Consider the following 230,686-nt stretch of genomic DNA (forward strand, 5'->3'; position numbering starts at 1 on the left):
AATGGCAACCGTTGGTAAGATGAATGACCAGCAGTTGTCCGGTTTAATGAGAATGCTGCAGAGCAGTGGCGGAGGGCAGAAAAAGGAATTGCCACCCGTAAATGGGGATTTTTATGACCTCAGCAGTCTGTTATCCCCCGAGGACAAAGCGCTTCAGCTAAGGGTAAGGGAATTTATGGAACAGGAGATCCAGCCGGTAGTCAATGAATACTGGATGAAAGCAGAGTTTCCGTTTGAACTGTTGCCCAAGCTGGCGGCCCTGAACATCTGCGGCTCCACATATGAAGGCTATGGCGGACCAAACAAGTCGTTCCTGATGGAAGGGATCGTTACCATGGAAATAGCCAGGGTGGACTGTTCTATGGCCACTTTTTTCGGTGTTCAGAGCGGATTGGCGATGGGCTCCATATACCTGCTGGGATCAGAAGCCCAGAAGAAGGAATGGTTGCCTGATATGCAGCAGCTGAAAAAGATCGGGGCTTTCGGTCTTACTGAGCCCGAGGTAGGATCCGGGGCTGCTGGAGGGCTCACGACCACAGTAAAGCGGGTAGGGGATACCTGGGTATTGAACGGAGAGAAGAAATGGATTGGCAATGCCACCTTTGCGGATGTGGTGGTGATCTGGGCAAGGGATGTGGACGATAACCAGGTAAAAGGCTTCCTGCTGCGCAAAGGGACCCCTGGATTTAGTGCAGAAAAGATGCACGGCAAAATGGCCCTGCGTATTGTGCAGAATGGGCTGATCACATTGAAGGACTGTGTGGTGGAGGAGAAGGACCGCCTGGAGCATGCTAATTCCTTCAGGGATACCGCCAAAGTATTACGTATGACCCGTGCGGGCGTGGCCTGGCTGGCAGTGGGATGTGCCCGTGGCGCCTATGAAAATGCGTTGGCATATACCCTGAAAAGAAAGCAGTTCGGAAAGCAGATCGCCTCTTTCCAGCTTATACAGAACCATCTGGTGGAAATGTTGTCCAACCTGACGGCTATGCAGACTATGGTGTACCGTTTATCTGAATTACAGGACCAGGGATTGCTGGCAGACGAACATGCGTCTCTTGCGAAAGTATTCTGTTCACTCAGAACACGCGATGTGGTAAGAGGAGCCAGAGAAGTAATGGGCGGTAACGGGATATTGCTGGAGTATAACGTAGCCCGCTTTGTAGCGGATGCGGAAGCGATCTACTCTTACGAGGGCACGAAGGAGATCAATACTTTGATTGTGGGCCGTGCTATTACGGGGTTCAGTTCATTCGTATAACAACAGAAATTCACAGGTATAAAAAAAACGCTCCGACAGGGGCGTTTTCTTTATAACGTATCTGTGAACAGTTTAGATTGATTTGCCGAATAATGGTTTCAATGCAAACCATCCGAGGGCTGGAAAGAAGTGCATAGGCACTGCCAGTCCGGGGAATAATTCCGGCGATTCCTGCTCCAGCGGCATTCTGAAACCTATTGGTCCCAGGATACTGGCGAAGGAAAGGATGACAAACAGCAGGTTAAACACCATGTCTGTTTTACCTTTGAGGACGAGGCTGATCAGGAAGTAACCGATGGCGGCTACCAATGTACCCAGTATACAACCCATCATGATATTTTTTACGCTGGCGATATTTACGAAGCCTTCACCCACAGTTTCGATATACACTTTCTGATAAACGACACCAGCTATACCTGAAAGAACACCCACTAATACTGCAAGCACTGCAAGCAGCAATATTTTTTTACCCATAAATGCTATTTGAAGATTAGGCCTTAACAACAGGAACAGCTACTGTAACATCGATCACATCTGCAACGTCACCGCCTGGTTTACCAATACGGAAATCGTTACGGTTCACTTTAAATGTGCCATTAAAAGTAGCGTTGTTGCCAGCTTTCTTAAAGGTGAAAGGAATAGTGAACTCCTTCTTAACGCCGTGGATCTCAAGATCACCGGTTACCTGGTAACCAGCACCTGCCTTCACGATCTTTTTGGAAGTGTATTTGATCTCTGGAAATTTCGCAGCATCAAACCATTCGTCGCTTTTAGCGTGTTTGTTCTGCAGGGCGTTACCGGTATTGATAGATGCAACATCTACCGTAACGGCGAAATTGGAAGCCGCCAGATTCTGTTCGTCGAACGCGATGGTACCCTTAAAGGTTTTGAAGATACCGCTTACTTCATTGCTGGAGAAGCTGATATTGTATTTACCACCGATGTTCCATGCCTGCGCTACAACTGCGTAGGCAAACACTGCTGCTGATAGCAGCAGTGTTGATGAAAATATGATTAATCTTTTCATTGCCTTCTTTATTATTTAGTGAATTCACCACTTGCTCTCAGACTGATAGTTTCACCCAGTACTGCAGCTGGCATTGCACTTGCAAAACCGAAATCAGCACGTTTGATAGCACCGGTGATTGTGAAACCAGCTACTGGTTTTTTGCTCATTGGATTCTCAACAGTACCATTGTAAACAGCAGTTAAAGTAACTGGTTTAGTTACGCCGTGCAGGGTCAGATCACCAGTCACTTTGTATTGTTTACCGCTTACTTTCTTGATGGAAGTGCTCTTGAAAGTGATGGTAGTGAATTTCTCAGCATCGAAGAAGTCTGGGCTCTTCAGGTGCTTGTCACGCATTTCGTTTTCGGTGTTGATGCTACCTACATTGATAGTTACATCGAAAGAAGCGTCAGAGAAATCATCTTTAGTGGTGGTGATCTTTACATCGTAGTCTTTGAAGTTACCTTCCTGCTCGGAGATAGTCATGTGAGATACGCTGTAACCAAGTCTTGAGTGAGCTTTGTCTACAGACCATGTTGTTTGTGCAAAAGTAGTTGCTGAAAGGGCCAGTAAAGAGGCGATGATTGTGATTTTTTTCATGTTTTGCTCTTGTTTAGAAATTAAAATTAGATCTTTTTTTTGATAATAGATGTTTCAACATATATCGTTAAAGAAAATCTTAACCTAGGTTAATGTTTCACGCTATTTACGATTTCTCATAATCTTAAATATTTGTGATAATTTTACTCCTGGTAGAGAGTTACTTTCTTTTAGAAAGCCAAAGTTATAGGGAGTGTTATTGTAAAACAAGAACGTTTCGCCGTAGCAACTTACTAACCTTTTAGTAACAATCGTGGAAATCAATTTGTTATGAGTAGAAAAATTGGTCAAAAGATCTGGATAGGCGGTACTTGTCCTATCCGGCAGGTATTGGACAGGTTCGGCGACAAATGGTCTATATTGATAATAGAGCTGTTGTCGCATGAGGGAAAGCTCCGTTTTAGCGAGATAGCGCATACGATAGGAGACATTTCCCAGAAGATGCTTACCGTGACATTGCGTTCTCTCGAATCTGACGGACTGGTGATAAGACAGTTCTTTCCCGAGATCCCGCCAAGAGTAGAATATGAGCTTTCTGAGCTGGGTAAGAGCCTTGTACCGCATATCCAGCAACTCGCTGCCTGGGGACAGACCAATATGGACACAATATTGGAGAACAGGAAGCGATTTGAGGAAAAGCAGCAAAGTAGGACAGCTTATTAATGACATAAAAAATGACGGATCAACAAATCCGCCATTTTTATAATAATGTATACGCAGAAGTTATTTGAGAATAACACCTGCGAGTCGCTGATAGAGTAACGTAGGACTATTCTCATGTTTCGGCTCATATTTACCGGCGATGATCGGCACATAAATCACTCTTCTGCGGCTTTCTTCGCCAATAATAGAGGACTTTGCAACACGATGCCATAACCTTCCGTCATGTACGGTCAGATCTCCTGCCTTAGGAATGATGGCCAGTTCATTTTTATCAGGTTTATGACCAACGAAATATTTTTTACGGAACAACATGCTGAGAATGCCTTGTTTATGCGTGCCTGGTATAATGCGGAGGCCTCCATTTTCAGGACGTAATGTGCTGAGATGTATGCCTACGTTTAACATCGGATTCAGTTTGCCACCAAGGAAAATATCCCGTAAGCCGTCTGTGTGCCATCCCATTTTAGTGAAGGTGCTTTCAGGACCATTCACGTAGTGATTTAACACCATACCATCTTTTTCATTTGCTCCGATGCGCGCACCAGGCCCTATCAACTGCAGTAATGCCTGCATTCTGTCATCCCTCAGGAGGTCAGAAAGTACTTTTGTATGCTGGTTTAAAAATGCGAAACGTTGTACGATAGGACGGCCGTCAAGGTCTTTCCCATATTTAACGGGAACCCCATTCACTTTTTCTACTTTGCTTGCAATCCATTTTTCCTGAACTTCTTCTGATGCGGTAACGATCTCCTGTACTTCCTCCGGAGAGAGAAATCCGGAAAAGTGTATATAACCATGCTCTTCGAAAAATGCCTTTTGTTCATCTGTAAGCGTATTGCCTAGCGTAAATGTGTGATAAGCTGCTGACATAGATACTAAGTTTAATAATTGTAGGTTTGTTAATTGCTGAATTTAAGTAAGCGACAGTGTATATAATGCTCTATATAAATATTCATAGAGATATGAACATATCAGCAACAACAATAAGGACATTCCTTGCTGATAGGGAAGCAGGAGGGAGAGAACTGAAGTGGGAATAATTTACTGATCATTATTAGTCTACTAATTTTGTAGATTGAAGATAATTAAATTATTCACAACAAAAAAATAAAGCTCATTTCTCTCTCGTTTTGTACAGGTCCGCTGCTATTTTTTCTACTAATGCCTTGGGTACCAGTCGTGTAAGGAAGGCAGAAATAACATTTAACGCACCAGGAATAATCTCCGATTTCTTTTTGAACATTCCCCTAATGGCGATTTCCGCCACAGTATCTGGCATCATGCCATATTTGTCTGCTGTTGCCTGTATCGCCTGCATGCTTGCCCTATTGATAAAATTGGTCTTAACAGGGCCTGGGCAGAGACAGGTTACTGAGACATTAGTAGACTTCAATTCCTGCCGTAATGCGCGGGAAAATAACAATATAAATGATTTACTGGCCGCATACAAGGACAATGTGGAAACAGCCTGGTAAGCGGCTGTACTGGAGACATTAAGTATATAAGACTGTGGCTGTTGCTGCAGCGTGGGCAGCATATAATGACATAGCGCTACCGGCGTTTCCGCATTCACCCGCACCATCTGCTGTTGTTCCTCCAGGCTGCGGGAGATAAAATTACCCCATACGGCATAACCGGCATTGTTGACCAGCACAGATACGGCATAGTTACCAGCCTTACACCATTCATACACTTTTGCTGCTGCATCCGGCCGGGAAAGATCAATCGCCAGATAATCAGCTTTTACCTGCCATCTGGAGGATAGTTCGCCGGCAATCCCTGCCAGTTCTTCTTCAGACCTGGCTATCAGCAGCAGATTATACTTCCGGGAAGCGAGGGCGTGTGCCATTGAGAGACCAATTCCCTTGCTGGCGCCAGTAATAAGTGCATATGTCATCCTGAAATGAATATTTTACGTTCAATATAAGTCTTTAAATATAAACATATAAATGGGAAAAAGATATGAGGGAGCTACAATAAGGAAGGGCGATAAGAATACCGCCCTTAATTTTTTAACCATATCCTATGAAAAACCTGTACCAAAGATAATAGAGACAATTGACCCTGCTTTCTCATTTTGGTAAAGGGTATATTTTATCTGGTTAACGCAAGAAATTGCCAACCGTTAACCAAAAATTAACATCCCTGTAATCGTTTGATCCTTCTTTTGGCTTGCCAGTATTGCAATGTGTCGTTTTTACACTTGTTCAAATAAGTAGTTTCAAACAGGAAGTATCGATTCGCCTAAGTTGTTATAAAAGAAGAAAGTACAGTTCCTAATGCGGCAGTTTATCCTTCAGCGTTCCATACACCCATGTTCCCAGTATAGCACTGGCCAGTGTAGCCAGTGAAACGCTAAAACCAGCCCCTATCTGCGCAAACAAGGGACCCGGACAAGCGCCTGTGAGCGCCCAGCCAAAGCCGAATAGTAACCCTCCGAAGATCTGGCCCTTATGGAAAGATTTGGACCGGAAGGTGATAGGTTCTCCATAAATGGTCTTAGCGCCTGTCTTTTTAAGGATCATCACTGAAATGATCCCTGTTGCCACTGCAGACCCGATCACGCCATACATATGGAAGGACTGTAAGCGGAACATCTCCTGTATCCGGAACCAGGAAATCACCTCAGATTTGATCAGGATGATCCCGAAAATGGCACCGGCGGCCACATATTGCAGCTGACGCCACCATGGTGCTTTTTTTGTAGTATAATTGGTGCCTGTAGGCGTATCGAGGCTTTCTAACTCAAAATCTGTATTGGTAGGTAATGACATAGAAACTTGGTTTAAAGGTGCAGGATAAAAGGCAATACCAGGTTGGCCATAATGAAGCCTCCTGCCATAAAGCAGCAGGTAGCTACCAGGGAAGGCCACTGTAAGTTGGAAAGGCCCATAATGGCGTGTCCGGAGGTGCAGCCACCCGCATATCGGGTGCCAAAACCTACCAGGAATCCGCCAACAATCATCAGCAGAAGGCCTTTCAGTGTAAACAGGGCAGGCCAGTTAAACAGTTCGGCAGGGAGGGGGGCATGCGCATACGTAACGCCATATCCGGCCATTTCCGCTGCAAGTTGTGGATGTATGGATGAAGGTCCTTTGTCGGCCAATAAGGTACTGGCTATCAGGCCGCCAATGACAATGCCTCCGGCAAAAAAGAGGTTCCACGATTCCTTCCTCCATTCGTAGGAAAAGAAAGGGCTTTTCCCCGGCAGACAGGCTGCACAGATATGCCGGAGGTTGGAAGAGATTCCAAAATGACGGTTGCCCAGCAGTAATAACAGCGGGACCGTCAGACCAATCAGCGGACCAGCAACATACCAGGGCCAGGAAGCAGTTAAAATGCTCATAAACATATTGTTGAGATTTATTTTAAACAGTTGGGGAAACAAAGACAGATAAGGTGCAATACAAATATAAGTATAGCATATATTTCAAATATCCACAGGCTGTTAAAAGAATACATTAACGCAAATATGTTGCAACACGCATATTTATTTATCTTTGATGTATGAGAATTGAACAAGCTATTAATCAGCGCAAGTTCAAGGACGATTATCACAAGATCGTAGTGAACCTGTTATATACAGGTAACTGGCTGCGTGACGCCCTTGGAGCAAGCCTGAAAGAACATGGATTGTTGCCGCAGCACTACAATGCGTTGCGGATCATAAAAGGACGTCACCCAGAGCCTGTATCTGCCGGCGACATTAAGGAGGTCATGCTGGACAAGGCAAGCGATGTGACCCGTTTACTGGACAAACTGGAGAAGCTGGAATATGTACATCGCCGGCTCTGTCCGCATAACAGGCGCAAAATGGATATCAGTATCACACCTCAGGGGCTGAAACTCCTGTCAGACGTGGATATACTGATGGACACCTTTTATGAAGACCTGGCAGACAGGATTACAGAAGAAGAAGCCGCCAGTTTGAGCGATCTGCTCGACAAAATACGGGGATAAAAAAATATCTTTGCCCGTATGCGGAGTCTTTCTTATCTGTGCCTGCTGATCATGTTGTTTTGCTGCGGACTTACTGTCAATGCAGCTATAACAGGATGCCACAAAGCCAGCGCGGTGTCTCCCTCCACCAGGCCATTCCTGAAGATATTATCATGCGACAGGGAGCTGAGGCGTCATGGAATGCCTTCCTCCCCCGAAACCATTATCACTACCCCACAGCGATCGGTCATCGGATCCGTTAAATCAGATACACGTGACGGAGCAGATACTGTCAGCGCACATTTCCTGGCAGGAACCAGTTTATTTTCCTGTAAAGTACAGGCAGTACGCCTATTGTCTGATCTGCATGCAATCATCCGGTCGCTGATTTATCCCCAGCATATTTTTTGGTGAGTTAAAGAACATAGGCTTGTTTGTTACCGGCGCTGCGATTAACATCCGCAGGCGCTATTATGTTATCACTATTATTTAACTCATTCAAACTGGAAACACCGGATGATACATTTACCACCTTTGATTGCCGACCTGGCTTTGATATTAATTGCTGCGGCTATTACAACACTGATCTTCAAGAAATTGAAGCAGCCACTTGTGCTGGGATATATTGTGGCCGGCCTCCTGGTGGGACAACATGTATCCCTGTTCCCTACAGTTTCTGATGAAGCCAATATCAAGATATGGTCTGAAATAGGCGTCATATTCCTTTTATTCAGTCTCGGACTGGAATTCAGTTTTAAAAAGCTGATCAAAGTAGGAGGTTCATCTTCCATTACTGCTATCGTGGAGGTACTATTCATGCTGTCACTGGGCTATCTCATCGGGCAACTCATGGGATGGTCTTCCATGGATAGTATCTTCCTCGGCGGCATATTATCTATTTCTTCCACCACCATTATTATCCGTGCATTTGAGGAACTCGGTATTAAAGGACAACAGTTTGCCGGATTGGTGTTTGGTATCCTTGTAGTGGAAGATCTCGTGGCTATTGTACTGCTGGTACTCCTGTCCACACTGGCTGTCAGTCAGCAATTCGCCGGCGGGGAAATGCTAGGCTCCGTCATCAAACTCGTTTTCTTTCTCATCGCCTGGTTTGTGACAGGCATCTTCTTCATTCCCACACTACTGCGGAAAACAAAAAAGCTGATGAATGAAGAGACATTGCTGGTGACTGCTATAGGTCTTTGTCTGCTGATGGTGGTACTGGCTACACAAGCCGGATTCTCGCCGGCACTGGGAGCTTTCATCATGGGATCTATACTGGCAGAAACCACACAGGCAGAGAAGATAGAACATCTTGTAAAGCCGGTGAAAGAACTGTTTGGCGCTGTATTCTTTATTTCTGTAGGGATGCTGATCGATCCTGCCATGCTGGTAAAATATGCAGGCCCTGTGGCTATTATTACATTAGTTACACTGGCAGGGAAGACGATCAGTACCTGTACCGGCGCATTGCTCTCCGGACAACCGCTGAAAACTTCTGTACAGGCAGGAATGAGTCTTGCCCAGATAGGTGAGTTCTCTTTTATCATTGCACAGCTGGGGCTTTCGCTGAAAGTGACGAGTGATTTTCTGTATCCCGTTGCTGTTGCAGTATCTGCAGTTACCACCTTTACCACGCCTTACATGATCCGCTTATCTGCGCCATTTTATGAGAAGATTGCAGCGGTATTGCCGCATCGCTGGAAGACCTCACTGAACAGGTACAGTGCGGCGGCGCAGACTATTTCTGTAGTAAGTGACTGGAAGCAATTACTGAGATCTTACTTCGTAAATATGACGATCTATTCAGTGGTCATACTCGCTATTACGCTCCTGTCATATTACTATCTGTTACCGTTGGTAACGATCAGGATCAGTGGTTATAACTGGGGGCGTGTAGTCAGTGCGGCGATCACATTGGTTTTGCTGATGCCTTTCCTTTGGGCACTGGCCTTCAGGAATATCAGCAGCCAGGCGTCTTCCAATATATGGGAACAAAAGAAATACCGCGGTCCCTTGCTATTGGTACGTTTGTCCAGAGTAGTGCTGGCTGTATTCCTGATCGGCTTTTTCATGGACAGGTTCTTTTCTCCCTCCATTGCATTGATGGTTACATTGGCCATCGTGGTACTGATCTTTGCACTGCGGCATAGAGTGCAGACTTTCTATACCACCATTGAAGAACGGTTCTTCTCTAATTTTAATGCACGCGACGCAAAAGTAGGAGGGATCAACAAGTCTGTGCTGGCCCCCTGGGATGCGCATCTGGCCGTCGCTGAGATACGCCCGCTGTCGCCGGTTGCAGGTAAAACTTTGTTGGAATTAGCGCTACGCGAAAACTTCGGGATTAATATTGCGTTAATCAACAGAAGTGGACAGAAGATCTATGCACCTGATAAAAATGAACGTCTGTTTCCTGGTGATGTTATCACGGGAATTGGGACCGATGAACAACTGGAAAAGTTCAATCGTTTCCTCGAACCCATAGCTGCAGATACTGATCCACAGACGCTGGACACGGATCCGATTGCTTTGAAGCAGTTCCTTATTGGTAAACAATCACATCTCTCAAACAAGACTATACGAGAACTGGGCATACGGGAACGCACCCGCGGAATCGTACTGGGCGTGGAAAGGAAGGGAAGAAGAATCTTGAATCCGGAGTCAAATATGTATCTGGAAGAAGGAGATATTGTATGGATAGCCGGTAGTGGTAGAAAGTTAAATACATTTATTAAAGAACAACAGGGTGCTAATTAACAGCTGCTGATGCCGCAATATATTTGCAGCAGGACAAGTCTCAAAGGCTTGTCCTGTCTTGTTTTTAGAGGGATATCTTTAACTGCAATTACGTTTAGCAGTGATAGTAATAATTTGTTTTCGCATTGTTTTTTTATTGTAAATTCAACCTACACTGTAGCTCTTTTTTTTACCCTCAAAATAAAAACCCGTTTGTATGAAAACCAAGTCAATCTATGTGCGTCAAATTCATTTCCTTTTCCTTGCCCTGTCAATGTTCCTGTTTGCCTGCAGTAAAGACAATGTAACTGCTGATGCCAGGTCAGAAGACAACACTGAGAAATTAGTGAACTACCTGGAAACACAGGGATTTAAAAAGGACAAGATCGTCCTGAAAGGAGACAACTTCATCCTGGATGGCGACGTAATCATTTCAAAAGAAGAAGTTGAAAAACGTGTAGCCAACGATGCGAACCCCGACCGCATCCCTTCAGGTGAGCATTGGAGAGGCTCTTACCTGGTCAGCAACACTTACAACACTAATGTGAGGCTCTACATTGATCCTGCAGTACCTACCGCCTGGAGAACAGCTATTCAGGGTGCAGTGAACAACTGGAATGCTGTGAACGGTACTAGACTGGGCATGTCCATCATTACCTCTGCAAGTGGTGTATACACCAGGGTATTTATGGGCTTTGAATCAGCCAACTGGATCGCCCGCGCTTATCTTCCTACTTCCAATGGCAGACCAGGTGTAAGTGTTGAGATCAACAGCAACTACAACAGCCTGCCAGCCAGCCAGAAACTGTTCGCAATCACCCACGAGCTGGGCCACACAATCGGTTTCTATCACACTAACCAGAACCAGGGCATATTCATCAACGGAACTCCGAGTGTAGATGCCAACTCAGTAATGAATTCATTCGTATTGAATTGGGCTGGTTTTACTTCTGGTGATGTACTGGCTACACAGATCCTCTATCCACAATAACGGAAAGGAGAACAGTTAACGTTGAAAAAGAATACGTGACTCCCGCGGTCAGTTATATGATCATATTGATGGCAAGCAATATCAATCTATCACATAACTGGCTCCGCAGGAGTCACGTATTTTCAGCACAATATGTCCAATATAATGACCGGTTTTGTTAATCCCACTCCAGCTCTGTCACCACTATTTCATTATTCACCGCATACCGTGTAATGATCCTCGTCGGATACCGTTCTGCATTGTATGTGTATGAATAGCGCTTCACGATGCTGTTATTACTGACAGCAGGCGTGATGGTTTCAGTGACGATATTATTTGCAGACATGTTCTCTGCAGCAATATCTGTCAGGTAACACAGGGAGGAGATGCTATGTTGTGCGTTAGGATGATCGTCGTACATATAAGTTGTAGTTGAACTTAACGTGAACGGCAATTTCCTGTTCACACGCCCCATATTCTCAATCGTAACAATGTTGCCTTTATTGTTCCAGGTATAGAACTGGCAGCTATTATTTTCAAATGCCAATCCATCCTGTGTATCGTTGAAAAAATAACGTGCACTGATCTGACCATTGTTATCATAAGCCAGTGAGTCATAACCATGTACTGCTCCGTCCAGGTAATAGATAATCCTCCTGATGCTGCCTTCTCCTGAATACTCAAAAGAAGAGAATAACGCAGGCGCCTGTGAAGACTCCTCATCTGTCATAAATATCCTGATTAGTCTGCCGTCTTTATAGACAGGAATGCGGGTAGTACTATAACCGCCTTCTGCTGTCTGGTAAATAGTAAGCAGTTGTGCAATGCTTTTATCCTCGTTATAGGAGATCACTGTTTTGCTGGCAGCTGTACTGATACCTCTTAGCCGCATTTTGCCTTTATCGCTGTTCACCGGGCGAAAGGCGCTGGCAATGATCATTACCAGCAATATAGCCGCACATAGCAGGCTTTTAGTCCTAAAAAGTGGCATACACTGGTATTAATAGGTACGGAATAGAAACTTAAATACTAATGAGTCTTATGACAAGGTCTGGGCTAAAGGTAGTAACAATGGCGAAAATACGTGTACTATTTATGTTGGATTTTAACTGCTGAGCCACTGTTGGCATTACGTTTGACGTTATACCGCTATATTAGGGCAGATTGATATGTGATTATGGAAATGCCGGAAAACTTTACGAACTTACGATAGCAAAAACAGCATGAACACTCAAAGATGGATCACCTGCATCATTTGAAGGATGAGGATGTCTTACTACTGTTAAATGACTTACTGGAGCAATATGGATATGATTTTACGGATTATTCATTCGCATCTGTGAAGCGCAGGTTACAGCGTGTGTATATTGCGGACCGTTTCCCTGGTTTTGCAGAGTTCAGGTACAAGGTAAAGACAGATGCCGGTTACCTGGTCCATCTGATGGAGCAGATTACGGTGAATGTTACGGAGATGTTCCGGGACCCCGGTTTTTTCCGGGAGCTTTGCAGGCAGGTCCTGCCGGTGCTGGCCACCTATCCGCTGATCCGCATATGGCATGCCGGCTGTTCGAGCGGGGAGGAAGCCTACTCTGTGGCCATCCTGCTGCATGAAATGAACCTTCTGCATAAATCCATCATCTACGCTACGGATATCAATGAAAATGTGCTGGAAACTGCCCGTAGAGGGATCTTCCCCTTACAGTATATGCAGCAGTATTCGCAGAATTACCTGTTATCAGGCGGACAGCAGGAATTCTCCCGGTATTATGCAGCCAATTATGAGTACGCCAGGTTCTCGGATATATTGAAGGAGAAGATCATCTTCGCTGCGCATAACCTGGTGACGGACCATTCCTTCAATGAGTTCCAGCTGATCATTTGCCGGAATGTACTTATCTACTTCAACAAGGATCTGCAGGATAAGGTACTGCATCTATTCAGCGACAGCCTGGAACAACTGGGTTTCCTGGCATTGGGTGCAAAAGAAACACTACGCTTTACGACTGTAGCCCCCTTATTCAAGCCGATCGCTCACAAAGAAAAGATCTGGAGAAAAATAGCAACATGACCCCTCTTCCCAAACTGCTGGTCATCGGCGGCTCTGCAGGTAGCCTGGATGTACTGATACAATTATTGCCGGAACTGGAGCCGGAATGGCCGCTGGCAATGATCATTGTACTGCATCGCAAGGCCGGCAGCGATACGCTGCTGTCAGAACTGCTATCTGCCAAAACATGCCTTTCTGTAAAGGAAGCCGAAGAGAAGGATATGTTGTTGCCGGGTTGTATATACGTAGCGCCGGCAGATTATCACCTGTTAATAGAACCGGATGGCTCACTCACCCTGGATGCGTCAGAGAAGGTACATTACAGTCGTCCCAGTATCGACGTGACATTCATTTCAGCCGCTGAAGTATGTGGCGGCCATTTATATTGTTTGTTACTGTCAGGAGCTAATATGGATGGGGCAGAGGGGATGCAGGCTGTGCATGAGTCGGGTGGTTTTACAAGTGTGCAGGACCCTGCAACGGCAGAAGCTCCTTTTATGCCGAAGTACGCCATCAATACAGCAAGGGTCGATAAGGTTTTTAATATCCGGGAGATGATCGATTTTGTAAAAGGGCTGAAGGCCTGAATATAAATATAGTAGTCTTCCGGTTCAGTTTGTCGCCAGCTTCGGCTGTTCCACTGGCAATACCATGATGAATGTAGCTCCTTCGTTCTCCCTGCTGGTCGCCCCGATAATTCCCTGATGCCGCTCTACCACTTTCTTTGCGATGGCCAGTCCAATACCGGTTCCTTCATATACATCTGCACATCCAGAATGATCAGCGCATAGTTGTTCCGTAGGATCTTCTTCAGCGCTTCTTCGCCGGAAGATGCGGTATCAACTTCCAGGTAGTGCAGTTCTAAAATCTTCCTGAGGGAAAAGAGGTTCTCCGGTTTATCATCTACGATTAATATCATTCTTTTCTAATGTAATTGGCTATGGGGATATCTCAAAAATCGTTCCGTCCGGACTTTCTTGTATAAAAGTGCGGATGCATGAACGTACGAATATCTGTATCATTATTCGTATACCCCTGCATCCGCGCAACAGTAACTGTATGATGAACTATGGTTATTGCCTGCCTCCCCCCAGCGCCCGATATAATGTAATTGTTCCCAGGAAAAGGTCTTTTTTATTACCCGCCAACGCCAGTTCTGCTTCGAGCACGCTTTTCTGGGCGGTGATCACTTCCAGGTAATTGGCGTACCCGGTAGCGTAAAGATCATTTGCAGTGGAGACGCCATCCTTCAGCATCTGTACCTCCGCCGATTTTAATGCGTAAACCTCCTGTCCGTTCTTTAGTTGCCCCAGGGCAGTGATCACTTCCTGGTATCCGTTGATGATCATCTGACGGTATTGATAGAATGCCGACATTCCTGCCGCTGTGGTGATATTGTACTGCGCCTGCAGCTGTTTTTTATTGAGCAGCGGAGCAGATAATCCTCCTAATACGCCATAAGCTACAGAGGCAGGGGTATTGAACAGCAGGCCTGCATTAAAGGAGTTGAATCCCACGTAGGGCGTAATGTTCAGTGAAGGAAGGAATGCAGCGCGTGCTGCCTTCACGTCTGCTTTCGCGGCCTCCAGTTCCAGCGCTGCCTGTTGAATGTCTGGTCTGCGGGAAAGCATGGTAGCCGGTATACCGGTTTGCACAAAAGGAGGTAGTGCTGCGTCCAGGAATGAGGTATCCCGCCTGATAGGCTGCGGGAAACGTCCCAGTAATGCATTCAGCTGGTTCTCCAGTTCCAGCGACTGCTGTTTAAGTCCTAATGCCAGACTCCGTGTATTCAGCAACTGGGCTGAGAATTGCTGAACTGCCAGTAGTGTGGCCCTGCCCGCTTCCTGCTGTATCTGTACGGTGGCCAGGGCGGCTTCCTGCAGCCCGATATTACGCTGTATCACTTCCTGTTCATAGTCCAGTACCATCAGCTGATAGTACATCCCTGCGACCTGCGATACCAGTTGTGTGGTGACGAGCCGGCGTCCCTGTTCGCTTGACAGAAAGCGCATGAAGGCAGCCTGTTTGCGGCTGCGCAGTTTTCCCCAGAGATCAGTTTCCCAGGTGCTGCGCAGCCCCGCAAAGTAATCAGGTGTAGGTCCGGGTATGCGTTGTTTATCGCTGATATTGGGAGATAGATTTGTATCAAAATTACCCACGCCGTTCAGCGTGTAATCGCCCCAGCGGTCTACGCCGGCGCTGAGAGCAATATTCACTTCCGGTTGCCATGCACGGCTGGCGGCCATCAGTTGCGCACGGGCAGTTTCCATACGCTGCGAGGCCAGCAGCATGTCTGTGTTATGCGCCATTGCAGTGTCCAGCAATTGAAGGAGCAAGGTGTCAGTAAAGAATTGTTTATAGGACAATGCCCCGATACCACTGCTATCAATACTATTTTTAGCCATCGTACCACTATCAGAAGAACTCCCGCCAGCCGTTTGTAATGTGTCACCAAATGCAAGGGGTGTCTCAGGCCCTTCGGGTAAGGTGAGTTTCGCCGGCGAGTAGCAAGCCTGTAGGCCCCCTGTTAGTAATCCAGCCACCATTAATGCCGTCAGTACGCCTACGGCCGGTTTCGTGCTTTTAGGCCTGACCTTCTTCTTACCTGCAGTCGCAAACAACACATACAGTCCGGGAATGATCAGTACCCCGAATACCGTACCTATCAGCATCCCGCCGGCAGCAGCAGTCCCGATGGAGCGGTTACCCATAGCACCGGCACCACTAGCCACACAAAGTGGTATAAGGCCTGCTATAAACGCAAAAGATGTCATCAGGATAGGGCGCAGACGGGATACTGCGCCTTCTTTGGCTGCTTCAAGTATAGTGAGCCCCTGTTTATTCCGTTGTATCGCAAACTCTACGATCAGGATGGCGTTCTTACCCAGCAATCCTATCAGCATCACCAGTGCCACCTGCGCGTAGATATTGTTCTCCAGTCCGGCCAGTTTCAGTGTCAGAAAGGCCCCGAATATCCCTGCAGGCAGGGAGAGGATCACCGGCAACGGCAACAGGAAGCTCTCATACTGTGCAGCCAGCAGCAGGTACACAAACAGGAGACAGAGCCCGAAAACGTAAATGGCCTGATTACCCGACATGATCTGTTCCCGCGTCATACCACTCCACTCAAAACTATATCCACGGGGTAAGGCCTGTTTCGCTACTTCGCTGATCGCCTCGATAGCATCGCCACTACTGAAACCTGCAGCCGCATCCCCATTGATCATGGCCGCTGTGTACATGTTATAACGGGTCAGCTGCTCCGGCCCGTATACACGTTCCATTTTAATGAAATTGGAAAAAGGAACCATTTCGCCCATATCATTCTTCACATACAGATGCATGACATCTTCCGGTTTCGTGCGGTAACGGGGCGAGGCCTGAACCATCACCTTATACATCTGCCCAAAACGGATGAAATTAGACGCATAGAAGCTTCCAAGCAGCGTCTGAAGGGTAGACATCGCATTGTCTATACTAACGCCTTTTTGGGCAGCCATAGCCTGATCTACGTGGATCATATACTGAGGGAACTCAGGATCGAAACTGGTGAAGGCACTTCCTATCTCCGGACGTTCTTTCAAGGCAGTAATAAACCGGTTGGTCACCTCGGCCGTCTGTTGTAGATTACCGCCGCCTGTTTTGTCGAGAACCCGCAATTCGAAACCACTCGAATTACCAAAGCCGGGTACCGTAGGAGGAGGGAAGAATTCGATACTGGCATCTGCAATGATCTTACTGTCCTTCTCCAATGCAGCGATGATCTCCTTTACAGAACGTTTCCTTTTCTCCCAGGGCTTCAGGTTGATCATCCCCATCCCGTAGGAGGCACCTGCTACATCATTCACCAGGCTGAAACCCGCCAGTGTGGATACTGACTCAGCTTCCTCCAGCTGTGAGGCTATCTGCTGCACCTCATCCAGCACCGCCTCCGTACGCGCTACTGTGGCGCCGGCGGGCGTGGTCACATTTACATAGATCATTCCCTGGTCTTCAGAAGGAATAAAACCTCCCGGCAATACTGCACTGATCCCCCAGGTGGCTGCAAAGAATATGATCAGCATAAGGATCGTAATCGCCCGTCTGCCTGCTATATATCCTATCAGACGCTGATAGCTGCGCGCTGTCTTGTTATACCTGTAGTTGAATTTATCAAAGAAGCGCTGCAGGATATTCCGGGGCTTGCCGGCATCATGTGTATGGCGTAACATAATAGCGCAGAGTGCGGGTGTGAGCGTCACCGCGTTGATACCCGATATCACGATCGCAATAGCCAGGGTCAGGGAGAACTGCCGGTAAAATACCCCTACGGGGCCAGAAAGGAATGCCACCGGCACAAATACCGCCGACATTACCAGCGTGATGGCTACAATAGCGCCACTGATCTCCTTCATAGCTGCCAGCGTAGCCTGTAGCGGTGGCAGGTGCGTCTCCTGCATTTTTACGTGGACAGCCTCCACCACAACGATCGCATTGTCCACTACTATACCGATGGCCAGTACCAGTGCAAATAATGTCAGCAGGTTAATGGAAAAGCCCATCAGCTGCATAAAACACAATGTTCCGATCAGGGCCACCGGCACCGCCAATGCCGGTATCAGTGTGGACCTGAAATCCTGTAGGAACAGGAACACTACAATGAACACCAGTATAAATGCTTCCACCAGTGTTCTTAATACCTCATGGATGGAAGCATCCAGGAAGCGGGATACGTCATAGTTAAAGTTATAGCTCATCCCGGGCGGAAAGGAAGTGGCTTTTAACGCTGCCATCCGCTTTTTCACGTTCGTGATCACATCCTGTGCATTGGAACCAGGCCGCTGTTTCAGCATGATGGACGCAGACGGTTTCCCATCCGTCTTTGATACCATGCCGTAACTCAGTGCACCGAAGGTCACATCCGCCACATCTTTCAGTCTTAGCACAGAGCCGTCGGGATTGGCTCTCAGGATAATATTTTCATATTGTGATGGTTCGAAGAACTTACCCGTGTATCGCAATACATATTGCAATACCTGCGGATCATTATCCGCGCTTTCTCCTGTTTTACCAGGGGCCGCCTCCACATTCTGCCTGCGTATGCCGTTTATCACTTCATCTGCCGACAGCTGATAAGCCAGCATACGGTCGGGTTTCAGCCAGACGCGCATAGCATATTCCCTGGCGCCCATGATCTCGGCGAAGCCCACCCCGTCAATCCTCTTTAACTCCTGTAATACGTTGATGTCGGCGAAATTGTAGATGAACTGTTCATTCAGTGTGCTGTCTTCACTCATAATGTTGAGGTATAACAGCATACTGTTTACTTCTTTCTCGGTGGTCACACCTGCTTTGATCACCTCTTCCGGTAATTCGTCAATGATAGTCGCCACACGGTTCTGCACATTCACTGCCGCCTGATCGGGGTCAGTACCGACGTTGAAGAACACCTGTATCAGCGTCATACCGTTATTACTGGATACAGACGACATATATGTCATGCCAGGCACGCCGTTAATAGCGCGCTCCAAAGGAGTAGCCACAGCTTTGGCGCAAACCTCCGCGTTGGCGCCGGTATATTTGGCCGTCACCGTCACCGAAGGCGGAACGATGTCGGGAAATTGTGTAACAGGTAATGTAAATAAAGCCAGCAACCCAAGCAGCACAATGATCAATGAGATGACCAGCGACAACACAGGGCGCTTTATAAAAGTATCGAACATAAAAATGTAATAGAAGATGAAAAAAAGTTTGCGGGCCTGTAACATTACAATCCCGCATTTCCCGGTGGCTGCAAATGATGCCGCGCTATTACAGCCCTTTTATACTGTCAAGTGTTATAGGAGCCGGAATGATCTTCATACCATCGCGCAGGTTGCGTACGCCCTCGTATACAACCCTGTCACCGGTCTGAAGACCAGATCGTACAACATAACAGTTTGCCAGGCGTGCACCGGGCTCAAAGTTTTTCATCTTTACCTGGTTGGATGCATCCAGGATAAATACATAATTCTTGTCCTGCATTTCAAATACAGCTTTCTGTGGAAGCAGCATGGCATCCGGCAGTTCATTGCTCAGCTGTACTTTTCCGCTGGCCCCATGTTTCAATAACCCTTTCGGATTTGGAAACCTTGCCCTGAAAGCAATAGAGCCGGTTGTTTCCTCAAATTCGCTTTCAATGGTTTCTACTTTCCCCGTGTAGGGATAGTCTGTTCCATCCGCGAGTACCAGCTGTACTGTCGGATATTCTGTTGTAGCATGTGCTTTTTTATGTTGGAGATACTCAGTTTCAGACACATTGAAATATGCATACACCTCTTTAATATCTGATACGGAGGTCAGCAGGGCGCCTTCTCCGATCAGGCTTCCGGCCTTTGAAGGGATCCTGTCAATATACCCATCGAAAGGCGCGCGGATAACAGTATAAGACAATCTGGTAGCAGCATTGCTTTCGGCCGACCTGGCCTCTTCTATCCTTGCGTCTGCAGCAGCCAGTCTGGCTTTTGCCACTTCCAGCTCACTTTTTGCAATCACTTTTTTCTCCACCAGCAGCTGTACGCGGCCTAATTCCAGTTGTGCGCCTTTTGCTTCCGCAATAGCGCTGCTAAGCGTAGCTTTCGTCTTAGCCAGTTCCGAACGGTATTCTTCATCATTGAGGGCAAAAAGCAGTTGGCCCTGCTGTACGTGTTGCCCTTCGTCCACATAGATCTTATTCAGAAATCCATTCACGCGGGCACGAATTTCCACGTTGCGTACGGCTTCTATATCCGCTACATAATTACTATGCAGAACTGTGTCAGAAAGAGAAAGCTGCAGAACAGGAAATGTTTGTAATTCATTTTGATTGCTGATTTTTTCTCCCCGGGTGATACATCCCCCCAGGGCAATGCTCATTGCCAGTATATTGATCTTCGAAAACGTTCGCATGATAAGAGTGAATAGTTTAACAGGGCCGTTATACACGGTCCTTTTTGTTGAATACACGCAGCACCTGCCGACGGACAAAATAATGCCGTCAGCGGTTACAGCTGCATGTTTATTGTAAAAAAACGGGTACAATAAGAGCTTAAATAGCTGATAGAGGTGAAGCTATTCAGAAGGGCGTATACCTGGACAGAAAACTATAGTAGGCCGGCAGAAACGCATGCTGCTGCGTATACACGCCGGTCTTGTTCTCTCTGACAGGTATATAGAATTCCTGGTTATATTGAAACTGCAGGAAACGTGTAGTATAACTGGAAGATTGGTATGTACTATTGATATAATACCGCTTTCTGCGCGGTATTTTCTTTATCCCGAAGACGAGTTGTATATCATCCTCCTCGTCCAACTGGATACCACCATTATCAATAACGGGGATCTGGATCTTTTCATGATCGAAAAGGCGCTCAAAGCAAATAGTCTTACCGGCCTTTAATGGAGACCTGGCCTGTACAATAGTAGACTGGCCCGTCATCAGGCCGGATATCAGCATGATGTACAGTAAAAACCTGCGGAATATATGCTTCTCTGTTTTTACCATATTAAGGTTCGTACTCCAAATTGGAAGTGCAAAGATAAAAACGATAGCGCTAAATCAAAATACCGATTTGACGAACGGTAAAAAATTATTATTTGTTCATGTCCGGATGCTCCAGGGATTCCTGTTTTGAAATTGTTATATCTCCATTCCTGTAGTTTCCTGTTTAGGCTACAGTCCATACCCTTCTTCAACAAGCCTGACATATGAAGTGATATGCCCACTCTTTTGTTCGGCATGTTCCTTGTTCCGGTTTTATCAGGTAAACGTTATGAGATATCAAATATTCATCCTGAGAAAATTTAAAGACATCCTCAGAAAATTTAAAAAGAGAAAATATGAGACCCATCATTTGTTTCCTGCTGATATTTGGCATCGCGTGCAATTCGCCCATAAAGAGTAAAAAGCAGATGGATGCAGACTCTTCCAGCAGCATACAAGAAGGGGCTAACCAGAGTGCGACAGCGGATCCCAGTCAGAATGCCGCTGGTGGTACCGCCAATGCAGGCAGTGCTCATGCAGCCGGCGAGGAAGATGCGAATGTAACGAAGGGTGGAACGGAGCCAGTATCCAGTACCCTCAGGTTTAAGGATCATAAATATGCTATTGTCTCCAAAGGCGACGGTTCAGGCCGTTCTCTCACAATAGCGGCCACTAATCTTAAAGGAGATTCCACAAAAGCGGATAGTACTGTGATCAGGGATGTGAAAGGAATGCTACAGAAAACGGTAATAGAGGATCTTAATAATGACAGAAACCCAGAAATATACCTGTTCACCACATCTGCAGGAACTGATGCTACTGGTAGCGTTTATGGTATCACTTATATAAACAACAAGCCTGTCCGCATCTTCTCCGGCGATTTCGATGATCCGGATAAGGAAGGATATCGTGGGCGGGATTCATTCTACATTCAGCAGCATCAGATTGTGCGTGTGTATCCTGCCTACAAGGACAGCGATCTTGATAGTAAGCCCTCAGGAGGCAAGCGTACTATCAAATATACGCTGCAGAAACAAACGAATGGGTTTATATTGAGAGCTGCGAAATGATGATCATTACACCAATATCAAATATCCAAACATCAAACACCAGGCATCAAACATCAGCCATCAAACGCCAAACACCAAACATCAAACATCAAACACCAAACATCAAACATCAAACACCAAACATCAAACATCAAACACCAAACATCAAACATCAAACACCAAACATCAAACATCAAACATCAAACATCAAACTTCAAACTTCAAACTTCAAACTTCAAAAGTAAAGAACAGGTATTGTCATTTATTCTATACCATCCTATATAAGGTGAAACTGATAGAAAGCACTCTCTTACTCAATCTCCACGCAATGAGTAGCGGAAGGTTTCAGAAGGAGACTGCGGGCCTTAGCCCTTGGAGAGCCTCTATACGATTGATAGGAGTTCAATAGAGATTCAAAGTCCATACGCTTGACAACGTTCAATAAATAGTGCTCGCAAAGGGGTACAGCCCGCAGTCCCTTACTGAAACCGAATCGCCGCTCATCCTTCCCACAACAATCCCAATCGCTTTGATCATTCGCGCACCTCCCAATCACTCGCAAAAAAAAAGACGAACAGCTCACGCCATTCGTCTCCCAAAAAGAAAAATAAATTATCATTCAACCGGCCGGAGATATTGCGCATGCGCATACCCTTCCTCGCCGTTCTTTGTACGAACTAACCACCACTCATCACTATGCTTACTGATCAGCGTAACAACCTCCGCATGCGCGGCCTTGCCAATAACCGGCTGATCAATACCGGGTCCCTTCCGCACATTGAGATTGGACGATTGAGTCACTACTTCCAGTTTCGCTCCCTCAACAGCCGTCGCCACTTTGATATCCATGACAACATCGCCACTGAGGAAATTCGGATCAATCTTTCCGTAGATATTCCACAGATTGTCCTTCACAGCACCACTAGGCGCCTCGCCACTAATATGTAATACGCCTTCCTGTTCATTCACCTGGAGGTTACCTGTGCCGGCAGATCTGGCGGTATCTATCAGTTCCTTGTATTTGTCCTGTAATGACATAAACAGTGATTTAGAAGGTTATTTTACTTTCAATCCTGACGCATCTACTTTCTTAGGATGCAAGGCATCCAAAGCCTGTTTCAGCATCTTCCATTTAGTGGCAGAGAGTGCGCCCGTAACAGTGATAATGCCTGCATCGACTTTGATGTCAGCACCGGGGAAATCTTTGGAGATGTTCGTAACACCGGTACGAAGCGCTTCATCGGCAGTATTGATAGCAGCAGCAGGGTCAGTAGCTGGTGGCGGAGGCGGAGCGGCAGGCATCACTGTAATGTTGTTAACGACGCTTTTCACACCTTCAGTGGATTTCACCGTCGCCTCAGCAGAGGCTTTGGTCGCATCGTCGGCTACATTGCCAGACAGGGTTACGACACCATCTTTGACATCAGCCGTCACTTCCGGCATGGTGCTGAGTTGTTCGGAAACTTTTGTCTGGATCTGCGTGTCGCTGGTCTTCGCCTTACAGGCTACCATAACTGCAAATACCATACAGAGGATAGCAGTGCTCAATTGTTTGTTGCTCATAATTATTGATTGGAATGGTTAAAAGTTCCATCTGATAATTATCTGAACATCTTCGTGATATCGTTCAGATCAACATCGCCGTCTCCATCTTTATCTAATCCAAGTTTGCCGCCAATACTATTGATAGAGCTCTGGATATTGCCGTTGCCCAAACCCCCACTGCCCAGGGATGATAATATGTCCTGGATGTTAAAACCGTTACCCACAACTCCGCCGGCTCCGGAGGCACCGCCACCTTTAATGGCGTTCAGAACGGTAGGGATTAAGGTTGCAGCAATGCTTGTAGCAGTAGCACTATTGATGCCAAACTTTTCCATGATGTTGCCAGCGAAATTTTGTTGAATGTTCTGCGTAACCGGATGATCAGCAGATTCAAGCGCTTCATTTACCTGTTGTGTTTCACCATTGGCATTCAGTTGGCTGAAAGTGGAGAGAATGGAGTTCTGTGCTTCGGCGATCACACCGTCATTGTGCTCGTTAGGTACTTCGGGATTGTTAATGACAGATTGCAGACCGCTTTGCTGAATGAGTTGCGTTAATTGTTCAAACATAATTGAGTTTTATAAGGTAATAAGATGACAAAGGTAGGAAACGTTATAACAAACTGACCATTATGAATGTTTAAAGGAAAACGGAAATAGACAAGTCTGCGGGACAGACAGCTATCCGCATAAAGAGTTGAGAACCATACTCTCTTATAAAATGTAAAAAGCCGGTCCTGTAATCACAGCACCGGCTTGTATAATTTCTTCCAGGTTTCATCTTACATGAAGCCCAATTCCAGTTTGGCTTCTTCACTCATCATATCTTTATTCCACGGTGGATCGAAGGTCAGGGTCACATCTACATCAGATACATCCGCAATATCCCTTACTTTCTCATCTACTTCACGTATGATGTCGCCAGCTACCGGACAACCCGGTGCTGTCAATGTCATCGTGATGGCAACGCGGTTATTATCGCCTATCCTGATTTCGTATACGAGGCCCAGCTCAAAGATATTCACCGGTATTTCCGGATCAAATACTGTGCGCAGCACCTCTTCAATCCTGTCGCGTAGTGTCAATGTATTTTCGCTCATAGCTCTTTGCCGTTTTTTTGTGATTGAGATTTTGCCTCATAGGCAACTGCATATAACTTAACCTGCTTGAGCATACTCAATAACCCGTTGGAACGGGTAGGAGAGAGATGACTGCTCAATCCGATCGCGTCAATAAAGTATATTTCAGACGCTGCGATCTCTTTAGGTGTATGCCCCGAGAATACGGTGATCATCAGGCTTACCAGTCCTTTGGTGATCACAGCGTCACTATCAGCTGTGAAGATCAGTTTACCGTCCTGCATGTCGGTGTGCAGCCACACCTGCGACTGACAGCCCTTAATGAGGTGATCGGGCGTTTTATATTTTTCGTCTATCAGCGGAAGTTCCTTACCCAGTTGAATAATATGCTCGTATTTATCCATCCAGTTCTCCATGAAAGAGAAGTCTGATATCAGTTCGTCCTGTTTTTCTTTGATAGTCATAATCCTGTTATGTTAACATAGCGGCAGCTTTTTTAATGCCCGCTACTAATCTGTCTATATCTTCGAAAGTAGTATACATTGCAAAGGATGCACGTACGGTACCAGGGATGCAGAAGAAGCCCATTACAGGTTCGGCACAGTGGTGGCCGGTACGGATAGCAATACCCTGTTTGTCCAGCAGTTCGCCGAGATCATAGGGATGAATGTCGTGTACCAGGAAGGAGATGGCGCCGGAGCGATGCCTGGCATTACCGATGAAGCGCAGTCCGTCGATCTGCTGCAGCTGTTGTACGGCATATTCTACCAGTTGTTCTTCCCATGCCTGGATATTTTCAACACCTATCTGTTGTACGTATTTTATAGCAGCTTCCAGTGCTATAGCGCCGCTGATATCGGGAGTACCGGCTTCAAACTTGTACGGCAGTACGTTGTAGATGGTTTTGGCGAAGGTAACGGTCTTGATCATATCGCCGCCACCCTGATAGGGAGGTAGTCTGTCAAGCCATTCTTCCTTGCCATACAGTACACCGGTACCGGTAGGACCGTATATTTTATGACCGGAGAATACGAGGAAGTCTACATCCAGCTCCTGTACATCCACAGGCATATGCTGTACCGCCTGTGCGGCATCGAGCAGTACAGGGATGTTGCGGGCATGTGCCTGGGTTATAATATCGCGTACGGGATTAACGGTACCCAGGGAGTTGGATACGTATGTTACCGCAATGATCTTCACTTTATCGGTGAGCAGTGCAGAGAATTCTGACATGATCAGTTCCCCGTTTTCATCCATGGGGATGACTTTCAATTCTGCACCTCTGTCCTCACACATCATCTGCCAGGGAACGATGTTGGAGTGGTGTTCCATGGCAGATACCAGCACTACATCGCCTGGTTTGATCTCGCCACGGCCGAAGGAATAAGCCACCAGGTTAATACCATCGGTAGTTCCTTTGGTAAAGATGATCTCTTCCGGTTTACGGGCATTGAGGAAGGAGGCAACGGTCTTACGGGAATTCTCGTAAGCGGCGGTTGCTTCCTGGCTGAGATGGTGTACACCACGGTGTACGTTGCTGTTGAGATGAATATAGTAATGCATTAACGTATCCAGCACGATCTGCGGCTTCTGGGTAGTAGCTGCATTATCGAGATATACGAGTGGTATTCCATATACTTTTTCCTGTAACAGCGGGAAATCCTTTCTGATCTTTTCTATATCTATTGCCGGAACAGTGATGTCTGGTACGTGTTGCATAATACGCTTAAAATTTATCGTTCTTCTCTGAAGCATCAGAGGTCATCCGGGATGAACCTGGATGACCTCGTGCAAAGATCGGAATTTCTGATCGAATTAGTTATTGATAGCGCCGGCTACATACTGGCGAATCTTTTCTGCGAGGAAATCCTGTAAAGCCGGTATATGTACCTGGTCGGTAATATCAAATGCGAAAGCATTTACCAGCAGTGATTTAGCGGCTTCTGCACCAATACCACGGGAGCGCAGATAGAACAATGCTTCTTCACTGAAGCGTCCTACGGTGAAGCCATGGCTACATTTCACATCATCCGCATAGATTTCCAGCTGAGGCTGTGAATTGATGTTCGCCTTTTCGCTCATCAGCAGGTTGTTGTTCTGCTGGAAAGCGTTTGTTTTCTGCGCATCCTGGTTTACATGGATCCTGCCGGTGAATACGCCATTGGCGTCGTCCAGCAGTACACCCTTGTACAGCTCATTACTGTTACAGTTAGCAACCAGATGGTCCACAAAAGTGTGGTTGTCCACGTGCTGGGTGCCGGTAGCCAGGTAGAGCCCGTGCAGATTGGTTTCCGTATTACTGCCTGTCAGCGCAACGCTGAGGTTATTACGGGTCAGTTCTGCAGATGGCAGTGTAAAGTTAAAATGATGATAGCGGCTGTCGGCCTTCTGGGTAGCAGAAGTATGGTGAATATGACGGCTGTTCTTAACGGTGTTCTGGATATTATAATGCCAGAGTTCAGCATTTTCTTCCAGCACTATTTCTGTTACACCATTTACGAAAGCGATCGCATTATCACTGATACCAACAACACTTTCAATTACTTCCAGGGTCGCGCTCTTATGCAGTACCACCAGGTGGCGGGGCTGAATGAATGCGTTTGCGGAAGCAGTATACACATGAATAATATGTAAAGGTTTATCCAGGCTGGCGTTCATACCTGCTTCGATGAACAGGCCATCAGCAAAGAGGGCCGCGTTCAGGGCAGCGAAAGGCTGTGACTGCAGGTGCGGATGTTTATCAAACCATGCCTGCAGCTGTGCGTTGCCGGCTGCATCGCTCAGCTTGGAGACAGTAACTTTACCACCGGAAGGCAGGGTAGAGAGGTCGGCCTGCAGACGTCCGTTCACCAGCACAGCACGGTAGCTGTCCAGCTGGGGGATACTGGCAGATTTCAGTTGTTCTGCCGTTACAGTACCTTGTTCTTCCTGTGCCAGGGTAAAGGCGTCTTTGAGATAACGCTGAATATTGGTATAGCGCCACTCTTCAGTTTTAATCGTAGGCAGACCCAGTTCCTTGAAGCGGCTGAATGCCAGCTTGCGGGCAGGAAGAATAGCGTTGTCCGCGTCTACTTTCTGCTCGGGACCAGGTACCCCATTGGATATAAATTCGTAAAATGATTTATCGCTCGTCATGGTTCTTTTTGCGTTATACAGATTCTTTCTGGTGTACCTCTTCTTTCAGCCAGTCGTAGCCTTTTTCTTCCAGTTCCAGTGCCAGTTCTTTGGTGCCAGTCTTAACGATCTGACCATTGTACAGCACGTGCACGAAATCAGGCACGATGTATTCCAGCAAGCGCTGGTAGTGGGTAATAACCATAAAAGCCTTATCTGCACTGCGCAGCTTATTCACGCCGGCAGCTACAATGCGGAGGGCGTCAATATCGAGGCCGGAATCTGTTTCATCCAGGATAGCTAATTTCGGATCGAGCATTGCCAGCTGGAACACTTCATTCCTCTTTTTCTCACCGCCGGAGAAACCTTCGTTCAGAGAACGGTTCATCAGGTTGGCGTTAAAATCTACCAGCTGCTGTTTTTCTTTGGTCAGCTTCAGGAACTCTTTGGATTCCAGCGCAGGCAGATTGTGGTAAGCCCTGATCTCGTTTAATGCAGTCTTGAGGAAATGCAGGTTGGATACACCCGGAATTTCAACGGGATACTGGAACGCCATGAAGAGGCCTTCACGTGCACGGTCTTCGGGAGCCATATCCAGCAGATTTTTCCCTTCGAAGATCACTTCACCTTGTGTTACAGTATAATTTTCACGACCCGCCAACACAGAAGACAGTGAGCTTTTTCCTGAACCGTTAGGGCCCATGATAGCATGCATTTCTCCTTTCCTGATTTCCAGGTTGATGCCTTTCAGGATTTGTTTACCGTCTACTTCTGCGTGCAGATTTTTGATCGTCAGCATGATTGTATGTTTCTCTGTTGTTTTTGCTTTGTAAATTATTTTATTATCCTACGCTTCCTTCCAGTGTGATAGAAAGCAGTTTACGAGCTTCCACCGCAAACTCCATCGGGAGCTGGTTCAGCACTTCCTGTGCATAACCATTTACGATCAGTGCTACTGCTTTTTCTGTATCTATACCACGCTGGTTCAGATAGAAGATCTGGTCTTCACCGATCTTGGAAGTAGTTGCTTCGTGTTCTACTGTAGCAGTACTGTTCCTGGATTCAATGTAAGGGAAGGTATGTGCACCGCAGCGATCGCCTATCAGCAGGGAATCGCACTGGGTGAAGTTACGTGCGTTGGCGGCACGTGGACCTACCTGTACAAGACCACGGTAAGTATTATCACTATGACCTGCAGAAATACCTTTTGAAATGATACGGCTGCGGGTGTTACGGCCAAGGTGGTACATCTTGGTACCGGTGTCAGCGATCTGTTTGTTACGGGTTACCGCTACTGAATAGAATTCGCCCTCAGCATCGTCGCCCTGCAGAATCACGCTTGGATATTTCCAAGTGATAGCAGAACCGGTTTCTACCTGTGTCCAGGAGATCTTGCTGCTGTTTCCTTTGCAGATACCACGTTTGGTCACGAAGTTGTAGATACCGCCGTTACCGTCTTTATCGCCCGGATACCAGTTCTGTACGGTAGAGTATTTGATCTCTGCATGGTCCATCGCGATCAGTTCCACCACTGCTGCGTGCAGCTGGTTCTCATCACGCTTGGGAGCTGTACAGCCTTCCAGATAGCTAACATAAGCGTTGTCGTCGGCAATGATCAGGGTACGCTCGAACTGGCCGGTATTTTCCGCATTGATTCGGAAGTAGGTGCTCAGTTCCATAGGGCAGCGCACGCCTTTCGGAATGTATACGAAAGAGCCGTCTGAGAATACCGCAGCATTCAGGGCGGCAAATATGTTATCGGAATGAGGTACTACGGTACCCAGATATTTCTTTACCAGGTCGGGATGGGTCCTTACTGCTTCACCGAATGAGCAGAAGATGATGCCCAGTTCGTTTAATTTTTCCTTGAAAGTAGTGGCAACGGAAACGCTGTCAAAAACAACGTCTACAGCAACGCCGGCCAGTGCTTTCTGTTCGTTGATAGGAATACCCAGCTTTTCGAAAGTAGCCAGCAGCTCAGGATCTACTTCATCCAGGCTGTTGAGTTGTTTCTTTTTCTTAGGTGCGGCATAGTAAGAAAGCTTCTGAAGGTCCAGTTCAGGCATTTCAAAGTGCTGCCATTTAGGGAACTGCATCTTTTTAAAGGCCTGGAAGCCTTTCAGACGCCACTCCAGCATCCATTGTGGTTCTTCCTTTTTAGCAGAGATAAAGCGGATGGTGTCTTCATTCAGACCCACCGGCGCCATATCCATCTCGATGTCGGTAGTAAAGCCAAACTCATATTCCCGGTTGGCTATATCATCTATTATTTCGTTGCTGTTTCTCATTTTCCGAGTTAATTAAGTAATGCAGAAGTCCGGGGTAATAAGAGATTATACCGCGAAGCTTTCCCCACAGCTACAGGTACGGGTAGCATTAGGATTGTTAAAGTAAAGCCCTTTACCATTGAGACCATCTGAATAGTCCAGCTCAGTGCCATATAGGTACAGGAGGCTCTTCATCTGCACCACGATCTTTACACCTTTATCTTCGAAAGTCTGGTCTCCATCCTGTTGGCTGTCCGCTTCAAATTTCAACACATATTCCAGTCCTGAGCAACCGCCGCCTTTTACGCCAACGCGTACGAAGGTACCGGGAACATGATTCTCCTTAACCATAAGCTCCTTTATATATTCGCCTGCTTTTTCTGATACTGTTATCATAATTGCTTCCTTTTATACAGATTTCACCTTAGTAGTTATTATTGACCGGCGAGTTTCTGTGATTGTCACCGGTTTTCTTCCAATCCTGCCTGTCGCTCAGGGAGTTCCAGCTTATTGTTACTCCTTTTTGTGCGATCCTGATCTGTTGGCAGGAAATTGCTGGTGTTTGTCACCGGAGTCTTCCAATCCTGTCTGGATTAGTGATTTCCGGTAGTTTTTGTCACCGGCTTTTTGTCCCCGATCCTGGAGTCTCCCAGCAGAGAGATCATCCTGTCGAATTTATGTTTATATGATGTTGTAAACGTTTTAGTTTCAGCATCATATAAATGCTCTTTCATAATTGGCACTGAAAAGGGCAATACCCATGCCCTGAGGGCTTTGGCTACCGAATCCATTGCGTTGATCCCCTGCATGGCCTGGGAACCGTCTCCCCAGCATACCAAAGCTACAACCTTTCCCGTTAAATAAGGATTACTGAGCTTGCTGGTCATCTCCAGCCAGTCCAGTGTATTCTTCATGACACCAGTCATGCTCCCGTGATAAAGAGGTGTAAGCCATACGTGTACATCCGCTTTCAGGAATACATCACACATATGTTTAACGGAGTCGGGCATGTCACCCTTAGGATATGCAAAGAACGGAATATGGCCGTCAACAGGGCTGAACACTTCCGTAGAAAATCCCTTTTGCCGGAACTGTTCCTCGAAATAGCCCGTTAACTGGTTTGCAGTGGTATAGGGGCTACTGTCCATTGTGCCGTTGAAGATCAATACGTTCATTTATTATTCTTCTGTTTTAAGCTGTTGTTCTGGCAACAAATTTTTTTAACTCCTACAAAATTACGACATTTGAGAATAAAACAAGTAATAACTTGGAAAATTATAGACCCATCACAAAAGCAACTGCCGACAAATTTCTGCAGTTACTGAAGACGAAGGGGCCTCAATCGGCCGCTATGCTGGCAGCCGCATTACGTATGACAGGAGAAGGCGCCCGCCTGCAGCTGCTGAAGCTGGCAGAGGAAGGGCTTGTGGTGTCGGCTACAACATCCAGAGGAGTAGGCCGGCCTGTTCAAATCTGGGATCTTACACCGCTGGGCCACGCTCACTTTCCCGATACGCATGTGGAGCTGACGCTGCAATTAATAGAAACCATCCGCAAGGAATTGGGAGAAGCTGCACTCGAAAGGGTCGTAGCTGCCCGTGAATTCCAACAGCAGGAGAAATATATGAACGCGCTATCTGGTACTACCGGGCTGGCAGAAAGACTGGCGCAATTTGCAAGCTTTCGGACCTCCGAAGGCTACCTGGCTGAATGGCGGGAAGAAGAAGATAGTTTCATCTTTATAGAGAACCACTGCCCGATTTGCTGTGCTGCTACGCAGTGCGCGAATATCTGTACTTCAGAATTGAAGACTTTTCAGGCTATTATGGGGGATGATGTAGAGGTGAAGCGGGTTGATCATATTATTGCGGGAGATAGGCGTTGTGTGTATGAGATAAAGAAGGTTAAAGAGTTGATAACCAGTAAATAAAGGGTGGTAAGTGAATATATTTAAAGAGGCGCGTCTTATTAGATGCGCCTCTTTTTTTGTTACACTGAGCGTTGTTAAAGCGAATAAGATTTTTTTTTCACGCAAAGTAGCTCGGTTTCAGTATGGGATGTCGGTCGGCGCCTCTCTGGAAAGCTATTGAGCGTTGTCAATCGAATAGGGGTTGGAATATGGATTGAACAGCATCTGTCGTGTCACCCGAGAGCCGAAGGCCCGCCATTCCCATCTGAAACCGCTGCTACTTACGCTCTCCCTACGATAATATCTGGGTCCTCCTTATCAAGACCGTATTTCTGTACTAGAGGTATGATAAAGGTATCCTTCCAGTACTTTAAGTCCACATCAAAGGCATGGTAAAGACATGGTAAAGACATGGTAAAGGCATGGTAAAGACACTGTAAAGACATAGTAAAGACATGGTAAAGGCGTATTAACAATCCGGGACCATTCGCTGCATTTGGCTCCATCAGATGCTGTGTGTTTGTCGTTCGGGGGCATCCCGGGGGGACGGAAATGGGTGTCCCGGGACGGAAGAATCTGTCTCAAAGGTTAGAAAGAAGCTGGTTTTATGCATGGCGTTTCCCCTGGGTCTTATCGAAGATTTTCCGCGCTTTTATTAATGAACCCCAACACTTAATGAAAAAGAAAAATTCGAGATTATATCTTTATAGAATTGATAATCAATTCTATAGTGAACCTGATCTTCTGACTAAAACCTATTCCCAAGCCTTCTCCAATTCTTTTTATATCAATAAATAACACCACTAGCCAGAGCAGTTACATTTAATAATATGGTGGCAAAGGTAGGCCAACACTTACAGCCTCTGTTGTTCAAAACTCATCCTACAAAGCAGTCCGCTTCAACTCCTCAAACCGCAAAGAACCGAATTGTTGCCAGAAATAGGAGGACGTGATATATTATCGCAGGGAGAGCATAAGTAGCAACGGTTTCAGATGGGAATGGCGGGCCTTCGGCTCTCGGGTGATACGACTGGTGCAGTTCAATCCTTATTCAAAATCTTATTCGATTGATGATGCTTAATAGTCATCCAGAGAGGCGCCGACCGCCATCCCATACTGAAACCGGGCTACTTAGCGCGAAACACTACTCGTCCCCGGCCGGCTGGATTCCAACGAACGATACGCTAAAAGGACCCCATTGATAGAGAACATTTCGTTCCTAACCGAAAAATGCCCCTTTTTCCTGTCTTAACCCGCTCTGGTATTGATATGACTTCAGTACTTCTATATCGCTTTACCGTCACTTCCATATCATTTTACCGACATCTCTATATCGAATCGATATAGAAATGACGGCAAAGTGATATCCAGACGACGGTTAAGCGATATGGAAATATAGAAATCAGAACGGAAGATCGTCGTACACAGAGGAAAGGAAGAGACAGGGAAGGCGCATTTTGGGGAGTATTTATAACATGGATATCTTTTGGGTGATGACAGGCCCAGGCAATCGGTATATGGAGGTGCATAGAGGGCTAACCAGGCTGGATCTCCTGAAGGAAAAAATCCGTAGCGGTAATACATACACACTACGGATTGTTATGAAGAATTGAATTTTTGATTGTGTCAACTATCTGCAATTAACTTATAATCAGCATTTTATTATGCAGATAGATGAAGCATGCTCTACCGCTTGCTATGGGTGATTGACCTCGTCAACTGTTACAGGATCAATACCAGCGTCCCTGAAATGATCAGTAAAGCACCGATCGCTGTTTTGATAGTCAGCGCTTCATGCAGGAATGCGACGGATAATACAATAGTCAGTGCAACACTCAGTTTGTCGACCGGCGCTACTTGCGATACTTTACCCATCTGCAATGCCTTGAAGTAAAAGATCCAGGACAGACCGGTAGCCATTCCTGATAAGATCAGGAAGATCAGGCTGAACTTTGAGAGATGTTGGAGGCCTTTACCCTCGCCCCGGAAAAATACGATGCCCCAGGCCATGATCAATATGATGATCGTCCGGATGGCCGTTGCCAGGTCGGAATTGACTCCCGACACCCCGATTTTGGCGAAGATAGCCGTCAGAGAAGCGAATAAAGCAGAGAGTAAAGCATATAACCACCACATAATTAAAGTGTATTAGTCAATCCTTTTGCCGAGAATATTCAGACTTCTTTCCACGCCATCCAATACGGCAATGTTTGGCAGGTGCGCCCATTCCTTAAATCCCAGTTGTTCGAATAAACGCAGACTCGGAAGATTGTGTGCAAAGATGAATCCCAACAAGGTATGCACCCCGATGGACGGACATTGTTCCATCGCATGACGAAGGATGGTCTTGCCATACCCTTTGCCACGCTGGTCCTCATGTAGATAAATGCTGATCTCGCATGTTCCGTCATACGCAGGCCGGCCATAGAAGGATTGGAAACTGGCCCATCCTACGGTAACGCCATTGTCTTCAACCATCCATAAAGGACGTTTTTCGGGAGAATGTACATTGAACCAGTGAATACGGCTTTCAACGGTAACGGGCTCAGTATCAGCGGTTACCATACGGCCCGCAATAGTTGTGTTGTAAATAGCGACGATTTCTGGCAGGTCTTCCAGTGTTGCGTTCCTGTAAGTCATTATGTTGTAATGAAGGTTAGTAGTTACAAACGTAATAAAAACAGGTAATAAAGAGGGGATAAAATAAACAGGAGGCCGGCTTTGAATATAAGCGGCCTCCTGCTTGTTATGTAGTGCCTCTTAGGGCTGTAACCAGATGATCTTTGTATTTTTCCCGCCTTTTGCTATCTCGACCTGCATGGTGACATATATATTATTCGTCTGATCGTAATCTGAAATTGTAAAAGCAGCAAGTTTGTAGCTCTTTTTTCCGTTTTCAAATAGATACTGGCGGTCGGGTAAGGAATTCTTGCCATCTGCCAGGTAATAAAAGGCGTCACATTTGCTTACTCCCATAATAGTGATTTTTTTACCAGACTTCAGTTCGTCGATATTACGTTCTGTATCGTTCAGGAGTATATAGTTTTTATTGCCGGCGTTGAGATAACAGAACGATTTGAACTGTTGGCCTTCAAACAGCTGATTGCCGGTATAATCCCTCCGGGAATGATAAAAAGGTTCCAGCCAGGAGGGACTTAAGACCTGGTCTTTGGGAATAAGCGCAGACGTTTTCATGACGCCATCCCTGTTAAATGTTGATACAGCAACATCGCTGAGGATTACTGTATGTACTTCTTCCTGCTGTGGCAGGGTGTTATACGTAACCACAGAAGATGCCAGTAGTTCATATACTATCGAAAATCCACCATCAGCATTGAGGAACAGGTTTTGAGGCATACCGAAATAAGGGTGGCCGTGGTCTTTATAATAAAGCTTTTCACTTCTTTCGCTAGCTTCTGTGGGAGAGACATCGAATGTCTTTTCAATGTTCATAGTAGTAGGATTGGCAAATGCTGCGAAGGCCATGTATTGCTTATTTTCCTGTTTTTCTCTGCCTTTTTTTCGCGTTTCGAGCTCCTCATCCATTAATGCAGAACCCAGCACGATCAATTTTCCCGTAACAGGATTATGGCGGATAATACCCCCATCGATCTGGTGGCCTTTCATGATATCAGGTTCTGTGAGCGTTAATGTATGCTCATTTTTTTCAAGTTTCATCAGTACGAGATGACCTTCCCTGTGATTTGTCGCATCGTTATGGTAATCTCCGTAGCCAAGGAGACCGACAGTTCCCCCGTTATAGACTACGAGGTCATGCAGTTGCAACATGCTGTATTTATTATCAGCGGCTGTATAACTCGCCCTGCTGATCTCCTCATGCCGGTTATTATAGAGTATTACTTCGATCTGCGCATCACTCCAGGTTTCGTCTTTGTCGTGAGAAATGGCCACGGCATAATAATCGTTCAATGGGTCTTTGCGGACCAGGAACGGGTTACGCAGTGGATGGTACTTCGTAATTTGCTGTTTTCCTGCATCAGCGATCTTTTCCATTTTTGTCAGTTCGCCGGTAGTGGCGTTAATGATCATACGGAAGAGAGTGGGTTTCTTTTCTATTACTGCTGTAATGAGCACGGTCAGGTCTCCATTGATTTCGAAGATACCGTTGACGGATTCGTGATCATAATTTCCGCCAGGTCGCGCCTGGATATGTTTTATGGCCGTTTGTACGTGTTCCTTATTGTAGATCTGTACTTCAATGCCTTCTTTCTGTTCGCGGTGAATATGCGTCAGTACGGTACCACCGTTTTTTAGCAATAATAATCTGCCAAATCCTTCTTCAGGTTCATTGAAGGCGGGACCTTCGGCTAATATCTTAAATTGTGCGGATGCGCACTGTTGAAATGAAAGTAGTAAAATAATGAGTTGTAAAGTTCTTTTCATTTGAATATTAATTACTGATTAACAGGTACTAACGCAGCACTGTCGGCATTAATGGCCTTACTCACCGTACTGTCAGCTTTTATCGGTTTATAATACTGCTTGTTATAGATCTCCAGAGATTGCTCCAGGTGCTTTTTTGCCTTTTCGCTGTGATAGTGGCTAAGAGCGAAGCCGGCATATGCAACGGCCAGGCCGGGCACTATACGTATGATGCCTTGCAAAAGAGATGTTGAATAGTTTGAATCTTCATCATCGCTTTTGGTGACTGCGGAATACAATCCAACTGCTGTAGCAACAGTGCCAATGCCCACCAACGTCCAGCCCTGAACCGCTCCGCGTCTACGCTGTTGGTTCATCAGTGTTAGCTGTTCGTTTGCTAGTGGCGCTTTTGTATAATAGGGTCTGAGCATATTGGCACGTTTGTCCAACCGTTTAAGTTCTCCGCCATTAACGCGGATATAAGGTACCTTAATTGAAGAGGAGGTTGGTGCCTGGTAACCCGGTAGAGAAGGATTTGCACCTGAAAGGCGGTAGCCTGAAGAGCTGTAACTTGCGCCGGTGTAGCTCACAGTTTCTTTCTGATACACCAGCTCCAGTTTGGTAAAATTGACGGCTTTTTTAGATTTGAAAGAAATGTGCTTAGTGGTTGATGAATCTGTTTGTGCCTGAACAGATAATGAAAATGATAGGCATAGCAATGCCATCAGCGTGCTGTGGATCTGCATAAAAATAGATTAGGTATAAGGAAGCGCGAAGATAATACTCAGTTAGATATTGTAAGAAATTATATTATTATGGGGTTGATTTATATAGTATCTTATCTTCTTTTTATCATGATAATAATTAGAATACTCAAAATTGCATATCATACCTGTAATCTCTCTGCAGCAGGCTATAAATAAACGCATCCACGAACTTCCCCTTCTGAAAGAACGCCTGTCTTACCTTTCCTTCCTGTTCAAATCCCAGTCTTTCGAGCAGTTGACGGGAATGGGTATTGGCAGGATCGACGAACGCCTCGATCCTGTTTATCTGTAAGTCCTCAAATCCGTATTGCATGAGGCGGTGTATACAGTTGGTCATAATACCCTTGCCCCAGTAGGAGGGTAACAGATCATATCCCATTTCCATTTTATAATGCGTCCTGTTTATGTGATGAAAGCCACAGGTACCGATCAGCTCATTATGCCCATTGAGGGTTATGGCCCAGCGCATACCTTCACCACGGGCTAGTTTATCGCGGAAGAACGCGATAAGTTGTACCGCTTCTGAGACATTGACAAAACGTTCAATGTCCATAAAGCGCACCACTTTCTCCTGAGAGAACAGGCTGAATAGCGCGGCAATATCTTTTTCATCTATGGCCCGCAGACTGATGTTGCCGGTCGTAAGCGTGGGTATTTCCATCTTTACGGTTTATTCACTGACAGGGCCGGGCTCAGGTCCTTTTGGGAGCGCCGGTTTCTTTTTTCCTTTCATTGTTACGTCGCCCAGCAGAATAGCCCAGGGCTCCATATATTCTATATGTTCGAAAATGATCTTCAGGATGGCGATAAATGGAATAGCGAGGAACATGCCGGGAACACCCCAGATGAGGTTACCGAGCACTACCCCCAGGATGGTAACCAGGGCATTGATCTTCACTTTGGATCCCATAATGCGGGGCAGGAGGATATTACTATCCAGGAAGTGCACTATCAGCAGACCGCCGCCCACCTGTATAGTGGTTGCCAGCGAACTGTTGGTCAGCGTCAGTATCATACAAATGACAGTAGCAATATAGATACCCAGGTACGGAATAAGATTGAACAGGGCGGCCATGATACCCAGTAGGGGAGCGTATTTGATGCCCAGTATCCAGAACATGGTACAGTTTACAATGGCCACGACAATCGTTTCTATCATCAAACCGGTTACATACCCTTTGATGATGTACCGGGTTTGCACTACCACATTGAGGAGCTTATCGCGGTGTTTTCCCCTGAACAGCTTTATGAGAAAAGTAATGATGAGGGAACGGTAAAGCAGGAGAAAGAAAGAATATAACAGTACAAAGACGATGAAAATCAGGAGTGAGGACAGCGAAAGAAGGGTACTGCTGATAAACGAGGTAGCAGAGCCCAGTGTACCCATCGCCATCTGTTCCAGGTAATCCATCTGCTGCGTGGAATCAATATGGAATCTGACGTTTATCCATGATTGTAACGAATTCAACTGGTCTAGTAACTGCTTCTGCAGATGCGGGAAATCTGCCACAAAAGCACCCATTTGTGTGCCCAGTAACATCAACACACCCACCAGCGCGGCCACAAAAAGCATGACAACGGTAAAGGCGGCGGCTCCCCGTGAAAAACGCCACTTCTCCAGCTGACTGGCAATAGGCAGCAGCATAATAGCTACCAGCGTGGCAAAAGCAAGAGGAATGATCAATGTATGACCCACACGGGCAATATAAATAACCAGTATAATACATAGTAGGGTACATGCCAGCCTGGCGTTGAATGGCAGCTTCACTTCGTTCATGGACAGTCTTATTTCCCTCAAATATATATTTTAAAGAGGGAAAAGGAGAAAGGGATTTACAACAACTGTCTGAGATGTGGAATATAGATTACGCAGGAATTAGGGGCCAGCAGTGATATAAAAAAGTGGGTACCGCTCATCTTAAACACACCTTCTTTCACGTATCTGTCTATGAACTCATACATCGGAATACCTGCTGTCGCAAAATCCGTTGGCACGGGCAACGTAATATAATGTCCTCCCGGGATGCGTTTGGCCATGAGTCTCTCGGCAATCACCGTTTGCATGAACAGTGGGGTAATATCCTTATTTGGGATGAGGATACCGGCATACATGCTCATTTTTTCATAGTCCGTTACAGGCACAGAATCCAGTGTGCTGGTGATGATCTTTGCACCGGACAGGTTCAGGGCCGCGATAATATTGCGCATCCGCTGTTCTTCCCGGGTCATTTTCATAATCATCTGGGCAATCGGATCCTGCCCACGGGATAACAGGGAATAGAACAGTGTGCTGTCAGGCAGCTGATCTGTCTCGGTCATTTCGAAACTGAACAAAGGGGTGATGGAATGCCCCTTTTTGTCGAAGGCCTGTACAATCACATCTACCATTTCGAGGGTACGCTTTTCGTTTGGCAGGATGTCGATCTTCCTGAAACTACGGGGACTCCTGTTGAAATACTGGGTGAAAGCCTTAGTATAGGCCGCAACGGTAGCATAACCGGTACGGTCGCCGATCTCGCTGATATTATAGCCGCTATGCCTGAGCAGGCCGGCTGATAATTCCAGACGGTGGCGCTTCACGTACTGCCAGTAAGGTTCACCTGTCACGGTGGTAAAACTGTGATAGAAGTAAGAGTAGGAGATCCCAAGCCATTCTGAAACATCCTTCATCTCGAACGACTCAGAAATATGATCATCTGCGAAACAGAGTGCTTTAATTGCCATCAGCTCCATTTCATGGGCCGCAGGGTTGAAATTCATAGTTAATTCTAATTTGAGGTGTTAAATGGTCTACGAAGGTTTTTCTAACGTTTCTCTGCGCTACGATACTTTATCAATAATTCACATATTAGATATTTAGCTAAGTGATTGCTACCGAATTTAAGATTTTGGTAGTAGATAATAAAAAACGTTTTAATGACAAACGTTTAATTGAGTACATTTTGTGTAGAAGAAAGGAAAAGTGTTAGATTTGCGGCCGTCGTTTTGGAGAATATTTAACAATTTTTATCTATTTCCGACGTTAGAGTTATTATTAGTACAATTATTGCAATCTTTCCCTGTTTACCCTTTATGCCTGCTGAAGTACTCCGGAATATTCTCCGGTGATAAACACGATCTTTAAATCAATCCCCTTAATTGATGCCAAATCTAATTTTATTGAAGAATTGCCTGCCGTGTGCTGTATGGAAGAGAGTTGTTGTTGTTTTATTGATCTGTGCCCCATTCAAAGGCTTTAGTCAATACTGGCAGGCCGGAGGTTTTCTTGGTACTTCCAACTATAGCGGTGATCTCGTGCAACAGCGGGTGGACCTGAAGTATACCCGGTATTCCATCGGTGCTTTTGTGAAGCGTGATGTGAACCGTTATCTCACCTTCAGGGCAGGATTGACCTATGGCAGGATCGCCGGGGCTGATAGCACCAACACCGACACCATGCTGCTGAGGCGTAATCTCAGTTTCCGTTCCCCGATCTTCGAAGCACAGCTGGGGGCGGAGTTCAACTTCCTGGATCTGGATGAGAAACGTATCACGCCATATATCTTTGGAAGTGTAGCGCTTTTCAGTTTTTATCCAACCACTAAAGATGCCCAGGGAAATACTGTTAAACTGCGGCCCCTTAGTACGGAAGGGCAGGGAATGGCGCAATATCCTACGCGTAAACAGTATAATCTCCGTCAGATCTCCATTCCATTTGGCGCCGGTGTCAAACTATTACTTACTGACAACTGGATCGCAGGTTTTGAAATCGGCCTTCGTAAGACGTTTACCGACTACCTGGATGACGTAAGCCTTACTTATGTTGACAGGAATACCTTATTAAGATCCCACGGTTCCAAAGCTGTAGATTTTGCTTATCGGGGTGATGAAGTAACCGGAGGACATGTTGCACCAGGTACTTATCCGGCTGATGGCACTCAGCGTGGGTCTGACAAGTATAACGACTGGTATGTCTTTACCGGATTTACGCTCAGCTATCGCTTTGGCGGCGGTAGTGGCGGGTATGGACCTAATCGCTGGAGAAAGCAGAAGGTGTCTAACTGTCCAAGGTTTTAATTTATTATGTATAATGAGAAGGAGCGATGGGTTATCTGTCGCTCCTTTTTTGTTTTGAGTTGGATGCTCGTTTTGATGCCGGAGCAAAATACTCAGCTAACTACTTAATACCCTGTTGCCTGAAACATAAAAATATTTTTTGGCATGCTTCTTGAATTTTATTCACCAGACAGAACAAAACAACTGTCAGAACCGAAACCACATACTATACATTAAAAAATACCGTTTAATAAAGCAAAGCGAACACCATCATCTTTATTCAACAAATTATTATTTCTTAACAAAGAGAACTATTCCAATCTTTATTTTTTCCAACAACAAAACGACAACAGTATGAAACAGATAGTATTATTATTACTGCTGATAGGGGGAGGTATATTCAGTGCACAGGCTCAGGGAAAAAGAGGTCATGGTCATCATCGTGATTACGACGACGACTATCGCGGAAGGAGCTACAGAGTACATCATGGCCGTTGGGATGATTGCAACAGAGATTACAGAGGCGCTTACTACAGCTGCCGCCCCGCACCAGCTCCGGTTGTCTATGTGGAACCAGCACCAGTAGTATATGTGCCCGCCCCTCCACCACCTCCATGTCCAAGAGTAGTATACCAGCGCTCTCCCAAAGTAGTAATAGCTACTGGTCCTATTGTGATCGGATTGTAAGATAATATTCCATACGCCGGAACCGTGATCAGATACGTTTTTGCCAGCGCCGGTTTCCTGCAGGAAAGCAGCCAATCGGGTGATAAGCAAAACAGTGGCCCGGGAAAGCAAGTTTCCCGGCACCGGACAAAGCCTCCGGTCTGAGCCGGCCAGCGGAATTACGAATGACGAATTATGATTGTGTGTATCTTTGCACCGATTGTAATTCGTCATTCGCATTTATCGCAATTAGAAATATGGCATATAAGCACCTGAAACACTTTATAGATACATTAGAAAAGGCAGGAGAGCTGATAAGGATCAAAACTTATGTGGATCCCAGGCTGGAAATAGCAGAGATCACCGACAGGGTGAGCAAATCACCCAACGGAGGGAAAGCACTGCTGTTTGAAAATACAGGATACGACTTTCCCGTACTGATCAACTCCATGGGCAGTTATAAACGCATGTGCATGGCGCTGGGAGTAAATGAGCTGGACGACGTGGCGAATGAGATCGAGGCACTGGTGAAATTATTGTCAAAACCTAAGGAAGGCCTGCTGGATAAGCTGGCAATGCTCCCCAAACTGGGACAGTTCGCTTCCTGGATGCCTAAAGTAGTGAGCGGCAAAGGCGCTTGCCAGGAAGTGATCATGGCAGACCCCGACCTGACCAAACTGCCGGTAATGCAATGTTGGCCGAAAGATGGAGGCCCATTCATCACGCTTCCCGTAATTCATACAAAGGATCCGAATACAGGTACCCGCAACGTGGGCATGTACCGTATGCAGGTATTCGATAAAACCATGACAGGCATGCACTGGCACAAGCATAAGGTGTCCGCCAAGCACTTCATGGAATATAAAAAACTGAAGAAACGTATGCCGGTGGCAGTAATCCTGGGAGGCGACCCGGCATATACCTATTCCGCTACCGCTCCGCTGCCGGAGAATGTGGATGAATACATGCTGGCCGGCTTCCTGCGGAAACAGAAAGTGGAACTCGTGAGATGTATCACGCAGCCGGAAATAGAAGTTCCTGCTGATGCAGACTTTGTGATAGAAGGTTATGTAGATCCGGAAGAAGAACTGATCTGGGAAGGACCCTTCGGAGATCACACCGGTTACTATTCACTGGCCGACTGGTATCCACGCTTCCATGTGACTGCTATCACCCACCGTAAAGACGCAGTTTATCCTTCTACGATAGTAGGTATTCCTCCGCAGGAAGATGCCTGGATCGGAAAGGCGACCGAAAGGATTTTCCTGGCGCCGATCAAAATGACCATGGTACCTGAGATCATCGACATGGAAATGCCGGTGGAAGGCGTGTTCCATAACCTGGTAATCGCACAGATCAAAAAAGACTATCCCGGACAGGCGCAGAAAGTAATGAATGCGATGTGGGGCGCCGGACAAATGATGTTTAACAAGATCCTGGCAGTAGCTGACGAAGGAACGAATATACAGGACTATAAAGAGCTGGCCCGCTACATGTTCAAACACCTCAATCCCGCTACAGATATTTATTTCAGCCAGGGGCCTATGGATGTACTGGACCATTCCTGCTCTAAAATGGGCTTCGGCGGTAAGATGTGTATTGATGGTACCCGCAAATATGAAGAAGAGATAGAAGGTAATGAAGAACAGCTCACCAGCAACTATGCCTTCAATAAACAGGAAGTCCTGAAACGTTTCCCGGAAGTGAAAGGTATCAATGATTCCCTGTTGAAGGAAGATATCCCCTGTATCCTCGTCTCTGTACAGAAATCCCGTCCTCTGCATATCAAAGAACTGAACGAGCAGTTATACAGTCTGCCGGAAATGACCGCCGTGAAGATGGTACTATACGTTGAACATACCGTGGACGTCAGTGACCTGGCTTCCGCATTGTGGCGTTTCTGCAATAACCTGGACCCGCGTCGTGATAGCTTCGTGGTGCGTCCGCCATTACCGGGGCATCCGGGTAAAACCGGCGCCGGCATCGGTATGGACGGAACATTGAAGACACGCCTGCTGGACAATTTTGAACGTGACTGGCCCAATATTATCGTTGCAGATGATGCCACTATCAAAATAGTAGATGAAAAATGGCAATCACTGAACATAGGCCCATTCATAGCTTCTCCATCCCATAAATATAAATCCCAGATGTATGGAGAAGAAGCCGTGGTTCCGCAATAGCCTCTTACTGATATGTTTCCTGTGCGCCTGCCATATGGCAAGCGCACAGGTACAGCTGACCGATTTTCATTACCTCGACCGTATGGAAGGTTATTGGACAATGAAAACCCGGCTGGGTGTTTATGCTGAGAAATGGAAACGGGTGGACGACAATACCTGGAAGGGGAGAACGATGCGTATTGAGGGGAATGACAGTACCAAACTGGATGATATGTTCTTGTTCCGGGATAGTGCTGCCATTTATTTTACAATAGCAGCTGTAAAAGATAAACAAACAGGGGAACCAGTTAGGTTCAGGGTACGTGTACTGAAACCCATTGGATTTGTAGCAGAAAACCTGCAGAGCCCTTATCCTCAGAAGATAATATACCGCTGGAAAGATGAGAGCCACATGGATGCTCATTTTGAAGGCAAGGAAGAGAAGACCACCCGGGAGATCATCTTACAATACACGAAGCGATAGTATTGAATCAAATCGAAAACCTGGGGAAAAAGAGAGGTCGCGTAGTCCGTTCTGTTAGCTGCGTGTTTGTAACCCCAGGGCAAACATCATTAACAAAACATAATAGGGCTCCGCGTAGGTGTCCCGCGTTTGTAGCGGGGTGCAACCCCGGGTGACGTGCAACCCCCGGGTGACGTGTAACCCCCGGGTGACGTGTAACCCCGGGTGACCAAACGTCATTAACAAAACATAATAGGACTCCGCCAGGAGTCCAGGTGTTTGTAGCGCGGGGTGCAACCCCGGGTGACGTGCAACCGGTGACGACAATATTCGATCAATTTGAATTCCCAATTGCGTAAATCAAATTCCCGATTGTATAAATAAGTAACGCAAAGCTGATATAGCTTTGCGTTATTGTTTTACATACATAAGGACAGTCTGCAATTGTACTTCGATTTGAGTTGGTCGTACAATTCTAAAATACGCCGCGCCTGATCACAGGATGCGGCTTTTTTATTTATGAATTTCTGATGTAAAGTGAAACTGGATATCCGGATTGTTGGCGCGTTCCGTATTCAGGTACCATTCTGATTGTGCCAGATATACGAGATGCCCGTCTTTATCTTCCACAATATTGGCCTGTTTGAAACGGATGAACTCTTCTATCTTCTGTTTGTCTCCTGTGATCCAGCAGGCCTTATAGAAAGGTAAGGTATTGAACTGGCAGGAAGCGCCGTACTCCTGTAACAGACGGTATTGTATCACTTCAAACTGGAGATCTCCCACGCAGCCAATGATCTTACGGTTACCGCCGTGTTGTGTAAACAGCTGGGCTACACCCTCATCTGTCAGCTGGCGTAATCCTTTTTCCAATTGCTTGGTTTTCATCGGATCTTTATTCACCACCTCCTTAAACAATTCCGGAGAAAAGCTGGGAATACCGGTGAAATAGAATTTTTCTCCTTCGGTGAGAGTATCGCCGATCTTGAAGTTACCGGTATCGAACAGACCTACCACATCACCTGGATAGGCATCATCCACAATATTCTTTTCACGGGCCAGGAAACTGTATGGGTTGCTGAAACGCACGTCTTTATCCAGGCGTACGTGTTTATAGAATTTATTACGTTCAAAACGGCCGGAACATACACGCAGGAAAGCGATACGGTCACGGTGACGGGGATCCAGGTTAGCATGTATCTTGAAGATAAAACCACTGAATTTATCGTCGCTTACCTTTACCTCACGGGTGCTGGATTCACGGTCGCGGGGAACAGGAGCGATTTCGACGAAGGTATCCAGCAGGTCTTTTACACCAAAGTTGTTTACCGCACTGCCGAAGAATACAGGAGCCATTTTACCCGCCAGGTAGTCTGTATTGTCAAAAGTGTCGTATACGCCCTCAATGAGTTCCACGTCGTTACGCAGCTGGGCAGCGTCCTGAGGACTGAAATGCTGATCCACATAACTGCTGCTCAGGTCACTCAGCTGAACGATATCATCGTCAGTAGCCTTTTTATTGGGTGCAAATGATACGAAACTCTTGTTGTACAAGTTGTATACTCCCTTGAAGTCTTTACCCATGTTGATGGGCCAGCTCAGGGGGCGTACGCGTATATTCAGTTTTTCTTCGAGTTCGTCGAGAAGGTCAAAAGGATTTTTACCATCACGGTCCAGTTTGTTCACAAATATGATCACGGGAGTATCGCGCATGCGGCATACATCCATCAGTTTACCGGTCTGTTCTTCCACCCCTTTCACACAGTCTATCACGAGTACTACGCTGTCCACCGCTGTCAGGGTACGGTAGGTGTCCTCAGCAAAGTCCTTGTGACCGGGAGTATCCAGGAGGTTGACCAGCATATCGCGGTACTCAAAAGTCATTACGGAAGTAGCAACGGAGATACCACGCTGCCGCTCTATCTCCATAAAGTCGGAGGTAGTATGTTTTTTGATCTTATTGGATTTTACCGCACCGGCCGTCTGGATAGCGCCACCAAAAAGGAGGAACTTTTCAGTAAGGGTTGTTTTACCGGCGTCCGGGTGGGCGATAATGGCAAATGTCTTCCTTTTATTGATCTCGCTTGCGTACTTCATATTACTTTATAACCAAAAATGTGTGCAAAGGTACGGAATTGTCATGGTTAATCATTAATTTACATGTATCTATGATTGCCACGATCAAAATTTTGTGGAATAGCCTTAGAATGGCTATCCTCGAGCTGCGGGTCAATAAGCTCCGCACCTTCTTATCCCTCCTGGGTATTACCATTGGTATATTCTGTATAATCGCCGTGTTGACCGCTACCAACAGCCTGGAAAAGAACGTCCGTAACGAGGTGGAATCCCTGGGAAGCGACGTGATCTACATCCAGAAATGGCCCTGGGATGGCGGTCCTGATTTCCCCTGGTGGAAGTTTGTCAACCGTCCCCTGCCTAAATTCCAGGAATTGGGTCCGATTAAGGAAAAAGTTCATAGCGCAGGCTTGTCTGCCTTTGCATTTTCCTCCAATGGCAAGCGGGTGGAATATAAGGACGACTACATGGAAGGTACCGAATTGTTTGCGGTAAGCGGTGACTATGAGAAAATTCAGGCCATGAAGTTCGTCAGCGGTCGTTTCTTTGCCGGCAAGGAAAATGAAAATGGCGCAAATGTGGCCATCCTGGGGGCCAATATATGGGAAGGACTGTTCGGTAGTCCGGAAAAGGCCCTTGGAAAAACGATTGCTATCTCCGGCCGTCCCTGCCGTATCATTGGCACCCTTAAAAAGAAGGGAGCAAGCCTGGTGGACGGTATTAACTACGATAACAGTGTTGTTGTTCCTTACCTGTATGGCCGTACCATTGTGGACGAGCGCCGCTTTGCAGATCCTTTCCTTATTGTGAAAGCAGCTCCGGGCGCTACGCTGCTGCAACTGAAGGATGAACTTAGAGGGGTAATGAGAAGTGTTCACCGCTTAAGACCCAAAGAAGAGGACGATTTCTCCCTGAATGAGATCACCGCGGTAAGCGGGGACCTTAACAAGATGTTCGGTATGGTGAACCTTGGAGGAGGATTTATTGCCTTTTTCGCCCTGGTGGTAGGTGGTTTCGGAATTGCCAATATCATGTTCGTAACCGTAAAGGAGCGTACAAATATCATAGGATTAAAAAAAGCAATCGGCGCCCGTAAGAAAGTGATCCTTATGGAATTCCTGCTGGAATCCATCATCCTTTGTCTCATGGGAGGATTCTTAGGGCTGTTCTTCGTATACATCATCACAGCAATTGTTAACAGCTTCGATTTCTTCGAATTCACACTCACTTTAAGCAATGTTATCTTAGGACTATCCATCTCGTCGATCGTCGGTGTTATTGCAGGATTTATTCCGGCTTACCTGGCATCCAAGCTGGATCCGGTTGTGGCTATCAGAAGCAATTGATAAAGGCTATAATTTCCTACCTTTGCGGGCATGTCTGTAAAAATACTGGCCATAGAGTCTTCGTGCGATGAAACGAGCGCTTCCGTGTTGGCTGATGGAAAGATCCTGTCTAATTTTATTGCCAATCAAACCATTCATGAGCAATATGGTGGCGTAGTGCCCGAGCTGGCATCCCGTGCCCACCAGGAAAATATTGTCCCTGTAGTGGATCAGGCCCTGAAAGTGGCTGGCGTCCGCAAGGAGGAACTGAATGCTATTGCCTTTACGCAGGCGCCCGGCCTGATAGGCTCCCTGCTGGTAGGTAGTTGTTTTGCCAAATCCATGGCGTTGGCACTGGATGTTCCGCTGATTGCCGTACATCACATGCAGGCGCACGTACTGGCCAATTTCATCGGAGAGGAGAAACCCACATTCCCTTTTCTATGTCTGACCGTTTCCGGTGGACATACCCAGATCGTACGTTGTGACAGCCCTCTTAGCATGAAGATCATCGGTGAAACACTGGACGACGCAGCAGGAGAGGCCTTTGACAAAAGTGCTAAATTATTAGGCTTACCCTATCCCGGAGGCCCTCTTATCGATAAATACGCCCGGCAGGGAGATCCCAACAGGTTCAAATTTCCGGAACCCCAGATCCCAGGCCTGAATTTCAGCTTCAGCGGCTTAAAAACATCTATTCTCTACTTCCTGCAGGAACAGCAACAGAGAGATCCGCAGTTCACGGAGAACAATATGGCGGATATCTGCGCTTCCATTCAGCATCGTATCGTCAGCATCCTGATGAACAAACTGGCAAAAGCATCCAAAGAAACAGGTATCAGGGAGATAGGTATAGCAGGAGGGGTAAGCGCTAATTCCGGTCTCCGGACGGCCTTACAGCAGTATGGCGAAAAGTATGGCTGGCAGACCTACATTCCCAGGTTTGAATATTGTACCGACAATGCCGCTATGATTGCAATAACAGCCTGGTATAAATACCAGGCAGGGGAATTTGTTGGACTGGATGCTGTACCCGGAGCAAGGGCAGGTTTTGATCATTAGTAAAGACGATGGCGAATCACTATTTCCGTTTTAAACAATTCACCGTACATCAGGAGGCCTGCGCCATGAAGGTCTGTACAGATGCTTGTCTGCAGGGCGCCTATACAGCTGCATTCCTGCAAACCAATAAACCCGTCATACAACGGATACTCGATATCGGCACAGGTACCGGGTTATTGTCCCTTATGATGGCGCAGCAATTACCTGATGCCGCCATTACTGGTATAGAACTGGATGCCGCCGCCGCTGGTCAGACGAAGGCCAACTTCACTGCTTCACCCTGGAGCGACCGGCTGCAGGTCATAGAAACGGATGCCAGGGAAATGGCTGCTGATGGGCAATATGATTTCATTATTACCAATCCTCCTTTTTACGAATCGGATCTGAAAAGCAGCAATCATCTGCGTAACCAGGCAATGCATGCTACTACGCTGGATTATAGTGACCTGTTGAAAGTAATTGACAGACAATTGAAGGCAGAAGGGGCGTTCTCTGTTTTATTGCCTTATCGTCCGTTTGGTGACTTTATATCAATGGCCGGTGCAGCGGGATTTTATTTGCAGGAAGTATTACATGTGAAACAGAGTGAACGCCATGAGTATTTCCGCAGCATAGGCATCTTCAGCAGGCAGCAAAATGAACCAAAGGTGGAATCAATGGCTATCAGAGCAGCAGATCAGAATGCTTATACACCAGCGTTTGTGTCGTTGTTGCAGCCGTATTATTTATATCTTTAGTTTCCCTCACTCCTCGACATAATCCTTCAAATACTCAAACCGCTCAGTCAGCGCACCCTTGTCTGCAATAGTAGCATTATGAACAACTGTACTATCCGGCCTTTGCAATTCATCAAACACATATTTCATCAGCTGGTCGCCAAAGTACTGTGACGCATCCCGTGGAAGCTCATTGGGTAAATTGCTGACGCACATCATATCCAGTGTATCCGGCAGGTAAGGAGCTGTCCGCTGCCTTGTATGCCTGTCTACGCCATATACAGGATCATCAATACTGGAGTCTCCGAGATTAGAAGGGATTGAGCCGTTGGTATCATCGGTGATATCCGCAATGACCTTAATACGGAAATTGTCTTTTGCCAGGTCATTCCAGGTGAACAGTGGTGAGATGCGCTGATCCCAGTAAATACCGTTCATGAGAATGTCTGTAGCTGTCACAAATGGCAGGAAGCGGCAATCATACTGCTCGGGATGGAGATGAAAATCTTCTCTGCTATATGTTTTATCTGTTTTCCGGAGATATAATTCTCCCGCCTTTAGCTGTGTATATACCGGGTAAGCATACGTGTTGATCAGGAACTCTTCCGGTGGGATGTATTTGATACCCAATAATCCCATTACCTCCAGTGTTCCCGCCGCCACGCGGCCTGAGCCGGTAATAACGATCTTTAGCGGAGGCAGTTTTGCTCCGAAATAATGATTGATCAGCTCTTTAAAATCATGACATTTATGTACTGGTACCAGGCTATATTGGCCAGTCTTTTTCCCATAGGTCAACAGCCCGTTGTGTGCACCTACCACACCGGCAAAGAATCCAAATCCCAGTATCCGCTGACCGTCTTCATGCACCAGGCATTCATAATCGATCAGGGTAATATTGCGTTGCAGAATAGTCTGCAGCATATGTTTGTTGTGTGGCTGCTTTTTACGTGTATGGGAAAAGAACAGGTATTTTTTGCCGGATAACAGTTTCTCAACAGGTACTTCCTTTATACCTAACAATACCTCACAATGGGAGAGGTCTTCCGAAAGAGGAATACCGGCAGCTTTATATTCATCATCTGAAAAACATCGCCAGGCAGATGGCTGAACGGTGATACTTACCTGCGGGTTGTTTTTGATGATCCACTGACATTGCTGCGGCGTAAATGCTACTCTGTTATCATGTGGCTGTTTTTCCTCCCTTATAAGACCAATGTGTAACATATCCGGGTTTTGGTGTAGCCAAATATAATACTTATTCGTGTTTGATCTTACTGGCTGCTACGGATATGCATTGAGAGGGACATGCCCTGGCATACTACACCGGTTCTGTCACTGCCGTAGCAGCTTGTTCTTTTTTAGTTCTACCCATAACGTAGCCACTACTCCCACTCAAAAGTGCAGTAACAATTATTTCTATCACCCTCATTACTATTTCTTTATTACCGCTATAAAGACAATATATAAAGAAGAGTATCATAATAAGCAGGATTGTGATAATCACAAGAAAGATCAGCAACCGGTTCCTGAATACATATTTAGGCGTATTCCTCATATATTCGGCATGTATATCAATGTTTCTCATAGAAAGCTCGTGTGCCATACCGATTTCTTTGCCCCGGAGTGCTAATTCCTGTTGCTTGCATTTGATCTCTTCTTTTTGATTAGCGGCCATCTCCCGTAATAGTTCCACATTAAATGGATTATTACGGTTATTTGGGTCATTCTGATGGATAGGGATATTAAGATCAGACATTTTAAGCTGGTTTAAACTGTAGTATATCGGTACCCTGGTTTAAATTTAACCCGGACATGCCCCAGGATCTGGTTACTGCCTAATGGGGGTGGTACAAACTTAGCAGTTAGAATAGCATCGATGTTTGTTTCTACAAGTTTGACATACTGGTAAGGATTCAATATTCTTTCTTCGTCGAATTTGGATTTAAATTGTGCAGGTTTGAACATCATCATGTTGTTGCTTTGTTTATGAGTTGTCAATAATGTTTAAATTCTTTTTAATGCAGGAACTGTATAAATAGCCGCATTACTGGGTTTGTAAAGTGATCTGAACGCGAAACAACAACAATAATCTCGTAGAGAAAGAAAGGCCTATGCTGCCTGTTACAATGGATATGTTTTAAACACTTACATGCCTCTCAAACAACACAAATATACACAATCCCCTCAGAGATTTCGTTAACTCCAAGTTAATAAAACCCACCTTCCACTCACTTTAACGCCTATATAAAATGAGATAGCCTCTGACTGCATTCAAATGCTGTCAGAGGCTGCCTTTTTTTGTTGAACCGTCGCTTATTTCAGGTAAACTTTCAATTCATTTCCTGCCTGCAACATAGCTGAACGTGTGGTCGGAGTGTTTGCGATAGGATTCAGCAGACCATAATCATGGATGGCGCCGTTGTATCTTACCATTGTAACCGTCACACCTGCAGCATCCATTTTGCGGGCATATGCTTCGCCTTCATCACGCAGTACATCGTTTTCGGCAGTCTGCACCAGTGCTGGAGGTAAGCCTTTCAGCTGTTCCAGTGTTGCCTGTAACGGTGAAGCATAAATTTCTTTTCTCGCTGCCTGGTCTGTTGTATAATTATCCCAGAACCATTTCATCATATTTTTAGTCAGGAAACGCTGTTCTGCGTACTGGTTGTAGGAACCTGTCTCAAAGTTAGCGTCTGTCACAGGCCATAAGAGTATCTGAAGTTTAATAGCAGGACCATTTTTATCTTTCGCCATGAGCGCTACTACAGCTGCCATATTTCCACCAACGCTGTTACCTGCTACTGCCAGGCGTTTTCCATCTACATTGATTTCTTTACCATTGGCTGCTACCCATTTAGTGGCTGCATAAGCCTGATTGATCGCTACCGGATAGTGCGCTTCCGGAGAAGGTGTATAGTCAACGAATACTGCTGCTGCTCCGGATGTTACTACCAGGTCACGTACCAGTCGCTGGTGAGTTGGAAAATCACCTAACACCCATCCGCCACCGTGGAAGAACATAAACACAGGCAATACACCTTTAGCGCCTTCCGGGCGAACGATATGCAGCTTTACGGTCTGTCCGTCCTGTGTAATTGTCTTTTCACTTACTGTAATACCGGAAATATCCACTTTCACGCTCGATTGTGCGCCAACTAATACTGCACGGGCATCTTTAGGAGATAATGTTTCCAGCGGTGCGCCACCACTGTTATTTAAGGCATGGAGAAACGCCTTGGTATGACTGTCAATGTTAGGATCGTTGTCTGGATTTACATTCTGTGCCATTGCGCCTATACTTAGTAAAGTTGATGCAGCGAGTGAAAGTATTTGCTTTTTCATTTTGTGTGTCGTTGAATGTGATTGTTTTAATTTGATAACACAAAGCTACTGCAGCAGACAAAGGGGAACAATGCACGAATGACGACACTTATTGTACTTTTTCCCCCTCGGCGTATTTTTTTCGGAAAAGAAGGGGGGAGGCGTCCACCTGGTTGGTAAAAAGGCGCACAAAATAGGCCGGATCTTCATATCCCAGCTTGTAACCGATCTCTTTTACACTGAGATCTGTATGTATCAATAGCCTTTTGGCTTCCAGGATAATACGCTCCTTAATAATATCATTGGGGCTTTTCGAACTATGCCTCGAAATCCTTTTACTCAGCGCTTTCGGAGTGATATTTAATAAGTTGGCATAATCGGCCACATTATGATGAGTAGTATAATGCGCTTCCACCAGCTGACTGAATTTCCTGATAAACTCCACCTCCTGCGCTATCCCGCTATCTGCCAGATCATGTGCTTTCTTCCACATACGGGTAGAACGTATAATAAGTTGCTTCAGGAAAATACGGATCATCTCTTCCATATTACTTTCCTCATTGACCGCTTCAAGCTTTATTTCCTGTATCAGATGCCTGGTTTGCCGGGAGGTTTCCTCATCCAGGTATACCACAGGTATTTCATACACATTATTATATAATAGGCCATCACAGGCTACTTCCTTGTCGTGAATCTGCACACAATAGAAATCGCGGTTGTAATATAATAAGGTCCCCTTACCGGAGAATTTATACCACTGACCATCCTTTATAAAGAACAGCGCATCCTGTTCCAGTCTGTATTCCCGGAAATCCACCATTACCTCGGCGCCCGCTTCAATAAAAAGGATCTTAATGAAGGGACTATAATCGTCGTGCCTGATATCGTCGGCAGTACCTGCGTCAAAATCAAGACATCCTATCGTCTTGGAAAAGAAATGTTTCAGCAAATGTTCCATGCTGCAAATTTATGCCCTTTTTTAATCTCTGTTATAAACAAAGCCCAGCCTGGTGGTATGAACTTGCATAACCCTTATCTTCGTTGCGTAAGTAAATACGCAATTGAACCAAGCCGATTATTATGAAGATAGCTACTTATAATGTCAATGGCGTCAACGGACGCTTGCCTGTCTTACTCCGCTGGCTGGAAGAGACGGCGCCGGATGTTGTCTGCTTACAGGAGCTGAAAGCTCCGCAGGAGAAATTCCCTGAAGCTGCCATAAAAGATGCCGGCTATAGTGCCATCTGGCATGGACAGAAAAGTTGGAATGGTGTTGCCATCCTGAGCCGTAATGCACAGGTGGAAGAGGTGAGACGTGCACTGCCAGGCGATCCGGAAGATACGCATAGCCGCTATATCGAAGCGGTGATCAACGGCGACTTCCTGCTGGGTTGCCTGTATCTGCCTAATGGTAATCCTGTACCAGGACTTAAATTTGACTATAAGCTCAATTGGTTCAAACGCCTGACAGCACATTCAAAAGAACTGCTGTCTAAAGATTTTCCTGTAATACTCACAGGCGATTATAACGTCATTCCCACCGAAAAGGACGTTTATAAACCAGAACGCTGGGTAGACGATGCCCTGTTCAGACCAGAAACACGGGCTGCTTTCCAGGAATTGGTGGCACAAGGCTGGACAGATGCTATCCGCAAACTGTATCCGGATGAGAAGATCTATACTTTCTGGGATTATTTCAGGAATGCCTACGGCCGTGATGCCGGTTTGCGTATTGATCACTTCCTGCTGAGCGCTCATTTCGATAAACGCCTGAAGGCTGCCGGAGTTGACCGTCATGTACGGGGCTGGGAAAAGTCAAGCGACCATGCGCCTGTATGGATCGAAATAACAGGAAAATAACCTATTTTTTAATGGGCAACATATGTATTTCCAACAGGACGCCTTCCGGGTCCTTATAACCAACCACGAACTGATCCTGGTCCAGTTTTATGACCTGGTACAGGGTCTGTTCCCTGGTTTGCTTATCTGTGATGGTTAACAGTTTTTTAGTAGGATCATATTGCCAGTTGCCATTCTCTTTTTTCCCATTTTCAATAGATAACACACGATTGTCTTTATAAAAGATCATTCTGTCTTCCTGCTGTTTGGCAGAAGGCGTCTGCTTTTTACTATTATCTCCATAATACGCTAACCGCCACTCTTTTGAAATCATATCAGCAAAAGTAGTTTCCTTATTTTGTCCATGGCTTTGTACCATGGAGGAGAATAGTGAAGCAAGCAACAGGAAGAAAGGCCTTTTCATGGATCGTATTTTGATGAATTTACTATTATCTCTGCATATATCCTGCCAATCCGGGAGTCGCTATCAGCGTTACCTGAAATTTCTTGCTTCCGGAAGCCTGATCTCCTCCGTATTTTCCTGACCCTGAGAAGCTTGTTCATCCATGTCAAAAAGTGTATTTTCTGCGGATTGCTGCGAGCCGGTTATATCTTCCTCCTTTATTGCAGTCAGCTGATGCAATAACCTTGTCAGATTGTGACAGCGCTTTACAACAACATGTATCACTTCCCCTTCACGCTGTACTTTACCTTCCACCATCAGTAGTTTGGATTGCAGGATCTCTTTCCTGAATTGCTGGTAGAGCTTTTGGAACACTACCAGGTTAGCATGTCCTGTCTCATCTTCAATAGTAATAAAACAGATTCCACTGGCAGTTCCCGGACGTTGCCGTACCAGTACAAGCCCTGCTACCATCACCGGCATTCCATCGCTCATGTTGTCCAGCTCATTGATGGACCGGATATGCAGCATGCTGAGTTTCTCCCTGACAAAACTCACTGGATGGGCTTTTAAAGATAATGACAGTGCACTGTAATCATGCACCACATGTTCGGAATCTGTCATCTTCGGAAGAGCCACCGGCTTTTCAACCGCACTTTCTGATTGCCCACCGGTAAACATCCCGATAGGACGATCGCCAAGGGCCGATATTTCCCATAATGCCTGCCGCCGGTCCAATCCTAATGATCTGAAAGCATCGGCATCAGCCAGTTTTTCAAGGCTAACCTGCGACACGCCTGCCTCCCTCAGAGCCAGTATCGTCGTATAAGGCGTTTTTCTGGCAGATACAAGCACTTCAATCTCATCCTGCTGTAAACTCCTTACCTGACGAAATCCCAGCCTTAAAGCGCAACATTTATCATCCACCATTTCCTCTAAAGTATTATCCCATAGAGAGTGATTGACATCCACCGGCCGGACTACCACACCATGTTTGCGGGCATCGATCACGATCTGTGCAGGTTGATAAAATCCCATAGGCATACTATTCAGTAAAGCACAGGCAAATACGTCAGGGTGAAAACACTTGAGATAAGAAGATACATATACCAGTAACGCAAAACTGGCGGCATGACTTTCCGGGAATCCATAACTACCAAACCCTTCCAGCTGTTTGAAAATACGGCGCGCAAATTCTTCTTTATACCCTCTGTCTCTCATGCCCTCGATCAGTTTCTTTTCAAATTTGCTGACAATGCCCTTTGCCTTGAATGTAGCCATACTACGACGCAATTCATCCGCTTCTGCCGCCGTAAAACCCGCTGCTACCATAGCGATCTGCATGGCCTGCTCCTGGAAGAGAGGAACGCCTAATGTTTTCTCCAGTATCCCTTTTAATGCTGGTGAAGGATAATCCGGGTCTTCTTCTTTATTACGTCTGCGCAGATAAGGATGTACCATACCCCCTTGTATAGGCCCTGGTCGTACTATGGCAACTTCAATCACCAGGTCATAAAATCTTTCAGGTCTCAAGCGTGGTAGCATAGACTGCTGCGCACGGCTTTCGATCTGAAACACACCAATCGTATCTGCATGACTGATCATTTCATATACTTCGGCCTTCTCTGGCGGTATATTGGCCAGTGTGAAATCCTTATTGTGATGTACTTTCGCAAGATCGAATGCCTTCCGGATACAGGTCAGCATTCCCAGCGCAAGTACATCTATCTTAAGAAAGCCCAGTGCATCGATATCATCCTTGTTCCACTCAATACAGGTCCTGTCTTCCATACGCGCATTCAGAATAGGGCAGAGATCAGAAAGCTTATCCTGCGTAATAACAAAGCCTCCGGTATGCTGTCCCAGCTGACGGGGGAAACCTACCATTTGTTCCGTCAGTTCCATTACTTTTTTGAGATGATGATCATTGGTATCTAATCCCTGTTCTGCAACACGTTGTTCACTAAACTCTTCATCCGAATGATGCCAGATAGAGGACGATAAGCGGTTGATAGTATCTACCGATAATCCCATCGCTTTCCCTACGTCCCTGATAGCGCCTTTGTGGTGCTGTTGCGTGACAGTAGCGACGATAGCAGCGCGGTCACGGCCATATTTGTTATAGATGTATTGCATGACTTCCTCCCTGCGTTCATGCTCAAAGTCAACATCAATATCAGGTGGTTCATTCCGTGCGGAAGAAATGAACCGTTCAAACAACAGATCTATTTGTGTCGGATCTACTGAAGTAATGCCAAGACAGTAACAAACAGTGGAATTAGCCGCAGAACCACGTCCCTGGCAAAGAATTTTCTGCTTTCTGGCGAAACGCACAATATCATGCACTGTCAGGAAATAAGAAGCATAATTCATCTCTTCAATAAACGATAGTTCATGACGGATGGCAGTTGAGATCTTTTCAGGGATATCTTCTCCAAATCGCTCCCTGGCGCCCTCCCAGGCAAGATGCGTCAGCTCTTCCTGGGGCGTACGTCCTTCAGTAGTAAGCTCCTGCGGATAAACATATTTTAAACTATCCAATGAGAACTGGCATGCCTGGGCTATCTCCTGTGTACGCTTGATCGCATCGGGATACTGACGGAACAGGCGATGCATTTCAGTAATAGGTTTCAGATACCTTTCTGCATTCTGATGCAGCCGGAATCCTGCATTGTAGATAGTGCATTTTTCACGGGTGCAGGTCAGTATATCCTGCAACTGCCGCCGCTCCGGATGATGATAATGTACATCATTGGTGGCTATCAGTGGAATGTGAAACCTTGCTGATAACTGTGCAAGCTGATATATTCTCTTCTGATCATCTCCAAGATAAGAACGTGTCGCTGCGAGATACAGCTGTGATCCTAAATGTTTGCCATATTCCTTCAATGCCTCCTTGAACGGCGTCTCAAAATCAAAAGATGTTGTCAGCTGATCTGGTGGAACTGCAATGAATTTCATCCCTTCCGCATGTTCATACACGTCTTTTTTATACAGATGACAATCGCCTTTTTCTGCACGCAGATTCCCCTTTGTCAGCAGTCCGCAAAGCCGGCTGTATGCAGCTTTATCCGTCGGATAAGCCAGCAGGCTGGGACCATCCATCAAATCGAGCCGGCAACCGACAATAATACGCATATCCTTCTTTTTGGCGGCAACATGAGCACGCACGATACCTGCCAGTGTATTACGGTCGGTAATAGCGATCTCCTTATATCTATAGGCTGCTGCCTGCTCCACAAGCTCCTCCGGATGAGAAGCACCCCGTAAGAAGCTGAAATTACTTGTAACCTGCAGATCAATGTAATTCATACAACATCACTTTAACTATGCAAAAAAGCCATGAATAAACCATTGGGACTGATCCCCGGAATAATGCCCTGATCTGAACAGCCAGTATCGTTGTCCATCTGCATCTTCCACGTTATAATAGTCCCTGTGTTCTCCGCCATCCAGCCACCATTCGCGTTCTATCCGCTCCGGCCCATCCGCTTTCCTGATCTCATGTAGTTTGCCTTTGTAGCGGAATAACATGGGCGGATAATCCGGTATCGGCGCCGTCACCTCGATGGGTTCAGGTTTTGACAACAGCTGCACCGGCCGGGGTTTATCTGTCCGCCAGGCAGTAGCTGGCTTGTCATCAAGCGAAGTAGCCGTTTTGAACGACCGCTCAGGCCAGTAATGTTCGGCAGGCAGATAACGGCGGATGCAGTCTTCCCCGATCTTACCTGCCAGCCGGTCCAGCAGTTCTGCCACCGCAGGCGTCTTTAACCCCGGATTGCCTATCCATAAAACTTCCTGTGACGGCGATACATCTTCAACCTTTGATGCTTCCAGCGTGAATAGCTCAATACCCAATGCGGGTTCTATAGTGGGTATCTTCAGCTCAAATAACCTGAAAAGGTGCTGCGGATGATGCGAAGCATGACTTGTCCCGATCTCAGCCTGCACCATCCTGTTATCTACGCGGTACCCTTTGAGGATGGCGGTACGAAGCCCTTTCCCTTCTTTCTGCAGACGCAGACAAAGCTGTTCCAGTAATACGTTTATTGCTATTTCGATGCCAGGAGCGGTACGGATAGGTTCCAGGCAGGGTAGGCGTTCTTCATAAGGAGGTACCGGATGAAGCGGTTCAATCGCTTCTATTTCATATCCCAATGCCTGTCCAAGCCGTAGTAACAATTGCGGCCCGAAACGTCTGCGTAACACAGATGCTGGCATATTCATGAAACTACCGATCTGGTGTAATCCCAGTTTCTGCAAGCGGGCAAGGATCTCTTCTTCCAGGCGTAAAGCGGCAGGAGGTAGGAGCATCAGCGCATTGCGCTGTCCTTCGCTGTCAATAATGGGAGTTATTTTTCCATAACGGGAAATCGCCCAGGCTGTTCCAATGGTATCTGCCATAGCGCCACGTACATCATAACCGATGGCGCGGATTTTTGTAATGATCTCTTTCAGATAAGGCCGTTCTCCTCCCCAGAGATGCGTACAACCGCTTACATCCAGGATGAGACCATCCGGCAGATCTATTCCCACAACAGGTGTATAACGTATGCACCATTCACCCAATGCCTTCAGTAATTGAGCCGCACGTTCCGGCTCATCATCAAATACCTCCAGGGAGGAAACGATCGCTTTGGCATCTGCCAGTGGCATACCGGGTCTGATACCTTGCGTTGCTGCTGCCGGACTGGCCGAAGTGATCACCATCCTGTTATGAACAGGAGCGGCCAGCACGAAGGGCTTGTTCTGTAGCCCCGGCTGCCGGCGTACATGCCAGTCGGTCAGCAGATGACGGAACCATATCGACATAAAACGTCTGGACATCACCCCACTTTTAATTGCCGCCCCGGTATAATGACGGTAGCAGCATCGCCTGAAATAACCACACATTTCCCTTCCGCCCATTCCATCTTCCAGGTACCGGGACGTCCATTACGTACCTTTAGCAGGTCCACGTTCCAGCGGGGAAAACCAAGGCCCGGCATACCCTCTTCCAGTTCGCTGGGTAAAGGCGAGATCTTCCACCGGGTCACACAGGCTGTTGTATTTGCACTTCTGGAAGAAGTACGGAGAATAAAACCTGTCACCTTACTTTGTTCTACTACCAGCTGCAGCCGGCGGGATTGTGTAAAACTGATCTCCGGTACTTCAGCGATCACAGCTGCAATCCCATTACATTTAAGCGCTTCCTCCAATGTCCAGAGCGCATCTTTTATCCGTTGCATATCAATAAAAATGACCCTGTCCGGTGCTATGCCAAAAGTTTGTAGGGAAGGAGGAAAAAGCGTCCTTGCCACGCTTATCCAGATACAGACGCCTCCGCGCTGCATCAGATTGCCGGCAAGGGCACTTACAAAACCAGTTGTTGCAGCAGCATGTTCCTTTGCCGCACAGAGAAATTCATGTATAGCGCCTGTAGGGAAAATACCATTTGGGAAAGCAGTGTTCACAGGGCCCAGGTCTATATCAGGTACAGTATCAGTCAGCTTTGACCTGAACCCCTGCATATGAAGGATATCCTTCTGCAATTGTGAAATAATATCTGCTTTTACTCCTGGCATACCTGACTGCTGATTGAATACGAACAACTAATTTGTTTAGCAATATTACTAATAAAATTAGTATTCTGAAAAGGTGTTTTTTACACGCTTAGCAGTTCCGTTGCTTATAGGAAGATTATCAGTCAATTAAGTATTGTTGCTGGCAGGATGATCGGGTTGCTACTGTAGCTCATCAGATCTTGCTGGGAGCCGCCCCATACATTTTCTTGAACGCAAAGGAGAAGTGGGAGAGATCTTCAAATCCTACATCAATATACACATCTGAAGGGGCTGCACCTTTTTCCTTGATCCGGTAATAAGCTTCCTGTAATCTCTTCTGTTGTAACCATTTACCCGGAGTTGCATTGAATGTTTTTTCAAAGTCCCGTTTAAATGTCGATAGACTTCTCCCCGTTAAATAAGCAAATCTGTCTAACGGCACATTAAAATGAAAATTCTTGGTCATAAATGCTTCCAGGTCTATTTTCCCGGGTTCCGTGAGATCGAACAGTATGTCTTTTAACGCCGGATTGGTTTGTAGCAGTACAGCGATAGCTTCTTTTACCTTTAGCGACAGCAATACTTCATTGTTACCATGCATCAGCGCATCATAAGGCTGTAAAGAGTCCATATAACTCTTAAGAAGGGGATGGGAGTGCAGCAACATGACCGGTGGCGTTTGCAGATGCTGCCCTGAAGTATACCCATATTCAGCAGCAAAATTCCTGAGCGTCTGCTGATCAAGGAAAACAGAGATGTTCTTATATTCACCATTTGCCGGCGGCTGTTTGGTGAATTTTATCAGGCTGTTTCTTCTGCTGAATCTGAAACAATCTTCGTGAAAAGTGTACTGTTTTTCTCCATCCGACATAGTAAGTGTACCAGATAACTGGTAACTGAACACATGTTCAGGTACAAATTGTTCACCTTGTCTCGTCTGGTTGTAATAGCAGGAATAAGTGATCTGTTTCAATGGTTTTTGTTCGCTCATATCATCCTGAATAAATAACCTGACTGCCAGGAGACAGCCAGGTATGACAAAACTAGAAATTATTATTTAGTATTATCCTCGTCTGTAGATTCACTTACAGAAAGCCATTTATCCAGCTCTTCCCGTCTTACAGCATCTGCCTGTTTCAGCAAATTAGTAGCATCACTACCTAAAACGAGATGTACAGGTGGCTCCGGATGATCTGCCAGCTCTACCAACACTTTTGCTGCCTTCTCAGGATTACCTTTGGGAATGAATTGATTGTTCTTAAAGATCTCAGCCCTGCTGTCAACGGTAGACTCATAACCTTCTACATGCGGAGCTAAACTCATGGATGCTCCTGCCCAGTCTGTGCGGAATCCGCCTGGTTCTACGGATGTTACCTTTATACCTAATGGTCCCACTTCTTTTGCCAGTGCTTCACTGAATCCGGATAATCCCCATTTGGCACTCTGGTACATGCTTAATCCTATACTGGTGATACGTCCGCCAACAGAACTAACCTGTAATATCCTGCCGGAACGTTGTTTTCTCATATGAGGAAGTACGGCCCTTGTAATTTCTACAGGCGCATAGAGGTTTGTCTCAAACTGACTGCGTACCTGTTCATCTGTAAATGCTTCGGCAGCGCCAACGATGCCAAATCCTGCATTGTTCACCAGCACATCAATACGGCCGAAATGAGCAATTGTATCTTCCACCGCTTTATATACCTGCTGATAATCCGTCACATCCAGCTGAACGGGAAAAATGCGGTCGCCATATTGCTGAACGAAATCATTGAGTTGTGTGGGATTTCTTGCAGTCGCTGCCACTACATCTCCTTTTGCCAGCACTGCGGCAGTTAAACTCCTGCCTAATCCTCTTGAACTGCCTGTGATAAACCAAACTTTAGTCATAATCTTAAGTTTTAACGTTACTCAAAATTACAGACTCCCGACTGACGCAGGTTTGTTACAAAGTTCAATTTAGTTTGTTATAAAGTTCACATCACTCCAGCTACTGGTGCCCTCTAAAAAGTGCACCACATCATCAACCGTCTTTTTAGCTGTGCGTCCAACCCCGATCAATGTGGCAGAGGCGAACCCTGTCCAGGAGCCATATCCCACCAGCCAGAGCCCTGCAATATTTATAGCTTTCGTTTCATGTGTGTGGATCTTTCCATCTGGCTGAAAGATTTCCAGTGGTGCCAGATGCTGTAAGGCAGGAAGAAAACCAGTACAGAAGATAACAGCATCAACGGCTTCCTGCCGGCCGCCATTCCAGCCAATGCCGTCTTCATAGAAATAATCAAAAGATGGTAAAGCATGATATACATCCCTTTCAATGGCCTCGCGTACAAGCGGCACCTTTACAATATGACCAAGAGGGCGCGGTTGATAGTTTTTTCCTTCCTGCCGGGCTTTATAAAGTGCGGTAGCCGCATCAAAGAGATAACGCCCGTCTATATGATCAGGAAGGAATGAAGGGGCATTTCTGGTCGTCCACAATACATTTGCAACTTTGGATACCTCCGCCAGTATCTGGGCGCCCGAATTACCTTCGCCGGCCACTACAACCCTTTTGCCGGCAAATGCAGCAGGACCGCGATAATCAGCAGAATGTATAACCGTCCCCTTGAAAAGGGACTTATCCGGAATATCTGGAATAATAGGATGGGAGTAGTTGCCTGTAGCGCTTATAACAGCCTTTGAGATATACGTCCCCTGGCTGGTCGATAATATGAACAGATTATTTTCTTTTCTGACTTCCAATACCTCAACCGGCCTTTTCACCGGAAATTGGTATCTGCTCTCATAATCCCGCAGGTATTGAAGCGTTTCATTCCTGGTAGGGTATTTGTCGCTTCCACCGTTCATGATAACGCCGGGCAGTGAGCTCCATTGCGCGGGAGAGAATAATGTAAGCGAATCCCATACATGCTGCCAGGCGCCTCCCGCTGCGGTTTCCTTATCCAGCAAAACATAACGTAGCCTCGTTCGCTTCAGGTAATAAGCTACAGCCAGGGCACTCTGGCCTCCTCCAATAACAATTACATCGTATACATGCTCCTGGCTCATAGCTCAAATTCTTACCCGCTAATCTAACTGTTTAAAGATTATTTTCAACAAATTGCCTGGAATACGTTTTAATCTGCTCTCGCACACTACGGAACGATTCCATGATCTGTTCCGGTGTTCCCGTTGCCTTTGCCGGGTCGGGGAAGTTCTCATGAAATTTTACTGCGGATGATGGGAAAACAGGACAGCGCTCCTTCGCATTATCACAGACGGTAATTACATAGTCGAAATCGATATCCCTGTACTCGTTGACATTGTTGGATGTATGCCCGGAAATATCAATTCCGTCTTCTGCCATAATAGCAACCGCTTTAGGATTTACACCATGTGTTTCAACACCTGCGCTGTAAACGATGGCTTTGTCTCCTGCAAAATGTTTTAAATATCCTTCTGCCAGTTGGCTGCGGCAGCTATTGCCCGTACAGAGCACGAGTATTTTCTTCATGAAGATTGTATTTAAATCGTTATGATCAATTAAGCAACTATGTTTTGAATTTCCTGGCCATACCATTTTTTGCGCAGCCAGAATGCAAGATTTACAAGGGCGATGAGAGCAGGAACTTCTACCAGTGGCCCTATCACACCGGCAAATGCCTGTCCGGAATTGATCCCGAATACACCGATCGCCACAGCAATAGCCAGTTCGAAATTGTTACCGGTGGCAGTGAAGGCAATAGCGGTATTTCTTGCATAATCAGCGCCTAATGCTTTGCCAATAAAAAAGCTCAGCAGGAACATGATAGAAAAATAGATCACCAGTGGAATGGCAATACGTACTACATCCATCGGAATACGTACAATAAGCGCCCCCTTGAGACTGAACATCACAATAATGGTGAACAGTAATGCGATGAGTGTAACAGGAGAGATAAGAGGAATGAATTTCCCCGTATACCACTCTTCTCCCTTAATGCGTATCAGACTATATCTGCTGATGATACCAGCGGCAAATGGTATCCCCAGGTAGATCATTACACTCCGGGCAATATCACCGATACTGATATCGATGTTCAGTCCTTTCATTCCAAACAAAGGAGGTAATACGGTAATAAACACATACGCATATACACTGTATAACGCTACCTGGAAGATGCTGTTGAGCGCCACCAGCCCCGCAGCATATTCACGGCTGCCCTCTGCAAGCTCATTCCATACAATGACCATCGCAATGCAACGGGCAAGGCCGATCAGGATTAACCCCGTCATATATTCAGGATACCCGTTCAGAAAAAGAATAGCGAGCACGAACATTAATATTGGGCCGATCACCCAGTTGAGCAGGAGGGAGGCACCGAGGATTTTTGTATGCCTGAACACCTGTCCCATTTGTTCATAGCGGACTTTGGCAAGCGGTGGATACATCATCAGTATCAATCCCACAGCAAGCGGAATATTGGTTGTTCCGCTGGACATCTGATTGATATAGGAGGGAAACGCAGGCAGAAAATAACCTGTGGCTACTCCAATAGCCATCGCGAGGAAGATCCATAGCGTCAGGTACCTGTCCAGGAAATTTAATTGCTTTCTGTTATGCGCAGGTGTACAGTTATTAGCAGACATATTTTATTAGTTTAATCAAACCCCAACAACATTACTTCTTCTTTCCATCAGCACAGTATTCCGCCAGATGCCATTCATCTGACCTATCTTCTCCCGGTAACCCACCTGCCTGAATCCATTTTGTTCATGCAGTCTGATGCTCGCCACATTCTCAGGGAAGATGCCCGCCTGTAAAGTCCAGAACCCATGACCTTCACTTTCACTGATCAGTGCCTGGATCAGCTTATTACCTGTTCCTTTCCCCCTGGCAGGTTCCCCGACATATACGCTGACCTCCGCCACACCGGCATACACACAGCGGCCGGATACCGGTGTGAGAGCGGCCCATCCCAGGACCGTATCATTTTCTATGGCTACCAGCCGGCAGCTTTGCGTATGTGCCTTGTCCCATTCCTCCCAGGAAGGAGCGCTTGTCTGGAATGTCGCATTACCGGTTGCAATGCCGCTTTCATAGATAGTTTTTACCTGCTCCCAGTGCGCAGGTTGCATGGAAATGATCTGCATACGTAAATCTTATTTTGTACAGCAGCCAGGTTCGCAGCAGCTGGTAGCCGTTGGTTTCTCTGCATAGACAGTTATGCTGTAAATGCCTGTCTGACTGTTTTTAAAGTCTTTTATCTCATCGGCAGACAGATACCCAGACAGGATATCATCCGGTATAATAATGGCTTTCTCTTTCTGTACCGTAATATCCGCAAAACCATTGTTATGGATTAAATCCAGGTAAACCTGTTTCTGTATAGCGCCCGATACACAGCCTGCATACATCTCAGCGGCTTCCTGTATAGCCGGTGGCAGATCTCCCTCCAGTACAATATCGGAAATACTGAAATGACCTCCCGGTTTTAATACCCGGTAAATCTCTTTCACCACGGCATCTTTATTGGGAACAAGGTTCAACACACAATTGCTGACCACTACATCAGCCACATCGGCTGTAACCGGCATCTTTTCAATATCTCCCTGTCTGAACTCGACGTTATTAAACCCGCGTACCTCCGCATTGGCACGCGCTCTTTCTATCATCGCCGGTGTAAAGTCTATACCGATCACCTTACCCGTTTCACCTGTTTCATGTCTGGCTATAAAACAGTCATTCCCTGCACCGCTGCCAAGGTCTATTACTGTGTCACCTTTCCTGATCTGCGCAAACTGGGTAGGCAGACCACATCCCAGACCAAGGTCTGCATCGGCATTGTAACCTTCCAGTGTGCTATAATCATCACTCATGATGTTATATACCTCTGTGGAGCAACAGCTGGAACCGCAACAGGATGCCTGGTTACTGGTCTTATCCTGTAATGCGATCTCACTGTATTTCTGCTTCACCATGTCCTTGATTTGCTGATCGTTTGACATAAAAGTGGAGTTTTAAAGTATTATTGTAATATTACGATGAATAGGAGCAAAAAAAATCAACAGCACTTATTCTCCAGGCTTACCTCTCCGAAGAAACTGTTAAACAATTGTTTATACTGTTTCCAAACTGCCGGATTGATACAATAGCATACACTGGCGCCTTCAATAGTACCCTGAATGATCCCCGCGTTCTTTAATTCCTTGAGATGCTGGGAAGTGGTAGCCTGGGCAAGCCCTAATTCTTCCACCAGGTCTCCGCATACACAGGCATTGGTCCTCACCAGGTACTGCAGAATCGCAATACGTGCAGGATGCGCAAGTGCTTTCGCCATACTGGCGAGCTCATTTTGCTGCTTGGTGAAAAGGTCTGTTTTACTTGCTCCCATATCGCAATATTACGATGATAGTTTTAATTACCAAAAAAAATCAGGGGAAAACTTACATATTTCTCAGGATAACCTATTACTAAAGATAGCCTCCGGAGAATCAACTACGGTAAAAGCATGTGCGGGATCAGTATACAGGAATCCTTTTTCTCGCATAATTGATATCTGCTGTACGAATGGATCATAGAATCCCGCTGAATTAAGCAGGATGACTTTTTTATCGTGGATACTCAGACTGTTCCATGCCATCATTTCAATCACCTCATCCAGTGTACCGTAACCTCCCGGAAGAATGATAGCTGCATCACAAAGACTGTACATCATCTTCTTCCTGGTATGCATGTCTTCCACAATATGGAGCTGCGTTAATCTATCATGTTTGAATTCCCTTTCGACCAGCGATTTAGGCATCACCCCAATTACGTTCCCCTCATTTTCCAATGCCGCATTCGCGACAATACCCATAAGACCACTATTGCCCCCTCCGTAGACGAGTGTGATCTTATGCTGTGCAAGCAATGCACCAAGCGTCGCTGCATGTTGTGAAAAGAGAGGATCACTTCCTGGTTTTGAACCACAGAAAACTGCTGCTGATTGAAACATGATAAAGATGATTAGGATGCAATATTAGCAGATAAAAGTGGAATATTTATGCAGCGGGGATATCATTGTGGGATTCCCGAAAAGCTAATACTGATAGCTGACATAGATAATAGAGGTTAGAACGGATGAATTTTATCAATTAATAATATGTTGATTTAAAATAAAGTATGTCTATGTTTTATAAAAAAAAATATCAAAATAATCATCGCTGAATCATGCAATCTCTTAACTTTGCAACATCAATAACCCAACGAAAATTTTAACACCAAAATTTAAAATCCAAAAACATGAAAAATCTAGCAATGCTATCAGTCCTACCGCTACTACGACTACGTCTACAAAATCAGCAAGGACAAGCAATTTCTCAATCCACAAAACCTGCATATCCAAATGAGATATCAAATAAGTTACAACCATCTGAGTGATTTCTTCTGCGTCATGCGGGGATGCAACAGCCTGCGCATGAACCACGTCAACCTCAATATCTACCGGCCTTCCAAAGTCTTTTACATACCAGGTGTCATTACAACATTATCCCCGGCCGAAAGCAAGACACAAACCAAGGATTATAACAAGCCTCCCACATATCCTGAAATCAGCCCCCACTCAAAAGATAAAATTCACCCACAATTCAGTTATGGAATAAGTCCGCAAACAGCGCATGGCATTGCATTAATCGCTGGTGCTATGTTATACGATTGTATCCGTAAGGAATAGCCGGAATATACATACTTAAAAGTTGCAAGAGTAATTACGTCTTCGTTCTCTGAACGGAGCGTAGAAAGCTTTTCCTATCGTCGGCCAAATTCAGGTCCGGGATTACAGATTCTTTTGCCTTAACAAAGCATAAAGTGAATTGAGAATGAATGAGCTCATTCTCAACAGGGAAGCTATTGCGTATAAATTGATCTGTACGTTCTCAATAAAATCTATTAGAAGTAGATAGTCAGTATGCAGTGCTAGCTTGTTTTAGCACATGACTGTATTTCTATCGAATAAGTATTTTTTACTGGAAAGAGTTATGAGGATTATGAAACGAGCCTGGTATTCCTGCCGGGCTTCTATTAAAATTCTGGAAAGAATTCTTCAGACAAATGAATTGTCTGCATCCTTGTAGTAATGCCGATTGTAAAGGCAGGTCTATTCGGACTATATAAAAAAATATTGATCACAAAAAATAACAATTACAATGCCTAGAATAAAAACAGCGCAATCATTTTGGATGTGGTTCATGTGCCACCAGAAGGTTTATTTACGCTTGGATGAGGTAAATGAAACCGAAAAAGAAGCATGGTTAACTGAATTATTGAATCAATTACATAGGTATCATAAGGGCCTGGGATATGTACTAAATCTTGAACATGGTATCCATGCAGAATTAATAATATCGGCTGAGGGAGATTTCAGGTTGTTTGAAGAGGTCACATTTTTAATAAGTGTAGCCCCGGTGTTGGATGATTGGAATTTCGTCGATTTTGTATATCCAACTGAGATTAAGGGCTTATTTACTCATGATGATATGGTGTTCTTTCCTGATGATATTTATTTTACCGCACGTAAGAACAATAAACGTTTAGGATTATTGGATCTTCAGTTATACATGGATGCTACTCAGGCTAACTGGCAATCAGCGGAATTCTACAATGCCGTAAATCTGCTTTTGTTAAACCTTCTCGGGGAAATAAACCTGGCTACAACTATTGGTAAGTTTTCAGTAAATGATATACAGGATGTCTCCGGTAGAAAGCGGCTATATGCTTTACGCGAGCTGCCCAGGTTTGTATCTACACGTAACGTAATAAGAAAACTGCTTCCGGCTATGATGAGCCAGGGCATTTTATTTTGATGTGGGATTAATATTAGGGGTTTAATTAGATAACAGCGCCCCGGTATCTACCGGAGCGCCTTTTTTATACTAACAATTACAACTACAACAATTCTGCTAATGCTTCTTTTGAAAACCCTTTCAACTCTTCCGTCCTGCCTTCTTTAATCTTTTTCACCCAGTTCGGATCTGCAAGAATAGGTCTTCCAACAGCTACCAGATCAAAATCTCCCCGGTCAAATCTACGTATCAGTTCCTCCAATGAACTAGGCTCCGAGCTCTCACCTCTGAACGCTGCAAGAAACTCTCCGCTCAGTCCTACAGAACCAACAGTAATAGTCGCCTTACCGGTGATCTTTTTCGCCCATCCGGCAAAGTTCAGGTCAGATCCTTCAAACTCCGGATCCCAGAAACGGCGCTGTGAACAATGGAAAATATCCACACCCGCATCCGCCATTGGCTGCAGCCATGATTCCATTTCCGCCGGAGTAGCAGCCAGTTTACTGTTGTAATCATAAGGCTTCCACTGCGATAAACGGATGATGATGGCAAAATCGTCTCCAACACGGCTCCGCACTTCTTTAATCACCTCAACTGCAAATCTTGTCCGCTCTGCCAGTGTTTTGCCTCCATAACGATCGGTACGCAGATTCGTATTTCCAGAGAAGAACTGATCGATCAGGTAGTTATGCGCACCATGTATCTCAACACAGTCAAATCCCAGGCTTTTGGCATCCGCAGCGGCATCGCCAAAGGCCTTGATTGCATCCGCAATATTCTTTTCTGACATAGCAACACCATTCGTATTATCAGGCCTGTTTATACCGGAAGGACCCTCAAAAGGAGTGAGGGGCAACCAGCCGGAATGGTGATTATCCATTACTCCCTGATGCCATATCTGCGGCCCCATACTGCCGCCACCTTCATGTACCCCATTAATGACCTTCTGCCAGCCATTCAGGGCACTTTCCCCATGAAAACGGGGAATATTCGGATCGTTAGAAGATGCAGGACGGTTGATTACCGTACCCTCGGAAAGGATCAATCCAACCTCACCCTCCGCACGGCGGCGGTAATAGGCGGCTACGTTATCTCCCGGAACGCCATTTGGTGAAAATGACCTCGTCATAGGGGCCATTACAATCCTGTTCTTTATGTTCAGCGACTTGAGGCTGAAAGGCTTAAATAAGCTCAGATTACTCATTCTGTTTACGTTTATATATACGTTGACCCAATAGGGGATAAAAGAATTTCAACGCAAAGATATCGGAGATTTCCGAAATACCAATTATGTTTTACATGCAAATGACACTTTACCCCAACCAGATTGAATTGATTTCTGAAGAAAATTTTGTAGTTTGCTATATAGAGAGGATATCGAGAACACCCCAGATATTTTCGAATAGACAAGCGATCCTCTCCCTAAAAAGTTAATACCCCAAAAAATACTTCCATGAATACTTCTTCCTCTTCACCCTTGAAGAAGCATTATAATGATGCCAGGAAAAGGTTATTGAAAATTGGTAACGACGCGCTGCACTAACTACCGCGTGTATAATCCGGTTTTATCATCGGGATTCACGTATATAATCCCGGATTATCATCCGGTTTTATACCCCATATCCGCGTTTATAATCCGGTATTTAGGCCTGGTATTTGCAACCACAGGCTTCATCCCCCGGAATTTTAATACCAGTTTAACAACACATTCACCCCACACACTTGCAACACAATTATCGAATACCGATCTTTAGACAAAATAAATAAAGTATGAAATCGAGAGAACAACTGCAACGGGAAAACGAAATGATCAAGGACATGCTAACAGGCGGAGTAGAAGACCTATTGCTCAAGATTCCCGGCGTGCATCATGTCAGCATTGGCTTAAAAGAGGTAAACGGACATATCACAGACACACTCTGTATCAGGATATACGTCCGGGAGAAGAAGGACCACAGCCAGCTGCCTGCGCATGAAGTGCTGCCTTCAGAGATCAATGGCATCCCTACAGATGTAAATATCATTCCAGACTTTAATGCCTGTATCGACGAAAATACATACCGCCCTCTCCGGGGAGGCATTCAGATCACCAACCGCATTGTAGTACAGGATCCAAATAATTTCGGTAATGAAATAGCACACGGTACACTCGGCTGCCTGGCAACAGATAACGAAACAGGTAAACCGGTGCTTTTAAGCAACTGGCATGTAATGATGGCCAATAATGCAAAAGTGGGAGATAGAATATACCAGCCGGCTCCCGCAGTACCCGACATAAACTTGTCGTTATTACCATACCATCCCCAAGATGACGTTAATGCAGTCGGCAAGATCCTCAAAGCAACCATTAACAATAAAGTAGATGCAGCAATTGCAGTAATTGACTATCCCCGCATCAACGGCGACGCTCAATATCTTAACGAGATCAATGGACTTTGTTTAAACGGCAGGCCAGAGCAAAACATGATCCTTGGTCAGGCCACCGCTATCGCCGGACAAACAGTCTTCAAAGTAGGAGTAGTGTCCGGACGCACAGAAGGCAGGATAGTAGACGTCAACTATCCCGTTACAACCTTTCCAATAGAAGGAGAGAACCGCACCTTTACCGGCCAGATCGCCATTCAGCCCATAAGCCGGGACATGCACTTCTCAGAAAAAGGAGATTCAGGCTCCGTTATTATCGATATGCACAATAACATCATCGGATTGCTATTTGCCAGCAATGGTAACGCGAAACCGCAAATCACCCTTGCCAACCACATTGCCGACGTATTGGAAGCCCTGAATATCACCATCAATTTCTCCACCCAAAACGCATCCCCAAGCCCTCACAAGCAGGAACTATAGAAAAGAGCGATAGATACGGGTAGCTCAGAAAAATCGCGCCATCCGCAAAAATTGAACAATACACCTCAGCCCTTCAGCAACAGCAAATCCGGCTGCGCATACTTATACACTTTAAAATATATCGTCGTATTCGTCTGATACACCCCCTCAAACGTCGACAGCTTATCGACAAACGTCAGCAAATGGTCATTATCCCTACACATCACATTCACCTCAAGATCATACGCCCCCGACGTCATCGCCAGAAAACTCACCTCGGGCAGTACAGCAATCCGCTTCGCTACAGCCTCCTTCAAGGTCGCCGGCCTGATATACACCGCAATGTGCGCATAAGACCGGAACCCTACTTTCTCCGGATCCACCCGGCCAATAATACTGATCGTCCCTTCCTCGATCAGCCGGTTAAACCGCGTACGTACAGTACCAATAGAAACGTTCAGCTTTTCAGCAATGATAGTAAATGAAACCCTGCCATCCTGTTGCAGATAGGTTAAGATAGAGAAATCAAGGTCGTCCAGGGGAAGCTTATCAGTGGATTTAGTCTTTGCCATTTCTAGTTAGAATATAGGAGTTAAATGAAATGTGCAGAAATGTCAGAAAGTACATGCTAAATGTACATTTTTTTCAGTAAATTAAGGGTATCGTATAAAAAATGCATTTCATAACCCAAACTCCCCAAGGCAATGAAATACGAAAGGGTCAGGAATTTCATTAATGGAAAATTTAAGGAAGTGTCATCCCGGCGTACACTCCCCATCATCTCCCCGGCAGATGGCAGTACGTTGGCAGAAATGCCATGTTCTACTGCAGCAGATGTAGCAGAAGCGGTACAGGCCGCAAAAGCAGCTTTTCCCGGCTGGAGCAGAACACCGATCAAGGAAAGAGTACAAGTCTTTTTCAGATATAAATACCTGCTCGAACAATACCTGCAGGAACTCGCAGCACTGGTCAGCGAAGAAAACGGTAAGACGATGACAGAAGCCATCGCAGAAGTGGAAAAATGTATAGAACTGACTGAATTCGCCACCTCATTGCCCCAGCTGATCACCGGAGAAGTGCTGGAAGTCAGCGCCGGAGTGGAATGCCGCACTACCCATGTACCACTGGGAGTGGTCGCTTCTATCGTACCCTTCAATTTTCCTGCAATGGTGCCCAACTGGACCATCCCCAATGCCATCGCCCTGGGCAATTGTATGATCATAAAACCCTCTGAAAAGGTGCCGCTTAGCTTGGGAGTACTCGCCCGCCTGCTGAAGGAAGCCGGACTGCCCGACGGAGTACTGAATATCGTCAACGGCGACAGTGAAGTAGTGAACGCCATCTGCGATCACCCCGATATAGAAGCCGTATCATTTGTCGGATCTACCAAAGTCGCTAAAATAGTCTACCAGCGCGCTACCCAGACACTAAAACGTTGCCTGGCGCTCGGAGGCGCAAAGAACCACCTCGTAGTATTGCCCGACGCCAAACCCGGTATGACCGCACAGAATGTTGCCGCATCCATGAGCGGATGTGCCGGACAGCGTTGTATGGCAGCATCGGCAATGATAGGCGTAGGACAGGTAGATCATATCGTAGACCTCGTCTGCGAAGAGGTAAAAAAGATCGTACCCGGACAAAACCTCGGCGCCGTCATCAGTAAAGAATCGAAAGATAGAATAGAAAAATATATCACCGAAGCTGAAGCCCAGGGTGCTAAAATACTCGTGGACGGCCGCGGTGCAAAAGTAGCCGGTAAGGAAAACGGTACCTACGTAGGTCCTACAGTCATCGACTACGTAACCGCCGATATGGCGGTAGCGAAAGAAGAGATCTTCGGCCCCGTCATCAGCATCATGCGCACCAATACAGTGGATGAAGCACTGGTCATAGAGAACGCCAGTCCCTACGGCAATGCAGCTTCCGTATTCACACAGAACGGTGGTATGGCGCGTTACATCAGCGAAAGGGCCAGCGCCGGAATGATCGGCGTCAACGTAGGCGTACCCGTGCCACGCGAACCCTTCTCTTTCGGAGGATGGAATGAAAGCAAATTCGGCGTAGGCGATATCACCGGCAAAAGCTCCATAGAGTTCTGGACGAAGCTAAAGAAGAGTACTACCAAATGGAATCCTGAAGAAGGAGTAAACTGGATGAGTTAGCATTATTGTTCACCCAAATTGACTGCGTATGTCAGAAAAAGGGACTATATCCCATGCACAGGAGATCATCCAGGAAAACCTGGACTATACCTTATTCTCATGGAGTAAACAAAAGGGCATTGCCCCCATTGCCGTAAAATATGCCGCAGGCGTCTATCTCTATGACTATGACGACAAACGCTATCTCGATTTCTCCTCAGGACTGATCAATGTAAATATCGGCCATGGCCATCCACGTGTTGCAGCCGCTGTCATGAAGCAAATGCAGGAAGTCAGTTATGTCACCCCTGGATGTGTAACAGAAGCGCGTGGTAAACTGGGACATAAATTAGCAGAGATTTCCCCCGGCAATCTGAAAAAGACCTTGTTCACCGTCTGTGGCGCCAGCGCTATAGAGAACGCAATCAAGCTGGCCAGGCTCTATACCGGCCGGCATAAGATCATCGCTCGATACAGAGCTTTCCATGGCGCTTCCTACGCAGCCATGACTGCCGGCGGCGATCCCCGTAAACTGGCACACGACGCCCAGCAGGTGCCGAACATCGTACACGTGGAAGACCCTTATTGCTACCGCTGTCCCTGGGGAAAAGAAATAACTACCTGCAGCCGCGAATGTGTAAGCCACATAGAAAGGGTCATCCAGTTCGAAGGCCCCGAGACTGTAGCTGCCATCCTGATGGAAGGTGAAAGCGGTTCCTCCGGTTGTATCAAATACCCACCGGATTACCTGCAGAAGATCAGGGCCCTCTGCGACAAATATGGCATCCTCCTGATCGCCGATGAGGTCATGAGTGGCTTCGGCAGAACAGGAAAATGGTTCGCCTGCGACCTTCACGGCGTAGTACCCGATATGATCGCTACCGCGAAAGGAATTACCGCCGGATACATCCCCCTGGGGGCTTTAATTGTTAGTGATACAATAGCGGCCCATTTCGACGATAAAACACTCTGGCTGGGATTGACCTATTCCGCGCATCCCGTAGCCTGCGCAGCGGGTGTGGAAGTGCTGAATATCTACGAAGACGAACACCTTATTGAGAACGCCGCCGCAATGGGCGCTTACATAGAACAGGAAGTAGAGAGCATGAAACAGCATCATCCCTGTATCGGCGATTTCCGGAATACCGGCCTGCTGGGATGCATAGAACTCGTTAAGAACCGGGGTACGAAAGAACCAATGGTGCCTTTCAACGCAAAACCAGAAGAAATGGCAGTCATGAACAGAGTGGCTGCCCGGCTCAAGCAGCTGGGAATGTATGCTTTTGTCCGCTGGAACTATGTATTTATTGCACCACCTTTAAGTATCACAAAAGCACAGGTTGACGAAGGGCTCGCAATGATCAGTGATGCGCTCTCAATCGCAGATGAATATGTTCTCTGAAACACTGGGAATTATTTTCTCTGCGGATGTCTGGCCGCGATGTACCTCTCCCGATCATTGGCTGGCGCCACAAACGACAGCAACAAAACGTCAATGACAACAAAACGTCAATCGGCTCCATAGGTGCCGTGTGTCTGTAGCGCGGGATGGCAATCCCGGACCATGATAATCTGGAACCGTGAGAACCCCGGGCAACAAAACGTCAATCGGCTCCGTAGGTGCCGTGTGTTTGTAGCGCGGGGTGATAACCCCGGGTTGTGATAATCCGGACCATGATAATCTGGACCGTGATAACCCCGGGTTGTGATAATCCGGACCGTGATAATCTGGAACGGTGATAACCGGGTCGTGATAACCGGACCGTAATAATCGGACCGTAATAATCCCGGAACGACAACAAAACGAAAAAACAACACAATCATAATGGACGCCCACAACCATAACATCAATCCCATTCCCCGTTCTTCACTCTACAGCGAGGACCTCGCTCCCGTACCTCCATCGCGGCGAACCTGGAACACCTGGAACTACGCCAGCCTCTGGATCAGCATGAGTCTCTGCATCCCGACCTATATGCTGGCCAGTTCCCTGATAGAAGGAGGGATGAACTGGTGGCAGGCTATCCTCACGATCTTCGCCGGTAACACTGTGGTGCTGATCCCTATGATCCTGAATGGTCATGCGGGCGCCAAATACGGCATTCCCTTTCCGGTCTTCGCCCGGGCCAGTTTCGGTACTAAAGGCGCCAATATCCCTGCAATGCTGCGCGCTATCGTCGCCTGCGGATGGTTCGGTATCCAGACCTGGATCGGCGGATTTGCGTTATACCAGATGCTGCATCTGTGGATACCAGGCCTCGCCACATTACCACCAATATTCCCCGCTGCCTTCGGCCTCGCGACAGGTCCTGCTATCTGCTTCCTGTTATTCTGGCTGTTGAACATGTACATCGTCTATTTAGGCATAGAAAGCATCCGGAAACTGCTGGTCTTCAAAGCCATCTTCCTGCCGATAGCTGTACTGGCCTTGCTTTACTGGGCAATAACAGCCGTTGAGGGTGGTCTTGGTCCTATCCTGACACAGCCTTCAAAGTTCACCTCCGGTGCTGCCTTCTGGGCCTTCTTTATTCCCGGCCTCACGGGCATGGTCGGCTTCTGGGCAACATTGTCACTCAATATCCCCGACTTTACCCGCTATGCGGTCAGCCAGAAGGCACAGATCAAAGGACAGGCACTAGGACTGCCCCCGTCCATGACCTTGTTTTCTTTCATCGGTGTGGTAGTAACCTCCGCCACCACTATCGTATACGGCACTACTATCTGGGATCCCGTAGTACTGGCCGGAAAATTCGATAACAAGATCCTCGTTAGCATCGCCATGATCGCCGTGGCTATTTCTACACTGGCCACTAACATCGCTGCGAACATTATCAGCCCCGCCAATGACTTTGCCAACCTGTCGCCTAAAAAGATCAGCTTCCGTACTGGTGGTTATATCACCGGCATCATCGGCATTCTCATTTTCCCCTGGAAATTAGTCGCTGATCCTACCGGGTATATCTTCACCTGGCTGGTCGGTTATTCGAGCTTATTGGGCCCCGTAGGCGGCATTATGATCGCCGATTACTACCTGATACGTAAGCAGCAGCTGGTAGTGGATGAATTGTACGATCCGCAGGGAGCCTACAGTTTCTCCAACGGCTTCAACCGTTATGCGATGTTAGCCCTGGTGCTGGGCATTATACCTAACATCCCCGGTTTCCTTACAACAATCAGGCTCATACCCCCGGATGCTGTTCCCGGCTGGATCACTCAATTATACAGTTATGCATGGTTTGTAGGATTCTTTGTCTCCGGCATCAGTTACTACCTCATCATGCGTTCTTATAGTATCATTACCACTACCGGAAAAAACAACGAAATCAATTATGTCACTGCTGATTAAAAACGGAAGGATCATTACCGCCACGGATGATTACCTGGCGGATATATTGATTGAAGGCGAACAGGTCGCTGCTATCGGTAAAGAACTGATCGCTGATGCCGAACAGACTATCGATGCAGCCGGTATGCTGGTCATGCCCGGAGGGATCGATCCGCATGTACACCTGGACATGCCTTTTATGGGCACTTTCTCCAGCGATACGCACGAAACAGGCACCAGGGCCGCCCTCTTCGGCGGTACCACCACGGTGATCGATTTCGTGTTGCAGAAACAGGGGCACTCCCTGCGGGAAGCACTGGATGAATGGAACAGCAGAGCCCATGGCACTACCGTAGGCGACTATAGCTTCCACATGGCCGTGACCGATTTTAACGCCAATACCAAAGCTGAAATAAAGACCATGGTGGAACAGGAAGGTATCACCTCCTTCAAGACATTCATGGCCTATAAAGGCGCCCTGATGATCGACGACAGGCAGATGACGGCATTAATGCAGGAAGTAAGACAGCAGGGTGGCATGGTGACTGTACACGCTACCAACGGCGACGTCATCGACTACCTCGTAGCAAAACATCTGGCCGAAGGAAATATATCTCCGCTGTATCATTATCTCTCCCAGCCGGAAGTGACTGAAGCAGAAGCTTCCGCCCGCTTCACCGATCTGGCGAACTATACCGGTTGCCCGGGATACATCGTACATCTCACCTGCGAAGGCGCTCTCAACGCGGTACGCAACGCTACCCGCAGAAATCAGAAAGTCTACGTAGAAACCTGTATCCAGTATCTTACACTCGATGCTTCCAAATATGACCAGGGTTTCGAAAGCGCGAAATGGGTCATGAGTCCGCCCCTCCGGGAATTGAAAGACCAGGAAACACTCTGGGCAGGTATCAACCAGGGACTTGTCAATATTGTCGCCACCGATCATTGCCCCTTTATGTGGAAACAAAAGCTGATGGGTGAAAACAATTTCGCAAAGATCCCCAATGGCCACCCCGCCATTGAGAACAGGATGGAACTGCTGTTCAGCGAAGGTGTGAACAAGAACAGGATCACCCTCAACAAATACGTTGAAGTGGCCTGTACCAACCCTGCAAAGATCTTCGGTATGTTCCCCCGCAAAGGGACCATCGCTATCGGTAGTGATGCCGATATCATCATCTTTGATCCGCAACAGAAACATACTATCAGCGCAGACACCCATCACATGCATGTAGACTATTCTGCTTATGAAGGATGGGAGCTTACCGGTAAGGTAAAGACCGTACTCTTAAGAGGCAAAGTAGCCATTGACAACAACGAATGCCTTGTATCCAAAGGCTACGGCCAATTCATCAAACGTAATAAGGTGAGCGGAAAGATCTGAAGAATTCATTACCCTAAAATAGATCCTCATGTCGCGTATTATCAAATCAGGACTTATTCAAATGAGCTTGCCCAAAACAGAAGGCGAGGGAACCATCGAAGAGATCAAAGAGGCCATGTTTCAGAAGCATATCCCGCTGATCGAAGAAGCAGGGGAGAAAGGTGTACAGATCCTCTGCCTGCAGGAGATCTTCAATACGCCTTATTTCTGTCCCGGTCAGGATACCAAATGGTATGCATCAGCCGAAACTGTCCCCGGACCTACTACCGAGAGGATCGCAGCCTATGCAAAAAAGTACAGCATGGTGATCATCGTTCCTGTCTATGAAAAAGAACAGGCAGGCGTACTATACAATACTGCAGCAGTTATCGATGCAGATGGTACTTACCTTGGCAAATACCGGAAGAATCATATCCCGCATACCTCTGGCTTCTGGGAGAAATTCTTCTTTAAACCCGGCAACCTGGGTTATCCTGTCTTCCAGACCAGGTATGCAAAAGTGGGCATCTACATCTGCTACGACCGTCACTTCCCCGATGGCGCCAGGGTACTTGGCCTGAACGGAGCGGAGATCGTATATAATCCATCTGCAACAGTAGCCGGCCTATCCCAGTATCTCTGGAAGCTGGAACAGCCTGCACATGCTGCCGCCAATGGATATTTCATGGGCTGCATCAACAGAGTGGGAGAGGAGAAGCCCTGGAACCTGGGTAAGTTCTACGGATCGTCTTATTTCGTCGATCCCCGCGGACAGATCTTTGCCAGCGCCTCTGAAGATAAGGACGAACTGCTCATCGCCACTTTCGATCTTGACATGATCGACGAAGTGAGAAATGTATGGCAGTTCTTCCGCGACAGAAGACCTGAAACGTATGGTAAACTAACAGAACTGTAAAGAACCGCATTAGCTGGCTGGAAGGTCTGCAACTCGCTGCATGCTGGCTCCGTCTGGAGCAATATGTTTGTAGTCCCGGGTTGCAAACCCGGGGAATAAAATTAAAGGAAGCATACCACATAGACGACAGGCCGGCTCACAAGTGATAAGAGTTCATTAAATCAACTATATGGCAGTACGTAATAACCGATTATCTGCTGAAGAATACCAGCAGCACTTCAGTGACATTCATCCGCCTTTTGAGACGCGCGATGCGGCACTGGTAGAAGCAAACCGCTGCCTTTTCTGTTACGATGCGCCCTGTACCAAAAGCTGCCCCACCAGCATCAATGTCCCTAAATTCATTAAGCAGATCACGACAGACAATCTCAAAGGATCCGCTTACACTATTTTCTCTTCCAACATCATGGGCGGTGGTTGTGCTAAGGTCTGTCCTGTAGAAAAACTTTGTGAAGGCGCCTGCGTATACAACCTCATGGAAGAAGAAGCGATCCCTATTGCCCGTCTGCAACGTTATGCTACAGAAAGGGCGATACAGGAGAAATGGCCTTTGTTCGAAAGAAAACCTTCCATCGGTAAAAAAGTAGCGGTGATCGGCGCAGGACCAGCTGGCCTGAGTTGTGCGCATGCCTTGTCAAGAGAAGGTGTCGATGTAACCATTTATGAGAAGGAAAGCAAAGGCGGTGGTCTCATGACCTACGGTATCGCCGCTTATAAGGTTACCCCGCAGTTCTGCCAGGAAGAAGTAGACTATATTACCTCTATCGGCGGGATTGACATCCAATACAACAAAGAGTTCGGTAAAGACATCACCCTCGATGAGCTGCAGCGGCAATATGATGCCGTTTATCTTGGCTTTGGTGTTGGACTTGCCCGTCAGCTATATATTCCCGGTGAACAATTGGATGGGGTAGTAGATGCTATCAGCTTTATTTACGACATCCGCAATAGCGGCTTTCCTGCCGTTCCCGTAGGCGATCAGGTGGCAGTCATCGGTATGGGCATGACAGCCATTGATGCCGCTACCCAGGCGAAGAGACTGGGAGCAAAAGAAGTGACCCTCGTTTACCGGAGAACCCAACAGGAAATGCCCTGCACAGAAGCAGAGATGAACATCGCATTACTGGATGGTTGCAAAATCATCTGGCTGGCTGCACCTACCGAGATATTGGGAGAAGATGGAAAGGTCGCACAACTGGTCTGCAATGTAGTAAAGCTGGAAGACGCAGCCGGTGGCCGCCGTCAGCTGGTGATCACTGATGAGCAGATCATCTTACCGGTAGATATGGTCATCAAGGCCGCCGGACAAATGCCCTTTGAACAATTAGTACACAGCCACGAGCTAAACAATGATCATGGAAAAATCACCACTACCAGCAATGGCGTCACCAGTATTGCCGGCGTCTTCGCAGGCGGCGATTGTGTGAATGGCGGCAAGGAAGTAGTAGATGCAGTGCAGGCAGGAAAAGACGGCGCTAAGGCAATCCTGGAATATATGCAGAATGAAGAAAGTCCGGAAAGTAATAGCTGAAGGGATAGTGATATCTGATGAATAAGAATGACTACATACAAATGCAGCTGTAAGATCCGAATTAGGTATTGATTTGATGCATGAGATTGACTACATACAAATGCATCCACAAGCTCCGGCCGTAGGCGATTGATCTGATGAATAAGAATGACTACATACAAATGCAGCTGTAAGATCCGAATTAGGTAATTGATTTGAGGCATGAGATTGACTACATACAAATGCATCCAGGCTTTGGCCGTAGGCAATAATTGACAATAACATTTTAAGCTGGTTACAGCATTTAAATACGCTAATTATGGCAGACATTTCAGCAAACTTCCTGGGTATAAAATCGCCCAACCCTTTCTGGTTAGCGAGCGCTCCCCCTACGGATAAAAAATTGAACGTACTCCGCGCCTTCGAGGCCGGTTGGGGTGGGGTAGTATGGAAGACCCTGGGAAGCCAGATAAAAAACGTTTCCTCCCGTTATTCCTCCATAGATTACAATGGCCACCGGGTAATGGGCTTCAACAATATAGAACTGATCAGCGATCGCCCTCTGGACCTCAATCTCAAGGAAATCGCAGAATGCGTCAGGCTCTTTCCCGACCGCGCTATGATCGTTTCCCTCATGGCAGACAACAATCGGGAGAGCTGGCATGAACTGATCAAAAAGGTAGAAGATACCGGTGCTCACGGACTTGAACTGAACTTCGGTTGCCCGCATGGTATGACAGAGCGTGGCATGGGTGCTGCCGTCGGACAAGACCCAGACATTGCAGCCCGTGTTGTGGAATGGGTGATGGAGGCCGCCACTACTCCCGTCATCACCAAGCTGACGCCCAACGTCCACTCTGTAGTCCCTACCGGCCGCGCTGCTGTTAATGCCGGCACCAATGCCTTATCGCTCATTAATACCATCCAGTCTGTCACCGGCGTGGACCTCGATACTTTCGTCCCTAATCCCAATGTCGGCGGACAATCCACCTTTGGCGGCTATTGCGGCCCTGCTGTAAAGCCTATCGCCCTGAAGATGCTCACCACTATCAGCCAGGACCCTGTCACCGCTAAAGTGCCTGTATCCGGCATCGGAGGCATCAGCACCTGGAAAGACGCCGCCGAGTTTATGCTCCTGGGCGCCACCACTGTACAGGTGTGTACTGCTGCTATGCGTTATGGCTTCCGTATCATCGAAGATCTCTGTGATGGTCTGAATAACTGGATGGATGAGAAAGGCTTCAAAACTATTGGCGACTTTATCGGCCGCTCGGTACCTACACTAACGAGCTGGGAAGAGCTGGACATCAATTATCATATCATCGCAAAAATCAACCAGGACAAATGCATTCACTGCGGACTGTGTTATATCAGTTGTGAAGACGGGGCACACCAGGCCATCAACCTGTCATACGGCAACCCATACAACACATATACTGTCAAAGATGAAGAATGTGTAGGCTGTAACTTATGCAAACTGGTATGCCCTGTAGATAATTGCATTACCATGGAGGTACACCGCAGGGGAGATGAATACCTCAACTGGAAAGAATTCCAGCGTAGAGGCCTGCCATTGAATGATCACTGAGGAACCAGGATTTCAAACGCGCTATTCTTTCACCAGGATTTCGAACTCGCTATTCTTTCAATGGTCTTCAACAATACGTCAGGCTCAGTCAGGAGTCCCAGTGTTTGTAGCGCGTCGTGACAACCCCCGGCGGCAATAAACCGGGACGACAATAGACCGGGAAACAAAACGTCAATTGACTCCGCCAGGAGTCACGGTGTTTGTAGCGCGGGGTGACAACCCCGGGACGGCAACCCGGGGCGGCAAAACCCGGGACGACAACCCCGGGCGGCAATAAACCGGGAAACAATAGACCGGGAAACAAAACGTCAATCGACTCCGCCAGGAGTCCCAGTGTTTGTAGCGCGGGGTGACAACCCCGGGGACGGCAACCCCGGGGCGGCAACCCCGGGACGACAACCCCGGGGTGACAACCCCCGGGACGACAACCCCGGGGACGGCAACCCGGGGACGACAACCCCGGGGACGGCAACCCGGGGCGGCAACCCCGGGGCGGCAACCCCGGGACGACAACCCCGGGACGACAACCCCGGGGACGGCACCCCCCGGGACGGCACCCCCCGGGACGACAACCCCGGGTGGCAACCCCGGGGAACAAAACACATGGCAACCCATCTGGTTATAAAACACGGGTAATCCCATTTACAGCAGATACTGTCACACAACACCTCCCATTAATGGATCTGTCTGACTAATCTTCCCCGTCTCCACATGCCCTGCAAACCCCTCAAACATATCTGTTCCCGGAACGCTGACAGTATAATCATACCACTGATGACTTCTGGTTAAATTCAGCACAACGTTCACCGTTTCCTGCGGAGCCACGGTGCGCTTCACCATGCCATTCTTATAGCTGTTATCCTTTATCTCAACAATGTGAGCCTTCGTATCATAATTGGTGATGCTGACGATGATATTACCCGTCAGTGCTGCTGTATTCATTTTACTCTTCTCGTAATGTGTTTCTATCTTCAGCTGCGGATTGTTCTTGCTTCCTGCAAATTCACGATAGAAACCATTCGGTGCATATACTCTCAGGTGATAATTCCCCTTGTCAAAATCATTCAATGCCCATTCGTCAACCAGTGTGTCACCCGGCGCGGTAGCATATTGCCAGGTACGCAGTACCTCCTGTTTGTAAGGCTGCATGGCATATACCATAAAAGGAGCACCGGAAGCGCGGTTGCCAAAAGCGGTATTTGCCGCATTAAAGCTGATGCTGTAGCTGTTCTTCTCCTTATTGAACTGGCCATTTACCAGCAGTTCATAAGGCACAGCGCAAGCCTGCCGTGTACCTTTCTCCTGTTTGGGAAAGTACGATGACCGTAAATGATCTTTATTGATCTGGTCAATCTCCGATTCGGTCAGTGCCTTGAAGTTATCAGGCGTCTGCTTGAACTTTGTGCTATAGATCTTTTCTATGAATGCCTGTTTCTGCAGGAACTGCGGACTATCGATCTTTTCTCCGTTATAAGGCCTGAAGGCAGCTGTAAGGTCTCCACAGATGGTGCGTCTCCACGCTGTGATATTCTCTTCCTTCACTTGTTTATTAAACTTCTTCGCTATAAAGTTCTCCAGGAATTGTAAAGAAGAGGTATGATCAAACAGCTCGGAACAAACATATCCGCCTCTTGTCCATGGAGAAGCAATGACCATAGGAACCCTGTATCCCAGTCCGATGGAGCTCTCTCTGATCCTGTCGGCCATAGCTGAAGGATTGGTCTGCTGCTCTTTCGTCGCAAAATCCATTTTAGGGTCTATACCCTGAGATACTTTGCCGGTATGCTCTTTATAAGGATTGGGTACCGCATATGGTACCACATGGTCAAAGAAACCATCATTCTCATCATAAGTAAGAACAAAGATCGTTTTCTTCCACACTTCCGGATTCTGCAACAGGATCTCCATCACTTCATTTACATACCAGGGACCAAACCACGGTTCTCCCGGATGGTCTGAGAAGTTGGCGGGCGACATGAGCCAGGATACAGTAGGCAGGGTACCATTCTTCACATCTTCCCTGAACTGGTGAAGGATGTCTCCTTTAGGAACATTCAGCTCTCTGCCGGTACCGTCATCCTCATATTTTATGGTGGTCAGCTCATGGTAGTGCGGATCATTACTGTTTACTGTAAATGCCCTGGCATTGAGTTTCCTTTCTGCTTCCGGAAGCTTATTGTAGGCCTCCAGGGTATATTGTAGCTTCTCTTCTTCTATTTTGGCCAATACTTTCTTTGCAGCAGCCAGTTTGAGATTGATCGCATCTGATGCCGGTTCTTTTTCCAGGCGTTCTATCTCCTGAAGGATATTGGCTTTCTTGAGATCAAGATTGGCAATACTACCCGGATGTAGCCGTATGTTGAACTGTTTGTAATACTCCAGTATGTTACAGCCGAAGTTACTAAGCCAGTCATTTTCTTCCCCTTTCAGACCAAATCCCATGGTCACCTCATTCTGGTATACTTTCCAGGAAATACCATTCTCTTCCAGGCGTTCGGGATACGTTTTCCATTCCAGTTCAGGAGTAGCATAATTGCTAATGTTCCACAGATGCGCTATTCCGGCCGGTTCGTTCTTTTCACGCACAGTACCTGTCATCCAGTAATAACGGTTAGGGTGCGTACCGGTGATGCTGGAACAGAAGTTCTGGTCACAGATCGTAAAGGCATCCGCCAATGAGTAATAGAACGGAAAATCAGCACGGTCGCAATATCCCATTGTCAGCGGGACATCGGCATATTCCTTCCTGGATGTCTTTTTCACGTCCAGCCAGCGGTCATATTTACCATCATTGCGTGCATCTGTCTGATCCGTCCAGTTATGCGGTGTTGATCCCATCCAGGGCACTTTGGTGTCCATGGTGTTGAGTCGGAAAGGAGCATAGGTCTTACCTTCTTTGTTCGATTGCAACCATACCTTGTTCTGGTTGCTTAACCGGATAGCCCTGGGATCGTTAAAGCCCCTTACTCCCTGCAATGCACCGAACAGGTGATCGAAAGAGCGGTTTTCCTGCATAAGGAATACAATATGCTCTGCATCGTAAAATGTACTGCCCGGCTCCGGGTTAATAGCTAATGCGCGCTGTATTGCCGGTGGCATTGCACTGGCAAGGGCAGCACTTCCTGATAATAGCGCTGCTTTTTTTAGAAAATCTCTGCGGGTATCCATATTTTTCACTTGATAATATTAGCATGAATGACGGGCTCCCAGCTGGACCTGATAAGGAAGTTCCGTTTTCAACTCCCGGGTTCTCATGAACACGATTTGTGAGTAGCCTGATTGAATCCGTTTACAAAAAGCAGCCTGATCTCACCCAGGTTGTAATTTACTCCCCGGTTCCTGGTCAGGAGATTGGCGAAGATAGAAATAGCGATCCTAAAGGTCAACCCCCGTATTTTAAATGTTTTTTAAGTTTTCAGGAATCCACTTTAAACGCAAAAATCCACCAGCGAAGGTGGATCTTTGTGTTTAAAGCGGATGGATGGTCTCAGATATTATATCCAGTAATGCCTGGAATAAGCTTCTTTATCTATCACCCTTATAATAGTCTCTTCAACAATATCTTCTTCATTACATGTTTTCACGATAAAGGAAATCAGGGGCTTGTCACATGAACGGATACGCTCAGCAACGATCGCTTCTATTGACTTACCTACCTGTTCGGGCGTGATCGTTACCATCTCCTGTTTCCTGTTCTCAGCGGGTATACCTTCTACGATCATCATTTCAATAACACTGGTCATTTTTCTAATAGGTTTTATTTATAATAAAAGATAAGGCTGGTTAATTACCTTTATGTCTCATTCACAGTTTGTTTTGACACTACAAAGGAAATACGATTTCCCGCGCAGTACCATCCCCAATACCGAGGATGCAAGGTATATATGGGTTCCCCATCTTTGGGGATTTTAATATTACATTAGTTGACAGACATTTGCATACAAATAGTCATGTTAAATGTCTACGCTTAAGCAGAAGATCTGATGGGGGATCTTTCCGCTTAATGGTCGTCCCGGTTCATGCAGGACGACTTTTTATTGAATTACCATTATCCAATCATAAATGACATGACACAAGCATTCAATTACACAAGGACCGGATCATTACTGATACTCCTGCTATTAGGATCACTCTCTTCCTTACAGGCACAGAAGCAGACCAGCGAAAACAGGAATACCACCACCGCTAAGAGATTCCCGGGGCACAAAAAAGCAACAGGCAGTAACGTAAAATATAACACGCTTTTCCAATACGGCGTTGCCGATGCCTTTATCGGGGGAGTGTTCGATGGCAATTACACCTGGAACCAGTTAAAACAACAGGGCGACTTCGGTCTGGGTGCTCCGGATCAGCTGGACGGGGAACTGACCATCTGCGATGGGAAAGGCTATCAGACGCAATCCACCGGTAAAACCACACAGGTAACAGACGGTTTCAAGACTTCCCTGGCTTTCGTTACCTTTTTTAAAGCAGATACTACCTTCATCGTTAATGGCACCCAGGACCAGGCAGCCGCTTTTAAGCAGATAGATACCTATCTGAAGAAGAAGAACGGCATGTACGCCATCAGGATCTCCGGTAGTTTTAATCAGCTGAAAACAAGGGCTTTCCCTCCTCCGCAGCAGCCTTATGCGCCCCTGGCCACCCTGCTGAATACCCAGCAATTCTTCGATATAAAGAACACCAAAGGGGTACTGGTAGGATATAAACTGCCGGCCTATATTAACGGACTTAGCATCGAAGGCTATCACTTTCATTTCCTGTCAGACGACCGTACCCAGGGAGGACATATGCTCAGCTTCTCAGGAAACGATTTGAAGGTGGAAGTGGCGGAACTGAAGGACTTTCACATGACGGTGCCGGACGACGGCTCCTTTATGAACTACGAGTTTAAAAAGAAGCAAAATATTGATCTGGAGAAAGTTGAGAAGGGGCATTAAGCCCCTTTTTTTATTCCTTGCCTGCTATCTATCGAAATATTTAGTTCGGTCAATAAATCTTGTATATTTGCCGCGGTATTACATTATAATCGGGCAGCGGACCAGCATGTCCCTGCTTGTACCACCATTTTGCTTCATTTGTACACCGCTCAAAATAAATTATCATGAGTACGCAAACGGAAAACACAGCAATAGCGCAGACGGCACAGATCCTTTCTCAGATCCTGACTACCTGGAAGTCAAATAATGCCCGGGTAACGACATTCTTCAACCAGTACCAGGATGATTTTTACCTGCAGGAAGTTGCTCCCGGACGTAGCAGGGGCATATACCTGTTGGGGCACCTGGTATCATCAAGTGACGGCCTGCTGCCATTATTAGGCATTAGTGAAAGACTGTATCCTCAATTGGAAAAGCTTTTCAGCACCAACCCGGACAGGGCTTTTGATGATATTCCATCTATGGCGGAATTAAGAGAATACTGGGAGAAAGTAAACAGTACACTGGCTGATCATTTCAGCAAAATGCAGCCACAGGATTGGTTGTCCAGGCACACGAAGGTATCGGAGGAAGACTTTGCCAAAGAGCCTCACCGGAATAAATTAAACGTATTGCTTAGCCGCACCACACATATCAGCTATCATATGGGGCAGCTGATCTTCCTGAATAAGAAAGAAGCTGCTGTATAATCCTTATTTCGGGCTCATTGCTGTACCGGAAGGGAGGGTAATGGGCCCGGAATCAGTTTTATTTGGCCATCCACAATGGTTTCGCCTGCTGTACTTTTTTATAGATCGCACAGCTGGAAGTATGGGCTCCCGGAAGATAACCTGTGCTCAGCAGAAATTCATTCACAATCTCTCCGCCGGTGAACTTAAATGTCTTCTTAAATAATTTCACCCATTCCTCTTTTGTTTTTGGATGCTGCAATTCCAGCCATTTTTCAAAGGAACCGTATTCCTTTTGCAGCTGGAGGATGGTTTTGGCATTTTCTATTGCGGCGTTGATCTTTAACCGGTTCCTGATGATGCCGGGATCAGCCATCAGTCTTTCCCTGTCAGCCTCGGTATAGGCAGCAACCTTTTTAATATTGAAATTGCTGTATGCTTTCCTGAAGCTGGTTTCCTTTTTCAGAATAGTTTCCCAGCTCAGTCCTGCCTGGTTTATTTCCAGTATCAGGCGGCAGAATAATTCATTATCGTCATGTATGGGAAAGCCGTAGTACTGGTCGTGATAAGTTTTGTGTATTGCCTTTTTTTCTTCAGACATGTACCCGATCGCGCTGCAATATGACATATGTGATCCTTCTAAAGTTTATATGATTAGTTAAATGATGTTCTGTATTCAATGGGAGACATCTTTGTCTTGCGTTTAAAGATCTTGTTAAACGACTGTGGATGTTCAAATCCCAATTGATAAGCTATTTCAGCGATAGTCAGGTTGGTGGTACTGAGTATTTCCTTCGCCTTTTCAATAAGCTTGTTATGTATATGTTGCTGTGTGTTTTGCCCTGTGAGTGTGCGGAGCATATCGCTCAGGTAATGCGGTGTTACGTTCAATTGTGCAGAAATATCCTGCACGGTTGGCAGCCCTTTCATCAATGCTTTATCGGAGTCAAAGTGTTCAGACAACAGTGTTTCCAGTTTTGTCAGCAGATCATGACTGGCTGCTTTCCTGGTGATGAACTGCCTGCTATAAAAGCGTTTGCTGTAGTTCAGCAATAACTCTATATGAGAGATCATCACTTCCTGGCTGAAATGATCTATCGCTGATTCCAGTTCTTGTTGAATATTTTTGAAGATACCAGTGATGATCTCTTTTTCTTTTTCTGAAAGATATAAAGCTTCTGCTACGGAATAGGAGAAGAAGCTATAGTTCTTAATATGGGTTCCCAGCGGGAAGTTCCTGATAAAGTCAGGATGGAACAACAGCGTATATCCGCCGTAATCCGCTTCTTCCTCAGCAGCTGAAATCAGCTGGTTGGGAGAGATGAAGGATAATCCGCCTTCATCAAAGTCATAGTAATTCTGTCCGTATCTGACTTTGCCACTAAAGCTCTTTTTGAAAGATATCTTGTAGAAATTCAGTACCATACCTTTTGCAATGTCCGTGTTATCTGTTTTAACGTTGGCATAATCGACCAGGCTAACCAGCGGATGCAGCGGTTTAGGCAAGCCCAGGGTGCGGTGCAGCTCCGATATGGAATTAAAGATATATGGCTGTTTTGTTGCTGATTTCATACTTTATATGTTAAGGCATGAAATTCTCCGGACAAGAATTTCATGCCAAGTTAGTCAAATTAGACCTTACTATACGGACTTTTAAGACCAAGATATGTCATGAGCTCCTTTCTGTAGGTTTCTGCTCCCTGTTTTTCTCTTTTGGTGTAAGTCCTAATTGCATCCAGGCCGGCAAGGTAGCGAAGCTGGTCTTTCCCATCCGTGGCGGCTTCATATACCACTACTGCAATAACCTCCGGCTCGGAGAATTCCATCAGTGTACCATCTGTAAATCCCACTGCCATTCTTTCCGCCATCGCGTCATAGGCTTTATCCTGTACCACCTGCATGACGTTCATATAATTGCTTTTGATACCGCCGGGAGCTACCGTTTTGATGCCGACATTGAACTGTGCCAGATCGTAGGACATGCTTTCACTCCAACCTTCCAGCGCCCATTTGGAAGCGTTGTACACTGAACACAACGGATAAGTGGCTAGTCCGCAGATGGAAGTGGTGGTAATAAACAGACCGCTTCCTTTTTGTTTAAAGTAGGGAATGAAGGCTTTGGTAACTCGTAGCACACCAAAGAAATTGGTATCGAACTGGCGGAAGATCTGCTCTTCCGTATATAGTTCGAGGGGGCCAATCAGGCCATAGCCTGCATTGTTGAATACAACATCAATATCCGCCAGCTGGATAGCCTCCTGTACGGTAGCTTCAACCTGTTCAGGATTTGTCACATCTAATGGCAGGAGAATGACGTTTTTCAATACGGACAATTCAGTTTCTTTTTCGGGCGAACGCATCGTAGCTATTACCCGCCAGCCCCTGGACTGGAAAAGTTTAGCGGTTGTTTTCCCTAATCCGGCAGATGCGCCTGTAATGAAGATCGTTTTCATTGTTTTCAAGATTTGATACTGCAAAGTTGGGCGGATCGGGCAGAGGGAGTGTTGCCAGAATGGAGCTTATTGTAGCCAAAATGAACACAGCCTGGATTTTTGCAATACAAGAAGCTGCACAGGTCTGGCCTTCAACATTGGTATCCGCATTGGTGTACACCCCAAGAAAAATCGTAACATCGAAATAAGACTGTTATATATGAGGGGTGGTACTCCATATACGCCTCACTTTGGGGATCTTGGCTTCCTGTATAACTTCTAAAGGAAAAATCAAATTTGTCCTCGATTTCCGCAATTAAATGTCCCAACGTATATTTGCCGGACTATATTGCGCACTATTTTTAAATACCCTTTACCCATGAAAAGAATTTTTTTGTTAGCCGCCATCTGTCTGGCGGGGGCCAAATCGTCAGTAGCACAGCGTTTTATCCATGGCGCCGGTGTTGGTATCTTTGTAGAAGATGCGAAAATGACGGACGCTAAAGGCAGTTTTACATTGACGTATTCGCCGCGCCTCAGTTTTGCGGAAACGGAAAACACCTCGCTGTCTATAGGTATTCCGCTGAACATTGGTTTTTCCGGTTCCTACAATGCTGTCTACACCAGTAATGATTATTACGAAGAGAATACTCTTGGTTACATGATCAATGTCCCACTGATGTTCAATTTTAACATTGGCGCCGGCTCTGCCCAGGGCTGTAAGGACAGGATGGGATTCTTTATCGGTGCTGGTTATGCTTATCATATTGGGTCTGTAGATGAAATTCTGCATGATGAATACGGATATGAGTATACCGATTCAAAGACCGAAAGTTCCACAGGTCTGGCTGCCAATATTGGTCTGCGTATCGGTGTGGGCTACAAGAAGAAGCGTAACATCGAAATAAGAACTTCATACATGAGAGGCATGACTTCATATAAGCCTCACGTTTTCGGTGTTAACTGCCTGTTTAACTTCTAGTATCGTATCATCAGATTTATAGAGCCGTCTCCATGATAAATGAAGACGGCTTTTTTTATGTGAATGATAAGTACCCGGTATTGTTTATCTGGCTTAATGTCCAATAACGTGGGTATTGAGGTGGTTTACAGTAACAGGTGTTTCTAACCAGCATACAACCAGCATACAACCAGCATATGACTAGCATTATCCTTCGTTAATCCTTCGTTCCGAACGAAAGATTAACGAAGGATAATGCTAGTCATATGCTGGCTGTATGCAAGCCATATGCACCCTGGATATAACATCTATCTAACCCGGAAATAAAAAGGGCCCAGTCTCCTGAGCCCTTTTTTACTTGAATATTTCAGCAATTATTTGATCCTTTTAGCGATCAGCTTACCAATTTCCTTACCAGCTTTTGCATAAGCCTCACCGATACGGCTGGCACTATCGAACTGTCCTTTACCACCTTTTACTTCTTCCATAGTGATCTTGCACAGCGCTTTCTTCATGTCGGCAGAATCATAAATGGCGATTTCCAGGTTCAGTTCAGCTGCGCCGGAAGAAATACCTACATTGTAACCAGGCTCAATGAACTTGGTGTTTACTACCATGGTATATTTTTCTTTGGTGTCTTCGTTTAAAGGCCAGTCTGTGTACTTGGACAGCAGTTTGATAAATCTTGGCTTGTAGCTTTTTTCTTTGTCTGCATGCCAGTTCTCTTCCCAGGTAGCACCGGATCCTGGTTCTTTGGCATCCTTTTCAGCCTTTTTCCTTTTGATGTAATTGGCTTCTTTGCCTTCTTTACCTACAGTCAGATTGTCGTAAACAAAGGTAACGTTTACGCCGGTAGCTCCTTTCAGAAAAGCGAGGTCTCCTTTAACAATTTCCTGGGCATGAACTTTACAGGTTGCAGCTACTGCTCCTGCAAGCACAAAAAGTGCGAATAATTTTTTCATAGTGTAAGGGGATATAAAATTTACGGCACAAATATAGGATATATATTATATAATTGACTGTGCATCAGGCGAAATAATTAAAAATACTCATAAAAATTTTTATAGGTTATGGTAGCTCTGTCGGATAGGGCTACTAACGTGGTAGTATAAATATATCAGAAAACATATCAAACCCGTCAGGCGCAGCGATGCGAATATATTTTAAGCCCATTTCGAATAGAATTCCCTCAATCATTACTCAACTAAGGGTAATAATATCTCCATTAACTTATCTGCGCATCACATTCCTTTATTCCGCTGATCTTACGGTTGTTATTTTGGTCTATTGAAAGGGGAGTGGTCTTACAAAACTCCTGTAATAATCAACGTCAATCTCTACCAGATCGTTTGCAGCCTTATATTCCGGATATTCTTTATTAGACGCATATTTTACTGCCTGCATAAACTGATCAACATAAGCCTGATTCTTTTTAGCCGCTGTAGCCTTATCAATGATGTCAGAGTTGGACAACATGGTTGTTTCCAGGTAGAGTATCTTATCTCTCTTGCTACTGGTATAAAATCCCAGGAAGCAATGATTATGTGTCAGTACCATAACAGTTGATATATTAATGGCTCTTAATAAGGAAGCAAATACCACGGTTCCATCAACACAATTCGCCTGATTTGTTTTCATAGAGTTATCAAAGGTCCGCACTGCCTGACTGGCTAGAACATTGGTACTGTTGGTTGATGTTGCAGTAATGCTGCTATATTGAAACCCCCTGTCATGTAATACCTTCCAGATGGCTGCTACCTGTAGGATGGTATTGACATCATCGCCCTGGTATCCACTTATGGCGGAGATGAGCTTTGTCTTCAAAGCGTCTTTTAATATTTTATCAATCTCCGGATGTTGCTCCTGGATAAAGGCAGTAAACAGAAAGTCGAATTTCTGTTCATGATAGCGATAAATACAATCATTAATACTGCGCATGAATAACGGAACAGACTTTTCCACCTTGTTGCCGTCTTCATCATATAGCCGGAAGATGATATTAATTGGAGAGCTGGAAACCTGTTTTGCAAGTGTTGACATATTCCAGGGAATGTTCGGCATAAAATATACTTCCTGACCTGCCTGCTGAAACATGAAATCTCCGCTTACCTTGTCAAAGTATGACTTATCGGTGCTCTCAATTTCCCACTTTAAGGGAATGTAGGAGCTATTGCTGAGGAATCTGAATCCTAAAGCACTGCTCTTGACTGAGTTCATAAATGCATTATCGATAGTACCCCTGTAATCAGCCATGCTTATCACCATCGATGGAAATATCTGTCCATCAAAGTATGCAATAGGCTCCCATTTTATATTAGTGAAATCTCCCTTTTTAAATTTTGGTTTGGTTGTTTGGTCTGGCGGCACTGAGGGTTGAGGAGTACCGCTCTTTACCACCTTTACGTGTTTATTAAACTGATCCGTAGTCCTTTTGGTAGCATCGATAAATACTCCAACGGTTCTCATCGTTTCTGTGCCGGTTCTAAGCGCGTCATTGGCATCTTTCAGGATTTTCGGTAGCTGGGCATGAAGGTTTGAGGAAAACGTTATTATTATAATGGTAAGCAGGAAATATTGCATCAACCTCATCGGGTGGAATTGTTTGGTTTGCATCTTAATAGTTTTTGAGCGTGTGGTATCACATTCTATAGTGTCAAAACAGATACAGAATGGTATATGGGGATGTTGGCCGTAATAATCTAAAGTACGATCAGAGTGATCCTGGTATTATGCTCCCGTATCTTCCACCACAAAGTTATTTTATACTTTTTGCCCAATTGGTTAATGATCTGTTAACCAATTAGTAGTGATCATAGCATTGCAATTTTGATGATATTGTTGGTGGGTGTCATATGATGAATAACTGTTACTGTTTAAGACTGTTATTGCATACCCGGATCTGTGATGACATTCTATATTTGTGCGGGCGGATTTCAGTGAAGAGTTCCTATATTTAGCTTATGCAAAGAAAAACTGTTCTCCTGCTCGGCGCTAATTCGGATGTAGCAAAAGCTGCCATCCTCCGGTATACGGCCAAAGGTTTCCGTGTGATGGCAGCCTCCCGTAGCACCGATGCGCTTTATACGTTTGTTGACCAGCAGCAGTCCCTGAAGGAACTGGTAACTGTACTTTATTTTGATGCTACAGATTTTGACAGCCATGCTGGCTTTTATGAACAGTTGCCGGAGAAACCACATATCGTGGTGTATGCAGCTGGCTACCTCAAAGATAATGAAGAGGCCTTAATGGATTTTCCAGGTAGTTTTAGGATGATGCAGGTGCACTACGCCGGGGCTGTATCCATTCTTAACATTATTGCCATGGATAGAGAGAACGCCCGGCTGGAAAGAATTATAGGCTTATCTTCCCTTTCCGGGGTGCGCGGGAGGAGGAGTAATTTTATCTACGGGAGTACAAAGTCGGCCTTCACACAATACCTGGCTGGTTTGAGACAGTACCTGTTTAAGAGCCGGGTCACCGTAAATGTGATCGTGGCCGGTTACATCCGCAGTAAGATGACTGCCGGACTGGACCTGCCGGAATCGCTGATGCTGGAACCGGACTTTGTCGCAAAGGCGGTGGTCGAAGCTGGTAACAGGTTTGTAATTGTACCTGGATTTAAATGGAAGATCATTTACACGGCATTGAAATGGATGCCGGAACGCCTGGTGGCAAAGTTGCCCTGAGTCATAACATTGACCTCACCAATCCTCCCAGCTGTTTTAATTTAAGCCGGACATCCTCTCCCCAATACAATCCGATAGAAAGCCGCATACAGTTTTCAAATTGATCCTGGAAGGTAAACATCCTGCCCGGGGCAATGCTTATTTTATATTTCATGGCTGAATCAAAAAGCTCTGCGGTATTGACCTTTTTATTGAATTCAACCCATAATGCAAGCCCGCCCTGTGGTCTGCTTATTTTGGTATGCTCCGGGAAATATTCAGCTATTGCATCTATATAATGCAGATAGTTTTGTTGCAGGGCCGAACGTAGCTTTCGAAGGTGATGTTCATACCGGCCACTTTTAAGAAAGCTGGCTACTGCCGCATGGGTAATTGTCGGGGAAGATATGGCATGAACCAGTTTTAACTTAAGTATTTGTTCCTTGTATTTACCCGGCGCCACCCATCCCGCACGATAGCCCGGCGCCAGGGTTTTGGAGAAAGAACTGCACAATAGAACTGTCCCTTCTGTATCAAATGTCTTGCAGCATTTAGGGCGCTGCGTCCCAAAGAACAAATCGCCGTATATGTCATCTTCAATCAGGGGGATGTTATGTTTCGTTAAAAGGGCTACGACTTCCTTCTTATTTTCCTCAGGCATACAGCTGCCCAGGGGAGTATTGAAGTTGGGAACCAAAAGACAAAGGTTGATCTTATTAATGACCTTCTTTAAGGCCTCTATTTCGACACCTGTAACAGGGTGAGTAGGCAGTTCAAGTACTTTTAATCCTAAACTTCTGGCCAACTGCAGGCTACCGGGATAGCAGGGGCTTTCCATCGCAATAGTATCACCAGGTTTTCCCAAAGCCATCATACAGAAGGATAAAGCGTTCATCCCACCAGCAGTAGTGATCAGATCGTCTTCCCGAAGCCTTCCTCCCCAGGAGAGGGAACGGGCTGCAATCAGTCGTAGTAAATCTTCATTCCCTTGTATCTGTTCATACGCGGTACCGCTGGCTGCGATATCCCGGGTGGCATACATTATTTCCTTGTTCAGTTTAGCTAAAGGTAGTAATTGCCCGGCAGGCGCTCCGACGGAGAAAAGCATAAGGTCTTTTTTGCCCGTATTGGCGTACACTTTGCGGAGCAATTCTTCCGGCTCCTTATTATTGAGGACCGGTGAAGGTTTGCTGACGGCAGGAAGTGCGAATCTTTGATAAGGCAGATGGCTTACAAAATATCCGGACTGTGGTTTTGAGTTGATGAGTGACTGGGCTTCCAACTCCAGGAATACCCTTTTAGCCGTGTTCATGCTAATGTTATGTTCCTGACACAAGGTTCTGACCGAGGGCAGGCGATCGCCCACTTTTAAAACGCCGTCCCTGATTAGCGTGGCAATATTGTTTGATATCTCCAGGTAAAGAAAATCATCTTTCATATCATAAAGGTAACTGTGTCCATTAAAATACACAAAACTGAGACTGTGTTTAATTGCACTTCGGATATAGTTTTGCATCATAAATCACAATAAACATGTTGGATGTAGTTATCAAAACAGGCAAGGAGAATATGGATGTTAAAATGGTACATCGGTTCCTGAGCGAAGATTCTTATTGGGCTAAAGGCATTTCTTATGGGCTGGTCGACAATTCTCTTACTAACTCCTATTGCGTCGGGGTCTTTGTCGGTGAAAAGCAGATTGGGTTTGGACGGGTAATAACAGATTATTGCACTTTTGGCTGGTTCGCAGACTTTCTGGTATTACCGGAATATCAGGGAAAAGGAGTTGCGAAGAAAATACTGTTTCATATATTAGAGCAGCCCTGGTCCAAACGTTTGAGGAGGAAAATGCTGAGCACTTTGGATGCACATGAATTATACCGTCTATATCAGTTTAAGGAACTTAGTTATCCTTCACGTATTATGGAAATATACAATCCGGATGTTCATTTGCAATTGCAACAGGATGGAGGACAGCTTCGATGAAACCTATTTACGATGATGCTGAAAAGGAAGAAGAAGAGCGGGTTAGGCATATATAGCTAAAAACCAGGAACGAGCCTTTCTTAAAGAGGCTTGTCCCTGGTTTTCTACACCTTTCGCTAAAAGATAGCCCAGGCTAGTCTCTTAAAAATGGATAATCGGTATATCCTTTTTCACCACCGCCAAACATAGTTGCTCTGTCTGGTTCATTCAGTCCGGCATTCAGTTCAAATCGTCTGGGTAAATCAGGATTGGCCAGGAACAATGCGCCGTAAGAGATCATTCCGGCAATCCCTTTTTCCAATTCAGCTTCCCCTGTTTCTTTATTGTAACCTGCATTCGCAATCACCAGATGTTTGCTGATCGGGCCAAATGTTCCCATTACGTCTTTTGGATAATGTGGGAATTTATCTAAGGGGAACATGGCGTTCATCAAATGAATATATGCCAATGGCATTTGGTTCAATGCTTCAATTAAGGTTTTGAACTGCGCTACAGGATCGCTGTTTTCAATATTATTGTAAGCATTGGTTGGTGATAGTTTGATGCCAACTTTATCGCTGCCTGCTGCATTAACCAGCTCCTGTATCACTTCCAGCACAAAACGGTTCCTGTTTTCGATGCTTCCTCCATACTCATCTGTTCTCTGGTTGGCACTTTCGCATAAAAACTGGTTAGGCAGATACCCAAACGCAGCATGCAGTTCAACGCCATCAAAACCTGCATCAATAGCATTCTTTGCCGCCTGGCCGTAATCGCGCACAATCTGCCTGATTTCAGGCATCGTCAGTTCATGAGGTGTTTCGTAATCTTTCATTCCCTGTGAGCTAAAATGCTGCCCTTTAATCGCAATTGCAGACGGTGCAACGGGAAGTTTTCCATTTCTGTCTACAGAATGCCCAACACGGCCTGTATGCCAAAGCTGTGCGTAAATAAGGCCTCCCTTATCATGAACAGCGCTGGTCACCTTCTTCCAGGCATCGATTTGTTCCGGGGTATATATGCCGGGAGTCCAGGGACTCCCCAGCGCCTGTTCTGAAATATTGATACCCTCTGTAATGATCAGCCCTGCACTTACCCGCTGTGTATAATACAACACAGTTAAGTCATTTACCACTCCTTCACTATTAGCGCGGCTACGTGTCATGGGAGCCATCGCAATGCTGTTCTTCAGTGTTTGCCTTCCTGCTGTTACTTTTTCAAATAATCTCATTGTCATTTTATTTTATTCTTAATGTCGCGCCCCGATTAGGTTCTCTGGAACAACCGCTGTCCCAATTCAGGAAAGCGAAGCACCGCCGCTATCCAGATCAACACCTGTATTACAGTAAACATTGCCATTGGCTGTTGATGCTGAAGGGCAGTTGCCATCACGCCGCCCATATAAGCGATGAGTAAAAGTGTACCAACAACTCCGGTACGCGGTACAATAAACAGGATAATGGAAAAGAACTCAATAAGCCCCAGTATCCGAATCATCCCGACATCAATTCCTATGGCTGCTGTCTGAGCAACGATCTTTTCGTTTTCTATAATTTTTAAAATGGAGGTCAATCCAAAAAAAAGAGCTAATAGGATAGTGATAACCCAGCCAATTGATTTAATTGCTTTCTGTGACATTTTTGCGATTCCGTTTAATTTAATGGAACACAAAATTATCGCGGGATGGTGTAACTTTGTTACCTGTTACAATTAGAATACCGGTTACAAAAAGGATACCGGTACAAACTTGTTTTTATGAATAAAAAATATTCCTGTAAACTGGATCCCGAGACCTGTAGCAAAACAAGAATGGCCATCCAGGATACACTTGATGTAGTGGGAGGGAAGTGGAAGCTGGTATTGCTATCCATACTCAGAGGCGGCAAACGGAGGTTCAAGGAATTATCCAGAGAGGCGGATATTTCTCCGCGAATATTATCGAAAGAATTACAGGAGCTGGAGATGAACGGGCTTGTCAGCAGAACAGTATGTGATACAAAACCTGTTACGGTAGAATATGCGCTTACAACATACAGTGAAACGCTTTCCGATGTATTGATATCAATGCAGAAATGGGGTGAGCAACATCGTAAAAAGATTGTTGCAGCGTCTTAAATAACAGTCGATGCAGTGAATAATAATACGCCCCATGGACCGCCATGTATAACAGTAACAGTACCTTGTTCCTGCACAGCACTATCTGCCATTTTAATGCAGTAATAAGTAATAGAATGAGTAGAATGTCAACCCTTAATGAAACCGCGATCTGGCGTAGTTGCGGCCCTTACAGTATGCAACTATTTAGGATAAATAAGAGTTTTGCCTATTCCAAAAGAAACGAATTAAATTGTAAGCGATAACCAATTTCTAATCACTGGGAATGTTACCCTATCGATTAAACCCTCATTCCCCAATCAACTAAACTAACGCCCTATGTCAAAATCAATGAGCCTCTTATGGGCAGCATTGCTCATTTGCATGACTGCATGCAAAAAAGAGCAGGCTATTCAGGACAGCAAACTTGCCCCTGCCGCAACTGCCAGGAAAGCAGCAAGCCCCCTATTGAAAAGTATTGAATATGGAACCGACTGGTCGGGAACGGTGCAAATAGCAATTGTGACCAGTTATACCTCGGGCACCAATCTTCAATTGGATGTTAAAGTCCCGGATGGTTATGCTTTAATTGGCGGAGGTGCTGTAGCCTCCCCGTTGGTAGCTGCGTCTTCTGCATTTTTAACTGCTTCTTACCCGGACACAGACTTCACCACCTGGCATGCCGCATCTACAGACCATATTAATTCTTATGTACACACGCTGTTTGGATATGCAGTCGGACTGAAAGTAACCGGACTTACTAAAAATGATCTTACCTCAAACATGTGGCTGTTTTCTAACACTTCAAGTGTGCTGCCTCATCCGGCTACAGCTGTAACTATTGAGAACGCCTACACTTTGATAGGTGGGGGGGCAAAGGTTGAATCAGCAGGCAACCTCCTGGTGTATTCCTACCCTTATGGCAGTACATGGTTTGCCGCCAGCAAAGACCACGAGGTTTCCGATCCTTCTGCTATTACAGCATATGCACTTGGCCTGAAAACAGCAGTGCTGAATCAGAAAAATCTGGAAGTGGTAAGGGATAGTATCGCAAATTTTACCTCTGGTGGTATTGGCACTGCATCTATATTTGTAGATACTACCTGGGTAGCCGGAGCTCCAGGTGGCCGGGCTACATATAATGGCGCAGGTCGTATGCTGGATGGTATAGCGCCACACATACAGGATGCAACGGTTACTTCCAAAGATCTGGATGTTTCGGATGGTGGTACGACTGCTGTTTATGTATTGAAGATCCGCCAGAAGAGATAGTTAGTTCAATATACCGGAACTACCTTTCAACTTCGAAACACAAGGTTTAATGTAGTCATTGAACTGGTAGCTGAAGTGTAACAGATGCCGGAATATATAAAAAGAGCCTGTCAGCCCAAAAAAGCTGAGAGGCTCTTTTTATATATCCCCGGGTACCTGACGGCGTCAGGCTATCTTAATTTTATTTCACCACAGTAACCACACCTCTGAACAGGAAGCTCGTATCTTCCTCGCACACAGCTTCCATGGCATATACATAAGTGCCAATAGGCGCTATCTGGTTCTTCCAGGTGCCATCCCAACCTGCAGAGGGCGAGTTGATCTGGAAATGTGTCTTTTCAAACACCAGGCTGCCCCATCTGTCATAAATACGCATCCACTTTACTTCTTTTATACCGCGCCCCATGGGGTAGAACCATTCATTCTTTCCATCTTTGTTGGGCGTAAAGGCATTAGGCAGGAATACAGCACCTTTGTTACAGGTTACATTCACAAGCACTGCATCTATAGCCTTGCAACCGTAGCCGTTCTCAACCTCCACTGTATAAGTGGTGGATAGATTAGGCAAGGCCTGCGGAGCGGAGCAGGTGGCACAACTCAGATATTCCGGTGGCGCCCAGGTCCATTTTACAATATCCGCGCTACCTTGTACGATCAATGTTACCGGCTGACCTGCCATCACTGTGTGGTCAGGTCCTGCATCGATCGTTGGCGAAGGGTGTACACCTACTATCAGCGATGTATCATGGGTAAAGCAACCGTCCGCATCGTAACCGGTTACCTCATAAGTATAGTTACCCGCTGCGTTGATAGTGGCATGTGGGTAGGGGCTGTTAACATTGTCCAGGCCTTCGCCTTTCCATGCATAATGATCTGCGCCCGATACCCATAGGGGCAGCACATACCCCAAACACAATATGGTATCTGGTGTGGCCAGTATCGTGAATGGCTGCGCTACGCGGATGCTTACGTTGTCTGTATTGGTACAACCATTGGCATCAGTTACGCTTACCTGGTAGGTCGTGCTTACCTCGGGAGCAGCTACAGGATCAGGTGCCTGTGGATTGCTCAGGCCCAGTGCTGGTGTCCATTCATAACTGACTCCGCCGCTGGCATTCAGTGCAGTACTCTTGCCAAGGCATACGAACGCAGACGCAGCGGTAGCATGGGCTTCCGGTTTAGGGAGGATGTTAATGTTGTGACTTGCCGCATCGCTGCAGCCATCCGTGCTGGTAACTACTAACGCCACTTCTGCAGGACCGGTCTTGCTGTATGTCTGGTCAGCAGGTTGTTGTACAGTGCTGGTATTGCCGTTACCGAAATCCCATTTCCAGCTCACATCACTCACCTTGCTCACCGTTCCACTAAAGCTTACCGGCGCATCCTGGCAGGCCTGTGGAGGGCCGGTAATAGCCAATACTGGCTTAGGATAGGCATGCACCGTTTTGCTCACCGTTTGGGTACAGCCAAAAGCCGTAGTGGTGGTAAGGCTGAAATCATATCCTTTTATTGTATCCAGGTAGAAACGGGGAGTGGCAGACGTGTCATTTTCAGCCTGTAGTCCGGCCTCATATGTCCATTTGTATTTCGCCTCTTTTTTCAATTCGTCAATGGAATAACTGTTGAATGTAGGCGTAAAAGAGATCCAGCCTTCATCACATACAAATACGGGCTCAGACGTCAGTTGTACGTCCAGTTTGTCTATCACAATAGGATCCTGCAGGAAGGCAGTACCCTTACAACCTGCCTGGTCTGAGAGGATGAGACGCGGCTTGTAAATGCCAGGTTCTTTAAAGGTGTGTTTAATGGTGGCGTCCGCTGTTTCCAGCACAATACCATCCGTAAAGTCCCAGGCAAAATTAACAGCAGCGGTTGCGGTTACTTTGAATTCTATCTCTTTTGTGAGACAGCCGCCATTAGAGGAAGTCTCGATAGTCGCGTAAGGCCCCTTTACCTCTACTTCCTGCTCATACTCATCTTCAGTACCAGCATCACCCACCACTTTCAGCTTCACTTTATACTTCCCTGCATAGGTGTATGTATGAGAAGGATCGCTGATGGTCGCAATGCTGCCATCGCCAAAATCCCAGTATGAACTGGTGTAGTTAACGGATGTATTGGTGAAACGGGCTAATACCGGCGGACAACCGCTATTATTTACAAATGTAGTGGTGACGGTAAAGTTTGCACTGACACTGGACACCTTGATCTTTTTTTCAATGCTGTCTCTACAGCCATTATCATCCTTTACCTGCAGCTTCACTGTGTAGATGCCTTTATCAGGATAGACCTTATACGGACTGTTATCCGTGGAAGTAGTATTATCACCGAAGTCCCATTCGTAAGTAGCATAACCACCCGTTTCAGTGGTATTGTTATAGAACCATACATCTCCACCCGGAGGCACCAGCGTTGCACTGGGCGTAAAATCCGCATTAGGGCCGTTCACCTGCAGATAGTTGTTGGTAGCGGTGCTGGTACAGCCATCCTGGTCTGTAACAGTCAGCTTTGGATTGAAATAACCGGACTTGTTGTATGTGTATTTGAAAGGGGGCGCGGTAAATACCTTTACAGGATTCCCGTCGTCGAAGTCCCATGACCAGCTTTTTATAGGCTTTCCCTTGGAAACATCTGTCTGGTCAGTGAAGGTAAGCTCCGTACCCCGGCATTCCAGCACGTCAGGAGAGAGGAATTTAGCCACTGGCCCGTGTACATTCACAACCACCTTATTGCTACTATCAGGGCATCCCTGCAGGTTATACGCTACAAAGCGGATAGTATCCCTGCCGGGTTGCAGGTTTGTAAAGGAAGCATTCTGGTAATCATAATAATTCCAGTAGGCGGGAGTACCATCTGAAGAGAACCATGCATAGGAATAGTTGTATATAGATCCGTCGATAGACGTTACACTGGGCTTGAGCGTTTCGTTGCCGCACAGCGTTGTTTTATCTGTGGTAATGGTAATGGGTGATGGCGCATATACGTTAATGCTCAGAGAGTCAGTGCTGGTGCAGGTGCCGTCGGTGACGGTCAGTTTTACCAGGTATGCGCCTGTTTTGCCATATTTGTGTGTGGCAGGGCTTGTTTTTGTAGTATACGTATTCTCCTTTCCATCCCCCCAGCTCCATTTCCACTTAGTAATGGTACCTAGCGATTGTTCATCAAAGCTGACCTCAGTACGGTGATCGCAGTCAATATTTTGCCTGCTGAAGCGTGGAAAAGGATTCACTGCTGTGATATACGCCGTTTTGGTGACCGTTTCACTGCAACCGTAATTTGAAACGGTCAGCGATACCGTATAAGTGCCGGGCTCCCTGTAGCTATGCATTGTATTCTGTCCGGGGGCACCGGAGTAGTCGCCGAAATCCCAGGCCCAGGAGTTGCCTACATCTGTAGTACTGTTGAAATGCACCCAGTTGTTGCCACAGATCTGCGGAGCTTCCGGAGATGAAAAATCAGGCTTAGGTTTTTTATACACCCGGATGGCGCCATACATAGTCAAGGGTACCGTTCCTTTACAACCATTGGTTGTTGTATAGGTCAGATTTACGGGGTATGTACCTTCCTTGTTATATATATGTGTTGGCGTGGCATCTGTCGATTTTGGGCTGCCATCGCCGAAATCCCATTCATAGCCGACAATGGCATCGCCAGTGTTGACTGATCCGCTAAAAGTAGGGCTCAGTCCTTCACAGCCCTCATAAACAGTTGCATATGCATAGACCTCCGGTTTTGCCACATTCACAAAATGTTGTACTGCGCTGGTGCAGCCAGATGCATTGCTGACGGTGAGCACTATACCGAAATATCCCAGTTCGTTGTAGGTAACAGAAGGACTTTGTAGGTTGGATGTCATGCCGTTGCCAAATTCCCAATTCCAGCTGGTGGCGCCCTGCGATTTATCTGTCAATTTCACGGTGGCAGGCACATCACAGATAGGTTTTTGATCGGTTACAAAATCAGCTTGTGGCGCAGTTTTTACCACATAATCCTTCGTCACGCTCTCCTGGCACTTTCCATAGTCAGCCGTCATAGTAACTTTTACAGTACCGGCGCCGCCAGGATAGTAAGAAGCCGTGTTGCCATTGCCAGAACCATATATGTAACCTTTGTCAACGCTCCAGGTAATGTTGTTGGGTTGTGGAGTGTTAGCAGCGGTGAACGTGGTAGTGGTAGTGTTCTCGCAGATGCTGGCTGGCAACTGGAAATCCGTTTTGAAGTTGGCCACGTTGATCTCTCCGGACGTTTGGGTGGCGGTGCACCCTTTATCACTGGTAACGGTAAGTGTTACATTGTAGACGCCTTTGGCGGTATAGTTATGCGGAGCTGGACTGGCACCTGAAGCGGTACCGCCATCACCAAAATCCCATTTATACGTAAGGTTACCCGGACCGCTGGAAGTATTGGTAACTGTCAGCGCGCCGGGGGCTGTGCACAGGAACTTGTCAGACACGCTGAAATTAGCGATGAGAGAGGCCGATGCATCCACAATATTGCTGATCTGTTTTGATGCCGTACAGCCGTTACTATTAGTGATGGTAAGGGTAACCGTAGGCGACAATACATTATTGTATGTATGCACAGGGCTGCTGCCGGAGCCGGTAGCGCCGTCACCGAAATCCCAGCTATAGGCCGTGATGGTGCCGTTCACAGGATTCGATTTATCCGTGAAAGTAACGTCAAAAGGTATACATCCTTTGGCCGGGCTGGCGGTAAAATCCGGTTTGGGTTTCTCCCATACGGTAACGTTCCTGGTTGCGGTACTGGTATTGCCCGCAGCATCCTTCACGGTTAACGTTACTGTGAAAGTGCCGGCAGTAGTATAGGAAGCGCTGGGGCTTTTCTCTGTAGAGGTAAAGCCATTACCGAGGTTCCACTGCCAGGAAACAGGGTTACCGGTTGAGTTATCGTTAAATTTAGTGATCAGACTTTCGCAGTCGCTCGTCTTACTGGGAGTAAAATCCGCTTTTAACTGCGCATGAGCAGAGACGCTCAGCAAAAGCATTATAAAAAATACGACATAGGTAAAAGCAACGGATGGGGTTGCCTTAAAACGTAAGAACATAAGGTAAAGTTGGCGGCGGAAAAGTAAGAAAAAATTCCAACTTCCAGTTGTTAAGCCAATGTTATAGCGCCTTCATAACGACTACTTCATTGATAGATATAGCAATAGTAGTCTTGATTTAACCCCAATTAAGCCATGGGCTTAGTATTTTGAGTGCATACCTGGAGGTTACAACGCAGGTGATTATACTATTTTATATAGTTTTCACGTAATATGAAAGGTCAGGTTTGCTGCCTGGCTGTTAACATTTGGGAGGTCCGTAACAAGCTCCTGCGGGTGCAAATTCTGCCTGTCTCCATCATGAGCCTGGATAAAAAAAGCCTGTTCACCAGGGCGGACAGGCTTTTTTATCATAATTTCTCTAATACCGCTACTGTGTAGTCACTTAAGCCAATAAGCCGGTATGATCACTGCTGGCTTATCGGTATCGGCTTAATACGGGTATATTAGTATTACAACCCTGTTGTGGTACACCAGAATGTGTTGGGCGGAATGGTAGCGGCCTGCATTTTCTTTTCTGCTGTTTCACTCAGCCTTGCAATTTTCATTTTACTGATACTCAGTTTTTTCTTGGTTTTCTTTTTCATAAACGGTCATTTAGGAGGAAATAAATGCTTACTCTTTTCTGAAGGTTTTCAGCTATCCCTTGTTGGAAATTGATGGCTTATAAGAAGTTAGTGGGTTTAGATTACGGGTCATATACAGGTGTATGGCATTACTCATTGATAACGGGTCTACCCGAATTTACTGTTTTTTATGTAATAGTACCCCGTTTTTATATATCATAATTATCTAGTAGATAATGCTAGGCTATTTTAATCTTACTGCTTTTGACCGGTCACACGGTAGTAAGTAGCCAGATCAGTTGAAGAAAGCTGTGTGAAGCCAACCTGACGTAACATGTTTACCAATTGTCCGCGATGGTAGGTGGAGTGGTTAATGACATGAGAAAATGTTTACACAAATTCCATTTGGTCTTCTCCGCCTCCTGGCCATTTAAAAACGACTTGTTGCTCATAATTTTCTTCCGGATATTTTTCAATGAAGTTTTTCAAACCTGCAGATGAATTTTTCCAGATCTCTGTTAAATCATTTTTCGTTCCGTTAAACTCCCTGGATAGAAAAACCGGATCAGAAACATTGTTCCAGAAATCAATCCAGATCTTTTCAGCACTGGCAATATGAGTTGCGGTTTGCCTGATATTGCTGAAACTACTGATGATACTTTGTTCCCATTGTTCATCATTGATTTGATGCAACCATTCAATAACAATATTATTTGCCCAGATATTGTAATCTGCCAATGCCAGGAAATATCTTTTGTTCATTCTGTTGATGTTTTGCTGTCAAAGGTAGATGTGAAAGCCGGCAGCAAAATATAGGCAAGCGTTCAGAAAGTATGGCCAGGCGTTCAATTTGTTAACTGCTATTTTTCAGGTATCGCTACATAAAATAGGTTATACATTATATAAACAAAAGTACCGGAGAAACTCACACCTTTCCACTTTAAAATGACAGAGGCCACATTATGTGACCTCTGCTGCAGATCGATATTAGTGTATACCTTATTAATGAGCTTTTAGCAGGTAACCAAACAAGCCATGTGATTCGTCACCAGGGCCTGCAGTAAAGAATAGTTGTTTGGGATTAGCCAGGGGAATTTTATTTTCCAGTGCCCATAAACCTTCAATAGAGATAGGTTTACCCCAGGAACTTAATGGTCCCACAAGCTTTCCGTTATCATCATACATGTTAATGCGGCCATCACCAAAATTGCCGATTAAGATGGCATGATTAAGTTTGCAGAAGGGAGTGCCGGATTCGACCATTCCCCAGGGAGAGTTAAGAGCACCCCTAGCAGCAAAGCGTTTTACAAGTACGCCATTGGTGCGATAAATATCTACATATCCATTACCGGGACCAGGCTCGTCATCTTCTTTGTCCGGTAGTTCCTGTTTCGCATAGGTAACGAATAATTTATCTCCTATCAGCCTGATATTGAAAGGAGCAAAACCGGCAGGGATAGCAGGATCATGGAATGGTTTGCCGGTAACGAGCTGAAAGTCCTTATCAAAAACATCCACTTTCCCTTCTCTGAAATTGGTTGCATAGAGAAAATTATTGCCGCCATCACTTGCCATTGCCAGTCCTTTATACACGGCCTCCCAGGGTGATCTGTCGGCTACAATTACAGCAGTGTTGCCGGTACCGGGACCCCAGGCAGCAAGCGTACCATCTTCGGTAGCAAAAATGAATCTGCTGGGTGTTGTGGTTTTTCCCCAGAGGATAGCGAAATCGGTTGTTGCGTTAAATACAACCCCTGTTGGCGCTCCTTTACCCGTATTACCCGGACCCGGAATGGCTACCGGAGGGCGTAGTGTAGCGCCCGTTTTATCGTAAATTGTACTTAATCCTGTCTCAGCTGCCGACAGCCAGAGAGGACCACTGGGCGCCGCTGCAATACCCCAGGCATTGACAAGGTTGGGGTCTAGCCTTGCAGCGCCATAGCCATTTACATCTGCTGCAAGATTGGTTTGCTGGTAATCATCCAGTATAATTTCGTGTATGGTCTTTTTACATCCTGCAAAAAGCATAAAGAGCACATAGGCAAGTGCAAACTCCTTTCTTAGAAGAATGTTCTTCTTTAAGGTAAATCGTTTTGACATTTTGTTGGCTTTTAAATGTGATAAAACGCTGGATCAAGCTGTAACCAATAGCCATAAGGAGGTTGTGGAATAATGCCACGCAATAGTATCAGTCTGTACAATAAAAGAAATAAACCTGCAATCGGTGTAGACGGGGAATGGGAAGTTAAACGCTTGCACAGAAAGAACAAAAGCATTGCCTTCTGCAGGAACAATCTTTTTGCCGCATTGTAGTCATATTCTGTTGGCGTGGAGGGAAGGCATTCTCTGTTCTGTCTTTTAAAAACTAAAGCAAAAAAAAACGTTGGCTGATTCAAAGGTAGGTAATTCACTGGATTTAATGCCTTTATTCTATCAAATTTCTTTGTATCTCTGCCGTGGCAGAATGATACATAGATGTTATGTGAACTGGACAGCCAGGTAGAAAAAGATAGTCAGAAAGTTTGTTGTTAGCTGAAATTTTTCTACATTCATAAGACCAACCTGTATATAGCTTTTATTCAAAATAATCATATCGTTTAGCACAGACTCAATTAACCTCAATAGGAAGGGATCCAGATTGTCTATATCGTTCAATGTGATTGCTGTTCAATTATTTTTTCTGCAAATTAAGAGCTGGGAACTGCACATATAATCTGTTTATGTACTTAAGATTTTGCATTATGCATAGACTCATGCTTTCGTATGCATGACATCATGCCTTACTCATTCCAGCGAAATTATAAACGCTGTTTTAATCTCTTATTTTTTCACCTTAAAACTACCATTGTCATGGGTATTATTGTATTCTACGAAGGACCTAACGCAACTCAGAACATTGTTCAGACTATTGAAGACACTCCCGGACAGAATTTTCGTCCGGTACAAAATGATACGATCAGATCAGCGAAGCTTTTTGGGGTCAGACCCGGTTGTGAAATTGCCGTATACGATTCTCCAGACGGCAGTACGGGGGATGACTTTTGCATTGTTAACGTAAAAAGAGTTGCACCGGAATACGTTATTAACACATTCGAAAGGTCATATGAAGACGAGTATGTAATCGTCAGCTTCATTCGGAACAATGACCTGGATGGAAAGATCTCGCGTATAAGGGTTAATTGAGTAGACATTCAGATAAAAAAGCATCCGAGACATTCTCCGGATGCTTTTTTATATGGATAAAGAGAAAATTCCAGCTGAAAATCTGAGAAGTGGTCCCTGCTCCAGCATATATAGGGCACAGGCTATTTTAAAGCGGGATACTGTGTTTGGGAGGGATTTCAGAGAAACCGGAAAACCTGTTTCCTGTATTCCTCAAAATCATGTTCATTGGAAATGGTCTGAAATTTCTCCTGCTTACCCTTACTATATTCTCTCATCAGTATCAGGTTCTGGCCGCCAACTATGCTTCTTTTCGCTTTTTCAAATATCAGTTCCAGTTCCTGGCGGTCCTGGATTAACTGTAATTCTTCGATACGATTCACTACAATTACAAAATCTTCCATTTCGTTTATTTCCGGCAAAATTAAAACAATATACCAGATTTTGCAGCTAATGCAGAACCGTTAAAGCTGTACTTTTTGTTGAATATCCGTGTAAAAAATAGTATACTTGACGCCTGTATTTACTAGTCACTGAAACTATGAAGTCAGCCACAACAGAAACATACAGTATTAATTTCCCCTCAGTGTATGAGCACATACTGGTAGTTGGGCAAAGTACCCTTTCGGTCATCCCAATCGCTCCGCTTCTTTCTTCGCCTCTGCTGGTACCGTAGTATTCAGCTTCTGCAGTTCCAATACCGTCGTATTGCCTGTTTCCCGGTACATCGGTACAAAGCGTCGGTTGAACTGTATTTCCTTCCAGGTATAAGAGGTACGCTTCAGCACAAAGTTGGAAAACACATCATCAAATCCCCGCACCGTCACGTAGATCTCTACATCTGCTGCTTTTATATCCTCTTCATTCAGGTCCAGCAAGGGACTGTCTGCATCAATGGGGTGCACTACCGTCCAGTTCATAGGCAGGTTCTGGATGCGGCTGCGCTCCAGGGGCAGCTCATAGAACCTGTACACTGTTTTGCCGTCCTCCTGCAGCAGCAGGGCGATGTTAGTCTTGACTTCCACATCAGTAAGCGTATGCATGTCTTTAAAAGAAGCAAAGCGGAACATGAGGCCCATTTTATCCTTGTAAGGCGCTATCACGGCATGGTCACTGAATTTCAGGAAAGCCTTGGGCTTGGAAAAACGTCCATAGATCAAACCCGTGAAAACCGCCAGGTACAGGAAGCCGTTCAGCGCTTCAATGGAAGCTACCAGATTGGCGCCATCCCCTATAGGATTCACGCGGCCGTAACCTACCGTGGTAAAGGTTTCTGTACTGAAGAAATAGATCTCCCTGAACACCTGCCACTTCGATGTGCCCAGTATCCCCTGGAACTCATTTGCGCCAAGCGCCAGGTAGATCAGTGTATATACCAGGTTAATAGATACAAAAAAGAAGATGATGGCAAAGAAGAATTTCCAGGCAGGCAGGTTAAGCAAGGTATGATAAATGCTCACACGTTCCCATACCGGTATACCTTCCTTGCGCAGATTAAAGGTGCCATCCCGGTTTATAAAGCGGCCGACATAGCTGTTGGAGTTACTGCCAAAACCGGTGTCGTTATTGATCCTGGAAAAAGGATTAATGCGTAAAGCCATATAAGGAAAATCTTTATATGGCAAAGCTAATGCTTAGATTTGATTTTATCTATTTAAGGCATTCATGAACATTTCGGGATAGCGGACGCCTGATATGCTTTCTGCAGGTATAATCGCATGTTCGGCGTAAGTGCGGCTATGGCAAAGTAATCGTATCGCCAACGTGGATGGTGCCACTCCCATTAAACAAGAGATTCTGACCAAAGTATATCTTCTGATTCTTTGCGCGGTAGGTGCTCAGCGTTTTCAGCGGTTCTTTCGCTTTTATACCGCTTTCCTGATCAATAGTAGTAATTACGCAGCGTGCGCAAGGTTTAACGCCGAAAAATTGTATATCTCCAATACTGAATTGTACCATGTTATCTTCCTGAAATGGCAGTCCTCCCGTGAATACTATATTCGGCCTGAAACGATTCATGGGTAACGGCGATGTCAGCCTGCTATTAAGATCATCAAGAGAAGCCTGCCCGATGATCAGCAAAGGATATCCGTCAGAAAAACTGGTGATTTCTTTATTGTGTGCATATTGCTCATCTACGGTTCTTTGTGTACTATCGGGCATATACACCAATCTGCAGGACATGTCCAGTTGCCGGCTAAACCAGGCATCCGCTTCATCACTTACACGCTGTGCCACACAATTGTCCTCCCATACTGATACCAGCATTGTTTCTGATGTCAAAGGTTTATAGGGGATCATGATGAGATCAGCTGTTTTTTTATTGGTGATGAGCAGATTTTCTTCCAGGATAGTAGCCTGTAAAAGTGCCATGGCGGGTACTTCCCGTTGGGAGAGAAAACGGTTATTTTCATCTATGAGCATCCATCTTCTATCGTATTTAAAACCACGATCAGTAAGTGTTGCTGCCGGGAGGGAAAATCCTCCTAATGACTTAACAGGATAGATATATAAGTTGCTAATTGTAAGCATAGGTGTAAAGTTACATGAAAATTCATTTTATAGTTTGTAGAAGCACCATCCCTATTGCCGGGCTATCCTGAAATAATAACTCCTGGGTTCCTGCTTTCATTCATCTATGTCGTTTACAACACCTTGTTCTTCTTCTGCCAGCTCCATGCCCGGTATTCCATGCTGCTGCATCTGAGCCTGGCCCCAGAGGCTGATCATCTCGATGGAAGGAATAAGCCTGCGGCCATTTTCAGTGAGGGTATATTCAACACGTGGCGGTACCTCCAGGTATACTTTTCGTGTGATCAGCTCATCCTCTTCCAGTTCCCGCAATACCTGGGTGAGCATCTTGGGGGTGATACCGGAAATGAAACGACGCAGCTGCCCATAACGCCGCACGCCATCTTTCAGATTCCATAAGATGCGGCCCTTGTACTTGCCACCGATACGTTGAAAAGCATAGTCGACCGGGCATTTTGGCGGAGGTTCCACTTTTATTTTCGTCATTTTACAAAATATTTTGGTGATGATTATCAACAATAGTATACAATTGGTGACCAGGCTACTAAAAGGTGCATACTTGACTCAAATATACTGACTGCCCTAGATTTGCCGCCTAAATATTTTTCATGGAAACATTACAGCAACAATCCATTTCATCAGCTACGGGGAAGCAATCAGTCCGTATGAAAAGTTATCATGTGCAGTATGGCGGTGGAGTTGAATCGCTCACTGTAAAAGAACATTCAATACCGCAACCGGGACGGCAACAGGTGTTGGTACGTATACATGCCAACTCGCTTAGTTACCGCGACCTCATGATCTTTAAAGGCAATTATCCCTTACCTGTGAAGCCGGATGTGGTGGCGGTATCTGATGGTGCGGGCGAGGTGGTCGCCATTGGTGCCGACGTTATGCGCACAAAGCCAGGGGACCGGGTAGCGGTGCAAATGTTCCCTCAATGGATCGACGGTCCTTTTGCCATGGAGTATGCTGCGCAGATCGGCGGTTCACTGGACGGACTATTAACGGAATATGCAGTTGTAAGTGAAGATGCAATCGTGCACATTCCAGCGCATCTTTCATACGAAGAAGCGGCCACCTTGCCCTGTGCAGCACTTACTGCCTGGAATGCATTAACAGCTGGTAAGGCCCTGGAGGCAGGTCAAACTGTATTAACATTAGGTTCGGGCGGAGTATCGCTTTTTGCCATCCAGTTTGCGAAAATGATGGGCGCACATGTTATAGCCACCACTTCCTCGGAAGAAAAAGCACAGCGGTTAAAAACATTGGGTGCAAATGAGGTGATCAACTATTGTACAACGCCTGATTGGCATAATACTATTCGGGAATTAACAAATGGCCGTGGAGTGGATCAGATAGTTGAAGTTACCGGTGGCACACTGGAGCAATCCATCCAATCTATCGCCATCGAAGGACAGATCAATTTTGTTGGCCGCCTGGAGGCTGGTGCGCAAACCATCAATATCAACAGGCTCTTCCAGAGCTGCGCCTCTATCCGTGTAGTGGCTGTTGGTAGTCGCGCGCAGTTCATAACCATGAACAAGGCCATTGACGCCAATCACTTGCGCCCGGTTATTGACAAAGTATTTTCCTTTGAAGATGCACCTGCCGCTTTTAAATATCTGCAGGAGGGGAAGTATTTCGGTAAAATAGTGATCAGCCATCATCCCATCAACTGATCATCCAAACAATTTCTTAATCACTTCAAATTACCATACTATGTTATCTTTTGAGGTACCGACCCGCGAAACGGTTTCTGACAACAACAAGGTTATTTTCGATAAGTTCATAAACCAGTTCGGCTTCATGCCCAATTTGATTGCGATGTTCGCTTATAGCGAAACGGCCCTGGCAGATTACCTGGCGATACAAAGCCGCAAAGGCACACTCACTATCAAAGAAAAGGAAGTAGTCTATCTGGTAGTAAGCGAAATTAATGATTGCAAATATTGTGTACCGGGTCACGCTTTGTATGCAAAGAACCTGGGATTTTCAGAAGAGCAAATCATCCAGATCAGGAAAGGCGATATTCCATTTGATGATAGACTGAATGCACTGGCTCATTTTGTTAAAGATATCACACTTAATAAAGGCCGGCCGCGTGAAGCAAGTGTTGAGGCGTTTTTTAAAGCGGGTTATAATGAAGCTAATCTTGTTGACGTAATTATTGCTATTGGCGATAAAGTCATTACAAATTATCTGCATAATATTACTCAGGTTTCCATTGAGTGGCCGGCGGTGCGCGCTATTAGTCAATAAAAAATTACGCTGTCATTATTGATTTAAGCGCAATCAGCAGCATCTCTTTTTGCTTGCCTTTCAGTTTGATCGAACCTAAGGTTTGTGCAGCGAAGTTGCCGGCCAATCGTAGGGATGCTGCCAGATCGCCGGAAACGATCACCTCTTCATTGAATTCTTTGCACATGTTCTGGTTATTCGCTCTGATGCATGACCACTTTCTTTCAAAAAAGGCCGACCCGAAGGTCAGCCTTTTTTGAATACAGTCCTGATGTATTAAATAGGGTATTTAGTTTGCTGTAACGCGGTACACACTGTTCCCTGTATTGGACACCACATACACTTCTCCGCTTTCAGTTTCCCCGAAATCCACAATTCCTGTTGGAGAAAGTGTTTGAGTAGTAACAGTCCATCCGCCGGAGCCATTAGGAACAATCTTGTAAAAAATACCGGAGTAGAAATCAGCACTCAGGTAACAACCCTGCAAAGCCGGGTATGCGGTGCCTCTGTAAACCACGCCTCCTGTAATACTTGCAGCAGGATTCTGTGTGGCATAAGCATGCACCGGGAAGATATAATTTGTTCCGGTACATCCCGAGGTGTTATATGCAGCGTTGCCTTCATAACAGCGCCATCCATAATTAGCTCCTGATGTAGCGGAAGCAGCGCGGAAATTGATCTCCTCCCATGAATCCTGTCCTACGTCACCTATCCACATATCCTGTGTGGCTTTATCGAAACTCCAGCGGTATGGGTTACGAAGACCATAAGCATATACTGCGTTTGAAAAAGGATTGCCCGGAGGAATAGTATAGTACGGGGCAGTGGTAGAAGTATTAACGGCCAGGCGTAATATCTTACCCAGCAGCACAGACGTATTCTGCGCATTGTTGGGAACATCGCCGGCGCCGCCACCATCACCGGTAGATAAATACAGGTACCCATCGCTACCGAAGTGAAGTTCTCCGCCATTATGGTTTGAATTGGTGGGATGTGGGATGGTTAGCACGATCACTTTGGATGCAGCGTCCAGTGTATTCGGACTACTGCTATTTACATGATACCTGGCAAGCTCAAGGTTGCCTGCCGTATTTGTGTAATAAACATAAACAAACCCATTCGTTGCATAGTTTGGGTGAAAGACCATACTAAGCAGACCTCTTTCACCACTGGTGCTCAGGTTTGATACGGTGCCAAATACAGAAATAAAATTAAATGCAGAATCATACACTCTTATAGTGCCGGCTTTCTGCGGAATAAAAATGCGTTTACTACCGTCGCCGGCATGTACAAATTGCATAGGAGCACTTAAACCGGAAGTGATAACTGAGGTCAGCGATATCTGAGGTGCTGCAGCCACGGCCTTGGCTGGTGCCTTCTTTATAAGGTTATCTTCATCTGTTTTACAGCTTGGCATTAGAAGTGTCATAAGGGCTATGGACAATAGCTGTCTGGGAAATACACTTGATAGATTTTTCATACTTTGAGGGTTAAGATTGAGTGTTAAAAAAGGTTCGCATCAGGACTGATTCATGGTAGTTTCCGTACTTAATCATTTGCGGTACTATCCTAAATATACCCAATTTATCAAGAGTATAGCCCTCTCTGAGAGTATAAAAATTAACGTATGGTATTTACTGCATAATTTTATGGTTTATGAGAACAAGAAATTCCAGATTGGACAACTTTGCCGGTGTTAGGGGCTCCCCGAGCTCAGGTATCCATCCTGATCGCTGCCAATTGTTGTCTCAGCCGGATATGAGGATAGTAGTAAGCGTTATAAGAGGATTAAAAGATATCTTCAATTTACCAGTAATGATCTTTGAACTGCTCTAAATTGCCATAACTATAAAAACTGTATATTGCAATACTGTTTAACCCAGCTTTCACAGTAACCCATTCATCAAAAAAAATAATTTTAAAAACTATGAAAAGAGTACTATTTCTCCCTTTACTCGTCATTACATTATTTGCCTGTAGACAGAGTGAGGTAAAAGACGTTGTACCTTCCGATGAGCAACCATCCACTGTAGCAAAGAAGCCAATTACTATCAGTATTGCTGATTTTCTGCAGCACGAGGAAGACCTGAGGACAGGGAGAAAAACGGAAATAGATAAAGGCGCAGGGGCCCGGGGCGACTCTGCGAAGATATGCTATCTCAAATATTTCGCCTATGACACTACCGGCGGGCATTTATATAGCTCCGAAAGCAGGGACACTATGCGCTATCATGATAACTGGGGTACAATATCTGATTCACTTGCACCGGGAAAGTATACAATTATCCTTGCAGCAATGGAGAATTTGATGAATGAATTAACCTGGGGCGCGCCCAATTTCGGTTATATTACGCCCCGGGCAGGCGGGCCGCTGGGACAAATCTTCGTCAGGAAGATGCAACTTACAGTTGATACGACTCCTGATCCTGTGAAGCTGGAAGTAACGCTTAACCGTATTGTTGGCCAACTAACGGTGAGCATCGAGGATGCTTTGCCCGCTTCTGACCCGAACGGCTATATGATGGTTAGCGTAGTTAACGCAGCATTTAAATATGAGCTTGGTACTGAAATGCCAGGCCCGCCCGGTTCAAGCCAGTATCTTGAGAGAATAGAAGACCGTGTCTTCCAGGGGTATGTATTCGGTAGCGATTATGAATTCAATGTGGTTATTAACTACCGTGATAAAATTACAGGAGAGGAGCGCACGAAGACTATAGAGCATGTTACCTGTCATACTAACAAGAAAACCGTCCTAAGCGGCAGCATATATGCTGCTCCGCAACCCGACAAGCCCGGTTTTTCGGTTAAACTGAACCAGTCCTGGGGCACTGATTTAACGCATATATACTTTTAATGCTTGTTGAAATTTCAGTAAGTTTTAAACATAAGAAGCGGGGTCTTATATATTTGTGAGACCCCGCTTATGATGCAGATCGCAAAATCTTCTCCATCTTCCTTCCCTTCGCCAACTCATCTACCAACTTATCCAGATATCGAACCCGCTGCGTTAAAGGATTGTCGATATCCTCTACACGATACCCACATATTACTCCGGTGATGAGATTCGCATTGGGGTTTAATGATGCCTGTCCGAAGAACGTTTCAAAAGTTACCTTGTCTTTTATCAGTTCCTGCAGCTTCTCGTTATTGAAACCGGTTAGCCATTCTATAACCTGTTGTAATTCTTCTTCTGTTCTGCCTTTCTTCTCCACTTTTGCGAGATACATCGGATAGACCGAGGCAAAGGTCATTTTTGCGATACGCTGATGGTGTGTATTGGAATTGTCCATACCTGGTATTTTAGTAGTATCCTGATTATTTTGGAGTTTAGAGGCCCTTTGGCGCCTTTAGCATATTTACGGAAGAAATATTATGATTTTATTAGCAATATTAACAAAAAGGATGGTTATCTTCATATAATGATACGTGCAATCATTTTTATAGCGATTTTAATGTCGGCTATAGCTACAAAGGCACAGCTCCCTTTATTTTCAGGAGCTCAGAATAGCATGCAACCTGTCTTTGGAAATCCCGGCCAGGCGGCCGATACCAACTATCTTCGAAAGAAATGGTTTGTGACAAGGTACGCTGGTATTTCCACTGGTTTTGTTGCCTTTAAGGGGGGAAGTAGTAACTACTTGTCGGCTCCTTTAGCCTGGCAAGTAAACAAGCAATTTACCAATAATATTTATGCTTTCGGAGGTGTTTCCGCGACACCTTATCTTTTACAATACAACGGTGCAGTCTATCAACCTGGAAATGACAAGAACAGTTTTATGCGGGCTAACAATTTTGGTATTAACCCTGCTGCCAGAATAGGTGTAATGTATATTAACAGCGACAGAACATTTTCTATTACCGGTAGCATTAGTGTAAGCAGTAGTAGCTACAATGGCTATTCACCCATTTATGCTCCAGCTAATTCTCATGTGAAATATTAGCTATTACAATTAAACGGTTGCGAAGTATATCCCATTATTTCCCATTTCTGTCCCTGGGTTCATTGCTAAAGGTAATTGAACTGGTAACACAAATAACCAATGAGCTAGTGTGATCGGTTAGTCAACATTAGACAAAGTCTGAAGTATTTTTATATGGTCATCATAATAAGCTGTATTTAGTGTCTCGCGGATATTATTCTTTTCTTCGGATGTTAGGTGCTCAGCTATGGTTTTTTCACCGACAAAATTTTTAAGCATGTTAGTAAGGCCCTCCAAATAATTTTTGTCCTGTTTATTTCTTCCGTCCTGAAACTTTTTCCAGCTGTCTTCATGCTTTGCTGAATTTGGCGTTCCGTTCTGCTTGTCTAAAAAAAGCAATGCTTCCATGACATCTTTTTGATCAAAGTATAGTTCTGGTTTTGTGAGATAATACGCTAAATAGCGATCCAGGTATTGAATGCTTTTTTCTGTATTAAAGAATGCAAGGGTCAATGCGTATATATGTCCAACGTAGCAAACTTCGCTTTTTAGAAGATGCGTTCCTATAATATCAATGAGTTGATTATATCCTTTGACGGCGGCAAAATATGATCCTACGAGTCTTGTCCGCCAATTAAAGTCACCCAATAGCTGCAGACAAATTTCTTCTGTGATATCGTTTTTGTGTTCCTGTATTGAAGTGATCCAGGTTGTATCACCATATTTACCTATTCCCATATAATATGGAACAACCCATATGTTATAAAATTCCGCTGAAAGTTGGTGTTCATTTTTATGGGATGGCAACATTGTAAAGGGAGAGGTATGTCTAACTGTGGCGCCGGCTGAATGTAAGCGTGCCATTTCTTCCATATTATTCATAGTTAGGGTTGTTTTTACAAAGGTAAGGTTTGTTGCTATTTTTCTTCGCAGATAATAGTGTTCGATAAAGTTTAAAACTTTAGGACCAGCCCAAACTGCACGTAGCCTTGCCCGGCAAAGCGCTATGTTAAATATATATATGTTTTTTTCATATAATGATCGGAGAATACTACTTTTGCATAAATCTCAATATATCTATGAAACAAACATTTTTAACTGCGGGACTGTTAATCCTTTCCATTGCCAGCTTTGCCCAAGACGCTGACAACGATGAGTACGAATTAAAAGGTAATGAACAACAAGGGTACATTATTACGAAAGACGACCAGAAAATTGAAGGAATTGTGAAGCTTTATGGTAAAGCATCAAATCCCTGGGTGAACCAGAAAAAAGTTAAATTCCTCGCTAAGGAATCCATTGATCCATCAAAAAAGCGTCAGAAATTTAAAGTATTTGATGCCGATGATATGAAAGAGTATGTAGCTATCGAGGATAGCGTAGAAAGACACTTTCGTCTTATCAAATTTACAAACAAAAGAGAAGGATTGACCAGCGGTGGTGGCCTTGGAGCTCAGATAAAGACAATCAAGAACCTGGCTTCCACTACGCATATGGCTGAGGTAATTGTGGATGGTCCTATCACAATGTATCGTCTTTACGGATATCCTTCCCCGGTAGCCGTTGGTAACGGCGATGTTGCCGAAGCGGAAGCAGCGGAGCAGAACCTTCGTGAAAACCCGGATATACTGTTCCAGAAAGGAACAGACAAACCTAAAGAACTGGCCTCTTCGGATATCAAGAAACTGGTAAGTGATTGTCAAACGGTAGCAGACAAGCTTGCAGCCGGTGGTTACAGCACTTATGATCCAGCCAAGGAAGAAAAGAAGAAAAGTGCAATGGGTAAATTGATCAAAGGTGAACTAGACAGAGGTGGTGATAAATTGCTGAATATGGGTACTGAAATATTTGGTGATTATAACAAGACTTGCAAATAGTCTATCGTACTTAGTAAAAAAAAAAGGAATTGGGCATCGCTCAATTCCTTTTTTTATTAAGCGTATTCAAACAAAATGCATAAGGCACATTTTGAGCGAAGTTTATCGGCGTTAGTGCCAATAGGTTAGCATGGCGAATGCATAAACCCGCCGTTAGATGTGGATATTGTTTTCAAATTGCGAAAGACTACTTATCAAACCAGGAACTGGTCATAGTCGTATTGATGAAAGACTGCCAGTGAAAGGCTTTCTTCCCGTATATTTATCAGTTTCCTTCGAACAACCTGTTCTCCGATTTCCTTGCTGCCGGCGATTGTATTTATTTCGTTTTGCCGACTTACAGCCCGCAACATATCCGCCGCAGAACGGCTTTTCCTTGCAATCCTGGATGTTTTGGCTGGTCGCTGCGGATCTTTTATTTTTTCTTCCAATGGTAATACAGGCTCCAGTACTGCAGTTACAAATGCCTGCTCGCTGCTGACTGTGCTGGCGGTCTGAATACCGGTATTGGTACGAAGAAAGCGCAGTTGTAAAAGAACGATCGTAGCAGTCGCACTGACGGGCATAACAGGCAACATCAGGGTGTGTTGTTTTTCTCCTAAGGAAACGCAGCTGGCTGCTGTCGTAGTACCTATACAGGTATGCTGCTCAAGGTCCATGTCCAGAGCCACGGCCTGGAGCTGTATGTAACGGGTATCTTTAGGCGGTTTCAGCCAGTGTTGCCAGTTAGTGGGCAATTTCACCATCACACTGCCATTTTCCTGGCGTATAGTATCTATCCCACCAATCGTCATGACGGCCTTTTTGTTATACCGGAAATCTTTGAGGTGTTGATGCAGGGCAGCGGCACTGAATACACGTTGGCCACGAGGATGCAGGATATCTTCCCGCAACGCCGTATAAACGGCCTTATTTAGCCTGTATACCGCCGTTTCGTCCTGTGCTGGCTGCCATATGCCGTTCAGGGCAGAACGGATCGATTTTGCGGCCTTACTTGCCTTTGCAAACTCCCTGCTGCTTTGTTTGCTGGCGGCGGACATACTATCCGGGCCATACTCGGGCATTTTACGACAGAATTGTTTGCCGTTCCGCTCGTAATAAATCAGGTCTCCGACATGGCCGGAAAGACCCTGGGTAAGAATGTTGAAGTTTTGGGCCATAACATGCAATAGATTATTGTTCAATTTACGGAAAAAATGGTATTAACAAGCTGATAACTAGCTTTTTTGTTCGATTATATCTCTATTCTTTACCGGCATTATAAGGGGATAAAAACGACCTTGATATATCTCTATAGAGCTATTGTAATGCCCTTATAATGAGCCTTAAGTGACCGGATACGATCGAACTTTAATAGGGAATGAATAGGACTTGAGTTGGACTTAATCAGAGAAAATGCTTGTTTTGAAGACTAAATAAGAGAAACTGAAGGAAGAAGTTATGAATGGATTGGTATTATGAAAGATGTTGGTTATGAATGTGTTGGTGGTATTGGGCACACCTGAGCTGGACAAAAATGTTTGAACTCCCAGGCCCCGGACCTGAGAGCTTATTATTATGGAAAGCAGAATACCTGTTCTTCGCGTGGAGCTTTATAACCTACCGGCGCCCGGAAAGAGTATCACCCACCTAAAAAAATCAGATGGAAGCATATTAACACCTATGAAGCAAAATATTACTGAAAGGACCTTCTGAACTCCACGGGGGAAAGATTCGTTTTTGTCTTAAATAACTTGCTAAATGACTGTGGATGCTCAAATCCGAGTTGATACGCAATTTCGCTTATAGACAAAGTAGTTGTCGACAATTGCTCCTTCGCCTTCTCTATTAATTTCTGATGAATATGCTGCTGCGTATTCAATCCCGTCAGCGTTTTCAGCATACTGCTCAGATAATCTGGAGAAACATGCAGTGACTCTGCAATATAGGTAACCGTAGGTAATCCCGTTTCTTTCTCAAAATAAGTTTGCAATACATCCTCCAATTGCCCCAGCAACTGATGATTCGTCATCCGCCTCGTCAAAAATTGTCGCTGATAGAATCGCTCTGAATAGTTGAATAATGACTCCAGATGTCCAATAATGATATTATGACTGAACTGGTCAATATTCCCCCGATACTCCTGTTCAATATTAGCAATGATTTGATTGATCATTACTTCTTCTTTCTCCGACAAGAATAGTGCCTCATTCACTGCATAATCGAAAAACTCATACTGCCTGATTTTCTTTGCCAGCGATGTGTTCCACAGGAAATCGGGATGTACCAGCAACATCCATCCCGAAGGCTGCCCTTCTATCGGGCCGTCCAGTTCAAACCCTACCAGCTGTCCGGGCGCCATAAAGGATAACACCCCTTCATCAAAATCAAAATCCTGCTGTCCATACTTCACTTTTATAAGCCCGGAAAATCCCTTCTTCAATGCAATCATGTAAAAATCAGGCACCAGCAATTTAGGTCCTTTGGGGATCTCCGTGAGGCTGCTAATATCAATCACGCTGATTAAAGGATGTAAAGCCCCGGGCAGATCTCTCAGCAGCAGAAACTCAGTGATTGTCTTTACCCTATGTGGTTGCATGCTTAAATATACTTCTTTGCAAATTCCCTCGCAAAATCCTTTAGCTTCACTTTCCCTAAAACTGGTTTATGGCGGTCGTACAGGGCCAGTATAGTCCCATCATGAATAGCTGCCTGCATTTTCACCATACTGGCTGCCAGGCCCTCCGGCAAACCCGCCATCTTATAGCCCTGTAGCATCTGTTTATCTGAGATCCTGATCCATCTCATCCAGGGTTTACCAATAGCCGCTCCCAGCATAGCGGCCACTTCATTGCAGGTCAGTTCATCACTTCCCACATATCTTATCTTCACACCGGTAACCGGTGTCTCAAGCTCTTCTACTACTGCTGCTGCAATATCCTCCGGCGCTACCAGTACAATCCTGTCATTTTCCCCATAATTCCCCATCAGCAAACCTCTTCTTCCCAATAGTGCCCGGATCCCATAAGCCTGGAAACCCATCACCAGCCCTATCATTCCCTTTCCACGCATCATATCCATCATCTGATAGAAGTTAGTATAAAAAATTGCAGGACGTAATTCGGATACATTCACACCTGCCAGCTGCTTATAGACTTCCGTCATACTATGCCCGGCCACCTCTGCTGCCCATCCGGTCAGAAACACCACTTTCCTGATGCCCGCATGTTGAATGGCCTGTACATAATTCGCAATGATCTGTCTCATATGTGCATCCTGATCTGCCACCGAAAAATCAAATGGCACCATACAATAGACGGCATCTGCCCCTTTAAAAGCATCCGTAACAAACTGCGCATCTGTCAGAGAACCGATATTGGCCTTCGCACCTAGTTGCTCAATCTCCACCCGCTTTGCGGGATTACTGCTAATGACTGTCAGGGAATGGCCATTCTTTATCAACGCTATGCTAAGCGGCTTGCTGATGTTCCCTAAAGAACCTGTAACTACTATTTTCATGTTCCAAAGATATCCGCACTAACATAGCCGGACGTAATCAAATCCGGGCAGATTGTAGTCAAATCCGGAAGGTGTTGATGTATAGAACATTACTGATCGTTATGTCACGAGTTCGGATGCAAAGCTTAATGATTAATCGTAATAAAAAAGCCAGTACCTGGAGTGGTACTGGCTTTTTCTGTATGGGGTGCTGTATATGTCTTTATTGTTTAATGATCTTCGTCATATTCACTTCTTTTGCTCCATTCTTAATCCTTATCATATAAACACCTGCAGGCAATGCAGAAATATCAAGTTGCGTTTTAACTGTGCTCACTTCGCGACGCAATGCCAGGCGGCCGTTCACATCAAATATACTCACCTCTGATTTTCCTTTGAAAGCAGAGAGGTCAATGTTCACGACGTTATTGGCAGGGTTCGGGAATACAGCCACTTTCGGTACATCGCTGGTAGTAACATCAGTTTCGCGACTGGCAGTACCTAATTGTACCCGTAATGTATAACAAGAGGTAGCGCTATTGGCTCCATTGTAACCATATACCTGTGCATAATAAGTACCGGCACTAACGGTTCTGCTAATACTTTCACTGGTGGTGCCGCCTGCCTGTGAAATATTGAGCTGGGTACCTGAGCTGTTCAGCAGTTTCAGGTCGTAATCGCCTGGCAGGGTGCCCAATGTAATAGTAATAGTACCTCTGGTAGTGATCACAAACTTGTAATGATCAATATCGCCACTTGGGCTGATAAGACCCGTGACATCGGTATTAAATGGTATGGTTGCGGCGCCACTAGTTGTTCCATTGGTTGAGTTATCCAATGTATTTGCACAACCTGAAACGGTTAAGGTAGTGAATTGTGCAGTAGTATATGTACTGGTACCACCTGAGCAATTTGTTCTTACTCTCCAGTCATATAATGTGGCTGATGTTAATCCGCTCAGATTAACAGAGGTAGAAGTGCTTCCGGTTGCGGCATTCGTCCAGGTAGAAGATGAATTAGGTTTATAATCTACATCATAACTTGAAGCACCGCTTACGCTTGTCCATGCAACGGTAGCGCCGGTGCTTGTTACAGCTGAACTGGTTAAGCCGGCAGGCGCATTACAAGTTCCTCCTGTGGTAGTAAATTGTGCTGCTGAATAAGCACTGCTGCCGCTGGCACAATTAGTTCTTACACGGTAATCATAGGTAGTGCCCGTTGTAAGACCTGTTAAGCCCAGAGAAGTAGCTGTTGTTGCTGTTGCTGCGTTGATCCACGTAGAAGATGAAGTGGCTTTATAATCCACATCATATGATGCAGCGCCGCTTACTGCTGTCCATCCTATTGTAGCTGATGTAGTGGTGATTGCAGAAGCAGTTAACCCTGCTGGAGAAGCACAGGATGATCCGGATGTGATAGTAAAGTTGGTGTTGGAAATATCAAAGAAGATGTTTCCTACGGCTTCTACTTTTATTCTAGCTGTAGTAGTTGCTGTATTAGGAATGGTTACAGCCTCACTGCCATCATTTGGAGTGCTTGCCACTAATGTGCTGAAGGTAGTGCCTCCGTCTGTAGAGATGGATATTTTTACGTTAGCACAACTAACAGGAGATGCTGTGGTACTTGCTACATTCCATGTGATGGTTTGTGATGAATTGCCGGCCCATGATACAGCCGTATTCGGAGCAGTCACAGAGAACGGACCTGATGAGTTGGTGACAGTTACTGTCATATCCGCAAAATTGGTCTGCCCGATAGTTACGGGCGCCGTAGAGCTATAAGGAGCATTATCCCTTACAGTCAACCGGAAGTGCAAAGTTCTTGAAACGGAACTCAATGCTTCCGTATTAGCTCCTGCATCGCCACCTGACAATGGGCCGGATACTAAAGCGCCTGCAAGAATGGTCGCCAGTTTGGGAAAATATCTCGTTGGTGATGTGCTAGGGGCAAATGATATCCAGTTGGGGCCAGATGCTTTGGTAGCACTAGCTACACTGCTGGTTCCTGTTTGTGATGAGGATGCATTATCATTTTGTTCCCAGCAATAAGTCAGCACGTCGCCGGCATTGGCATCAGTAGCTGAACCAGTCAGTGCAAACGGGGTGCTGATAGGAATAGTAAAGTTACCGCCGGCATTGACAACAGGTGTTGCGTTATTGGCGGATATACTGGTCGTTACGGGACAAGTCTTGCTTGAAAGATTAGTCTGGATTTGTCCAATGGAAGCAGCATGATAAATATCGATAGAATGTGGTGCAAGGTCCTGGCTTGTAATACCAGCATAACCCATAATAGTAATACCTGAACCAGGTTCCACATTAACGCCTGTACCTTCATTGCTCATAGAGAAAGTATGGTTGGCGCCCAACTGGTGACCTACTTCATGCACTACATAATCGATGTCGAAATTGTCTCCTTGCGGAATATTATCTGCAGGAGAGGTAAAGCCACTTCCTTTTGAATTATCGGTACAAATACAACCTATACAACCTGCGTTACCACCACCGCCGGATGCACCGAACAGGTGGCCGATGTCATAGTTCGCTGCACCGATCACGGAGGTCAATGTGTTTTGTAACTCGCTGTTCCACGCTCCGCCAGCGCCTGTGCTAGCTGCGGAGTATGGATCTGTTGAAGCATTATAATAGAATACATTGGTAGTTGCCGCGATCAGGTTAAGATGGAGGGCGAGGTCCTTTTCATAAACACCGTTACAACGTGTGAGCGTGGCATTGACAGCCGCCAGCACCAATGAAACCTGTGAAGCGCTTGTAGCTCCAAAATAATTGGAGTATTCAGCAGTAACTGATTGCGCCAGACGCATTGTTTTTGCATCGCCGGTTGATCTGGCATTAGGTAACTGGTTGCCTATACTATTTGCCAATTTTTGTTCTGGTGTAGAACACTTCCATGGTAAAGTCTTCGGCTGTTTTTTAAATACCGAATAAACTGTGTGGTCAGCGGAATAAGGCTCAATAAATTCATTTTCCTTTCCAGTACGGAAGACCATTGTTTGTATTCCTTGCGGAGAAATACTCAACTTTAATGTGGCAGATTTGTCGGTAATGCCTTTCCCGGAAAATGCCCTTATTTCCGGAAATTTGGCCTGCAATGCAGGTTCGAAATTCGAAGCTTCTATAATTTCGAACTGTTCGATTTGTCCGTCTGCGTTAGGCAGGGAGATAATGGTTGAATGTCCTGACGCATTGCCTACGGTTTTGAATACTTCACTCCGCAAGGGGGCGAAATTCAGGTCAAACAATTTGAAGTTAGCGGGAAATGCAAGCCTGGACACGGCTTTGTCGGTAGTGATCCTGGCGCCATCTGCATGTGGTCTCCAGTAATCCTGTGCAAACGACATTGTACTAAACAACAATGCTGTTGCAAGAAGTAAAACTTTGCTCATGTTTAATTAGGGTTTAAAGGTGAGATATGTTGTCTTTATAAATGTAGTTTAAGTCACTGCGGTCGTAATTATATTGGTAGACAATATCAAAACACTATGGGCTATAAATATTTAACTAATACAGCTATACGGATGAATAAGTACGCATAAATAGAGATTTCTTATATGGGCTAGCGGTTATTGATGTCAGTCTGTATGAAAAAGCATTAAAAATGGGAATTCCCATTATTAATATCGGATAATTCAAGATAATGGCTGAACGAAAAGAGCTCCCGTATCTGGGGTGGGACAGACAACAGGAAGGTTAAGTCTTCTCATAAGGAAGATACGTATTTTTGGCCGAAAAATACATTATCTTTTTAAACACTACTATCCGACCATGTTACGTGTGCCGGGATAAGCGTTGGCTTTAGCCTACCTGTATGTAGAAATGATCTTCATCTACCTCAAAATCATCTTCTCTCATTTGCTTTAAGGTGATTACCTGCCAGTCGGTTGTTGGATAAAGGAAGCCAAACCGGCCGGGGGCAAGTGTTACTTTTACAGGCATCTTAAACCCGGACACGCCTGCCTGCCAGCGGTATGTCAGTTGTAGATTACTCCCTTTTTCTTTGAAGGATATTTCCAGCTTCGGCAGGTTGGTGTATTTCAGATACTGGTCAAAGAACCACGTGTAATCCCTTCCCGTGCGTAGAGAGATATAGTTTACCAATTCATCGGAGGATAGTGTCTGATAACGGAAATGCTGCTGTATATCCTTTAAGAGCGTAAACCACAGGGTATCGTTATCCAGCATAGAGCGGAACGTATTTAACATCAGGCTTCCTTTGGTATACATATCGCCAATCTCATAGTGGATGTGATTTACATTGTACACGCCCACTATAGGCTCCCGGTTATTTACCCCATCTTTCTGCTCATTCAGATACGCTACGCCCAGGACTTTACCGTCGCGACATTCCATCATAAGACTTTCTGCATAGGTGGCAAATGCCTCGTGTATCCACATATCAGCAATATCTTTACAGCTGAGCGCATTCCCCCACCATTCGTGCGCAGATTCATGCCAGAGCAATGGAGTATAGTCCAGGCGCATGCCCTCTTTGATCTTTCCTATGCATACACCGCTCTGATGCTCCATAGGGTAGGGGCTTTCCAGCAGTGTGAAACCATCACGTGGGAAGGGATATTTCCCGAAATGTTGTTCAAAACAAGTCAACATTGGCTTTACCTGCGCAAACATAATCCTGGCGCGTTCCAAATTATAGGGCATCACATAATAGTCCAGTGTCAATGTATCATGGCCGCTGATATAGTCGTCTTTGAAATGAGCGTATTTACCTATACAAAAGGTAGCGTTATAGTTATTGATTGGGTAAGTTACCAGCCATTCATACCGGGTTTTGTTGGCACCTGCCGGCATTTTTCGTTGCAAACGACCATTGGATATCTCGGTGAAGCCGTTTGGTATGGTGATCCAGATACGCATGCTGTCGGGTTCATCAGACAAGTGATCTTTGTTGGGCCACCATAGGCTGGCCCCGGAGCCCTGACATACTACCTGTACCCAGGGGTTGCCTTCCTCGTCCTTGTCCCATAGTACACCCCCGTGCATAGGGATCTTAAGGTCAGGCACCTGCGGTACGCCATCGTAATACACAGTTATCGTTTCTTCACTGCCGGCAGCCAATGTGACCGGGAACCGGACAAATACGGCATCATCCTCCCGGATAAACGATAGTGGCTGGTCTCCATACAGGATCTTTTCGAGGCGCATATTGGCGTACAGGTCTATCTGCATCAGGTTGAACGGGGTCACTACTTTAAAACGGATCTTGTTACTGCCGGCTATGGAACGGGCCTCCAGGTTGATGTCCACATCCAGATGATAAAAACTGACATCATAACACGTACGAAGCGGCGATAACATGCCGCGTAGCGTATCTGCCCGGGTAAAACCGTTCTGACGATTAGACACATGTGTCACTTTACCTGAGGGGTGGACGGCTTCCTTCTTAGGTTTTACTGTATCCTGCAGTACAGGCAGCAGGATGTTATAATTTCCCCAGAAAGCGGGATCATAGTCATTCCCTATCTCATTGTTCATGGATGATTTGTTGTTACTAACACCCGTAGCAAAGCGCTGTAAACTATCCTTGTTCACATCGGTGACCAGCAGATAAAAATCACCGGTGAATGGAATATCCTTCATTCCCCGTTTGCTGCTGTTCAACACCAAATCCCAGTGACGCTGTACGGTATTCAGGTAGGTTTTATTACCGTATTTCTTGTAGGTGATTACCATGGAGATCTTTGTAAAATCGAAGGAAGCCTTTACGATCTTAGACATGAGCGTATAGCTGATACCACCTTTCTGATGGCGGTTCAGATAGTCAATTCCGGATGGGATTGTCGCCAGCTCACATCTTACCAATGCCATGGCAGCTTCGTCAATATATAGCTTTGCCTGTACCAGTGCTTTGCGGCTATCTTCTTTGGGTTGCAGGCTTAGCACCAGCAGATTGCGGTCGCCTTCGCGGATAGTTTCCTTATAGTCACAGGTGTAATTGTGGAAATTGCGTTCATTCAGTATATTATTCTTTGCGTCAAGGTATTTCAGTAAGTCTTCGTTCAGGGAGGAGTAAGCCGTATTCATAACATTACCGATCCAGTTATACAACTGCGGGTCTTTACTCCAATCCACCTTCTTTTTACGGCCTTTGATAATGCGGATCTGGTCTTTGCGATCCCGACCGGTCTGATATGTTTTGTAGATATCCAGCACTGATTCATTGAAATTGACCGTATCTGCCGCCAGACGGATATTTTCCCTGTAAAAGGCCGTCAGTCTCACATCGGCTGTATCATAGTTATCCGGTATACTGCTGATCATCTTCCTCAGGATACCGAAGCCGTCGCGGACATTTACCGATACTGCCGGGAGCAGGTAAACAGAAGGCTCCATACGGAGGTCCATATCCTGTAAGTTGGCTTGAGGCAGGGGCATGGTAATAGTCTTATAACCGATGCAGGAAATCAGGAGCGTGTCCTGCCAGAATTTTTCCGCTATTTTAAAAATGAACTCCCCCGCTGTATTGGCGACGGTACCAATGCTGCCATTTTCCAACTGGATATTGGCATAAATAACTGGTTGATGACTACCGGCATCGGTTATCCTGCCGGAGAGTGTTATGAATTTTTCCTGGGCAACAGCCTGGTTGCCGGCCAGCACCAACAATAGTACACAAAGGCGCAAGTAATGTTTCATCTACTTTTTTCTGGTAAAGCAAGCCATTTCAGGCTGTTATATCTACTCAAATCCGGAATTGAATAACATTTCCCTATTCATTTTCCGGTTTTGGCTGCTTTTCCAGGTACCGGTTCATATATTCTCTTGGCGACATACCGGTATGGTTCCGGAAGGCACGTTGGAAAGTTGCCTGCGAGTTAAAGCCGGCGTCGAAAGCCATGGCCAGAATAGTCATATTATCCTGCTGGAGCTGCCGGATATTTTGCTTAAATGCCTCCACCCGGTATCCGTTCACAAATTCATTGAAACTTTTTTGCAGGTGTTGGTTCAGTACCAATGAAATGGTTTTCTGGGGCAAGCCGGTATGTTTGGATAACATGGCGAGGTTAAGCTCAGGATCCAGGTACAGATGGTCCTGTTCCATTGCTTTCTTCAGTAATGGCTCAGCTTCCTCTACTAACCTGACAGATGGAGGCGTCACCACTTTCCGTGTAGCCGGAGCTTCCTCCGGAGCCATCAGATAACCTTTTATTCCCAGACAGTAGATCAGGACTACCAGGGGAATATATACCGGGTACCAGTCCACCGTATTCAGCACCTTATCAGTTAGTGAGGGTATTACATAGGGCACCAGGTAGATAAACCATATAATCTGGAAAACGAGGAAAAGACGGATAAACTGACGCATCCATTGGTAGTGGGGATTCTTCTCCGTGCTTACCTCAGCGAGGTACCTGGCCGATAGCCAAAGATATACTGTAATAGAGCCCCAGCGGGGAATGTCGGCATAAACATTATAGTCGTCAATAAAACGCCCCCAGGAAGTGGGTGCCGGTACTGAGAAGTCTAACAAGGCACCTGTAAAATATATTACAATGCTGAGCTGGGGACCGCAATCAATTATCGCCGGTAAAAAATGTATCCCCTGCTTCCGGGTGATCCTGAAGGAGGGATCTATGGTGCTTTTAACATAGAAATACAACAGTGGGCCAACGGGCATAATAATAACCAGCGGAATGAGATTGCCCAACAGGTTCAGGATGGGATTGTTGGTGAACCAGGGTGATTCAAAGAGGTATAGGTTAAGGCAAGCCAGCGCGATGAATAGTATGAGCGTACCCAGTAGGCGGTTGGGGCGTGACCGCTTCTTTGAGAAGAAGAGAAGCATGCTCATAATAGCGCCTTGTAGAAAGCCCAACAGGATGAGGATGTGAAAAAATTCAGCAAAGGTCATAACCGCGGATTTGGGGTTTAAAGATAAGTGTTAAAACCCACCTATCATTTCATTTCCGATTCTTTGGTTTGATATTGCCAAAGTATAAAACATTTGGTGCATCCGAACGTGCAACGGCGATATCGGGCGTTCCGTCTTCATTGAAATCGCCAATTGCAAAAGCATGCACAGTGCCCTTTGAATCACCCAAACGAAATTGGTTTAAAAGACAATGGTAAAACCAGGAGAAACTTTTCTTAAATAGCCTTTAAGCAAATTATAAAGTCTGCCAACTACCGGACTGAAAAACATCGTATTAGCCGCCAATGCTGACAATCCGTTTTATTTATAGTGAATAAATTTGTAAGGCGACTGTGGTAATAAAGTCTCTATGTACCCTGCTTGAATTGTACATGATAAAGCGTTATATTTAAGGAGGCCAACACCTACGCCAGAAAATCATGTTTGAGTACCAACAATACCAGCCGTCAGAACAGTTAGCAGACTACATAGAATGCTACTGGATATTACGTGCGGAAGCAGGGTTTCTTAATTCGCCAGATGCCCTGGTTCCCGGCGGCCGGATTGAAATGATCTTCAATTTTGCCAATCCTGTAAACTGGTTGATTACTGAAAATAATCCCGGAGGAATCAGTTTCGCCGGACCAATTTTCATGGGACAACGTAACAAGGTCTTTTATGCTACAGGGACAGGCAAAGCCAATATGTTGGGATTACGGTTTAAGCCGGGAGGACTTGCGGCTTTTACCAATATGCCGGTATCCGGGCTGTTAAATGCTGTTATTCCTGCAGCGCTTATCTTAGGAGCACAGATCAACAACTGGGAAGCGCTTTTGTATGAGCAGCAGGATACCAATGCCATGTTGCGTATGCTGGATGCATTGATGATAAAGGCACTAAAAGTTGTGCCCCGGGACAATCTGTTAATAAACACTGCGATAGCCGCGCTCCGTAACGGCAATGAAGATACTTCTATTGCGGCTATCTGTCATCAGACCGGCTATAGCTACAAGAAACTGGAACGGGTTTTTATCAGGAATACCGGTTATACGCCTAAATACTATCATAAGATCTTACGCTTCAATAAGGCCATGAGACTGATATATACAACAGATGCACTGACCAGCATTTCTTATACATGTAACTACTTTGATCAGGCCCATTTTATCAGGGATTTCCGGCAGTTCACCGGTACCACCCCTGGTCAGTTCAAAAGGGGAGATAACAAAATTGCTTCCATTCTGATAAAACACCAATCTGTCTAAAATATACAATTCCGGTTGGACAGCGCTTCATACCTTCATGTTTATTTAAACATTGCAACATGTCTGTATTACAGCCAGTATCCAAACCCTTCATTGGTATCAGTGTCCTTTTTTCTGCCATTTGCTGGTATTTCGCCTTTAGTCTTTCTGGAAATTTTGGATATCTTTTATGGGTAGCGCCTATCCCTGTGTTATATTGTTCGTTATTTTTAAAAAAGAAATGGGCTTTTCTTATAGCCTTTGCCAGCTATCTATTGGGACGTTTGAGCTGGCTGCCTTACTTACTAAGCGTGCTGCCTGTACCACTGGCTATCCTGTTTACTGTTTTATTGCCACTGATATTTGCATTGATTGTGATAGCTGCCAGGAAGATTATCCTTCGCTTTTCACATTGGTCTGTTGTATTTGCTTTCCCTGTGTTATTCACCTCGTTTGAATATATATCGTTCCTTTTCTCAAAAGATGGTACTGCCGGCAGTATTGCCTACACTCAGTGCAATTATCTGCCTGTTATACAGATTGCTTCAATAGCCGGCATAGAAGCAATTACCTTCCTGGTGACATTCGTTCCTTCAGCAATCGTTTTAATCTACTTCAATTATATAAGGCAGCGCTCTGTAAAGCCGTTGTTATTTATCACGATTGGTATTGTATGTATAACAATGGTATTTGGCGCATGGAGGCTCAGGGATCATGTGACGGGAAAAGAATCGGCTGTACGCATAGGAATGGCGACTATCGACGAAAAAGCGCATCATAGTACCTATACGACAAACACCGAAAAACAACTGCACCTGGCAGATCTTTATCTGCATGAAGTATCGGTATTGGCAAGACAAGGTGCGCAGGTTATCTTAATGCCTGAAAAAATATTCAGATGCAATGAAGCTGAGCGTTCCGGTTTCCTGCAAAGGTTTAAAGACACTGCCCTGGCGTACCACGTATATATCATTGCCTGTGTTGACCAAAAGAAAAACGATTATTATGAAAACCGGGCGTGGGTGATTTCAGATGAGGGACGGTTAGTCGCTGACTATCAGAAAGTGCATCTGTTCGAAGGAGAAGTCCTGGATTCTGTCAGGCCTGGAAAGCAAATGGGTCTGTTTAACCGGGGCGGCTCTGAAGAGGGTGTAGCTATTTGCAAAGACATGGATTTTCAGCAGTACATCCTGGGCTACGGAAAGTCGGAGAGGCGTATTTTATATGTTCCCGCCTGGGATTTTGTCCGCGACGGATGGTTGCATTCCCGCATGGCTATTATCCGTAGCGTGGAAGGTGGTTACAGTATGGCCAGGAATGCCCGTCAGGGAAGACTGACGATTAATGATTACCGGGGAAAAGTATTATTTGAAGCTAATAGTGATGAAGGAGCGCCCGTGAGGCTATTAGCTACTGTTGCCCCTCAGCATTATAAAACTGTTTATAGTGTGTTGGGAGACTGGTTTGGTATGTTAAATGTTGTAGCAGCTGTGGCCTGGATGATTGCATTGATGATGAACAGGAAATGATGTCCGGCAGTGTGATGTGCGCAGAAGTCAAAGAGATTTTTTATACAAAATGACACAGCCTGTTATTGGCTGTGTCATTTTGCCTGATACTACCTCAGTACCTTCATTATCGCTGCCAGCCTCTCTTCTCCATATCCCGCCGCCCTGGCCTTATTAAAAAGTTCCAGCGCAAATACCGGGAAAGGCGACTGAATGTTGCTCTCTGCCGCCTGGCGCATCATCAGCTCAAAACTAAGCGCACATAGCTCCAGCGAACTTTGAGGAGAGGTATAATGCTCCTGCTGTATATCATCTGCTGTGCTTTTCACCATCTGTCCCAATACGGGAGATATATCAGATATCATATTACCCAGGGCCGCAACCTGCAGACCTTCAGCTTCTATTATGCGCGCTCCGTGAAAGAACCCGAACATCATCCCGAACATACTGGAAAGTGCGGCAAGGTCCCATGCAGCCGCGGCTCCCGGTGCGTCTCCCATATATAGGAGCGTGCCTGCAAGTATCTTTAAAACCGCTTCGCTGCGCTCAAAGGCCTTTCCCGCACCCGAAAGGAAAATCGGGGTGGACGGCTGCCCCATTTGCGAAGGCGTTGCCAGTATTGCACCATCCAGATATGAGGCTCCCCGCGATTGCATCATGACAGCCATCTCGCGTGCATCCTGCGGAGTGCCTGTGCTTAACTGAACGATCGTCTTACCCTGAATGTCCACATCCCGGAGGATTTCAGTAGTGGCCGCATAATCCAGCACACAGATAATCACCAGCGGACTGGCGAGAACCGCTGCATGAATATCATCAGTGTAATTGGCGCCATCCTTAATAAGCCGCTCAGCTTTCGCTGCTGTCCTGTTCCAAACAGTAACCGCCAGCTTTTCCTGCACCAGTAAATGAGCCAGTACTGATCCCATAGCGCCCAGCCCTATAATAGATACTTTTTCCTGCATATTGATCGTTTTAAATGATTAAGAAGGAAGTGTAAGGCGGTGGGACAGCCCACCGTCTACGGTTAACTCTGCAGCAGTAGTAAAAGTAGCTTCAAAACCAAGGAATAGCACTGCGTTGGCCACTTCCTCCATTCTCCCATGCCTCTTCATCGGAGTAATGGCATTGCCCAGCGCTTCAAATTGCGCCAGCTCTGCTGCGCTTACACCAGATACGCCCATGGTTGGCGTACTTATAAAGCCAGGACTGACCGCATTCACCCGTATACCTCTCGGTGCCAGTTCTGCAGCCAGTACCTTCATAAAAGCACTGACAGCCGCTTTGGCGCCGGAATAAGTCCCCATACCGGCATATCCTGAGGTATTTGCAATAGATGTTGTGAAAACAATAGCGCCTCCATCTTTCACCAATGGGCTTAGTTGCTGCGCTGTAAAGAATGCGCCCTTAGTATTGATGTCAAAGGTCTTGTCATAACTTTCTTCTGTCACAGCGGCGGTTAATTCAAGCAAAGAGAACCCGACGTTGATATGCACCAGGTCCACCTGGCCGGCATGTGCTTTCACATATGCAGCCAGTGCCTGGATATCTGCCATACTCGTAGCGTCGGACCGTAATGCCACAGCTTCTTTGCCGAGTGCCTCCTGTGCAACGGCTACCCGCTGTTCATTACTACCGGTTACTATCACCTCCGCTCCCGCAGATAATAACATTTGCGCCGTTGCAAAGCCCATTCCGTGCGTGCCTCCGGTGATCAACACTTTTTTCCCCTGATAATTTTTCATTATTTAAGATTTTAATGCAAAGAGACATTTTTCACGAAGGGCTACCAATACGGGAAATTATTTGCGGGTATGGAAAATTTTTTCCATACCTCCCTGGTTCAGAACATAGGTGTAACTTTGTACCAGTTAAAAACGACCGGTTATGTACGAGAAAAAAATGCCAAAAGAGTTTAACTGTGGTATTTCCATTATCATGGAGATCATCGGTGGTAAATGGAAATCTTATCTCATCTTTCTGATCAGCAATGGTATACGGAGGCCCAACGAGCTGCATAAAAAAGTGCCCTCAGCCACGCGCCGCGTGCTAAATCTTCAGTTACGGGAGCTGGAATTTCATGGTATTGTAAAGCGGGTGATCTATCCCGAACTACCTCCGCATGTGGAATATTACCTGACGGAGTTCGGTGAATCTTTACTACCGGTGATAGGGGAGATGGATAAATGGGGTAGCCGGCATCTGGATAATTTCAGAATATTGATGGAACAAAAGAAGGAGCACCTGACAGACCCGGCGTTCATGAGTATAGACTCCATCGCAGGATGAACTGCTGGAACCAATAAGTATATTTATAGCCGCCTTAAAGGGCATAAAACAAAAACGCCGGAGATTATTATTATCTCCGGCGTTTTTGTTTTATGCCCGGGAGCGTTACACTTGTTTTTTTGAGCTCCTGCTCCCGGTGTTGAGATTAGTTCTCTAATATCTTATTGGAGGTCAGGTCCGGTAGGGTATGCAGCCAATTCTGCAGCAGAAGCGGTCACCACAGCAGATGTACTGAAATGATATTTGGTAAATGCAGTCCCGGATATATACCGCTTTAGGGTGTTTGTTCCCACCGCAAAATAACGTTTTCCTGTAGCAGCGTCTAACATCAGCTTAGTACCAGAAGTTATCGGATCGCCAAAGGTGTAGGAAAAGAATGCAAAAGTAGGTGGAAAGAATTCCCTTACTACATTGTAAGGATTTCCAAAAACACCTGAATATGTTGCAAAATCCTGAATATGGCGCAATTTACCTTCCATGTAGATGTAGATCGCTCCGGATGCAGTATCCCGCACAAAACTGCCTTCCGCCATGCCGTATAAATAATTTAGTGCGTAAATATCCTGAGTGGTAAATGTTCTGTCTGTTCCAAAAGCCAAACATGAAGACATCCAGCTGGAAGCATCTGAAGAAGATGTATTCGGAATACTGAAACCGCCACTGGTCATTACGTCAATTGACGTAGATGTTCCGCAATTCTTGCCATCAGCTAAATCAGTATGACGGAATCCAATACAATGACCAAGTTCATGTTGTATCACAGATGCGAGGTAATTTACATCAGGATTGCTTCCCAGCGCGGCCGCGTTTGTGTTCAATTTTATCGATGTATACTGGTATCCTCCGGATGGAAATCCAGAAATTGCCCGGCTCGCATTAGGATCGTTAATTGTCGTAATTTTTAAAACCCCGCCCGGAATTTGGTCCCAATAAGTGTTAGGGTATACAGAGAATGACATATGCCTGCGGAGTAGTACTGAATTAAATCGATAAATGGCAGTATTCAAAGCATCAGTATATACTGCTGGAAGTGCGGGGTCTATCGCAATCACTATGAATGACGAATTGACCTGCCCCCATAAAGTTACCGGTAATGGTACCATACTCATGCCATCGATATACTGTTCGGTATGTACTTCACCGGGGGTAATAATCTTGCCATTAAGCTCCGATTCCTTTAGCAGGATATCTCCTTCAACTAAATATCCATCTTCCCATTTTTTAACGCCTGTAGTATTGAAGCCTTTGGCTTTAATCTTACTGATTATGTCGGCGGATACTTCGTTCTGTTCACCAGAGGGGGCTTCTTCTTTGCGGCAGGAAACAAACATGAGCATGCTGGAAAGCAACATGCTTCCAATAAATAGAGATTTCATTCTGAAATTTTAAATGTTAAAAAATAAGTATGAGGATGCGGGTATACGTATTACACTTTTAGTCAAAAAGGAATAGGATAAAATTGCTGGTTGGCTTTAATGTGAAGCAAATATACGATTTTATTATAATAAAAGAGGTCAAATCTCCTCTTCCGGTCAGTTATAAGTCCCATAATTGTTTTAGCGCATGTTATGCCAGCTGATTAAATCTGTCGCGCTTCAGCGTAAGTACTGTTATTTCAGGCCATATGCCAATTCTGCCTCTTAATCCATGGAAACCAAAACCCCTGTTTACGTACAGGTATTTACCTCCCTGTTTGTAAAGGCCGGCCCATTGTTTGTAGAAATACTTTATCGGGCTCCATTTGAAACCAAACAGTTCGATGCCAAACTGCATACCGTGCGTATGTCCGGCTAATGTAAGATGTACATGTTGTTCATGGTCTACAGTTACTTCATCCCAGTGGGACGGGTCATGGGACATCAGTATTTTAAAGGAGTTGTCAGTTAATTTTGATGTTGCTTTTTTCAAGTCGCCATATTGATGAAAACCACCTTTTCCCCAGTTCTCAACACCGATGAGGGCAACGCTTTCCCCTTGCTTGTTTATTTCCACCGCTTCATTAAGCAACAGTTTAAAGCCTGTTTCAACATGAACTTCCTTTAAACGGTTAAGATTAGCTTCCTTAGCCGCGTTACTTTCCCACCGGATGTAATCGCCATAGTCGTGATTGCCCAAAACAGAATATTTTCCATAAGGCGCTTTCAGTTTTGTAAACATAGGAATCCATTGGTCCATCTCCGAAGCCATGTTGTTGACAAGATCGCCCGTAAATAGCAATAAATCGCTGTTTTGTGAATTTACGAGATCAAGTCCTTTTTGTACACTTTTGGCATCACTAAAGCTTCCGGAATGTACGTCGGATATTTGTGTAATGGTGAAGCCGTCAAACGCCTCGGGGAGGTCGGGGAAATAGATAGTTTCCTTTTTTATCCTGTAAAAATGCTTGCCGCGTGTTACGCCAAAAATGATGATTAGAAAAATCAGGCCTGCCAGTGCAAGTGTTGCCTCACTTATATATAAGCTTCGTGGTGGAAAGCCCCGGAACAAACGGAAGACGTCTTCGGCTGACAAAATCACCGAAGAGAATACTTTGGGAATGAAAATCAATAGCATAGCCGTCAAAAGCAGGGAAAGAAGACGCTGTACCTGATTACCTGCTCTGAGTATAAATACCGTCGATATTATTCCGGCAACCAATAAAATATCAATAACCCAATAGCTCAGATGGAGCGCCGGATTTTGAGTAATTGTAACGACAGCCTGATAGAAATAAATATCCCCCAGCAGAAAAAGTGATAATATTAAGAGGAACCTTTTAGCCATATAGATAAATAACATGTTTCAATCAGTAGACGAACGACAAACGGAAATATTTTAGCTGATTTGAATAAAGGCTAAAGTTTCTCCTATTTATGGCACTTTGCCCGTTATCACAATACAAATGGATCTTCTTCAGGGGCCGGCTGGCTAATGCGGCCTGTCTGGTGGTAGTGGTAAAAGGGCTTTTGAAATTATAGCCGGGGACGTTACCTTCGCAAGGTAAATAAAAATCCCATCCCTGGAATCCTATGGAGCAAGTACCTTCTTTAGTCGAATATGGCTTTCGCCGGGCGTTTATAACTCTTATTGCTATTATCTGCTCCTTACTATCGGTGATAGGTATGTCAGGTGCAGCTGTGGCTTTTTCGGACATAAGAGGGAACTTCGGAGTGTCTCTTGACGAGGTAAGCTGGGTTATTACTGCTTATTCTCTTGCCAATATAATCATAATACCTTCCAGTAGCTGGCTTTCCCGGCAGTTTGGCAGAAGGAATTACTTCGCCATAGCAGTCATGCTGTTCACGGTTTGTTCTTTTTTCTGCGGTAATGCTACCGGCATCCGCGAACTGATAATTTTCCGGTTTTTGCAGGGACTTGGCGGTGGCGGTATGCTGGTGTTGTCACATACTATTATTACCGAAAGCTGGCCGCTCAAAAAACGCGCGACCTCACAGGCGTTTTTTATACTAGGCATGCTTGCGGGTGCAGCGTTGGCGCCACCCTTCGGAGGTTATATCGTGGACAATTATTCCTGGCCGTATATCTTCTTTGCCAACATTCCGGTAGGTATTATTGTCTGCCTGCTGATATTGACCTGTGTGAGAAACGGATCTTACGAAAAGAAGGAAGACTGGCTGGATACTATGATGCTGACCATTGGAACGTCTTCCCTGTATCTTGTTCTGGCAAGAGGACAGCAGGAAGATTGGTTCAATAGCCTGTTCATCATATTCTTGTCTCAGGTGGGCTTAACAGGAGTTATTCTTTTCGCCTGGAGGCAACTCAGATCTACATCTCCGGGACAGACAGGATTCTTGTGGAATGTCAACCTGCGTGCAGGCCTGATATTATCTTTCATTGCGGCTTTTGGTGTAGCGGGTTCCTCCATCATAATGGCATCATCGCCGGGATTTGGTATAGAACTGCCAGTAAATCCACTGTGGCTTACTATCCGGGTTCTCATCGTGATGCTCCCGGCTGCTGCTGTCCTCATGGAGAAAGGCAGGATCCAGAAGTACGTGATCGCAACAGGTATGCTGCTTTTCGCCGTTTATAGCTATATGTTATACCGGACCGCATCCGGAGATGTGAGCCCCGTTTACATGTTCTGGCTAATAATGATCCGTAGCCTTGCTGTCGCTCTGCTATCTGTGTCGGTAAGTACACTGGCGCTCTCAAAGCTGGAAGGAAAACAGATAGGTCAGGGAGTAGCGCTTTATAACGTTATGCGACAACTGGGTGGAGCTGTGGGTATAGCACTGTTTTCCATCTATGCAGACCGGCAGGCAGCATTGAGAAGAATGGACGTCGCAAACCAGCTGAAACAAATTAGCCCCGGGGTAAAGCAGCGCTTGTCTGACTTGATGGCTGCAAAGGGCGTAGATTCCAGCATGATAAATGACAAGGCATATGCTCTCATGCATGCTAATGCCTTGAAGCCCGCAACGGCCTATTCTCCCGATCTTTTCATTCTGTTTGTGGGGATTGTTTGCCTGGTATGTATTCCTTTTGTGCTGTACTTCGTTAAGAACTGGACAGAAAAGGATGACGATCGGTAATTTTGACGCCATACGGTGGTCATTGAGGTTCTCGATACAAAATGTACGGCATGGTATTCTAGTAAAAAGGGCTTAACTTTTAGCTTAAATTTTCAACTATGATTTTAGTACATGACATTTTCGTCTGTAAACCTGGCAATGCCTCCAAACTGGCAAAGCTGTTCAAAGAAGTGATGGCTGATGAAAAGGAATTTGTCAATATCCTCACAGATATGACCGGTCAGTATAACAGGGTCATAATGGTGAGCAAATACGATGATCTTACCGCTTATGACAAGAGCTGGGAAGAGTTAAGCAAGAATGAAGAAAAGATGAAAAAAATGAAAGAAAAGATGGAAGGTTACCACGATATGTATTTGACCGGTTCAAGGGAAATATACAAGGTCTGGTGATTTAGGAGGCACGTTTTAAACCTAGTGAAATATTGCGCTTTCCCGGGAGCTGGAAGCGGCATGAGATCGTTTTTCCAATGTACCGGCTGCATAATAAAGTTAATCTCCCTTATAATAATTTAAGTTGGCTGTATACCTGCTTTTGTTGCATTGTAAACCGGTGAGAGTGTGAAAGGAATAAACGCTTCTCCCGATGAAATATTTATGACGGCAGCCAACATTTATGCGAAGAAATACTCCTTCTAATACAAGGGATTGGCGTGCAGTAAGATGTTCTGAACAAGGACAAATCTTTCACCTTCGCAATTCAGGCGAACTTTCAAATGATAAAAGTTCAGGAGCCTGGATCCATTTTCTGAAGTATTATACTCATCGAATCTGTTCCGAGGGATCCCCGAAGCATCAGCCTACCAGCGTCTGCAGGGATTATTATTCCGTTGAAAACGGGCTTATCTCCGGGTGTGTACCAACTAATCTTAAGGTGATCGTTATCTTTTGTATATTTTCCGTACCATCTTCTTTGCTGTGCGTTAAATTCGAATACACAGCTATTTCTGATGTCGAAATAGACGATCGTAAGCGCGCTGTCAGCACAATTAACCCTGTCAAGATCCTGTTGATCTACTCTCAGGTGTCTGACCTTATATTTTCCGGTGAGTTGGGGATATTTATTCGGCCCATCATGCATAGCGATGAATAGCAGCGGTATATAGATGATGGAGAGCCGGATTGCCATTTTCAGGAGCTTAGGAAGATGCATGACGGGCAGGTTACTTTTGGCAACGAAGAAGAACTCCTTTAGACGATCGAATTCGATGAACAGGAAATACAAGACGCCAGACATCATTATGGAGGCATGAACGACGACACTGTCGCCGATCTGATAAAAGATATCCATCAATAAGATGTTAGCGAGGATAGGTAGAAGTACAAAGACGCCAACCAGCCTTGTTCTGTGAAAGAGCAACAGCATAGCGCCTACGATTTGGAGCCCGCCTATGATACAACCGAACAGATAAGAATGGCTGTAAAAAGTCCAGAACAATTGGGGTGGGGTCAAACTGCGATATGGAAGATCGAGCTGATATAAAGGCATCACAAGCTGTTGATGACAGATCTTTGACCACCCGAACTCCGCCAGGTCAAATGCCACGCCATAGCGAATAAGACCTTGCCAGAATGCAAGAGTGGTCGGCTTGTTTGTCTTACGGGCCTGCCATATAAAAACGTAAATAATAGCGGCAATGACCAGTAGGAGGGGGATTATTGAAAGTTGTCTGATCGGCAGCCATGTTCTCAGGTACGTGGCACAAAAGCGAAATGTGGATTCTCCGATTACCAAACCTGCAATCACATAGGTAATCAGCTTCTTAACAAAGGGAATTTTGTACATGTGGCATTGATTGGATAACGGCAAATATTTCAAATCAGGCTATGAAAATAAGTTATCCATAAGAACAAACCGCAAACAATTCAAAAATTTTATGAGTGGCAGGTATTATCATACCGTCGAATTGATCGTGTATGACTATTATGATGAACCTGCGTTTTCGAAGTTCAGTATCCCTGCGAGCAACTGACGCTGTGCAAAGTTTGGACACAGATTAGTGAAAAGGATACATTATCTGCAATGGTTTACTTTTTTGCAGCAATTAACTTGTCCAAAAGCTTTAAGTATAAATCAGTGGGAGTTTGCCTGCCGTATTCATATTTTGTTTTAAATGCGACTACCATGTCAAGTTTGGGCAAAACAGTTATAAATTGTCCGTAGGCGCCTGTTGCAGAATAGGCACCTTCATAAAAATCTTTATTATAAGGTGTGTCCCATATCCACCATAAATAACCATATCCAAAATGAAAATAAGCTGTTTTTTCTTCCACAGCCTTTTGGTAAGGAGTGACTACGGAGGTGGTTAATTTAACCCAATCAGCGGGAATTATTTGTTGGTCTTTCCACTTTCCGTTCCTGAGCATTAAATAGCCTATTCTTGCCATATCTCTTGTTGAGAACCACATATGATAAGCCAGGTATTTTGATCTTGTTGTGTCACCGGTTTTGCGTTGCTCGTTCATATTCCAATCCTGCATTTGCAATGGCCTGGCAAGTATTGAATCGATCAGCTGATAAATAGTTCTCCCCGTTTGTTGTTCCAGAATGTACCCGGCAACATTGAAGTCCCAATTGTTGTATAGCCAGAAACTTCCAGGTTGAATACTGCCCCTTTTCGGAGCCATTGCAGAGGCGTCGCCCTCATTACTTGCAGGATGATAAACACCTGAGCGTGCAGTTAGTAAATCCTTAACAGTCGCTTTTTTTTCTATCGGCAGTAGGCCACCAACGTCATCAACGTGTAATTGTTCCATTGTGGCTGAAAGATCTATTTTCTTATTTGCCACAAAAGGCCCATACAGCATGGAAAGTAGACTTTTTCTGCATGATGCCAGATAGCTGGTCTCCTTTATATCGCCATAATCAAATAAAATTTTTCCGGATTGTATTACCATCATGCCTGTCGCATTGGTGCTGTCTATAATAAAACGTTTAAGGTTGTTTAGGTAGTCTTTGTTCCACCCTTCTTTGGATGCATCATGTGTGAATTGCCAGACGCTGTCAGGATAAGTAGAATTGCCATTTGTGGTTGTGTTGGATTGTTGACAAAAGGCCCAATATGGTAAAAGAAGAATTATTAATAGAAGTTTGCGCATGTTGTATCAATTCTTGTATGAGCATTGAAATCAAGATATGAAATTCTTTCGGATATGTGTATGAAACATTTTCGAATAAAGATGAGATATAAGCTCGATATTCCTTTCGTTCGTTTCCATGTGAGGATGAGGAAGTTATGGAAATGAGAAGATGTATATAGAACATAAAACCCGCTACTGTAGCGGGTTTTATGTTCTATGTGGTGTTATTACCATTTAGGATTCTGCTTCATTGCAGGATTACCATTGATTTCTACCAGTGGAATAGGCCAGAGGTAATCGCGTTCAGGATCGAATATTCTGTTTTCCACAATTACCGGCTGGTTTGTGTTGGGATTGATAGCACCCATTGCCGGCCCCTTCAACACTTCTTCTCCTATCTTCCAACGGCGTATATCGAACAGGCGGGTGCCTTCAAATGCCAGTTCTACTTTTCTTTCCCGGCGGTATAACTCGCGCATTTTTTCCTGCGTATTATACACTACAGTATTTACATTAGGCATGCCTGCCCTGTTGCGGATCTTGTTGAGATACAGTAGTACATCCGGATTTTGCCAGTCGCCTGATTCTACCAGTGCTTCCACATAACTCAGTAATATTTCAGCGTAGCGGGTGATCGTAAAGTTTAATGTACCAGCATTATTGCGGGACACATCTTTGGCATCGAGGTATTTCTTTACCCAGAAACCAGTTTGTGTAGATTGTGTTGTCCCGATCTGGTCCACAGATCCTGCAGTGAAGGGGTCCAGCAGACGGTTTACGAACGTTTGTCCCGGGAAAAGAACACTTGCCGCCAGCCTCGGATCTCTGTTATTTTTGTACAAGGGATTTCTCCAGTAATAGGCCAGGCTGTCGGCTCCCAGCTCCTGCAATGTTTTACCCTGCAATGTTTCGTAAGTATTTACCATGGCAGCTGTCGGACCGTTACAGGATTGCCCGGACAAGCTTTTCGGCGCCAGTCTGAAAAATGCACCAGCGTTACCGGTACGCCGGAAAAGAATACGTTCCTTGTTTTCCAGTGCATCATAGGTGAATAATTGCGCATAACTGTTAACTCCGGCGGTGGTACTGTAGTGTAAATCATATACTCCGAGGTTAATAAGTTTCCTGGCATATTCGATCACCTTTGCATAATTTTTTATGCTGAGAAATAATTGTACCTGCATGGCATAACAGGCTCCTTTTGAAATGCGGTAAGCATCACTGGTAGGATAGGATGCAGGTAGTATTTCCGCGGCAGTATCTAATTCGGCAGCAATGAAATTTACTACTTCCTCCTGCGTATTGCGTGGCACAGACGCGCCTTCTTCCGGGGCCAGGCTTTTACTCACAATAGGTATAGGGCCAAAGAAAAGAAACAGGTTAAGGTGTGCCCTTGCCCTCAGCGCCCTTGCCTCTGCAGCACGTTGTTCTTTCACTACCGCGTTTTCCATGTAGACACGTGAGTAGTTTTCCAATATGCGGGAAGCATTACGTATGTCTTTATAATTCTGACGATAAGTATCGGAAAGGTAACCATCTGTTGCTGTAACTGCCCCCAGCGGATAACTGTTCCAGCTACCGAAATTGGCCCGGAATACTGATTCGTCTGTAATGCCGCTCATATGCATGCGACAGTTGGCCTGGTAGGAGGAAGAAGTGATCAGGGCGCCAGGCGACATCTGATTAAGATAGATTACTTCCAGGTAATTGAATAGGTCGGACTCCAGCCGCCACCATTTTTCATCGGTGGTGGCAGTAGGATTGTCCCTGTTGAGGTAATCTTTGGAACAGCCCCAAAGCAGGACTAACACCAGCAGAGAGATAAATATTTTTTTATGAATAGATTTCATAAGCCCGTTTTTTAGAATTTAAGGTTAAGACCGAAAGTGTATGTCTTCAGCAATGGCACTGTATTCTGATCACCGCCACTTTCCGGATCAAACAATTTTACTTTTGAGAAGGTGAATGCATTTTGTGCGTTGAAGTACACACGCAGCATTTTAGCCCTTATTTTTCTGGCTAAAGGTGCAGGCAGCGTATAACCCAGTTGTATATAACGAAGACGCATGTATCTGCCGTTTACACGCCAGAAATCAGAGAAGTTGGCGTTGGTGCCTGGTGTGGGTGTCAGCCGCGGACGTGAGGCGCCTGTGTTCTGTGGTGTCCAGTAATCCATCTGCGATTTTTGTGGAGTGCCGCTTTCGCCACCAATATTCAATGGTATGGCAAAGTTGCCCCTGTAAAATAAAGGGGCGCCGGATTCTCCTGATAACAAGGTCTGGAAGTCTATATTTTTAAAATTGAAACCAATGTTGAAGAAGAAGATATCGGTAGGCGCTGTATTGCCCAGTGGCACCCGGTCGAGATTGTTGATGATGGTATCTCCATTGGCATTTTTAAAGTGAACATCACCTGCTGCCTGACCACTCATTTTAAGAATCTTGGTATTGTCAATATCAGCCTGCTGCAGTAATCCCTGCGTGGCATAACCATAGTACTCTCCTAATGCACCACCCTCATACATGATGGTATTGCCGCTGATGATTGGCTGACCATTGCCGGTAAGCCGTGTGATCTGGCTTTTGTTTTTGCTGTAACCTATGCCCGCGTCAAAGATGAAGTTATTGGCAAATGATTTATGGTAAGATATCTTGATCTCCTGTCCGCGGTTCCTCACGCTACCTACGTTAACAGGGGCTCCATTGTTGCCGGTGCCAATACCTGTACCAGACGTATAGTTAGGCTGTGGTGTGATGATCATGTCGCTAGTCAGTTTGTTATACCATTCAGCAGTGATACTGATACCTGCTTTGAAATGTATGTCTGTACCGACATTCAGTTCTTTTACTTTTTCCCAGCTCAGGTTGGGGTTGCCAATTACGGTTTCCGCACCATTATTTGCGTCGATGGTTGTTTGGTAGAGATATGGGTCTACGTTATTATTACCCAGCACGCCCCAGGAGCCTCTGAACTTCCAGGCGTCAATGAACTTAACATTGAAAAAACTTTCTTTGTCAATATTCCAGCCTGCAGCAACGGAAGGAAACACGCCCCATTTTTTACCATCGCCAAACAGGGAAGAACCGTCGCGGCGCAAGCCGGCTTCAAGCAGGTAGCGGTCATCGTAGGTATAAAATGCTTTTGCAAATATGGAACGCAGTGCCACGTCTTTCCATGAGTCATAAGTGCGTAATTCCTGTGTATAACCTGCGATAGCATTTACATTGTGTTTGCCAAAATCGTGGTTATAGTCAAGGTTACCCCCAAAGTACAGATAGCTTTCTCTGGCTGTGAGCGTAGCGGTTTTAACCGTCGGATAGTTTATGCCGGCAGTGCGATTGGTATAGTAGTCAAAGAAGATATAAGATTCCTGGTCTGCCTTGTCTATACCGGAAGCTACGCGGTAGCTGGCTTGTCCTTTCAGGCTCAACCCTGGCAGGATATTCCATTGCGGGCGTATGTTGAGTAAAGCCTCATCTCGTATTTTACTCATGGTACCACCTTTTTCCAGCATAGCTACAGGGTTCCAGCTTTCGCCATAAGTGCCATAGTAAGTGTAACCAGGATTATCCGCTTTCCCCGGATACTTTGAAATGATATTTGGTGGTATGGTGTAGATACGCCGGTAGAGATCGGTGGTTAATCTATTAGTGGCATAGGGTTGATTTTGCACATTGCGTGAAGCAAAAAGGTCCATATAAATGAAGAAGTTCTTCATCAGGTCTACTGTAGTATTGGCACGTACAGTAGTACGACTGTAATCGGAGTTTTTCAAATGCCCTTGCTGCCATGTTTGGTTGACGGAGAGGGAGAACCGTGCTGCGGTATTACCACCGGATACCAGGATGGAATGTTGCTGTATTGGAATGGCATTGCGTAATACCAGATCGGGCCAGTTGGTGTTAGGGTATTTAACCGGATCGCTGCCGTTTCGCGTCATGAGTATGGTGGAGTCGCTGTAGATTGGATTTCCGCCGGAATTTTTCATTGCTTCATTGTTCATTTCCATCCAGGTAGCCGCATCTACGAAGTCGGGCATGTATTGAGGCCGTTGCATACCATAGTATCCGTTGTACTCAATATTGGGCACCCCGGCAACGCCACGTTTGGTGGTGATGATAATTACTCCATTGGCAGCCCTGGCGCCATACATAGAAGCCGAAGCAGCATCTTTCAATACTGTTATGCTTTCAACGGTATTAGGGTCCAGGTTATTCATGTCAAATGGTATACCATCCACCAGCACCAGTGGTGCCGCATTCAGGAGTGTGCCTACACCACGTATCCGGATGTCTGCCTGATCACTACCTACCAGCCCGGTGGATTGAGACACCACAATACCAGTAGCGCTGCCCTGAAGTGCCTGGGAGAGTTGCACAACGGGTTTGTTTTTCACATTCTCCATATTGACTATGCTAACAGAGCTGGCTATATTTTTTACTTTCTGTGTACCGAAGCCCGTTACTACCACCTGGTCTAAGGTTTTAAGATCTTCTCTCAGGGAGATGATCAGGTTTGCCTGCTCCTCGTTTACGATATATTCCTGTGGCTTATAACCGATCATAGAGATCACCAGTGTGCTGCCTTTGGGTACAGGTAGTTCAAAAACTCCGTCCTTATCTGTAGTGACCCCTTTGTTGGCGTCTTTTACTTTAATGGTTACACCCACCAGGGGGCCGGGAGGATCTTTGGCCTCCAGGACACGTCCCAGCACTCTGAGCGGCTTTTTCTGCTTAGGAGGTTCCGCGGCAAGGTTGTTTTTGACAAGCTCCTTTTTCTTTACCACCACCGTTTTGTCGATGATACTATAGCTCAGCGGCTGGTCTTTGAAACACAGATCCAGTGCTTGTTTTAGTGAAACATCTTTTACCTGTAACGATACAGGCGTAATATTAACCAGCTCTTTTTCTTCATACACAATATATACGCCAGCCTGTTTAGCAATTTTTTTCAGCACTGGTTTAAGCTGTTCATTTTTAGCAGTAATGGTGATGTTCTGGGAAACGCCGCTTACATAGATGTTCATCAATGCCAGCAGTAAGAGGATAGGAGTAATGCGCATCATCCTGGATGATTTTGTACGTTTTTCATGGCCGTGTTTATCAGCAACCGATTGCCGATTATGGCGTGGCAATGTCCTGGGCTCCGCTGTACGCGGTGCTCCGGTGAAGTAATGTGGATGCATAGATTAGTGGAATTTAGTGATGGGCTATAGTTGATTTTACATTGGGTGCCGGGTGATTTTGGTTGTTTAGGAATGAACGGAGAACACAGTGAGTTTTCTGTTTTCAAGTTTGCACTCAACTCCGTAAAGGTCCAGTATTTTCAATACGTCCTGGAGATCCATATCTCTGCCTATCTGGCCCCCGAATTTCTTAACGGCAACCTCGTTTGCCGGAGCCTCGATGGCGATCTCTATATCATACCATCGTGCCAGTTGTCGCAGGAAAGTTGGCAAGTCGGTATTTTCCAGTTCAAATTTTCCATTGCGCCAGGCCAGTACATTTTCCAGGTTGGCAGCTTGTACGTCCATTTTTCCGGTGGCTGGGTTCAGTGTTGATTGTTGTCCGGGTTGTAGTATGGCAGATGTGCCTCCCTGTAATACTTTTACCGCTCCTTCTATCAGGGTAGTGTTCACCACCTGTTCGTCGTTGTAGGCCATAATGTCGAAACTGGTTCCCAATACCCGTACTTCCATTTCACCTACTTTTACAATGAACGGCTGCTTGGCGTTAGGTGCAATTTCAAAGTATGCTTGTCCGTTCAGTATTACTGTTCGATTGTCCTTAAAGTTTAATGGATATTTAAGAGATGATGCTGCATTGAGCCATGCACGGCTGCCATCGGGAAAGCTTACCTGGAACATGCCACCGCGGGGCGTCGTAAGCTCATTAAATGCATTGGCTTCATTGCCCGGGCTCTCATACTGCAACTCACCCTGGTTTTGCTGAATAGCCATGGTACCGGTTTTAATTACCTGACTACCAGTATCGGTTAACGTTACTTTAGAGCCATCTGCAAGTGTCAACACTGCTTTATTGCCGCCAGGCTTTATTGTAGATGTAACCGCAGCCATGGGCTTTGACTGCTGTTTTCGCAGCAGTGGGTAAGCTATAGCTGCCAGGACGAGCACGGCTGCTGCGAGCCACCGGTATTTTCGGTAATGGCGTAACACGGGTGTTTTCCTGGCATCAACCCGCTGCTGGATCTTCTCCCACATGCGCCTGGAAGTGTCCTGCGGCAAACGGCTTCCCAGCTGCAGATTTTCCTGAAAAATGTCTGCCGCCTGCTCCCGGAGTTCCGTAGCATCTGTAGATTCCAGGTATGATCGCAGCCATTGTTCATCTTCCGCACTGCGGTGCGGCGACGACAGGATCTCTTTTAATCTTTGTTGATCGCTTTTCAAATGCCAGGAGGTCTTTATTTATATAATACAACTGGTAATAATAAAAGGGGGGGTAGAAGAGGGGATTTTTTTAAAGAATTTGCGTCAGCAAGAAAAGAAGCAGGGTAGTATCATGACTCACATGCTTACGTACATACTCCCTTAAGGTATACATCACCTCTCCCAGGTATTCCTTTACGGTATACCTCGAAATACCCATCAGCTGCGAGGTCTCTTCATATGTGCGGCCTTCCATCTTACAAAGCTGAAATACACGTCTTTTTTGCGGGGATAACTGGCCGATGGCAGTTTCCAGTAATTTCCACTGTTTTTCAACAGTCAGGAAATCATTATCGATAATAGGCTGTAGGGTAGCTTCCGCCGCTTTGCTTTTTTCACGCAACTGCTTTTTGAGATGATTAATTGCACGGTTAAATGTAATGGTAAAAAGCCAGGGACCTAATGGCCTGGATATATCAATCTCTTTGCGTTTCTCCCAGAGTGTAATAAATGTCTCCTGGATAATATCTTCCGTTTCCGAAGAGGAATGAAGTATCTGGAAAGTTTTACGGTACAGCGCATGATGGTATTTATCATACAGCGCTTTAAAGGCTGCCTGATCGCCGGCGGACAATCCTCTCAGGAGTCCCGTTTCATCGTGGAAGTCTGGTGAGTTAATCAATAACTGGAATTCAGGATAATGAATTATCCAAAATATCAAAAAGATAGCAAACAACCTGATAGTGAATTGATAAAAACTGATAGTAGATTGTACGAACTGCACAAGGAAAGTAATCTGGTGATATTAACATAAAGAAAAAGGGAGCTGAGTATTTGAGTTACAAACCTTCATGATGCAAGTGGTGAAATTTTAAGCCAGATAGTGTTGATTATTGATAAGTTGTTCGCAATGCTGCCTTTGTATACAATGGAAAGATTATAATGGGTGATAATGGCAAAGACAAGAGTGATATAGGATCGCAGTATGTAGATTATCTGTAGTTGCCTGCGGTTTTTCTGTATACCATATGTAGATGTGGTATTAAAAAAAATCTTATTACTAATATTGTAAAATCAAAAAGTATTTCTTAGCTTCACTTACATAACCCTGTAGTATTCACTATTATAAATTTTTTTTTAACCCAAAAAGAAAGCCATGAAAAAATTAGCTTTTCTGTTGCTGGTGCTCATTGTTGGCACTACTGTAGCTATTGCCGTTAAGGCAAATCAATCTAAAGCAATTGCATACTGCCATTGCGAGCCAGATCTGAAATGTAATTCTACCGGCGCATGGGGCATTAAAGTACAGATCTGTCCCTGAGGAAATTGCTATTCCATTAAATTTAAAAGGTTTAAGGCTGCCCTTGCAGCCTTATCTTTATGAAAAGAGATCTACTGATACTATCAGCGCTATTATGCTGCGCTATCATCATTACATATATCCTTGCCAAAGAAGCCGAACCCGATAGAATATCTACAAACTACAAAAGGAATTATGACAGATTCACGTTACAACCCATAGATACTGTTTTGTTTCCCGGAAGAGTAAGTGTCATGAAAGCTGCTCAGGGTAATATCTATGGATATGTATATAGCAAAAAAACTATCTTCAGATACAATACTGATCTACATAAGATAGATTCATTCTATAGTAGCAATGGAATAGTCACACGACTGGAAATTGATACGAATACCTTCTATATTTTTGATGATGGGGAAAACAACGTTACTGCCTATGGGCCAGGAAAAGGCAACGCCTATTATCTGAAAACAATCTTCGATTCCAGTAAAAAGATCACACAGCTAAAACTGAGGAAATTTAGCACGCCCACAGTGGATAGTACTATATACGAATTTCCGCGTTTTGAAGACGGCGGACTTTCTGCAGATGGTTTTTACATCAGCAATCATCATCATCAATATTATATCTCCTTTTATAACTCAGGAATTATACAATATGATGAGAAACATAAGAGTACTAAACTGATACATACTATTGATCGTACCCCTCCTTCTAATATCGCTGTGCCAACGGGTAATATATATACACGGTCGAGTAAATCTGTGATTGTCAATTCCACTGCTACAGCCGATGAAGAGCATCTGTATGTGCTTTCTTATGTATTATCTCAGGATGCTGTGAAAAGCAACTACAGAGGACCGGTGGTAGATGTATATAATATTCAAAGCGGGTTGTATGAAAGTAGTTTCAGATTTCCGGGCTATCAGGGTAAACCGGTACTGCAATTATCTAAATCCGCAGATACGCTGGTTGCTGCTTATGAAAATAACATTCTTCTTTTTAAGCTGACAAACAAATGAAAAAGCATATCATTACTGGCATTGTGATCCTCATCTCAATGTTGTTTACTTATGCGGCTATTTTCAAAGCCATGGATTACCCCCTCTTCCTATCAGACATGAGTAAATCGCCATTGCTTGTTAAATATGATAAAAACCTGCTGGCGCCCGTGGTATTAGGTACCGAGTTTTTGATAGTTGTATTACTGAACTTTCCTGTGACAAGGAAAACTGGTTTCTTTTTATCCTTTTTTGTAATGGCGATCTTCAGTCTTTATTTGTCTACCCTTTATTTCTTTTTTACTAATATTCCCTGCTCGTGTGGAGGTATCCTTGGGAAAATGCCCTATCCTGTACATATTGTTTTTAATATCTGCTTTACGTTATTATCCGGAACAGGTGTATTACTCAGCAATAGGTCATAGCAGTATTAAGTGGTTAGAAAAAATTGTGATGAAAATATTGTTTCGTAATAGGAGTATCCATGACTTAAATATTTAGTCCATTAAAAAGCGAAATTAGCGTAAACAAAAAAGGCTTTTAGTCCAATGACTTAAAGCCTTTTTTATTTTGTGCCCAGGACTGGAGTCGAACCAGCATGTCCTTACGAACGCTGCGTTCTAAGCACAGTGCGTCTACCAATTTCGCCACCTGGGCATTGATTCTTAGTATATTATTTCTTTAAGCTAACATTTTTTTCCAGAATAGCAAAAAAAGTTAGTCCTAAATTTCCGGGAACGTGGGGGGCTCACCGTTGTAATAGGCTACGGTCGTAAGTAAGATAATGTCAAATCATATCTTAGTAGAAACTGTTGCAAAAAGATCATTAATGACCGGCTTCGTTTTACAAGGAAAAAATACCATCGCAACTTTAAAAGATTGTTATATATGAAAAACATGGCAGGGGATTCTCATTTCCTTTCCTCTTGGACTTAGTTATTGATTTGACAAAAGGTAGCCATCATTGTGAGAGAAAGAATTTCTTAACTTGTAAATAACAGTCTATGAACATATATTTGTTTAATACCATTATTCACATACCGTACATATGCGTACACCCAAGCTATCTACTATTCTATTATTGGCAATTATTGCTGCGTTGTTTTTCATTCCTTTCCTGGGGTGGGTTCATTTATTTGATTGGGATGAAATAAATTTTGCGGAATGTTCCAGAGAAATGTTGAAACTGGACGATTATACCAGGATCTACGTCAACTTCAAGCCGTTCTGGGAAAAACCACCGATGTTCTTCTGGATGCAGAGTTTTTCTATGAAAATATTTGGGGTCAGTGAATTTGCCGCGCGTTTTCCTAATGCGATCTGCGGGATCGTTACCCTTGTTGTTCTTTATCTTTGTGGTACAAGATTGTACGATAGAAAGTTTGGGATCCTTTGGGCGCTTGCATTTGGTGGCTCGCTTTTTCCTAATATGTATTTCAAATCCGGTATTATTGATCCGTGGTTTAATCTGTTTATCTTCCTGTCACTATACTTTTTTATTTTGTATAACTGGAAGAAGAATGGATTTGATAAGGAAGGGATGGAAAAAAAGCCGGTGTATTATGCTGTTTGGTCGGGCATCTTTATGGGACTTGCCATTCTCACAAAGGGGCAGGTAGCTTTGATGGTTTTTCTGCTGGTGTTAGGAGTCTATCTTATTTATAATAAATTCAGGATCTTTTTTAACTGGTGGCATGCCCTTTTATTTTTGATAGTCGCATCTTTAGTTACCTGCTCATGGTATGGATATGAAACGGCAAAGAACGGGCCCTGGTTTATTACAGAGTTTTTAAAGTACCAGTATCGCCTCTTTTCCACTCACGATGCGGGGCAAGCAGGTTTTTTCGGGTATCATTATGTGGTGTTGCTCATCGGATGTTTTCCGGCTTCTCTTTTTGCTATTCGTGCTTTCTTTAAAGCGCGCTACAACAGCAGATATGAAAAAGATTTTAAGATTTGGATGCTGTTGTTGTTCTGGGTAGTTACGATTTTATTCACGATCGTACAATCGCGTATTATTCATTATTCCTCCCTGGCCTGGTTCCCGGTTACTTTCCTGGCAGCTTATTCATTTTATAAATGGGACAGAAAGGAAATGAGCTATAAGAAATATGTGGGAGTATTAACAACGATCCTGGGAGGTATCATCGCAATGGTATTGCTGGCTGTTACAGTGATCGCATTAAATATTAAAAAATTGATTCCCTATGTTCACGATACATTTGCGCAGGCGAACATGGCCGCTGATGTACACTGGAGTGGTTGGGAAGGTATAGTGGGGATCTTAATGGTGGTAACTATTGTAGTGGGGATAAGGCAGTTGAGCAGGCATGCATTCCTGAAGGCGGCGGCCACTTATTTTGTTGGAACGGGCCTGGTTATTTTTCTGGCAGCGGCGATCATTGTTCCAAAAGTAGAAAAGTATTCACAGGCTGCGGCTATTGAATTTTTTGAGCAAAGACAAGGAGAGGATTGTTATGTAACCACATTAGGTTATTGGAGCTATGCGCCTTTCTTTTATACGCATAAGGAAAAGCCAGTGAATCAAAATTCTTATGAAGAAGCATGGTTGCTGACGGGAGATATTGATAAACCTGTTTATTTCGTAACAAAAGTGGACAGGATAGATAGTTATGAACAGTATAGCTCGTTGAAAGAGCTGTATCGCAAAAATGGATTTGTGTTTTTGAAGAGAGAAGTAGGGGCTAAGTAATCGGACCGGTGTTCTTTTACTTTTTACGCGAAAAGAATCGCAGCACTTTACTAACAATTTTATCGTTCGCTCCCAGCATGCCTTTAAGATCTGTATAAATGGCCACCATAAGATTATCCAGTTTCACCCTAAATTTCTTTTTTTCTTCTCCGGGGCGTACCATATAATGAGTAGCTCTACGAAGGGGGTGGGCCTCTTCCGTATAATAATACAAAGCAATTGATCTTCTGTACCGATCTTCAGGGCAGGTAGTTGGCTCCGGGTGTCCATGGTAGGAATCAGCATCTGTGTTAAAAATGACACAGCGATTAAAAACAGGCAATACTTTCTTTTCGCACGCCTGCATTTTCGTATCCCATAGTTCCAGGTTACCACCATATTCTTCCTGCCAGTCTTTGTTGAGGTACACGAGTACATTTACCCGCCGTTGCCAGTGACGATGATGCGGGTGCACTGTGAAATCGGCATGGATATTAAGAAAGCCGCCTCTTTTAGACTGGTGTATGCCTCCACCCTCAAGAAGATCATCTTTAATAAGACCTTTTATGCCGGTTAGTGTACTGAGGAATTTAAGAAATTCCGGGGAATTTAATTCATTAATGGTCCGTTTAATTGAGGTCGGTAACAGATCGAGCTTATTCAGTCCGGCTTTGTTTTCGTTATAATGAACGTAATTGATCCAACCATCATCCTCATTCAATTTATTAAACTCCTGAACGCATGCGTCCAATACATCGGGGTTGAGGAAGTTCTCCAATACAATATGAGGATAAGGACTGGCTCCCTGGTATTCGCCGGTCAGTGACGGAAGCTGATTATTCCAACGGTCATAATCAAATAGTTGCATATTTGTGGTGGATTGCACTTCTTGAGTTTTTAAAGACATGACTTACAAGGACTCATAAATATAACGGAAAATATTATTTGTATAATACCGCAATGAGGATATTTCCTATCCACAACAAAATGGTAACATACACAACAATATGGTCAGGATAATCAGCATGAGAACGGAAACAATATCCATAAATAAAAACCTGCATTCATAGCATGACTTTGGATGATCTTGATTATTCGCCCGACTTCACTAATTTTGTCCCTCTATTGTAGTGCAGAAGAGGTTATTCAGGCATATGCTGCACTTTTACATCATTTTAAGGTTGATTAACTAATATGACAAGTCCAATTGAGATTACCAGTCCGGTCCGGAGACTGATCGACAAAATCGGGTCAGAATATGAACATGAAATTATCCCTATAAAGCCAAGTCCGGCTGCTATTCCAGGGAACTCGTATTTTAACGTACAGGAGAAAGTTACTAAAGATGGTGGAAACCTCGTCTACGGATGGGCTGTTTGGTTAAGTGATGTTATATGTGAAGGTGAACACCACGCGGTATGGGAAGATGAGGACGGGAATCTGGTTGATGTCACACCGCCGCGTGTACCGCTGGACAAGATGTTGTTTATTCCTGATAGCAGATTTCCGTATGAGGGAAAGCATATTGCCAATATAAGGATCAGTGTTGTAGATAACCCGCTGGTTGAGCATATTATTCTATTGGCGGGAATGAAGGATTACTTGCTAAGGTTTGCTACCCGTGTAGGCGATGAACAGCATCATTTCAATACATTTACGGGCAATGTCTACAATCACTATGACACCTTGTTCAATAATGCATTGCTCTTTTTCAGGGAAGGAGGGAAGCTGGGAAGCGCATGTTATTGCGGAAGCCTGAAACCATATAGCCAGTGCCATGGTAAAAATCTACCGGCTTCTATCGAAAAGGTGAAGGACACTGTGGTAAAGATGAATGATCTTGCTAATGAGGAAAAAGCGGAGGGGCACTTATCTTAACTTTATTGCTGCATTTGCTTTGTGCAGTTTAAAGGGTTAATGACAAAGGGCAGTAATCTAAATTAACTCAACGGTTATATTCATCATAACTTTTCAGCCAATGTCGGACATCTTTCTACCTGTGATCTTAATGCTGGAATACGATCCGGACGATCGATTTATAACCAGTACTGTTTTCGAAGAACAGCAGTATCAGGTGCATCTCGAATTCGTAAATAATAGCAAAGGGGTATTTAGTTACCTGGATCAGTGCCGGCTTTCAAATTCGCCATACCCTGCGGTGATACTTATTAACCTTAACATCACCCCCCTTGACGGACGGGAAATATTGAAGCAATTGAAGGGGAATGTGGATTACCGGCACCTGCCGGTAGTTATACTGTCGGACTCAAAAGATCCTAAGCTCGCCAGGGAATGCTATGCACTGGGCGCCAGTTCATTCATACAGAAACCTGCCGCGCTTAGTGGAACTAATGAAAAGATCCGCAACTTTTTCAAATATTGGTTTGAGACTGTAGTGTTGTCATAAAATCACGGATTTTGGTTCGCTGGCAGAAGGGCACAGGACACCAGGGGATGTCGTTGCCCACTTTCTATTTTGTTTTGCATACAGGGTATTTCAACTGTGGGCGTTATCATTGTTAAATAAGCCAACAACCCATTATTTTAGAATATTAGCTGCGACCCACTTATGCCAAGTGGCTGGCCTGCAGATAAAAAAGATAACACAATGAGTGAACATCATGAAATCCTCAACGCGCATCTGAAAAATTTTGCCTCATTAACCGATAAAGATATTGCGGATGCCAGTAGCCTTTGGAAAATCCGCAAAATTAAAAAAGGCGACTTTTTTAATATGCAGCATATGGCATGTAATGATCTCGGTTTGGCCGTTTACTCGCAGAGCTATTTTTCACTTATTCGCAGTCCAGGACGGAAGAGTTACTTTTCATCAGCCATGAAGAGCGATATATCAGGCTGCTCAATGAACATCCGAACATTGTGAACCGCATACCGGCTTACCATATCTCATCATATCTTGGTATTACCAATCCGTCTTTAAGCCGTATTCGAAAAAGGCTGGGACGCCAAGTGCCTCCCAGCGAATTCAATGATCACTAAACCGGCATGAAGGCCAGTGTCAATTTCATTAAAACAACCGCTACCAAATCTTTTGCCAGCGGTTGTTCGTTATTGTTTCATTGACTACTCTAAGCAGCAATCGGCGCTGCTTTAATTGTTTTCGATAATCTGATCGCAGTCAGAATGAAATAGAATGCGCCAAATGCAGCATAACCGATTAAGGTAGATATTCCAGCGTTCGGGGCATGTGCCATAGCGATGAAAGCACCGCCTGCCAAAACAGACTGACCACCACTAATGATCATGGGCCATTGCGCACCCAGTTGCTTACGTCGGCGCAAACCCAGTATCAGCTGTATCAGGCCGGTAAGAATTGCCCAGGCGCCAAAGACCATGAAGGCTTCGGGGATACCTTTTTGCAGTGCCGCAGTTACCGCGATAGTCGTGATAATGCTAATGCCCGCATTTATATATTGCGGTGTTTTTGACGCTGCAGGCGGATTAGCTTTGATATCCAGGAAAGTGGCAACTATATCCCAGGCAGGGTAAATAATAAAGAGAACCATTGCGATACCGGCATTGCCCTTAGCTAAAACAGCAACAAGTATTATCCAGATAATGGAGAATGAAGCGCGTAAAAAATAGAGCTTACGCAAGGATTTGGCAGTTTCAATGGTCTCTGTTGAAACGACCATTTCAGATTGATTTAATGCGTTCATGACACGATGTTTTAATGCTTATTTGCTAATCAAAGGTCACCGATATTTCGTTGCAGGATTTTCACTTAGGTTAAACTTTTGGAAAAAGTGAAGATTTTTATCTCTCGTTGGACGACCAGAGAAGGCCCAGAGTAGGCTCAGACAAGTATAAAAAGACAAAAGACGCCGGAGATACTATTTCAGGCGTTTGCCATAGCGCCCGGTAGTGAAGCAATTTTTAACAAAATATGATTGATTGTCAGTAAGTTATTTGTAATGCAGGGATGATTAGTAATTATTAACCTGAAACAACTCATATTTGAGCGGGCAACTAATCCTCTTCACGATGTATATATCAATTTCTCTGCGGAAGTATCATACGGCGTGCCGGATCGTCCTCAAAATACATCCGGGAAAAATTTTGGCGGCATTTTTTCGGTTTTAACTATTTTTACTGGCGAAGCTGACTTCTGAATCTGGAATATCAGTAAGGCGAATGTGAGCTGATATCCGAACGTTCTAAATTCTAAGCAAACCGTTGACAATGAGAGCCAAAAAAGAAAATGTACGAGAGGTATTTCCTGCAACTATCGACAGATTAAAAGAGCGGGCGCAAAGCGCCGGTAAAACCTTGACCGATACGGACATCGCTGCAGAACTTGGCATCCCGATAGAAACATTTAAAATATACTATCAAAAGGACAAGGCTCCATCTGAAATTTTCGACCTGATGCGGAAGAAATTCAAGCAGTTTATCGGCACACTATACATCGAGTGTGTAATCCTTACTGACGAATTTGATGAACCTGATTCAGATGATGAAGATTAGGGAAGTGAAGAAGAAGTAAAGCTCAAGTTAGCATGTTTAAACAATTGGCCAGATCCGCGCAGCTCCTGGAAGTATCCGTATATGCTTTCTTAAGGACACCTACAACCCGGGAAATCGAACCTGTTTATGTGTGTGGATGAGAAAGTTATAGAGCTGGGAAAATGTAGTTAAAATAGAAAACCCGCTAGAGCGGTTTTACCATTTTAAGTGCCCAGAACAGGAATTTTTTTTGTTCTGAGGATGAATATGTTGTAAATATTTCTACTCAAATTGCTGTCAGAATAAATGGACTCCCGCAGTTGTCGATTTTGTTCGTTTGTTTTCGTAAACAGCGGGTTGGTTGCTTGGGTACTACAAAAAATAGCAGCCTTAAACCCCAGAAATCGGATATTGCAAGGTTAACAAAAAGGCTATGTGGACTATGTATGCATTTCAGCTCAACCTGTTATCCATTCTTTTTCTCCGTTATCGGCCAAGGTGGGGGAAACAGTGACAATTTAGCCCAGTTAATCATACCAGAATTTGCCTCACGCGTATATCCCTTTCTGCTATATAAACTCCCGCTCCTATAACGCGATGGGATCGTCACTTCGGGGAACGACGATCCCATCTGCCATTCAGGTGGCACTTCGATGTCCACGCAGCTTTGGTTATACGATGACGGTTTCTGTGATCGTCATAGGATCACAAACAGCACAGGTAGGCCCTTCTGTGGGATTTTTTGCTGCCCCTTGATGTAGCTTGGCATTGCTTAGTTTAGCGATTTTAATTTTGTTCAGGGTCATTTTTTTTCTGTTTTCCTTTTTCATGAGCAATTAGGGTTTATGTGAAGAAATATGTACTTAGAAAGATAATAAGATCAGTTCATATTTAAAAGATAACCGAATGATTATGTCAAGGGGACAGCGATTCGGCTTTTATAATATGCTACTAATAATCATATAAATTATTTATATAATAATATTATGCAGTAAATTGAAACTTAAATGTAAACATCACTTTATGATTTGGACTATTATTATCGGGGGTATAGCTGGCTGGCTTGCCGGGAAACTAATGCGTGGTGAAGGGTATGGAATAATTGTGGATATTATTGTGGGCGTAATAGGCGGCTGGCTGGGTGGTTGGCTTTTCGGCCAGCTTGGAATCCATATAGGTGGCGGTCTGTTAGGCTCACTGATTGTGGCGCTGGTAGGGGCTATAATATTAATCTGGCTTATACGGCTAGTGAAACGATGAGAATGGCTATTTGTCAGGAAAGGTAACCGGTCGGAATGCTGTATCATAGGAATCACTGAAATTTGGCAAAGCCTGCGCGTAGCGCAGGCTTTGCTCTTTTATTTGCCGGTGTACCCCGTAGACCTTTGTTTTTCATAATCTATTTTTCCATAATCGCCGTTGTGAAAATCTCTGTAAGCATTCGCTATTTCCAGCATGCTATTCATTACGAAGGGGCCCTCAGCAACGATCGCCTCCCTATATCTTTCGCCGCCAAACAGGATAATGTCGCAGGGGTCCTCGTTTTTATTTTTCATTTCGATTATACCGGCTCTTCTGTCGAATTCGATAAAATCACGGGTGTCGAAGTGTTCGTCATTCAGAATGACTGGCAGGACCGGCAGATAGGCGGCAACTTCCAGGTCATTCGCGAAGCTTATTTCAAAGCTGGCGCCCGCATCCAACCGGATATGAAAAAGGAACTGTTCCGAATAATCCGGTATTGCAGACTTGAGTTCTTCGAACGCACCGGCGATCACTTTGATCCATCCCTTATCCCCGGGTAACTTTTTGAAGGGCACTTCACTGCCTTCAATGGCCAGATAAGACGGTTTTTGCGCCTTGACCGAAGAGGGTAGGACATTGCTTTACTAAACGTTAGTTATGCGGTAGGTACAGGTGTGTTCAGCAGCTGCTGCTCCCAGGCATACGCCACGCCGCTTCCGCCGGCATGTTCAATCATCAGGCCCGCCAGTTTATTCGCTGTATCCAGACGTGCCCAGTCGCGCTGCCATTCGGAAGCCACGGCGATCCAGTTGATCGGCGTGATACCGTGCTGCATCATTCGGCGAACCGCCATATCGTGTGCTTCTGCCGAAACGGAACCCGAGGCATCGGTCACCACGAAAACGTCATAGCCTTCGCCGGCGGCCTGGATTGCAGGCATGGCCACGCAAACCTCTGTCCATAATCCTGCAATGATAAGCTGTTTGCGGCCGCTTTCGGCTACAATATCGGTAACAGCAGGGTCCTGCCAGGTGTTGATGAAAGTACGGTTGATCGGTTTCTGTTCAGGAAATACGTCCTGGATCTGTTTGATGATCAGACCGCCACGTTCCTCAACGACTGTGGTAAGGATGGTCGGTACATTAAAGATCTTCGCCGCTTTGGAAAGTCCTGCTACTGCGTTAACGATCAGGGTCGGCTCATGGCTGTTCAGATTAGCGAACTGGAAGGGCTGGTGATCGATCAACACTAAGATGCTGTCCTCTGGACGAAGCAGGGCCGCAAGGCCTTCTTTCAGGTTGTTTGACATGTTTTTGTTAGTTTGTATGTTTAAATATTAAATAGATAATTTACAATGCGGTTATACAGCGATGTCGTCTATTACTGCTTAGTATAACGGCTTACGTTCATCGGATCATCCATCCAGTAATACCGGACACCGAATGCCCGTTCCGGGAAATATGTGACCCTAAATAAACCTAGCCCTGTTTTCATAATAATTGTGCGTTAAATCGATGCACAAATTTCCTGATCAGTCCAGAAGGGAAAGATGATATTTACCTGAAAATCTTGTCGACATTTGTCTATGATTTTCCGCTCCGGTTTTCCGCATTGCAGATATATTATTCCGTAGTAAAGCGGTGGGCAGTGGGGAACGTTCTGGCGGCCAGCATGTTGAACTCTGAACGTTGCAACACGTACGAAAACAGCGGACGTTTTCTTAAATTTGTTTAGACGATCTGTTTTTATTTAATATCTGTATTCAATATGAAAACAAGCGAGATTGATATGTACGATGCTTTTTTTGACTATCTGAAGAAATTCAGTCCGGACCCGCTGTCAGATGACGAGAAGGCATTGATCAGGCAGACCTTCGTTCCGTCCAGACTGCGAAAAAGACAGTACCTGCTGCAGGCCGGCGACCAGTGTAAGAACTTCACATTCATTGTTAAAGGAGCCATGCGGATGTATTCGGTGGACGATAAAGGTATTGAACATATTGTCCGACTCGGTGTGGAGGGGTGGTGGATGGGTGACCGGGAAAGCTGGTCGATGCTCACGCCAAGCATTTATCATATTGACGCCTGGGAGAATTGCGATTTGCTAAATATCACCAGGGCAGGTTCCATGGAGCTGCATAGAAGGATACCTGCCTTTTGCGAAATGAAACTTCAGTTGGATGAGCGAAACCATATCGCCAATAACAGGCGGCTGACTTCTGCTATAGGTGCTGCCGCGGAAAAGCGCTATACTGATTTCATGGAATGTAATCCCGAACTTCTCGGACGTTTCCCGCAGCATATCATTGCATCCTATTTAGGTCTCAACAAGGATACGCTGAGCCGGGTCAGAAGAACGCTGTCCCAGAAATGATCCTTCCAACCGACCATAAGATGTAGACAAAAGTCTACTTTTTTTTCTGTCATATATCATCGTTCGCATTTGACAGGTTTCTCAACTTTGTACCATGACTGAGCAAAAGTCATTTGCTGAAGCATACGGTATCCGAAACCGGATTTTCTACACTTATTTTTGATAAAATGAAATAATGGGAACGATAAAATATCCAAACGGGGAAATTACGATCCTCTGGAAACCTGAAAGATGCATTCACTCGGCCGTATGTGTAAGGACACTGCCGGATGTTTACGATCCCGGCCGGCGGCCGTGGATCTGCCCTGAAAAGGCGACCACCCGGGAACTGACCGATCAGATCGCCACATGCCCTTCCGGTGCTTTGAGTATCGAGGAACAGGAACTTTAACTCCAGACAGCATAATAAATGGAAAGTACTAAAGTTGTTTTTACGGGGCATGTCCACGGCGAGGTACAGCTCTTTTCGGATGACGTACAGGCAGGGAAAATGAGCCTGGCCATGACGGGTGGAAGGTTGGCGGTATTCCATACCGAAGTTGATCCCGAGTTTGAAGGCCGTGGTTTTGCAAAACTGCTGCTTGCGGAACTGGTCCGCTACGCCAGGGAAAGGGATGTGAAGATCATCCCGTTATGCCCATATGTGAACGCACAGTTCCGTCGTCATCCTGCGGAATATGAGGACGTGTGGAGTAAAGACTGGCATCAATGAAATACATCCTGGAAAACTCCATCAAAGGGATCATCGGCAGCGAGAAATACCTGACCTCCGTTCAATGGCGTAACGGTGTACTGATCACCGACGAACCCGTAAAACTGGGAGGTCAGGACCTTGGTCCGGATCCCTATACGCTGCTGCTGTCCTCACTAGTCTCCTGCACACTGGCAACCCTCAGGATGTATATCGACCATAAAGGCCTGCCCGTCCCGGAGATAGCGGTGGAAGCGAACATGTACCATAAAATCGGGAACGAAGGAACGGTCATGTGTATTGAACGGCGGATCGACATACCGGACGTAGCTGACCCGGAACTGCAGCAGCGCCTGATGCGCGTCGCCGAGAACTGTCCGGTATCTAAAATACTGAAAGGAACTATCATGATCAGTTCGACATTCAGGACTGCCGGCACGGCGGTCAGGAAACCTGAACCAGATAATTTTAACACAGATCAGCAGATCGGTTGAACGATATGCTCGGCTGATGAAATTGAAGAACGTCTTACCGATTGGCCTGTTACTTTCAGCAAGGATCTCCGATGTCCAAGTCTTCATGCGGCCGCGTTATGAGGTGGACTATTCGGTCTTGAGGGATAGTGCACGCACCATTTATCATCAGCTGAAATAGCAGCCGCTCACTCAAAGCGGCTGCAGTTATCTATTATTCGGCGGCGAAGCCCGTCTGAAGGCTATTGGTCATTTTTACCAAATGGTAAATGAAATCAACACAATTATGCCGAAATTTAATTTATGGAAGAGTTCTTCAATTACATATTGCAGTTCGGTAACCTGAACATGCAGCAAATAGATCTTATCACCAGCAAAGCAAAAAAACTGGAACTTCATAAGGAAGAATATTTTTCTGAAGCAGGAAAGATTCCCAGATACGTGGGATTTATCCTTAAAGGTGTCGTTCGTTTTTGCTACTACAATAACAAAGCGAAGAGATCACTCATTCATTCATTGACGAGAATAATTTTGTTTCAGACCAGCAAAGGTTTGAGGCGCAGGTTGTGGCCTCTGAGTACATACAGGCCGTTACTGATTGTGAATTTCTTGTTTTCTCCAAAAAAGACTGGGACAAGATTGGAAATACTGTTGTGGGATGGGATGCTATAACAGGTCTCATATTGAAAAATTGTTTGCTGAAAACCATAGAACGAAGGAGCCCGCTGGTTTCAGAAGATGCAACTACCCGTTATTTATCAAATGAAAAATCCGGCCACTTTATGTTATGATAGTTCTCCGCGTTCCGGAAAGCTGTTTCATCGACTCTAAAGATAAGTGATGAATTTTCCTCAAACAGAAATGGAGCTAGTGACGGATATACTTTAGCTAGTAAGTTCATATAAACTAATATTGACAAGCAGTTCCATACAAAGCATTTGTATTCGTAGTAGTTCTTAGTGATGACTGCACTGAAGCTCCTGGTATAAATGACCTTAGAATTTGCTGAGCCCTCGTCCTGAACTCCAATTGAGCCATTGTATTTAAAGGATTTGCTGCATCAGCGGATGAGGATTCAGCAACAATTGATATGGCAGCCAAATTAAACGCATAAGCTGTTAAATATCTTGCAGCAAATTCTGAAAAATACCAATACTTTTGACCATTCTCATATTTAGTTGTTATATCTCCTGAACCAAAGAGATCAGAGAAATAGGGATCACTTGCCAGGTAGTCTGCTGCGGAGTAGCCCTCTCCCAGGAAATCCCATGCGAGTTGGTTACGCATTGAGGCATCACTGATTCCATTTGGTAAAAACAGATATGCGTTAAAGCTGTTGACAGTGGTACCATTTTCAATGTTTTCGTTGCCTATAAATTTGGTATTCTCAAGTCTTTATGGCTGCTGATACTAAATGTCTTACTAAACCTTTAGCCTATCTTCCTGCAGCGATATAACCGTCCGCGGATAGCAAGAGCTGTACAGTTAAGTAACAGGAGATAAAGGCTGTTAATTCACCAGCCCGGGAATAATATGGTCCCATCCAAGCTGCCGCGCGTAATCGAGGGGCGTTTTACCGAAGTTATTCTGTTCACCAATGTGGGCGCCCGCCATTGTCAGTACTTCTACTGATGTTCTGTTGCCGGCAATCACCTCTCTGTGCAAAAAGCTATTTCCTGCCTCGTCTTTAGCACTTAATTCGTTGGGGTAGTTCTTTACAAACTCCATCAGACTTTCCCGCATATTCCGGCTCATGGGGTGCTCTTCGAGGTTCTCCGGGTGTTCCTTTTGCTCAAAAACCAGTAGAACATCATTGTAGTCGCCAAAATCAAGCCCCCATGCCTCATCATGTCCTTCCCTTTCTTTATTGCTCATTCCTGAGCGCATGACCTGAATGGTAAACCCTCCGTAGGTCTTTCCACGGGTGGCAATCAACCAGTCACTGATCTGGTCGGGAGATATCTCGACGGCATCACCCTTATTTATATTAGTCAGTTCGTTGGGATCGTTCAATAATACACCGGATATGGTCTCGCCATTATAATTGATTTCGTTGATCCACATATGCTCAATGAGAGGAACTTCACTATCTGCTGTTTCCTGGGAAAAAGCCACCTTTACACAGGCAACCTCCAAGGCCGGGACAATTCGCCGATACTCCCAGGAAGGTTCCCGCCAGAAATATTTAAATGTGTCCTGCGCTTTCTTAAAAGCCTCCATCATTTTAGGGTCTTCACCACTTGCAAAAAAAATCTTAGTCGCCATTTGGGAATTGGATTAGAAACGCATCAAAATAATATATTTTTCTATTTCCACCTCTTAGTTTTCCTGCACTTTGCACGACGAACCAGGTTAAGCCTGTCAAAGGGCCAACTTAAATACATGGAAATTCTGTACCTTGTGGTATGTACTACTGCGCTTTGAATGGACCTAGCGCCAGTTTTTATTACGAACCTATACTATGAAAACGATCATTGTTACCTTTTGCTGTTTATTCATCATTACCTGCACACAAGCGCAGGACTCGTGCATGACGAAAGCGATCTCATTTTACGCAGAAAAAATACTCCCTGTTTACCGAACAGCATTGCTCAGCGCCAAAAACGAGCTACATGCAGCTTCCAGCGGACCTAAAGCGTCTCAACATAACCTGGATCTGGCAGACATTTGCGCCGCACTGTTCGAGTTTGATTCTGCGATGTATTTTATAAGGCGGGAGCTGGCTCATAAAGATATCAGCGGAAACGGGGATTTGACATATTATAAAATGCTCTTTTTATTTATGAAAAATCCAACCACGTATAAAACATTTACAGATAGCGTATATTTTGGAAGGTATAACATTGACAAGGCTTTCGGACATAAACGGTTTGTTCGATCCGAACTTTGTATGCAGTACATTGAGCGGCAGTTGTTGCGGGGTCCTGTTTATTTCGGATGGGGTTTTGATTACAACTATAACAGCATAAATATTACCAAAGAGGAAACGCGACTATTGTCTGTAACGCTTCGTCAGTTAGCTGACTCCCTGAAAAAACATCTATGGGAAACCGGCAGCGGGGAACATATTGGCAAGGTACGGCTGCCGCAGTATTCAAAAGACGGTACTGTACCCGTATCAGCCGTTAGTACCAATATTAGGGAGCTGATACCCGATAAGACAACCGAAATAGAGACGCTGCTGGAAAAAAGGGAACTGCCAACCGATCTTTGCTATTGGGTAGATGATCATTTACTTAGACAGGGTAAGCCACAGCGTTATGGCACACATACAAGAACTGAGAATGAGAAAACAGTGGTGCAATCTCCTCATGACACTATAAGCGAAATAGTGGCGCGTAGAAAACTTGTTGGACTGAACACCTTGCAGGAAATGATTAAGGATAGAGAAAAGGAGCTTAAAGAGCGGGAAGAGCTGCAGGACGATCCTAAACATTAACATACATACTTCAAGCTAAATATGGTGATCCGCAATAGCTCCAAATATGTAGTTTGAAGGCAGAAAAGAGTCCTGTGCATGCTATCCGGGCTTCCATCCATGCAGAACCATGGATTGTCTGAGGATTTGTGTGTTTAACAGTGAATAAGTCAACAGGGCAGGCATGGCGATGCCTGCCTACGCCTGACGTAAGTACAATACATGTTAAAAATTAATTACTAATACCTGTTTTTGTCATGTTAATAACTATTATAACGTTATAAAAAAGGCAGTTCCGAACAATTATATGTTTAATGCCGCCCACAATGATGCCTTATCGACTCGTTGCTGTTGACTGCCCATCAATTAACATCAGGAAAGGTGCATTTCGATCGGAATTTCCCTCCTGACGATAGTGGCCAATACTATTGGATTGTATGCCCAGACTCACCAGCCAGCCACAGAAGGGACATATCAGAACCCATTACCGGTAGAATTGGCAGATCCGTATGTGCTGTAAATGAAAGACGGCAAGTATTATATGTACGGAACTGGCGGTGTTGCCAGAAATGGATTTGCCGCTTATTCCTCTAGCGATCTGGTGAATTGGAAAGACGAAGGCCAGGTATATTATGCCGCTAATAAGAACGGCTGGAGTGATTCAACCGCCGCATGGAATGGCGCATATTGGGCGCCGGAAGTATACGAACATAATGGTAAGTTCTACTTGTTCTATAGTGCGCAATGGGGTATGAATGCCAACAAAGAGGTTGAAAATTTTCGTATTGGAGTTGCCGTAGCAGACAATCCTACAGGCCCATTCATTGACCTGAATAGCAGACCTATTTTTGACCCCGGCTATCCCACTATCGACGCCAACGTGCTCTTTGACAATGGTAGGGTTTACCTCTATTATCCCCGCTGTTGCTACAAGCATGCCGTAGAGTGCGAAGTAGCTACCTGGGCAAAGCAAAAGGAAGGGTTTGACAGCATAGAAGAGAGCTGGGTATACGGTGTTGAGCTTAAACCTGATTTCAGCGGCGTCATAGGTGAGCCTGTGCTGTTATTACGTCCCCCGATTAAAATGAACGATAAGCAGGCAGAATGGGAAAGTCGCTCTGTTACCCCAAAAGAAGTCAATCGCCGTTGGACAGAAGGCTCAGTCGCCTTCAAAAAGGGAACAACCTACTATATGATGTATTCTGCCAACTATTTCGGCGGCAAAAATTACGCAGTAGGATATGCTACTTCTAAGCATCCGCTGGGCCCGTTTACAAAGGCAGCTAATAATCCGGTATTACAGAAAAATGTTGAGAAAGGCGACGTAGTAACCGGCACGGGGCATAATAGTATCACTTACTCACCAGATGGTAAAGAAATGTATTGTGTATACCATGCCCGGACATCGGCAACAGGTGAAAAACGTGTTGTATTTATCGACCGGATGAAGATATTAAAAAACGGGATGCTTGTTGTAGAGGGGCCTACTACTACACGGCAGCCAGCGCCGGCTGTAGTCAAATAGCACGTTTAATTGTCACATTGGCTTTCGTTTATACATCAACTCTCCTGAAAAGACATAGCGGCAGGCTGGAAGGCCTGCCGCTATGTAATAGGTCTGAACGCCCCGCTGGACAAGATTAACATGTAAACTCAAAAGAAGCACAGGTCCTGACGGTAAGAGCACAAGTCCAGTCGCCTACTGTAGGCGCTTTTTTCTGCTCTGTTTGCACATTGCCACTCAGTTTTGCAATAGTTATTTTATTCAGCTTTAATTTTTTAGTTTCCTTTTTCATGATGGTTTTATTTGGATGAAAAAATAAGCTGTCGTTACTAATATAACTTATGTCAGGACGCAGGACAATCCCCAGAAAAGGGGAATTATAGCGTGCTAGAAGGCTTTATAAAGGGACAATGCGATCCTTTTTATCTTGTTTGAATGTGAATTAAATATCCCGGCTCCCTCAGCGCTACTTCGCCTGCAGCCATTTAAATGAGGTTGCGTCTGCCTTCAGGACAGCTGGTCCTGTCTTCTCAGGTTTGAATGTTAATTTTAAGAAGCCCGTGACACGGGGAGATACTTTCTCGTCGGAACGATGCGTATGTAATACATAGTACATATTGTTCTTTCTATCGAAGAACACGTCTCCGTGACCGCTTCCATTATTTCCAATGGTCTGTCGGCCAATAATGGGGTTACCTGCATACTTCTTCCATGGGCCCATTGGAGCTTCGGAAGTAGCATATCCTACCGCATAATCTTTGTTCCGAAAATCATTCGCAGAATAAATCAGGTAGTAGGTGTTTTTATATTTTAGTACCGTAGGTCCTTCCGTTACAGGCCAATCTGATCCTGCAGTATTCTCCCAGCTGTCTGTGCCTGATATGCACTCTTTTTCAGTACCAGCAATTACATCGGATAGATCGGATTTCATTTCCGCTACAAAGATCCGGTTGCCGTTTTGCAATTTGACATGATAGAGGTATATTTTCCCATCGTCGTCAAAAAATATGAATGGGTCAATTTGCTTGCCGGTACCGCTAATTGCCCGGAGTGTATCCTGTCTGAATGGCCCTACCGGACCGGATGCCTTCGCAATTGCGATGTGTTCATCCGCCGTGTATGCCATGTAATAACTGCCTTTATATGCAATGACTTGTGGCGCCCAAAAACCACCTGAACCAAAAGCGCCACCGCGTTTCAGTGCAAGATTCCCTGCTATTCCCTCTGCAGGTTTCCAACTTTCCAGGTTATCTGATTCATAAACAGGAAATCCCTGGTTACTTCCCGTTCCATATAAATAATACTTTCCCTTGTCGGTAAAGATCGTCGGATCAGCAAGGAATATGGAGGGTTGTTGTGCCATGCTTTGGGATATTATGCTAGCAAAAAATAATCCAATGCCAAAAAATAGTTTCCGAGTACGCATACCTGTTAAAGATAGCATGATCAACGTAATTTTTTAGAGAATAATGTTGTGATCTGTGAATGGCTATCGGCGAACAGCCCACCTCTTGGTCAAGTCGCAATTCCCCCCTTTGAATGTCTCATTCAGCAGCTTTCATTTCAAACATAGCGCCTTAGTTTTGAGAAACAATTTTGAACTATGCGTAAGCTAATTATGAAGATGTCGATTTCTGTCGACGGTTTTGTTGGTGGTCCCAATGGGGAGAATGATTGGATCTTCAGATCCTCTGATGAAAATTCGCGGGCCTGGGTTGTCGGTCAAATGCAGGAGGCTGGCCTGATTATCATGGGGCGCAAGTCGTTTGAAACTATGGCTCCATACTGGCCGACTGCAACCGGGCCTTTTGCGCCACTGATGAACGAGATCCCTAAGGTGCTCTTTACCCAAAAAGGATTTAAAGGCATCGATTTACCAAATGTGGATCAGGTGCCCGCTGCAGCTACCTGGAGGGATGCACGCGTTCTCGAGGGAGATCTGGCTGAAGAGATAAAAAAGCTCAAATCCGAGCCTGGGAAGCCGATCTGTGCGATTGGCGGAGCCGGATTTATGCGGAATCTGATAGCGACAGGGCTTATAGACGAATACGTTTTGGTGACTCATCCTGTGGTGTTGGGAGAGGGGCAGGCGATCTTCAATGGTGTTGCACAACCGCTGGACCTGAAATTGGTTGATGTCAAGGCTTTTCCGGGAGGAATTACAGCGCATACTTACAGCAAATCATAGGTTCGCACTTACTCAGAATAGAGAAAAGTAAACAAGCCGGAAATACAATCCCCGGCTTTACCTATCATTTATCGCAATAGCTGTATCATCGCTGCTTCCTGACGGGCTTCTGCCAGTGAAATGGGCGTATGGCTCTGTGCAACGACGTGCTTATCTGCACCTGCTGCCAGTAGTGCTTTAGCTACTTCCAGATGTCCCATTTCAGCCGCACGGTGCAAGGCGGTGAATCCACGATCGTCCTGTGCATTTACATCCGCACCTGCTTTTATCAATATTTGTAGTACATCCAGTCTGTCAGATTGCACGGCATTCATCAATGTAGTAGCGCCTTCTACGGAACGGGCATCAGGATTAGCGCCTGGATGGGGGTATCTTTTTTTCTGAAAAATCTGTTAAATAGGGACATTGGGTTCGTTCAGCGCTATCTTTTGCTGACGAAGTTGTTCCAGGATTTCAATATAACGTTCTATCATGTATAATTATAACTCTTTATAGGGCAGTAGATATATATGCTCCGTGAAAGTACGTAGAATTGTAGAGAGTGAACAATGAATTAAGTTGAAAATCTGGGGAACGGTTAAGAAGTTGAACCAGCTGGCCCAGGAGCCAACCTATTTTTAAAAAAGTAAAGTATCTTGGGCGCTGTTGCAACTATAATCGATAAAGTCAACCCTCATTCAATGGAACAAAGGGAATCAAACCAATATTGGGAAGTCTTTGAAACTAAAGTTCGGTCTCTTACTGAAAGGCAGCAGCGAATAATTGCCTATAAGTTTTGTTTGCTTGCCGAGAAGGATCTGGATGATCTTGGTAAAGGTGCGCTTAGACTTGTTGAACAACTTACATCAGGTCATGTTTCATTACAAGATTGTGAATCTTACAGGGAGCAACTACAGAATCGACTCCCCGATGAGGAGACAAGCGCATACAGTCCTTTGATCTGGGCTTTAACACCCCACACAGCTGCTTATCCCGCCTGGTATTCGGCTGCCATTGTGGGATTAAACATAGTTGATCTAGGGATTAGTACTTTCCCGGAATTGACTGATTTGACAAAAGGAATTTTGGACAATTTTTAACGACGATGCAACTGACCGCAGTACCGTACCGCTGGTGAAGTAAAAGACCATTACCAGGAATCATGGAAAAGAACTAAACTTGTATTTAGACCGATATTTTCCCTTTAAGTATTAGGTGAATTTTCAGACTTACGCTGATTCATGTAGTGGTAATAACGCTATTTTTTTCGCTATGAAGTCTTTAGAAAACCCAAATATGGGTGGTTGGCAGTCTTAGCCGAATAGCCTTTGGATTTAATATGTATAGGGCATACAACCATTATTATAGATTAATAAACCCAAAATAGAGACGTTCCCTAACTAAGGTAATCAAGATAATATTTAAATTTATGTAGGAAACTACGTAGATTTGTACATAATAAAGAACGTAATGGCAAATATCGTATATAGACCAATAGGTGATCAGTTTTCAGATGACGTAATACAGCTAATACTTCCAATTCAACAGATTGAATTTGGTGTCGCTGTTACCCTTGAAGACCAGCCAGACTTAAAAACCATAGAAGCATTCTATTGCCAGTCAGGCGGAAATTTCTGGGGCGCTTTCGATGGTGATACATTGGTAGGCACGATTGCCCTGGTAAGTATTGGCCATCAGGCGGGTGCTATCCGGAAGATGTTTGTAAAAAAAGAGTTTAGAGGGAAAGAATTTGGAATTGCCCAGCAATTACTTGAAAAGTTGTTGACTTATAGCGAGGAGCAAGGAATCAAAGATATTTATCTCGGTACAGTGGAGCAGCTAAAAGCAGCACAACGATTTTATGAAAAGAACCATTTTACTCTTATCCCTAAAGCAGATCTTCCTGCCTATTTTCCATTAATGAGCGCCGACAATGTGTTCTATCATTTACGCTTAAAAAACTGATCTATGGACAATGTAATAGACCAATCGGGTATACTTGCCATTTCAACCAGGCTGCAACGGCTTTCTGATGCCTTAAGAAAGGAGGGGCAGCTGATATATCAATCATTTGGGATACAGTTTGAGCCGAAATGGTTCCCTGTCGTTTATACCTTGCATTTAAAAACTTCTATGAGCGTGGTAGAAATTGCTAACGAAATTGGCTATGCCCATCCTTCCACGATCAGTTTATTGAAAGAGCTGGAAAAGCAGCAAATCATTAAGTCAAAGAAGGATAAAACAGACGAGAGAAAACGGCTGATAGTTCTTACCACGAAAGGAAAAGCGTTGGTTGATGCTATGAAACCAGTATGGAACAATATGGAAAAGGCTTTAGTACAGATTGCAGATAACAAAAACAACCTGATGGAGGCGATAATAGAAGCTGAAGAGAAACTGAAGGAGTCCAGCTTTCTTGTGCGATCACAAAAGATCAGGCAATAACTACCTTGAATTCTACTACAATAAAACAAAAAGGCAGCATAGGGGAGTACCATGCTGCCTTTTCTATGTTTCTGGTAATATTATTTTATCTCTGTAGTGTACTCCAGCCTTACTGATGATTTCACCGATGAAACCCCACCTGCCGACTCGTTGTATTGATAGGTATGCAATCTGCCATCAGAGAATGAGGACAGCACATGGCTGAACGGTTGATTCATGTCATTGTACTCATAGTTTGCCGGCTTGGTTGGAAAATAGTCGTTCTTCACCCCATTTTTGAAACTAAAGTCATTTGGGTTTAAGAATTTGTGAATATAGAAATCGTTGGTAACGGCAAGAAATAAATTAGGGTTTAGCCTTGTGCCCAGCAAAAACAAATATGACCTGTTGATGGTTTCCAGTGATGCTGTACCAGGTACCGCTGTTTGCAGTCGTACGCCTAACCTTCTGGGCGAAGCAAGTGGTTGATCAAAGCCGAAGTCGCACTGGATAGAATCGATCTGGTTATTATTATCCCTGAAATACTTGAGATGAGATCTCCAGCTACCTGCAGCATCTGGTATTGTGGTAACATCGGTAAGATGACCCTGTAAATCATAGGTCATGAAGCATGTGTCACCTGTCGTATTCCCCTTTGCGATTATGCGATCAAGCCGCTTGTTCCCGTCATAATGGAAGTAATAATTGAGATAATAGCCTCTTCTTACGCCATCAGTGACCAGCTTTTCAATAGCGCCATCATCATTGTAATAAAACAGGGATGTAACGGTATCATCCCGAAAGGGAGGGTAGCCTATCACCTTCTCTATCTGATTTTTCACATTGTAATAGATGCTGTCACGGTAAAAGTACTCGTCAGTTGAGTCTCCAATCCAATAATAACCCTTCGTCAACAGATATGTGGTATCTTTCGGAGGAAGATCGGCAAGCGGCCGGGTAACGTTGTTATCTTTTTTACTACAGGCAGAGAATAACACCATGCACGTAACAATCAATAGGGCATAGGGTAGGTTAATAACTTTCATCTTGGGTTTAAATTTTCGCAAAGATACGCAGGGAAAACATATTTTTATTTTTCACATACACTTTTTTAAAAAGGGAACAAGGTTGAGTTTAAAGTTGACGGGCAGTTCCTGTTGATACACAATGCTCGCTAGGTTAAGATAAGTAACGCCCCTTTATTATGAACGCACTTTAACCCGCAAAATATAAGTCTTAATCTAAAAAGCGCACAGGATAAAACTATACATCTTGCTGCCGGTGCATCTTTCCCTTACAGCAGATTTTTTCGTGTCAAAGATACAGGGCACTGTCTTTTCAGGATTTTTCTCTCTATCTTATGCCCCCAATATGAATACACATCCTCTTCCTACCAAACCACATTATCTTGTACTGGACGGGCTACGTGGTGTAGCCGCATTGATCGTTGTCATTTTCCACGTATTAGAGGCACATTCCACGAGTCATCTCGATCTGATGATCAATCACGGTTATCTGGCCGTTGATTTCTTCTTCCTGCTTTCCGGCTATGTTATTGGTTATGCCTATGATGACCGCTGGCAGAAAATGTCTATCGGTACCTTTTTCAAACGCCGACTGGAGAGGCTTCAGCCTATGGTAATCATGGGTATGATCATCGGCGCCCTCTTCTTCTATGCATCTGATTCCCCATCATTTCCGGCCATTCACACCGTACCGGCATGGAAACTTTTGCTGATCATGTTCATTGGTTTTACTCTCATACCTATCCCCATTTCCTGGGATATCCGGGGATGGCAGGAAATGCATCCCCTGGATGGACCAGCCTGGTCGTTGTTCTTTGAGTATGTCGGGAACATTCTTTACGCACTCGGCATCAGGAAATTTTCAAAAACAGCACTCTCCATACTAGTCAGCCTTTCCGCTATAGCGCTTATCTATCTTACCGTATTCGGTCCTACCGGCGACGTTATTGGTGGATGGTCTGTAACTCCCGAACAATTAAGCATCGGCTTTACCCGCCTGATGTTCCCTTTCTTTGCTGGCCTGTTGTTGTCCAGAGCGACTAAACCCACGCGTATTAACAATGCGTTCCTATGGTGTGGCATAATACTGGCGATAACATTGGCGATACCACGAATCGGTGGTGCAGATCACTTGTGGATGAATGGTATCTACGAATCTTTTATCATTATTCTCGTATTCCCGCTGATTGTATATCTGGGAGCAAGCGGCCAGATACATAGCAACAGGGAGTCTAAAATATGTAAGTTCCTGGCGGATCTTTCCTACCCCTTATACATCACACACTATCCGTTCATTTACGTCTATACCGGCTGGGTAAGCGCACACAAAGACACAAACATGCCATTGGCTGTCGGGTATGGTATACTGACATTTGTTGTGTCTGTATTGGTAGGCTATCTCAGTCTGAAATACTATGACGAACCGGTAAGGGCCTGGCTGAAAAGAAAAGTAAAAGCATAGGCCCCGTAATCCTATGTAATCTGCTTAAAATTCACCATCTTGTTGTTCAACAATCAATAGCTACTATTTACGTGAGCGCGCAGGTAACAAGAAGAAATTTTATCGGCCTTATTGGCATGAGCGGACTAGGTCTCGCTTTGAAAGGCAGTGCTTTTGCAGCTGCCCGTTCTCTCATTGCTGGCGCTCCACTGGAGGCCAGTATTGAGATCGACTTCACGCATCCGGAGGGTACTATAGATAATGGCATTTATGGCCAGTTCATAGAACATCTTGGCAGAGCCATTAACGGAGGGATCTTCGAAGAAGGTTCTCCGCTGTCTGATGCCAAAGGCGTCCGCAGAGACGTACTGGAAAAGATCCGTGGCTTACAACCAAGCATACTAAGATATCCCGGTGGCACCTTTACCAAGATCTATCACTGGATGGATGGTATCGGTCCGCTGGCGGAAAGACGTAGCCGCCCTAACCTCATATGGGGTGGTGTGGAAGATAATCACTTCGGTACGGATGAAGCCATCGCTTATGCAAGAGAACTACGGGCAGATCCCTATTTTGCGGTCAATATGGGTACTGGTACGGCGGAAGAAGCAGGCAACTGGGTCGAGTATTGCAACGGCACACAGGATACCTATTATGCGAATCTGCGCCGTAAAAACGGCCATTCCGATCCTTTTAATGTAAAGTATTGGGGAATAGGCAATGAAGAAGCTGCCGGTCCGGATATCGGCCATTTACAGGATGTAAAGGAGTTTGTAAAAGAAGCATGGTTGTATACCAAAGCCATAAAACTCCAGGATAAAGATGCTAAGCTCGTACTCTGCGGCGCTGACGATGCCTGGAACGAATATGTCCTGAAAGAAATGGGTGCAGTATGCGACTACATATCCATGCACCACTATGTCAGTTCAGATAAAAGTAAACCGGCGTCATTGTTCCCGCAGGTCGATCATATGGAAGAACTGATCCTCACTTTAAAAGGACAGATCCGGACCTTGACGCCTGAAAAGGTGACCGACTTCAGTAAATGGTACCGCTTCCCGCCCAGGGCCAACCCGGTAAAAATAGCTATCGACGAACTGGGGATCTGGGAACCCGGTGGCACGGGCGCGTATCAGCTGGAAGAGTATTATACCTGGGAGCATGCACTGGGTACCGCCACCTTCTATAACATCATGCTCAGACAGGCATCAGTGGTTGGAATGGCTACCTGGGCACAAACTGTCAATGTACTGGCGCCGATCATGACCAGTAAAACAGCAGCAGTTTGTCAGACCATCTACTACCCGATGCAGTTCTACCGCCAGCATGCTGGTAATGTGAGTCTGAAAACACAGGTAGTAACACCCGATCTGAAAATGCCGGGATCTAAAGCATCCAAAGCATTGGACGTGGCAGTCACCCTGCACGACAACGATGGTAGTCTGGTGATCTTTGCGGTGAACCGTCATCCGGAACAGGCGGTCAAAACAGACCTCCGTAGTATCGACAATAAAAAGTATACGCCTGTAGCTGTATACGAACTGAATGCAACAGGGATCAACGCCATGAACACCCTGGAGAATCCTGCAAAGAATGTAGTGACATCAACAGAGAAAAAACTCTTTGGTAACCTTTCCGACTACACTTTCCCGGCACATTCTATTACGGCTATCAGATACAAAAAGTGCCTTTAGCTATATCCGCAATAATGGCAGGTGTCTCGCTCCCGGAAAAGATATCAATTTATCGGATGATAACTTCTAAGGAATATTTTAGTGTATTGTTTAAAATTCACCGTAAATCCTGATTAGTTAACTTCTCATAGAAAAAGCAGCAGCCATGTATTAGAATGCCTTGAAAATTTCATTTCTATGTGTATTGGCCCATTCAGCCAATATACGTCGAAACAAAAACGCCGGAGATACAATCTCCAGCGTTTGCCATTACATGCCCCAGTAGCGGAGCATTTCGAACCAATTTCTTCACCTTTTATCATTTATTCTCGTATTCCCGCTGATTGTATATCTGGGTGCAAGCGGCCAGGTACATAGCAACAGGGAGTCTAAAATATGTAAGTTCTTTTGCCCGATTAAATATGATTACAGGCCCACGCCGCCAGTTACTTCGATCCGCTGTCCATTCACCCATTTGGCGTCATCACTACAAAGGAAAGACACCACACCACCCACGTCATCGGGCAGTCCTACACGTCCCAGCGCCGTGATACCTTCTACAAATTTGCGCATTTCAGGACTGTCCTCCATAGCAGAACCGCCGAAGATAGCTCCCGGTGCCACAACATTTGCAGTGATGCCTCTTGATCCAAGTTCAGCAGCCAGATATCTGGTATACACATCCAGACCACCCTTCATGATTCCGTAAGCTGAAACACTGTCTTCTACCAGCATTTGCGCGGTAGTAAACACGGGAGCTACCGGATATATAAGCGTTACTACCAAAGGCGAACCGGTTATGCCTGATTGCCGGTAGGTTATTTATATCATGATGTAATTATTAGCTTGAAACAACTCACAGCATGATTAGTGTTATTTGTTCATCTTCAGCTGCAATTATATCTGGCGATGAAAACCGCCCGGTTTATCTATGAATTGTGCCAGAGTCATCGGACTTTTACCGGTAATCCTTTCTATTGCATTATTGATATTTGGTGTGCCAAAACTATACAATTCTAAAATTTTGACATTGCTTTAAATTCCGTAGGTCTCATGTTTGTCAATTGGTAGAAATTATTACTGAATGCCGCTATATTTGAATACCCAATCTCATAGGCAATTTCCGTCATATTAAGATCGCTGTCTTTAATTAATTCCATAGCCCGAATAACCCGCAGCATCTTTATGTATTGAATAAAGGTAATGTGGAGTTTCGTCTGAAATAACCGGGTCAGACTCCTTACGCTCATGCCCCATTCCGTGGCCATACTTTCTAAGGTAAGGTTTTCATTCAGTCGATTTCTGAGTTGGCCAACCATGGTCCCGAGCCGCTGATCGTCGGTCGTAGGAAGCTGAATCGAAAACTTTTTAAGGTTTTCTTTAGACAGTACGTTTTTCAGTGTGGTTAAAAACTCAAATTCCCAGGATCCTTTAAAGTAATCTCCGTGCCATTTTTCACTAAATGAAAGCATTTCCGATAAGAGCTTACTTACCGGATAAATGCCCAATTCACTATAGAATCCGGTGGAGCTTCCTTCCGGAAAATATATGTTTATGATATACAGGTCCTGTGTGTTAAACATCAGGTTGTGGGGATATTTTTTGGGAATCCAGATATAGTGATTGGAGGGAATATAGAAATCCTTTTCATCGGTTTGCAAATAAGCTATCCCTCCAAAAACCAATAATAACTGAGCCTTATCGTGCTGATGAGAAGGCAGACGCTGTTCGGTTTGCTGTCGTACCACCAGGATGGAGTCAGGATTTTGGTCAACCTTTTTAGTAAGTTTTTTCAGCATCTCCATATGGCCAAATATAATAAATACTAGGCCAGTTATATAAAAAGATTGTTTTTCGTCGTGAATAATTTTGCTATGTAAATAACAATAGATTCATTATGAAAGAGAAAATCAGCCCTGATAAAGATTTTGAACTTAAAACGCCAGATAAAACCTCTGATATTATAGGGTCCCATTCTGCAGAAGAAATTAACAAACTTAATAGCTACTGGCCCGCGTGTGTTGACCCTTTTATGCCTATGATCGATTTAACTATTGTTTTTGATGAATTAATCAAGATGGTAAAATGCTGGTTCCTAAAAAAAGGAAAACCTACAAATAATTATAAAAATAACAGCCGTGAGAACATATAAATTAATTCCAATTTTGGGAGCTACCCTGCTACTGTTTACACAGTCGCTCAATGCCCAGGATGCGGAAAGCACTCCAACATTGAGTTTGGAAGAAATATGGAAGGTCGCCGAAACGAATAACCGCCAAATGAAACTGTCAGAATTAAACCTTCAGCAAAGCCATTTAGAAATACTTGAAGCAAAAGACCGCCTGCTGCCGGAACTTTCAATAGGTGGAGATGTAAAGCTTAATTCCAGATTTCTTATTTACGAAAATGGATTATTCTCGTCTCCACAGAATGTACCCATAGAAGGCTATGGCTACGGAGCCGGATACAGCTTAAATTTTAACCTCTTCAACGGTGGAAAAGACAGAAGAACTATTAAGATCAGGCAGGAAGAAGAGACACGAAGTCAGTATGAGGCCGATCTGCAAAAGCATCGCGTAAAATACAATGTTGCAATCGCTTATTTCGATCTGTATAAATTTCTGAGCTTCCGTGATTTCCTGAATGCAGAAATTTCTACGGAAAAAAAGCAGCTATCCCTCATCGAAAGTTTAAGCAAAAACGGTATTGTGCTCAGGAGTGATGTGCTGAGAACCTCGGTAAAGTTATCACAGTTAGAATTAAGCCTATCAGACATTGAAAAGAAAATTTACATCACTAAACAACGTCTGAATGTATTGATGGGGCGGAATGATGATGAGGCGTTAGAGATTATTTATCAAAATGATTCTGTAATGGATACTATAACAAATTCGGGTTACGCCGATTACATAAATATCGCATCCAGCCAGTCGCCTGAATATAAGATCGTCAATAGTGACATCCAGTTGAGCGAAATGAATATCAGGCAGATCAAAGCTGCGGTGTTACCTAAGGTTTCGTTGTACTCTAATTACAATTATACCTATCCGCAGATTTCATTTTATCCTTACTCGAATGATCTATGGGGATTTGGACAAACAGGGATCAAGGTTCAGTTTTCTATTGATAATTTATACAAAAGCAAACATTCAATTGCACGTGCCCTGGTCGTCAATAATCAGTCAAAAGAAAAGGCCGACATAAAAAGGGAGGAAATTTTAATTCAGGTAAGCGAAGCGTATCTACAGCAGCAACAGGCTTTGGAAAGTGTGGAAACGGCCCAAAAAAATATCATTAAAACAACTGAAACCGTCCGGGTCATCAGAAACAGCTATCTCAATCAGGAATCTCTTCTTACCGATCTCCTGGAAGCAGAAAATGCTTTGCTGGAGGCAAAATTTAACCTGACAAGTGCACAGGCCAATGTAAAACTCAGTCATATCAGACTATTGGCCATCGTAGGAATTCTCTAATACAAACATTATGAACAAAAATAAAACCGATAAAATAATCGTAACCCTGACCAGGTGGTTTGGAATTGCCTTATTTACAGCCATCATCATTTGGACAACTGTATATTTCTTAAAAGCATACCGATATGAACAGACCAATGATGCGCAAATTGATGCATATCTGTCACCGATCAATGCAAAAGTAGGTGGCTATATCAGCAAGATCTATTACAAAGACAATCAGCGGGTCAAAAAAGAAGATACCCTGGTGGTTATTGAGCTTGACGAGTACGGATTGAAAAGAGATGCCGCATCTGCAGAACTAATGAATTCGCACGCCAAATTGCCTATTTTGGCCGCTAACGAAGAGACACAAATCAAAAGTATCGAGGTCATCAAGGCACAGCTTTCAGGAGCACAAGCAAAACTGAAACAGCAGCAAAGAGAATTTGAGCGTTATAAAAATCTATTGGCTGAAGAATCTGTTACCAGACAAAAATTCGACAATGTCAGTACGGCTTTGGCTATCTCGCAATCAGATTATGATCAGACACAGGCTTCCCTACAGGTAGCTGAATCCAAACTGAACGACCTAAGGGTGCAACGTAATGCGATAGAGGCAGAAATAAAAATCAAGGAAGCGCTACTCGAACGGCAGGAGCTGGACATTAAATATACCGTCATCACCGCACCTTTTGATGGACAGATTGGTAAGAAGACCATTCAGGAAGGACAGTTGATACAACCGGGTCAAACATTGGCTTTTCTGGTCAATAAAGCAGAAAAAAAATGGGTGATTGCCAACTTTAAGGAGACACAGATCAGCCATTTCAGGATAGGTCAGGCGGTGTCAATAGCAGTGGATGCTTTTCCAAACGAAAAATTCAGCGGGGCTATCGAATCGCTTTCTCCCACCACAGGTTCCAGATACTCATTATTACCTCCGGATAATGCCACTGGTAATTTCGTTAAGATCATACAACGTATTCCTGTACGAATCAAGCTTACCGATAAACCGGAAAAATTAGGGAAGCTCTCCGCCGGAATGAATGCCAATGTTTACGTTTTAAAAGATTGATCATGCAAGCACATCAAATTCCGGTTTTTAAATCCTGGGTATCCGAATGGATGGCAAGATCCGTGATATTTGCCATTCTGATGACCTGTCTGTTTAGTTTTACCTTTTACAGCAGCCCCGTTGCGGCAATGGGCTTTTATGGAATTCAGCCTACCGATGTTCAATATGCCATGGTGGTTATTTATGGCTCGACCGTAGCGTTCCTGGCACTGGATTTTCGTATAGTAAAATATTTTGCTCCAAGGAAATACCTGTTGATGGCACTCGCGATCAATGCACTATGTTCCGTCATCTGTTTTTATTCCAAAGATTGGATATTATTTGTCATCTGCCAGTTTGTACAGGGGATTACCTGTGCCCTGATGTCAGGCATCGTCTTACAGCTCACTTTTCCAAGATTACATACTACACGTGCCCGGGTAGTTGCGTATACGCTCCTGTACGCAAGTATACAGATCTCCGTCCCGTTTTATGCTATCTATTCAAGTGTGGTACTTCATTTTTATGACTTCAACTGGCTCTTTTATGGATTAACTGTTTCACTCGTCTTGCTGACATTCATTGTATTAATTACGATGAATGGTAATGCGAGATTTACCAAAAAAATACCGCTTTATCAGGTGGATTGGGTGGGATATCTGCTGTATGTATCTTTTATTTTGATATTGGGATACATCCTGATCTACGGAAGGCAGCTGGGCTGGTTTGACAGTCCGTTAATCGTTTTTCTCTGCCTGAGTAATTTAGTTATTCTTGTATTTTTTATAATCAGAGAATTGAAGCTTAAACGGCCGTTGATCAATTTGCAAATTTTCATGACAAACAATTTTGTCATCGGCCTGCTGCTGCTTTTTACGTTTTACATTTTCAAGGGAAGTACCGGCCTTACATACGCTTATCTTGAAGTTATTTTAGGTAATGACCCGCTCGGCACGATTCCAATATGGACCGCCGTAATTTTTGGAACCGTACTAAGCATGTTTGTCACCTCCCGATTCATCCTGATGGGCTTTAACCTGGTAAGGGTAATCATTGCAGGTTTTTGTTTTATGGCGATATATTATGGCTATATGATACTTTTTGTTTCTGTGCAGGGAGAAATCATTGACTTCATCCTGCCTATGTTTATCTATGGGGTTGCCACAGGAGTTTTATTTGTCCCGATTGTGTCGTTTACCGCTTCCGCAGCACCGGCAAAGATTGCGTTTAATGCATCACTTGTCGGAATCTTTGCGAGATTCACAGGGTTTACAGCCAGTCTGGCACTTAATAATGAGCTTCAATTATTTACCAGATCTGCAGCCAGGGAGAAGGCCCGGGAAACATTGACGGAAACCAATCCACAATTGCCGGTTACTTTACTTGATATCCAAAACAACTATATGATTGCAGGCAGCGATATGTACACCGCAAAAGGAGTTTCAGGAGGGTATTTTAATCAATTGGTGGGACGCCAGGTATTGGCTCGTGCCACCCGGGATTACTATGATTTGATGTTTGTTGGTGTAGTATGCGTCATCATGATATTATTATTACTTCCACAGATTCAAAATGTCGTCATAAAATTAAGAAAAGGGAATATACCTTATTAGTATGCATCGGATAACGATGTCCGAAGTTTTGCGTGGCATGGTCCCATGCAGCCGAAACCAGGTTCGGTCAATTCTAATCCTGAGGTTCCTGATTGTCGTATTTTAATTTTGCATGTTACTGCTGCAAAATTGCGGAGGAAGGACGAGCCGTTTTGTATACAGATTACGGGTTTTCCTACCAATATTACTAATTTGGAAGGCCGGTATCAAAAGGGCTTGCTGAAATCTGTAATTTTATAGCGATAAAAGAATAAGGTATGGAAGAGATTGTAAAAATTGACAGCATCGCGCAATACAATGCCATGCGGGGTGTAACTACCAAACATCCTCTGGTTGCGGTGATTGACCATTCGAAAGCGCAACCGGTGCCCGCCAGGTCATTCAACTTTGGTTTGTATGCAGTGGGGCTGAAAGAACTGAGCGGTGCCCAATTGCGCTATGGAAGAAAACACTATGACTACCAGGAAGGTAGTATGATATTTGTAGCGCCCGGACAGGTGTTAGGTGTGCAACCCGGCGTTGAACCATTGGCCCCGAAAGGGTACAAGATTGTATCTCGAAATGCCCATTCTGTGGTTTTGTCGAATTAAAAAAATATTTAATCTAATAAAGAGTTTAACCTTTACCGTGATATCTGTTTTGTAACAATTTAACCTAACAAATGAAAGTTTTACGTAACCCACTTTTCGTTGCAAGTGTAGCATTGTTTTTATCTGCATGTACTAAATCAGAAAACGAAAGCCCGGAAACCTTACTTCCAAAAGAGAATGCTATTGCAACCGTTGCAAGTGTGCTGGAAATAGACAGTACCGCTATCAACACTCAGGCGCTGATCAACAAAGATTGGAAGTATTATGAGTACTACACCAATTACAACACCACTGCGCCAAAACTGGTGTACAAAGACGGGAAAACACCTGTAAGTCTGGATCTGAAGCCGATCAAAGTTCGTTATAATTCGAACGGTACTTACTCAGAAACTACTGCCGCAGGTACTACCCTGAATGGTACCTACGACCTGAGTAATCTCGGTAAACAGTTGAACATTCACATCAACGGTGTTACATTCTCGTCCAGGATCTGGCCTGCTAACGACGTGCTTAAATGGAATGCCATAGACGGTGGCAATTATGGGATCATGATGCCAGTATTACCGGTAACAGATCAGACAAAGACCCTTGCGCAGATGTTGACTGCTAACAAATGGAAATACGACATGTGTTTCTGGAACTATTCACTGGCAACTTCTGATATCGTTTACATGATTAATAAGATATTTACCAATCCATTGCAGAATACAACAGAACAGTATTTTCCCGATGGTACGTGGACTGACATATCTAGTTCTAATCCAACACAAACTGGCACGTGGAGCCTGAACGGAAATAAAGTAACTATCACAGTTGGGCCCACTTCTGTAACGCACACGATCACTATCTTGAGAACAGGACAACTGGAGATGTTATTGGATCCGATCGTCGGCAGCGGAAGAGGTGGCGTCTATTCGAAATTCATCCCAGCGAACTAATAGCTAAATTACGAAGAAGAAGCCTTCTATGTTGAAAAACAAGGCTTCGAGATAAAAGTTTGAAAATTGAACTTTAGGGCTGGTCTTTTTTAGACCAGCTTTTATTTTATTATTCCTATAAAACAACCTTCTTTAAGCAGACATTGCCAGGCAAATGTTATTTTGGGACTGAGCAGTGGACCATTGTTTAACACTCCAACGATAACTTTAAACCTTCTGTAAACACCAGGTGGTCATGCACCGTAAGTTTTGTACGTTGGTGGTCTTTATTGGTTCGTGGAGCCGGGCGTTAAGGCTTTCGGTATATTGAAGCAATAATTGCTGGTTAACCAAAAAACGTTCGCTGCCATCGGGCAAAAGATAGCGACCATTACCTAGGTGCTGCACCAGCGTTTCAATCCCGATGTCCGACGCAAGCCTTGCAAATAAATAGCCGCCGGGTTTCAGCACCCGCCACATTGAGTGGATCATATTATCAAAATGATCAGGATTGTTGGCGAAGTGCAATACCGCGCTGCTGATCACCAGGTCAAAATAATTATCATCAAAAGGTAGGTTTTCAGCCGAAGCAATTGCAAAATTTTCTTTAGAGTTAATATAGCCCAGTGTCTGTGATAATTGCTTAACTGCTAATACCGCATCGGGATTAGGATCAATGCCATGCACCTCATAGCCGTTTCTTAAAAAATAAATCAGGTTACGTCCGCCTCCGCAGCCTGCGTCGAGCACCTTTTTACAATTATCATATGTGCCTTTAAGCAGTTGGTCGAAAAGGTAAATATCTATATTTCCGTAAAGTTGCTGAAGTTCTGATTGCATGGATCAAAGTTAAGGATAAGGAAAATACACGCCATATAAAATCACCTGCTCAGGCAATCGATCTCAAAAGCCTCTTCTACGCAGCTCTTCTCTCATGATCTTTCTCACCAATTTATCTGCATCAATATTATAGTTGATACCAGCGCCCTGTTTCTGATGCGCTTTTACTTTGGTGAATATCAATTGGATCTGTGCCCCCAATGTATAGAGTTCCTTCACCAGGTCCGCATTACGTATTATAGTCCCCCTGCTGGTGATGAAGTCTGCATTGCTGAGTTTATCTTGTCTCTCCATCAATCCCGTTACATACTGGCTGTCAGAGTAAATGTGCAGGCATTGGATGCCTTTAAAGTTGTTTAGAGCATATGTGATTCCTGCTATTACTGCAGATAATTCCATCCTGTTATGTGTAGTGTCTGGTGTTCTTCCGGACAAGACCACTTTTCCCCCGTCTGTCAATAAGATCGCAACCCATGCACCCTGGCCACTTTGTGTGTCACAGCTTCCATCTGTATATATATCCGCACTATTGATCATATCTGCAAATGTAAGAGGAATTTCGTCTAACCGATGTCAATCCGCCCACGCGTGTCAGTCAACGTTTGTGCATCAATACCTCCAATACTTTCCAGGAGTATAATCCCTCTTTCAGCGTATAAATTGATTTATTACGGAAAAGCAGGCCTATCTGTTTTTCAAAAAACTTGTTTTAGCTTTGTTCTAACGATAATCGTTCAAATCCCGGGAGCGATGAGATGAATTTATTTTAAAGGGTGGGGACGCCGGAGAAAGCTGTCCGGCTTTAATGTCAGGAGAATGATGGGGAGGGGAGCCTCTGGGTTACAGAATACACAATTGTTTACCAGGACCGGGAGGCGTACACTGTGAGCATCATGGAGTTTCGCAATGGCAAGGTCGTACACGAGACACAGTATTTCGCAGAACCCTTTGAGGCGCCATCCTGGAGAAGCCAATGGGTACAGCAGATTACCTAATCTCTTCGTATATTCGTATGCTCCCCGTTTTGATCGTTTAGATAGCCAGAGGCTTCTATCCAGAAAATAATGCTGAAGACATTTGAACTTGCATTTTCGATGTTATTCTCATGTGTTTTTTAACAATTTTTCCCGCACGGCAATATCTCTTTAAAAAATAGCGTAACATAAAAATGTGATGTAGGTCACCGCAGTTAGCAGAAATTTCTACCGTACTTCATGTCGTGCTCCGAGAGCAAGGCAACGGGAAATTTTAAAGATTAGTCTGTATAGATGAACTGCTTGATCAGGATGCTACCCGGAATTTACCTTGGGGGTGGCCAGGCTTTGCTGATTTTTCCTTTGAGATTAAAATCGGTTTGAAATGCCCTTGTGCGCTTTTTTACAATTTTCACTTCCCCCAAGGTCCTTCCTTTGTCATAAATAATACTTTATGAAGAAAATCCTCACCGTGGCAATGTTGATGGGAATATCACCAATTTCCAAAGCCCAAACTAATAGTGATCCTTTTCAGCAGGCCCGTAAGGCGATCGAAGCCAACAATGCTATCTATGCCGACCTGGCAAACAAAAATGATGGTTCGATCCTCACCAGATATACGGAAGATGCCTGCCTTCTGCCAGCAAATGCAGCCCCCATCTGCGGGAAGGAAAATATCGCGAAGTTCTTTAAAGACGGACCTAAAGTACACGTCAAATTTACTATACAACATTTGTATGGCGATGCCAGCACATTCATCACCGAAGAAAGCTATTATGAAATGACAGACCTTAACGGAAATAAATTGGATGAAGGTAAGGTGATTGTGATTTGGAAAAACACTGCAGAGGGCTTAAAAATGCATAGAGATATGTTCAGCAGTAATAAGCCAGTGTCAAAATAGATTTATAATCCAATATTTACCGCTTTCTGAAAGTCAGCTCCATTTTTAATAAGTGTACGCCTGACTTGAAATGGTGTAATGCCTGTGAATTTTCTAAATTCTTTGATGAAATGGGCCTGGTCATAGTAACCGCATTCATAAGCAATCGAGGTAAGTGATACGTCGGTAGTAAGTATTTGTCGTAAACTTCTATTGAAACGGTAAGATGCATACAGTGTACCTGGTGTTAGGCCCACCATTTCGAAAAATTGTTTTTGAATATGCCTTTTGGAAAGCCCAAGTGTAGATGACAACTGATTAAGATCAAAGCCTTCACCAGTGGTTAGTATATGCTGACAAATCAAGGATAGCTGTTGAATCTTTTGCCGTTTTTTCTCATGCTTTTTTAGTTTTTCAATAAAAAAGGATTCGATCAGGTCTATCTGTTGAACTATTGAAATTTTACTCAGCATTACTTCATTGAGATCCCGCAAATCTTTCGCATACACATCCAAAAGATTCGTAGCTGAATTAGTAAAATCTGTGATTGGGTTTGGGAAAAATATAGAACAAGCATAGGGATACATCCTGGCTATCAGTATTGTAGTTCCTTTCGTAGCATTCAATCTGGTAGGAACTGTCAGATGCCCTAATAGTTCAAATGGAGGTGTATCCCGGTATTGCCCGTCGATAATGGTTGCAGCGTTACCAGCTGACATTTTAACAATGAAATCTACGTATCCACTTGGATAAAAAATTTCGTTTTTGATATCCTTGTCGATGGTGATTACGGAATAATTCCTGATAAAGGGTTTCAATATGTCGCAGGGAGTGTATTGCAAGGGCAACCATTGATTTGAACACGATATTAAATTACGGCATTAATTCATTCTTCCCAAACCTATTTCACATAAACCTTCCTATCGGCTGGCGAATTCGTAGTCTTTCAGCAAGCTATTCAATAGTTAAAGTCAAGCAATCTCCTTTCGAAGCCAGGCATCATCAATTGGTTGTTTCATTTAGTAAATTTCTTCCTTTCCCACATCTTCATTGATATGTCCCCATCCATAAGAATAGTCCGGGTAGTTCAGCAGTTCAGCAAATGAAATTCTTTAAATGGGGGCATCTTATAAGAATGTAGGTACTGATTAACGACTTCAATGTTTTACGTCTATACCTTATAGTATATAAAAAGCATTACCGAAAAATATACTATTTCAATAGTCTGTCCGTTAATTTATAAGATTACTCATGATTATCGACCAACATCCCAAATTCATGCAATTCATAGCGACTATTTCCTTATTCCCTGATCTTAAACGGATTTCACGATCACGGGATTTTCCCGTATGTTGTTGATGATGGTGTTATTACCGGAATCGGAGGAGCGTTTGGTACTGTATTTTAAAAAACAACAAGGCTGGACATGTCAGTTCAGGTTTCAAATATAAGTCACACCCATGAAACTCGTTATCATTCCTCTTCTTTGTCTTATCATGTTATTTCTGGCAGATCAGCATGAATTTGGCAATCCCTGCTATGATTTTGCAGACTCCATTATCGCGAGGAACAACAGGGCGCCTGATGCTGCAGAAATGAATCTGTCCGCGTTGTCAGTTGCGGGATATTACCATGAAAGTATGGTATATGAAGATTCGATCATTACACCAAAGGCCCCTGTTCGAATTACGCTCCATAATAAGCATGTCCTTGATGCCCGTGAACTTATTCTCAGCGAGGCTGCGAAACATCGAATCATATTGATCAATGAAGCACATTACCGCCCGCAGCATAGACTATTTACTAAATCGCTTTTAGGCGCCTTATATCAGCGGGGTTATAATGTTTTCCTTGCGGAAGGTATCCTGCCCAACAACCAATTGGATAAAAGAGCTTATCCTGTAAAAGGCGAAGGCCCCTTTCTGAATGAACCGACTTATGCCTCGCTGATCAGGTATGCGGCAAAGAAGGGTTATAAAGTCAGGGCTTATGAGTATATAGTACGGCCTATATGGGACGACAGCGTCATGCTTGATAAAAATGGGTCGATGAAATATATTAGTTATCAACCCAGGGATTCTGCAATGATTATAAAAAATGAGAAAGGGGAAGTAATACAAAGTGCATTTACATCATTAAGGGAGCAACAACAGGCGAAAAATATTCTTGCTATTATCCGTGCCAATCCAAAATCCAGGTTTATCATTCATGCGGGCTATGCTCACATCAATGAGTCGGGCCCGATGATGGGTAGCCAGTTACGCCAGCTCCTCAATTATGAAGATATCCTTACCATTGATCAGACAGAATTAAATGAAAAACAAATTGTTATTGATACACTGACCAATGATACGATCCGCAGGGCTGAGGCCTTTGTGTTAGTTGATAATACGACTAAGTGGACCTGGAATTATTATGGTAACTACTACCCGGTAGATTATCCCATTTTCAATGCCAGCTTTAAGGACTCCCTGGGGCGTCCTGGCTTTCTGTTTAAAGACGTAGAAAAGAGGGTAGTCACCTGGTTGAAACCAGCACTAATGAAAGATTGTGGTTGTGTATTCAGTGCTTATAACCCCGGAGAACTCAAGAACGAGCACGAAAATGCTATAGCTACTGACGTGGTTTATGTCGATAATGGACATGTACGCCCTTTGTTACTGTATAAAGGTATGCATACGATCGTGAAGAAAAACGCCAGGGGAGAATATACCCAGTTTAGTTTGGAGGTCAAATAAAAACCAACCTATTAGAATAAGGTGCGACAATTTATGCGGAGCCACAAGACGACGGCTGGATGTACCAGCGCAGCTTTGCAGACCTTGAAGGCCATCAATGGGAATTTGCTTATATGGACGCCACTCAAATGCCCACTCAGAATCAATAACAATGAAAGTGGGTTTTATAAGACCTGGAATGCCCCGTTTCTCGGGGCATTCCACTTTGGTGACCCACATGCTCCATCCGTATGAAAAGAGCCGTCCGGTTACCGGAAAAAGCGGAATCTCCAGTGTCAAAATTGCATAAAAGCCGGGTTCAACAGCTCCGGGATTTCAGCCTGCCTTTTGAAGAAAATGTTTTTGTTGACGCCTTCATAGTATGTATCTATAGAAGAAAGGACCCGTCAAAGGTGTTTAGCTGGGAAAATCGTGTAAAACTAAGGGTCTGCAACATTTTTTACCACAATCTGTAACATTTGAGCGCCTTGCCTCAAAGAACATCCGGTATTTTAGAGCACTCAATAAAGAGAAAATTGCCTGTTATGAAAATACGTTTGCTGCCGATAACCTTCCCGGATCTATCTATATGTGATGTCATATTGTCAGATCGCTCTTCAGGCACCCTGGCAAAGGTTAGTTCTTTTCTTTTCACCAATTTCTCCGCACAAATATTACTTCCCGTGTAGCGATGCCCTTTAGGTGGGGCCTGCACAAAAGAAGTGGCAATAAGTAAAACAAAAAACAGAAAGTTTATGAATCAATTATAAACAATTCACTATAAAAACCATATTTTATGACAAAAACTAACGATTTCAGCCCTTTTTATTGTCGACCGCGATTTATAGGATTTTTTTTACTGATTCTTTTTTGCTTTTCACAAACAAAATTAATTGGACAAACCTTTGGTAATGTAGCCTTGGGTGGAGGCGGTTTTGTATCAGGAATTATAAGTCATAAAACATCAGGCGATATTTACTGCCGCACAGATGTTGGAGGCGCTTACCGTTGGGATGCAGTAAATTCAAAATGGATTCCTTTGCTCGATTGGACTTCAGAAGATCAAACTACATACCAGGGGGTGGAAGCGCTGGCTCTGGACCCCCGGAATGCAAATAATCTATATATACTTGCAGGAACTTCTTACTTCAACGGTGGGAAAACAGCTATCTTAAAATCCACAGATAAGGGAAATACATTTGCTGAAGTAGTAGTAACCTCACAATTCACTGCTCATGGAAATGGACTGGGAAGATCCAACGGGGAACGCCTGGCTGTGGATCCTAATAACAGTAACATCCTTTTTTGCGGAACAAGAGCAAATGGTTTATGGAAAAGTACCAATGGAGGATCCAGCTGGACGCTGGCCTGGAATGGAGTAACAACAACAAGCAATGGGAACGGGATCTGCTTTGTAGTGTTTGACCCTTCCAGTGTTTCGGGAGGAGTTACCAAAACTATTTATATAGGAGTTTCCCGCACGGGAGACAATAATATATATAAGAGTACCGACGGAGGGAGCACTTTCACTGCAATTCAGCCTGATAATTCATTTATGCCCCATAGGGCTGTTTTATCTTCTGATAATTCTACTTTATATGTGGCAATGGCGGATGCTGAGGGTCCATCGAATGGCAGCAGCGGAAGAGTTTACAAACTTGCTACTGCTACCGGAACCTGGACCAACATTACTCCAAATGGGAATAATTACCCTTATAGCGGAATATGTGTTGATCCGGCAAATACTAACAGGATTATTGCTTCAACTACTAACGTCTGGAGTAACAACCAGTTTGGCAACACATGGGCGGATTTTATTTTCTTATCTACCGACGGAGGAAGTACCTGGACCTCAAAGTTGTCGTCCACAAGTACTCTAAACACTAATGGCATTGGCTGGATCACCAGCCATGGGATACATTGGACAGGCAGCATTGACTTTGATCCGTTAAATACGGCTAGAGTAAGGGTCATATCGGGGAATGGACTTTTTACCTGCGATGATATCAATGCATCCGCCACTTCCTGGAAATTTGATGTAAAGGGAATGGAAGAAACGGTTGTACTTGATGCCATAAGTATTCCTGGTGGTAAATTTATTTCAGCAGTAGGAGACCAATATGGAGCAGTGTATTCCGATGTTTATGCTTATCCGGCGCAGGTACATACTCCTACCGTTACTTCTAATAACGGTATAGCCTTTGCCGCAAATAATATAAATAAAGTAGTAAGAGCTACAGATAAATTATACTACTCTACCGATCAGGGAGCAACCTGGACGCAAGCAGCTTCTACTAATGGCGGCGGCTATGGGAAAGTAGCATTGTCAGCAGATGGAAACACAATACTTTATTGTCCCGGCGGTGGAAGTACAACTTATTATTCAACAAATAATGGAGGATCATGGACGAGTACAGGTGTAACTAATGTTCAGGATGCTCATCCAATAGCAGATTACGTAAATACCAACAAATTTTATATTTATAATCCCGGTAGCGGACAGCTATTAGTAAGTACCAACAAAGGTGTAAGTTTTACAGCATCGTCATCCAATCCCGGTGTGGGTGGTTCACGTCGTGCAAGGGCTGTTCCCGGCAATGAAGGACATGTGTGGGTGGCGCTGTCGAATGGATTAACGTATACTACAAATAATGGAACTTCATGGACAACTGTTTCCAATGTTACTTATTGCGGGGCTGTTGGATTTGGTAAAGCCTCGACGGGGGCTACTTATCCTGCCGTTTATATTTGGGGAACTGTTGGCGGAGTTAAAGGTATTTTCCGTTCTACAGACCAGGGCGCTTCGTGGACACGAATAAACGATGATGCCCATGAGTGGGGTGGTCCGGGGAACGGTAATTTTGTAATGGGAGATATGAACGTATTCGGACGTGTATATATGAGTACAGTAGGACGAGGTCTGGTTTGTATCGAATCAGGAGGTTGTACGCCTTCTGCCATTACCCCGTACATACAGCTTAATAACGGAAGCTGGCAGCAGACAGCCAGTGGTTCTTTAAGTACAGGTGGCAGCGTGCTGTTTGGGCCGCAGCCTGTGCAAGGAGGATCGTGGAGCTGGAGTGGGCCGAATAATTTTAGTGCTACTACCCGTGAAGCAGGCATTTCAAATATCCAGGTGAACCAGGCAGGCAACTATGTGGCCACCTATACCAATAGTGGCGGATGTCAAAGCTCGCAGACCTTTAGCCTCACTGTTACCGGCTCCATACTGAGAGAATACTGGACGGGAATCAGCGGAACTGCTATCAGCAACCTGACCTCCAATGCCAATTATCCAAACAATCCTACCGGCAGCGGGCAGCTCACCAGCCTGGAGGGCCCCACAAACTGGGCAGATAACTATGGAGCCAGGATCCGCGGATATATCTATCCGCCTGCAACTGGAAGCTACACGTTCTGGGTAGCGGGCGATGATAACACCGAGCTATACCTGAGCACCAACGAGAACCCGGCGAACGCATCGAGGATAGCTTACGTGAGCGGATGGACTAATTCGAGAGAATGGAATAAATACAGCACACAGCAGTCTGTTACCATTAACCTCACTGCCGGCCAAAAATATTACATTGAAGTGCTTCAGAAGGAAGCTGGTGGGGGAGATAATATAGCTGTAGCCTGGCAGGGTCCCGGCATTACACAACAGGTGATCGCCGGAAACTATCTCTCTCCGTTCATTCCGGGCCAGGGCGCCAGAATAGCATCGCAGGTGAACATAATTAATGAGGATGCTGTCAGCCTGTATCCGAACCCCTCCAATGGAGGACAGTTTATGATCCTTCTTCCGGGATCTACCGAAAAAGCTGTCGTAAGTATTTATGATAACCTGGGCAGAATGGTTTACAAAAAGAATGCTCAGGGCGGTAACAGGATACAGATCAATTCGCAGCTTAAGACTGGGCTCTACATAGTGCGGATAAATTCGAATGCAGGCAGCTTCACTAAGAAGCTCATTGTTGAATAAAAAATTTCTCATCAGTTATTGGGAATGCTTCCTGCAAAGCATTCCCAATTTTTTAAATCATAGTTTTCGCCTCTCAACCAGCAAGAAGCCATTCGTAAACAGTGAAGATGGTTTTATGTAAGCAGCAACTCCTTCACCGTCTGATACCCCGGCAAATTTTCCGCTACTACAATGACTTTACCGCCTGCAGGCAGCGCAGTTGCTTTATAATACCAATCTACTCTGTTACGACCCAGAACTGCCTGACCTCTTTCTGTGATAACGCCCTCAGCGTCTATTACCTTTACTTCCACTTCTGCTACCCGGAACTCATTTTTGGCAGTCACCACAACATCCTCATTTTCTAACCTGATATTTTGTACTTCCGGACTGCGGTAAGCATCCTTCACCGCCATATTGTAGGCATTCTGGCCCGGCCCAGCCATCGATTCATAGTAGGTCTTTATCTCCGGATCGGCCATCAATACCTGCGCTCGTGCCGAGGCAATGGTCATCTTATGCCTTGCTTCTAACTGCTTTTTTGTAGGCTTTTTGGTGGAAGGGCCGCGTTTCGTCGCCATAATAACCTGCCCATTCCGTTCGTAGATGGTGAAATGTTTGCCGAGGGTACCCCGTACAAGCTGCATGAGAATATTGTCTTTAACAATGGCCATAAAATGGTTTTGAGGTTATAAATACAAAAGCTTACTTGTCTTATTCGACTAAGGTACCAATAATTATACTAATGGACATCAAAATGGTATTTAAAGGTCACTTCAATATCGAAATGATATATAGATACCCTTTAAATACCCTTTTTCTACCCTGTTAGTACCCTTATGGTAAGTTCATCGCAAGCCGACAGATAACCTATCCGAACGCTGCGGAAAGATTATCTAACTCCTGTAGGTCTATCATTTTGATGTGCCTGGGGTTGTTAGGGATATGCTCAACACCAGTAACTGACCCTGAAATGAAAGGGTATGCATTGATCAGGGTGATAGGAATGACAACGCTGTCGCCATGCAGTTACGGCGATTTTTCAAAGACCTGGGCCTTTAAGCGCGGGTGCAGGATAACATATAAGCAAACTGACTAACCCAAAAGGAAAATTGATAACTGACATTTTAATGAATTTGAGATAAGACTTAACCTTGATTTTTTGCTCTGCGACTACTTCACTTCCGCCAGATACTTATGCACGAAACTGATAGCCATAGAACCTTCTCCGACTGCTGAGGCAACGCGGTTCATGGCACCGGCCCTGACATCGCCTGCGGCAAATATACCGGGGCAACTGGTTTCCAGCAGCTAGGGCTCGCGCTTTTGTTTCCAGATCCTCGGGAAGTCGGCATGCCCCTTCAGCGCCTCGCCGGTCTGCACAAAACCCTTCTCGTCTTTAATGATCCCTAATTCTATCCAATCGGTATAGGGCTTAGCACCAATAAAAATGTACAGGGCATCGGCCGGGCTGTTAGCTATAATCTGCGTCTCAAGGGATCGGATATCAAGGCTTTCTATTCTGTCTGAACCGTAAGCTGCGGCGATCTCTGACCTTGGCTTCAGATAAATATTTTTTTCCGCTTCGATCTGGTTAATCAGGTATGCGGACATGGTTGCCGTCAGGTCATCTTTACGGATTAGAATATAAACGTTCTTTGCGAACCTGGAAAGGTACATGGCTTCCTGCCCGGCAGAATTGCCGCCACCGACTATATAGACTTCCTTGTCTTTGCAGGCTGTAGCCTCGGTCATCGCAGCCCCGTAATAGATCCCGGCACCGTTAAATTCGGCAATACCTGGTGTTCCCAGTTGACGATAATCACCGGCCGCCAGTCCGGCAGGTCCGGCACCAATAATGACGACGTCATAAACCTCCTGACGTTCACGCTGAGGGTTCAAACCGATGCTGAAGGCGATCTCGGTAATACCTGGTTTGACCCAAAAGCTGCCGTCGTCCAGGAATACCACCGGCAGATCTTCCTCGCTCAGATTATTATTGGTCTCATTAGCCGCTCGTGTCCTGCATTGGTGTCGGGTCCGGGAGAGGTAAGGGGCGAAGTTAAATAATCGACGGTATGCGCATTGGTTAGTGGCTTAACGATAAGCTAGGCGAAATAACTTAAACGCAAATAACCGAGAATATAAGGGAATCTATTCCTTTACCTGGTCAGGGAGTGCGAGACAGAATAGGACACTGCTCTTTAACAACTCAGGATGAGCTAAATGTGCAGTTTCCTGATTGGCCACGTGGGTTGTTAGGGATATGCTTATGGGAAATATCTGGGGGCTGAAGAGCTGATATTGGTTCGCTGTGTACGGCAGCACTGTGAGTGAGGACGTCAGTACATAGTAAAACCGGTAATCCTTCTGAAAACACAAAAGAGACAGATCATGCTTGTGATGATTTGTCTCTTTTGGGCTTATAGTCTCTTTTTATAATATCAATCTTTACTATCCGCTAAAACCGTTGACTCTATTTCCCTCGATGATGTAATAAAAGGGTAATCTGTTTTCGACATGTTTAGGTCAAAATGTCTCCCTTCTTTTCGTTCAAAAGCAAAGGACAAAGGCGAATCTTTCGTACTATGTACAAAGAAAAACAAAAAAGATACTGTCAACTTTTCATTGAATCCGGGGCTTCCTTTTGCCGGACTTACCTCAAATGACAAAGACATATCTATTAACTTATGCTGTGTGGTATCAATCTCATCAAAATAGATCTTATTGCCTGTATACCAACATGGTATTGTATCAATAAAATGTTCGTCATTTTCACAAATCAGATCAACATGAATGACTCTCATACTATCTGCCTTCCCGTACCATGTTTTACTAACCCTTTGTTTAAGCGTGATAGGTTTATCCCATATATAAAAATATACTTCCCTTGAATCCTTAATGCCGCTGCCAGTGAAGGCCTTCACTACAACAATTGATATAAAAATTAATGTACAAATTATTAAAAAGCTCCTCATTGTAAATTTATGTGCTTGTTTAGGTTTGGTATTATTGGTTAGCGACGGCAGCGTTGGCATTTTCTTTTTCTTTTATATACTTCGCCGCATTTTTCTGCAGGGTTGAAAGTTGACCTTTTGTCAAGCTAAAACTTTGTGGGTTGGCAATAGCTCCTTTGTAAAATATTGCTCCGGGCTTACCTGGTTGAACCGTACCAGTCGATTGATTTAGTGTATTAGCCTCTAAATTCCCAATAAGTACCCAATTAAAATTTTGTCCACCAAGGGGCTGTTTAATGTCATCTGCTGACGGCTTCACAGCGGACCCTGTATTATATATGTTACCGTCACTAGTTTTGAAACTAGTAGCCTTTGAGAGTTCGAAATGGTAGGGGGCCGATTCGAATTGGCCACTACTCGTATTATAGAAAAATGGTTTGATGGGATGCGAATGGATTATTGTAATCTCCTGGTTTTGTTCAGTATTATTATTTGAATACGCAAACTCTGAAATATTTTCGGGAGTTCCCATAAAGTTAGTTACACCGTCCGTTAGTAATTGAGCAGGCTGTGTAATTCCTTCGGTTACATCACTGCCATTAACGACAGAAACATATCCTTCTGCTCTTTCGGCTTTGGCTGTACGGTTTAACATATCAATAGTGGTTTTCAATACCGTCAGGGAAGTATGATAGGAGTCAAATTTCTGGGGATTTTTATTGACTGTAGGGTCATTGGCCACTGCTCTTATTGAAGTTTCGACGTCCGCATCACTCACAATCCTCAATTCAGTAGACCTCCCAAAACTACCCAGCAACTCCCCTTTAGTCGAAATATATAACTCCAACCCATCCAGATCTATCCCCTGTATAGGACTATTCGAAGCAAACTGATACGGTGTTAGCTCCGGATACTTCTTGGTTAACGGATCGACAGATAAAAACTTAGCCAGGGTATTCTCCGGAACATCAGCATATCCGATGATACTATCCCTATTATCCAGAATATAGATCTTTCTTTCCCTTGCTGCTATCACCAATGACCGGGAATTTTTTGCAGTATCCTTGTTTGAAACATATATACCGCCATTATCCTTCGTTCTTACATAATTCGACTTAACAGTATATCCAAACTGTTCATATGGATTATTGACCTGCGTATATCCGGTTCTAAACATGAATAATGCAACAATGGTCCAAATAACTTTTTTACTAGTATTCATTAGCGGTTGCTATTTATTGGAAGCGGTTTTATGATTCTTAATTATTTCTTACTCATTTTATTCTGCTTTACCCAGTTCTTATACTCATCTTTCGGTGAACTTCTATAAGCCAACTCTATCAATTTCTTATCAATCGTTTTCAGCATTTGATACGCCTGCGCTTCCTGATCTCGCTGCCCCTGCTTTTTAGCTTGCAGTAATAGCGACCGGTAATGCTCATATTTCACCATTAGTAGATTAACTGATGAAGGAAAGTAGTGTAGCGCCGTGTCACAAACAGTCAAATCAAAATCTTCAATACCAAACTGAAACTGATAATTAGCTGCCAGTTCCTTCATTACCAGTGCTATTGATTCTTTTTGGGTTAATGCATTCATATAGATGCCAGACTTGATCTGCTCTACTGTCACCCCAGTTTCCTGCATAATCCATTCATCCCTCGCAAAACTGCCACTTGTCATTTCAAGATTCACCCACTTGCCTTGTTCATCTTTATGCTTAATATAACAATGAATAGGCGCTAAAGCAAGAAACCCCGAAGCACCTATTTCCTCCACAAGTATCTTATAAAGAAAAGGCAATGAATTACAATTCCCCTTATTAGTTTGTAACAACTTCGTTACAAATCCCACGGTAGGATCCTTATCCGACAAAAAATGATCAAAATCGTAAGTAAACGGAATGAAATTATTCTCTTGAATAGAATCCGTCATATAGGTGAACGCAGCCCAGTTGCCAGCAGTATGAAATCTCTCCAGGTGTCTTTTCCCTATCATCTGCCTAAGTTTAAACGCAATCCCGGATACTTTGGTGTTAAACTGCTCATAAGACCAGGCTCCATTCAAATATGCATTCTCCATCAGGAAAACCGCTTTTTTAAAGTTAACAGGCTTTCCTCCGGATAGCATCTGACTCATTTCTGAAAACGCTATGTGATACAATTGTTTATGAAGCTGATCGGTATTCGGATCTGGCTTAGACAAAGCATATGATCCTGTATATGTTATCATCAACAAGAGAACATCCACCAATAGTTTCCCGTGCTTAGCTTTCATTTCGATACAAGGACCAGGATAGTTTCTAATAATTAAATACGAACAATTTGTGGTAAAAAACAGATAAGTATCTGTATACTATTTGATAAAGATATGGAGTTTTAGTTATATTTTATAACTTTTGACTTGGTCTGCGTTCAGCTGATTGTATATCCAGCATGATAGGCTATAAACCTCGATGAGAAATCATTAGGAAAGCGCAGCGCGTTAAATGCGCATGCTGCGTTTGACGAGGCGGGCGGTGGAAACATGGGTGAAAACCTAATACGCCACAGCTCGACCCTACCTGTGGGGGAGCGGGGAGGTAACGATCCGCTCTACCCGGAATCCAATAGTGCTGATTTTCATTAAGTTAATTCTTCTGAAAGACTGTCGTTAACATCGAATTAACGATTGGAAGTGAGTTAAAACGTATAATTGCAAGACCTTGGTGATTCCAGCATTAATCGTCATATCTGATGTTATATGCTTGTCCATTGCTTCCTGTTACTAAACTAATGATTTCCCACTCTTTTGATCAAGATCGAATGCTACCCAATGCCTTGCTAGATTTTGATTTAATTATTAACCGAATAAATTAGTGGTCATGTCAGAGAAGAAGACAATGCCTGTTACGTTTTACCTCATAGCTGAACATTTAACTGCGGAGGAGAGTTTCGATGATGTTGTTGACAAAATTATGCATACTATAAATGGAGGGTTGGAAAGATATATAGAACAGATGCTACAAGGTAATGATTTTGGGGAGTTTGCAATTAGAGTATTCCATGCTACAAAGCAATCTAAGCCAAGATGGAGACCATTTATAAGCAATTTTGTTGCGCAAGATAGTTCCATCAATAAATGCTTAATACTATCGCATTCTTTTTTATTATTTGTTAGCTATAATAATAAGGTTTTTGCGGTTACAGGAGGTGCAGGTTCTTTCGAAATAGACCCCTATGTTTCTCAAACGTTTGGAATGGATATAATTACGCGGTTAATTGAAAAGAATAGTCCTGTAATAAAATCTCTACAACATAGACGAATTACGGGAATATTACTAGGTCAAACTAAGCAATTCCGAGCGGATCGTAGATTAGCTGAGGAAACACAGTTTGGACAGATTTATAAAGAGATGAGTGCGCAACTAGATAAAAAACTTCTAGTGTCTGTACTGGGCTTTAAGGCTGCTGAGTTAAAGAGAGAAGTTGCCGGCTGCCTTGCTAAATCTTCCTTCCGGATAAACAAAAGTTTGGGAGAAAATGAATTCTTTAGAATCATCAAACGTTTTGATATATTATTAGATAGGCCAGCGAATTTTTCTATAAATAGTGTAGAACTAATATCAAGAAAAAAAATGTTTTCGTTAATTGCTCAGTTGGAAGAAACGCGCCTACAAATATTATATAATAGCTATTTAAATGATTTGGAGCCAGATTTTGATTTTACAAATAAAGAGCTGGATAAATATCTTAATGCTGTGTATTATAAAATCTGTTTAGTTGATGAGAGCATTGATTTTGATTTTCGTCCTACTTTTAAAGATATACAAAGAAAACTTAAGAAAAAGGATCGGATTTTATGTAATGATGCCTTTGAATTTAAACATTCTGTGCTAAAGTTAATCATCGAAAGTATTGATGCAGATGGCAAAGTCTTGACACGTGGAACAATAGAAAGCCACTTACACGGAGAGGTGAACTTTGAGGGGAGAACATATTTTATAATAGACGGAGAATGGTATCGAGTTAGTCCTAGATTTATAAAGGATTTAAATGATGAATTGAGTCCTTTACTCGAGCAACATTGGGACGATAAAATTCTGACTAACGCATTTGATCGTATGAAGAGAGAAGCGGAATACAATTTGTCATTCATTGGAGCTCCGGGAACTCTTGTGTTTGATACTGTTGTTCCCGACAATATTGAAGCATGCGATATTCTGAAGTATAGTGCTGAGATGGTTTGCTTAATTCATGTAAAAAAGGGGTTCAATAATATGATAAGAGACTTAGCAGCACAGGTATTAATGGCTGCTAAAAGATTAGAGAATGATATTAACTCAGGGTTTACTTATATCAAGAAATTAGAAAGCATGACTAAAGCAGGTAAAAATAGCAATAGTCCATTGAGACGGTTACTTGCAACGCAAAAATTCCCTGATAATGGACTATCAGAGATTTTTAATGGGAAGAAGACTAGGCAAATCTGTTTCTGTCTCGCATTTGTAGATCTTAGTGAAGAACGAAGAAGTCTGAAAGACAATCTTGTTTCCTTTGGGTCTAATATTGCGAAGTATTCCTTGCTAGAGCTTATCAAGGAAATTACAGCACTAGGATTCGATTTCAGAGTTATACAATTAAATAGAGAAGATCACATCAAGAGTGGGAGAACAGATGATATAGCTGCATAGGACATCTCAGGTTCATTACTCAATATTAGGCAGCTAGAGAATTTCGAACCACGGCAACGAACGCCCTCCTCGAACTAATAACCAGCCCCAGAGCAAACCTTGACAATATTAAAAGCAAAAGGTCGGAGAATACTCCGACCTTTCCGCTTTAGTGCCCAGAACAGGAATTAACCTGGATCTGATATCTAATTAGTTATAAATATCTTTAGTCAAATTGCTGTCAAATAATAAGATGACTTAACAATTGCCGAATTTGTTCGCTTTCGTTCGTCTAACGATCTGTCAAGACAAATATAGTTTTTAGTCACGGGTAAACTACAATTTTTTTTATAAGAATTTTGGAGATTTGTGAAAGCAAGGTATTAATTGTCTGCCTTGCCTTGTACAATCGACGATCAAAGTCATGACGGATCCCCTACTGATGCTCGTAAATAGTCGATATTACGATATCCAGATCTCCTTTTGCAAATACATTTGTCGTGTATAGCCCAAAGTCAAGCAGCATTAGATATTTTCATATAAGCGAGAACTTGAGTTTGTAACATAGATATCTCGGCAAGCTTACTGTCAAACATTTTTAGATTTTGTTCATACTCTTTGACTGTCATTGGGAGTGTAAAATATTTTGTGTAAACTCCTTCCCCATTGTTTGAAACCCTGCCGGGATGGGGAAGGGGGAATGGCGCGGCAGCAGCGCCTTCCCCGGTTTTGGGGCCTATTGATATAATTCACCACCATAGGCCATTAACACAGGGAATTTTACAGTCTCCTGTCATTTCTAAGTCTGCTTCAAGAGTAGCGACGTGGTCAACAGCTTTATTTTCTTTAAGAGTGTTAATTGCTCTTTTATATTCTGAGATTTTTTGATTGTAAGCTTCTTCAACCTGTTTGCGCTCGTCAAGATTAGTTTTCCTTTCATTATCGAAGTGCTGGCTAGTTGTTGTTACTAACTCTTCTTGCATTGTATTTTGAAGGTCTTGGCTTTCTCGTTCTATACGGTTACTTATCCGAGTTGAAACGTCCTCAATTCTCCGTTTCTTTTCTTCGATTTCGGCATTGACATTTTTTACGTGTATTTTGGGTACTTTAGTTTTAATTTCAATCCTGTCCATATGCACTTCGGGAATGTTAAACTTAACGGCAATACGCCTTTTTCGTATTTTAGGCATGTCCAGTTTTATTGATACATCCTTCATATATACTTCGGGAATAGAAACATTGATACACACCATCTCAATTTTAGGCTTGGGAAATACTTTAATTACTTTAGGCGCTTTTGTAACGCATTTCTCAACCATTCTTGTTGCAGGAACTTTGAATTTAATTTCTTCTAAGTCCGTATGAAGTTCAGGCACGTCGAAAGAAACATCTTCTCTACGCTTACGAAGCTTTGGCACGTCGAATTTTATTGATGTCATTCCCCATTCAATATCAAATTTTACCTTTACAGCTGTTTCAACAGTACTAGGATCTTCAATGTCCTCATTGATTTGATCAATTTCTCCTTGACCGTCGTCTAAAATTTGATTAACCTTAGCTTCAAAGTTTTTAGTCAACTCTTCAGTTTTATCTTTTAGCAGTTTTTCTAAATCTTGGTCCAGGGTCTTAAATTTTTAAAGTGAGGAATTTATTTTGGAGTTTGACTTGGGCTGCCATAAATATTTTAGGGATCCTTGCAAGACCTACGGGGCAGCATTATGTCCCTTAAGGGCGCCTGAGGATTCGAAAATTAACAATATACTCTTCCCCTGTTACCTACCGTTCCCGATGTCGATCCTTCAAGTTTGCTAAAACTTTAGTAAAAAAGATGCTTAAATTATGTCCCAATGACAATACCAACTAGTTTGTATTTTTTATGGTTTTCTGTCTTTAAAATTTTCGTCTCCTCAAGTGATCGATACCTCTCAGCCAAATCCGAAGGGATTTTCGCTGTTTCGATCAGCTATACTGATACGTTTATTTCTCCTTGCCAGTGTTGCCAATTTTCGTTGGCATGTCTTCTAACCGGCGACTAAGGGGGAAATTTAATCGAATGATCCAAGCTACTGACCAAAACTGAGTACTATTTCCGCTCCTTTGGTCCTCGGAGCCTACAGGGGCTGAAGGATAAACATAATGTTGTCAACAGTATTGGTTTCTTTCCTCTCACTCTTATCAAATGCCCGCAGATGCCGAAATCAAACTTTATCAGCTCTGTTATGCATATCCCAGTGAACTACTTTCCCTGATTTCTACAGAGGCGTTGCAACCGTTTATGGAGTCTATAAAGATGTTAAGGAAGTTTCGGGTAAGAAAGCAGAAAATATAAGTACTCTTTTTGCTAACGACCTTGTTAGTTGATCCCAAGGATATTTCAGTACATATTACTAAAACACCATATAAGTGCAAGTGAACCGGCATTAATAATTTTACTATAGATTTGATTTGGTATCTTTATTTGCCCAATCGTATTTAAGAATATTGTATGTTAAGTTTACCGGTTAAGAGAAAGCTATACGAACAATTAGTTACCCCAGGAAATTTCATTCAAGACGATGAAGGATTTGCTGTAATCAATAAGGTCTGGGAGTTGCGTGAGTTGCCCTCTCTGGATTCCCGTTATAAAGATGCGTATGGAGATTTTAAACAACACATTATTAACAACCAGGATTGGGATATCGATTACATTTTCATTGAAAGGTTAAATTTACTTTCAGGTGCAGATGATGTCTTTATGAAATTTGTCGAAGCATTTGTAGATCCGGAGATTCGAAAAGATATCAGGTTTATTGAGGACAATGTAGGGCGGATTAATAAGGAGTTGAAAGATTCCGGGTATAAACTTGCTATTACCACCTATTTCGAAAACTTGCCGGTATACAAACTTATGGAAGAAAATAAAGTATCTGATCTTCCAATATATCTGTCAGCGAATTCGATAAAATTCTATAAATCGACTACTGAACCCAAAACTTATCCTTGTTTTATACTCACGTATAGTAATTGGGACGATTTTACTTATAAAACATCAGTCATTCTTCATTATTACGAAAGTGCCGGACATCCAGAAGATATAGGAGTACCAAAAATAATGTCGCTTGATATGGAAAAACAAATCTGGCCGAAATTGCCAGATTCTTTCGATTCATTACCTCGAGACTTTTGTTCTTTTTGCGCTGACGAAGATTACTACATGACCTTAAAATCTAAGTTTCCTAATAGTTATTTCAGCATTTTGCACGCTTTAAGGGATGCGGGTATATTTCCCCGGATTGCAGAACGTTTTGAGGGTACATATATTTTCAAGAAATCGCTGATACGCGAAAACCATGATGAAAAGTTGTGGAGGGAAATAAGGTTCAAACTTTCAGGAATTGAAATGAATGATGCATTCAGATTCCGATATGATTTTAAACCGCCATATGCACAAAGCGGGATTGATATTGATTTTAATTTTATTTATGGGGATGAACTGGATATAGAGCACCGTATCTATGTTCTCATTGGGAAAAATGGTACTGGAAAAACTCGTGTTCTTTCGGGAATTGCGAATGAACTTTCATTAGAACGTCCAAAGAATATCGGACCATTTAAGCCCTTATATAGCAAGATTTTTACTTTGTCATATAGCATATTTGATAAATTTGAAATACAGCAGGGCAACAGTGCTTTTAACTATGTCTATTGTGGGCTAAAAAAGAATAGAACTGAACATTTAACGGACCAGGAGCTAAGAACCAGACTAATAAACTCAGCTCAGGATATCCTTCAACGTTCAATATTAAGTGAATGGTATGAAATTCTAAATAACTTTATATCGAAAGATATTCTGGGATTAATGTTTTATAATACACAAGGTCAATTTAATTTTCAACCGGAAAAAATGATGGCTGTGCTTGATATGCTAAGTTCCGGCCAACATATACTTATTTATGTATTAACTGAAATGCTTGCTCAAATCAGAGATAACAGCCTAATTTTATATGATGAACCAGAAACGCACTTACATCCAAATGCTATTTCTCAGCTGATGAATAGCATATTGGGTTTGGTCAAACGTTTCAAATCGTTTTGTATTATAGCAACCCACAGTCCTTTGGTAGTGCAATGTATTCAGTCGAGGAATGTTTATGTACTTAATCGGATTGCGAATGATATTGAACTACGTGAAATGGATAAAGAAACTTATGGTGAAAACCTGACTGTCATTACAGAGGATATATTTGACAATAGAGATATTGACAAAGATCATCTGAATTTGCTTCGGGAACTGGTTGATAGCGGCCATAACTACCCAGATATTATTGCAATGCTAGAAGAAGAAAATAAATTGCCGGTCAGCCTGAATATCCGTCTCCATTTAAAAAATCTGTTTAAACAAGCATGAGGAACCTTAACCCTTATCCTGAAGATAGTTTTCCTGTATTCACTACAGCAGTAGATGGCAAGTCCGACCGGATTTCACAGGCCGCTTTGAGGGCTGCATATCCTACTATCAAGCCGAAATTTCAGAACTATGACAGCCTGTTTTTAAGAAATGAACTTGAACACTTAGCTGTTGATGGTATTCATGATACTATAAAGGATCCGCTTTTAAGTTTGTACTATTCCAAAAGTCCAGTTTTAGCTCAGATTCGTAAACGCTTACAGGAATTGCAACATAGATCAATAAGATATACCTGTCAATACTGCACACTTGAAACATCTAAGACCTGGGACCATATAGTTGGCAAAGAAGAGTTTCCTGAGTTTGCAATTCATCCAAAAAATCTACTGCTAGCTTGCAATACTTGTAATCAAATCAAAGGTGAGCGCTGGCGGACTGGCCTTAATAAAAACCTCATAAATCTGTATATTGATCAGCTTCCCGATATAAAATATCTGGAAGTTGATGTTTTTTTAGATGATTATGGCGAGATCGATTTTCGATACATGCTAAGGTATTCCCCTGGAATGAGTTATGATGTATATTCGCTGATACTCCGACATTTCGGGGCACTGCATTTAACGGATCGAATGAGGGAGGGTGCTATTAAGCATTTAACTGAATTCCAAAACGCTATTAGGCCAAGACGGAATTGTGGTGAAAGTGAGGACAGTTTGATTTCTAGTACATTGGAAAGCTGTGCTGCCGATCGTGCGGTATTGGGTCTAAATCACTGGAAGCCTACGATGATAGAAGCATTAGTAAACAGCCCAGTATTTTGGGATACATTGTAATTCTATAATTTTATCAAAACCCAATCCCGAATGATTTTTCATTGATTGAATTACGGGCTCATTTTTTTTTCTGCAATAGACAGCATTTATTAACTATCCATTCCTTCTTCATTACTTCCGGCATTGCTCCTATTACCATTATATTTTCCATGCTGGCAGGAATCCTGGATTTTTCATGCCATTATACAAGTTGGTTAGCTTAAAAGCCGTTTTATTATAACTCGCATATTTTAGGTTCGTATGATAAACGCCCTCTAAATTATCCAGAGGGCCAGGATGGCGGCCAGACATAATACGGTGCATCCACCCTAAGCTGGCAACCTCAATCTGATTTGATATTTTCCCCCTTGATATCAAAATTCAGATTAATGGTAAGGTCTTTTTCCTTTTGATCTGATAGATTCAAAAACTGCCACCCTTCGCTTCTGCTGTAATGTTTGAAAAATTGCCAAAACCGCCCATATGATATTTCATCTGTAAAATTGACGTCGCCAGCGGCCAAGGGAATGATATACACGATAATGAGGAACGTATAATGCAATTCGCCCACTAGGAAGGGTAAGGTTGTATCCATATTTTTCCTTTGGTAGATCAAAATTGAAGGATGCTTGGTAAACCGCTCATAGGATTTCAATAGGCCAACTTTCGGTAGGCGATCAAGATTATATTCCCTGTTTATCCATCGGACGGTATCCCGAAGATTTATAAGGACAGAACTATCAATGACGCTCAGAGCATATTTGCATAGTGTGCGATAGATATCCTGCGCCACGATTTTCTCATAGGTCTCCAGGCGAAAACTCGTATCATGAGGCTTTTCTCCTTTTCTTAAAAAATGATCGAGCTTGATGATACCCTCATTAGTTAGCGTGAAATTTCTTCCTTTGAACTTTGCAACACCCGATTTTCCCTTGACACCAAAGTAACTCCCGTATATCTTTAAATAGGAAATCAAACTTTTTTCAATCCCCGAGGCAGATCCAAATCGCTCGTTGCATTCGTCACATTCCTCATGTAGTATTATTTTTTTGTTGCCGAGAGATTCTGATATCGCGTGGGCAACATTTTTAAACGATACCGTTGGCCTCTTCTTGCCACAGAAGCGGCATACGCGCATCTCCTTATTCTTTTCACCAATTCCCTCTTTAGTAAGCTCTCCAAATGCCATTAAATGGTAAGCCTCAAGGAGAGAGGCAAAAAGTTCATTATGTTCCCTGCTTATTACCTTATAGTCTAGGCTCTCTTCGAGAGATGTCAGGATAAGATGCAATTCGTTACGTTTCTCAGGTGATAGATCATCTGTAGGCCATAGGATGAAATGTTCGTTCTCTTTAAGTTTCTGGAAATAGCTCAGTAGGCGGTGAAATCTTAGATCGTGTTCCTTATAATACTCTATAAATGCAGTCAATTTTTGACGAAAAGCCTCTGTGTTTTGTTGGACGGACTGTATCTTAATTTTATAGCTTTCTAAGCCTACATCTTGATCTGAAATAAAGAGCATTATGAAATCTTCAAATAAATGATTTGAAGGATCAGTATTATTAAGGGTAAGATCAACTGAATAAAAAAGCGATAGTAGTGAATAGTTATTTACGGGCATGATATGATCTGTTTATTTTGGTTTCGAGCGAACAAGTTGCAATTAATACTGAAGGTTGCTTATTGTTAAGGGTAATAAAGACATTGTTGCTATTTCTATCTGTATTTCGCCCTTCCCTGTTTGGCGGCTTCGCTCATAAAGGTGATTATTGAATGTTATATATAATAGGAAAATGTTGGGCTTACTTTTACAGACATAATTCTTGACTGATCTACGTTAAAATGTGTGATTAACGGTTTCTACTGATCTCTTCCAGCAGTTACTCGCATATCTTCTTCCAACCCTTTCCGTTTCTTGTTATAAAACCATTCTGGCACAAGTGCACTATCTTTACGGCTGCAGTATATTTTATCTTGTATCTGCCTAAGCTGCTCGATGGTTGGCACAGCGTTATTTTGTCGGAATGTGTTAACTGCCATTTTCAGTTCAGAAGATGCTTTTACTGACTTCACGTTTTCGGTATAGACTTTTATTGTAAGTGCGAGCGCTGGCAGCAATGGTGCTACCAAATCTTTGAAAAAGATGGGTACAGTCAATTCTCCAGAAAAGCCGATTAGGACGGACAGCCCTCCTAAGCCTACCAACGCCCAGATGCAGTGCTGCTTGAATTTTTCACGTAACCGGCCATCGTAATACAGATTAATTTCCTGACACACGATGATTGCGCTTTCCTGCGGCAGGCCATCTAGATCAATATTGTACCAATCTTTTAGGGGAGAGTAGGGATTAGGTCTATATTGATCTGCATTATTCTTTATATCCGTTTTTTCAGGTTGACTTCCGGCATTAAACTTATTCCACTGCAAGCCATAAATCCTGCAATCAAATAGCTCTTGGATCTTTGCTGCTCTTGTTCGCATGTTGGAGATATATCCAATGAATACTGACAAATCTATGATGGCAACTACAGAGGCAAGTAACGCAAACCAAGCGGTATCAAAAGGTATCTTCTCTTGCGGAATTAATTTTAAGAAGTTAAGGACGACAACTGAGAGTACTGTTAGCACTACTTGTACAGCAAAGGCATTTTTTGCCTTAATATACAACTGCCGCTGAGCGGCAAGGAGCCTGATATTTTCAGGTCGGTTTTGCAACTCTTTTATATTGTTCATTTATGGATAAGTTGGGAAATTGTTTCCAAATATTTGCCTCCAGGTATTGATTGCGAGGTTGTGCTGAGCGCTTACCTCAAATTGCATGGCCTGGTAGGCTCTGCCAAAATCTGTTTCGGCGCGTGCGGCAATGCTTCTTTTTTCTTCTAAGCTAAGGTTATTGAGGTTACCTTGTATGCCTTTGGGATCTGCTACGGTGTTGTGCACGGCAATTTTGATGTACTCTAATACTCTTAGAAAGCATCCCCTTACCGTATCAGGAAGAGTATTGGGGCTTCTACCATCAAAGAAATCCAGAACCATGTTTTCCATCAGATATGATTCCATAGTTGCCATGGTATTGCGTGCATTCCAGTACTTTGCCAATCGGATAACGTCAAGTATGCTTACCTTTTGGCTTGCATTTACGCTTTCTACCCTTGCCTTATCTATTCGTGGATCGGTTTTTTTCCAGCCTCCTTTGGCATCGGGTATTAAGAAGTACGTTCGGCCATTGTACTCTGGTTTGGTAATAAAACAGGGCACTATATCGTAAACCCAATTATACGATTGCAATTCTAGTACGGCTGCTTCGCCGTTCTTTTTGAAGTCTGCTTTTTTATAAAGTGGCACCTTGCTAAGATATTTTATAAAGGTGTTGATCACCTTAATGGAATTGACCCGATTGTCGCCATTGGTGAATTGTCGCAATTGGGGAGAGTCAAAGATATTGCTAATATGTGTCGGGGTTATTTGTATATCATATTTGGAGCCTTGCCCATCAAGGACTATCATGAGGTCTATATCGTTTAATGGCCGGGTTTTGGTTTTTCGCGCATAGGAGCCATACTGTATATGGTCAAATAGCAAGGGAAACTGCGGATCTTCCGGGAGTTTTAAGATTTGCCTTAAAAGCTCATCTTTGCTGGCTTTTGCCTTTTTATTTTCTTCAGGGTCTATGCGAATGACTATTCTAAGGAACTCTTCGAACGCTTGTAAGACCGTTGTCGCCATAAGATTATATTTGGTGAAAACAATTATCCTGCAACTGATGTAAAGATATGGGATGTTCCTTTGTCAGTGCAGTATGCAAAGATATACTTTAATGAGTATTCTCAGCGTTTTTGGGCATGTTTAGGCTGCGGAATTTATAAATACATTACCGGATGATATTTTCAGTGTATGATTGTTCGTAATAATCCAGGAAGTTTAAAGATTGCTCCATTTGTCCACTTACGCCTTGCTAGGCGGTGGAGGCTGCTCTAATTTGATTTCTAATTTTTTCGTTTTGTGCAGCGCCCTGGCTCTGGCGAGGCGTACGTATTGTTGCAGGTGCATCCTTTTTATTCTACGATCATTCGGGTGTTTATTGACACTTCCCAACCTCAGAGTGAGCCGCTGAAACCTGTCGGCATGGGGCTGGAAATAACTGAAAGACTTAAGAGGTTTATCTTGGAAAAGGATTTTGTAGGATTTTAAGAAATAATATATTCTTCGACGCGCGAACTGAAGGATATTCTCTCGGGAAATGGGACATCATCCTTTGGGGTTCGAGGGAAGTGTTCGAAACAGAACTGGAGCGAAGGAAGGGGGATAGTGTTCACGTTAAGGAATACTGTAATTTACATAACGCCTATAAAGCTAAAGAGCACCCGGTGCCGTTCAAATTTCAGCATTTTGACATACATTCGTCAGATATTTGGAGCTGATAATCAACATCTTGTATATTGGGGAGTTTTCGGTATTACCGGTAGGATGTCGTTACGGCAGTGGGATGGATAAAAAGCCGGTGCTGGCTAAGTAACGGAAATTGGAGGGCGCCCTGCCGGCAGGAACGTGTGATATCAATATGTCTATGCTGCCGCTGTCATCCACGTTTGCCTGTCTTGCTGAATCACAATACAATGTAAAAGAAAGCAGTTTGTTGGGGCATTGAGTGATGTGGTAGCGCTGAATAAAAAAAAAACAGGACTTTGACCATTTCGTTTTCCTTGAGGATTAACGTTTCTATATTCTTGGTGTCTAAAAATTGTTCACACCATGCCTTGATATAGTTATTCTGAGCTTCGCTTAACTCATTAAACGTTTGTGCAATCCTATAGGTACGTTGGTTTAGTGCATGCAGAAATATTAGCGGTTATAAGCATGTGAATAATGACTAATTCGTTTATTTTGAACCGTTAACAAGCTATTAACTAAAAATAAAAATCCCCTAATTAAATTTACTTCACTCTGGGTTTCAACTAATTCATGTGTTACATTAACAACCAAACGTGACTTATTAATTGTACCCCATATTGCCTTTTGAGTTGAAAGGCAACCTTATACTTTTTTTCAGTTACCCTTAGTACTTATGAAGGAGCAATACTCTAATATATGCCCTTCTCTTTTTTTAAGTAATCCCATAAATATGTCCAATGAGAAAAACTTTACTCCTTTCTTTTCTCCTTCCATTGGGGAGTATTTACGTGTTTGCGCGAGGGGATTGTTCCGTTGCGTTTGTGTGTGCCGATAGAGCGGATCGGTTACATCCGATTGTTTCCCCAATGAGCTATTTCCCGTTTGTTCAGGACTGTGAATGTCGTATGGTAAGTGAAGTATCGGATACGAATGTTCTTGCCGTGCCGATGCAGGAAAAGCTTGCAAAACAAATAAGAGATAAATCCCGAAAAGTTAGCGCTCTGGTTGACCACAACACAGGCAGGGTCTTGAAACGGTGGAAGAAGATAGAAGCCAGTATTGCAAAGGGTGGCAAAAGCACTGCACAGTTAAGTGATCGTAGCGTTTCCATGATGAATAGTTTAAATGATGTTTCGAACTTTAAAAGTACTGTACTTTCTAAAGTGCATGCACAGCAGTTGCTTAATGGAAATCTTGATTCCCTGGTTCTGACAGCCAGATTCCTTGCACAAGGACAGAGACTGACGGGATCTCTCAACAATGATTGGGCAGGTGCTAATCAGGCCGTAAATGACTTTCAGGACAAATTTCTGGAAGCCGAGCGCCTTAAAGCCCTTGTCAGGGACAGGGCCAATGAGCTAAAGAAATTGGGCTTTTTAAAGGAATATTCAAAGTTGTCGAAGGAAGTTTATTACTACGGTGAAAGGATAAGGGAATATCGTGAAATGTTGAACGATAAAAGCAAGCTTCAACGAAAGGCAATGGAAATATTGGGAAAGATGCCCGCTTATCAGGAATTTATTACCCGTAATTCTGCGATTGCCGGTTTGTTCAATCTCGGAAGTAACTATAACGTAGAGCGGAATCTCGAAGGTCTTCAAGTTCGTACCGCTGTGGAACAAATGGTTAGCCGCCAGATCGGTAGCGCACCGGGCGCCGCACAGGTTGTGAGTTCACAGCTAAATGAAGCCAGGACAAGATTTGATGAATTCAAGGCCAAGTTTCCCCAGCTTAATGATGCCGCAGAAATGCCCGACTTCAAGCCAAATCCCCTTAAAGCGAAAACTTTTTTTAACCGGCTCGAATTCGGTGGCAATATCCAGTTCCAGAAATCGAGCCGTTATTTCCCTACCACTACAGATGTTGCCGGCCAGGTCGGCTATAAATTTCATAAGAATGGAATTCTTGGTATTGGAATAGCCTATAAGTTGGGTTCGGGATCGGGTTGGGAAAACATATCGTTCAGTCACCGCGGAATAGGATTTAGGTCATTCATTGATTGGAGATTAAAGGGTAGTTTTTTCTTCAGTGGAGGATATGAACGGAACATGACATCCTCTTTCAGGAATCTTGAAGAGCTGAAAAACTGGAATGGCTGGCAGCAGAGCGGATTGTTAGGCATATCAAAAAAATACAAAAAGAAATCCATTATTGTTCTATACGATTTTTTAGCTGCGCGCCAGTTGCCCCAAACCGATAAGATCAAAATACGGATCGGTCGGAATTTCTAAAGTTTATTTTAATCCTATATTCTAATGCAATCAAAAATCCATTTGGGAGGAGCTATTGCCATAGCTCTTATATTAATCACCCTCATTGCAAAAGCACAGACAAGCACTCCTTTCGATTTAACTTCCCCTACAAAGGTTTATTCTCCATCTGACAATGCAGCTTCATTCGTTCAGATCAAGGATCTGCAGGTGTCGTTTTACACCGGGACACCGCAGGTAAGTTTTGAACTGTTTACGGTCAAGGCTGGTAGTCTGTCACATCGTATTGCGATCAATAATTCAGCCACCGCTATCCGTGTAGAAGAGGAAGCTGGTCCCATTGGACTTGGCTGGTCATTTACTGCAGGAGGTGTAATAACAAGGTCTGTAGTTGGCAATAGGGATGAAGCAGGTTCTTTAGCCGGATACACTGGTTCGGCGGGATTTTTAAACCTTCCACTGTACAGTACACCGAACCCTACTTCCTGGCTTGGTACTTTAACGAATTGCAATAAGAAAGATCTTTCTGAAGGCAAATATGAGTTAACCCCCGATATCTACAATCTCAGTTTTGATGGCCGGTCGGCAAAAATGTTCTTTGATCGCACCGGCACGGCTTTCTTCTCTCCCTTCCAGGCATGGAAAGTGACCGGCAATGCGACGGCAGGTTTTATTGTAACTGTAGAAGATGGAACTCGTTATGAATTCGGCGTCGCCGAAACTTCTACCCATATTACCGACAATAATGCTTCTGATAATTCTACCACGGTCAGCGGTAATACAGCATGGTATTTAAGTAAGATCATATCCAACACACGGAAAGATACCATTTACTTCAATTACACGCTGACAGGCCCCTTTTCACAGACTGAAAAGATTCCGGGAGAATCAAGATATAATCTGATGCCGGGACAACCTATCAATCCCTGTGGTGGAGGATTTGCTGAGCAACAGAAAATAGTAAACGACTTTTCGGTCCATTCCTTTTCGCCATACATGTTAAGCAATGTTACGTATGGAACCGGTAAAATAGATTTTGTTGTGACGCAGGACCGGACCGATACGGATGGAAATAACTATCGGTACCGCGAGATGAATGTTTACAGCAAAATCAATGGTAATTATAGTCAGATCCGCAAATTTACCTTTAATCAATCCAATAGCAATCCCTCTGATACGTCTGTTTTACAAAAGCGGATGTTATTGAATTCCTTCGTCGAATATGGTGGTGCCGACAGTGTCAAGCATAGTTTTGTCTACAATACGCCCGATCTGTTACCTGAAAAGAATTCTATGTCTCAGGATCATTGGGGATTCTTTAATGGTAAAAACAATACGACACTAATCCCATCATTTGGGGAGAATTCGTCTTTTTTTCTTTCGGGCGCAAATAGAAATCCTGACTCCGATTATGTGCAAATCGGGTTACTAAAAACAATAACATATCCAACCGGAGGATCTGTAACGCTTGATTATGAGGCCAATGATTATTCCTTTGAGGGCCTGTCATCGGTATATAAACCCTGGCGTACTGACTCGTTGTATCGCGACACAACACTGTCTGTGAGTACTGTTGGTGGTACAAATATTTTTAAGGATACCCTTGTATTGACGGTGCCCTCAAATATATCGGCTAGCGAAGTGTCGGTTACCTATCGTATTACGGGGCCGATTCCATCTGATCCACCGGCAGATGTGTTCATATACAATTCGTCCTGGACGCAGATCTTTGGCGCAGGTACTTCTCAGGGGAACACGGTTCCTGTTACAACCGTATCATTTCAACCCGGCCAAACCTATTACCTGGTAGTAAGCAGGGAAAACTCGCAGTATAATGCATATTTCTATGCTAATTACAATTATTGGAAAAAATACTCATCGCCTTCCATTTTGAAGTATATGGCAGGTGGAACCCGAATCAAGAGAATTACCTTATATGATGGCATTAGCCATAATAATGATCAGGTAAAGCGTTTTCAATATCAATTAAATGATAGCGTTTCTTCGGGGCATCTTTACAGTATTCCAAAATATGAGGATTATCAATACACCCCCTACTATTGCAATACGGTAAAAGGGGGAGACTGGATGTATTTTACCCGGCATGCTTCCTCTGTTCTGCCGTTGATATTTACACAGGGAAATCCTATCGGCTATGAGAAGGTAATCGTTCTGCATGGTGAAAACGGAGGAAATGGGAGTGAAGAATTTACATACTCCGTTTTTAAAGACGACGGGGGGAACGGTTATCCTTATGTGCCTCAATCAAGCAAGGAGGAATTGAGAGGTCTACCCTTAACGCACAAGGTGTTTACCAGCACGGGATCCATTGTTAAATCGACAACCAACGAATACAATTTCAACAATACAGCTGGTTCTCCAAACTATCGATGGGTATGGGGGGCTAAGTACGGGACGCGAAAATCCAATAACACTATTATTAATGGGTGCCCGGATTCCAACTGGGATTTTATGGGTTTTATGTATCAGGTTTATCAATTCTGGCCGACGCTTAAATCTGTATCGGATACTACCTATGACATGAATACAGGTGCGAAGATCGGTGTAAAGACTAACTACACCTATGACTCTACTAACCTGCAGCTTCTTCAGGAAGATTTTGTGAACAGCGAAAACCAGACTGTAGTGACACTGTACCGATATCCAAAGCATTTTGCGGGTTCTGCGGTGTATGATAGCATGATTGCCAGAAATATCATAAATACCGTCCTGGAAAAGACGGTTACACGAGGTGGAATTCAATCTTCCAAAGAGAAGACAAACTATGGCTTTTTCAGCGGTTATATTGCTCCGTCCTCTTTTCAGTTGGTTTCAGGTCTGGGCAGTGTGGAGACTCGACTTCTGTATTATCGTTATGATAACTACGGCAACTTACTGGAGCAGGGTAAAACAAACGATTATAGGGAACTTTATATCTGGGGATACAACAACGAATACCCAGTAGCTAAAATTAGCGGTAGTACGGAGGCGGCGGTAAATGCCATTTCACTCAATAATAGCATTTTACAGAATCCTTCAAGTGATAACGCCCTTCGAACGGAGCTTGCTAAGTTAAGGAACGGACTGGTCGGATCCAGCGCTCAGGTGACAACTTACACCTACCTCCCACAGATAGGGCCGACGACACAAACTGATCCTTCAGGACAAGTAACTTACTATGAATATGACCTGATGGGCAGGGTAAAGGTCATAAAAGATCATGACGGAAAGGTTTTAAAAACCTTTGAGTATAAGTATCAACAGCCGATCACACAATAATTTGACCCCATGAAAAACAATATATCAAAATGGCTTGCCTGTCTTTTGCTGGCATTTCTGATAATAGCGCAGGTATCAGGTCAGAATATTCCTAAGAATAGCTTAAAGCCTGCTGCAACCCCTGTTGCCACACCGGGCGCTTATAGTATCACAACCACCAATTATATCCGTACCTGGGAACCGAATATGCCATCCTCCGATACCGCGGTCATTAAATCCCCTTCCAGAACGGCATCCGAAGTTCGAGTGACAACAGATTATGTCGACGGGCTTGGAAGGCCAATTCAGACGGTTGTAAAAGGCATCAGTCCAACGGGGAAAGATCTTGTGACTGCTTTCATTTACGACCTTTACGGACGTCAACAGTTCAACTATTTGCCCTACACGCCTAAAGCGGGCAATACTTCGGACGGAAAGTTCAAAACTGACCCTTTTAATGCACAAAAGGCATTTTATCAGGATACCCTTATAAATCCAGCAGCGGCGGGAGAAAACGTGTATTATAATCAAATTGAGTACGAGTTTTCGCCTTTAAATCGGGTTCTTAAAGGTTATGCAGAAGGCAATGCCTGGGCGAAGGAAGGAGGAAATAGACCGATAACCTCCCAACAACTGGTGAATATGGTTGCAGACTCTGTAAGACAGTTTATGCTCGCCGCAGGTACTCTCATTCCGACCAGTACAGGATTCTATCCCGCAGGACAGCTTTATAAAACGATAACGACGAATGAAAAAGGTATAAAAACGATTGAATTCAAGAATAAGGAAGGGCAAATGGTGCTTACCAAGAAACAACTGTCAAATGCGCCCGGAACAGGCCATATGGGTTGGATATGTACATACCATGTGTATGGCTTGGATAATAACCTCGCTTTTGTTCTGACTCCCAAGGCCGTTGACATCATCAAAGGGAGTTGGACCATTTCAACGGCTATTGCCCATGAGCTATGTTTTATCTATCGATATGATAAAAGGAAAAGATTAATTATCAGCAAGGAACCAGGGGCTGATTCAACGGAAAATGTGTATGATCTCAGGGATCGTCTGGTCATAACACGCAGTGGAGTGCTGAAGGGGAGGGGCATGGCTATAGTTAACTACTATGACTCCTTGAACAGGATAGCACAGAAAGCCCTTTTCTATACGGCATCCAGTCGTATCGATATGCAGGCCGCACTTGATACTGCGGTCAATGCAGATCCAAAGAATGGTATACCTTTTCTCACATCGGGTCAGCTCCTACCTCAAGAATACACCTATTATGATAACTATAATTATACCGGTAAGCACAATTATTCCGCGACGGATGTTTCTAATAGCCGATCCGGAAGTAACCCCTATCCCGAAGGCCTTCCTTCAACACCCAGTACACTGATTAAAGGACGTATGACGGGAAAGCGACTCTATGTACCGGCAGGAGAGGGCTTCTGGCTGACCAATACTTATTATTATAATGATAAGGGGCGGCTGACTCAGTTCATTGCTGAGAACTATTCCACTGGAAAAGATATCATGAATCACACTTATGACTTTTCGGGTAAGATACTGTCCATCTTCGAACGGCATACGAACCCGAAAAGCACGTTGACGCCTCAATCCACATTGGCCACGATGTATCATTACAATGCGGCCGGAAACATCGATTCGGTAAAAAAAGTATTGAATGAGAACACCGCTTTTCAAAAAACGATCGCCTTGTCCGCTTATAATGAACTGGGCACCCTCTCCAGTAAGCGCCTGGAACCGAATGGTGGTACTGAACTGGAACGGCTCAACTTGGACTACAATATCAGGGGATGGATCAGAGGGCTCAACAAAAGCTATGTCAACACATCCGGCAGCACTTCAAACTGGTTTGGTCAAGAAATCTGCTACGATCTAGGATTTGATAGTTCTTATTATTCGGGCGCTATCAGTGGGGTTAAATGGAAGGGCCGTTCAGACGGTATTGCCAGAGCTTATGGATATCAATACGATCCGGCCAACAGATTGGTAGGAGCATATTTTACGCAGCAAAATGAAGGCTCCAGTGCCTGGGCACAGAATTTGGTAGATTATTCCATGAGTGGATTGACCTATGATATCAATGGCAATTTACTTACGATCAAGCAGAGAGGAATGAACGGGATTACGCCTGTTACCATTGACAGTCTGAAATATGGCTTGTTGTCAAATTCCAACAAACTGGATTTTGTCACCGACAAGGTTAATAATCTCTCAAGTAAACTCGGTGACTTCAAAGAAATTACCAATAACGAATCAACTGACTATCTCTACAATCCCAATGGTGATGTCTGCAAAGATCTCAACAAAGACATTGATTCGATTTATTATGACCATAATAATCTTCCGGCCTATATCAGAGTTAAAAATAGAGGTGACATTTATTTCGTTTATGCCGGCGATGGAAGAAAGGTTGCCAAAGTTGTAATAGATACAAGTCAGAACGTTCGGATTCTCACAACAGATTATTCTGGAGCTTTTGTATACATGCAGGATACCCTCCGTTATATAAACCACGAAGAGGGGCGAATACGAGCAATCTATAAAACGGGACGCCCCATCGAATATGCCTTTGATTATTTTATCAAGGATTATCTGGGCAATATCCGTAGCGTAATAACTTCAAAAAAGGATACGAGTGTTTATGCGGCAACGATGGAAACAGCGGCAGCTGGTGTTGAGGAGACGTTGTTTGCTAACATATCTACTACAAGGACAGCAAAGCCTACCGGTTATCCTATTGATAATACGACTAACCCCAATAACTATGTGGCTAAACTCAATGCTTCCTCGGGACAAAAGATCGGTCCGTCCCTGGTACTCAGGGTGATGGCCGGAACGGTGGTTCAATTCGGTTCAAAAGCGTATTATACCAGTTCTTCTGCAAATACTTCCGGTAGCACTGCAGCAAGTATGACAACAGCCATTCTGCAGGCATTCGGCACAGTAGGTGTTATTGATGGCGTGCATGCTGGAGGCGGTCCTGGATCACCGATAGTCACTTCATTCAACAGTGGGACTTATACCGATCTGTTACAACAGGATCCCAACCAGAACCAGTCCGCCCAGCCTAAAGCTTACCTGAGTTACGTTGCCTTTGACGATATGTTCAACATGATTGACGAAAACTCTGGCGTCAAGCAGGTTCAGGGCAGTGCCAATAGCTTACTGACCTTGTCCGGACAGGTAACGATCAAAAAAACTGGATTTTTTTATATTTATACTAGTAACGAAAGCGCCACGGATGTTTACTTCGACAACATAATCGTCAACCACCTTGATGGTCCTTTGTTGGAGGAGAATCATTATTACCCCTACGGGCTTTCTATGGCCGGCATAAGTAGTCGGTCACTAAAAGGAGTAGGATATCCTGAAAACAAACTTAAATTCAGTGGAAAGGAGTATCAGGATAAGGAATTTAGTGATGGTTGGAATCTGGAGTTGTATGATTTCGGCGCAAGGATGTATGATCCCCAGATCGGAAGGTGGCATGTCCCCGATCCTCTATCATCAAAATTCCCATCGGTATCATCTTATGTATATGCCCTGAATGATCCGGCATTTTATGTCGATCCGGATGGAATGGATGTGGTGCCGATCGAGGGAGGCTCCCAATACACCGGAGATGATATAAAGGATATATTGACACAGATTAACAATGGAAAAGCGGCCCAGGTAGTTCAAAAGGCAGGAAATGGTCCGGGCCCTAAAGGGAAAGGTCAGTCCAAGCAAGCGTTTGCACCGGCATTACTGCCGTTTTTGAGTGCGGGAGAGGTCTTGACTGGAGGAGCTGTTGCTGGTGGTTTATTCAAGGCACCGACTTCGGATGACTGGCTGGCGGCACTCAATGACTTAAAATATTCTTTGGGACGTCTCGAGTATATTCCCAATGGTGGTAGAATCGGTTATCTGATTGATCAATTGCAGGAGTATTATGGTTCACTCTCAAGACCGAGAAGTGTACCTTACGCGGATCCTGTGCTGGCTCAGAAAATGTATGATGAATTAACGGGATTACTTAAAAAAGTTTTAAATAAAAAAGGTTTCGTATATAAATTAGTAGCGACGAAAGATGGAGATTACAATGTATATGCTTTTGGATCAAATATTCCCGTGGACAAGGTGCCTTTGAAAAAAGGTGAGATTTGGAAATACGGAGAATCGACGTCAGAAGATAGGTATGATGATGCGTACCTGAGAAAAGAAGGTGTTCGGTTGCAGAAATTAGCAAACGGCACCCAGGTTCAAATCAAGGCAATGGAGAAGTTTTTATTATATGGTTATTATTTTCAACACGGGGTTTTACCTCCGGGCAATAAAATTTTTAGATAATTATGCAAGTAGCCTTTGTTACAGTTACCTCGGTTGACCTGGGAGATCAATTAGATGTCATCTATGATGTAGACGAAGATTTCGAGAACTTCTTTGCGGACAAAACTTATGGCGATGATTTAAAGTACCTGTTGATCAGGTTGGAGTGCAATAGTCCAAAATTTGCGGAAATGAAAAAGCCGAGAAAGCCAAAGTATCGCAGGGAAGGTGCGGTTGAAATAATGCACGGCACCCAACAACAAACGGATGCACGTAGTTTGAATTATGAAATTATTCTGGATTTCTCAAGATACGACAAGGTAGAAAGAGAAATTGTTGTAAAAAATCTGGCCCAGGATATTTTGAATTCACTGGATGTGATAAAAACAGTGAAACAGATCAAGGATTTTCAGCTGGACAAATTTCGTGATGATTTAGCAAGATTTTTTCAAGAAATCAAATGGATGTAATTAGTAACGTAAGCTGATAATTTAGATTATTTGCGCTAAAATATAGGAGATGTCCCCTTCAAATTTTGATGAACATGTTGATATTGCCGGCAAACTGATTGCTTTCCGGGAAAGGGAGAAGTTTTCAGATAAGGCATGGAAAGATCGAGGATTACGTCCATCGGAAAGAAAAGTTTCCGACTTTTTACAACAGATCTTTGATGAATGCACGGATCAACTCATTGAGCTTATCAATCTTAACAAGAGCAAAAAGGCGCTGCGTTCTAGTCTTATTGCTGTATTGGACCGAATTGATAAAGATGAACTTGATACCGAAGAAAAGGAATATGTGACAGAGTTAATGTTCGAACTCTCAAAAATTCTTGAAGTTGATATAAAGAGCGACCTGAACCGTTGGCTTTACGGTGTTGTCATGGCCACACTTTTAAAGGCTGGAGGAATCCTCTCCAGCCTGAAGGGACCGTTTACTATAGTAAACCAACCCTGCACAAAATGTGGAGCCGACCTGAAACTGGTGATTAAAAGAAAGGATCCACAGGTGCCTTCGTTTTCCTTTGATGTGTTGAAATGCAATAACTGTGGAGAACTGAACCTATTCGACCGACAGCCAGGAATCAAGCAATTTAGTTATGAAAATGCCACGATTGTCGCTCATTTAGAGAGGAAAAAGTTCACCAAAGAGCAGGCACTCAATAAATTGGAGGAAATGAAAGACCAAATGGATAATTAGCTGACGGTATAGCGGCAGCGGCGCCTATTACAGCATGATCAGCAGCAGATTTTCTACCGCAGGTTTGTTTGCGGTACTCACGCTTGTCATCGCTTGCGCGAAAGGCGCCCTTTGAGTCGGCTGTTTGGTTTTAGTTTCTGTTGCTGCTTTTGTTTGTCAAGCAGCCCTATCACCTGCTCGCTCAAAGCATAAGAGTCATAATCTTTTCCACAAACCTCAAAACAGCGCGACTTTACGGTATCGAGTAGTTGCACCTCAGCGGGCGTAAAAACAGGTGTTTGCTTTCCTGGTATATTGTAGTCTCTCATATTGGTATCCGAATGAAATCGCAGCTGATAGCTTACCTGGAAGGATGCTATGAAGTTTATCACATCGCCGGAGGGCATCTCAACCCTGCAAACTCAGATAGATAACAGCTCAACCACCACCCAGACAATTAATCATGTTTGTCAGAACATAGACCTGGTGTTGGAACAGCATGACGGAACACCACTGTATCAGGCTACATCAAGCATCTCATTATTGCCAGGATTTGATTCCGGCAGTGATACGTTGATAGCAGAGATTAATGCTTCGGCAACAGGTGAGACCGTTTCCATTAAGCCGAATAACTATCTGAGCGACCTGGTTGATGAGCGACATATTCCCACCTATCAGATGATGAAACACTTCCATAAGTATGAACTGGTTTGTGGCGCCCGGCGATAGGCATACGCCTGTCATTATTACTGAAGTGGATGTTTTATGATTAAAAGCCTGCGTGAACCAGCACCGCGGACGTGAAGCAGGAAGCGGCGTATTGTGAAGGTTTACGCTGATCCTTATAAATAGTGACAAAGCAGACGCCCTCGACAGGACGCGTTTTGTTACCTCGAATTTCTAGGATGCGTATGATGAGAAAGCCGCTTGCTATCCTTGAAAAAATGGAAACACCCCCAGTCAAGAGGCATGCTGATAGCTCAAAAGGCGGGCGATGCAAATAAGGCTGTAGTTGGCAAAACTTGTCATGCTTAAATTAACGAATCATGGAAGACGACGCTTGAAAAACCAAATTCAGTTAAATAATGTCTATGTAGATTGGTCTCATAGAATGGGCGCTCGTATTCGAAAGCCCATTCTATGTTGCTAATGAAGTTATGATATTTTCTCTCACAATCCCATTAATATACCATTAATTCAATGTGTCGAAAATGGCACATGTCTTGCATTGAAGGCATGCTTATATATACAGTGGATGCAATCATGCCGTTGTAAAAGCCGAAATTGTTCATTTCCTGAATATTGGGAATAAGTATATTTACCCGATCAATATAAATCGTTCTTCCAACGCTTTGTGTGAATAGGTTTTAAAAATATAATCGACTTCTTCTTCTACTTGCTGTGGAGTATTGAAGACATCCAGCAGATGTTGGGCTGTTTCGTATATGTGCCACTGCCGGATGACAATAACACTGTGGCTGGCTACGACGATATTTTTCATATTGAGCAGATAGAATGTTAAGCGCGTAGGTGCAAATCTCCGTTTCAAAGTCCAGTCGGCAAACTCCTTATCGCTTAATGCCATCGTGTTCGGCACAAAGTAAAGCGGTCCCATTGGTGTTTGCATCTTTACCAGCGGTATAGGACCAATGGCTGCGAAATAAACTTTAAACCCGCCCTGCTTCACAAGCATTGCATGCTGTTTTGGCGTTTTGGTATAATAACTAATGTTGAATAACGTTGTGGTGAAGTTTAAGTAGTGGCCGCCTGTTTTGGTGCCGGTAGGCATGGGCACAGGAAAGACCTCCCCAACTGCTACTTCTGGTGCTATCATAAAACTTTGTTTTGGATGTTAGAGCAATAAGAAAGTGGTACAGGGTAGATACCCTGCAGCCATGTTGTTACCGAGCCAGCGTTAATGGCTCTTATATACCCCTGAAATGTATATTATTGAATAATTGTGGCCCGGTGCAGGCCTACGTGCTGGAGCCAAACTGGTGCGCCGCTAAATGTCAATTTAGCTGGTCGCGTGTGGAAATGATCTCTTCGCATTCCGCTATAGCCGCCTTAAGGCTGGCGACGGCTATCTGGGCAATTTTGTCTTTGTCTGCATTACTACATTTAGGACCAGAATTCCTTATGCGGCGATAGTACGTGGGGATACTGACGGCACATTCTTCCAATATTTTGTCCCTGAATTTGTTGGGAAGGGCAGAGAAAATACAGTGCACCAATTGCACGAAGGACGATGTGTTTGGAACTGATTCTTTAATTTTTTTCATTGATTTTGCATTTAAACAGGACACATGAATGCAGAAACCAACGTTAAAAGAAAACGTGGGCCTCTACGTTGATGTTCCCTGGCACTCCCCAGTGCCTTGACCAAACAACGCGAGCGCCCACGCTAGTGCATGGCGCTACTCGACGTTGTCTTGTTGGTCGTTTGAAATGGGGAGTTTCGGGAACCAAGACAATTTCGATGCGAAAATCTTATGAAGATCGCAAAGCTATATAAAATTATTTACCGGTGATGCTCTTATTAATCCATTCTTACTCAGTTTAATAACGGCAAGTTATGGAAAAAACAAATACGATGTCCGATCGGACATCGGTTTTTTCAAGAAATCTTTTCAATTTCATTTTGATGAATAACGATAAAGAAAAAGATTACCAGTATATTTTAGACCGTGTAGGCCAAAGATTGGTGAAATACCGTAAGGGCAAGAATATGTCAGCGCGACAGCTTGCCGCAGAAACAGGGTTTGACCAGGCCTGGCTAACTAAGGTAGAAAAGGGCCAAAAAGACCTCAGGCTAACCAGTGTCTATAAATTGGCTGAGCAGACTACTGGGGATGTATTTTATTTTTTGAGGGAAGATGAGTAAGTTTCTATAATCTTGACTTATTCATGCAGAACGGCCCCAACAATTCCATTGTATATGCAAGAGAGGTTTTCCCAGCCAACCGAATAGCGTGAACGTTGTTGAACAAATTTTCTGAACAACTTGTATGCATGCCAAGGGCGACGAATCAATCAGACTTAGGTCTCGGTAATGGTGTGTATGAGAGACTATAGCCAGCCGTTTTCTTTGAAGAATTGTTCGAAGTCGGCTTTGAAGCGTGGGAGGTCAAAGTCTGTTATTTTTTTGACTTTGGCGATGGCGTCCAGGGAGGCTAAAGCGTCATGTGCGAATAGAAGTTTACTCTCCTTTGTATTGAGGTACTTTTCAAAGTCCAACTTAAGGTCGAATGTCAGATACATAGCCGGCGTTGTCAATTCCACTCCACGATGCGTATATGTTTTCTCTTCGGTACGATAATTGGGCCTGCGAGGTTTGAAAAATTGCTCGAACCTGGGACTCATGCAGACAACGCCAATTATAAGTGATTTTAGATGTTCTCCATAATCCTTTTCCCCGAAATAGAATTTTAGCTGCGCTGAGTCAACGTGTATGTCTAAAATCTTTCCTTCTAGCTCAATAGAAGTTTCATAAGTAAAGGCTACGTCCATGTTTAATATTTGATTGGCATGTTTGATTAAGGGAGTTATGATAAGGAGCTTTTAACTGGGTAATTGGGCCTATGATTTAGCTTCTGCTATCTCCCGAAACTTTGACAAAAGAAATATCAGTTTACTATTATCACCGCTCGCCTGAAATTCTGTGTCTTTAATCCTGTAGAAGTACCAGTCATGATCCGATTGTTCAATAAGACCTGAGTCGATTATTCTGTCTTCTAAAGGCGTATCCCGGAGGTCAATTTTAATATACCATCCAGGATTGCCAACGGTGTGAATTTGGATTTGATTTTCGCGTTCCCATTCTCCATCACAATTGGTATCGAACCACTTAATAAGCCATTCTAGTATGTCAGCCATCGCACCCCTGTTTTATAAATGAAATTTTGCAGAAAGATAGTGGATTTTTGCACTTGCGTAGCGGGCAAATGAAAATTAATCTTTGCTCATGACTTTACTCTTTGCTGTCTATTTGAACCGGGAGGTACGAAGGTTTCTTTTCTATCAGTTTGCTCTTTTTCCGCTGTTTTTACAGATTTTCAAGTCTAACCCACGACTCCGGAGTAAGGGGTTCCAGGTAGTTTGTCCGACAAACTGACACCTGGCCGATAGAGCGAAGCCACTATCTCGGCCTTGAAAGGCCCTGTTTTGCGCGACCTGGCGGGCCTTTGACGTCATGGCTTGGCTAAAAGTAGCTCTGATGAAGGTTTTCAAAAGGTGCTGTCTTCCTTGGCTGCTGCCGACCGAGGAGAGAGTTGGTCAGCAGTATTTTAACGAAAGTCTGTAGCCAGTTACGGGCCTTTCAAACGATTAAAGCAGCCGTTCCCTACTGCTTTTTTTAAACCAAGGAAGGCCACTGATTTAAGTCCCTTTAGTCCTAAACAGACCTGTTTTTCTGGTATTTCGTATCGACAAACATCCATCTATAAACGGTTATGCGTAGCCTGCAAAACGTGCTGCAAAAAACCGAAAACCAATGTACGTGATCCACTGATTTCCTGTTCCTTTTCAACTGATTTATGGGATTTCGGAAACATAGTTGCGGAGGAAATCAGGAGCTTCTAAAAAGTTGGTGAGGAAGGACCGAATCTGACAAAAAAGGATTTAAAAGACACACAAACTATTTGCACCGTGGATGATTCTTTTGGCCTTAGTTTCGCATGTAATCCCTTGCGAATTTCAAGGCTGTTTTAATCCATTCCGACGGCTAATTTGTAATGCCGCCTTTGCAGATGTTGCGACGAAACTGTCATCCAAAATTTGGTACTTCTCAAACGGTCTATCCTCACCATATTATGATTGGGATCAAGTAGTATTCGTTTTTTATTTTTGTTATTCAAAAGTGAAGGAGAAAAGGAGTTTGAGAATGATTATGGGGACGGTAGTAACGAAAGAATTTCAGAGGCAATTAAGATGGCTATTAGTCGTAAGTTTTGAGCAGATTGCATTGAATTTGCAAGCGCGACTGACTAAAGGGCAGTAGAAGAAGACTGTGTAAATTGACAATCAGTATTAAGTAAATGTAAGACTATGGTGAGGAAAGATGAAATGCTGGTAATGAGGGCGATCGCAATATGTTTCAAACCCTATTTAAAGCCGGAGGAAGCGTTGATATATACCAACCTGCGCAGGACCCAGTTTGCACAGAAATGCAAAGAGCATGGTATATATAAAAATACAGCGGGCTACTATAGCAGAGAGGAACTTGATTTGTTTATGGGAGGAGAAGAAACAAAGATTGTACGGAACGAAGCTAATACAAAAAGATGAAGGCCTTTTGTAAACAAGGCCTCTCCATTGTTTGAAACCATGCCAGGATGGGGAAGGGGGAACGGCGCGGCAGCAGCGCCTTCCCCGGTCTTCGAATTGATTTAAATGGCCAACCATTATAAGCCGTTAAAACAAAAAAATTATAGTTTCTAAACAAAAGGAAGGGACGGCAATTTTGCGCCCCTTTTTCATTTACTCAGTAAACCGTAAATAATCAGGCAAGACATCCGGAATTGGAAGGTTGTTGACACTTTCCATTTGGTTCTTTGGCCTGTGACGTTTGTATATCTCAGACACCTGTTTGGTCGTAGTATGTCCCAATAAATAGGCAACTGTAGCCGTATCAACAGACTTGTCCTGCAGGAGGATGGAATAGGTAAGACGTGCCGTCTTGGGTGTAACATTCTTATTAATACCCCTCTTCTTAGCCCAGTCCTTGATTACATCTATCGCCGCTTTATGTGATGGTAGATTGAAAACCTTTTTTGTGGGAAGTATTGTTCCTCCCAGGTATTGCTTGCGTTTGCGAAGTAGCGCTATTGCCACATCATGTAAATGCAAGATGACAGGTTGTTTGGTTTTTGCTTGTACCATCCGGGTGGTGTACTTAAAACCATTGATTTCTCCCCATTCTAAATTCTCGACATCACACCAGCGCACACCGGTATACAAAGCAAAGATGAATGCTTCTATAGTTTCCTGGATCTGAGGTGGGGGAGGGGCGGCGATGAATAGTAAAAATTCGTCCACTTCTAAAAAGTCCGGAAGTTTTTCACTTGGATTTTTGGTGGCTGGAATATCGTCGGTCGGGCAAATCTTAAAGTAGCCTTCGCGGGTCGCGCTTTCTAACATCCTTTTGAAGGTTGCAAAATAATTCTGTGGCGTTTCACCTTTCAATGTATCCAGCAGATGCCTCCGGAACCGGAAGCAAAGATCATATGTGATTTCAATGGGAGCTACCCTGGGCCGTTTGATCCAGGTTTTAAATTTGCTAAAGCAGCAGCTGAGGTGCCTGTTATTCTCCCTCTTATTATTTTCGACGAAGTCTGAGTAGTAATCAAGGAAGTTTGCCTTAAATCGGTGCTCAGGAATATAGCCAGTTCCAATCGCTTGCTGTTCCAATACCTGCTGTCCTTGTTTTACTAACAGGAGATCTTCTGTTTGCCTGTTATGTTGTTTTTCAATGGCGTTTGCCGGCTTCGCATATAAAAACATACCCGTCGTGGCCCGATCACCTTTAGCGCGGCCATAATCGTAATACAGGTAGATCTTCTTTCCGTTTGGGCTTTTCTGTCTCACAATTTTCATACTCCAACAATTTTAACGGTCAGCAATGATTGAAGCAATGAATATGCCCGTAATAGTGTTGGCAGGGCACCAGACACCCAAACGAACAAACGCGAAAACAACTGGAAAGAAAAAAGATCTTCTGATACACCTTGCCAGATTGGCACCGACTGACAGGGAAGAACAAGTATGTCAGCCTTTTTAGTCAAACCGAATACAGTGACTAAAACTTTGCATCGTGTGTGCAGGTTAAATTCCTGTGGAGTGCAGGTTAATTTTTTAGTCATTACGTTAGTCAATTTTTAGTCAACGATGGTGGTCGTAACCGAAAAAAAGCGTCTAAAACCGACAATGACTAAAAATAAAAAAGGTTG

Annotated in this window: 209 protein-coding genes and 1 tRNA gene (1 of these 210 running past the window's edge); 88 read left to right on the forward strand and 122 right to left on the reverse strand. The window is 44.3% G+C overall.

From position 1 onward, the window contains the following. Nucleotides 1-1,261: the 3' portion of an acyl-CoA dehydrogenase family protein gene (locus tag F3I09_RS16525; RefSeq protein ID WP_149696144.1), read on the forward strand. It extends 104 nt beyond the left edge of the window; only the last 1,261 of its 1,365 coding nucleotides appear in the window; its start codon lies beyond the left edge, outside the window; it ends in the stop codon at nt 1,259-1,261. 72 nt (nt 1,262-1,333) lie between these two features. On the opposite strand, the gene F3I09_RS16530 is transcribed toward F3I09_RS16525, so the two are convergent. Genes F3I09_RS16530 through F3I09_RS16540 form a run of 3 tightly spaced genes read right to left on the reverse strand, consistent with a single transcriptional unit; the run spans nt 1,334 to nt 2,869 of the window. Beyond that, nucleotides 1,334-1,735: a hypothetical protein gene (locus F3I09_RS16530; protein ID WP_149696145.1), complete on the reverse strand. Its 402-nt coding sequence runs from the start codon at nt 1,733-1,735 to the stop codon at nt 1,334-1,336. 16 nt (nt 1,736-1,751) lie between these two features. Next, complete coding sequence (locus F3I09_RS16535; protein ID WP_149696146.1) at nt 1,752-2,288, reverse strand: YceI family protein; 537 nt, start codon at nt 2,286-2,288, stop codon at nt 1,752-1,754. Between the two features lie 11 nt (nt 2,289-2,299). Continuing rightward, nucleotides 2,300-2,869 (reverse strand): YceI family protein, encoded by a 570-nt coding sequence (locus F3I09_RS16540; protein ID WP_149696147.1) that lies wholly within the window; start codon nt 2,867-2,869, stop codon nt 2,300-2,302. A gap of 270 nt (nt 2,870-3,139) precedes the next feature. On the opposite strand from F3I09_RS16540, the gene F3I09_RS16545 reads away from it, so the two are divergent. Then, the gene (locus F3I09_RS16545) at nt 3,140-3,532 is read left to right on the forward strand and encodes a helix-turn-helix domain-containing protein (protein WP_149696148.1); all 393 of its coding nucleotides are present in this window, start codon (nt 3,140-3,142) and stop codon (nt 3,530-3,532) included. 60 nt (nt 3,533-3,592) lie between these two features. Here F3I09_RS16545 and F3I09_RS16550 read toward each other — a convergent pair whose 3' ends face one another. The 4 genes from F3I09_RS16550 to F3I09_RS16565 form a co-directional block, all read right to left on the reverse strand. Then, the gene (locus F3I09_RS16550; RefSeq protein WP_149696149.1) at nt 3,593-4,402 is read right to left on the reverse strand and encodes a phytanoyl-CoA dioxygenase family protein; all 810 of its coding nucleotides are present in this window, start codon (nt 4,400-4,402) and stop codon (nt 3,593-3,595) included. A gap of 244 nt (nt 4,403-4,646) precedes the next feature. Next, complete coding sequence (locus tag F3I09_RS16555) at nt 4,647-5,429, reverse strand: SDR family oxidoreductase (protein WP_149696150.1); 783 nt, start codon at nt 5,427-5,429, stop codon at nt 4,647-4,649. 379 nt (nt 5,430-5,808) lie between these two features. Continuing rightward, nucleotides 5,809-6,306 carry a DUF6691 family protein gene (locus F3I09_RS16560; protein WP_149696151.1) on the reverse strand — a complete coding sequence of 166 codons (498 nt, stop codon included), beginning with the start codon at nt 6,304-6,306 and terminating at the stop codon, nt 5,809-5,811. A gap of 11 nt (nt 6,307-6,317) precedes the next feature. Then, complete coding sequence (locus F3I09_RS16565; RefSeq protein WP_149696152.1) at nt 6,318-6,878, reverse strand: YeeE/YedE family protein; 561 nt, start codon at nt 6,876-6,878, stop codon at nt 6,318-6,320. A 161-nt stretch (nt 6,879-7,039) separates the two neighbouring features. On the opposite strand from F3I09_RS16565, the gene F3I09_RS16570 reads away from it, so the two are divergent. From F3I09_RS16570 to F3I09_RS16585, 4 genes are all read left to right on the forward strand, one after another. Then, nucleotides 7,040-7,492, forward strand: coding sequence for a MarR family winged helix-turn-helix transcriptional regulator (locus tag F3I09_RS16570; protein ID WP_149696153.1), 453 nt, complete (start codon nt 7,040-7,042; stop codon nt 7,490-7,492). 18 nt (nt 7,493-7,510) lie between these two features. Next, nucleotides 7,511-7,885 carry a hypothetical protein gene (locus tag F3I09_RS16575; RefSeq protein ID WP_149696154.1) on the forward strand — a complete coding sequence of 125 codons (375 nt, stop codon included), beginning with the start codon at nt 7,511-7,513 and terminating at the stop codon, nt 7,883-7,885. A gap of 102 nt (nt 7,886-7,987) precedes the next feature. After that, the gene (locus F3I09_RS16580; protein WP_149696155.1) at nt 7,988-10,231 is read left to right on the forward strand and encodes a cation:proton antiporter; all 2,244 of its coding nucleotides are present in this window, start codon (nt 7,988-7,990) and stop codon (nt 10,229-10,231) included. Nucleotides 10,232-10,427: 196 nt separating this feature from the next. Beyond that, entirely contained in the window at nt 10,428-11,201 is a 774-nt protein-coding gene (locus F3I09_RS16585) for a M57 family metalloprotease (protein ID WP_149696156.1), read from the forward strand. Between the two features lie 157 nt (nt 11,202-11,358). On the opposite strand, the gene F3I09_RS16590 is transcribed toward F3I09_RS16585, so the two are convergent. Beyond that, complete coding sequence (locus F3I09_RS16590; RefSeq protein WP_149696157.1) at nt 11,359-12,171, reverse strand: hypothetical protein; 813 nt, start codon at nt 12,169-12,171, stop codon at nt 11,359-11,361. A 246-nt stretch (nt 12,172-12,417) separates the two neighbouring features. On the opposite strand from F3I09_RS16590, the gene F3I09_RS16595 reads away from it, so the two are divergent. Both F3I09_RS16595 and F3I09_RS16600 read left to right on the forward strand, forming a co-directional pair. Next, nucleotides 12,418-13,248: a protein-glutamate O-methyltransferase CheR gene (locus F3I09_RS16595; RefSeq protein ID WP_149696158.1), complete on the forward strand. Its 831-nt coding sequence runs from the start codon at nt 12,418-12,420 to the stop codon at nt 13,246-13,248. Beyond that, the gene (locus tag F3I09_RS16600) at nt 13,245-13,814 is read left to right on the forward strand and encodes a chemotaxis protein CheB (RefSeq protein ID WP_149696159.1); all 570 of its coding nucleotides are present in this window, start codon (nt 13,245-13,247) and stop codon (nt 13,812-13,814) included. Before F3I09_RS16595 ends, F3I09_RS16600 begins: the two co-directional genes overlap by 4 nt. Before the next feature lie 24 nt (nt 13,815-13,838). Here the strand turns inward: F3I09_RS16600 and F3I09_RS34415 are convergent, their stop codons facing one another. From F3I09_RS34415 to F3I09_RS16625, 5 genes are all read right to left on the reverse strand, one after another. Further along, complete coding sequence (locus F3I09_RS34415) at nt 13,839-13,946, reverse strand: hypothetical protein (protein WP_223233265.1); 108 nt, start codon at nt 13,944-13,946, stop codon at nt 13,839-13,841. Beyond that, a complete protein-coding gene (locus F3I09_RS16610) occupies nt 13,940-14,146 on the reverse strand; it encodes a PleD family two-component system response regulator (RefSeq protein ID WP_223233266.1) in 207 nt (68 codons plus the stop codon). The genes F3I09_RS34415 and F3I09_RS16610 overlap by 7 nt, the downstream gene beginning before the upstream one ends. A 154-nt stretch (nt 14,147-14,300) precedes the next feature. Beyond that, nucleotides 14,301-18,929, reverse strand: coding sequence for an efflux RND transporter permease subunit (locus tag F3I09_RS16615; RefSeq protein ID WP_149696160.1), 4,629 nt, complete (start codon nt 18,927-18,929; stop codon nt 14,301-14,303). An 88-nt stretch (nt 18,930-19,017) separates the two neighbouring features. After that, a complete protein-coding gene (locus F3I09_RS16620; protein WP_149696161.1) occupies nt 19,018-20,133 on the reverse strand; it encodes an efflux RND transporter periplasmic adaptor subunit in 1,116 nt (371 codons plus the stop codon). 166 nt (nt 20,134-20,299) lie between these two features. Then, nucleotides 20,300-20,680: a hypothetical protein gene (locus F3I09_RS16625; RefSeq protein ID WP_149696162.1), complete on the reverse strand. Its 381-nt coding sequence runs from the start codon at nt 20,678-20,680 to the stop codon at nt 20,300-20,302. A gap of 383 nt (nt 20,681-21,063) precedes the next feature. On the opposite strand from F3I09_RS16625, the gene F3I09_RS16630 reads away from it, so the two are divergent. Both F3I09_RS16630 and F3I09_RS34085 read left to right on the forward strand, forming a co-directional pair. Next, nucleotides 21,064-21,777 carry a hypothetical protein gene (locus F3I09_RS16630; protein WP_149696163.1) on the forward strand — a complete coding sequence of 238 codons (714 nt, stop codon included), beginning with the start codon at nt 21,064-21,066 and terminating at the stop codon, nt 21,775-21,777. Continuing rightward, the gene (locus F3I09_RS34085; RefSeq protein WP_188133839.1) at nt 21,774-22,001 is read left to right on the forward strand and encodes a hypothetical protein; all 228 of its coding nucleotides are present in this window, start codon (nt 21,774-21,776) and stop codon (nt 21,999-22,001) included. Before F3I09_RS16630 ends, F3I09_RS34085 begins: the two co-directional genes overlap by 4 nt. A 370-nt stretch (nt 22,002-22,371) precedes the next feature. Here the strand turns inward: F3I09_RS34085 and F3I09_RS16640 are convergent, their stop codons facing one another. From F3I09_RS16640 to F3I09_RS16690, 11 genes are all read right to left on the reverse strand, one after another. Further along, nucleotides 22,372-22,794 carry an SH3 domain-containing protein gene (locus F3I09_RS16640; RefSeq protein WP_149696164.1) on the reverse strand — a complete coding sequence of 141 codons (423 nt, stop codon included), beginning with the start codon at nt 22,792-22,794 and terminating at the stop codon, nt 22,372-22,374. A gap of 18 nt (nt 22,795-22,812) precedes the next feature. Continuing rightward, nucleotides 22,813-23,319, reverse strand: a complete 507-nt coding sequence (locus F3I09_RS16645; RefSeq protein ID WP_149696165.1) for a BON domain-containing protein — start codon at nt 23,317-23,319, stop codon at nt 22,813-22,815. 38 nt (nt 23,320-23,357) lie between these two features. Further along, nucleotides 23,358-23,870, reverse strand: a complete 513-nt coding sequence (locus F3I09_RS16650; protein WP_149696166.1) for a hypothetical protein — start codon at nt 23,868-23,870, stop codon at nt 23,358-23,360. Between the two features lie 212 nt (nt 23,871-24,082). Then, nucleotides 24,083-24,400: an iron-sulfur cluster assembly protein gene (locus F3I09_RS16655; RefSeq protein ID WP_149696167.1), complete on the reverse strand. Its 318-nt coding sequence runs from the start codon at nt 24,398-24,400 to the stop codon at nt 24,083-24,085. Next, nucleotides 24,397-24,843, reverse strand: a complete 447-nt coding sequence (locus F3I09_RS16660; protein ID WP_149696168.1) for a SufE family protein — start codon at nt 24,841-24,843, stop codon at nt 24,397-24,399. The genes F3I09_RS16655 and F3I09_RS16660 overlap by 4 nt, the downstream gene beginning before the upstream one ends. 7 nt (nt 24,844-24,850) lie before the next feature. After that, the gene (locus F3I09_RS16665; RefSeq protein WP_149696169.1) at nt 24,851-26,098 is read right to left on the reverse strand and encodes an aminotransferase class V-fold PLP-dependent enzyme; all 1,248 of its coding nucleotides are present in this window, start codon (nt 26,096-26,098) and stop codon (nt 24,851-24,853) included. A gap of 96 nt (nt 26,099-26,194) precedes the next feature. After that, entirely contained in the window at nt 26,195-27,514 is a 1,320-nt protein-coding gene (gene sufD / locus F3I09_RS16670; RefSeq protein ID WP_149696170.1) for a Fe-S cluster assembly protein SufD, read from the reverse strand. Nucleotides 27,515-27,527: 13 nt separating this feature from the next. Further along, complete coding sequence (gene sufC, locus F3I09_RS16675) at nt 27,528-28,292, reverse strand: Fe-S cluster assembly ATPase SufC (RefSeq protein ID WP_149696171.1); 765 nt, start codon at nt 28,290-28,292, stop codon at nt 27,528-27,530. Between the two features lie 43 nt (nt 28,293-28,335). Continuing rightward, nucleotides 28,336-29,781 carry a Fe-S cluster assembly protein SufB gene (sufB, locus tag F3I09_RS16680; RefSeq protein WP_149696172.1) on the reverse strand — a complete coding sequence of 482 codons (1,446 nt, stop codon included), beginning with the start codon at nt 29,779-29,781 and terminating at the stop codon, nt 28,336-28,338. Between the two features lie 45 nt (nt 29,782-29,826). Continuing rightward, on the reverse strand, nt 29,827-30,156 hold the full coding sequence (locus F3I09_RS16685; protein ID WP_149696173.1) for an iron-sulfur cluster assembly accessory protein: 330 nt from the start codon (nt 30,154-30,156) through the stop codon (nt 29,827-29,829). Between the two features lie 197 nt (nt 30,157-30,353). Then, nucleotides 30,354-30,935: an NADPH-dependent FMN reductase gene (locus F3I09_RS16690; RefSeq protein ID WP_149696174.1), complete on the reverse strand. Its 582-nt coding sequence runs from the start codon at nt 30,933-30,935 to the stop codon at nt 30,354-30,356. Nucleotides 30,936-31,027: 92 nt separating this feature from the next. On the opposite strand from F3I09_RS16690, the gene F3I09_RS16695 reads away from it, so the two are divergent. Continuing rightward, nucleotides 31,028-31,690, forward strand: a complete 663-nt coding sequence (locus tag F3I09_RS16695) for a metalloregulator ArsR/SmtB family transcription factor (RefSeq protein ID WP_149696175.1) — start codon at nt 31,028-31,030, stop codon at nt 31,688-31,690. A 1,701-nt stretch (nt 31,691-33,391) separates the two neighbouring features. On the opposite strand, the gene F3I09_RS16700 is transcribed toward F3I09_RS16695, so the two are convergent. The 7 genes from F3I09_RS16700 to F3I09_RS16730 form a co-directional block, all read right to left on the reverse strand. Next, entirely contained in the window at nt 33,392-33,805 is a 414-nt protein-coding gene (locus tag F3I09_RS16700) for an EamA family transporter (RefSeq protein ID WP_149696176.1), read from the reverse strand. A 12-nt stretch (nt 33,806-33,817) separates the two neighbouring features. Beyond that, nucleotides 33,818-34,309 (reverse strand): GNAT family N-acetyltransferase, encoded by a 492-nt coding sequence (locus tag F3I09_RS16705; RefSeq protein ID WP_149696177.1) that lies wholly within the window; start codon nt 34,307-34,309, stop codon nt 33,818-33,820. A 120-nt stretch (nt 34,310-34,429) separates the two neighbouring features. After that, a complete protein-coding gene (locus tag F3I09_RS16710) occupies nt 34,430-36,073 on the reverse strand; it encodes a hypothetical protein (RefSeq protein WP_149696178.1) in 1,644 nt (547 codons plus the stop codon). Nucleotides 36,074-36,084: 11 nt separating this feature from the next. Next, a complete protein-coding gene (locus tag F3I09_RS16715) occupies nt 36,085-36,798 on the reverse strand; it encodes a hypothetical protein (protein ID WP_149696179.1) in 714 nt (237 codons plus the stop codon). 127 nt (nt 36,799-36,925) lie between these two features. Further along, a complete protein-coding gene (locus tag F3I09_RS16720; RefSeq protein ID WP_149696180.1) occupies nt 36,926-37,480 on the reverse strand; it encodes a GNAT family N-acetyltransferase in 555 nt (184 codons plus the stop codon). A 9-nt stretch (nt 37,481-37,489) separates the two neighbouring features. After that, the gene (locus F3I09_RS16725) at nt 37,490-38,617 is read right to left on the reverse strand and encodes an AI-2E family transporter (RefSeq protein ID WP_149696181.1); all 1,128 of its coding nucleotides are present in this window, start codon (nt 38,615-38,617) and stop codon (nt 37,490-37,492) included. A 35-nt stretch (nt 38,618-38,652) separates the two neighbouring features. Continuing rightward, complete coding sequence (locus tag F3I09_RS16730; RefSeq protein ID WP_149696182.1) at nt 38,653-39,579, reverse strand: helix-turn-helix transcriptional regulator; 927 nt, start codon at nt 39,577-39,579, stop codon at nt 38,653-38,655. A gap of 381 nt (nt 39,580-39,960) precedes the next feature. Between F3I09_RS16730 and F3I09_RS16735 the strand changes: the two genes are divergently transcribed. The 4 genes from F3I09_RS16735 to F3I09_RS16750 all read left to right on the forward strand — a co-directional run bounded on the left by F3I09_RS16735 (nt 39,961) and on the right by F3I09_RS16750 (nt 44,166). Continuing rightward, nucleotides 39,961-40,875: a DUF6089 family protein gene (locus F3I09_RS16735; RefSeq protein ID WP_149696183.1), complete on the forward strand. Its 915-nt coding sequence runs from the start codon at nt 39,961-39,963 to the stop codon at nt 40,873-40,875. Between the two features lie 333 nt (nt 40,876-41,208). Further along, on the forward strand, nt 41,209-41,541 hold the full coding sequence (locus F3I09_RS16740; protein WP_149696184.1) for a hypothetical protein: 333 nt from the start codon (nt 41,209-41,211) through the stop codon (nt 41,539-41,541). 236 nt (nt 41,542-41,777) lie between these two features. Then, on the forward strand, nt 41,778-43,703 hold the full coding sequence (locus tag F3I09_RS16745) for a menaquinone biosynthesis decarboxylase (RefSeq protein WP_149696185.1): 1,926 nt from the start codon (nt 41,778-41,780) through the stop codon (nt 43,701-43,703). Beyond that, entirely contained in the window at nt 43,675-44,166 is a 492-nt protein-coding gene (locus F3I09_RS16750) for a hypothetical protein (RefSeq protein ID WP_149696186.1), read from the forward strand. Before F3I09_RS16745 ends, F3I09_RS16750 begins: the two co-directional genes overlap by 29 nt. Nucleotides 44,167-44,658: 492 nt before the next feature. On the opposite strand, the gene F3I09_RS16755 is transcribed toward F3I09_RS16750, so the two are convergent. After that, the gene (locus F3I09_RS16755) at nt 44,659-46,242 is read right to left on the reverse strand and encodes a peptide chain release factor 3 (protein ID WP_149696187.1); all 1,584 of its coding nucleotides are present in this window, start codon (nt 46,240-46,242) and stop codon (nt 44,659-44,661) included. A gap of 110 nt (nt 46,243-46,352) precedes the next feature. Between F3I09_RS16755 and F3I09_RS16760 the strand changes: the two genes are divergently transcribed. Genes F3I09_RS16760 through F3I09_RS16770 form a run of 3 tightly spaced genes read left to right on the forward strand, consistent with a single transcriptional unit; the run spans nt 46,353 to nt 49,345 of the window. Further along, nucleotides 46,353-47,567, forward strand: coding sequence for an ABC transporter permease (locus F3I09_RS16760; protein WP_188133840.1), 1,215 nt, complete (start codon nt 46,353-46,355; stop codon nt 47,565-47,567). A gap of 30 nt (nt 47,568-47,597) precedes the next feature. Beyond that, a complete protein-coding gene (gene tsaD, locus F3I09_RS16765; RefSeq protein ID WP_149696189.1) occupies nt 47,598-48,608 on the forward strand; it encodes a tRNA (adenosine(37)-N6)-threonylcarbamoyltransferase complex transferase subunit TsaD in 1,011 nt (336 codons plus the stop codon). A gap of 8 nt (nt 48,609-48,616) precedes the next feature. Continuing rightward, complete coding sequence (locus F3I09_RS16770; RefSeq protein WP_149696190.1) at nt 48,617-49,345, forward strand: tRNA1(Val) (adenine(37)-N6)-methyltransferase; 729 nt, start codon at nt 48,617-48,619, stop codon at nt 49,343-49,345. A 6-nt stretch (nt 49,346-49,351) separates the two neighbouring features. On the opposite strand, the gene F3I09_RS16775 is transcribed toward F3I09_RS16770, so the two are convergent. The 4 genes from F3I09_RS16775 to F3I09_RS16790 all read right to left on the reverse strand — a co-directional run bounded on the left by F3I09_RS16775 (nt 49,352) and on the right by F3I09_RS16790 (nt 53,606). Further along, nucleotides 49,352-50,551, reverse strand: coding sequence for an NAD(P)-dependent oxidoreductase (locus F3I09_RS16775; RefSeq protein ID WP_149696191.1), 1,200 nt, complete (start codon nt 50,549-50,551; stop codon nt 49,352-49,354). A 94-nt stretch (nt 50,552-50,645) separates the two neighbouring features. Next, complete coding sequence (locus tag F3I09_RS16780) at nt 50,646-51,083, reverse strand: hypothetical protein (RefSeq protein ID WP_149696192.1); 438 nt, start codon at nt 51,081-51,083, stop codon at nt 50,646-50,648. A 557-nt stretch (nt 51,084-51,640) separates the two neighbouring features. Continuing rightward, nucleotides 51,641-52,669 carry an alpha/beta hydrolase gene (locus F3I09_RS16785; RefSeq protein WP_149696193.1) on the reverse strand — a complete coding sequence of 343 codons (1,029 nt, stop codon included), beginning with the start codon at nt 52,667-52,669 and terminating at the stop codon, nt 51,641-51,643. Nucleotides 52,670-52,757: 88 nt separating this feature from the next. Continuing rightward, on the reverse strand, nt 52,758-53,606 hold the full coding sequence (locus tag F3I09_RS16790; RefSeq protein ID WP_149696194.1) for an AraC family transcriptional regulator: 849 nt from the start codon (nt 53,604-53,606) through the stop codon (nt 52,758-52,760). Nucleotides 53,607-53,728: 122 nt separating this feature from the next. Between F3I09_RS16790 and xth the strand changes: the two genes are divergently transcribed. Beyond that, complete coding sequence (gene xth / locus F3I09_RS16795; RefSeq protein WP_149696195.1) at nt 53,729-54,508, forward strand: exodeoxyribonuclease III; 780 nt, start codon at nt 53,729-53,731, stop codon at nt 54,506-54,508. 1 nt (nt 54,509) lies between these two features. Here the strand turns inward: xth and F3I09_RS16800 are convergent, their stop codons facing one another. The 13 genes from F3I09_RS16800 to F3I09_RS16860 all read right to left on the reverse strand — a co-directional run bounded on the left by F3I09_RS16800 (nt 54,510) and on the right by F3I09_RS16860 (nt 67,392). Continuing rightward, nucleotides 54,510-54,911, reverse strand: coding sequence for a hypothetical protein (locus tag F3I09_RS16800; RefSeq protein WP_149696196.1), 402 nt, complete (start codon nt 54,909-54,911; stop codon nt 54,510-54,512). A 69-nt stretch (nt 54,912-54,980) separates the two neighbouring features. Then, a complete protein-coding gene (locus tag F3I09_RS16805) occupies nt 54,981-58,202 on the reverse strand; it encodes an error-prone DNA polymerase (protein ID WP_149696197.1) in 3,222 nt (1,073 codons plus the stop codon). 15 nt (nt 58,203-58,217) lie between these two features. Beyond that, the gene (locus F3I09_RS16810) at nt 58,218-59,717 is read right to left on the reverse strand and encodes a DNA polymerase Y family protein (RefSeq protein WP_149696198.1); all 1,500 of its coding nucleotides are present in this window, start codon (nt 59,715-59,717) and stop codon (nt 58,218-58,220) included. Then, a complete protein-coding gene (locus F3I09_RS16815) occupies nt 59,717-60,481 on the reverse strand; it encodes an ImuA family protein (RefSeq protein ID WP_223233267.1) in 765 nt (254 codons plus the stop codon). The genes F3I09_RS16810 and F3I09_RS16815 overlap by 1 nt, the downstream gene beginning before the upstream one ends. Before the next feature lie 145 nt (nt 60,482-60,626). Further along, nucleotides 60,627-61,424, reverse strand: coding sequence for an AraC family transcriptional regulator (locus F3I09_RS16820; RefSeq protein ID WP_149696199.1), 798 nt, complete (start codon nt 61,422-61,424; stop codon nt 60,627-60,629). Nucleotides 61,425-61,486: 62 nt separating this feature from the next. Further along, a complete protein-coding gene (locus tag F3I09_RS16825) occupies nt 61,487-62,323 on the reverse strand; it encodes an oxidoreductase (protein WP_149696200.1) in 837 nt (278 codons plus the stop codon). Between the two features lie 69 nt (nt 62,324-62,392). Beyond that, nucleotides 62,393-63,484: an ArsO family NAD(P)H-dependent flavin-containing monooxygenase gene (locus F3I09_RS16830; RefSeq protein ID WP_149696201.1), complete on the reverse strand. Its 1,092-nt coding sequence runs from the start codon at nt 63,482-63,484 to the stop codon at nt 62,393-62,395. Between the two features lie 31 nt (nt 63,485-63,515). Next, on the reverse strand, nt 63,516-63,929 hold the full coding sequence (locus F3I09_RS16835) for an arsenate reductase ArsC (protein WP_149696202.1): 414 nt from the start codon (nt 63,927-63,929) through the stop codon (nt 63,516-63,518). 29 nt (nt 63,930-63,958) lie between these two features. Next, entirely contained in the window at nt 63,959-65,044 is a 1,086-nt protein-coding gene (gene arsB / locus F3I09_RS16840; RefSeq protein ID WP_149696203.1) for an ACR3 family arsenite efflux transporter, read from the reverse strand. Between the two features lie 15 nt (nt 65,045-65,059). Next, entirely contained in the window at nt 65,060-65,548 is a 489-nt protein-coding gene (locus F3I09_RS16845; protein ID WP_149696204.1) for a GNAT family N-acetyltransferase, read from the reverse strand. A gap of 9 nt (nt 65,549-65,557) precedes the next feature. Beyond that, the gene (locus F3I09_RS16850; protein ID WP_149696205.1) at nt 65,558-66,403 is read right to left on the reverse strand and encodes an arsenite methyltransferase; all 846 of its coding nucleotides are present in this window, start codon (nt 66,401-66,403) and stop codon (nt 65,558-65,560) included. A gap of 56 nt (nt 66,404-66,459) precedes the next feature. Beyond that, a complete protein-coding gene (locus F3I09_RS16855) occupies nt 66,460-66,789 on the reverse strand; it encodes a helix-turn-helix transcriptional regulator (protein WP_149696206.1) in 330 nt (109 codons plus the stop codon). A gap of 63 nt (nt 66,790-66,852) precedes the next feature. Then, nucleotides 66,853-67,392 carry a TIGR00730 family Rossman fold protein gene (locus F3I09_RS16860; protein ID WP_223233268.1) on the reverse strand — a complete coding sequence of 180 codons (540 nt, stop codon included), beginning with the start codon at nt 67,390-67,392 and terminating at the stop codon, nt 66,853-66,855. A 390-nt stretch (nt 67,393-67,782) separates the two neighbouring features. Between F3I09_RS16860 and F3I09_RS16865 the strand changes: the two genes are divergently transcribed. Together F3I09_RS16865 and F3I09_RS16870 are read left to right on the forward strand one after the other, a co-directional pair. Then, entirely contained in the window at nt 67,783-68,109 is a 327-nt protein-coding gene (locus tag F3I09_RS16865) for a hypothetical protein (RefSeq protein ID WP_149696208.1), read from the forward strand. Nucleotides 68,110-68,581: 472 nt separating this feature from the next. Then, complete coding sequence (locus F3I09_RS16870) at nt 68,582-69,238, forward strand: hypothetical protein (RefSeq protein WP_149696209.1); 657 nt, start codon at nt 68,582-68,584, stop codon at nt 69,236-69,238. Nucleotides 69,239-69,320: 82 nt separating this feature from the next. Here F3I09_RS16870 and F3I09_RS16875 read toward each other — a convergent pair whose 3' ends face one another. Beyond that, complete coding sequence (locus F3I09_RS16875) at nt 69,321-70,421, reverse strand: NADH:flavin oxidoreductase (RefSeq protein ID WP_149696210.1); 1,101 nt, start codon at nt 70,419-70,421, stop codon at nt 69,321-69,323. A 566-nt stretch (nt 70,422-70,987) separates the two neighbouring features. Here F3I09_RS16875 and F3I09_RS16880 point away from each other — a divergent pair. Next, on the forward strand, nt 70,988-72,064 hold the full coding sequence (locus tag F3I09_RS16880) for a hypothetical protein (protein ID WP_149696211.1): 1,077 nt from the start codon (nt 70,988-70,990) through the stop codon (nt 72,062-72,064). A 65-nt stretch (nt 72,065-72,129) separates the two neighbouring features. Here the strand turns inward: F3I09_RS16880 and F3I09_RS16885 are convergent, their stop codons facing one another. Then, entirely contained in the window at nt 72,130-72,615 is a 486-nt protein-coding gene (locus tag F3I09_RS16885; protein WP_149696212.1) for an Lrp/AsnC family transcriptional regulator, read from the reverse strand. 132 nt (nt 72,616-72,747) lie between these two features. Between F3I09_RS16885 and F3I09_RS16890 the strand changes: the two genes are divergently transcribed. The 7 genes from F3I09_RS16890 (at nt 72,748) to preA (ending at nt 82,889) form a co-directional block, all read left to right on the forward strand. Continuing rightward, on the forward strand, nt 72,748-74,205 hold the full coding sequence (locus tag F3I09_RS16890) for a CoA-acylating methylmalonate-semialdehyde dehydrogenase (protein WP_149696213.1): 1,458 nt from the start codon (nt 72,748-72,750) through the stop codon (nt 74,203-74,205). Nucleotides 74,206-74,233: 28 nt separating this feature from the next. Beyond that, nucleotides 74,234-75,586, forward strand: coding sequence for an aminotransferase class III-fold pyridoxal phosphate-dependent enzyme (locus tag F3I09_RS16895; protein WP_149696214.1), 1,353 nt, complete (start codon nt 74,234-74,236; stop codon nt 75,584-75,586). 423 nt (nt 75,587-76,009) lie between these two features. Then, nucleotides 76,010-77,530, forward strand: coding sequence for an NCS1 family nucleobase:cation symporter-1 (locus F3I09_RS16900; protein ID WP_149696215.1), 1,521 nt, complete (start codon nt 76,010-76,012; stop codon nt 77,528-77,530). Next, on the forward strand, nt 77,514-78,896 hold the full coding sequence (gene hydA, locus F3I09_RS16905; protein ID WP_149696216.1) for a dihydropyrimidinase: 1,383 nt from the start codon (nt 77,514-77,516) through the stop codon (nt 78,894-78,896). The genes F3I09_RS16900 and hydA overlap by 17 nt, the downstream gene beginning before the upstream one ends. A gap of 28 nt (nt 78,897-78,924) precedes the next feature. Next, nucleotides 78,925-79,791 carry a nitrilase-related carbon-nitrogen hydrolase gene (locus F3I09_RS16910; RefSeq protein ID WP_188133841.1) on the forward strand — a complete coding sequence of 289 codons (867 nt, stop codon included), beginning with the start codon at nt 78,925-78,927 and terminating at the stop codon, nt 79,789-79,791. A gap of 169 nt (nt 79,792-79,960) precedes the next feature. Beyond that, nucleotides 79,961-81,322, forward strand: a complete 1,362-nt coding sequence (locus tag F3I09_RS16915) for an NAD(P)-dependent oxidoreductase (RefSeq protein WP_149696217.1) — start codon at nt 79,961-79,963, stop codon at nt 81,320-81,322. Nucleotides 81,323-81,620: 298 nt separating this feature from the next. Continuing rightward, nucleotides 81,621-82,889, forward strand: a complete 1,269-nt coding sequence (gene preA, locus F3I09_RS16920; RefSeq protein WP_149696218.1) for an NAD-dependent dihydropyrimidine dehydrogenase subunit PreA — start codon at nt 81,621-81,623, stop codon at nt 82,887-82,889. Between the two features lie 657 nt (nt 82,890-83,546). Here preA and F3I09_RS16930 read toward each other — a convergent pair. Beyond that, a complete protein-coding gene (locus F3I09_RS16930) occupies nt 83,547-86,057 on the reverse strand; it encodes a phosphocholine-specific phospholipase C (RefSeq protein WP_149696219.1) in 2,511 nt (836 codons plus the stop codon). Between the two features lie 326 nt (nt 86,058-86,383). Further along, nucleotides 86,384-86,632, reverse strand: coding sequence for a hypothetical protein (locus F3I09_RS16935; RefSeq protein ID WP_149696220.1), 249 nt, complete (start codon nt 86,630-86,632; stop codon nt 86,384-86,386). Between the two features lie 324 nt (nt 86,633-86,956). Here F3I09_RS16935 and budA point away from each other — a divergent pair, with 324 nt between their 5' ends. Both budA and F3I09_RS16945 read left to right on the forward strand, forming a co-directional pair. Then, entirely contained in the window at nt 86,957-87,829 is an 873-nt protein-coding gene (gene budA / locus F3I09_RS16940) for an acetolactate decarboxylase (protein WP_188133842.1), read from the forward strand. Nucleotides 87,830-87,993: 164 nt separating this feature from the next. Next, nucleotides 87,994-88,518, forward strand: a complete 525-nt coding sequence (locus F3I09_RS16945; RefSeq protein WP_149696222.1) for a DinB family protein — start codon at nt 87,994-87,996, stop codon at nt 88,516-88,518. A gap of 58 nt (nt 88,519-88,576) precedes the next feature. Here F3I09_RS16945 and F3I09_RS16950 read toward each other — a convergent pair whose 3' ends face one another. Genes F3I09_RS16950 through F3I09_RS16960 form a run of 3 tightly spaced genes read right to left on the reverse strand, consistent with a single transcriptional unit; the run spans nt 88,577 to nt 90,950 of the window. Beyond that, nucleotides 88,577-89,125 (reverse strand): DNA-3-methyladenine glycosylase I, encoded by a 549-nt coding sequence (locus F3I09_RS16950; protein ID WP_149696223.1) that lies wholly within the window; start codon nt 89,123-89,125, stop codon nt 88,577-88,579. A gap of 26 nt (nt 89,126-89,151) precedes the next feature. Then, nucleotides 89,152-90,069 (reverse strand): AraC family transcriptional regulator, encoded by a 918-nt coding sequence (locus tag F3I09_RS16955; protein ID WP_149696224.1) that lies wholly within the window; start codon nt 90,067-90,069, stop codon nt 89,152-89,154. Between the two features lie 59 nt (nt 90,070-90,128). Beyond that, the gene (locus F3I09_RS16960) at nt 90,129-90,950 is read right to left on the reverse strand and encodes an SDR family oxidoreductase (protein ID WP_149696225.1); all 822 of its coding nucleotides are present in this window, start codon (nt 90,948-90,950) and stop codon (nt 90,129-90,131) included. Between the two features lie 358 nt (nt 90,951-91,308). Between F3I09_RS16960 and F3I09_RS16965 the strand changes: the two genes are divergently transcribed. Then, the gene (locus F3I09_RS16965) at nt 91,309-91,911 is read left to right on the forward strand and encodes a PorT family protein (protein ID WP_149696226.1); all 603 of its coding nucleotides are present in this window, start codon (nt 91,309-91,311) and stop codon (nt 91,909-91,911) included. Nucleotides 91,912-92,264: 353 nt separating this feature from the next. Here the strand turns inward: F3I09_RS16965 and F3I09_RS16970 are convergent, their stop codons facing one another. Both F3I09_RS16970 and F3I09_RS16975 read right to left on the reverse strand, forming a co-directional pair. Continuing rightward, entirely contained in the window at nt 92,265-92,852 is a 588-nt protein-coding gene (locus F3I09_RS16970) for a hypothetical protein (RefSeq protein WP_149696227.1), read from the reverse strand. A 322-nt stretch (nt 92,853-93,174) separates the two neighbouring features. Beyond that, the gene (locus F3I09_RS16975) at nt 93,175-94,503 is read right to left on the reverse strand and encodes a hypothetical protein (RefSeq protein ID WP_149696228.1); all 1,329 of its coding nucleotides are present in this window, start codon (nt 94,501-94,503) and stop codon (nt 93,175-93,177) included. Nucleotides 94,504-94,850: 347 nt separating this feature from the next. On the opposite strand from F3I09_RS16975, the gene F3I09_RS16980 reads away from it, so the two are divergent. After that, nucleotides 94,851-95,576: an SDR family NAD(P)-dependent oxidoreductase gene (locus F3I09_RS16980; RefSeq protein WP_149696229.1), complete on the forward strand. Its 726-nt coding sequence runs from the start codon at nt 94,851-94,853 to the stop codon at nt 95,574-95,576. A gap of 1 nt (nt 95,577) precedes the next feature. On the opposite strand, the gene F3I09_RS16985 is transcribed toward F3I09_RS16980, so the two are convergent. Beyond that, a complete protein-coding gene (locus F3I09_RS16985; protein ID WP_149696230.1) occupies nt 95,578-96,993 on the reverse strand; it encodes a PLP-dependent aminotransferase family protein in 1,416 nt (471 codons plus the stop codon). A gap of 95 nt (nt 96,994-97,088) precedes the next feature. Here F3I09_RS16985 and F3I09_RS16990 point away from each other — a divergent pair, with 95 nt between their 5' ends. Next, a complete protein-coding gene (locus F3I09_RS16990; protein WP_149696231.1) occupies nt 97,089-97,541 on the forward strand; it encodes a GNAT family N-acetyltransferase in 453 nt (150 codons plus the stop codon). Nucleotides 97,542-97,674: 133 nt separating this feature from the next. Here the strand turns inward: F3I09_RS16990 and F3I09_RS16995 are convergent, their stop codons facing one another. Next, a complete protein-coding gene (locus tag F3I09_RS16995) occupies nt 97,675-98,751 on the reverse strand; it encodes an alkene reductase (protein WP_149696232.1) in 1,077 nt (358 codons plus the stop codon). Nucleotides 98,752-98,786: 35 nt separating this feature from the next. After that, complete coding sequence (locus F3I09_RS17000) at nt 98,787-99,158, reverse strand: DoxX family protein (RefSeq protein ID WP_149696233.1); 372 nt, start codon at nt 99,156-99,158, stop codon at nt 98,787-98,789. 117 nt (nt 99,159-99,275) lie between these two features. Here F3I09_RS17000 and F3I09_RS17010 point away from each other — a divergent pair, with 117 nt between their 5' ends. Both F3I09_RS17010 and F3I09_RS17015 read left to right on the forward strand, forming a co-directional pair. Further along, complete coding sequence (locus F3I09_RS17010; protein WP_149696234.1) at nt 99,276-99,635, forward strand: helix-turn-helix domain-containing protein; 360 nt, start codon at nt 99,276-99,278, stop codon at nt 99,633-99,635. A gap of 318 nt (nt 99,636-99,953) precedes the next feature. After that, nucleotides 99,954-100,886 carry a hypothetical protein gene (locus tag F3I09_RS17015; protein WP_149696235.1) on the forward strand — a complete coding sequence of 311 codons (933 nt, stop codon included), beginning with the start codon at nt 99,954-99,956 and terminating at the stop codon, nt 100,884-100,886. A gap of 181 nt (nt 100,887-101,067) precedes the next feature. Here the strand turns inward: F3I09_RS17015 and F3I09_RS17020 are convergent, their stop codons facing one another. The 5 genes from F3I09_RS17020 to F3I09_RS17030 all read right to left on the reverse strand — a co-directional run bounded on the left by F3I09_RS17020 (nt 101,068) and on the right by F3I09_RS17030 (nt 108,617). Next, nucleotides 101,068-105,951 (reverse strand): PKD domain-containing protein, encoded by a 4,884-nt coding sequence (locus F3I09_RS17020; protein WP_304487124.1) that lies wholly within the window; start codon nt 105,949-105,951, stop codon nt 101,068-101,070. A 452-nt stretch (nt 105,952-106,403) separates the two neighbouring features. Further along, on the reverse strand, nt 106,404-106,538 hold the full coding sequence (locus tag F3I09_RS34600) for a hypothetical protein (protein ID WP_255479761.1): 135 nt from the start codon (nt 106,536-106,538) through the stop codon (nt 106,404-106,406). 234 nt (nt 106,539-106,772) lie between these two features. After that, nucleotides 106,773-106,892: a DinB family protein gene (locus F3I09_RS34430; protein WP_223233283.1), complete on the reverse strand. Its 120-nt coding sequence runs from the start codon at nt 106,890-106,892 to the stop codon at nt 106,773-106,775. Between the two features lie 15 nt (nt 106,893-106,907). Next, nucleotides 106,908-107,255, reverse strand: a complete 348-nt coding sequence (locus tag F3I09_RS17025) for a DinB family protein (RefSeq protein ID WP_255479762.1) — start codon at nt 107,253-107,255, stop codon at nt 106,908-106,910. Nucleotides 107,256-107,519: 264 nt separating this feature from the next. Further along, nucleotides 107,520-108,617 (reverse strand): TIGR03118 family protein, encoded by a 1,098-nt coding sequence (locus F3I09_RS17030; protein WP_149696236.1) that lies wholly within the window; start codon nt 108,615-108,617, stop codon nt 107,520-107,522. A gap of 750 nt (nt 108,618-109,367) precedes the next feature. Between F3I09_RS17030 and F3I09_RS17035 the strand changes: the two genes are divergently transcribed. Beyond that, on the forward strand, nt 109,368-109,700 hold the full coding sequence (locus F3I09_RS17035) for a hypothetical protein (RefSeq protein ID WP_149696237.1): 333 nt from the start codon (nt 109,368-109,370) through the stop codon (nt 109,698-109,700). Nucleotides 109,701-109,858: 158 nt separating this feature from the next. On the opposite strand, the gene F3I09_RS17040 is transcribed toward F3I09_RS17035, so the two are convergent. The 4 genes from F3I09_RS17040 to F3I09_RS17055 all read right to left on the reverse strand — a co-directional run bounded on the left by F3I09_RS17040 (nt 109,859) and on the right by F3I09_RS17055 (nt 112,697). After that, complete coding sequence (locus tag F3I09_RS17040; RefSeq protein WP_149696238.1) at nt 109,859-110,083, reverse strand: hypothetical protein; 225 nt, start codon at nt 110,081-110,083, stop codon at nt 109,859-109,861. Nucleotides 110,084-110,308: 225 nt separating this feature from the next. Beyond that, the gene (locus F3I09_RS17045) at nt 110,309-111,280 is read right to left on the reverse strand and encodes an ion channel (RefSeq protein ID WP_149696239.1); all 972 of its coding nucleotides are present in this window, start codon (nt 111,278-111,280) and stop codon (nt 110,309-110,311) included. A 136-nt stretch (nt 111,281-111,416) separates the two neighbouring features. Further along, nucleotides 111,417-112,211 (reverse strand): MOSC domain-containing protein, encoded by a 795-nt coding sequence (locus F3I09_RS17050; RefSeq protein WP_149696240.1) that lies wholly within the window; start codon nt 112,209-112,211, stop codon nt 111,417-111,419. Nucleotides 112,212-112,307: 96 nt separating this feature from the next. Beyond that, nucleotides 112,308-112,697 carry a helix-turn-helix domain-containing protein gene (locus tag F3I09_RS17055; protein WP_149696241.1) on the reverse strand — a complete coding sequence of 130 codons (390 nt, stop codon included), beginning with the start codon at nt 112,695-112,697 and terminating at the stop codon, nt 112,308-112,310. 122 nt (nt 112,698-112,819) lie between these two features. Between F3I09_RS17055 and F3I09_RS17060 the strand changes: the two genes are divergently transcribed. Continuing rightward, nucleotides 112,820-113,893 carry an NAD(P)-dependent alcohol dehydrogenase gene (locus tag F3I09_RS17060; protein WP_223233270.1) on the forward strand — a complete coding sequence of 358 codons (1,074 nt, stop codon included), beginning with the start codon at nt 112,820-112,822 and terminating at the stop codon, nt 113,891-113,893. Between the two features lie 40 nt (nt 113,894-113,933). Next, nucleotides 113,934-114,473: a carboxymuconolactone decarboxylase family protein gene (locus F3I09_RS17065; protein ID WP_149696242.1), complete on the forward strand. Its 540-nt coding sequence runs from the start codon at nt 113,934-113,936 to the stop codon at nt 114,471-114,473. Between the two features lie 4 nt (nt 114,474-114,477). Here the strand turns inward: F3I09_RS17065 and F3I09_RS34090 are convergent, their stop codons facing one another. Both F3I09_RS34090 and F3I09_RS17070 read right to left on the reverse strand, forming a co-directional pair. Beyond that, complete coding sequence (locus F3I09_RS34090) at nt 114,478-114,639, reverse strand: hypothetical protein (RefSeq protein ID WP_188133843.1); 162 nt, start codon at nt 114,637-114,639, stop codon at nt 114,478-114,480. Nucleotides 114,640-114,741: 102 nt separating this feature from the next. Continuing rightward, entirely contained in the window at nt 114,742-115,932 is a 1,191-nt protein-coding gene (locus F3I09_RS17070; protein WP_149696243.1) for a sorbosone dehydrogenase family protein, read from the reverse strand. Between the two features lie 447 nt (nt 115,933-116,379). On the opposite strand from F3I09_RS17070, the gene F3I09_RS17075 reads away from it, so the two are divergent. Beyond that, nucleotides 116,380-117,306 (forward strand): hypothetical protein, encoded by a 927-nt coding sequence (locus tag F3I09_RS17075; protein ID WP_149696244.1) that lies wholly within the window; start codon nt 116,380-116,382, stop codon nt 117,304-117,306. 67 nt (nt 117,307-117,373) lie between these two features. Here the strand turns inward: F3I09_RS17075 and F3I09_RS17080 are convergent, their stop codons facing one another. Further along, nucleotides 117,374-117,742, reverse strand: coding sequence for a DUF2200 domain-containing protein (locus F3I09_RS17080; RefSeq protein ID WP_149696245.1), 369 nt, complete (start codon nt 117,740-117,742; stop codon nt 117,374-117,376). Nucleotides 117,743-117,772: 30 nt separating this feature from the next. On the opposite strand from F3I09_RS17080, the gene F3I09_RS17085 reads away from it, so the two are divergent. Continuing rightward, nucleotides 117,773-118,393: a hypothetical protein gene (locus F3I09_RS17085; protein ID WP_149696246.1), complete on the forward strand. Its 621-nt coding sequence runs from the start codon at nt 117,773-117,775 to the stop codon at nt 118,391-118,393. 117 nt (nt 118,394-118,510) lie between these two features. Here F3I09_RS17085 and F3I09_RS17090 read toward each other — a convergent pair whose 3' ends face one another. Then, nucleotides 118,511-119,254: a DUF6000 family protein gene (locus F3I09_RS17090; protein WP_149696247.1), complete on the reverse strand. Its 744-nt coding sequence runs from the start codon at nt 119,252-119,254 to the stop codon at nt 118,511-118,513. A gap of 197 nt (nt 119,255-119,451) precedes the next feature. Here F3I09_RS17090 and F3I09_RS17095 point away from each other — a divergent pair, with 197 nt between their 5' ends. Further along, nucleotides 119,452-120,249 (forward strand): hypothetical protein, encoded by a 798-nt coding sequence (locus F3I09_RS17095; protein ID WP_149696248.1) that lies wholly within the window; start codon nt 119,452-119,454, stop codon nt 120,247-120,249. 194 nt (nt 120,250-120,443) lie between these two features. On the opposite strand, the gene F3I09_RS17100 is transcribed toward F3I09_RS17095, so the two are convergent. The 7 genes from F3I09_RS17100 to F3I09_RS34775 form a co-directional block, all read right to left on the reverse strand. Continuing rightward, nucleotides 120,444-121,409 (reverse strand): hypothetical protein, encoded by a 966-nt coding sequence (locus tag F3I09_RS17100; RefSeq protein ID WP_149696249.1) that lies wholly within the window; start codon nt 121,407-121,409, stop codon nt 120,444-120,446. A gap of 515 nt (nt 121,410-121,924) precedes the next feature. Next, nucleotides 121,925-122,827: an AraC family transcriptional regulator gene (locus tag F3I09_RS17105; RefSeq protein ID WP_149696250.1), complete on the reverse strand. Its 903-nt coding sequence runs from the start codon at nt 122,825-122,827 to the stop codon at nt 121,925-121,927. A 2-nt stretch (nt 122,828-122,829) separates the two neighbouring features. Further along, nucleotides 122,830-123,747: an SDR family oxidoreductase gene (locus F3I09_RS17110; protein ID WP_149696251.1), complete on the reverse strand. Its 918-nt coding sequence runs from the start codon at nt 123,745-123,747 to the stop codon at nt 122,830-122,832. Between the two features lie 202 nt (nt 123,748-123,949). Beyond that, complete coding sequence (locus tag F3I09_RS17115) at nt 123,950-127,132, reverse strand: reprolysin-like metallopeptidase (RefSeq protein WP_149696252.1); 3,183 nt, start codon at nt 127,130-127,132, stop codon at nt 123,950-123,952. Between the two features lie 409 nt (nt 127,133-127,541). Beyond that, nucleotides 127,542-130,400 (reverse strand): M1 family aminopeptidase, encoded by a 2,859-nt coding sequence (locus F3I09_RS17120; RefSeq protein WP_149696253.1) that lies wholly within the window; start codon nt 130,398-130,400, stop codon nt 127,542-127,544. Between the two features lie 73 nt (nt 130,401-130,473). After that, complete coding sequence (locus F3I09_RS17125; RefSeq protein ID WP_149696254.1) at nt 130,474-131,616, reverse strand: AraC family transcriptional regulator; 1,143 nt, start codon at nt 131,614-131,616, stop codon at nt 130,474-130,476. A 49-nt stretch (nt 131,617-131,665) separates the two neighbouring features. Then, nucleotides 131,666-131,785, reverse strand: coding sequence for a hypothetical protein (locus F3I09_RS34775; protein ID WP_370512662.1), 120 nt, complete (start codon nt 131,783-131,785; stop codon nt 131,666-131,668). Between the two features lie 271 nt (nt 131,786-132,056). On the opposite strand from F3I09_RS34775, the gene F3I09_RS17130 reads away from it, so the two are divergent. Further along, nucleotides 132,057-132,881, forward strand: coding sequence for an AraC family transcriptional regulator (locus F3I09_RS17130; RefSeq protein WP_149696255.1), 825 nt, complete (start codon nt 132,057-132,059; stop codon nt 132,879-132,881). 59 nt (nt 132,882-132,940) lie between these two features. Beyond that, nucleotides 132,941-134,389: a nitrilase-related carbon-nitrogen hydrolase gene (locus F3I09_RS17135; protein WP_149696256.1), complete on the forward strand. Its 1,449-nt coding sequence runs from the start codon at nt 132,941-132,943 to the stop codon at nt 134,387-134,389. Nucleotides 134,390-134,478: 89 nt separating this feature from the next. Here the strand turns inward: F3I09_RS17135 and F3I09_RS17140 are convergent, their stop codons facing one another. Both F3I09_RS17140 and F3I09_RS17145 read right to left on the reverse strand, forming a co-directional pair. Continuing rightward, entirely contained in the window at nt 134,479-135,333 is an 855-nt protein-coding gene (locus tag F3I09_RS17140) for an NAD(P)-dependent oxidoreductase (protein WP_149696257.1), read from the reverse strand. Between the two features lie 18 nt (nt 135,334-135,351). Beyond that, a complete protein-coding gene (locus tag F3I09_RS17145; protein ID WP_149696258.1) occupies nt 135,352-136,113 on the reverse strand; it encodes an SDR family oxidoreductase in 762 nt (253 codons plus the stop codon). A 142-nt stretch (nt 136,114-136,255) separates the two neighbouring features. Between F3I09_RS17145 and F3I09_RS17150 the strand changes: the two genes are divergently transcribed. Beyond that, nucleotides 136,256-136,657 (forward strand): helix-turn-helix domain-containing protein, encoded by a 402-nt coding sequence (locus F3I09_RS17150; RefSeq protein WP_149696259.1) that lies wholly within the window; start codon nt 136,256-136,258, stop codon nt 136,655-136,657. A gap of 161 nt (nt 136,658-136,818) precedes the next feature. Here the strand turns inward: F3I09_RS17150 and F3I09_RS17155 are convergent, their stop codons facing one another. Further along, the gene (locus F3I09_RS17155; RefSeq protein WP_149696260.1) at nt 136,819-138,033 is read right to left on the reverse strand and encodes a M57 family metalloprotease; all 1,215 of its coding nucleotides are present in this window, start codon (nt 138,031-138,033) and stop codon (nt 136,819-136,821) included. A gap of 190 nt (nt 138,034-138,223) precedes the next feature. After that, nucleotides 138,224-139,420 (reverse strand): metallophosphoesterase, encoded by a 1,197-nt coding sequence (locus F3I09_RS17160; RefSeq protein ID WP_149696261.1) that lies wholly within the window; start codon nt 139,418-139,420, stop codon nt 138,224-138,226. Nucleotides 139,421-139,665: 245 nt separating this feature from the next. Between F3I09_RS17160 and F3I09_RS17165 the strand changes: the two genes are divergently transcribed. After that, nucleotides 139,666-141,195, forward strand: coding sequence for a DHA2 family efflux MFS transporter permease subunit (locus F3I09_RS17165; RefSeq protein ID WP_149696262.1), 1,530 nt, complete (start codon nt 139,666-139,668; stop codon nt 141,193-141,195). A 98-nt stretch (nt 141,196-141,293) separates the two neighbouring features. Then, a complete protein-coding gene (locus F3I09_RS17170) occupies nt 141,294-141,587 on the forward strand; it encodes a hypothetical protein (protein ID WP_149696263.1) in 294 nt (97 codons plus the stop codon). Nucleotides 141,588-141,921: 334 nt separating this feature from the next. Here F3I09_RS17170 and F3I09_RS17180 read toward each other — a convergent pair whose 3' ends face one another. The 6 genes from F3I09_RS17180 to F3I09_RS17205 all read right to left on the reverse strand — a co-directional run bounded on the left by F3I09_RS17180 (nt 141,922) and on the right by F3I09_RS17205 (nt 151,342). Further along, nucleotides 141,922-142,980 carry a hypothetical protein gene (locus tag F3I09_RS17180; protein WP_149696264.1) on the reverse strand — a complete coding sequence of 353 codons (1,059 nt, stop codon included), beginning with the start codon at nt 142,978-142,980 and terminating at the stop codon, nt 141,922-141,924. A 242-nt stretch (nt 142,981-143,222) separates the two neighbouring features. Continuing rightward, the gene (locus tag F3I09_RS17185) at nt 143,223-144,293 is read right to left on the reverse strand and encodes a serine hydrolase (protein ID WP_149696265.1); all 1,071 of its coding nucleotides are present in this window, start codon (nt 144,291-144,293) and stop codon (nt 143,223-143,225) included. 209 nt (nt 144,294-144,502) lie between these two features. After that, nucleotides 144,503-146,125 carry a RagB/SusD family nutrient uptake outer membrane protein gene (locus F3I09_RS17190; RefSeq protein ID WP_149696266.1) on the reverse strand — a complete coding sequence of 541 codons (1,623 nt, stop codon included), beginning with the start codon at nt 146,123-146,125 and terminating at the stop codon, nt 144,503-144,505. Between the two features lie 11 nt (nt 146,126-146,136). Next, on the reverse strand, nt 146,137-149,460 hold the full coding sequence (locus tag F3I09_RS17195; RefSeq protein ID WP_149696267.1) for a TonB-dependent receptor: 3,324 nt from the start codon (nt 149,458-149,460) through the stop codon (nt 146,137-146,139). A gap of 66 nt (nt 149,461-149,526) precedes the next feature. Next, complete coding sequence (locus F3I09_RS17200) at nt 149,527-150,681, reverse strand: FecR family protein (protein ID WP_149696268.1); 1,155 nt, start codon at nt 150,679-150,681, stop codon at nt 149,527-149,529. Between the two features lie 70 nt (nt 150,682-150,751). Next, on the reverse strand, nt 150,752-151,342 hold the full coding sequence (locus F3I09_RS17205; RefSeq protein WP_188133844.1) for an RNA polymerase sigma factor: 591 nt from the start codon (nt 151,340-151,342) through the stop codon (nt 150,752-150,754). A gap of 474 nt (nt 151,343-151,816) precedes the next feature. Here F3I09_RS17205 and F3I09_RS34095 point away from each other — a divergent pair, with 474 nt between their 5' ends. The 3 genes from F3I09_RS34095 to F3I09_RS17215 are packed head-to-tail and all read left to right on the forward strand — an operon-like array spanning nt 151,817 to nt 153,386. Continuing rightward, a complete protein-coding gene (locus F3I09_RS34095; RefSeq protein WP_188133845.1) occupies nt 151,817-151,981 on the forward strand; it encodes a hypothetical protein in 165 nt (54 codons plus the stop codon). Between the two features lie 59 nt (nt 151,982-152,040). After that, complete coding sequence (locus F3I09_RS17210; RefSeq protein WP_149696270.1) at nt 152,041-152,982, forward strand: hypothetical protein; 942 nt, start codon at nt 152,041-152,043, stop codon at nt 152,980-152,982. Beyond that, nucleotides 152,979-153,386, forward strand: a complete 408-nt coding sequence (locus tag F3I09_RS17215; protein WP_149696271.1) for a MauE/DoxX family redox-associated membrane protein — start codon at nt 152,979-152,981, stop codon at nt 153,384-153,386. Before F3I09_RS17210 ends, F3I09_RS17215 begins: the two co-directional genes overlap by 4 nt. Before the next feature lie 148 nt (nt 153,387-153,534). On the opposite strand, the gene F3I09_RS17220 is transcribed toward F3I09_RS17215, so the two are convergent. After that, nucleotides 153,535-153,618 (reverse strand) — tRNA-Leu (locus F3I09_RS17220). A gap of 391 nt (nt 153,619-154,009) precedes the next feature. Here F3I09_RS17220 and F3I09_RS17225 point away from each other — a divergent pair. Further along, nucleotides 154,010-155,674, forward strand: a complete 1,665-nt coding sequence (locus F3I09_RS17225; protein WP_149696272.1) for a glycosyltransferase family 39 protein — start codon at nt 154,010-154,012, stop codon at nt 155,672-155,674. A gap of 16 nt (nt 155,675-155,690) precedes the next feature. On the opposite strand, the gene F3I09_RS17230 is transcribed toward F3I09_RS17225, so the two are convergent. Next, complete coding sequence (locus tag F3I09_RS17230) at nt 155,691-156,521, reverse strand: 2OG-Fe(II) oxygenase (protein ID WP_149696273.1); 831 nt, start codon at nt 156,519-156,521, stop codon at nt 155,691-155,693. A gap of 326 nt (nt 156,522-156,847) precedes the next feature. On the opposite strand from F3I09_RS17230, the gene F3I09_RS17235 reads away from it, so the two are divergent. The 3 genes from F3I09_RS17235 (at nt 156,848) to F3I09_RS17245 (ending at nt 158,537) form a co-directional block, all read left to right on the forward strand. Then, nucleotides 156,848-157,531, forward strand: a complete 684-nt coding sequence (locus F3I09_RS17235; RefSeq protein ID WP_149696274.1) for a hypothetical protein — start codon at nt 156,848-156,850, stop codon at nt 157,529-157,531. Between the two features lie 100 nt (nt 157,532-157,631). After that, a complete protein-coding gene (locus F3I09_RS17240) occupies nt 157,632-158,060 on the forward strand; it encodes a response regulator (RefSeq protein ID WP_149696275.1) in 429 nt (142 codons plus the stop codon). A gap of 201 nt (nt 158,061-158,261) precedes the next feature. Then, complete coding sequence (locus F3I09_RS17245) at nt 158,262-158,537, forward strand: hypothetical protein (protein ID WP_223233271.1); 276 nt, start codon at nt 158,262-158,264, stop codon at nt 158,535-158,537. 205 nt (nt 158,538-158,742) lie between these two features. Here F3I09_RS17245 and F3I09_RS17250 read toward each other — a convergent pair whose 3' ends face one another. After that, entirely contained in the window at nt 158,743-159,333 is a 591-nt protein-coding gene (locus tag F3I09_RS17250; protein WP_149696276.1) for a hypothetical protein, read from the reverse strand. Between the two features lie 523 nt (nt 159,334-159,856). Between F3I09_RS17250 and F3I09_RS17255 the strand changes: the two genes are divergently transcribed. Beyond that, nucleotides 159,857-160,141 (forward strand): hypothetical protein, encoded by a 285-nt coding sequence (locus F3I09_RS17255; protein ID WP_149696277.1) that lies wholly within the window; start codon nt 159,857-159,859, stop codon nt 160,139-160,141. Between the two features lie 650 nt (nt 160,142-160,791). Here the strand turns inward: F3I09_RS17255 and F3I09_RS34100 are convergent. Beyond that, on the reverse strand, nt 160,792-160,950 hold the full coding sequence (locus tag F3I09_RS34100; protein WP_188133846.1) for a hypothetical protein: 159 nt from the start codon (nt 160,948-160,950) through the stop codon (nt 160,792-160,794). Nucleotides 160,951-161,143: 193 nt separating this feature from the next. On the opposite strand from F3I09_RS34100, the gene F3I09_RS17260 reads away from it, so the two are divergent. Continuing rightward, nucleotides 161,144-161,380 carry a GlsB/YeaQ/YmgE family stress response membrane protein gene (locus F3I09_RS17260; RefSeq protein ID WP_149696278.1) on the forward strand — a complete coding sequence of 79 codons (237 nt, stop codon included), beginning with the start codon at nt 161,144-161,146 and terminating at the stop codon, nt 161,378-161,380. 98 nt (nt 161,381-161,478) lie between these two features. Here F3I09_RS17260 and F3I09_RS17265 read toward each other — a convergent pair whose 3' ends face one another. Together F3I09_RS17265 and F3I09_RS17270 are read right to left on the reverse strand one after the other, a co-directional pair. After that, complete coding sequence (locus F3I09_RS17265; RefSeq protein ID WP_223233272.1) at nt 161,479-161,940, reverse strand: pirin-like C-terminal cupin domain-containing protein; 462 nt, start codon at nt 161,938-161,940, stop codon at nt 161,479-161,481. 80 nt (nt 161,941-162,020) lie between these two features. Further along, on the reverse strand, nt 162,021-162,611 hold the full coding sequence (locus tag F3I09_RS17270; protein ID WP_255479764.1) for a hydrolase: 591 nt from the start codon (nt 162,609-162,611) through the stop codon (nt 162,021-162,023). Between the two features lie 521 nt (nt 162,612-163,132). Here F3I09_RS17270 and F3I09_RS17275 point away from each other — a divergent pair. The 4 genes from F3I09_RS17275 to F3I09_RS17290 all read left to right on the forward strand — a co-directional run bounded on the left by F3I09_RS17275 (nt 163,133) and on the right by F3I09_RS17290 (nt 164,923). After that, nucleotides 163,133-163,738: a Crp/Fnr family transcriptional regulator gene (locus F3I09_RS17275; protein WP_223233273.1), complete on the forward strand. Its 606-nt coding sequence runs from the start codon at nt 163,133-163,135 to the stop codon at nt 163,736-163,738. Between the two features lie 175 nt (nt 163,739-163,913). Further along, the gene (locus tag F3I09_RS17280; RefSeq protein WP_149696281.1) at nt 163,914-164,129 is read left to right on the forward strand and encodes a (4Fe-4S)-binding protein; all 216 of its coding nucleotides are present in this window, start codon (nt 163,914-163,916) and stop codon (nt 164,127-164,129) included. A gap of 18 nt (nt 164,130-164,147) precedes the next feature. After that, nucleotides 164,148-164,450 carry a GNAT family N-acetyltransferase gene (locus tag F3I09_RS17285; protein WP_149696282.1) on the forward strand — a complete coding sequence of 101 codons (303 nt, stop codon included), beginning with the start codon at nt 164,148-164,150 and terminating at the stop codon, nt 164,448-164,450. Further along, complete coding sequence (locus F3I09_RS17290) at nt 164,447-164,923, forward strand: OsmC family protein (protein WP_149696283.1); 477 nt, start codon at nt 164,447-164,449, stop codon at nt 164,921-164,923. The genes F3I09_RS17285 and F3I09_RS17290 overlap by 4 nt, the downstream gene beginning before the upstream one ends. An 885-nt stretch (nt 164,924-165,808) precedes the next feature. Here F3I09_RS17290 and F3I09_RS17300 read toward each other — a convergent pair. Together F3I09_RS17300 and F3I09_RS17305 are read right to left on the reverse strand one after the other, a co-directional pair. Next, nucleotides 165,809-166,189, reverse strand: a complete 381-nt coding sequence (locus F3I09_RS17300; RefSeq protein WP_149696284.1) for a hypothetical protein — start codon at nt 166,187-166,189, stop codon at nt 165,809-165,811. Nucleotides 166,190-166,411: 222 nt separating this feature from the next. Next, nucleotides 166,412-167,167 carry a DUF2314 domain-containing protein gene (locus F3I09_RS17305; RefSeq protein WP_149696285.1) on the reverse strand — a complete coding sequence of 252 codons (756 nt, stop codon included), beginning with the start codon at nt 167,165-167,167 and terminating at the stop codon, nt 166,412-166,414. A gap of 196 nt (nt 167,168-167,363) precedes the next feature. Here F3I09_RS17305 and F3I09_RS17310 point away from each other — a divergent pair, with 196 nt between their 5' ends. Continuing rightward, nucleotides 167,364-168,341: a hypothetical protein gene (locus tag F3I09_RS17310; RefSeq protein WP_149696286.1), complete on the forward strand. Its 978-nt coding sequence runs from the start codon at nt 167,364-167,366 to the stop codon at nt 168,339-168,341. 499 nt (nt 168,342-168,840) lie between these two features. Further along, nucleotides 168,841-169,845, forward strand: coding sequence for a glycoside hydrolase family 43 protein (locus F3I09_RS17315; RefSeq protein ID WP_149696287.1), 1,005 nt, complete (start codon nt 168,841-168,843; stop codon nt 169,843-169,845). Between the two features lie 115 nt (nt 169,846-169,960). On the opposite strand, the gene F3I09_RS34105 is transcribed toward F3I09_RS17315, so the two are convergent. Both F3I09_RS34105 and F3I09_RS17320 read right to left on the reverse strand, forming a co-directional pair. Continuing rightward, on the reverse strand, nt 169,961-170,116 hold the full coding sequence (locus F3I09_RS34105) for a hypothetical protein (RefSeq protein ID WP_188133847.1): 156 nt from the start codon (nt 170,114-170,116) through the stop codon (nt 169,961-169,963). A gap of 174 nt (nt 170,117-170,290) precedes the next feature. Beyond that, nucleotides 170,291-171,187 (reverse strand): glycoside hydrolase family 43 protein, encoded by an 897-nt coding sequence (locus F3I09_RS17320; protein ID WP_223233274.1) that lies wholly within the window; start codon nt 171,185-171,187, stop codon nt 170,291-170,293. 240 nt (nt 171,188-171,427) lie between these two features. On the opposite strand from F3I09_RS17320, the gene F3I09_RS17325 reads away from it, so the two are divergent. Further along, a complete protein-coding gene (locus F3I09_RS17325) occupies nt 171,428-172,012 on the forward strand; it encodes a dihydrofolate reductase family protein (RefSeq protein ID WP_149696289.1) in 585 nt (194 codons plus the stop codon). A gap of 68 nt (nt 172,013-172,080) precedes the next feature. Here the strand turns inward: F3I09_RS17325 and F3I09_RS17330 are convergent, their stop codons facing one another. Next, nucleotides 172,081-172,401: an ankyrin repeat domain-containing protein gene (locus tag F3I09_RS17330; protein WP_223233284.1), complete on the reverse strand. Its 321-nt coding sequence runs from the start codon at nt 172,399-172,401 to the stop codon at nt 172,081-172,083. A 291-nt stretch (nt 172,402-172,692) separates the two neighbouring features. On the opposite strand from F3I09_RS17330, the gene F3I09_RS17335 reads away from it, so the two are divergent. The 3 genes from F3I09_RS17335 (at nt 172,693) to F3I09_RS17345 (ending at nt 174,436) form a co-directional block, all read left to right on the forward strand. Further along, nucleotides 172,693-173,091 (forward strand): hypothetical protein, encoded by a 399-nt coding sequence (locus tag F3I09_RS17335; protein WP_149696291.1) that lies wholly within the window; start codon nt 172,693-172,695, stop codon nt 173,089-173,091. A gap of 370 nt (nt 173,092-173,461) precedes the next feature. Next, nucleotides 173,462-173,956: a GNAT family N-acetyltransferase gene (locus F3I09_RS17340; RefSeq protein WP_149696292.1), complete on the forward strand. Its 495-nt coding sequence runs from the start codon at nt 173,462-173,464 to the stop codon at nt 173,954-173,956. A gap of 3 nt (nt 173,957-173,959) precedes the next feature. After that, on the forward strand, nt 173,960-174,436 hold the full coding sequence (locus F3I09_RS17345) for a MarR family winged helix-turn-helix transcriptional regulator (RefSeq protein ID WP_149696293.1): 477 nt from the start codon (nt 173,960-173,962) through the stop codon (nt 174,434-174,436). 80 nt (nt 174,437-174,516) lie between these two features. Here the strand turns inward: F3I09_RS17345 and F3I09_RS17350 are convergent, their stop codons facing one another. Continuing rightward, entirely contained in the window at nt 174,517-175,461 is a 945-nt protein-coding gene (locus tag F3I09_RS17350; protein WP_149696294.1) for a hypothetical protein, read from the reverse strand. Between the two features lie 325 nt (nt 175,462-175,786). On the opposite strand from F3I09_RS17350, the gene F3I09_RS17355 reads away from it, so the two are divergent. Both F3I09_RS17355 and F3I09_RS17360 read left to right on the forward strand, forming a co-directional pair. Further along, a complete protein-coding gene (locus F3I09_RS17355) occupies nt 175,787-176,902 on the forward strand; it encodes an acyltransferase (protein ID WP_149696295.1) in 1,116 nt (371 codons plus the stop codon). A gap of 116 nt (nt 176,903-177,018) precedes the next feature. Then, nucleotides 177,019-178,575, forward strand: coding sequence for an alpha-N-arabinofuranosidase (locus tag F3I09_RS17360; protein WP_149696296.1), 1,557 nt, complete (start codon nt 177,019-177,021; stop codon nt 178,573-178,575). A gap of 405 nt (nt 178,576-178,980) precedes the next feature. Here F3I09_RS17360 and F3I09_RS17365 read toward each other — a convergent pair whose 3' ends face one another. Both F3I09_RS17365 and F3I09_RS17370 read right to left on the reverse strand, forming a co-directional pair. Next, nucleotides 178,981-179,340, reverse strand: coding sequence for an SDR family NAD(P)-dependent oxidoreductase (locus tag F3I09_RS17365; RefSeq protein ID WP_223233275.1), 360 nt, complete (start codon nt 179,338-179,340; stop codon nt 178,981-178,983). 230 nt (nt 179,341-179,570) lie between these two features. Beyond that, nucleotides 179,571-180,359 (reverse strand): AraC family transcriptional regulator, encoded by a 789-nt coding sequence (locus tag F3I09_RS17370; protein ID WP_188133848.1) that lies wholly within the window; start codon nt 180,357-180,359, stop codon nt 179,571-179,573. Between the two features lie 92 nt (nt 180,360-180,451). Here F3I09_RS17370 and F3I09_RS17375 point away from each other — a divergent pair, with 92 nt between their 5' ends. The 6 genes from F3I09_RS17375 (at nt 180,452) to F3I09_RS17400 (ending at nt 186,204) form a co-directional block, all read left to right on the forward strand. Further along, nucleotides 180,452-180,706 (forward strand): hypothetical protein, encoded by a 255-nt coding sequence (locus F3I09_RS17375; RefSeq protein WP_149696298.1) that lies wholly within the window; start codon nt 180,452-180,454, stop codon nt 180,704-180,706. Next, complete coding sequence (locus F3I09_RS17380) at nt 180,693-182,027, forward strand: TolC family protein (RefSeq protein WP_149696299.1); 1,335 nt, start codon at nt 180,693-180,695, stop codon at nt 182,025-182,027. The genes F3I09_RS17375 and F3I09_RS17380 overlap by 14 nt, the downstream gene beginning before the upstream one ends. A gap of 10 nt (nt 182,028-182,037) precedes the next feature. Further along, complete coding sequence (locus F3I09_RS17385) at nt 182,038-183,084, forward strand: HlyD family secretion protein (protein ID WP_149696300.1); 1,047 nt, start codon at nt 182,038-182,040, stop codon at nt 183,082-183,084. A gap of 2 nt (nt 183,085-183,086) precedes the next feature. Then, the gene (locus F3I09_RS17390; protein ID WP_149696301.1) at nt 183,087-184,676 is read left to right on the forward strand and encodes an MFS transporter; all 1,590 of its coding nucleotides are present in this window, start codon (nt 183,087-183,089) and stop codon (nt 184,674-184,676) included. 257 nt (nt 184,677-184,933) lie between these two features. After that, nucleotides 184,934-185,266, forward strand: coding sequence for a hypothetical protein (locus tag F3I09_RS17395; protein ID WP_223233276.1), 333 nt, complete (start codon nt 184,934-184,936; stop codon nt 185,264-185,266). Between the two features lie 71 nt (nt 185,267-185,337). After that, complete coding sequence (locus F3I09_RS17400; protein ID WP_149696302.1) at nt 185,338-186,204, forward strand: hypothetical protein; 867 nt, start codon at nt 185,338-185,340, stop codon at nt 186,202-186,204. A gap of 207 nt (nt 186,205-186,411) precedes the next feature. Here the strand turns inward: F3I09_RS17400 and F3I09_RS17405 are convergent, their stop codons facing one another. Continuing rightward, complete coding sequence (locus tag F3I09_RS17405) at nt 186,412-187,023, reverse strand: class I SAM-dependent methyltransferase (protein ID WP_149696303.1); 612 nt, start codon at nt 187,021-187,023, stop codon at nt 186,412-186,414. A 63-nt stretch (nt 187,024-187,086) separates the two neighbouring features. Further along, nucleotides 187,087-187,560, reverse strand: coding sequence for a ribonuclease H (locus tag F3I09_RS17410; RefSeq protein WP_149696304.1), 474 nt, complete (start codon nt 187,558-187,560; stop codon nt 187,087-187,089). 891 nt (nt 187,561-188,451) lie between these two features. Here F3I09_RS17410 and F3I09_RS17420 point away from each other — a divergent pair. Next, on the forward strand, nt 188,452-188,901 hold the full coding sequence (locus F3I09_RS17420; RefSeq protein WP_223233277.1) for a hypothetical protein: 450 nt from the start codon (nt 188,452-188,454) through the stop codon (nt 188,899-188,901). Between the two features lie 2 nt (nt 188,902-188,903). Here the strand turns inward: F3I09_RS17420 and F3I09_RS17425 are convergent, their stop codons facing one another. Further along, entirely contained in the window at nt 188,904-189,728 is an 825-nt protein-coding gene (locus tag F3I09_RS17425) for a helix-turn-helix domain-containing protein (protein ID WP_370512661.1), read from the reverse strand. Nucleotides 189,729-190,340: 612 nt separating this feature from the next. On the opposite strand from F3I09_RS17425, the gene F3I09_RS17430 reads away from it, so the two are divergent. Continuing rightward, on the forward strand, nt 190,341-191,618 hold the full coding sequence (locus F3I09_RS17430) for a hypothetical protein (RefSeq protein WP_149696306.1): 1,278 nt from the start codon (nt 190,341-190,343) through the stop codon (nt 191,616-191,618). 1,018 nt (nt 191,619-192,636) lie between these two features. Continuing rightward, nucleotides 192,637-195,579, forward strand: coding sequence for a T9SS type A sorting domain-containing protein (locus F3I09_RS17440; RefSeq protein ID WP_188133849.1), 2,943 nt, complete (start codon nt 192,637-192,639; stop codon nt 195,577-195,579). Between the two features lie 113 nt (nt 195,580-195,692). On the opposite strand, the gene F3I09_RS17445 is transcribed toward F3I09_RS17440, so the two are convergent. From F3I09_RS17445 to F3I09_RS17465, 5 genes are all read right to left on the reverse strand, one after another. Continuing rightward, nucleotides 195,693-196,232: a hypothetical protein gene (locus tag F3I09_RS17445; protein WP_149696308.1), complete on the reverse strand. Its 540-nt coding sequence runs from the start codon at nt 196,230-196,232 to the stop codon at nt 195,693-195,695. Between the two features lie 637 nt (nt 196,233-196,869). Then, nucleotides 196,870-197,529, reverse strand: a complete 660-nt coding sequence (locus F3I09_RS17450) for an NAD(P)/FAD-dependent oxidoreductase (protein WP_223233278.1) — start codon at nt 197,527-197,529, stop codon at nt 196,870-196,872. A 473-nt stretch (nt 197,530-198,002) separates the two neighbouring features. Continuing rightward, nucleotides 198,003-198,596 (reverse strand): hypothetical protein, encoded by a 594-nt coding sequence (locus F3I09_RS17455; protein ID WP_149696309.1) that lies wholly within the window; start codon nt 198,594-198,596, stop codon nt 198,003-198,005. Then, nucleotides 198,568-199,737, reverse strand: coding sequence for a hypothetical protein (locus F3I09_RS17460; protein WP_149696310.1), 1,170 nt, complete (start codon nt 199,735-199,737; stop codon nt 198,568-198,570). Before F3I09_RS17460 ends, F3I09_RS17455 begins: the two co-directional genes overlap by 29 nt. Before the next feature lie 41 nt (nt 199,738-199,778). After that, the gene (locus F3I09_RS17465) at nt 199,779-200,792 is read right to left on the reverse strand and encodes a hypothetical protein (RefSeq protein ID WP_149696311.1); all 1,014 of its coding nucleotides are present in this window, start codon (nt 200,790-200,792) and stop codon (nt 199,779-199,781) included. 586 nt (nt 200,793-201,378) lie between these two features. Between F3I09_RS17465 and F3I09_RS17470 the strand changes: the two genes are divergently transcribed. Further along, nucleotides 201,379-203,187, forward strand: a complete 1,809-nt coding sequence (locus tag F3I09_RS17470) for a DUF6119 family protein (RefSeq protein WP_149696312.1) — start codon at nt 201,379-201,381, stop codon at nt 203,185-203,187. Between the two features lie 728 nt (nt 203,188-203,915). Here F3I09_RS17470 and F3I09_RS17475 read toward each other — a convergent pair. Then, a complete protein-coding gene (locus F3I09_RS17475) occupies nt 203,916-204,743 on the reverse strand; it encodes a hypothetical protein (protein ID WP_149696313.1) in 828 nt (275 codons plus the stop codon). Nucleotides 204,744-205,651: 908 nt separating this feature from the next. Between F3I09_RS17475 and F3I09_RS17480 the strand changes: the two genes are divergently transcribed. Together F3I09_RS17480 and F3I09_RS17485 are read left to right on the forward strand one after the other, a co-directional pair. Beyond that, a complete protein-coding gene (locus F3I09_RS17480) occupies nt 205,652-207,553 on the forward strand; it encodes an AAA family ATPase (RefSeq protein ID WP_149696314.1) in 1,902 nt (633 codons plus the stop codon). Next, complete coding sequence (locus tag F3I09_RS17485; protein WP_149696315.1) at nt 207,550-208,386, forward strand: HNH endonuclease; 837 nt, start codon at nt 207,550-207,552, stop codon at nt 208,384-208,386. The genes F3I09_RS17480 and F3I09_RS17485 overlap by 4 nt, the downstream gene beginning before the upstream one ends. A 322-nt stretch (nt 208,387-208,708) precedes the next feature. On the opposite strand, the gene F3I09_RS17490 is transcribed toward F3I09_RS17485, so the two are convergent. The 3 genes from F3I09_RS17490 to F3I09_RS17500 all read right to left on the reverse strand — a co-directional run bounded on the left by F3I09_RS17490 (nt 208,709) and on the right by F3I09_RS17500 (nt 212,091). Then, nucleotides 208,709-209,986 carry an HNH endonuclease gene (locus F3I09_RS17490; RefSeq protein ID WP_149696316.1) on the reverse strand — a complete coding sequence of 426 codons (1,278 nt, stop codon included), beginning with the start codon at nt 209,984-209,986 and terminating at the stop codon, nt 208,709-208,711. Nucleotides 209,987-210,225: 239 nt separating this feature from the next. Further along, the gene (locus F3I09_RS17495; protein ID WP_149696317.1) at nt 210,226-211,098 is read right to left on the reverse strand and encodes an S-4TM family putative pore-forming effector; all 873 of its coding nucleotides are present in this window, start codon (nt 211,096-211,098) and stop codon (nt 210,226-210,228) included. Beyond that, nucleotides 211,099-212,091, reverse strand: coding sequence for a nucleotidyltransferase (locus F3I09_RS17500; RefSeq protein WP_149696318.1), 993 nt, complete (start codon nt 212,089-212,091; stop codon nt 211,099-211,101). Between the two features lie 1,403 nt (nt 212,092-213,494). On the opposite strand from F3I09_RS17500, the gene F3I09_RS17505 reads away from it, so the two are divergent. The 6 genes from F3I09_RS17505 to F3I09_RS17530 all read left to right on the forward strand — a co-directional run bounded on the left by F3I09_RS17505 (nt 213,495) and on the right by F3I09_RS17530 (nt 224,468). Next, the gene (locus F3I09_RS17505) at nt 213,495-214,988 is read left to right on the forward strand and encodes a hypothetical protein (protein ID WP_149696319.1); all 1,494 of its coding nucleotides are present in this window, start codon (nt 213,495-213,497) and stop codon (nt 214,986-214,988) included. A 24-nt stretch (nt 214,989-215,012) separates the two neighbouring features. Next, nucleotides 215,013-218,246 carry a hypothetical protein gene (locus tag F3I09_RS17510; RefSeq protein WP_149696320.1) on the forward strand — a complete coding sequence of 1,078 codons (3,234 nt, stop codon included), beginning with the start codon at nt 215,013-215,015 and terminating at the stop codon, nt 218,244-218,246. A 9-nt stretch (nt 218,247-218,255) separates the two neighbouring features. Beyond that, nucleotides 218,256-222,581: a DUF6443 domain-containing protein gene (locus F3I09_RS17515; RefSeq protein WP_149696321.1), complete on the forward strand. Its 4,326-nt coding sequence runs from the start codon at nt 218,256-218,258 to the stop codon at nt 222,579-222,581. Nucleotides 222,582-222,583: 2 nt separating this feature from the next. Continuing rightward, nucleotides 222,584-223,030, forward strand: coding sequence for a hypothetical protein (locus F3I09_RS17520; RefSeq protein ID WP_149696322.1), 447 nt, complete (start codon nt 222,584-222,586; stop codon nt 223,028-223,030). 49 nt (nt 223,031-223,079) lie between these two features. Next, the gene (locus F3I09_RS17525) at nt 223,080-223,760 is read left to right on the forward strand and encodes a DUF4844 domain-containing protein (RefSeq protein ID WP_149696323.1); all 681 of its coding nucleotides are present in this window, start codon (nt 223,080-223,082) and stop codon (nt 223,758-223,760) included. A 357-nt stretch (nt 223,761-224,117) separates the two neighbouring features. Beyond that, entirely contained in the window at nt 224,118-224,468 is a 351-nt protein-coding gene (locus tag F3I09_RS17530; protein ID WP_149696324.1) for a hypothetical protein, read from the forward strand. A gap of 589 nt (nt 224,469-225,057) precedes the next feature. Here the strand turns inward: F3I09_RS17530 and F3I09_RS17535 are convergent. Together F3I09_RS17535 and F3I09_RS34110 are read right to left on the reverse strand one after the other, a co-directional pair. Next, nucleotides 225,058-225,573, reverse strand: coding sequence for a hypothetical protein (locus F3I09_RS17535; protein WP_149696325.1), 516 nt, complete (start codon nt 225,571-225,573; stop codon nt 225,058-225,060). Nucleotides 225,574-225,751: 178 nt separating this feature from the next. After that, complete coding sequence (locus F3I09_RS34110) at nt 225,752-226,021, reverse strand: hypothetical protein (RefSeq protein ID WP_188133850.1); 270 nt, start codon at nt 226,019-226,021, stop codon at nt 225,752-225,754. Between the two features lie 293 nt (nt 226,022-226,314). Here F3I09_RS34110 and F3I09_RS17540 point away from each other — a divergent pair, with 293 nt between their 5' ends. After that, nucleotides 226,315-226,623 carry a helix-turn-helix domain-containing protein gene (locus tag F3I09_RS17540; RefSeq protein ID WP_149696326.1) on the forward strand — a complete coding sequence of 103 codons (309 nt, stop codon included), beginning with the start codon at nt 226,315-226,317 and terminating at the stop codon, nt 226,621-226,623. 185 nt (nt 226,624-226,808) lie between these two features. Here F3I09_RS17540 and F3I09_RS17545 read toward each other — a convergent pair whose 3' ends face one another. Then, nucleotides 226,809-227,102, reverse strand: a complete 294-nt coding sequence (locus tag F3I09_RS17545) for a hypothetical protein (RefSeq protein WP_149696327.1) — start codon at nt 227,100-227,102, stop codon at nt 226,809-226,811. 216 nt (nt 227,103-227,318) lie between these two features. Next, nucleotides 227,319-227,615, reverse strand: a complete 297-nt coding sequence (locus tag F3I09_RS17550; RefSeq protein WP_149696328.1) for an immunity 53 family protein — start codon at nt 227,613-227,615, stop codon at nt 227,319-227,321. A gap of 1,170 nt (nt 227,616-228,785) precedes the next feature. On the opposite strand from F3I09_RS17550, the gene F3I09_RS17555 reads away from it, so the two are divergent. Next, nucleotides 228,786-229,025: a hypothetical protein gene (locus F3I09_RS17555; protein ID WP_149696329.1), complete on the forward strand. Its 240-nt coding sequence runs from the start codon at nt 228,786-228,788 to the stop codon at nt 229,023-229,025. A 192-nt stretch (nt 229,026-229,217) separates the two neighbouring features. On the opposite strand, the gene F3I09_RS17560 is transcribed toward F3I09_RS17555, so the two are convergent. After that, nucleotides 229,218-230,333 carry a site-specific integrase gene (locus F3I09_RS17560; protein ID WP_149696330.1) on the reverse strand — a complete coding sequence of 372 codons (1,116 nt, stop codon included), beginning with the start codon at nt 230,331-230,333 and terminating at the stop codon, nt 229,218-229,220. Nucleotides 230,334-230,686 lie beyond the last annotated feature (353 nt).

The sequence above is a fragment of the Chitinophaga sp. CF418 genome, from assembly GCF_900142925.1.
Lineage (GTDB): Bacteria > Bacteroidota > Bacteroidia > Chitinophagales > Chitinophagaceae > Chitinophaga.

What these genes read in the sequence shown, in the direction of transcription:
- F3I09_RS34085 (WP_188133839.1), top strand. Translation starts at nt 21,774, where the DNA reads ATGATGATCATTACACCAATATCAAATATCCAAACATCAAACACCAGG.
- F3I09_RS16620 (WP_149696161.1), bottom strand. Translation starts at nt 20,133, where the DNA reads ATGCGAACGTTTTCGAAGATCAATATACTGGCAATGAGCATTGCCCTG.
- F3I09_RS16985 (WP_149696230.1), bottom strand. Translation starts at nt 96,993, where the DNA reads ATGAAAGATGATTTTCTTTACCTGGAGATATCAAACAATATTGCCACG.
- F3I09_RS17510 (WP_149696320.1), top strand. Translation starts at nt 215,013, where the DNA reads ATGCAATCAAAAATCCATTTGGGAGGAGCTATTGCCATAGCTCTTATA.
- F3I09_RS16630 (WP_149696163.1), top strand. Translation starts at nt 21,064, where the DNA reads ATGAGACCCATCATTTGTTTCCTGCTGATATTTGGCATCGCGTGCAAT.
- F3I09_RS17180 (WP_149696264.1), bottom strand. Translation starts at nt 142,980, where the DNA reads ATGTACAAAATTCCCTTTGTTAAGAAGCTGATTACCTATGTGATTGCA.
- F3I09_RS17250 (WP_149696276.1), bottom strand. Translation starts at nt 159,333, where the DNA reads ATGAACGCATTAAATCAATCTGAAATGGTCGTTTCAACAGAGACCATT.
- F3I09_RS16980 (WP_149696229.1), top strand. Translation starts at nt 94,851, where the DNA reads ATGCAAAGAAAAACTGTTCTCCTGCTCGGCGCTAATTCGGATGTAGCA.
- F3I09_RS17170 (WP_149696263.1), top strand. Translation starts at nt 141,294, where the DNA reads ATGATTTTAGTACATGACATTTTCGTCTGTAAACCTGGCAATGCCTCC.
- sufC (WP_149696171.1), bottom strand. Translation starts at nt 28,292, where the DNA reads ATGCTGACGATCAAAAATCTGCACGCAGAAGTAGACGGTAAACAAATC.
- F3I09_RS16875 (WP_149696210.1), bottom strand. Translation starts at nt 70,421, where the DNA reads ATGAGTAATCTGAGCTTATTTAAGCCTTTCAGCCTCAAGTCGCTGAAC.
- F3I09_RS16915 (WP_149696217.1), top strand. Translation starts at nt 79,961, where the DNA reads ATGGCAGTACGTAATAACCGATTATCTGCTGAAGAATACCAGCAGCAC.
- F3I09_RS17155 (WP_149696260.1), bottom strand. Translation starts at nt 138,033, where the DNA reads ATGAAATCTCTATTTATTGGAAGCATGTTGCTTTCCAGCATGCTCATG.
- F3I09_RS16640 (WP_149696164.1), bottom strand. Translation starts at nt 22,794, where the DNA reads ATGTCATTACAGGACAAATACAAGGAACTGATAGATACCGCCAGATCT.
- F3I09_RS17310 (WP_149696286.1), top strand. Translation starts at nt 167,364, where the DNA reads ATGAAAACGATCATTGTTACCTTTTGCTGTTTATTCATCATTACCTGC.
- F3I09_RS17520 (WP_149696322.1), top strand. Translation starts at nt 222,584, where the DNA reads ATGCAAGTAGCCTTTGTTACAGTTACCTCGGTTGACCTGGGAGATCAA.
- F3I09_RS17555 (WP_149696329.1), top strand. Translation starts at nt 228,786, where the DNA reads ATGGTGAGGAAAGATGAAATGCTGGTAATGAGGGCGATCGCAATATGT.
- F3I09_RS16690 (WP_149696174.1), bottom strand. Translation starts at nt 30,935, where the DNA reads ATGAACGTATTGATCTTCAACGGCACAATGGACAGTAGCCCCTATACC.
- F3I09_RS17320 (WP_223233274.1), bottom strand. Translation starts at nt 171,187, where the DNA reads ATGGCACAACAACCCTCCATATTCCTTGCTGATCCGACGATCTTTACC.
- F3I09_RS16755 (WP_149696187.1), bottom strand. Translation starts at nt 46,242, where the DNA reads ATGAAGTACGCAAGCGAGATCAATAAAAGGAAGACATTTGCCATTATC.
- F3I09_RS16900 (WP_149696215.1), top strand. Translation starts at nt 76,010, where the DNA reads ATGGACGCCCACAACCATAACATCAATCCCATTCCCCGTTCTTCACTC.
- F3I09_RS16590 (WP_149696157.1), bottom strand. Translation starts at nt 12,171, where the DNA reads ATGCCACTTTTTAGGACTAAAAGCCTGCTATGTGCGGCTATATTGCTG.
- F3I09_RS17240 (WP_149696275.1), top strand. Translation starts at nt 157,632, where the DNA reads ATGTCGGACATCTTTCTACCTGTGATCTTAATGCTGGAATACGATCCG.
- F3I09_RS16835 (WP_149696202.1), bottom strand. Translation starts at nt 63,929, where the DNA reads ATGAAGAAAATACTCGTGCTCTGTACGGGCAATAGCTGCCGCAGCCAA.
- F3I09_RS16780 (WP_149696192.1), bottom strand. Translation starts at nt 51,083, where the DNA reads ATGTCTGATCTTAATATCCCTATCCATCAGAATGACCCAAATAACCGT.
- F3I09_RS16735 (WP_149696183.1), top strand. Translation starts at nt 39,961, where the DNA reads ATGCCAAATCTAATTTTATTGAAGAATTGCCTGCCGTGTGCTGTATGG.
- F3I09_RS16910 (WP_188133841.1), top strand. Translation starts at nt 78,925, where the DNA reads ATGTCGCGTATTATCAAATCAGGACTTATTCAAATGAGCTTGCCCAAA.
- F3I09_RS17430 (WP_149696306.1), top strand. Translation starts at nt 190,341, where the DNA reads ATGAAACTCGTTATCATTCCTCTTCTTTGTCTTATCATGTTATTTCTG.
- F3I09_RS16770 (WP_149696190.1), top strand. Translation starts at nt 48,617, where the DNA reads ATGGCGAATCACTATTTCCGTTTTAAACAATTCACCGTACATCAGGAG.
- F3I09_RS16610 (WP_223233266.1), bottom strand. Translation starts at nt 14,146, where the DNA reads ATGATATTAATCGTAGATGATAAACCGGAGAACCTCTTTTCCCTCAGG.
- F3I09_RS16995 (WP_149696232.1), bottom strand. Translation starts at nt 98,751, where the DNA reads ATGAGATTATTTGAAAAAGTAACAGCAGGAAGGCAAACACTGAAGAAC.
- F3I09_RS16715 (WP_149696179.1), bottom strand. Translation starts at nt 36,798, where the DNA reads ATGCAGATCCACAGCACGCTGATGGCATTGCTATGCCTATCATTTTCA.
- arsB (WP_149696203.1), bottom strand. Translation starts at nt 65,044, where the DNA reads ATGTCTGCTAATAACTGTACACCTGCGCATAACAGAAAGCAATTAAAT.
- F3I09_RS16595 (WP_149696158.1), top strand. Translation starts at nt 12,418, where the DNA reads ATGGATCACCTGCATCATTTGAAGGATGAGGATGTCTTACTACTGTTA.
- F3I09_RS16945 (WP_149696222.1), top strand. Translation starts at nt 87,994, where the DNA reads ATGAGTACGCAAACGGAAAACACAGCAATAGCGCAGACGGCACAGATC.
- F3I09_RS17500 (WP_149696318.1), bottom strand. Translation starts at nt 212,091, where the DNA reads ATGGCGACAACGGTCTTACAAGCGTTCGAAGAGTTCCTTAGAATAGTC.
- xth (WP_149696195.1), top strand. Translation starts at nt 53,729, where the DNA reads ATGAAGATAGCTACTTATAATGTCAATGGCGTCAACGGACGCTTGCCT.
- F3I09_RS17455 (WP_149696309.1), bottom strand. Translation starts at nt 198,596, where the DNA reads ATGCCAACGCTGCCGTCGCTAACCAATAATACCAAACCTAAACAAGCA.
- F3I09_RS17345 (WP_149696293.1), top strand. Translation starts at nt 173,960, where the DNA reads ATGGACAATGTAATAGACCAATCGGGTATACTTGCCATTTCAACCAGG.
- F3I09_RS17525 (WP_149696323.1), top strand. Translation starts at nt 223,080, where the DNA reads ATGTCCCCTTCAAATTTTGATGAACATGTTGATATTGCCGGCAAACTG.
- F3I09_RS16655 (WP_149696167.1), bottom strand. Translation starts at nt 24,400, where the DNA reads ATGAGCGAAAATACATTGACACTACGCGACAGGATTGAAGAGGTGCTG.
- F3I09_RS17215 (WP_149696271.1), top strand. Translation starts at nt 152,979, where the DNA reads ATGAAAAAGCATATCATTACTGGCATTGTGATCCTCATCTCAATGTTG.
- F3I09_RS16845 (WP_149696204.1), bottom strand. Translation starts at nt 65,548, where the DNA reads ATGCAGATCATTTCCATGCAACCTGCGCACTGGGAGCAGGTAAAAACT.
- F3I09_RS17135 (WP_149696256.1), top strand. Translation starts at nt 132,941, where the DNA reads ATGTCTGTATTACAGCCAGTATCCAAACCCTTCATTGGTATCAGTGTC.
- F3I09_RS17355 (WP_149696295.1), top strand. Translation starts at nt 175,787, where the DNA reads ATGAATACACATCCTCTTCCTACCAAACCACATTATCTTGTACTGGAC.
- F3I09_RS17165 (WP_149696262.1), top strand. Translation starts at nt 139,666, where the DNA reads ATGGAGCAAGTACCTTCTTTAGTCGAATATGGCTTTCGCCGGGCGTTT.
- preA (WP_149696218.1), top strand. Translation starts at nt 81,621, where the DNA reads ATGGCAGACATTTCAGCAAACTTCCTGGGTATAAAATCGCCCAACCCT.
- F3I09_RS17390 (WP_149696301.1), top strand. Translation starts at nt 183,087, where the DNA reads ATGCAAGCACATCAAATTCCGGTTTTTAAATCCTGGGTATCCGAATGG.
- F3I09_RS16805 (WP_149696197.1), bottom strand. Translation starts at nt 58,202, where the DNA reads ATGAATTACATTGATCTGCAGGTTACAAGTAATTTCAGCTTCTTACGG.
- F3I09_RS16720 (WP_149696180.1), bottom strand. Translation starts at nt 37,480, where the DNA reads ATGGAAATACCCACGCTTACGACCGGCAACATCAGTCTGCGGGCCATA.
- F3I09_RS16870 (WP_149696209.1), top strand. Translation starts at nt 68,582, where the DNA reads ATGCCTAGAATAAAAACAGCGCAATCATTTTGGATGTGGTTCATGTGC.
- F3I09_RS17115 (WP_149696252.1), bottom strand. Translation starts at nt 127,132, where the DNA reads ATGAGCAAAGTTTTACTTCTTGCAACAGCATTGTTGTTTAGTACAATG.
- F3I09_RS17405 (WP_149696303.1), bottom strand. Translation starts at nt 187,023, where the DNA reads ATGCAATCAGAACTTCAGCAACTTTACGGAAATATAGATATTTACCTT.
- F3I09_RS16785 (WP_149696193.1), bottom strand. Translation starts at nt 52,669, where the DNA reads ATGAAAAAGCAAATACTTTCACTCGCTGCATCAACTTTACTAAGTATA.
- F3I09_RS17225 (WP_149696272.1), top strand. Translation starts at nt 154,010, where the DNA reads ATGCGTACACCCAAGCTATCTACTATTCTATTATTGGCAATTATTGCT.
- F3I09_RS16540 (WP_149696147.1), bottom strand. Translation starts at nt 2,869, where the DNA reads ATGAAAAAAATCACAATCATCGCCTCTTTACTGGCCCTTTCAGCAACT.
- F3I09_RS16890 (WP_149696213.1), top strand. Translation starts at nt 72,748, where the DNA reads ATGAAATACGAAAGGGTCAGGAATTTCATTAATGGAAAATTTAAGGAA.
- F3I09_RS16560 (WP_149696151.1), bottom strand. Translation starts at nt 6,306, where the DNA reads ATGTCATTACCTACCAATACAGATTTTGAGTTAGAAAGCCTCGATACG.
- F3I09_RS16960 (WP_149696225.1), bottom strand. Translation starts at nt 90,950, where the DNA reads ATGAAAACGATCTTCATTACAGGCGCATCTGCCGGATTAGGGAAAACA.
- F3I09_RS17485 (WP_149696315.1), top strand. Translation starts at nt 207,550, where the DNA reads ATGAGGAACCTTAACCCTTATCCTGAAGATAGTTTTCCTGTATTCACT.
- F3I09_RS17100 (WP_149696249.1), bottom strand. Translation starts at nt 121,409, where the DNA reads ATGGCCCAAAACTTCAACATTCTTACCCAGGGTCTTTCCGGCCATGTC.
- F3I09_RS17400 (WP_149696302.1), top strand. Translation starts at nt 185,338, where the DNA reads ATGAAAGTTTTACGTAACCCACTTTTCGTTGCAAGTGTAGCATTGTTT.
- F3I09_RS34090 (WP_188133843.1), bottom strand. Translation starts at nt 114,639, where the DNA reads ATGTGCAAAGAATTCAATGAAGAGGTGATCGTTTCCGGCGATCTGGCA.
- F3I09_RS16565 (WP_149696152.1), bottom strand. Translation starts at nt 6,878, where the DNA reads ATGAGCATTTTAACTGCTTCCTGGCCCTGGTATGTTGCTGGTCCGCTG.
- F3I09_RS17410 (WP_149696304.1), bottom strand. Translation starts at nt 187,560, where the DNA reads ATGATCAATAGTGCGGATATATATACAGATGGAAGCTGTGACACACAA.
- F3I09_RS17140 (WP_149696257.1), bottom strand. Translation starts at nt 135,333, where the DNA reads ATGCAGGAAAAAGTATCTATTATAGGGCTGGGCGCTATGGGATCAGTA.
- F3I09_RS17370 (WP_188133848.1), bottom strand. Translation starts at nt 180,359, where the DNA reads ATGGAGATGCTGAAAAAACTTACTAAAAAGGTTGACCAAAATCCTGAC.
- F3I09_RS17550 (WP_149696328.1), bottom strand. Translation starts at nt 227,615, where the DNA reads ATGGCTGACATACTAGAATGGCTTATTAAGTGGTTCGATACCAATTGT.
- F3I09_RS17015 (WP_149696235.1), top strand. Translation starts at nt 99,954, where the DNA reads ATGTCAAAATCAATGAGCCTCTTATGGGCAGCATTGCTCATTTGCATG.
- F3I09_RS16825 (WP_149696200.1), bottom strand. Translation starts at nt 62,323, where the DNA reads ATGACTAAAGTTTGGTTTATCACAGGCAGTTCAAGAGGATTAGGCAGG.
- F3I09_RS17160 (WP_149696261.1), bottom strand. Translation starts at nt 139,420, where the DNA reads ATGGCTAAAAGGTTCCTCTTAATATTATCACTTTTTCTGCTGGGGGAT.
- F3I09_RS17540 (WP_149696326.1), top strand. Translation starts at nt 226,315, where the DNA reads ATGGAAAAAACAAATACGATGTCCGATCGGACATCGGTTTTTTCAAGA.
- F3I09_RS17235 (WP_149696274.1), top strand. Translation starts at nt 156,848, where the DNA reads ATGACAAGTCCAATTGAGATTACCAGTCCGGTCCGGAGACTGATCGAC.
- F3I09_RS16580 (WP_149696155.1), top strand. Translation starts at nt 7,988, where the DNA reads ATGATACATTTACCACCTTTGATTGCCGACCTGGCTTTGATATTAATT.
- tsaD (WP_149696189.1), top strand. Translation starts at nt 47,598, where the DNA reads ATGTCTGTAAAAATACTGGCCATAGAGTCTTCGTGCGATGAAACGAGC.
- F3I09_RS17195 (WP_149696267.1), bottom strand. Translation starts at nt 149,460, where the DNA reads ATGCATCCACATTACTTCACCGGAGCACCGCGTACAGCGGAGCCCAGG.
- F3I09_RS16790 (WP_149696194.1), bottom strand. Translation starts at nt 53,606, where the DNA reads ATGGAACATTTGCTGAAACATTTCTTTTCCAAGACGATAGGATGTCTT.
- F3I09_RS34105 (WP_188133847.1), bottom strand. Translation starts at nt 170,116, where the DNA reads ATGAAAAAGGAAACTAAAAAATTAAAGCTGAATAAAATAACTATTGCA.
- F3I09_RS17325 (WP_149696289.1), top strand. Translation starts at nt 171,428, where the DNA reads ATGCGTAAGCTAATTATGAAGATGTCGATTTCTGTCGACGGTTTTGTT.
- F3I09_RS17495 (WP_149696317.1), bottom strand. Translation starts at nt 211,098, where the DNA reads ATGAACAATATAAAAGAGTTGCAAAACCGACCTGAAAATATCAGGCTC.
- F3I09_RS16855 (WP_149696206.1), bottom strand. Translation starts at nt 66,789, where the DNA reads ATGGGAGCAAGTAAAACAGACCTTTTCACCAAGCAGCAAAATGAGCTC.
- F3I09_RS16575 (WP_149696154.1), top strand. Translation starts at nt 7,511, where the DNA reads ATGCGGAGTCTTTCTTATCTGTGCCTGCTGATCATGTTGTTTTGCTGC.
- F3I09_RS17120 (WP_149696253.1), bottom strand. Translation starts at nt 130,400, where the DNA reads ATGAAACATTACTTGCGCCTTTGTGTACTATTGTTGGTGCTGGCCGGC.
- F3I09_RS17315 (WP_149696287.1), top strand. Translation starts at nt 168,841, where the DNA reads ATGAAAGACGGCAAGTATTATATGTACGGAACTGGCGGTGTTGCCAGA.
- F3I09_RS16730 (WP_149696182.1), bottom strand. Translation starts at nt 39,579, where the DNA reads ATGAATTTCAACCCTGCGGCCCATGAAATGGAGCTGATGGCAATTAAA.
- F3I09_RS17030 (WP_149696236.1), bottom strand. Translation starts at nt 108,617, where the DNA reads ATGTCAAAACGATTTACCTTAAAGAAGAACATTCTTCTAAGAAAGGAG.
- F3I09_RS16935 (WP_149696220.1), bottom strand. Translation starts at nt 86,632, where the DNA reads ATGACCAGTGTTATTGAAATGATGATCGTAGAAGGTATACCCGCTGAG.
- F3I09_RS17490 (WP_149696316.1), bottom strand. Translation starts at nt 209,986, where the DNA reads ATGCCCGTAAATAACTATTCACTACTATCGCTTTTTTATTCAGTTGAT.
- F3I09_RS17020 (WP_304487124.1), bottom strand. Translation starts at nt 105,951, where the DNA reads ATGTTCTTACGTTTTAAGGCAACCCCATCCGTTGCTTTTACCTATGTC.
- F3I09_RS17290 (WP_149696283.1), top strand. Translation starts at nt 164,447, where the DNA reads ATGAAATACATCCTGGAAAACTCCATCAAAGGGATCATCGGCAGCGAG.
- F3I09_RS16760 (WP_188133840.1), top strand. Translation starts at nt 46,353, where the DNA reads ATGGCTATCCTCGAGCTGCGGGTCAATAAGCTCCGCACCTTCTTATCC.
- F3I09_RS34095 (WP_188133845.1), top strand. Translation starts at nt 151,817, where the DNA reads ATGAAAAAATTAGCTTTTCTGTTGCTGGTGCTCATTGTTGGCACTACT.
- F3I09_RS34600 (WP_255479761.1), bottom strand. Translation starts at nt 106,538, where the DNA reads ATGAAAAAGAAAACCAAGAAAAAACTGAGTATCAGTAAAATGAAAATT.
- F3I09_RS16895 (WP_149696214.1), top strand. Translation starts at nt 74,234, where the DNA reads ATGTCAGAAAAAGGGACTATATCCCATGCACAGGAGATCATCCAGGAA.
- F3I09_RS17055 (WP_149696241.1), bottom strand. Translation starts at nt 112,697, where the DNA reads ATGACGAAAATAAAAGTGGAACCTCCGCCAAAATGCCCGGTCGACTAT.
- F3I09_RS17515 (WP_149696321.1), top strand. Translation starts at nt 218,256, where the DNA reads ATGAAAAACAATATATCAAAATGGCTTGCCTGTCTTTTGCTGGCATTT.
- F3I09_RS17335 (WP_149696291.1), top strand. Translation starts at nt 172,693, where the DNA reads ATGGAACAAAGGGAATCAAACCAATATTGGGAAGTCTTTGAAACTAAA.
- F3I09_RS17460 (WP_149696310.1), bottom strand. Translation starts at nt 199,737, where the DNA reads ATGAATACTAGTAAAAAAGTTATTTGGACCATTGTTGCATTATTCATG.
- F3I09_RS17465 (WP_149696311.1), bottom strand. Translation starts at nt 200,792, where the DNA reads ATGAAAGCTAAGCACGGGAAACTATTGGTGGATGTTCTCTTGTTGATG.
- F3I09_RS16665 (WP_149696169.1), bottom strand. Translation starts at nt 26,098, where the DNA reads ATGCAACACGTACCAGACATCACTGTTCCGGCAATAGATATAGAAAAG.
- F3I09_RS16555 (WP_149696150.1), bottom strand. Translation starts at nt 5,429, where the DNA reads ATGACATATGCACTTATTACTGGCGCCAGCAAGGGAATTGGTCTCTCA.
- F3I09_RS17045 (WP_149696239.1), bottom strand. Translation starts at nt 111,280, where the DNA reads ATGGCTTTACGCATTAATCCTTTTTCCAGGATCAATAACGACACCGGT.
- F3I09_RS17125 (WP_149696254.1), bottom strand. Translation starts at nt 131,616, where the DNA reads ATGACCTTTGCTGAATTTTTTCACATCCTCATCCTGTTGGGCTTTCTA.
- F3I09_RS16800 (WP_149696196.1), bottom strand. Translation starts at nt 54,911, where the DNA reads ATGAAAAGGCCTTTCTTCCTGTTGCTTGCTTCACTATTCTCCTCCATG.
- F3I09_RS17385 (WP_149696300.1), top strand. Translation starts at nt 182,038, where the DNA reads ATGAACAAAAATAAAACCGATAAAATAATCGTAACCCTGACCAGGTGG.
- F3I09_RS16705 (WP_149696177.1), bottom strand. Translation starts at nt 34,309, where the DNA reads ATGACTTACAGGAACGCAACACTGGAAGACCTGCCAGAAATCGTCGCT.
- F3I09_RS17110 (WP_149696251.1), bottom strand. Translation starts at nt 123,747, where the DNA reads ATGAAAATAGTAGTTACAGGTTCTTTAGGGAACATCAGCAAGCCGCTT.
- F3I09_RS17340 (WP_149696292.1), top strand. Translation starts at nt 173,462, where the DNA reads ATGGCAAATATCGTATATAGACCAATAGGTGATCAGTTTTCAGATGAC.
- F3I09_RS17420 (WP_223233277.1), top strand. Translation starts at nt 188,452, where the DNA reads ATGAAGAAAATCCTCACCGTGGCAATGTTGATGGGAATATCACCAATT.
- F3I09_RS16880 (WP_149696211.1), top strand. Translation starts at nt 70,988, where the DNA reads ATGAAATCGAGAGAACAACTGCAACGGGAAAACGAAATGATCAAGGAC.
- F3I09_RS17445 (WP_149696308.1), bottom strand. Translation starts at nt 196,232, where the DNA reads ATGGCCATTGTTAAAGACAATATTCTCATGCAGCTTGTACGGGGTACC.
- F3I09_RS16810 (WP_149696198.1), bottom strand. Translation starts at nt 59,717, where the DNA reads ATGTCCAGACGTTTTATGTCGATATGGTTCCGTCATCTGCTGACCGAC.
- F3I09_RS17145 (WP_149696258.1), bottom strand. Translation starts at nt 136,113, where the DNA reads ATGAAAAATTATCAGGGGAAAAAAGTGTTGATCACCGGAGGCACGCAC.
- F3I09_RS16545 (WP_149696148.1), top strand. Translation starts at nt 3,140, where the DNA reads ATGAGTAGAAAAATTGGTCAAAAGATCTGGATAGGCGGTACTTGTCCT.
- F3I09_RS16885 (WP_149696212.1), bottom strand. Translation starts at nt 72,615, where the DNA reads ATGGCAAAGACTAAATCCACTGATAAGCTTCCCCTGGACGACCTTGAT.
- F3I09_RS16745 (WP_149696185.1), top strand. Translation starts at nt 41,778, where the DNA reads ATGGCATATAAGCACCTGAAACACTTTATAGATACATTAGAAAAGGCA.
- F3I09_RS17530 (WP_149696324.1), top strand. Translation starts at nt 224,118, where the DNA reads ATGAAGTTTATCACATCGCCGGAGGGCATCTCAACCCTGCAAACTCAG.
- F3I09_RS16645 (WP_149696165.1), bottom strand. Translation starts at nt 23,319, where the DNA reads ATGAGCAACAAACAATTGAGCACTGCTATCCTCTGTATGGTATTTGCA.
- F3I09_RS17050 (WP_149696240.1), bottom strand. Translation starts at nt 112,211, where the DNA reads ATGCTTACAATTAGCAACTTATATATCTATCCTGTTAAGTCATTAGGA.
- F3I09_RS17035 (WP_149696237.1), top strand. Translation starts at nt 109,368, where the DNA reads ATGGGTATTATTGTATTCTACGAAGGACCTAACGCAACTCAGAACATT.
- F3I09_RS17350 (WP_149696294.1), bottom strand. Translation starts at nt 175,461, where the DNA reads ATGAAAGTTATTAACCTACCCTATGCCCTATTGATTGTTACGTGCATG.
- F3I09_RS17305 (WP_149696285.1), bottom strand. Translation starts at nt 167,167, where the DNA reads ATGGCGACTAAGATTTTTTTTGCAAGTGGTGAAGACCCTAAAATGATG.
- F3I09_RS17260 (WP_149696278.1), top strand. Translation starts at nt 161,144, where the DNA reads ATGATTTGGACTATTATTATCGGGGGTATAGCTGGCTGGCTTGCCGGG.
- F3I09_RS17395 (WP_223233276.1), top strand. Translation starts at nt 184,934, where the DNA reads ATGGAAGAGATTGTAAAAATTGACAGCATCGCGCAATACAATGCCATG.
- F3I09_RS16740 (WP_149696184.1), top strand. Translation starts at nt 41,209, where the DNA reads ATGAAACAGATAGTATTATTATTACTGCTGATAGGGGGAGGTATATTC.
- F3I09_RS17480 (WP_149696314.1), top strand. Translation starts at nt 205,652, where the DNA reads ATGTTAAGTTTACCGGTTAAGAGAAAGCTATACGAACAATTAGTTACC.
- budA (WP_188133842.1), top strand. Translation starts at nt 86,957, where the DNA reads ATGACACAAGCATTCAATTACACAAGGACCGGATCATTACTGATACTC.
- F3I09_RS17275 (WP_223233273.1), top strand. Translation starts at nt 163,133, where the DNA reads ATGAAAACAAGCGAGATTGATATGTACGATGCTTTTTTTGACTATCTG.
- F3I09_RS17065 (WP_149696242.1), top strand. Translation starts at nt 113,934, where the DNA reads ATGTTATCTTTTGAGGTACCGACCCGCGAAACGGTTTCTGACAACAAC.
- F3I09_RS34100 (WP_188133846.1), bottom strand. Translation starts at nt 160,950, where the DNA reads ATGAAAAAGGAAAACAGAAAAAAAATGACCCTGAACAAAATTAAAATC.
- F3I09_RS17190 (WP_149696266.1), bottom strand. Translation starts at nt 146,125, where the DNA reads ATGAAATCTATTCATAAAAAAATATTTATCTCTCTGCTGGTGTTAGTC.
- F3I09_RS17090 (WP_149696247.1), bottom strand. Translation starts at nt 119,254, where the DNA reads ATGAATAATATGGAAGAAATGGCACGCTTACATTCAGCCGGCGCCACA.
- F3I09_RS17075 (WP_149696244.1), top strand. Translation starts at nt 116,380, where the DNA reads ATGAAAAGAGTACTATTTCTCCCTTTACTCGTCATTACATTATTTGCC.
- F3I09_RS17285 (WP_149696282.1), top strand. Translation starts at nt 164,148, where the DNA reads ATGGAAAGTACTAAAGTTGTTTTTACGGGGCATGTCCACGGCGAGGTA.
- F3I09_RS17470 (WP_149696312.1), top strand. Translation starts at nt 201,379, where the DNA reads ATGTCAGAGAAGAAGACAATGCCTGTTACGTTTTACCTCATAGCTGAA.
- F3I09_RS16530 (WP_149696145.1), bottom strand. Translation starts at nt 1,735, where the DNA reads ATGGGTAAAAAAATATTGCTGCTTGCAGTGCTTGCAGTATTAGTGGGT.
- F3I09_RS16625 (WP_149696162.1), bottom strand. Translation starts at nt 20,680, where the DNA reads ATGCTGATATCCGGCCTGATGACGGGCCAGTCTACTATTGTACAGGCC.
- F3I09_RS17070 (WP_149696243.1), bottom strand. Translation starts at nt 115,932, where the DNA reads ATGAAAAATCTATCAAGTGTATTTCCCAGACAGCTATTGTCCATAGCC.
- sufB (WP_149696172.1), bottom strand. Translation starts at nt 29,781, where the DNA reads ATGAGAAACAGCAACGAAATAATAGATGATATAGCCAACCGGGAATAT.
- F3I09_RS16865 (WP_149696208.1), top strand. Translation starts at nt 67,783, where the DNA reads ATGAGATATCAAATAAGTTACAACCATCTGAGTGATTTCTTCTGCGTC.
- F3I09_RS17060 (WP_223233270.1), top strand. Translation starts at nt 112,820, where the DNA reads ATGGAAACATTACAGCAACAATCCATTTCATCAGCTACGGGGAAGCAA.
- F3I09_RS17185 (WP_149696265.1), bottom strand. Translation starts at nt 144,293, where the DNA reads ATGCGCAAACTTCTATTAATAATTCTTCTTTTACCATATTGGGCCTTT.
- F3I09_RS16615 (WP_149696160.1), bottom strand. Translation starts at nt 18,929, where the DNA reads ATGTTCGATACTTTTATAAAGCGCCCTGTGTTGTCGCTGGTCATCTCA.
- F3I09_RS16965 (WP_149696226.1), top strand. Translation starts at nt 91,309, where the DNA reads ATGAAAAGAATTTTTTTGTTAGCCGCCATCTGTCTGGCGGGGGCCAAA.
- F3I09_RS16550 (WP_149696149.1), bottom strand. Translation starts at nt 4,402, where the DNA reads ATGTCAGCAGCTTATCACACATTTACGCTAGGCAATACGCTTACAGAT.
- F3I09_RS16570 (WP_149696153.1), top strand. Translation starts at nt 7,040, where the DNA reads ATGAGAATTGAACAAGCTATTAATCAGCGCAAGTTCAAGGACGATTAT.
- F3I09_RS16685 (WP_149696173.1), bottom strand. Translation starts at nt 30,156, where the DNA reads ATGATAACAGTATCAGAAAAAGCAGGCGAATATATAAAGGAGCTTATG.
- F3I09_RS16660 (WP_149696168.1), bottom strand. Translation starts at nt 24,843, where the DNA reads ATGACTATCAAAGAAAAACAGGACGAACTGATATCAGACTTCTCTTTC.
- F3I09_RS17040 (WP_149696238.1), bottom strand. Translation starts at nt 110,083, where the DNA reads ATGGAAGATTTTGTAATTGTAGTGAATCGTATCGAAGAATTACAGTTA.
- F3I09_RS16950 (WP_149696223.1), bottom strand. Translation starts at nt 89,125, where the DNA reads ATGTCATATTGCAGCGCGATCGGGTACATGTCTGAAGAAAAAAAGGCA.
- F3I09_RS16820 (WP_149696199.1), bottom strand. Translation starts at nt 61,424, where the DNA reads ATGAGCGAACAAAAACCATTGAAACAGATCACTTATTCCTGCTATTAC.
- F3I09_RS16975 (WP_149696228.1), bottom strand. Translation starts at nt 94,503, where the DNA reads ATGCAAACCAAACAATTCCACCCGATGAGGTTGATGCAATATTTCCTG.
- F3I09_RS17210 (WP_149696270.1), top strand. Translation starts at nt 152,041, where the DNA reads ATGAAAAGAGATCTACTGATACTATCAGCGCTATTATGCTGCGCTATC.
- F3I09_RS17560 (WP_149696330.1), bottom strand. Translation starts at nt 230,333, where the DNA reads ATGAAAATTGTGAGACAGAAAAGCCCAAACGGAAAGAAGATCTACCTG.
- F3I09_RS16930 (WP_149696219.1), bottom strand. Translation starts at nt 86,057, where the DNA reads ATGGATACCCGCAGAGATTTTCTAAAAAAAGCAGCGCTATTATCAGGA.
- F3I09_RS17300 (WP_149696284.1), bottom strand. Translation starts at nt 166,189, where the DNA reads ATGCGTAACCAACTCGCATGGGATTTCCTGGGAGAGGGCTACTCCGCA.
- F3I09_RS17375 (WP_149696298.1), top strand. Translation starts at nt 180,452, where the DNA reads ATGAAAGAGAAAATCAGCCCTGATAAAGATTTTGAACTTAAAACGCCA.
- F3I09_RS16830 (WP_149696201.1), bottom strand. Translation starts at nt 63,484, where the DNA reads ATGAGCCAGGAGCATGTATACGATGTAATTGTTATTGGAGGAGGCCAG.
- F3I09_RS16600 (WP_149696159.1), top strand. Translation starts at nt 13,245, where the DNA reads ATGACCCCTCTTCCCAAACTGCTGGTCATCGGCGGCTCTGCAGGTAGC.
- F3I09_RS17105 (WP_149696250.1), bottom strand. Translation starts at nt 122,827, where the DNA reads ATGCAACCACATAGGGTAAAGACAATCACTGAGTTTCTGCTGCTGAGA.
- F3I09_RS16650 (WP_149696166.1), bottom strand. Translation starts at nt 23,870, where the DNA reads ATGTTTGAACAATTAACGCAACTCATTCAGCAAAGCGGTCTGCAATCT.
- F3I09_RS17245 (WP_223233271.1), top strand. Translation starts at nt 158,262, where the DNA reads ATGAGTGAACATCATGAAATCCTCAACGCGCATCTGAAAAATTTTGCC.
- sufD (WP_149696170.1), bottom strand. Translation starts at nt 27,514, where the DNA reads ATGACGAGCGATAAATCATTTTACGAATTTATATCCAATGGGGTACCT.
- F3I09_RS17280 (WP_149696281.1), top strand. Translation starts at nt 163,914, where the DNA reads ATGGGAACGATAAAATATCCAAACGGGGAAATTACGATCCTCTGGAAA.
- hydA (WP_149696216.1), top strand. Translation starts at nt 77,514, where the DNA reads ATGTCACTGCTGATTAAAAACGGAAGGATCATTACCGCCACGGATGAT.
- F3I09_RS16750 (WP_149696186.1), top strand. Translation starts at nt 43,675, where the DNA reads ATGGAGAAGAAGCCGTGGTTCCGCAATAGCCTCTTACTGATATGTTTC.
- F3I09_RS16700 (WP_149696176.1), bottom strand. Translation starts at nt 33,805, where the DNA reads ATGTGGTGGTTATATGCTTTACTCTCTGCTTTATTCGCTTCTCTGACG.
- F3I09_RS17360 (WP_149696296.1), top strand. Translation starts at nt 177,019, where the DNA reads ATGAGCGGACTAGGTCTCGCTTTGAAAGGCAGTGCTTTTGCAGCTGCC.
- F3I09_RS17150 (WP_149696259.1), top strand. Translation starts at nt 136,256, where the DNA reads ATGTACGAGAAAAAAATGCCAAAAGAGTTTAACTGTGGTATTTCCATT.
- F3I09_RS16860 (WP_223233268.1), bottom strand. Translation starts at nt 67,392, where the DNA reads ATGTTTCAATCAGCAGCAGTTTTCTGTGGTTCAAAACCAGGAAGTGAT.
- F3I09_RS16535 (WP_149696146.1), bottom strand. Translation starts at nt 2,288, where the DNA reads ATGAAAAGATTAATCATATTTTCATCAACACTGCTGCTATCAGCAGCA.
- F3I09_RS17545 (WP_149696327.1), bottom strand. Translation starts at nt 227,102, where the DNA reads ATGAGTCCCAGGTTCGAGCAATTTTTCAAACCTCGCAGGCCCAATTAT.
- F3I09_RS17010 (WP_149696234.1), top strand. Translation starts at nt 99,276, where the DNA reads ATGAATAAAAAATATTCCTGTAAACTGGATCCCGAGACCTGTAGCAAA.
- F3I09_RS17080 (WP_149696245.1), bottom strand. Translation starts at nt 117,742, where the DNA reads ATGGACAATTCCAATACACACCATCAGCGTATCGCAAAAATGACCTTT.
- F3I09_RS17535 (WP_149696325.1), bottom strand. Translation starts at nt 225,573, where the DNA reads ATGATAGCACCAGAAGTAGCAGTTGGGGAGGTCTTTCCTGTGCCCATG.
- F3I09_RS16850 (WP_149696205.1), bottom strand. Translation starts at nt 66,403, where the DNA reads ATGTCAAACGATCAGCAAATCAAGGACATGGTGAAGCAGAAATACAGT.
- F3I09_RS16775 (WP_149696191.1), bottom strand. Translation starts at nt 50,551, where the DNA reads ATGTTACACATTGGTCTTATAAGGGAGGAAAAACAGCCACATGATAAC.
- F3I09_RS16970 (WP_149696227.1), bottom strand. Translation starts at nt 92,852, where the DNA reads ATGAAAAAATTATTCGCACTTTTTGTGCTTGCAGGAGCAGTAGCTGCA.
- F3I09_RS16955 (WP_149696224.1), bottom strand. Translation starts at nt 90,069, where the DNA reads ATGAAATCAGCAACAAAACAGCCATATATCTTTAATTCCATATCGGAG.
- F3I09_RS17505 (WP_149696319.1), top strand. Translation starts at nt 213,495, where the DNA reads ATGAGAAAAACTTTACTCCTTTCTTTTCTCCTTCCATTGGGGAGTATT.
- F3I09_RS34110 (WP_188133850.1), bottom strand. Translation starts at nt 226,021, where the DNA reads ATGAAAAAAATTAAAGAATCAGTTCCAAACACATCGTCCTTCGTGCAA.
- F3I09_RS17255 (WP_149696277.1), top strand. Translation starts at nt 159,857, where the DNA reads ATGAGAGCCAAAAAAGAAAATGTACGAGAGGTATTTCCTGCAACTATC.
- F3I09_RS16585 (WP_149696156.1), top strand. Translation starts at nt 10,428, where the DNA reads ATGAAAACCAAGTCAATCTATGTGCGTCAAATTCATTTCCTTTTCCTT.
- F3I09_RS17000 (WP_149696233.1), bottom strand. Translation starts at nt 99,158, where the DNA reads ATGTCACAGAAAGCAATTAAATCAATTGGCTGGGTTATCACTATCCTA.
- F3I09_RS16710 (WP_149696178.1), bottom strand. Translation starts at nt 36,073, where the DNA reads ATGAAAAGAACTTTACAACTCATTATTTTACTACTTTCATTTCAACAG.
- F3I09_RS17130 (WP_149696255.1), top strand. Translation starts at nt 132,057, where the DNA reads ATGTTTGAGTACCAACAATACCAGCCGTCAGAACAGTTAGCAGACTAC.
- F3I09_RS16990 (WP_149696231.1), top strand. Translation starts at nt 97,089, where the DNA reads ATGTTGGATGTAGTTATCAAAACAGGCAAGGAGAATATGGATGTTAAA.
- F3I09_RS17095 (WP_149696248.1), top strand. Translation starts at nt 119,452, where the DNA reads ATGAAACAAACATTTTTAACTGCGGGACTGTTAATCCTTTCCATTGCC.
- F3I09_RS17230 (WP_149696273.1), bottom strand. Translation starts at nt 156,521, where the DNA reads ATGCAACTATTTGATTATGACCGTTGGAATAATCAGCTTCCGTCACTG.